Raw genomic sequence first — 188,214 nt, 5'->3', positions numbered from 1 at the left:
AACCGACTGAACTACCGCTGCGTATCGCTGTGGACTTGCGTCCAGGTAACTCGTTTGATTGAAAAGCTTCGGTGCTCTTCAATCGCGAACCAGATCGTAATCTGCTTCGTAAATATGGCGCAGCGGACGGGACTCGAACCCGCGACCCCCGGCGTGACAGGCCGGTATTCTAACCGACTGAACTACCGCTGCGCGTCGGTGGAGGCATTTCAGCCTACCTCTTGCTTTCGCAAGTTTCTCGGAAGTGGTGGGTGATGACGGGATCGAACCGCCGACATTCTGCTTGTAAGGCAGACGCTCTCCCAGCTGAGCTAATCACCCGTTTGCATCTCCGAGGCCGCGAAATTTACGCAGGTAGCGAACCTAAGTCAATAGCAGGATTGAAGTTTTTTTCAAAAACAGCTTCAAGCGGCAAGCTACAAGCTGCAAGAGAAGAGCGGTATTGCGTTAGCAGGCATGACACAGTCTGCTTTAACTTGCAGCTTGAAGCTTGAAGCTGCCCCTCACTGCTCGTAAATCATCTTCTTGGTCATGCCACCATCGACCACGAACTCCTGCCCCGTGACAAAGCCGGCGTTCTTCGACAGCAGCCAGGCCACCATCGCCGCCACGTCCTCGACCGTCCCTACCCTGCCCGCCGGATGCTGGGCATGGTCGGCATCGGTCAGCGGCTCGGCGCGACGCACGGAAGGGTCCCGTGCATCGATCCAGCCAGGGCTGACCGCATTGACCCGAATCTCCGGGCCAAGGCTGATAGCCAGTGCGTGAGTCAAGGCCAGCAGGCCGCCCTTGCTCGCGGCATAGGCCTCGGTGTCGGGTTCCGACTGACCGGCGCGGGTCGAGGCCAGGTTGACGATCGCCCCGCTATGCGCCCGCAGGTACGGCGCACAGTGCTTGGCCAACAGCATCGGCCCACTGAGGTTCACCGCCAGTACCCGGTTCCAGTAGGCCAGGTCGAGGCTTTCCAGGGTGATGTTGTGCGGATCGGCAACCGCCGCATTGCACACCAGCGCATCCAGGCGCCCGAACTGCCCCAGCACCTCGGCAACACCCAGCGCCACCTGCCCTTCGTTCGAAACGTCCATGGCGATGAACCAGGCATTGTCGCCCAGCACTTTCGCCACCTTCGAACCGCGCGTCCGGTCCAGGTCCGTCAGCACCACTTGCCAGCCTTCGCTGATCAACCAGGCCGCAATACCCAGGCCAATGCCCCGCGCCGCACCGGTCACCAGTGCAACGCGACCATTGGAGCCCGGTGGCGTGGACAACTCGATCACAAGGCCGCCAACCCGCGCGCCAGGTCGGCTTGCAGGTCTGCCACGTCTTCCAGGCCGACCGCAATGCGGATCAGGCTGTCACGAATGCCCGCAGCCTCACGTTCCTGCGGTGCCAGGCGGCCGTGGGAGGTGGTGCTCGGGTGGGTGATGGTGGTCTTGCTGTCGCCCAGGTTGGCGGTGATCGAAATCAGGCGGGTCGCATCGATGAAGCGCCAGGCGCCCTCTTTGCCGCCCTTGACCTCGAAACTCACGACCGCACCGAAGCCCTTCTGCTGACGCAGGGCCAGCTCGTGCTGTGGATGGCTCTTGAGGCCGGCGTAATGGACTTTCTCGATGCCGTCCTGCTGCTCCAGCCATTCGGCCAGTTGCTGGGCGTTGGCGCAATGGGCCTTCATCCGCAGGTTGAGGGTTTCCAGGCCCTTGAGGAAGATCCAGGCGTTGAACGGGCTCAAGGTCGGCCCAGCGGTACGCAGGAAGCCGACCACTTCTTTCATTTGCTCGCTGCGCCCGGCCACGACACCGCCCATGCAACGGCCCTGACCATCGATGAACTTGGTTGCCGAGTGCACGACGATGTCCGCACCCAGTTTCAGCGGCTGTTGCAGCGCCGGGGTGCAGAAGCAGTTGTCGACCACCAGCATCGCGCCCTTGGCGTGAGCGATTTTCGCCAGCTCGGCGATGTCCACCAGTTCGGCCAGCGGGTTGGACGGCGATTCGACGAACAGCAATTTGGTGTTGGCCTTGATCGCCGCATCCCAGCCGGACAGGTCCGCCAGGGGCACGTAGTCGACTTCGACGCCGAAACGCTTGAAGTACTTCTCGAACAGGCTGATGGTCGAGCCGAATACGCTACGCGACACCAGCACGTGATCGCCGGCACTGCACAGGCTCATGACCACCGCCATGATCGCGGCCATGCCGGTGGCGGTGGCCACGGCTTGCTCGGCGCTTTCCAGGGCGGCAATGCGCTCTTCGAAGGCGCGCACGGTGGGGTTGGTGTAGCGCGAGTAGACGTTACCCGGCACTTCCCCGGCAAAACGCGCGGCCGCATCGGCGGCGGTGCGGAATACGTAGCTGGAAGTGAAGAACATCGGATCACCGTGTTCGCCTTCCGGCGTACGGTGCTGACCGGCACGTACGGCCAGGGTATCGAACGCTACGCCTTCGAGGTCGCTGTCCAACCGACCGGCATCCCAATCCTGACTCATGCTGTCACTCCTTTCCCTAATCTCGAAAATTAAAAGCCAGATACAAAACCGGCCCCTCAGGGCCGGTAGTTACTCAGTTGTTGTACAGATCGATGATCGCGCTGACTGCCTGGGTCTTGACCTTGGAGGCATCGTTACGCGCCTGCTCGATCTTGTTCAGGTAAGCCTCGTCGACGTCGCCGGTGACGTACTGGCCGTCGAACACCGCGCAATCGAACTTGTCGATCTTGATCTTGCCGCCACCGACCGCTTCGATCAAGTCAGGCAGATCCTGATAGATCAGCCAGTCGGCACCGATCAGATCCGCAACGTCCTGGGTCGAACGGTTGTGGGCGATCAGCTCGTGGGCGCTCGGCATGTCGATGCCGTAGACGTTCGGGAAACGCACGGCCGGGGCTGCAGAACAGAAATAAACGTTCTTGGCGCCCGCTTCGCGTGCCATCTGGATGATCTGCTTGCAGGTGGTGCCGCGCACGATGGAGTCGTCCACCAGCATCACGTTCTTGCCGCGGAATTCCAGCTCGATGGCGTTGAGCTTCTGGCGTACGGATTTTTTCCGTGCGGCCTGGCCCGGCATGATGAAGGTCCGGCCGATGTAGCGGTTTTTCACGAAACCTTCGCGGAACTTCACGCCCAGGTGGTTCGCCAGCTCCAGGGCCGCGGTGCGGCTGGTGTCCGGGATCGGGATGACCACGTCGATGTCGTGATCCGGACGCTCGCGCAGGATCTTCTCGGCCAGCTTCTCGCCCATGCGCAGGCGGGCCTTGTACACCGACACGCCGTCGATGATCGAGTCCGGACGCGCCAGGTAGACGTGTTCGAAGATGCACGGGGTCAGGGACGGGTTGGTCGCGCACTGACGGGTGTGCAGCTTGCCGTCTTCAGTGATGTAGACCGCTTCGCCCGGTGCCAGGTCGCGGATCAGGGTGAAACCGAGCACGTCCAGGGACACGCTCTCGGAGGCGATCATGTACTCGACGCCTTCGTCGGTGTGACGCTGGCCGAACACGATCGGGCGGATGCCGTGCGGGTCGCGGAAACCGACGATGCCGTAGCCGGTGATCATCGCTACGACCGCGTAGCCACCAACGCAACGGTTGTGCACGTCGGTAACGGCCGCGAACACGTCTTCTTCAGTTGGCTGCAGCTTGCCGCGCTGGGCCAGCTCGTGTGCGAACACGTTCAGCAGTACTTCCGAATCGGAACTGGTGTTGACGTGGCGCAGGTCAGATTCGTAAATCTCCTTGGCCAGTTGTTCAACGTTGGTCAGGTTACCGTTGTGCGCCAGGGTGATGCCGTAAGGCGAGTTGACGTAAAACGGTTGAGCTTCGGCCGAGGTCGAGCTGCCCGCGGTCGGGTAGCGCACATGGCCAATGCCCATGTGGCCGACCAGGCGCTGCATGTGACGCTGCTGGAACACGTCACGCACCAGGCCGTTGTCCTTGCGCAGGAATAACCGGCCATCATGGCTGGTCACGATACCGGCAGCGTCCTGGCCGCGGTGCTGGAGGACGGTTAGCGCGTCATACAGCGCCTGATTGACGTTCGACTTACCGACGATACCGACGATGCCACACATGCGACGCAACCCCTACTTAATGGATCTGAACTGAACAACACTCACTGAGGCGTTTTGGCCATCGGCAAGAGCTGCTCCTTGAACGGAATATCAGCGGGTACGCTGATACCGCTGGCAAGCCACTGACTGCTCCACCCGAGAATCAGGTTTTTGGACCAGTCGGCGACCAATAAAAATTTTGGCACGAGTTGGGACTCTTTCCACCACCCGTCCTGTTGTACCGGCCCCAGGCTCAATAGCCCGACCGCCACGACCACCAGCAACACGCCACGCGCTGCACCGAACGCCATGCCGAGGAATCGATCGGTCCCGGACAACCCGGTGACGCGAACCAACTCGCTGATAAGATAATTGATCATTGCGCCCACGATCAGCGTGGCGACGAACATGATGGCACAGCCCGTGATCACACGAGCCGATGGGGTCTGGATGTATCCGGCGAGGTACTCGGACAATGAACCACCGAACATCCAGGCAACGGCTCCTGCGATGATCCAGGTCACCAGCGACAGTGCTTCTTTAACGAAGCCGCGGCTCAGACTGATCAAAGCGGAGATGGCGACGATTGCAACGATCGCCCAGTCAACCCAGGTAAATGGCACAGTGCAGCCTACAGACGGATAAGGCGGCGCATTTTAGCAGAGCCCATGCTTATCGGTAAGCTGCGATTGTCAGTGCATTTCAAATCGTGGCGATAGATTTAGCCACGCTCTGGCTGAAAGCGCACGACAAACCCCTTGAGGTTCTGTTGGCGGTTCAACAGGTCACGCAGGCGATCGGCTTCTGCACGCTCGATGAGCGGCCCGACAAACACGCGATTCTTGCCATCGGCCGTACGGATGTAGGCATTGTAACCCTGGCTGCGCAGGTTTTTTTGCAGCTTTTCCGCACTTTCGCGATTGGCCAGGCTGGCCAGTTGCACCGACCAACTGACCGACAGGCCATTGGCATCGACGCGGCTTTGGCTGGTATCGGGCTTGCCCGATGCGGCGGTGATCGGTTGGGACGGCGGCGTGGCGGGCTTGGCCGCCAGCGCCGGGACAGGGGCCGGTGCAGGGGGCGGCGTGACCGGCTTGGCGGCGGGCGCCGGCGCGACAGGCGCAACCGGTGCAACCGGGGCTTCCTGCTGGGCGATTTCTTCGTCGCTCGGCACAGGCTCCTGCGGCAGGGCTTGTGGCTCAGGCACCACCACGGGCTCCACCTGCACTTGCGGCATCGCCGGTGCTTGCGGCGCGGCCGGGGCCTGGACCGTCACCTGACGCTGCTCATCCTGGCGGGAAAACAGCATCGGCAGGAATATCACCGCCAGCGCCACCAGGACCAGGGCACCGACCATGCGCTGCTTGTAAGCCTTATCCAGCAATGCCATTTGCCGCTACCTCCGTGGAGCGCCGGGCCAGCCACTCAAGGGCCTCGGCAACACAATAGAATGATCCGAACAACAGAATCTCGTCGTCGCTCGTCGCCTGCGCACACTGCCCTTCCAGGGCGGCGGCCACGCTGTCGTAGGACGTCACCGACGCGCCGCGCTTGTCCAGCGCTTCGCGCAAGTCGGCCACCGGTCGCGCCCGGGGCGAGTCCAACGGTGCGACAGCCCAGTGCTCGACACTAGCACTCAATTCGCCAATGACACCATCCAGATCCTTGTCTGCCAGCAATCCGAATACCGCCAGACGCTTGCCGACCGGTGGACGGCTGGCCAGGCGACGGGCCAGATACTCGGCGGCGTGGGGGTTGTGCCCCACATCCAGCAACAGGTTGAGGCGCTTGCCCTGCCAGTCGACCTGCCGGCGATCGAGTCGACCGACGATTCGCGTCGCTTGCAGCGCCTGGACAATCTGCGCACTCACCCAAGGCAAACCGAGCAACAGGTAGGCCTGCAGCGCCAGGGCGGCGTTTTCCATCGGCAGGTCGAGCAGCGGCAGATCGTGCAATTCGATCACTTGCCCCTTGGCATCAACGCCGCGCCATTGCCAATGCTGATCGGTCACACCCAAGTCAAAATCGCGCCCACGCAGGAAAAACGGGCAATTGAGCTCGCGCGCCTTGTCCAGCAGGGGCTGCGGGGGATTCAGGTCGCCGCAGAGCGCAGGCGCGCCCTGGCGGAAGATGCCGGCCTTCTCGAAGGCCACGGAATCGCGGGTATCACCCAGGTAATCCGCATGATCCACGCCAATGCTGGTGACCAGCGCCATGTCGGCGTCCACCACGTTGACCGTGTCCAGGCGCCCGCCCAGCCCCACTTCCAGGACCACGGCGTCGAGCCCCGACTGTTGAAACAGCCAGAACGCCGCCAGGGTGCCCATCTCGAAATAGGTCAGGGAAGTGTCGCCGCGACCGGCTTCGACCGCGGCGAAAGCCTGGCAAAGCTCGGCGTCAGTGGCTTCGACGCCATTGACTTGCACCCGCTCGTTGTAACGCAGCAGGTGCGGAGAACTGTAGACACCGACGCGCAGGCCCTGCGCTCGCAGCAATGAAGCCACGAATGCACAGGTAGAGCCTTTGCCATTGGTGCCGGTGACCGTGATCACCCGAGGCGCCGGCTTGCCCAGTCCCATGCGGGACGCTACCTGCTGCGAGCGCTCAAGGCCCATGTCGATGGCCGAAGGGTGCAACTGCTCAAGGTAGGCGAGCCACTCGCCAAGGGTGCGTTGGGTCATATGTTTGCAGGCACCGGTGGAACCACGACTGGCTCGATTGGCGCAGCGACGAATTTCGGCGTCGGCAGGCCCATCATTTGCGCCAGCAGGTTACCCAGGCGCGGGCGCAGTTCCTGACGGTGGATGATCATGTCGATCGCGCCGTGCTCCAGCAGGAACTCACTGCGCTGGAAGCCTTCAGGCAGTTTTTCACGAACGGTTTGTTCGATTACGCGTGGACCGGCAAAGCCGATCAGGGCCTTCGGCTCGCCGACGATCACGTCGCCCAGCATCGCCAGGCTGGCGGAAACACCGCCGTAGACCGGGTCGGTCAGCACGGAGATGAACGGAATGCCTTCTTCACGCAGACGCGCCAGCACCGCGGAGGTCTTGGCCATTTGCATCAGCGAGATCAGGGCTTCCTGCATCCGCGCGCCACCGGAGGCGGAGAAGCAGATCATCGGGCAGCGTTTTTCCAGCGCGTAGTTGGCGGCGCGCACGAAGCGCTCACCGACGATGGCGCCCATCGAACCGCCCATGAAGGAGAATTCGAACGCCGAAACCACCACAGGCATGCCCAGCAGGGTACCGCTCATCGAGATCAGAGCGTCTTTCTCGCCGGTCTGCTTCTGCGCCGCGGTCAGGCGATCCTTGTACTTCTTGCCATCGCGGAATTTCAGGCGGTCAACCGGCTCCAGGTCAGCGCCCAGTTCGGTACGGCCTTCGACATCGAGGAAAATGTCGATACGCGCGCGCGCGCCGATACGCATGTGGTGATTGCACTTGGGGCAAACGTCCAGGGTCTTTTCCAGCTCCGGACGATACAGCACAGCCTCGCAAGACGGGCATTTGTGCCAAAGACCTTCAGGCACCGAGCTCTTCTTGACCTCGGAACGCATGATCGAAGGGATCAGTTTGTCTACTAACCAGTTGCTCATGCTTTCTTTCTCCAGTACCGGCGGCCCGAACGCTCTGGTTCGCAGCCCCGCGTATGCCCTTGAGCTAAATTCATGTGTGCGGCGATCTTCGATGGGTGCCGGGTCATTGCAGCGTGACCTGCGTACACCCCATCAATCCTCAGCCGTTTTGTACAGTGCAGTGGACGGCGGCAGTCTGCCAGCCGTCACATCAACGTGGGAGCTCCTGTGAGCTTCTACGTACCGCGTCGATGAACGCCTGAATCTTTGCGTGATCCTTGATGCCCTTGCTCGCCTCTACCCCGCCGCTGACATCCACGGCATAAGGTCGAACCCGGGTCACCGCCTCGGCGACGTTTTCCGGGGTCAGGCCGCCCGCCAGGATAATCGGCTTGCTCAAGCCTTGCGGTATCAATGACCAGTCGAATGCCTGGCCGGTTCCACCGGGAACGCCTTCGACATAGGCGTCGAGCAAAATACCGCTGGCACCGGGATAAGCGTCGCAAGCCGCCGCGATATCATCCCCCGCCTTGACCCGCAGGGCCTTGATGTACGGACGATGCCAGCCTTCGCAGTCCTCTGCGGTTTCATCGCCATGGAACTGCAGCAGGTCCAGCGGCACGGCGTCGAGGATTTCTCCCAGCTCGCAGCGGCTGGCATTGACGAACAAGCCCACGGTGGTGACGAACGGCGGCAACGCCTTGATGATCGCGCGCGCCTGCTGGAACGTCACGCCCCGCGGGCTCTTGGCGTAGAACACGAAGCCGATGGCATCGGCCCCGGCCTCGACCGCCGCCAACGCATCTTCCATGCGGGTAATCCCGCAAATCTTGCTGCGAACGGCTGCCATGTCGAGAAATCCTCACGGTAAATCCGGGAAAGTCCCGGATGGTAACAAAAGCGTTCGAAGGCGTCAGCCGTCAAGTTCGCTGAAACCGGTAAGGAAATGTGGGCCAATGTAACGCTCGGGCAACTGGAACTCGTCGCGGTACTCGACCTGCACCAGATACAGGCCGAACGGATGCGCGGTCACCCCGCCGGAACGGCGAATTCGGCTCTCCAGGACTTCCTTCATCCACTCCACCGGACGCTCGCCGGCACCGATGGTCATCAGCACGCCGGCAATGTTGCGCACCATGTGGTGGAGGAAGGCGCTGGCGCGGATATCCAGCACGATCATCTTGCCGTGGCGCGTGACACGCAGGTGATGCAGTTCCTTGATCGGCGACTTGGCCTGGCACTGGCCGGCACGGAAAGCGCTGAAATCATGGGTACCCACCAGGTACCGGGCCGCTTCGGCCATGCGCTCGACGTCCAGCGGACGGTGGTTCCAGGTGATTTCTTCGTTCAGGTGCGCCGGACGGATCTGGTCGTTGTAGATCACGTAGCGATAGCGCCGGGCAATGGCCTTGAACCGGGCATGAAAATGCGCCGGCATGACCTTGGCCCAACTGACGCTGACATCGTGCGGCAAATTGATATTGGCGCCCATGACCCAGGCCTTCATCGAACGCTCGACTTGCGTGTCGAAGTGCACCACCTGGCCACACGCGTGCACGCCGGCATCGGTACGCCCGGCGCACAACAGCGAAACGGGAGAGTCGGCTACCTTGGACAAGGCGTTTTCGAGGGTTTCCTGCACCGTGAGCACGCCAGAGACCTGGCGCTGCCAGCCACGGTAACGCGAGCCCTTGTATTCAACGCCCAACGCGATCCGGAAAAAGCCGTCGGCCGCCATTTCGGCGGCCGGGTTATCTATGTTTGCCAAGGAGGGACAGCCTGCTGATGTACGCAAAGGGGGGCATTATAAGGCTGTCCAGCGGGGATACCAGAGGGATCTCCTTTGACCGTACCGGCCTCATCGCGGGCAAGCCCGCTCCCACAGGTATTGTGAGCGGCGAATATCCCTGTGGGAGCGGGCTTGCCCGCGATGAGGCCCTGATAGTCACCATCACATCCCCCGCAAACAAAAACGGCAGCCTCAATGGGCTGCCGTTTTATTACAACCGGTCAATCACTCAAGCCAGGCGCGCGAGCATTTCCTTGGCTTCGCTCTTCTGGCCGTCGTCGCCTTCGGTCACCACCTCGTTGAGGATGTCGCGGGCACCATCGTTGTCGCCCATGTCGATGTAGGCCTGAGCCAGATCGAGCTTGGTGGCGACTTCGTCGGTACCGGACAGGAAATCGAATTCCGGCTCGTCATCCACGGTTGCCAGGGCGTCATCGACCGTGAAACTTGGCTCGCTGATGCTTTGGGACAGGCTTTCCAGCTCGGCGCTGAGATCATCCAGCTCAGGGGTAACCGCCTGCGCAGGCGCCGGAACGTCCATTTCATCGGCCAGGGACAAATCGAAATCGGCCGGCAGGTCCAAATCGTCCAGGGTTACTTGTGGCACGTCCGGGGCTGGCGCGGCCGGCTGGTCCTTGACGTCTTCATCCAGGCTCAGCAGGAAATCGTCCTCGGCCAGGATCGCTGGCGTTGGCTCGCCACCAAGGTCCATGTCCAGGTCGAACTCCGACAGGTCATCAAGGTTTTCCTTGATTTCAGTCTGTTGCTGCAGGACCGACTCGAAGCTCAGGTCATCGTCCAGCGGGAAATCTTCCAGATCGGCCAGGGTTGTTTCAGGCTCCGGCGCCGGTTCTGGTGCTGGCTCCGGCGTAACCGTTACCGGCGTGACGTTTTCCAGGTCATCCAGGCTCAGGTCGAACGCGCTGTCAAAGTCGTCATCAACCGCAGCGGGCACTTGCGGCTCGTCGAGCAACAGGTCCTTGACGTACTGTGCGTCCAGCTCGGCAGCGGCGGCCGCAGCGGCAATACCGCCCGCGGCGACGAGCGCCATGGCCGGGAAACGGCTCTTGAGCTTTTCGACCTGGGCATAGTTGTCGCCATTGGCCACCAACTGGCGCTCCTGGACCACGAACGCGTCGCGATCGCCCTGCAAACCGTAGACTTCCATCAGCTTGAGGCGTAAATCGCTGCGTTGCGGCTCTTGCTTGACGCCTGCCTCCAGCAGCGTGACAGCCTGATTCAGGCGACCACCGTCGATGTGCAACTGCGCGCGGTCCAGCACATCGTCGGAATGCTCGCCGGCGGGCGACACCAGCGGCGCGGCAATCGGCGGGGTGACCACGACCGGGGCAATCACCGGAGCGGGTGCTGGTGCTGGTGCTGGTGCTGGCGTCGGTTCTGGAGCCGGTGCAGTGGCAAGTTTTGGGCTCGGCGGCGCAACCTCTTCCAGGTCATCGAAGATGCCTTTAGACAGGTCAAGCTCGGAGGAAAACTCCTGCTCTTCGGCCAGGGCGCGGGCCATGCGCAGATGTTTTTCGGCTTCCTGCTGGGCCTTGCGGCGACGGGCCAGCAACAACAGCAACAGCAGCACCACCACTGCCCCGCCGCCCGCCAGGCCCAGTAGCCACGGATTGGTCAGCAATTCATTGAATTTATGCTCGTCCGAGGCTGCAGGCGTCGGTTCGACCGGCGTTTCTGCCGGGACCGGAGCAGGAGTCGCTTCAGGCGCCGCTTCAGCCGGGGCAGGCGCGGGCGCCGTTGCTTCGACCGGGGCTGGCGCCGGCGCTTCGGCAGGCGTTGTCGCAGGATCGGCGGGCAGCTCAGCAGGGATAGCTGCAGCGGTTTCGGTTGTCGCAGACGTCCCCGCCGCACCTTCGGCCTGCAATTTGGCCAGTTGGTTGTTCTTCAGCTCAATGAGACGTTGCAGCTTGTCCATCTGACTTTGCAGATCGGTCATGCGGCTTTTCAGTTCAGCGCTGTCACGGCGCTTGGTATCGAGGCTTTCCTGGGTTACCGCCAGCTGGTTGTTCAAGGCCTTGGCATCGCCTGCGGCGCCCTTGCCCTTGGCCTTTCCGGATTCGGCGGAAACCAGGCTCAGCTTGTCCTGGCCAGCTTGCGCGGAAACGGTGTCGCCGCGACCGCGATTGGTCGCATCGAGCTGCTGCTGGCCTGTACCCGGCTTGGCGACATAACGACGCCCCTGACGCCAGGCGGTGTTTTGTGCAGCCACCTCGGCGATGGCCTTCGATTGCGGCAAGCTCGTACTTTGGGCCTGATCCGGCAGACGCAACACCTGACCGGTTTTGAGCCGGTTGATATTGCCATCGATGAAGGCATCCGGGTTCAGCGCCTGGATGGCCAGCATGGTTTGTTGAATCGAACCGCCATTACGCGCCTTCGCGGCGATTTCCCACAAGGTATCGCGCCGCGTGGTGGTGTATTCGGACGGTTTGGTCGCACCGGTGACAGGCGTAGTACCGGTTTGAACAGGTGCAGATTGCGCGGCCGCCTCAGCGGTCTGCGGCGAGAATTTGGACGGATCGAGCAGCACGCTGTAATCGCGCAGCAGTCGACCGTTGGGCCACATCACCTGAACCAGGAATTTCACCATTGGTTCGGTCAGGGGTTTGCTGGAGGTCACGCGCAGGATGCTTTTACCGCTGGCATTGAGCACCGGGGTAAAGGTCAGGTCGTTGAGAAACGCCTGGCGGTCGACACCGGCCTTGGCGAAATCTTCAGGAGAAGCCAGGCTGGGCACCACTTCGGCAGCGGTGAGTTCCTTGACGTCGAGCAACTCGATTTCCGCCACCAGCGGCTGGTTCAGCGTCGACTTCAGGGTCAGTTCCCCGAGCCCGAGGGCATGCGCCATACCGGAGGACAGCGCCGAGGCGGCCGCTATTGCTAACACCAGTTTGCGAACTTGAACCATAGCTTATCCTTAGTTTTCACATTCCTCGGCCAGCGAGGCAGATAGCCGCTGCCGTAAGGCATTGCGCGCGGGCGAAGGTCGCCGCGCGCGATCGTTTCATGCATGCCCTGCAAAGCCCTTCAGGGTGGCTCGCCTTCGACATTACGGCCAAGCATGACGCTCGTTTGGAAGTATCTTTTACAGCAGGTCTTTTATCAACAATTCGGCCACCTGCACAGCATTGAGCGCCGCGCCTTTGCGTACGTTATCTGACGTCAGCCACACATTAAGTTCCGACGGTTCGTCGATCCCCAGGCGCACCCGACCAACGTAGACCACATCCTGCCCTACCGCATCACCGACCGCTGTCGGGTAATCGCCGGCTTCCACCAGCTCGATGCCGGGCGCGTCCTCGAGCGCGGCGTTGACCTTTGCCAGGTCGATGTCGCTCCCGCACTGCAGGGTCACGCTATAGCTATCGCCAAAAAACACCGGGGCTTGAATGCAAGTGACGGAAATCTTCAAAGAAGGCAACGCCATGACTTGGCGCAGTTCGCGCACCAGGCGCTTTTCCAGCAAGGTATGGCCCTGCTCATCCGGCTTGCCGACCTGGGCCAGCAGGTTGAAGGCCATCTGCCGATCAAAGAAGGTCGGCTCCAGTGGACGCACATTCAGCAGCTCGGCGGTTTGCCGGGCCAGCTCGGTCACGGCTTCGCGGCCCTGGGCAGACACCGCCAGGCTGGCGGTCAGGTTGATGCGTTGCAAATCGAGCAGCCCCAGCAGAGGTGCGAGCAGCACCGCCAGGGTGGTGGCCGCCGGGCTTGGGCTGCTGACCTGGAATGGCTTTTTCTGGCCGGACAGCACTGACGCATTCGCTTCCGGGACCACCTGCGGCGCCTGATCGGCCGGCAAGGCGCCGGACAGGTCGATGATCGAGCAACCGGCCGCCGTGGCGCGCGCGGCGAAACTCAAGGTCGCTGCCGGGCCCGCGGCGAAGAACACCAGCTGGACCTTGCTGAAATCGAACTCATCGGCTTCGCGCACACGCACGTTCTTGCCGCGGTACGGCACCGAACTGCCAGCGGATTCACTACTGGCCAGCAGGTGCAGGCTGCCGATCGGAAAATCACGCTCTTCGAGGATCTGCACCAGCGTTTCGCCGACAGTACCGGTGGCGCCGATCACGGCAATATCTATGGTCTGGCTCATGGTTTTACCTCTGGCGAAACGGGGGGAGCGGCACTTTACCGGGTGGGGGGCATGCAGGCAATTCTGTGGCACCCACGCTGGCCTCATCGCTGGCAAGCCAGCTCCCACAGAGATCGTTGTCGAACCTTATTTTGTGTGTACCACTGTAACCTGTGGGAGCTGGCTTGCCAGCGATGAGGCCAGACCAGACAACCGAGAAACCCCAGGCATAAAAAAACCCGCGCCTCTCGCAAGGCGCGGGTTCTTTCATAGCTTCAGTCGATCAACGCTCAAGCAGGATCCGCAGCATGCGACGCAGCGGTTCGGCCGCGCCCCACAGCAGTTGGTCGCCGACGGTGAACGCGCCGACGAACTGCGAGCCCATGTTCAGCTTGCGCAGACGGCCAACCGGGATGTTCAGGGTGCCGGTGACCTTGGTCGGGCTCAGCTCCTGCATGCTGATGTCACGGTTGTTCGGCACCAGCTTGACCCAAGGGTTGTGCTGGCTGATCAGCCCTTCGATATCGGCGATCGGCACGTCTTTGTTCAGCTTGATGGTCAGCGCCTGGCTGTGGCAGCGCATGGCGCCGATACGCACGCAGATGCCATCCACCGGGATCGGGCTCTTGAAGCGACCGAGGATCTTGTTGGTTTCGGCCTGGGCCTTCCACTCTTCACGGCTTTGACCGTTCGGCAGCTCCTTGTCGATCCACGGGATCAGACTGCCGGCCAGCGGTACGCCGAAGTTTTCGGTCGGGTAAGCGTCGCTGCGCATGGCTTCGGCCACACGACGGTCGATGTCGAGGATCGCGCTGGCCGGATCGGCCAGTTGATCGGCAACAGCGCCGTGGGTTACGCCCATCTGCTTGATCAGCTCACGCATGTGCTGCGCGCCGCCACCCGATGCCGCCTGATAAGTCATGGCGCTCATCCACTCCACCAGGCCAGCCTCGAACAGGCCACCCAGGCCCATCAGCATCAGGCTGACGGTGCAGTTGCCGCCGATGTAGTTCTTGGTGCCGGCATCCAGCTGCTGGTCGATGACCTTGCGGTTGACCGGGTCCAGCACGATGACCGCGTCATCCTGCATGCGCAGGCTCGAGGCGGCATCGATCCAGTAACCCTGCCAGCCGGCTTCGCGCAGTTTCGGGAAGACTTCGCTGGTGTAGTCGCCACCCTGGCAGGTCAGGATCACGTCGAGGGTCTTCAGCTCTTCAATGCTGTAAGCGTCCTTGAGCGGAGCAATGTCCTTGCCCACGGACGGGCCTTGGCCACCGACATTGGAAGTGGTGAAAAACACCGGCTCGATAAGATCGAAATCCTGCTCTTCCAGCATCCGCTGCATGAGCACGGAACCGACCATACCGCGCCAACCGATCAGACCTACACGTTTCATCGCAACTACACCTTCTTGAAAAGTGGGCCGCTGCCTTTGGGGGTAAAAGTGGCAGCGGGCCCGAGAGATTACAGATTCCGCAGCGCGGCGACTACTGCGTCGCCCATTTCCTGCGTACCGACTTTAGTGCAACCGTTCGACCAGATGTCACCGGTGCGCAAGCCCTGGTCCAACACCAGGCTAACGGCTTTTTCGATAGCATCGGCGGCGGCCTGCTGGTTGAAGCTGTAACGCAGCATCATCGAAACCGACAAAATGGTCGCCAACGGGTTGGCGATGCCTTTACCTGCGATGTCCGGTGCCGAACCGTGGCACGGCTCGTACATGCCTTTGTTGTTGGTGTCCAGGGAGGCCGACGGCAGCATGCCAATGGAACCGGTGAGCATCGACGCCTGGTCGGACAGGATATCGCCGAACATGTTGTCGGTGACGATCACGTCGAACTGCTTCGGTGCCCGTACCAGTTGCATGGCGGCGTTGTCGACGTACATGTGGCTCAGTTCGACCTGCGGGTAGTCCTTGGCCACTTCCTCGACGATTTCACGCCACAGCTGGCTGGAAGCCAGTACGTTGGCCTTGTCCACCGAGCACAGCTTCTTGCCGCGGACCATGGCCATGTCGAAACCGACGCGGGCGATGCGGCGGATTTCACTTTCGCTGTACGGCAGGGTGTCGTAGGACTGACGCTCGCCGTTTTCCAGGGTGCGGGTGCCGCGTGGCGCGCCGAAGTAGATACCGCCGGTCAGCTCGCGAACGATCAGGATGTCCAGGCCGGCAACGATTTCCGGCTTCAGGCTGGAGGCCTCGGCCAGTTGCGGGTACAGGATCGCCGGACGCAGGTTGCCGAACAGGCCCAATTGCGCACGGATTTTCAGCAGGCCGCGCTCAGGACGAATGTCACGCTCGATGGTGTCCCATTTCGGGCCGCCCACCGCGCCCAGCAGCACGGCATCGGCGGCGCGGGCACGTTCCAGGGTTTCATCGGCCAAAGGCACGCCGTGCTTGTCGATGGCCGCGCCACCAATCACGTCGTGGCTCAGCTCGAAGCCCAAAGCGAACTTGTCGCTGGCCAACTCCAGCACCTTGACCGCTTCGGCCATGATTTCCGGGCCAATACCGTCACCTGGGAGAATCAGAATCTGCTTGCTCATGCGTTCCTCATGTCATCAGTCGGTGCGCCTGGGGCGCTCCCGGAAAAAGTCTGTTAGTCGCTTATCTTTCAGCCATCAGTACCAGTACATCGGTACTGAACGAACCATCGGCCTCAATCTCGAAATATTCGCGCACTTCGTTGCCCATCGACTGCTGCAACTCGCGGATCGCGGCGCGCATCACCTGTGGCGTGCGCATGCGCTCGACCCAGGAGTTGTACTCCAGACGCAGCCGTTGGCGATTGGTGCTGCGGGTATGCAGCCCTGCCTCACTGACCTGGCGCAGCCACTCACCGGCGCTATAGTCGCGCACATGGCTGGTGTCGCGCAGCACTTCGACGCTCTGCAGGTAAGTGTCGAACAACGGGCTGCCCGGTGACAACACGTCGATGAATACCGCCACGCCACCCGGTTTCAGCACCCGACGCACTTCCCGCAGGGCCAGGCCGAGATCGCTCCAATGGTGCGCCGAATAGCGGCTGAACACGAAGTCGAACTCGCCATCGGCGAACGGCAGGCGCTCGGCGGCGCCGTTGACCGTGGCAATATTGCCCAGGCCCCGATCAACGGCTGCGGCGGCGACCACGTCGAGCATCTGCTGCGACAGGTCGTAGGCCACCACTTCCTTGACCAGCGAAGCCACCTGAAAACTCACGTGACCGGCGCCGCAGCCCAGGTCCAGGACACGGGCCTCGCCCTGCCCCGCCAGTTCGGCCTGCAGCAGCGCGAATTCGGTGCCTTGAGCGTGTACGGCACTGCTCAGGTAGGCCGCGGCCTGTTCACCGAATTGCTTCTGGACTACCTGGCTGTGCTGGGCGGTGCTGGTCATGGGGGACTTCCTTTTGGGGGTGAGTCTTGTGGTGTTTGTTCGGGCCTCATCGCTGGCAAGCCAGCTCCCACAGTGTTTTGCGGTGTACACAAAACCTGTGGGAGCTGGCTTGCCAGCGATGGGGCCGGTCCTGCCTACATCAATGCCGGATCAATCACGCGTCGCGAAACAACCAAGGCTGGCTCGCACGGTGTTTGGCCTCGAACGCCGCAATCGCATCACCGTCCTGCAAGGTCAGGCCGATATCGTCCAGGCCATTGAGCAGGCAATGCTTGCGGAACGCATCGATCTCAAAGCTCAAGACCTTGCCGTCCGGACGGGTCACGGTCTGGGCCTGCAGATCGATCTGCAACTGGTAGCCCGGATTGGCCTCGACCTGCTGGAACAGCTCGTCGACTTCAGCGTCGCTCAGGATGATCGGCAGCAAGCCGTTCTTGAAGCTGTTGTTGAAGAAGATGTCGGCATAGCTCGGCGCGATGATGCTGCGGAAACCGTACTCTTCCAGGGCCCATGGCGCGTGCTCACGGCTGGAGCCGCAACCGAAGTTCTCGCGGGCCAGCAACACGCTGGCGCCTTGGTAACGCTCGGCGTTGAGCACGAAGTCCTTGTTCAATGGGCGCTTGGAGTTGTCCTGATACGGCTGACCCACGTCCAGGTAACGCCATTCGTCGAACAGGTTCGGGCCGAAACCGGTGCGCTTGATCGACTTCAAGAATTGTTTCGGGATGATCTGGTCGGTGTCGACGTTGGCACGATCCAGAGGCGCGACAAGTCCAGTGTGCTGGGTGAAAGCTTTCATGCTGCGCTCCTTTAGATCAATTCACGGACGTCGACGAAACGACCGTTCACAGCGGCGGCGGCGGCCATGGCCGGGCTAACGAGGTGGGTACGACCACCGGCGCCCTGACGGCCTTCGAAGTTGCGGTTCGAAGTGGAAGCGCAATGCTCGCCAGACTCCAAACGGTCCGGGTTCATCGCCAGGCACATCGAGCAACCCGGCTCGCGCCATTCGAAACCGGCTTCGAGGAAAATCTTGTCCAGGCCTTCCGATTCAGCCTGGGCCTTCACCAGGCCCGAACCCGGCACCACGATGGCCTGCTTGATGGTCGAGGCCACTTTGCGGCCCTTGGCGATCACTGCCGCTGCGCGCAGGTCTTCGATCCGCGAGTTGGTGCAGGAGCCGATGAACACGCGGTCCAGCTGAATGTCGGTGATCGCCTGATTGGCGGTCAAACCCATGTATTTCAGGGCGCGTTCGATGGAACCGCGCTTGACCAGGTCCATTTCCTTCGCAGGATCCGGAACGTTCTGATCCACAGCCAAAACCATCTCGGGCGAAGTGCCCCAGCTGACTTGCGGCTTGATCTGGGTCGCGTCGAGCTCAACGATGGTGTCGAACTTCGCATCGGCGTCGGACACCAGGTCTTTCCAGGCTTCGACGGCCAAATCCCACTCCGCGCCTTTCGGGGCAAACGGACGGCCCTTCACGTAAGCCACGGTTTTTTCATCCGCTGCTACCAGGCCAACACGGGCGCCGGCCTCGATGGCCATGTTGCAGATCGTCATGCGGCCTTCGACGGACAGGTCGCGAATCGCGCTGCCGGCGAACTCGATGGCGTGACCATTACCACCGGCGGTACCGATCTTGCCGATCACGGCGAGAACGATGTCCTTGGCGGTCACGCCGAACGGCAATTGGCCTTCGACCGTTACCTGCATGTTCTTCATTTTCTTGGCGACCAGGCACTGGGTGGCGAGCACGTGCTCGACCTCGGAAGTGCCGATACCGTGAGCCAGGGCACCAAAAGCGCCGTGGGTCGAGGTATGGGAGTCGCCGCAGACCACGGTCATGCCCGGCAAGGTTGCACCCTGCTCCGGACCGATGACGTGGACGATGCCTTGGCGGACGTCATTCATCTTGAATTCGACGATGCCGTATTCGTCGCAGTTATCGTCGAGGGTCTGGACCTGCAAACGCGAGACCTGGTCGGCAATGGCTGCGATGCCGCCCTTGCGCTCAGGGGTGGTCGGTACGTTGTGGTCCGGGGTCGCGATGTTGGCATCGATACGCCATGGCTTGCGCCCGGCCAGACGCAGGCCTTCGAAAGCTTGCGGCGAGGTCACTTCGTGGATGATGTGACGATCGATGTAGATCAGCGCCGAACCATCGTCGCGCTGCTTGACCAAATGCGAATCCCAGAGCTTGTCGTAGAGCGTTTTGCCGGCCATCAGACGGTTTCCTCATCAGCTTGTTTCTATGCCCTGGGTCTTGAGTGATTCAATAACCCTTTGGCTTGTGAGGCTGATCCTATGGGGTTACATTAAATAACTCAAATTCATATTTTTTATGCTTTGGATAACCAGCTGGAATACTGATATGGACCTGGCCAACCTCAATGCCTTTATCGCCATCGCCGAGACCGGAAGCTTCTCCGGTGCGGGCGAACGCTTGCACCTGACGCAGCCAGCGATCAGCAAGCGCATCGCCGGGCTGGAGCAGCAATTGAAGGTGCGGCTGTTCGATCGGCTGGGCCGCGAAGTCGGCCTGACCGAGGCTGGCCGCGCCCTCCTGCCCCGGGCCTACCAGATTCTGAACGTCCTCGATGATACGCGCCGCGCCCTGACCAACCTCACCGGGGAGGTGACCGGTCGTCTGACCCTGGCCACCAGTCACCACATCGGCCTGCACCGCTTGCCACCTTTATTAAGGGAGTTCACCCGACGTTATCCCGAGGTCGCGTTGGACATCCAGTTTCTCGACTCCGAGGTGGCCTACGAGGAAATCCTCCATGGTCGGGCGGAACTGGCGGTCATCACCCTGGCGCCGGAACCCCACGCCCTGGTCAAGGCAACACCGGTGTGGGACGACCCGCTGGACTTCGTGGTGGCCCCGGAGCATTCGTTGCTCAACAACGGCAAGGTCAGCCTCGCGGACATCGCCCGGCACCCGGCGGTGTTCCCCGGCGGCAACACCTTTACCCACCACATCGTCCAGCGCCTGTTCGAAGCCCAGGGCCTGACGCCGAACATCGCCATGAGCACCAATTACCTGGAAACCATCAAGATGATGGTGTCGATCGGCCTGGCCTGGAGCGTCTTGCCACGCACCATGCTCGATGACCAGGTTGCGCGAATACCTTTACCGGGCATACAACTGACTCGCCAGCTAGGCTATATCCTGCACACAGAAAGGACGCTATCGAATGCAGCGCGGGCCTTCATGGCCTTGCTGGATGCTCAAATCGATCTGCCAGGGACTCAAGGCTGACTTGTGCTACTCCTATAGAGCCCGAATTTCTGTACCCGATACCCAATTCAGCTCAAGGCTTGCCAATGCCGAAATCTGTTGACCGTATTCCGCCGATGCCGCGCATCCAGGCGCTTGACCCGAAAAGCTCCGAACAAAGCTGGGAAAGTGCCTCGCAATTGCTGGCCGCGCTCAACGGCGCGCGCCTGGGCGCGTGGTATTGGGATATCGAGCGTGGGCAGATCAGCTGGTCCCGGGGCACGCAGGCGCTGTTTGGCTTCGATCCCCGGCAACCGTTGCCGGCCGACCTGGAATACCTCGACCTGTTGCCTGTCGAAGATCGGGCCAAGACCCTTCGCGCCTTCCATGCCGTGATCGCTGGCGCGCCGCTGGAGCAAGCGATGCACCATCGCGTTCGCTGGCCCGACGGCAGCTTGCATTGGCTGGAGATCAGCGGCAGCCTGCTGCCAGACAAACACGGCCGTCCACGCATGATTGGCGTGATCCGCGAAATCACCCACCAACGCCTGCGCGAACAGGCGCTGAGCAGCTCGGAGAAACGCTTCGCGACGCTGTTTCACCTGTGCCCGAACATGGTCCTGCTGACGCGCCAGGATGACGGCCTGATCACCGAAGCCAACCAGTATTTCGAAAGCCTGTTCGGCTGGCCGGTGCAGGACGCGATCGGCCGTACCACGCTGGAACTGGGCCTTTGGGTGCACCCCGAGCAACGCGCACAACTGGTCAAGGCCACCAAGGCCAAGGGCGAACTGACCAGCATGGAGGTGCAGTTTCGCGCCAGCAACGGGCAGATCCACGATGGCATCCTCAGCGCACAAAAGGTCGAACTCGAAGGCCAGCCGTACCTGCTGAGCACCTTCCTTGACACCACCGAACGCAAAGCCGCCGAACACGCCCTCAAGGACAGCCAGGAGCGCCTCGACCTGGCCCTGGACTCGGCGCAACTGGGCACCTGGGACTGGCACATTCCCAGCGGCATGCTGTATGGCTCGGCCCGCGCCGCCCAGTTGCACGGCATGGATCCCATCCCTTTCCATGAATCGTTCGACGATTTTTTCGAAGGCGTGCCCGGCGAAGAGCGCGACACCATGCGTGATGCCTACCGCAGCCTGCGCGAAGGCCCGGCCGGCAACTATCAGCTGACCTATCGGGTGCAAATGCCGGACGGCAGCTCACGCTACCTGGAAAGCCGCGCCCGCCTCTACCGCGATGAAAACGGCGTGCCCCTGCGCATGGCCGGCACCCTGCTCGACATCACCGATCAGGTCGAGCGCGAACAACGCCTGGTGGCCTCCGAAGAGAAATTCGCCACCCTGTTCCAGGTCAGCCCGGATCCGATCTGCGTGACGCGCCAGGACACCGGGCAGTTCATCGAGATCAACTCCAGCTTCACCCAGACCTTTGGCTGGAGCGCCGCCGACGTGATCGGGCGCAGCGCCGACGAAATCGGCCTGTGGGACGCTTCGGCAAAGAGCCTGCAGCGGATCGAACAGGTGATCCGCGAGCAAGGCCTGAACAATGTGGCGATCCTCGTCCAGCACAAGGATGGGCAGTCGCTGACCTGCGTGATTTCCAGTCGCCAGATCAGCGTCAGCGAACAGTCGTGCATCGTCACCACCTTGCGCGACATTACCCAACAGCAACGCTCGGAAGCGGCGCTCAAGGCCAGCGAAGAGAAGTTCGCCAAGGCCTTCCACTCCAGCCCCGACGCCATCACCATCACTGAACGCGATACCGGACGCTACCTGGAGGTCAACGACGGTTTCTGCCGCCTCACCGGCTACCGCGCCGACGAAGTGATCGGCCGTACCGTGTACCAGGTGGGGATCTGGGCCGAAGAGAAGCAACGCTCGGCGTTGCTGGCCGAACTGCAGATCAAGGGCCGGGTACACCACCAGGAAATGCTCGGGCGCAACAAGCGCGGCGAGTTGCTGACGGTGGAGGTGTCGGTGGAACCGATCACCCTCAACGAAACCGCGTGCCTGCTCTTGACCGCGCGGGACGTCAGCCTGCTGAAAAACGCCGAGGCGCAGATCCGCCACCTGGCCTACCACGACCCGCTGACCAACCTGCCCAACCGCGCACTGCTGATGGATCGCCTGAGCCAGCAGATCGCCCTGCTCAAGCGCCACAACCTGCGCGGCGCATTGATGTTCCTCGACCTTGACCACTTCAAGCACATCAACGATTCCCTCGGCCACCCGGTGGGCGATACGGTGCTGAAAATCATCACCGCGCGCCTGGAAGCCAGCGTGCGCATGGAAGACACCGTCGCGCGCCTGGGTGGGGATGAATTCGTGGTACTGCTCAGCGGCCTCGAAGGTTCGCGCAACGAGGTCAGCGACCAGGTCTGCGAGCTGGCCGATACCATTCGTGAGCTGCTATCGGAACCGATGTTCCTCGACGGGCAGCGCCTGCAAGTGACGCCAAGCATCGGCATTGCCTTGATTCCCGACCACGGCGCCACGCCGACCGACCTGCTCAAGCGTGCCGATATCGCCCTTTATCGCGCCAAGGATTCGGGGCGAAATACCGCGCAGATGTACCACAACACCATGCAGAAGGCCGCGAGCGAACGCCTGCGCATGGAAACCGACCTGCGCCTGGCGCTTTCACGCGGTGAGTTTCGCGTGCATTACCAACCCCAGGTGGACGCCCGGGATAACCGCATTGTCGGTGCCGAGGCGCTGGTGCGCTGGAACCACCCGGAACTCGGCGCGCAGTCGCCCACCGAGTTCATCAAGGTACTGGAAGACAGCGGGTTGATCCTGGAGGTCGGCACCTGGATCGTCGACGAAGCCTGCCAGGCCTTCAGGCAACTGATCGCCGATGGCCGGGTGGACCCGCTGCAATTCAGCCTGTGCGTCAACATCAGCCCGCGCCAGTTCCGCCAGAACGACTTCGTCGAGCGCATCGAAAACAGCCTCGCCACCTACGGCCTGCCCAGCTCGCTGCTGAAACTGGAAATCACCGAAGGCATCGTCATCCAGAACCTGGAAGACACCATCAACAAGATGCTGCGCCTGAAAAAACTCGGCGTGAGCTTTGCCATGGACGACTTCGGCACCGGCTACTCCTCGCTGACCTACCTCAAGCGCCTGCCGGTCGACACCCTGAAAATCGACCAGTCGTTCATTCGCGACGCCACCACCGACCCCAACGACGCCGAGATCATCCGCGCCATCGTCGCCATGGCCCGCAGCTTGGGGCTGGAGATCATTGCCGAAGGGGTGGAGAACTCGGAACAGCTTGAGTTCCTGCAGGGCCTGGGCTGCCATCTCTATCAGGGGTACCTGCATAGCCGGCCGCTGCCGGTGGAGGAGCTGCAAAAGCTCCTCCTGTAGGACGTAGGAGCGAGCATGCTCGCGATGGTCGTCAACGATAACGCGGGGAGACTGACACCCCGCGACACTCTCAGGTTCATCGCGAGCATGCTCGCTCCTACAAATCCCCACCTTCGATTCAATCCCCCTTTCCTACACGCATTCCGGAAACGTCTGATTTACGCCTGACACCTTCGTATTGAACCCTTGTGCTGCAGATCGCCAACAGACAAGGAGTTGAAGCAATGACAAAGGGATATTTCATTCGCAAGGGTGACAAGACCACTTGTGGTGGCGAGGTGCTGGACACCGATACCCGCATCATGATGTATGGCTTCGCTCACGCTCGCGTCGGGGATCCCGTTTCCTGTGGCAAGAACGACGAAACCTATGAAATCGTCGGTGGAATCTCTTTCTTTGACAGTCACGGCAGGCTGGCAGCTGGCTCGCTGGATAGCCGCAGCAGCTGTCCCTGCAAGGCCGGGCTCCTCCCGTCGTTTACCAACGTCAGCTATGAGTCCACCCAGGGTTCAGCGCCGCAAGCCGTGAGGAGTGCCCCTCAACAGGCGGCCGCGCCCGTTTCGCCCAGCAATCCGGTGACGCCACGACAATCCAGTTTCACTTCAGCGCGGGCGCCCTCGCCGACGCTCAGCGAACGGCCAGGGACGGTCTGCGAAAACCATTGGCGCGGCTACCAGCAGCGGGTCGAAAACGTCGTGGCGCCGGGCGGCAAGCTGATTGCCGACCCGAAGGCGCGCAACAAGGCGATCAATGCCGCCTACGCCCAGCTGTGGCGCCATGACCCGCGTTTCCAGTGGGCTGGTCTTGCGGCGTTCGCTTCGAAACAGGTGGGCTGTGGTCTGCTGCACGCGGCTGATTCGGTCGAGAAAATTCGGGCGGAAGAAGAGGCGATACAGCAATTGAGGGACAATGCCAGACAAGGACTGAGAGGCTTGCTCAGTCCCAGTGAGCGGGAAAAGCGCGCGACCATTCGGGCGTTTGAGCAGCGCCAGCGCGAGTACGAAGAGGCCAACCGGGATAACCCGGTGTGGGGCTTCACCCACTGGGGTGCCGACCTTCCCTTGTCGCTCTCGCAACGGATGTACCGGTTTGTGTACGAGATGCTGGCCATGGGCAATACCACGCTGTTCCTAGATGTGTATCCGCTGCATGTGTTCTACAAGGAACGGGGGTTGGAGGCGCTGAAGGACTGCCTCGCTTCACGAAAAAACATCTATGGCACTGGTCAGCATCCGGTGCTGTGGCCAGTGGGGCAGGAAACTCTGGAATTCGGGACTAGCCAAGAGGAAATCCTCCAAGCCTTTGAGGCGATCGAGGCGGGCAATATTGCCAAGAGTGTTGAGTATCTAGCCAAGCACGAACAGGTCAATATTCTGCAACCAGCTATGTACAACGACAGCGGTCTGAAATGGTTATTGCGCGGTAACCATGCCTCCTACGTCACTAACATCCCCTCCGGTGCAGCTCAGGCCATCGAGCTGACGCTTGCCAGCCAGTGCCATCCAATCGAGGACGGACGCACCATTGGTTTTGGCAGCAATCCCTTTGCCAACCCGGCTGACATCGAACGGCGCATGACCTTTGTGCTCAAAGCCGCGGCGCAGTTTAACGATTTACTGCACAGCGACCAGCGCGACCAGATTGAGCAATCGATTCGGGATATCGCCTGGGGTGGAGGCGTGCGGTGAACCTGATGCAACGCATGGGCTGGCGACGCGGCATGTCAGTACTGGCAGTCGCGGCCCTTCTGACACTGGCCGTGATCGAGACCCTATCGGATGAGCCGGAAATCGCCCTGTTGATTGGCGAGCCCTACGAGTCTATGCGCCAGCGCTCCAGCGCTAGCATTGGCCCAGCCATTCCGGGGCGCTCATGGTTCAGTGTTCCGAAATCAGATGCACGCCTGCGCTTCATTGATCCCAAGTACGGTTTTGTAACCCCTCTGGCCCGTTTTTTCACGGTGATGTTTGATGATGAACACATCCACGGTGTCCGCATGTCCCCACAAATCGAGCCGCTATTGCTCGACGACACCGTCAAGGTCGTGCTGGATCTGCAAGAGCAATGGCGCAGAGCTGGCTGGACACCTATCCGCGTCGAAGAAGACCCACCGTTCGCCGACACCCCGCAATGGCGAGCCCAATTGCGGGATGTGAACAAGGGCGGCACCTCCTACTGGCATGCAGGCACCCAGTATCAAGTGATGCTGGTGGTCAATCGCTTCAAGGATTACAGGCACCCCACCGAGGAGCGCTACCTCATCAAGCTGTCACTGGCCAAGCCATGGACGAATCCCTGACACGCTTTGAGCATTAAACCCACACACCAGGCGCCGTCCCCAAATCCATCTCAGGATGCCATCTACACTCAGTAACCATATCGCCTCCCCCGAGACCTCATCAACGTGCCCAGCATCTACCAAATCAAACCCGCATTCCAAAACCTCCTGCGCCCCCTGGTCCGGCGCTTGTTCGACAACGGCACCACCGCCAACCAGATCACCCTGATAGCCGGCATCGGCTCAATCCTGGTGGGCTTGGTGATCGCCGGTTTCGTGCATCACCCCTGGGTCTTTGTGCTGGTACCGATCTGGATGCTGGTGCGCATGGCGCTCAACGCCATCGACGGCATGCTGGCTCGCGAATTCGACCAGCAGTCGCGCCTGGGGGCCTATCTCAACGAGTTGTGCGACATCACCGCCGACTGCGCCTTGATCCTACCCTTTGCCCTGCTGCCCGGTGTCAGCCTGTGGCTGGTGCTGCTGGTGACCCTGCTCGCCTTGTTCAGCGAGTACAGCGGCGTGTTGGGGCCGATGGTCGGGGCTTCGCGGCGCTATGACGGACCCATGGGCAAAAGTGACCGGGCTTTCGTGCTGGGGGTCGTGGCCGCCGGCATCGTACCGGGCTGGCTCAGCCCGTTCTGGATCAACACGGTGTTCGCGATCATCGCGATGCTGCTGGTTTACACCATGGTCAATCGGGTCCGCCAGGGCCTCAGGGAAGTACACATCGACAGCTCTTCAGCCTAAGGAAATGGCAATGCGCGAAGCACAGCAACAGACATTCACCACCCACGACGGCGTGCAGTTGTTCTACCGCCACTGGCCCGGCAGCCCTGAACCGGGAACGCCACGCCAGGCCGTACTGTTGTTTCACCGTGGCCATGAACACTCCGGGCGCATTGCCCATCTGGTGGATGAACTGGAGCTGCCCGGCTTTGACTTCTTCGCCTGGGATGCCCGGGGCCATGGCCTCTCGCCGGGCGCCCGGGGCGACAGCCCCAGCTTTGCCACCAGCGTGCGGGACGTGCAGACCTTCTGCGAGCACCTGAGCGCGGTTTACGGTATCGATGAAGAAAATATGGCGGTGATCGCCCAGAGCGTCGGCGCGGTGATCGTCGCCACCTGGGCCCACGACTACGCGCCGCGCATACGTGCGCTGGTGCTGGCGTCACCGGCGTTCAAGGTCAAGCTCTATGTGCCCTTCGCCCGTCAGGGGTTGGCGCTGATGCGCCGGTGGCGCGGCAACTTTTTCGTCAACAGCTACGTCAAGGCGCGCTTTCTCAGCCATGACCCGCAGCGCGTCGCCAGCTACGACAGCGACCCGCTGATCACCAAGGCAATTTCAGTCAATGTCCTGCTCGGTCTCTATGAGGCCGCCGACCGAGTGGTGGCCGATGCCCAGGCCATCGCGATACCCACTCAGATGTTGATCTCCGGTGCCGACTTCGTCGTACACCGCCAACCCCAGGAACAGTTCTTCGAGCGCCTGGGCACTCTGCACAAGGAAAAACATGTCCTGCCGGGATTCTTCCACGACACCCTGGGTGAAAAGAACCGTGGACACGCCGTCGCCAGCGCACGTCGTTTCATCCTGCAGAACTTCGCACAGCCCACCGAACGCCCTGCCCTGCTGGCCGCCGATCGCCTGGGCCTGACCTGCGCCGAATCCGAATCACTGGCCGCGCCGCTGCCGCGCAACTCGCTGCGCGATCTGTATTGGCGCATGACCCGCGCCAGCATGCGCCTGGGCAGCCAACTGTCGTCCGGGATCAAGCTAGGCTTCGACACAGGATTCGACTCCGGAAGCACCCTGGACTATGTCTATCGCAATACGCCCACGGGCACCTCGGGTGTCGGCCGCCTGATCGACCGCAATTACCTCGACTCCATCGGCTGGCGCGGCATTCGTCAACGCAAGCTGCACGTCGAAGAACTGCTGCGCCTGGCAATGCAGCAATTACGCGACCAGGGCCGCGAAGTGCGCATCGTCGACATCGCCGCCGGACACGGACGCTACATTCTCGAAGCCTTGCAGGGCATCAGCCCGTTACCCGAATCGATTCTGTTGCGCGACTACAGCGATATCAACGTACGTGACGGCAGCGCACTGATCCGGGAAAAAGGCTTGGAAGACATCGCACGATTCGTCAAGGGCGATGCCTTCGACCGTGCCGATCTGGCCGCGCTGGAGCCCAAACCGACCCTGGCGGTGGTCTCCGGGCTGTACGAACTGTTCGCCGACAACCAGATGGTCGGCGCTTCCCTGGCCGGCCTGGCCGAAGCCGTGGAACCTGGCGGATACCTGGTCTACACCGGCCAACCCTGGCACCCGCAGCTGGAACTGATCGCCCGCGCCTTGACCAGCCACCGTGAAGGCCAGGCCTGGGTCATGCGCCGGCGCACCCAGGCGGAAATGGACCAGCTGGTTGAGGCCGCCGGCTTTCGCAAAGTCGGCATGCGCGTCGACGAGTGGGGGATTTTCAGCGTGGCTCTCGCGCAACGGGTGTCGTGATGCCATACACCGCGACAACCGCACGCGAACCCGGCTTGCTCAAGCCCGCAGTGCTCTGGCTGCTGCTCCTGGCGCCATTGTTTTTCGGCACCTACGGCTTCGCCACCTGGGTCACCACCCAGCGCGACGATGTCGGCAGCCTGGTGTTCGGCTGGGAAACCCACATGCCGTTCTGGGCCTGGAGCATCGTCCCGTACTGGTCCATCGATTTGCTGTACGGGCTGTCCCTGTTGTTGCCCAACAGTCGCGAGGAACTCAAGCGCCACGCCTTGCGCCTGCTGACCGCGCAACTCATTGCGGTCAGTTGTTTTCTGATCTGGCCGTTGCGCTTCACCTTCGCCCGGCCGGAACTGGATGGCGTATTCGGTTGGCTGTTCGACGTCCTGGCAGGCTTCGACAAGCCGTTCAATCAGGCGCCATCGCTGCACATTGCGCTGTTGGTCATCCTGTGGACCTGCTATCACCGGCACCTGCAGGGCTTCTGGCGCGGATTGATGCATGCCTGGTTTACCCTGATCGGGCTCTCGGTGCTGACCACTTACCAACACCACTTCATTGACCTGCCTACCGGTGCTCTGCTTGGCTGGCTGTGTGTCTGGCTATGGCCGCTGGAGGGGCCGGGGCCTCTGCACGGCGCCCGACTGGCAACCGAGAAAAAACGCTGGCAACTGGCGTTGTGTTACCTGTTGGGGGCTGCTGCTTTCGCCGTCCCGACCTTTTACTTCGGCGGGGCTTGGCTGTGGCTGACCTGGCCGGCATCCGCCTTGCTGCTGGTGGCGCTCAATTACGCCGTCCTGGACGCAGGAGGGTTTCAGAAGCGCGCCGACGGGCGACTGTCCCACGCCGCGCGCTGGTTGCTGGCGCCCTACCTGGCGGCCGCCTGGCTCAATTCGCGCCTGTGGACCCGCAACAATCCGCTGCCAGACCAAGTGCTCGATGACGTCTGGCTCGGGCGCATACCGACTCGCGGGGAACTCAAGGGCAGCGCCTTCACCGCGGTGTTCGACCTGTGTGCCGAACTGTCCCTCGATCCTGGCGCCGTCGTCTACCGCACACTGCCTGTCCTGGACCTGACCGCCCCCACCACCGCGCAATGCCAGGAAGCCGCATTGGCCATCGAAAGCCTGCGCCAGCACGGGCCGCTACTGGTCTGCTGCGCCCTGGGCTATTCGCGCAGCGCCACCGCCGTAGCCGCCTGGCTGTTGCATACCGGGCGGGCCAGCAGTGTCGCCGAAGCCTTTTTGTTGATCCAGCGCGCACGCCCGGGAATTGTCCTGGGGCCGCGTCACCGAGAGGCGCTGGAACCGCTGGCGACCCCTATGGAGATGCACAGTGTCCATTGATATGCAGTTGCAGACGACCGCCAGCCTGTTGCGTCGCGGCTACTCACTGGATCGACTCTCCTGCGGCCTCACCCTGCTGGGCGCCCTGCTCGGCCTGAGCCAATACATAACTCCCGGACCGGGGTGGTGGGGCCTGGTCTGCAGCAGTGGGCTGCTGGTGCTCGGTCTGTGGCAAAAGTACTGGGCACTGCGGGTTGCCTTCGACGCCGAGCTGTTCCAGCACCTTGCCAACCCTGCCGAAGACCTCCCTCAGCGCACCCAAGCCCTGGACCAGGCACTGGCGGCCCTGGGCCTGCAACCCGCCGACCGCGGCGGCCGCCCCTGGAACGATCGCATCGCCGGCGCCGTGAAACTGTTACGCCGCCAGGCGCTGCTGGTGGCGGCACAACTGTTATTGACGCTGGTTTTCATCCTGGCCGGCCCCTGGCTGACCTTTGCTGGATAAGGAGTTCCCATGCTCGAACCCGTGGTTGCCACCCTCATCACTTCGGCCGCGCGCATCCTGACCGGCGCGCGCAGTTTGTGGCTCGGTTGTGCGCCGGAACCGGTACAACGTATCTACTTTGCCAACCACAGCAGCCATGGCGATTTCGTCCTGCTGTGGGCCTCGCTGCCGCCAACCCTGCGCACCATCACCCGGCCCGTGGCAGGCTCCGACTACTGGCTGAAAAGCCCGCTGCGGCGCTACATCATCAACCAGGTGTTCAATGGCGTGCTGGTTGACCGTGAACGCAAGGACCCCGCCGATAATCCCTTGCAGCCAATGCTCGACGCCCTGGAAAACGGTGACTCGCTGATCATCTTCCCCGAAGGCACGCGCAACCCCGATGAGGGTTTGCTGCCGTTCAAGAGCGGGCTGTACCACCTGGCAAGGCAGTATCCCCAGGCGCAGTTGATCCCGGTGTGGATCGCCAACCTCAACCGCGTCATGCCCAAGGGGCGGGTCCTGCCGCTGCCGTTGTTATGCACCCTCAGCTTTGGCGCTGCGCTGACCCTGAGCGAAGACGAAAGCAAGACGCACTTTCTCGAACGCAGTCGCGACGCGCTGCTGAGCCTGGCCGGGGAGCATGCCTGACATGGATAGACAAACCTTGATGTTGTTCGGCGGGATTGGCGCGTTTCTGCTGCTGGCCTCGGCGATTGGTTGGGTGCTCAAGCGCCGCAGCCAAGGCAGCCCCAACCCGGTGATCGACAACCTCAACGCGCGGATCAACGCCTGGTGGGTGATGGTCCTGGTGATCGGGATCGCCTTCTGGCTCGGCACCACTGCGGTGATCCTGCTGTTCTACACCGTGTCCTTCTACGCCCTGCGCGAATTCATGACCCTCACGCCCACCCGCCGCAGTGACTACCCGGCTTTGGTCGCGGCCTTCTACCTGGCGCTGCCGCTGCAGTACCTGCTGATTTACTACGACTGGTACGGGCTGTTCTCGATCTTCATTCCGGTCTACGTGTTCCTGCTCCTGCCGATCCTGGCGTCCCTGGGCGGCGACAGCACGCACTTCCTCGAACGTGCCTCGAAAGTCCAGTGGGGCCTGATGATCGCAGTGTTCTGCGTATCCCATGTCCCCGCCCTGCTGACTCTGGACATCGCCGGTTATGAGGGGCGAAACCTGCTATTGATCGCCTACCTGGTGATCGTGGTGCAGATGTCGGATGTGCTGCAGTACGTGTGCGGCAAATTGTTCGGCAAACGCAAGATCGCCCCGAACCTGTCGCCGTCCAAGACCGTGGAAGGTTTTGTCGGCGGCATCCTGCTGGCCTCCCTGATCGGCTGCGCCTTGTGGTGGATCACGCCGTTCACCGCCTGGCAGTCGCTGCTCATCGCCCTGCTGATCAACCTGCTGGGCTTCGCCGGCGGCATTGTGATGTCGGCGATCAAGCGCGACCGTGGGGTGAAGGATTGGGGACATATGATCGAAGGCCATGGTGGCATGCTCGACCGACTGGATTCGGTGTGCTTTGCGGCGCCGATTTTCTTTCATCTGGTTAGGTATGGGTGGACTTGATTGCATTGCCCCCAGCCACATGAGCGGACTAGCAGTTCTGATAGTGGGCAGAAACTGAAATTGCGCCGATGCTTTAAGTCCAGCCTTTCGGACCTTGATCGGAGCTCAGCCAATGCCCATATCACCTCGCCAGAACCTGCTGTGCCGTTATCGCTACGATGCGCTGGATCGATCGATTAATTGGGCGCCTATTGGACAAGCCGGCATTCAGCGTTTTCACTGTAACGACCACTTGGCCACTGAAATCCAGGGCTCGGTCAAGCACAGTATTATTCAGCATGACGACCACGTGTTGGCGCAACAACAGCACATGGATGATCAGGTAGACATCACGCTGTTGGCAACTGACCTTCAAATGACAGTTCTAAACGCGCTTAACGCGGGCCGAGCTCAACCCATCGCTTACACGCCCTACGGCCATCGCCGACACTACAACGGCTTACTTAGTTTGCTAGGGTTTAACGGCGAACGGCCCGATCCGGTAACAGGGCATTATCATTTAGGTAATGGATATCGGCAGTTTAATCCGATTTTGATGAGATTTAACTCCCCGGACAGTTTGAGTCCGTTCGGGAAAGGCGGTTTAAATGCTTATACTTACTGCCTTGGCAATCCGATCCTCAATACTGACCCAACGGGTCATGGCCTTGACAAGGTTATTGAAGTAATGAACAAGAAAATTCTTAAAAAAACCGGCTTTAGAATGTCTCCTGACACCATAGAAGAATTAAACGCAACAGTACCGCACCGTACCAGACTCGACGGGACTTCCGATTCGGAGAGCGTCATTCATACTCTGTTCAACAATAGTATAAACAAACATTACGACGATACGCTTATTGAAAACATTGAAAAAACAGCAGCGGAACACGCTGCGGGTTTTATGCCAACAGTCCTCCAGCACCAAGCCAAATTCATAAAAAGAAGAACAATAATACATGACCTGACATTAGGGAGGGCTAACCTACCTAACGATAGTATAAACCAAATGGACAATCATCTTGCGGGCTTGAATAGTGCTATCGAAAAACTAAAACAGAGGGCAAACGCGTATATTCAAGAGACCGCCTCAAGCTATAATAATAGTCTATTCCCTACTATCCCTACTATCCCTCGAGCCTCACCTACAAGGGCTTCGAAAAATCTGCGACAACCAGAGCGCAAATAAAACAGGTAAAGGGTACAAAGAATGTAAAGGCAGTAAAAGGGACCGATTTATTTTATTCACAAAAAAAGGGCGCCTTATGGCGCCCTCTTCCTGCTCTGACTTAGTGTTGCAGAGCCGGTTTCTGCGTCCCATTAATCGGGATTCGCTTGGCTTTCGCCTCTTCCGGAACAACCCGCAACAGGTCGATGATCAACAGACCGTTGCGCAGGTCCGCGGCCTTGATTTCGATGTGGTCGGCCAGGCGGAACGACAGTTTGAACGCACGCTGGGCGATGCCCTGGTGCAGGAAGGTCACGCCTTCATTGGCGTCGCGTTTGCTGCCACTGATGGTCAGCACGCCCTTCTCGACCTGGAGGTCCAGGTCTTCTTCCTGGAAACCGGCGGCCGCTACGACGATGCGGTATTGATCGTCACCGTGTTTTTCCACGTTGTAGGGTGGGTAGGTGCTGCCTGGCTCGTTGCGCAGGGCGGTTTCGAACAGATCGTTGAAACGGTCGAAGCCTACCGAGGAACGGAACAGTGGGGCCAGGGAAAATGCAGTACTCATGGTTCAAATCTCCTGAAAACAATCAGCAAGGTTTTTTGTCTCCGCGACCCGAATTCGGCATCGCGTAACCCTTAGATAGGGACCGCTGATTGGTTTTCAAGAGATTTTCCGCAGATTTTTTCAGGCCGCTTCAGCCACCTGCAGACCCAACAAACGCGAGACCTGATCCAGTTCGGTCTCACGACGCAGGACGGTGAACAGCTCTACCGCCTCAGGATAATTGCGAGTCAGCATCGCCAGCCACTGCTTCAATCGACCCGGCGATTGGCGTGCTGTCATCTGCGCCTTGGCTTGCAGCCAGAAGTCCTGGATCAGCGGCAGCAGTTCGGCCCAGGTCATCTCGACGACTTCTTCACCGGCCTTCGCCGCCGCGATTTGCCGGGCGAGATCCGGGCGCGAAACCAGGCCGCGACCGAGCATGATGTCTTCCACGCCGCTGATTTCGCGGCATCGGCGCCAGTCTTCGACGCTCCAGATATCGCCGTTGGCAAACACTGGCACCTTGACCACGTCCTGTACGCGCGGGATCCACTCCCAATGGGCAGGTGGCTTGTAGCCGTCGGTCTTGGTCCGTGCGTGGACCACGATATGCTCGGCGCCGCCCTCAGCCAGGGCCGTGGCGCAGACCAGCGAACCATCGGGGCTATCAAAACCCAGGCGCATCTTGGCCGTTACCGGGATGTGCGCCGGAACGGCGCGACGGACATGCTCGACGATCTGGTTGAGCAGCTCAGGCTCCTTGAGCAGCACAGCTCCGCCCCGGGACTTGTTGACCGTCTTGGCCGGGCAGCCGAAATTGAGGTCGATCACCTCAGAGCCCAGCTCGCACGCCAGCGCGGCGTTTTCCGCCAGGCACACCGGATCGGAACCCAGCAGCTGTACGCGCAGTGGCACACCGGAAGCAGTCCGGGCACCGTTGAGCAGCTCCGGGCCGAATTTATGGAAATAGGCAGGCGTGAGCAGTTGGTCGTTGACCCGAATGAATTCGGTCACGCACCAATCGATACCGCCCACCCGGGTCAGCACGTCGCGCAGGATATCGTCGACCAACCCCTCCATGGGCGCCAAGGCAATTTGCATGAAAAACACACTCAACGAAAAACGTGCGGCAGTTTACTGGTTTTGATTGATGAAAAGGTAACCCTGTGTAGGAGCTGCCGCAGGCTGCGATCTTTTGTCTTTAAAAATCAAGATCAAAAGATCGCAGCCTGCGGCAGCTCCTACGGGGATCGTGTCAGGCGGGGGCTTGCAGCGCCGGGCCATAGCCTTCGATGAACTCGGCAGGCATGCGCTTGGGCTTGCCCGTGGACAGCTCGATGCAAACGAACGTGGTTTGCGCGCGCAGCAAGGTCGAGTTGTCGCTGGGGCGCTTCAGCTGGAAATGCCGGGTCATTTTCAAGCGCTGGTCCCAATCGACGATCCAGGTTGCCAATTGCAACTCGTCGCCTTCATAGGCGGCCGCCAGGTAATCGATCTCGTGCCGCACCACCGCCATCGCCCGGTCCAGCCGACGGTATTCGACCAGATCCAGGCCCAGGCGCTGGGAGTGACGCCAGGCACAGCGTTCGAGCCAGGTCACGTACACCGCGTTATTGGCGTGCCCCAGCCCGTCGATGTCTTCGGCGCCCACTTGCAGATCAATGATAAACGGCGTTGCCCGATCCCAGCCCATGCCTCACTCCCCGGTCAGTTTGATTCGACCGGGGCAGTGTAACGGATGCTCAGGCCGATTGGCGCGATTGCAGGCTGCGACCAGCCAGCAGTGATAACACGCCATCAATCACCCGCGGGTCGGCCAGCACCCGCTGATGACCGCCTTCCTGCAGACGCAACAGGCGACTGTCGAACCAGGCTTCGTGGATCAGCTGCGATTCCTTGACCGGGACATGGGTGTCATCTTCGGCATGCACGATCAGGCCAGGCATGTCGAGTTGGTAGTGCGCGACATCCAGCATCGCCGCGCGCATGCCGACGTCAGTCTCGACCTGGCGGATGAACGCCGAGCGGGCTTTCGGGGGCAACCCTACATAGCGCGCGAAACCGCGCAATACCCCGAGAATCCGCGCCGGGGCGGCGATGCTGACCAGGGTTTCGGTACGCAAACCCAACTGCACGGCAAGCATGGCACTGGCGCCGCCCATGGAGTGGCCGATGACCGCTTGCAGCGGCGGTAACTCGGCGGCGGCTTCAAGCATGGCACGGGCGAACAGCACGACATTCGCCTCACGCCCGGGCGAGCGACCGTGCGCCGGGCCGTCCAGGGCGACAACCGAATAACCGGCATCGACCAGCGCCGTGATCAGGCTGGCAAACTGCGTGGGCCGGCCTTCCCAGCCGTGCATCAGCAACACTGCCGGGCCTTGCCCCCAGCGCAAGGCCGAGAGGCCGAAACGCAAAGTGATTCGTTCGGATTTGGCCAGCAGCGGCAATTCCCAATCACGCGGTGGAAAATCGCGCGGAGTCATGAACGCCAGCCGCATTTTGCTCGCCACCAGCTTGGGGGCGAACCAGCCCAAGGTGCCATTAACGCCACGAACCCACTTCAACGTGCTCATCGCATTCTCCCCAGGCCGCAGCCTTCAGGTCAACGCACCGCCGACTTGGCCGCGCGCAGCAAACGATCGGATAAATCACCGGGGCCCAGCGCCCGTGCCAGCGCCAGGCCGCCCACCATCAAGGCCAGATCGGCCAGGGCTTTGTCGGTGTCTTCAGGACTGGCCGCCAACTGCGCGACCATCAGTTCCATGTGCTCATTCAGGGCGATTCGAAACGCCTCAGGCAGGCGTCCGAGTTCACCGATCGAGGCCGGGATCGGGCACGCAGATTCGCTGGAATCACGGTGTTTGCGTGACAGATAAAACGCAGCGACCAACGCGCGACGCTCTTCACCGGTCAATTGGGCATCCATGTCGGCAATCAGGTCACGGCGGTGACCCAGCAACTGCTTGAACGCTTCGAGCATCATGGCGTCCTTGCTTTCGAAGTGCGCATAAAAGCCGCCGACGGTCAGGCCGGCTGCGCCCATCACTTCGCCAACGCTTGGCTCGGCCGGACCGCGCTGGATCAGCGCGGCGCTGGCAGCCTTGAGGATGCGTTCGCGGGTTTGAGCTTTTTTATCGTTCATCGTTGCCTCCGAATATTACGACTAGAATATTATTCTCATAATAATTTTCTGCAAGTCGTGGATGTGACCGCTGGTCTGAAGAACAGTTTGGGAGAAAGGGGGAGATTTGGCCAAACGCCAGACAAACAAAAGGGCCATTCAATAATTGAATGACCCTTATAAAATCCCGCAGAGCGGGTAATCGTGGCGTCCCCTAGGGGACTCGAACCCCTGTTACCGCCGTGAAAGGGCGGTGTCCTAGGCCACTAGACGAAGGGGACGCAAACCCTTCTATACACTGATCAGCGCTGAGAACTGATCGATTCAAGGCCGGTGTGGCCAGACCTTGAACTGTAAAATTGGTGGAGCTAAGCGGGATCGAACCGCTGACCTCCTGCATGCCATGCAGGCGCTCTCCCAGCTGAGCTATAGCCCCGGATTTTTCGCCTCGCGGCGGAGCGACATCTTGCAACATCGCTTCTGTAAAACTGGCGTCCCCTAGGGGACTCGAACCCCTGTTACCGCCGTGAAAGGGCGGTGTCCTAGGCCACTAGACGAAGGGGACGCAAACCCTTCTATACAACTGATCAGTGCTGAGTACTGATCGATTCAAGGTCGGTGTGGCCAGACCTTGAACTGTAAATTGGTGGAGCTAGACGGGATCGAACCGTCGACCTCTTGCATGCCATGCAAGCGCTCTCCCAGCTGAGCTATAGCCCCTCATCGTTGATGTTGCCGTTGGCTTCATCGCTGAGGACGGGGCGAATCTTAAGGGCGTATCGAAGGTCTGTCAAACTTATTTTTCAAAAAATTTAAAATTTTTTGCCGACATAACAATCACTTACCGCCCTCCCCCCGAAAAATCGGGAGTCTGAGGACCACTGCGCGCCCAACGACAGGCGTGCGCAATGGCCATCAGTCCGTCATCAAGCGTGTCAGGCGATAGCGCCCAACAGCTTTTCCCACTCTTTGTTTTCTTTCTTCGACACGCCGCCCAGCAGGTCGATCGCCTGGCGCAGACGGAATCGGGTCAGGTCCGGCCCGAGGATTTCCATCGCATCGAGCACCGACACCGAGCTGGCCTGGCCGGTGATCGCGGCGAACATCAGCGGCATGGCATCACGCAGCTTCAACTCCAGGGATTCGACCACCGCCTGAATGGTCGCGGTGATGCTGTCCTTCTCCCACTGGCGCAGGCTTTCGAGCTTCCACAGGATCAACTGCATCAACTGGCGAACCTGATCGCCCGAGAGCTTCTTCGATTCGAACAGCTTGGCGTCCGGATTCACCCCACCGGCAAAGAAGAACCCGGCCAGCGGTGCGACCTGGCTGAAGGTCTCGACGCGGCCCTGTACGTGCGGCGCGATCTTCATCATGTATTCAGCGTTGAACGCCCACTTCTGCACGCGTGCGGCGAACTCTTCCACCGGCAGGTCACGCAGCCACTGGCCGTTGAGCCACGACAGCTTCTCGATGTCGAAAATCGGCCCGCCGAGGGAGACGCGCTTGAGGTCGAAGTTGTCGACCATTTCCTGCAGCGAGAACTTCTCGCGCTCGTCCGGCATCGACCAGCCCATGCGGCCCAGGTAGTTGAGCATGGCTTCGGGCATGAAGCCCATGCGCTCGTAGAAGGTCACCGAGGTCGGGTTCTTGCGCTTGGACAGCTTGCTCTTGTCCGGGTTACGCAGCAGCGGCATGTAGCACAGCTCCGGTTGTTCCCAGCCGAAGTATTCGTACAAGAGGATCAGTTTTGGCGCCGATGGCAGCCACTCTTCACCACGCAACACGTGGGTGATGCCCATCAGGTGGTCATCGACCACGTTGGCCAGGAAGTACGTCGGCAGGCCGTCGGTCTTCATCAGGACTTGCATGTCCATGCGGTCCCAAGGGATTTCCACGTCGCCACGCAGCATGTCCGGCACCACGCAGACGCCTTCGCTCGGCACCTTCATGCGGATCACGTGCGGTTCGCCAGCGGCAAGGCGGCGCGCCACTTCTTCCTTGGACAGCAACAGCGCACGGCCGTCGTAACGTGGGGTTTCGCCACGGGCCATTTGCTCGGCGCGCATCTGGTCCAGCTCTTCGGCGGTGCAGAAGCACGGGAAGGCGTGACCCAGGTCGACCAGCTGCTGGCAGTACTTCTGATAGATCTCGCCGCGCTCGCTCTGACGGTATGGACCGTGCGGGCCACCAACGTCCGGGCCTTCGCTCCAGTCGATACCCAGCCAGCGCAGGGCGTCGAAGATCTGCTGTTCGGACTCGCGGGTCGAACGCAGCTGGTCGGTGTCTTCGATCCGCAGGATGAACTCACCGCCGTGCTGCTTGGCAAAGCAGTAGTTGAACAGTGCGATGTAAGCGGTACCTACGTGGGGGTCCCCGGTAGGCGATGGCGCGATGCGCGTGCGGACGGTGGTCATGGCAAGTCTCGAAAAGAAGATCAAACAAAGGGCGAATGGTAACAGGCGACACCCGCCCCGCTCCAGTGAACAGGGCATTTAAGCCAAGTTTGCGCCTACAACGCCTGTATGCCGTGGTGAATGGCCGAATATCAGCCGATGGCATTTACCGTTTATCGGCTGTATGCCAGATTCACCTGCTGATAACTTTCCTTACATATTCTCGACTACAGTTTGCCCCATGCCTGCCCAACTCAAGCGTCGCCTGTCCATCTTCCTGTTGATTGTCCTGCTGATCGCCGGGGGCTTTTTCGCCCATTGGTTTTTCAACGGACGGTTTTATGAAAGCACTGACAACGCCTATGTCCAGGGCGAGATCACCCGGGTGTCGAGCCAGTTGGGCGCGCGCATCGATGAGGTGCTGGTGCAGGACAACCAGCACGTCGAGAAAGGCCAGTTGCTGATCCGGCTCGAAGGCGATGACTTCCGCCTCGCGGTCGAGCGCGCCAACGCGACGCTCGCCACCCGCCAGGCCGAACGCCTGCAAGCCCAGAGCAAACTGACCCAGCAGGCCAGCCTGATTGCCGCCAGCGACGCGCAGGTGGCGTCCAGTCAGGCGAGCCTGGGCCGTTCACAGATAGACCTGACCCGCGCCGAGACCTTGCGCAAGCCCGGTTATGTCTCGGAAGAACGCGTGACCACGCTCTCCGCCGACAACCACATTGCCCGTTCACAGTTGCTCAAGGCCCAGGCGGACGCCCAGGGCCAGCGTCAGCAAATCAACGCGCTGAATGCCGAAATCAAACGCCTCGACGCACAGATCGCCAATGCCAGGGCCGACCTGGCCCAGGCCGAGCTGAACCTCACCCGCAGTGAAATCCATGCGCCGATCAGCGGCCTGATCGGCCAGCGTGCCGCGCGCAATGGCCAATATGTGCAGGCCGGCGCCTATCTGTTGTCGGTGGTGCCCGATGAAGACATCTGGATTCAGGCCAACTTCAAGGAAACCCAGATTGGCCACATGCAACCCGGACAGAAAGCCGAACTGACCTTCGACGCCTACGGCGACACGCCGATCGAAGCCCGGGTCGACAGCCTGTTCGCCGCCTCGGGCGCGCAGTTCAGCCTGTTGCCGCCGGACAACGCCACGGGCAACTTCACCAAAGTCGTGCAACGGATCCCGGTGAAACTGACTTTCGCCGCCGACAATCCGCTGCGCGGCAAGATCCGCCCGGGCATGTCGGTGACCGCCAAGGTCAACATCAAGGACGCGCCTGAAGATCTCACCAGCACAGTGAGCAGCAAAGACACCCCTGACGATGGCCGGTGATCAGCTGATCCGCCCAGTCGGGGAACCGACACGGCGGGACTGGATCGCGGTGATGAGCGTGATGCTCGGCGCCTTCATGGCAGTGCTCGATATCCAGATCACCAACTCCTCGCTCAAGGACATTCAGGGCGCGCTGTCGGCAACCCTGGAAGAAGGGTCGTGGATTTCCACCTCGTACCTGGTGGCGGAAATCATCATGATCCCGCTGACCGCGTGGCTGGTTCAGCTGTTGTCGGCGCGACGCCTGGCGGTGTGGGTGTCCCTCGGCTTTCTCGTTGCCTCGCTGCTGTGCTCCATGGCCTGGAGCCTGGAGAGCATGATCGTCTTTCGTGCGTTTCAGGGATTTACCGGTGGCGCGCTGATTCCGTTGGCGTTCACCCTTACGCTGATCAAACTCCCCGAGCATCACCGCGCCAAAGGCATGGCCATGTTCGCCATGACCGCCACCTTCGCTCCTTCGATCGGCCCGACGCTCGGTGGCTGGCTGACGGAAAACTGGGGCTGGGAATACATTTTCTACATCAACATACCGCCTGGCCTGCTCATGATCGCCGGGCTGATGTACGGCCTGGAAAAGAAAGCAGCCCACTGGGAACTGCTGAAAAGCACCGACTACGCCGGGATTGTCACCCTGGGCGTCGGCCTGGGCTGCCTGCAGGTGTTCCTGGAGGAAGGCCATCGCAAGGACTGGCTCGAATCCGACCTGATCGTGGCCCTGGGCAGTATCGCGCTGATCAGTCTGATCACCTTCGTGATCGTGCAGTTTTCCAAGCCCAATCCGCTGATCAACCTCGGCATCCTGGGCAACCGCAACTTCGGTCTATCGAGCATTTCCAGCATCGGGATGGGGGTCGGGCTGTACGGATCGATCTACCTGTTGCCGTTGTATCTGGCGCAGATCCAGAACTACAACGCCCTGCAGATCGGCGAAGTGATCATGTGGATGGGCGTGCCGCAGCTGTTCCTGATCCCGCTGGTGCCCAAGTTGATGAAGGTGGTCTCGCCGAAATGGCTGTGCACGATTGGCTTCGGCCTGTTCGGCCTGGCGAGTTTTTCCTCCGGTGTGCTCAACCCGGACTTTGCCGGGCCACAGTTCAACCAGATCCAGATCGTTCGCGCCTTGGGCCAGCCGCTGATCATGGTCACCATTTCGCTGATCGCCACGGCGTACATCCTGCCCCAGGATGCGGGCTCGGCGTCGAGCCTGTTCAACATCCTGCGCAACCTCGGCGGCGCCATCGGCATCGCCCTCCTCGCCACCCTGCTGGATGCGCGGACCAAGACCTACTTCGATTACCTGCGCGAGGCGATCGTGCCGAGCAACCCGCAGGTGGCCGAGCGCCTGGCCTCGCTGACCAACACCCTGGGCAACGAAACGGCGGCGCTGGGCAAGCTCAGCGAGATCGCCCACCAGCAGGCGTCGATCATGGCCTATAACGATGCGTTTCATTTTGTCGGGATTGCGCTGGGGATCAGCATGCTGGCGGTGTTGTTGACCAGGACATTGCCGGCGGGGTTGAAGGCTGGGGAAGCGCATTGAGACCGCAGCGCCCCCATCGCGAGCAAGCTCGCTCCCACAGGGGGCTAAGGGTGTTCTCACATTTTGTGATCAACACAGACCCTGTGGGAGCGGGCTTGCCCGCGATGAGGCCAGTTCAGGCACCGCAAATCAGACGGTAATCAACCGCTCCCGCAACTTGGCAATCTCGTCGCGCATCTGCGCCGCCGCCTCGAATTCCAGGTCACGCGCCAACTGGTACATTTTCTCTTCCAGCGCCTTGATGCGCTTGGCGATCTCACCCGGCGAGCGCAGCTCGGCTTCGTAGCGGGCGCTTTCCTCGGCGGCCTTGGCCATGCCCTTGCGCTTCTTGCTGCGCGAACCCGGCACGGTGGCGCCTTCCATGATATCGGCAACGTCCTTGAATACGCCCTTGGGCGTGATGCCGTTGGCCAGGTTGAAGGCGATCTGCTTGTCGCGGCGGCGCTCGGTTTCACCAATCGCGCGCTCCATGGAGCCAGTGATCCGGTCAGCATACAGAATCGCCCGGCCATTGAGGTTACGCGCCGCCCGGCCGATGGTCTGAATCAGCGAGCGCTCGGAACGCAGGAAGCCTTCCTTGTCGGCATCGAGGATCGCCACCAGCGACACTTCCGGCATGTCCAGGCCCTCGCGCAGCAGGTTGATCCCCACCAGCACATCGAAGGTGCCAAGGCGCAAGTCGCGGATGATTTCCACCCGCTCCACGGTGTCGATGTCCGAGTGCAGATAGCGTACGCGCACGCCGTGATCGGCCAGGTAGTCGGTCAAGTCCTCGGCCATGCGCTTGGTCAGCGTGGTGACCAGCACTCGCTCTTCCAGCGCGACACGCTTGCTGATTTCTGACAGCAAGTCGTCAACCTGGGTCAGTGCCGGGCGGATCTCGATTTGCGGGTCTACCAGCCCGGTCGGACGCACCACCATGTCAATCACGCGCCCGGCGTGTTCGGCCTCGTAGTTGCCCGGCGTCGCCGAGACAAAAATCGTCTGCGGGCTGATGCTTTCCCACTCGTCGAAACGCATCGGCCGGTTGTCCAGCGCCGACGGCAGGCGGAAGCCATATTCCACCAGCGTCTCTTTACGCGACCGGTCGCCTTTGTACATGGCGCCCACTTGCGGCACGCTGACGTGGGATTCGTCGATTACCAGCAAGGCGTCGGCCGGCAGGTAATCGTAGAGGGTCGGTGGCGCTGCCCCCGCTTCGCGACCGGACAGGTAGCGCGAATAGTTCTCGATGCCGTTGCAATAACCCAGCTCGAGAATCATCTCCAGGTCAAACCGGGTGCGCTGCTCCAGACGCTGGGCCTCTACCAGTTTGTTGTTGGAGCGCAGGTATTCCAGGCGTTCCTGCAACTCGACCTTGATCCCTTCGACGGCGCCCATCAGTGTTTCCCGGGGCGTTACGTAGTGGCTTTTTGGATAGAAGGTGAAGCGCGGCAGCTTGCGAATGACTTCACCGGTCAGCGGATCGAATGCCGACAGGCTTTCCACTTCATCGTCGAAGAGTTCGATGCGGATCGCTTCAAAATCAGACTCCGCCGGGTGGATATCAATGACATCGCCGCGCACACGGAACGTCGCGCGGGCGAATTCCATGTCGTTGCGGGTGTATTGCAGGTCGGCCAGGCGTCGCAGCAATTCACGCTGGTCGAGCTTGTCGCCGCGATCCACGTGCAAAACCATCTTCAGATAGGTTTCCGGGCTGCCCAGGCCGTAGATGCACGACACCGTGGTGACGATGATCGCGTCCTTGCGCTCCAGCAAAGCCTTGGTCGCGGACAGCCGCATCTGCTCGATATGGTCGTTGATCGAGGCGTCTTTCTCGATGAAAGTGTCCGAAGACGGCACGTAGGCTTCAGGCTGGTAGTAGTCGTAGTAGGAAACGAAGTACTCGACGGCATTGTTCGGGAAGAACGCCTTGAACTCACCGTACAACTGCGCGGCGAGGGTCTTGTTGGGCGCCAGCACCAAAGTCGGGCGCTGTACCTGGGCGATCACGTTGGCGATGCTGAAGGTCTTGCCTGAACCGGTCACACCGAGCAACGTCTGGTGCGCCAGCCCGGCCTCGATGCCCTCGACCATCAGGCGGATGGCTTCCGGTTGATCGCCGGCGGGCTCGAAGCGGGTGACTAGCTGGAATTCCGACATGTAAAACCTCTGGGATCACTCTTGCCGGTAAAACCGACACGAACGAGAAAGACCGCAAACGACCGATGTCGCCCGAGGAAAAAACTGGATTGCGCTCAATGTGGAGCCGATTGCCAGCGCTTTCAAGGCAAACGTCCTACAACGGGTAAAGTCTTTGACGGCGCCAATCGACTAACGGTCGAAAAATAATGGAAAAAACTTACCTTAAAAGCCGATTCGTCTGTCGCCATCACTCGCGGATGGCCTCTATACTAGCTCCCCGTTTGTGCACCGCTCTAGTGCATTCGGCTGGAGCGCGACACGTCCCTCCATTCTCCATTCAGAGCCGCCGCAAAAATGAGCCTGTTCTCCGCTGTCGAAATGGCACCACGCGATCCAATCCTGGGCCTCAACGAAGCATTCAACGCCGATACCCGTACCAACAAGGTCAACCTGGGAGTCGGTGTTTATTGCAACGAGGAGGGGAAAATTCCACTCCTGCGCGCCGTTGTCGAAGCCGAAACCATTCGCGCCGCTCAACACGTTTCCCGTGGCTACCTGCCAATCGACGGCATCGCCGCCTACGATCAGGCTGTGCAAAAACTGCTGTTCGGCAATGATTCGCCGCTGATCGCTGCCGGCCGCGTCGTTACAACCCAGGCTGTCGGCGGTACCGGCGCACTGAAAATCGGTGCCGACTTCCTCAAGCAACTGCTGCCGAACGCCGTCGTGGCAATCAGCGACCCGAGCTGGGAAAACCACCGCGCACTGTTCGAAACCGCCGGTTTCCCGGTGCAGAACTACCGTTACTACGACGCCGCGACCCACGACGTGAACCGTACCGGCATGCTGGAAGACCTGAACGCGCTGCCAAACGGCTCGATCATTGTGCTGCACGCCTGCTGCCACAACCCGACCGGCGTGGACCTGAGCCCGGCTGACTGGAAAAACGTCCTGGAAGTCGTTAAAGCCAAAGGCCACGTACCGTTCCTCGACATGGCCTACCAGGGCTTCGGCGATGGCATCGACGAAGACGCCGCTGCCGTACGCCTGTTTGCTGAGTCGGGCCTGACTTTCTTCGCTTCCAGCTCGTTCTCCAAGTCGTTCTCGCTGTACGGCGAGCGCGTTGGCGCCCTGTCGATCGTCAGCGAATCGAAAGAAGAAAGCGCGCGCGTACTGTCGCAAGTCAAACGCGTAATCCGCACCAACTACTCCAACCCGCCGACTCACGGTGCCAGCGTTGTCGCTGCAGTGCTGAACAGCCCGGAACTGCGCGCCCAGTGGGAAGCCGAACTGGCCGAAATGCGCCTGCGCATTCGTGGCATGCGCACCCAGATGGTCGACCTGCTGGCACAAAAAGCGCCTCAGCGCGATTTCAGCTTCGTCGGTCGTCAGTGCGGCATGTTCTCGTACTCCGGCCTGAGCGTTGAACAAGTGCATCGCCTGCGCAACGAGTTCGGCATCTACGCCCTGGACACCGGTCGTATCTGCGTGGCTGCGCTGAACCAGAGCAACATCAAGGTTGTGACGGATGCGATTGTTCAGGTGATCTGAACCGTCTGCTGACATGAAAAACGGGAAGCCATCGGGCTTCCCGTTTTTTATTTGTCGCAGATAATTTTCAAAGCAGAGCCTCACACCTCTAAACTTCACACAATTCAAATGTGGGAGCGGCGGCGCCGCTCCCACAGGTTTTGTGTGCACCCGAGAACCACTGCGAGAACTGATATGAAAATCGATGACCTACGCGCTGACCGCGATGATCGCGACGACCTGGATGATTTCATCCCCCGCGCCCCGGCCAAACGAGGCGGCAACAACCTGGTGATGCAAGTCGCTGCCGGCGTGTTTCTCGGCGGCCTGGCCCTGTGGCTGGTACAACTGGGTGCCACGGCGCTCTACGCCAAGCTGATGCTTGGCACCATTACCTTCGGCGGTTAAGCCAGTTCGGCCGCGCGCTGGCTGGCGGCATCGTCATAGGCGACATACAGCGATTCAGCGACCTGGCTCTTGATCGCCTTGGTGCTTTCCAGGCCCAGGACAAAACCCTCGGCCTTACCCCCTGCACGGTTCAACTCATCGGCGTTGCTGGCCTGGGTGATTGCATCGAACAGTTTTTCGGCGTGCGGGCCGACGCCCTTGGGCAGGCTGATTTGCGCGATGCTCATGGGAATACCCCGTTGTATCGAGGTTTTGTGGCGGTCAAGCAAGTCATGGCACGTACCTTATCGGCGAATGGCCGGCAGCGCGTGAAACCACTTCCGGGCAGCCATGTTAGCCCCCGCCAGCGATTCCGGTAACCGCCAATCAGCGATAAACCGCCGTCCGTCCCGATGAAACCCTCATTTTACTCTAAAACACTTGACTTCTCTTTTTGAATCAGTAACATAGGCGCCATTCCGCGATAGCTCAGTTGGTAGAGCAAGTGACTGTTAATCACTGGGTCCCTGGTTCGAGTCCAGGTCGTGGAGCCAGACAGCAATATCGAAAAGCCCCTGAATCGAAAGATTCAGGGGCTTTTTTGTGCTCGATACAAAAGGCTGCAATCTTTTTATCCGCAAAGAAAAAGCCGATCTGTCTATTCAACAGATCGGCTTTTTTTCATCCGCGATGCAGGTCAGACATGCTCGCTGCTTTTAGCCAGCACCGGCCGCGGGTCGACCGTCCCGTGCGCCGACTCCACCACCGGGATCTCCTTGCCATCACAGTCGTGCAACTTGCCGTCGCTGAAGTAATCCCCTTCGCGCAACGCCGCCAGGTCCTGATAGCGCAGTACCCGCTCGGTACCCGCTGCAAACACCGACTGCTGGTCGGAGTTACCGGCGGTGAGGTGGTTGAAGGTCAGGTTGAGCACGATGGCCATGATTGCCGAGGAGCTGATGCCCGAATGGAAGATCGTGGCGAACCAGCTTGGGAAGTGGTCGTAGAAGTTCGGCGCGGCAATCGGGATCATGCCGAAACCGATGGAGGTCGCGACGATGATCAGGTTGACGTTGTTGCGGTAGTCGACCTTGGACAGCGTGCGAATGCCGCTGGCGGCGACAGTGCCGAACAGCACGATACCGGCGCCGCCGAGGACGGAGGTCGGTACGGCGGCGATCACACGCCCCATGAACGGCAGCAGGCCGAGGATCACCAGGAACAGGCCGCCGGTGGCCACTACATAACGGCTCTTGATGCCGGTCACCGCCACCAGCCCGACGTTCTGGGCGAAGGCACTTTGGGTGAAGGACCCGAAGATCGGTGCGATCATGCTCGACAGCATGTCCGCGCGCAGACCATTGCCCAGGCGCTTGGAGTCGACCTTGGTGTCGATGATTTCACCCACGGCCAGGATATCGGCCGAAGTCTCCACCAGGGTCACCATGACCACGATGCACATCGACAGGATCGCCGCGAAGTGGAAGGTCGGCATGCCAAAGTGGAAAGGTGTCGGGAAACCGAACATCGGCCCCTGGCCGACGGACGAGAAATCCGCCATGCCGAGGAACACCGCGATCAGCGTACCGATGACCATCGCCAACAGGATCGACAACCGGGAGATGGTGGCACTGCCGATCTTGCTCAACAACAGCACCAGCACCAGCGTCACCGCTGCCAGGCCGATGTTGGCCATACTGCCAAAGTCAGGGGCGTGACTGTTGCCCCCCATGGCCCAGCGTGCCGCCACCGGCATCAGCGTCAGGCCGATGGTGGTGATCACGATGCCCGTGACCAGCGGCGGGAAGAACTTGGTGATTCGCGAGAACACCGGCGTGATCAGCAACCCGATCAGGGATGCGGCTATCACCGCCCCCAGGATCGACTGGAACCCGCCCTCACCACCGCTGCTGACAATCGCCACCATGGTTGCGACGCCGGAAAACGACACGCCCTGTACCAGCGGCAACTGACAACCGAAAAACGGTAGACCCAGGGTTTGCAGCAACGTGGCCAGCCCCCCCGCAAACAATGAAGCAGCAATCAACAAACCGATGTCCGCCGGCGACAGCCCGGCGGCCTGACCAATGATCAAAGGCACCGCGACGATGCCACCGTACATGGTCAGAACATGTTGCAGGCCGTAAGCCATATTCGCGCCGATCCCGAGATTTTCATCTTCAGGCCGTTGGTGTGAAACATGGGGCGTTTTCATGTTAGGGGGTTCCCTGGTTTTTGTTATGCGCACACTGTATTCAAGATCTAGGACAAATGTCTATAGAGTTGTATACAACTTGCCAGTCAAATTATGAACGGTCGTTCATGCAGACTGTGTGCCACCGCGCTCAACCTTGAAAAAAACCCTGCAATACATCCGCCCGCCCCATTCTCCCGCGCCCACTAGTCTTTTGAATTCCTGGTGACCACCGGTAGTGATCGCCGTCTTCCATATACATATAAAGTATGCATAATGAAGCCATTCGAAATTCAATACCACAAGGCCAAGAACGCAGCCAACAAACTCAAGCATCTGGGCATCAGCCTCGCTGAGACGGAGCCAGTGTTCCATGATGAACGGGCACTGACCCTTGAGGATGATCACCATGATGAACAACGCTGGATCATCATGGGGCTGGACGGCAAAGGTCGTTTGCTGGTCGTGGCGTACACCTACCGTGACCCGAATTTCGTTCGAATCATTTCCGCGCGCCTCGCCAGCAAGAACGAGCGCCGTCAGTATCTGGAGGTTTGACCAATGAAAGACGAGTACGACTTCAGCCATGCCAGGCGCGGGGCAATCGCCCCCGGCAAAGGCAAGACACGCATCACCATCATGCTCGATGACGTCGTCATTGAGGCGGCACGCGCGCTCGCAGAGAGTGAGGGCTACGGTTACCAGACCGCGATCAACAACACCCTGCGTCGGGCGTTGCTGACCGGGCATGACAAAGCAGAGAGCAGTACGGCCAGGCACCTGAAAAAGGGGATCACCGCCTCTGAGTTGAAAAGCCTGGAAAAAAAGCTCGCGCAAGCCCTCAGCGAAATTCAGCGGGTGATGGAGCCCGAAGCCCGGCCGTGATCAGGCACGGAAAAGGGGCAGGCCGATCCAATCCGCACCGTTATTGTGTGCACGATGAACCGCCTATTGCAGCGCTATCAATCGTTCAAGTGTGCGCATCAACGTCGGATGCATGGGCACGCGAATATCGAACTCGCTCTCCAGTACGCCGATCAACTCCTCTACATCCGCCACTTGCCGGCGTTCACTGTCCTGCCCCATGTGATGTACCGCAAAACTGCCGTTATTAAGGGTACGTCGCCACCCTTCCCCGGTTCGGGCCACCATCAGTTGTTTAACGAACGATGATTCGGGGTGGGTTGAGACATACCAGTTGCCGACGGTGTAATCGATGTCCTCCTGGCGCTGCAGGTCGAAGATGTACATTGGGCGCCATTCTTTCGCGACCTTGGCGCGAAGGGTGTAGCCGTCGGCATGCTGCTCGATACGATACGGCTCATGCGGAGTCAATTGCTCATCAAGGCTGTCGAGCAACAGCGGTGTGGTGGGCACCATGCCGCCAAAGCCGACGTCAGTGATGTAGCGCACACCATCGAGCGTCACCAGGCTCAAGCGGTGCGTACGCGCGGTCCAGGCGCCCTCCGGCTGGCCCATGACCACGCGCCCGCTGATGCCCCGCGCGTCGAAGCCGAGCGCCTGGAGCAAGGTCAGAAACAGATAGTTGAGTTCGTAGCAGTAACCGCCGCGCCCATCCCGCAGGACCTTTTGCTCGATCGACGCCAAGTCGATGTGCACCGGCTCGCCCGCCAAGGTGGTGAGGTTTTCAAACGCAAAGGCACCGGTGTGACGCAATTGAAGCAGGCGCAAGGTTTCAAGCGTCGGCGCCGGGGGCGCTTCGAATCCCAGGCGTTGCAGGTAGGAAGCAGGGTTTGTCAGACGTGGCTCGCTCATCGCTTGATCCTTATGCACGCAAGCTGTGGACGCTATGTATAAGGGATGAAGGGGCACGGCCGACAATTGATTTAGCCAATCGACCGGCAAGAACAATCAACGGCGCTTGCGCGAGCCCAATTGAATCCAGGTGGGCGCATGATCGCTGGCATGGGGTTCGTTGCGCACCCAGGCATCGACACCGGCCTCCTCCAGGTAAGGACTCAAGGTCGGGTTGATCAACAGGTGATCGATGCGTAACCCGGAGTTCTTCTGCCAGTGCTGGCGAAAGTAGTCCCAGAAGGTGTAGACCCGCTCGTGCGGATACAAATGACGCACGGCATCGGTCCAGCCCTGATCCAGCAGACGCTGGTAACACTCGCGGCTCTCGGGTTGCAGCAAGGCATCCTTGAGCCAGGAGCGCGGGTTATAGATGTCGAGGTCGGTGGGAACCACGTTGTAGTCACCCGCCAGCACCACCGGATGTTCACTGCCCTGCAACGCCTGCGCGTAGCGTATCAGGCGCTCGAACCAGGCCAGTTTGTAATCGAACTTCGGCCCCGGTTGCGGGTTGCCGTTGGGCAAGTACAGGCAACCCACCACAATCCCGTGCACGGCCGCTTCCAGGTACCGGCTGTGACTATCGTCGGCATCGCCCGGCAGGCCTCGGCGGCTTTCCAGCGGCTGCGCATCCCGCGCCAGGATCGCCACCCCGTTCCACGACGCTTGCCCCTGCCAGATCGCCCCATAGCCGACGGCCTCAAGCTGCGCGGCGGGAAACGCACTGTCGACCGACTTGAGCTCCTGAAGGCAGGCGATGTCCGGTTGCTCACGTTCAAGCCAGTCCAACAGATTTGGCAGGCGGGCGCGCATGCCGTTGACGTTGAACGTCGCGATTCGCAGCTTTTTCATGACTACCGTCCCGCCTGGCTGAGCCTCTTGGGTGTGACCGCGCCGCCTGCCAGGTGTTCGCTCCACTGTAGCCTGCCACTCGTCATCCAGCTGGCACCAACCGCCCTGCCCTTCACACCAATTTCAGGTAACGACTCATCTTTTGGAGACGGACCATGATGAACACCAGAATCATTTCGCTGCTTCTCGCTGGATTGCTGTGCTCGGCCTCCCTGACCACCTTCGCCGCCTCCGGCGATGATGCTGATGAGGCAGGCACTAAATCCGGTGCAACCAGCGGCCCAGTCATGCCACCGGACAACACGCCGAGCTCGCCCTCGGGCGGCAACGCCGGTGACGGCGGTGCAACCGGTTCTTCAAGTGGAAGTGCGGGCAGCAACAGCGGCTCTGGTGCCGGAGGCGGCACCGGGGCAGCCGGCGGTGGGACCGGCGGGGCTGGCGGCGGGACAGGCAGCTGAACGCGTAAAGGCAGCCGATGATGATCCACCGTCGGCTGCTTGCAACATCAGTGCATTAGACTCATTCGACGATTGTCGGCAGACTTTCCAGGCTATCTCCGGGGGTATTATTGACGACTGTTCGTAAAAAAAACTCGTCATGTACTTCGATCCTGGCCCCCTTCACATAATCATTGTCACTTCTCTTCAACAGTGTATTGAACGGCACCCCCTGATTGATCAACTGCACCACAAACTCCACGGGCACCCAACACCATTGGGCTTCGTCTCTCCCACAGGCAAAAACAGCGAGAATATTTCCGCTGTTGCGATCTGTCTTTGTCTTGGCTATGTAAAACTGCATACGACTCATACTGCTTAATCCTTTAAATAAAATATCCCTGTCACGCGCATCAGAATCACACCCGCAACAAACGATCCATGTGAACCGCAGATCATAAAATGCAGCGCTTCCATACGCTCGAACGCATGTATTGGGAAAGGTTACCTGTAACCAGGTGAACCCTGCCGGCAATGCAGCCGATGACGTCCAATCGTCGGCTGCCTCGATTGCCCGCACCTACATCTGCTTGACCGCCGGCGGATTCCACTTGCCGTTCAATGCCTCGGCCTTCGGACCGTACAAGCGCATGGTCAGGTTGAACGGTCCTTTGGGCGCCGGTAGCCAATTGGCTTCCAGCTCCTTGCCGGGGCTTTCATTCTGGAAGTAGATGTCCAGCGAACCGTCGGCGTTGCTCTTGAACGGCATCCAGCTGCTGACCGCGAAACGGTTGAGCCCGTTGCCCACCTGGAAACCTTCGGGGTCGTACAGCGTGATCGACCAGAAGGCGTTCACCGGAGGCGCCTCATCCTTGGGGAAATGCAGCACGTACTTGTGCGCACCATCGAGGGGCTTGCCGTCTGCATCGCCGATATTCAACGGATAAATCGCGTCTTCGGGCAAGTTGGCGCCGAGCCCCACCTGCGCCACGATCGCGCGCTTGAGGTAGTAGTTGCCGTAGACGCCCATGGTGTCGGTGTTCATCGACCAGCCGTTGACCACGCGTGCAAGGGTCGGCACCTTCCACGTCATCAGTGCTTGCGCGTCCTTGGGCGCAGTCTCCAGGGCTGCCCTTACTTCAGGGTCAAGGGCATCCATGCTGAACGACTTGCCCGGCTCGATGCCGATGCGCTTGATCTGCGCCAGCAGCGGCTGATCGGTGCTGTGGGCCGGATGCACCTTGAGCAGTTCGGCGGCATAGGCGAAGTAGTCGGCCGCCGACATCGTGTCGACCTGGATTTTCGGTGGGGTCGTCATGTCCACGGCCGGGTCGATCTTGACAGCGACCGGCTCGGCGCCCTTGCCCAGCCGGGACAACGGCGTCACGGTATAGCCGGCCTGGATCTTGTGCACCGCCGCGTAGTCCGCCGAGCCATCGGTCTTGGTTCGCCCGATCACCCAGACAAAGGGCGTCGGCGCCGGCAGATGGTTCAGTCCCGCGGGCACGGTGCCGGTCCAGCCCGGTGGCGTCACCAGGAACTGCGCGGCGCCGGTTCCCGTGGTGCGCCAGCCCAGCGATGCGAACACGTCACTCCACATGTCGAGCATCGGCAGCAAGTAGAAGCGCCCGGCGGTGTCCGGCGCGGCGATGACCAGCGGTTCCTTGGTCAGGTCGAGCCAGGCGATGGAATACAACGTGTCAAAATTGGACCGCACCACGCCTTTGAAACTCGCAGGCGGGTACTCAGGCACACTCACGAACATGTTCATCGGGCCTTTGCCGAACTCCTTGCCCGGCTCGATGTTGGTAAATTGCTTGCGGGTGATGTCCATGGTCAACAGCGGGTAAAAGTAAACGTAGGCATCCACGCCAATGGCATGCGCTTCTTGGGCGGTTATTTTCGATTGCGCCTGACTGACCAGCGGAAACACCGCGCTGGACACAACGATAAGGGCAATGGAGGTCAAAGCTTGGGTTATCGACATAGTGGCGACCGTCCGTGCGATGGGGAGATCTGCCGGGACCGGCAGAGCTATCGGAACTCTAGACGATCAATTGGACAAGTTCTGACAGGCAGACAATCGGCTATCGGCAGTCGCACCGCGGCGTCAACGATCCGATCGCATCAGTGCCTCGGCCACGCCTTCCATCGACAATGTCGCCGAACGGTTCCTGCCCGAATGCTTGGCCTGATACAGCGCCGCATCCGCGCGCTGGATGAACACTTCCATGCTGTCGCGCCCCGTCGGCACGAACGAATAGCAACCGAGGCTGACAGTCACGTATCCGCTGGGCGAACCCGTATGGCTGATGTTCTTGCCCATGACGGCGCGGCGAATCTGTTCGGCAAGGTTCATGGCGCCCTGGATATCGGTGTCAGGTAGCAACACTGCAAACTCTTCGCCACCGTATCGCACCGCCAGATCGGCCTTGCGATGGCAACAACTTTTGATGGCGCGTGCCACCTCGGCCAGACAGTGATCACCCACCACGTGACCGTAGGTGTCGTTGTAACGCTTGAAAAAATCGATATCGAGCATGATCAGGCTCAGCGGGCTGTGCTGCCGGGCGCCGCGCCCGAATTCGATATCGAGGGCCCGCTCGAACAACCGGCGATTGGCCAGGCCGGTCAGGCTGTCGTGGGTGGCAATCAGCTCCAGCGCTTGCTGAGCCTGGCGCAAATCCGCCTCGACCTGTTCACCCACACGCACCTGACGGATGAACACCCAGCCGATCAGCCCGATACCCAGCATGACCAGCACGACGATGGCGCTGGAGCGAAACGCCGTGTCGTACCAGTCCGCCAGGATCGAGTCCCGGGACGATGCCGCCGAGACCACCAGCGGGTAGGCCTCCAACTGCCGATAGCCATGCAGGCGGACAATCGAGTCCATCTCGGAGGCGAACATCGCGTTGCCGGAAGTCGCCCGGGGCAGCAGGTTCTGAAAGATTTCCCCCTTGGCCAATGACGTACCGATCTGCGCCTGCACATAGGGCCGACGGGCCAGCAACGTGCCATCGGTCAATGCCAGGAACATCGCGCCGTTGTCGTCGATGCTGAAGCTTTTGAAGAACTGCTCGAAGTACGACATCTTGATCCCGGCCAGCAACACCCCCTGGAACTGGCCATTCCTGTCATTGACCCGCCTGGAGATCGGAATGATCCATTCGCCATTTTCCCGACTGCGGATGGCCGGGCCGATGTGCGCAACGGTTGAGACGTTCTGCTGGTGAAACTTGAAGTATTCGCGATCCGCCACGCCGTTCCCGCGAGGCAGTGCTTCAAACGAGGTGACGACCCACTGGCCCTTCTGGTCGAACAACAGGATGCCGTGCAATTGCCCCAGCACCTGCACCCGCCGGGCGAAGGTTTTCTGCAAGCGCGGACGCTGGGCCGAGCCGGATCCGTCGGCCTGAATCCAGTCCACCAGACTGGTCAGCACCAGATCGGCTTGCATGAAGGTGTCTTGTGCCTGTTGTGCCATGGCCCGCGTCAGGTTCGACGAAGCGACCTGGGCCTGGCTCAAGTCATGGCGCCGGGATTGTTCCAGTTGCAAGCAAAGCAAGGCGCACAGGCACAGGCACACCGTGCCGATAAACAACACCGCGGCCTTGCGCAGCGGTATGCGTTTCAAGGCAACGCCCTGGGCGTGGTACAGGTCATCAAGGCGTGTTGGCAAAAAGCGCTCCCTGAAAGGACAAGGCACGAGCGACACCTCATGCCCCCTGGTTTTGGGCGCCAAGTTTACGGTGTTACCCACGTAAAAAGCGCAACAGATGCCAAATGATTGCCCCGCACCCGGGGGAATCGTCAGCGCCATGACGCAGGACAACAGCCACATCACCCTCAAGAAGCTACGATAAGTGTTACACCATGACAGGGAAATGAAATGAGCAAGGCAGACGATCTGGCCGCAAAACTGAAACAGACCCGGTCTACCAGCCTTATTGATCAGGCGATCGACAGCTGGCCGGACCAGGTCAACGAGCTGTATCACCGGATCGAGGCCTGGTTGCAGCCATTGACCGGGGCTGGCCTGGTCCTGCGGCGCAACCCCACTCACGTGTTCGAGAGCCACCCGCAGGGTGACACCTTCGACTATGCCATCGACCAACTGGTGATCACCGGCAATCACCACAGCATCACGTTCGACCCCGTTGAACGCTTCACGGCGGATGGCGAGGGACGTGTCGAAATTCACTCCAGTGACAATGAACTGGCCCTGCTGCGCACCGTGGACGAACACGGCGCAACACATTGGTGGCTACAAGCGATCGAGCAAGCCGCACCGCGACCGGATGCGGTGGCGCTGACTGAAAACAATCTGCTGTCGGTAGTACAGGCAGGATTGGCGCTCGGTTGATCACCGCAAAGGCGGAACCCGGATTTCCCCGGCACGGCATTGTGTCTTCACGCCTTTGCCGCAGGAGGCAAACGCCAGGTTCTTGTCCATGCAGACCCGAACCTCGGACAGCTGCGGCCCGTTGCAGATCACCACAATGCCATCATCCGCCATCCCCGGATTGCTCTGGCGGAACATCTGCGTAATATCCCGGGCTGAAAAATAATGCGTGCTGCTCAACGGTTGCAGTTGCTCGGGAATCCTGACCGCGCCCAAGGCCTTGTCGGAAGCCTCCAGATAACCGATGGCGCCGAGGCCGCTGCAAGTGCCGTGCTTGGCCCATTCGTGCTCGAGCAGCTTCTGCGACGGGAACAGCATCAAGCCCTTCGCCCGCTCCTGCGGCGAGAGTTTTACCCTCGGCGCGCAGGACTTTGGCCAACCACCCTGGGCGTATTGTGGCCAGAGTCCGTGAAGCACAAAGCCATAGCCTTTGCCGGAACATTGTGCATCGTCACGATGGGTCAGGCAGTAGGTGGGCGACCAGGACAGCGCCAACAGGTAGTAGTCGAACACCCCCGCCACGGATTGCGGCCTGGTGCTTCCTGAATCCCGGGCGCTGCTCGGGCCGACGTTGGCGAACGTCAGCACGATCAGCGCGACCACGGCGTTAAGTCTGTTCATCGGCACGCTCCTGCGGGCGGGCTTGACCGCCAATTTCATCGAGCGACGATGGGCCGGTCGAAAAAAGCCGGTACTTTGGCACAGCCACGGACGCTTTCGCACCACGAGAGTGATTCGAAATGATTAATGCCGTGCAAACGAACGATTCAGAGCAACCTGTCGAGTTCTGCCAGGGTTATGCGGGGAATCAGTCGCGCTGGAATTTTCGAGACGTCGGACAGGTTGTAGACCTGAAAATCCTCGTTCACGACTTGCTTGGACAGGATCTCGAACGACGGCAGGATCCTCGTCTCAAAATGATCATCGAGCGCGCAGGGAGAAACGAACCCGCCTGGTCCTTCATAGAAGCGCCCGGCTGTCGGGTTCAGGTCCACGCCCACCAGGAACACCCGGTTGAACCCCAGGTGGTAGGCAAGCTGCAAAGCCAGGTAGGCGACGGTACGAGCGTCAAAAAAACCACGCTTGAGGTTCTTGCTGAAACCCAGGGTCTTATTCCGGCTACTGCCCAGCTTGCGGACCCTGACAAGGTCTTTGTCGGTCCTGAAAAAATCACTCCACAACAACCTGGGTGCCCGGCTCAACAAGTACAGCTTGCCCTCAGGCTTCAGCGAGGTGTGCCAGACATGGTTTTCCAACAGCGCAACCCGCTCGCTGATGCGCATGGCCTCGGTGAACAGCTGCGGCTGCTGTTCGGAAAAACCCTGGTCGGTGCAGACATAAAAGTACGGCTTGATGCCCGTCCCGGTGAATTTCGAAATGGCGCCGTTCATGGTGATCATTGGAACGTCGACATACTTGTGCAACGGGAAGTCTTTGGCCGATGCACCCGAGGCCACGATAAACACTGGCCCCTTTTGAATGTTGCGACACTCATCCAGGTCGTGCACCCGAAGCGCCCCCGTAATGAGTGTCGTTTTTTTGTCGGCAACATCCATCATCAATGTCCCTATCCCTGTTAATTTGATCAACTGCGACCCGCTTTCATGTCCATGGTTTCAATGCATTCCCTCGACCTGGCTTGCCGATAAGGCGCCATGACTACAACTTGTCTTGACCTGTCACGACCAGTGATGACTCTGCACGTTGCAACTCCAACGCGGGCAACTTGGAAGGCTGGTTCAAGAGTCGCAGCACCGGGGAATCGTAACCGTAAACGTCCGGTTTGAACGTTACCCGTCCGTCATTATTCAGGTCTACGGTCCAATAGGCCAGCAGCACAGGCACCTTGACCGGCAGCTTGATGTTTTGGGTCTTGCCATTGGCCAGCTGCTTTTGAATACCCGCCGCGTTCCAGCGCACAGGGTCGTTGAACAGCAGTTCCACAAGCTGCAACGGGTTCTCCACCCGGATGCAGCCGGAACTGGTGGCACGCATGGATTTGGCGAACAGCTCGCGATGCGGGGTGTCGTGGAGGTAGATCGCATAGTCGTTGGGGAACCGGATGACCACCTGCCCGAGCGAGTTTTCCGGGCCGGCGTCCTGGCGCAACGTGATGCCGCGCGCATTGGACCAGTCGACGGTCGACGGATCCAGCGTGTTGCCTTCCCGATCCAGAGCGCGAATCCGGTTGGCCGCGAGGTAGCCCGGATTCTGCTGGATCTTGGGCAGCATATCCTTGACGAGAATCGTCGGCGGCACAGTCCAGGTGGGGTTGAACGTGACATAGGTGATTTCGGACTGGAACACCGGCGTGCTGCGAAACGGCTTGCCGACCTGCACCCGGGAACGCCAGATCGGCTGGCCGTCGCGGTACAGGGCGACCTTGTAGCCAGCGATATCGACGATCACAAACGTGCCTTGCAGCTTATAAAGCAACCAGCGCGCCCGCTCCATGTTCACTCGCACCTGGTCGATTCGCGCCTCGACAGGCACGTTCAATGCCGCCAGTGTCCCAGCGCCCGCCACGCCATCGGCGCCGAGGTATTGTTCGAGCTGATACTTCTTCACCGCGGCAATGACACTGTCGTCGTAATCGGTACGCTTGGACTTGTGGGGGTCCAGGTACCCGGCCGCCACCAGGCGCGCGCGTAATTGCCTGACCGCGGCATTGTCCATGCCGGGCTTGAGGGACTGTCCCTCGGCGACTTTCGGCCAGCCGCCGGCATCGCGCACCTTGCGCAATTGCGCAAGGCTCTCACGCAGGCTGCGATAAACCGCCTCCTGGGGCGGCGCCTGGGCGAAAGCCCGATCGACGTCGTGATCATCCAGGGCGGTAAAGAAGCTATTCACGTCCTCGCGGGGATCGACGCCCTCGGGTTCGAAGTTCCAATGAAAATCCAGGCGTGCCGGATCAACCTTGCCGCGCCGCAACTGCAGCAGCGCCGTGATGTACGTGCGCGTGGCCGCGAGATCGAAAGCCGCCCATTGCGCCGGAGTCGGCGCCGTTGCCTGCAACGCCAGTTGCGCCTGGGCCAGTTCGCCAGCCCGGTAATCCTCAGGCACCAGGCCATCGGCCTGGGTGCCATCCAGGCCCTTGAGCAATTGGCCGACATCGCGCCCGTTGGTCCAGGCGGCGCGGAAATTACGGTGTGAATAGAAATCCAGAACCACCCGGGTGACATCCACCCGTTGATGTTTACGCGAGGTCAGCAGCGGAGGGAATGCCGATTGCAAGGGTTCGAGCTGCGCCTCGATCGCCTGGCCAATTTCGTCATCGGGTGCGGCACCGAGCACACTCACTGGCGCCGGAGATACCGGCACGATCGGCGAAGTTTCACCCATAGCAGTGCCGCTGATCAGAAAGACCATAAAAAATGCACGGCTTATGACGAATAACCTTGTTAATTGACCCATGGATAATCCTTAATCGCCTGTAATCAAAGGGCTAGCGTTCAACTCGCTGCTAGACTCGACATATTCCTGATGAGACATTTTTATGGCGCTACTTCGCTTTGGCTCACTGACAGCCCTGTTGCTGACGTCGGCTTTCCTTCCATCAGCCTACGCCGATTCGCTCGAAGTCGCGCTGGCCAAAGCGGCCCCAAACGCCAATGCCAAGGTCATTGCCCTGGCGGTTCGCGCCACACAGTGTACCCGTACCCAAGGCGCGGCTCCGGCACAGAGACTAGCAGTGATCGATTATTCCCTGCCTTCGACCGAACAGCGCCTGTGGGTATTCGACCTGAAAAAACGCAAGCTGCTGTTCCACGAACTGGTCGCCCATGGCCGCAACAGCGGCGAAAACATGGCGACCCAGTTTTCCAACCAGAATGAAAGCTTCGCCACCAGCCTGGGCCTGTACCGTACCCAACAGAGTTATGTCGGCCAGAACGGCTATTCCTTGCGCATGGAAGGCCTGGAACCTGGTTTCAACGATAACGCCTTCGACCGAGCCATTGTCATACACGGCGCGCCCTATGTCAGCCCGGTGCTGGCGCGCGCCAACGGCCGGATCGGCAGGAGCCTCGGCTGCCCGGCGGTCAGGCCGGCCATCGCCCACCGCCTGATTGACTCGATGAAGGATGGGCAGCTGCTGTTTTCCTACTATCCGGACCAACGCTGGCTGAAATCCTCTTCGTATATCAATTGCGGCAGCGGTACGGTGGCCTCGTCGGACAAGGTCACTTCACGCCAATAAACCGTCTATTAAAGCGGTCATCAACCAAAGGCGGGCACGGCATCACGGAAATTGCGTCACCCACACGCTTATAATCCGTCCGTTCGCCCGCATTCGAGATCGGTATGACCGCTATCCATGTCAAGTTCCCCTCCCTGACCCTCAAGGCCGGCGCCCGCGCGCTGGCACGCATTCGCGAGCGTGGCTTGAGCGCCGCCGATGTCGGCACGCTACCCGGTGCCGCTGGCGGCCCCAAAGCCTTGGGAATTCAGGGGTTGGACCTGGCACTATTCGGCGAATGGCTGCCAGCGGCGCCGCGCGAACGCTCGTTGATCGGCGCCTCGGTGGGCTCCTGGCGTTTTGCCAGCGCCTGCCTGCCGGATGCCGCCGAAGGTCTGCGACGCCTCGGCCACCTCTATACCGAACAGAACTTCGCCAAAGGCGTGACCATGGCGCAGATCAGCCAAAGCTCGCGGCGCATGCTTGATGATTTGCTCGATGGCCATGACGCGGCCCTGCTCGACAACCCCCACTACCGTTTGAACATCATGGTGGTCAAAAGCCACGGTTTGCTCGCGCAAGACCATCGGGGCCGCCTGGGATTGGGCTTGTCGGCGGTGATCGCTGACAACCTGCGCGGGCGTGCTCGCCTGTCCCGGCACTTCGAGCGATTGATCATCCACGACCCGCGCCTGGCACCGCCGGTCAACGCGCTGACCGACTTCCCGTCGCGCTTCGTCGCGCTGGACTCATCCAATCTACGCCAGGCCCTGCTGGCCTCGGGCTCGATCCCGATGGTGATGGAAGGCGTGCACGACCTGCCCGGCGCTGGCGCGGGCACGTTCCGCGATGGCGGCCTGCTGGACTATCACTTGGACCTGCCCTACAGCGGCAACGACATCGTGCTGTATCCGCACTTCACCGACCGGGTGATTCCCGGCTGGTTCGACAAGACCCTGCCGTGGCGCCGCGCCTGCCCTGCGCGCTTGCAGGATGTCGTGCTGCTGGCACCATCGAAGGAGTACCTGGCGCGCCTGCCCTATGGCAAATTGCCAGATCGGAATGACTTCAAGCGCTTCATGGGCGACGCCCCGAGCCGCCAGAAATACTGGCGCACGACGATGGATGAAAGCCGCCGCCTGGGCGACGAGTTTCTCGAACTGACGGCCAACGGTCGTCTTGCCGAACGCTTGCTGACCCTTTAGTCAGGACAAGCTGTTAAACTCGCCTCCTGCCCACATCGCTGCGGCGATCGCCACCTGAACAGAGCTGAAACCACTGTGGAAATCTTCAAAGAATTTACCTTCGAATCCGCCCACCGCCTGCCCCACGTCCCGGACGGCCACAAGTGCGGCCGCCTGCACGGTCACTCGTTCAAAGTGGCGATTCACCTCAGTGGCGACCTCGATCCGCATACGGGCTGGATTCGTGACTTCTCGGAAATCAAGGCGATCTTCAAGCCGCTGTATGAGCGCCTGGACCACAACTACCTGAACGATATTCCTGGCCTGGAGAATCCGACCAGTGAAGTGCTGGCCAAATTCATCTGGGCTGAACTCAAGCCGCTGCTGCCGGAACTGAGCGCCATCCGCATTCACGAGACCTGCACCAGCGGGTGCATCTATCGCGGCGAGTGAGCCAATCGATCAAAAAAACCACCGAGACCGGTGGTTTTTTTATGCCTATGCTTTTGCCCTCGCATCCGCCAAGAGGACACGCAAATGACTGACTGGCCGCTGGCTCAAAGCTATCGCTTCAATGGGCATAGCATTCGCTACGCCGTGCGCGGCGATGGACCGCCGCTGGTATTTGTGCATGGCACGCCCTTCTCTTCCTTTGTCTGGCACAGGATTGCGCCGCACTTCATCACCACGCACCGGGTGCACTATTTCGACTTGCTGGGCTACGGGCAATCGGAAAAGGTCGATGGCGACGTCTCCCTGGGCGTGCAAAACCAGCTGTTGGCCCAATTGCTGGAACACTGGGGCCTGGATCGCCCGGATGTAGTGGCCCACGACTTTGGCGGGGCGACCGCCCTGCGCAGCCATTTGCTCAACGGCAAGGATTACCGCAGCCTGACACTGATCGATCCGGTGGCGCTGACGCCCTGGGGTTCGCCGTTCGTGCAGCATGTACGTCAGCACGAAGCCGCGTTCAGCGGTCTGCCGGATTACATCCAGCAGGCCGTCGTGGCAGCTTATATTCGCGGGGCGATCAAGCGGGACATCCCGGACGACGAACTCGCACCGTACGTGCAACCGTGGCTGGGCGATCCTGGGCAAGCGGCGTTCTATCGGCAGATCGCACAAATGGACGAGCGCTACACCCGCGAAGCCGAGGGGCTGTACCCGACGATTCGCTGCCCGGTGCAGATTCTCTGGGGAGAGGACGACCAGTGGATTCCCATCGAACGTGGGCGGGCCTTGCAGCAGATGATTCCAGGGGCGCAGTTTCTCCCCGTCGCCAACGCCGGGCACCTGGTGCAGGAGGATGCTCCCGAAGCCATCGTCGCTGCGCTGATGCGCTTTTTGCAGCAGCACCCGTCTTCCTGACGAAATCCAATCCTGCATTTTCGCCTGTGGCGATCAACTCCGCTGGCGGGGATTGCCACTGCCGAGCTAACGTAAAGGCAATGCCCACAAGAATCTTGAAGGACTCTCCTGATGCACATCATCAACGCCCGGCTGCGCAACCAGGAAGGCCTGCATGAGCTGCACCTTGAAAACGGCCTGATCAGCAACATCGCCCGGCAGACCGAAGCGCCGACCCTGGGCCCCGACGATCTGGACGCCGGTGGCAACCTGGTGGTGCCGCCCTTCGTCGAGCCGCACATCCACCTCGATGCCACCCTGACCGCTGGCGAGCCGCGCTGGAACATGAGCGGCACGCTGTTCGAAGGCATCGAATGCTGGGGTGAGCGCAAGGTCACCATCACCGAAGAAGACACCAGGGTGCGCGCCAGGAAAACCCTGCGGGCCCTCGCCGCCCATGGCATCCAGCACGTGCGCACCCATGTCGACGTCACCGACCCGCAGCTCACCGCGCTCAAGGCCATGCTCGAGGTGCGCGAAGAAAGCCGGCATCTGGTCGACATGCAGATCGTCGCATTCCCCCAGGAAGGCATCGAGTCCTACCGCAATGGCCGCGAGCTGATGGAGGAAGCGATCCGTATGGGGGCCGATGTGGTGGGTGGCATTCCGCATTTCGAGTACACCCGCGACCAGGGCGTCAGCTCGGTGAAATACCTCATGGACCTGGCCGAACGCACCGGTTGCCTGGTAGACGTACATTGCGATGAAACCGACGACCCGCAATCACGCTTCCTGGAGGTGTTGGCCGAAGAAGCCCGTAGCCGCGACATGGGCTCGCGCGTTACCGCCAGCCATACCACGGCCATGGGCTCGTACGACAACGCCTACTGCGCCAAGCTATTTCGCCTGCTCGGGCACGCCGGGATCAGCTTTGTCTCCTGCCCCACCGAAAGCATTCACCTGCAAGGGCGCTTCGACAACTTTCCGAAACGACGGGGCGTGACCCGGGTCAACGAACTACTGGAAGCCGGCATGAACGTGTGTTTCGGCCAGGACTCGATCGTCGACCCCTGGTACCCGCTGGGCAACGGCAACATTCTGCGGGTACTCGAAGCTGGCCTGCATATCTGCCACATGCTCGGTTATCGCAACCTGCAAAACGCACTCGACCTGGTCACCGTCAACAGCGCCAAGGCCCTGGCATTGGGTGAGCGCTACGGGCTTGAACCCGGACGGCCGGCGAACCTGTTGATCCTCTCGGCGGAAAACGATTACGAGGTGATCCGCAGCCAGGGCTTGCCGCTGTATTCGGTACGCGGTGGGAAGGTGTTGATGAAGCGGACGATGCCGGTGGTGGAGTTCGCTGATCTGAGCTGAGTTTTGCATTGACTGGGTCGGCCCCATCGCGGGCAAGCCCGCTCCCACAGGTTCGGATGTGTACAAAAGTTTTGTAAACATCGCCGATCACTGTGGGAGCGGGCTTGCCCGCGATAGCGATTCAACAATCAACCCATCGACCGAGCCGTACCGAACAGGCTGACCCGGCTCAGTTCCCCTTGTTCTTCTTCCAGCAAAATCGGCGCCGTGCCACCGGGCATCGTCACCTTCACCTCGCCGGCACTCACCCAACCTACCCGCCACGCCGCACACGCCACCGCCGACGCACTCGTCCCCGAGGACGCCGTCGGACCTTCGCCGCGTTCGAACACCCGCGCGATGACATGACCTTCGGACTCACGCATCGCCCATTGCAGATTAATTCCTGCCGGACAGGGTTTACCTGCACCTGCAGGCATCGCATAGGCGATCCGCGTCAGATCCTCGGCCAATGGCGATTGCCGCATCTGCTCATTGCTTGGCAAAGCCTCAACACTGTCCACCAGCGTCACGCAATGCGGATTGCCGACCCGGGCGAACTGACTGCGCGACCAGGCACCATTGATGGCCGACAGTTGTCGCACGTGGCTGAGCTCACGGCCGTTCAACTGGACAGCTTCCACGCCAACGGCACTGACCGCCGACGGCCCGAAGCCAGGTTGGCCCAGGTCGAGCCAGAAACCCTGCATACCCTCGACTTGCGCGGCTTTCACCGACGTCTGCCCCGGTGAGGGAGTGTCGGATTTGTCGTGATGCACCCGGAGTACACAGGCTTCGTCGCTCGCAAATAGTCCCTGATCGCTCAACGCCTGGGAAAAAATCGTCAGCCCATTGCCGCTGCGCTCGGCCAGGGTGCCATCGGTGTTGACGATCAACAGGTCAAAGGGCGGCGATGACTGAAAGGGCCCGACCAGCAAACCATCACTGCAATGTTCCTTGCTGCCCGGCGGTTGCGTGCCGGGTGCCCAGGCACAGCACGCTTCGATGGCCGCCGGCGCCCAGGCATCGCGGGCTTGTGCGGCGCGGTCGGCCTGATCGGGCACGTCGATGCCCTGCTGGCGCAGCGCCTCAGGCGCCACCACCTTGTAGATATTGCCCCGTGCATCGTACATCCGCGCCATGGCGCTCTCCCTGTTGGACATCTGGTTCTGGCACAACATATCGCGAAACACGCTCGGGCTGTGCAAGGATGTCAGCCTGTGGGCGTGCCAGATCGCGGACGCTGAACGAACCCTCGGGGCCAGATCACTGTCCCTTGCAGACGCGACGTTTTTTCCAAGGATTGATATGACAAACCTCAACACTCAGACCTCATTCGTGCCAGGGCGCCTGGAACAGATGTCCACGCGCATCGCCTTTTTCATCGCCGGGTTCGGCATCGCCGCATGGGCGCCGCTGGTGCCCTATGCCAAGGCTCGGGCCGGGCTGGATGAAGGCACCCTGGGTTTGTTGCTGTTGTGCCTGGGCGTGGGCTCGATACTGGCGATGCCCATGGCTGGTATCCTGGCCACGCGCTTCGGTTGCCGCAAGGTGGCCGCCGGTGGCACCTTGCTGATCTGTGCGGCCCTGCCGCTGCTGGCCACGGTATCGTCGATTCCGGCCTTGATCGGTGCATTGTTCATGTTCGGCGCGGGCCTCGGCACCGTGGATTCGACGGTGAACCTGCAAGCGGTGATCGTCGAACGCGCCAGCGGCAAAAACATGATGTCGGGGTTCCACGGGTTGTTCAGCCTGGGCGGAATCGTCGGCGCGGCGGGCGTCAGTGCACTGCTCGGCCTGGGGTTTTCTCCGCTGGGGGCGATGCTGGTGGTCATTGTGTTGCTGCTGGTCGCACTGCTCAAGGCTGCCCCGCACATGCTGCCCTATGGCAGCGAAAGCTCGGGGCCGGCGTTCGCTGTTCCCCACGGCATCGTGCTGTTCATCGGCGGAATGTGTTTCATCGTGTTCCTCGCCGAAGGTGCCGCCCTGGACTGGAGCGCGGTGTTCCTGGCCCAGGAACGCGGCATCGACAAGGCCTATGCCGGGCTGGGTTACGCGGCCTTTGCCCTGACCATGACGGTGGGTCGGTTGACCGGTGATTCTATCGTGCGTCGCCTGGGCGCGACCCGGGTGATTGTCTTTGGTGGGGTGACGGCTGCGGCCGGCCTGTTCCTGGCCACCTTCGCCCCAAGCTGGGAAGCGTCGCTGGTGGGCTATGCACTGTTGGGCGCCGGATGCTCGAACATTGTGCCGGTGCTGTACACCGCAGTGGGCAAGCAGACCGTGATGCCGGAAAGCATCGCCGTGCCGGCCATCACCACCCTGGGTTACGCGGGGATACTCGCAGGGCCTGCGGTGATCGGATTTGTCGCCCATGCCGCCAGTTTGAGTTTTGCCTTCGGGTTGATGGCGCTGTTGCTGCTGGCGGTGGCGATTGGCGGGAAAGTGTTGAAGGTTTAAAAGCTTCGCGAGCAGGCTCGCTCCCACAGGGATCCTCGGTGAGCATGATAGTTGTGTGCTATGCCGACCAACCTGTGGGAGCGAGCCTGCTCGCGAATGAACTCACCCCGGTCGATCAGAACCCGACGCTGGCCTGCACGAAGAACGTGCGCGGCGTACCGACGTACATGCCCGCGTTGTTGTCGCTGGAGCGGGTGAAGTACTGCTTGTCGAAGATGTTTTTCACCCCGGCCCCGAGCTTCAGGTTCGACACCTGCGGACCGAAATCATAGCCGGCGCGCACGTTCCAGGTGACGTAGCCCGGAATGTCGCCGTACTGCCCATCCGCCGTGCCTTCGGTGATGTAGTTGTTGCTGAAGCTGCCGTCGGCGTTCACCGCCACGCCCGGGGAGCGTTGCTTGGACTGGGCGAAGGCATCCAGGTTGTAGGTCCAGCGATTGATGTCGTAGCGCAGGCCGGCGGTCGCCACCTGGCGCGAGTAGAACGGCAGGTCCCGCCCCTTGAAGTCCGGAATCTCACCTTCATACACCGCACGGGTGTAGGTGTAGCCGGCGTTCGCGGTCAGGCCGGCGAGGCGCGGGTCCAGCGCCGCCATGTCGTAGTGCACCGAAGCCTCGATACCGCGGTGCGTGGTGGCGCCGAGGTTGGTCCAGCCCGCATCGTTGCTGATGTATTGCAGCTCTTTATCGAAGTCGATATAGAACAGCGTCACTTCACCGCCCCACACTTCATCGTTGTAGCGCGTGCCGATCTCGTAGGTCTTGGCTTTTTCCGGCTCAAGGCCGTTGGCCGTTTCGTCACCCACGCCACCCTGGCCGAGCTGGAAATATTGCAGGGAGCCGAACGAGGTTTCGTAGTTGGCGAACAGTTTCCAGGCATCGGACATGTGATACATCACGCTCAGCGCCGGCAGCGGCTCGTTACTCTCGATGCTGCGGCGTTTTTCCTGCACCGGCTTGCCCGCGGTGTCGAGCACCGGGCGGTCATGCCACTCGGTCTGGATATGTTCGAAACGCACACCCGGGGTGATGGTCCAGTTGCCGACATCGATTTTGTTGTCGACATACACCGCGTGGGCTTCGGTACCACCGGTACGGTCCTGGTACACATGACCGTCCGACGTCTTGGTCACCACAGGTTCGTTGCTGCTGTTGAGCCCCAGACGGCTCGCTTGCTCGTGCATGCCTTCTTTCAGGTAGCGATAACCGACGCTGACTTCCTGGGTCGTCTGACCGACGTCGAACACGTGGGACACACGCGGTTCGATGCCATAGGTGTAGTAGGTGCGCGGAAACGAGCCCAGGGTCTTCTGGTCGCGAGCGGCGATGTTGCTGCCACGGAAACTGTCGGAGTAGTAGGTCAGCACTTCGGCCTGGGTGCGGTCATCGAGTTGCCGAATCCACTTGAACGACACGTCCTTGCGGCGGCCGCTGAAGTTGTCGTTGTCACGGTCGGACTGGAACGGATCGGCGTCGTACTGGGCCTGGGTCAGGCCACCGGGCATGTCGGCGCTGGCGTCGTAGTAGTGAAAGTTGAGGCTGAAATCGTCCACATCGGTCGGCGCCCAGTGAGTCTTGAGGATCACGTCGTCGATGTCATTGCCATTGTTACTTTTGCGATAACCGTTGCCGTTCACCCCGGAATACAACAGCGCCACGCCCATGCCGTTGTCGGCGGTGCCGCCGGCGAACAGCGTATCGATGTGCTTCCAGCCACCGTGCTGGGAGGTTTCCAGCGTGCTGCCGATTTCAGCCGAGGCTTGTTCCGGGATCGCCCGGGTCACGAAGTTGATCACCCCGCCGACGTTCTGTGGCCCATAACGCACGGAGCCGGCGCCACGTACCACGTCGATGCTGTCGAGGTTACCGGAGGAAATCGGCGCCATGGACAGCTGCGGCTGGCCATAGGGGGCGAAGGCCGCCGGCACGCCATCGATCAATACGGTCGAGCGTGGCGACAGGCGCGAGGTCAGCCCACGAACGCCGACGTTCAGCGAGATATCACTACCACCGGTACCGTTGGCCTCTTGCACCTGCACACCCGGCACGCGCTTCAAGACGTCGCCGACGTTCATCGCGCCTTGCTCGACCATGGCCTCGCGGTGAATCACGGTACGGGCGCCGGGGTGGTTCTGCACCACCGCGGCATCGGCATCACCGAGCCAGTCGCCCACCACCTTGATGTCGGTCATGCCCAGCTCCAGCGGGCCGTTTTCCGCAGAGGCCGGGGCCGGCAGCAGGGTCACCGAGCCTTCATCGATCTGGTATTGCAGGCCGCTGCCTTGCAACAACTGGCGCAGCGCTTCTTCCGGCGAGATATTGCCATCCACCGCAGGGGCCTGTTTGCCGGCCACCAGTTCAGGACTGAAAAAAACCTGCAGCGAAGTCTGCTGGCCCAACTGGCTCAGGGCCTGCCCCAAAGGTTGCGCCGGGATGTGAATAGCATCGGCAGCGAATGCCTGGGGCAGCGCCAGGTTGACCGCCAGTGCAAGGGCCAGCGGCAACCAAGGGGAATTGTTGTTTTTAGCGGTGGTTTTTTTCACGTCGAACGTAGTCCTGAAGATCGCAAGAGTGTGCGCTTGTTAATGCAAACCAGTTGCAGTTGAACAGGAAGACGATGAACTCGAAAAAAACCTGAATTTTATTTTGAAATTATTTCCTGGCTGCCGTCATCGAGCGTGCGCACGGCCACCGGAAGGATACTCGGCAAGGCCTTGAGCAACGCGTCGGTGTTGTCGGACTTGAACACGCTGGTCAGGCGCAGATTGCCCACCGCGGCGTTGCCGACCTTGAGTGGCTTGTCCCGATAACGCGAAACCTGCTCGGCGACATCGGCCAGGCTGGCGTTGTTGAACACCAGCTTGCCGTTGCGCCAGGCCGTGAGTTCAGCGGGGTTGACCGCGTAGGCAGCCGCGACCTTGCCCTGGGCATCGACCTGGGTGCCCAGCCCTGCGGTGAGGCTGACGAAATCATTGTCGGCCGCCGAGCGCCCTTGCACCTTGACCGTGCCCTGCTCCACCACGACCCGGGTTTCGGTGCTGCCCCGGCGCACATCGAAGCGGGTACCGGTGACCGTGACCTTGCCACTTCCGGCTTCGACCACAAACGGCCGATTGCTGTCATGCTGGACGCTGAACATCGCCTCGCCTTCGCTCAGCTCAATGGCGCGACGATTCTTCTCGAAGCGCACCTGAATCCGGCTGCGGCTGTCCAGATCGACCACCGAACCATCGGGCAAGGCCACCTGGCGACGCTCGCCCAGGGCTGTGAAAAACTCCGCCGTGTAAGGCGACGGTTGCTTCAGACTGTTGAACAGGCCCAAGCCGACTGCCACCGCCAACACACTGGCAGCCACCGCATAACGCAACATCGGTCGACGTTTTCTGCGCGACGGCGCTTCTTCGCACAACGCCCGCAAACGCGCCGCCGGCACCAGGTCGGCAGCTGTCCACAGGCCCTGGAGCAATTGGAATTCGCTGCGGTGTTGAGGGTGTTCGTCCAGCCAGCTTTCGAATTGGCGTTGCGCGTCGACATCGACGGCGGGTTCCTGCAAACGCACAAACCACCGCGCCGCTTCATCGCGAACCGTTGTTTGCCCGCACGCACAATCACGAGTATCCATCATGGAAGTTCCTGTTTGGCTGGGGATGATAATTCACACCGCATCATGGTGTAGGAGCTGCCGCAGGCTGCGATCTTTTGACTTTGGCTTTTAAAGGCAAGATCAAAAGATCGCAGCCTGCGGCAGCTCCTACAGGTGATTGCACGCATCATGACTGCAACCCATCCAGGCGGTCGCGCAGATGCCGCAGCGTGCGGATCATATACTTTTCCACCATGTTCTTGGACAGTCCCAGGCGTTCGGCGATTTCCGCCTGGGTCAGGCCTTCGATTTTCTGCCAGACAAACACCTTGCGGCAGTTGACCGGCAGTTCGGTGAGCGCCCGTTCGATGGAATCAGCCAACTGGATCGCTTGCATGTAATGCTCCGGGTCGCCGGATGACGACGCACTTTCATCGATCGCCTCCGACTCCATGGCGCCCCGCCGATCCTCACGTCGATAACCGTCCACCGCGATGTTGCGCGCGGTCTGGTGCAGATAGGCTCGCGGTTGCTGCACCGTCGCCGAATCCGACTCGAGCACCCGCACGAAGGTGTCGTGGGCCAGGTCCTCGGCCTGCTGACGGTTTCTCAGGCGACGGGTCCAGGTGCCAACCAACTCTTCGTAGTGCTCGAAAAAGCCGTGTCTGCGGGGCAGCTTGGGGGTCATTGCGGTGTGCTGTGGAGACGAGGGCGTGAATAGTAATGCTTCCTATTAACCCAAGGCAACGGTTTGCGGCCGAGCGGCCAAAGGCTAACGCTCGTTAGCCTTTGGCGCCGCGAGTACCGGGCAGTTCCACACGCGCCACCAGCCCTGCACCGTCGCGATTGCGCAGGGTCAGTTCGCCACCCTGCTCACGAACGATCGCCCGCGCGGCGGACAGTCCCAGCCCCACACCACCGGTGTCACGGTTGCGTGAGGTCTCCAGGCGGTAGAAGGGATCGAACACCTGCTCGAGGGCGGATTCGGGGATGCCGGGGCCCTCGTCACTGACTTCGATACAGACCCTTTGCCCTTCCCCCTTCAACTCGATACCTGGCTTGCGGCCATACTTCACGGCGTTTTCCAGCAGGTTGACGATCACGCGCTTGATCCCGAGCGGGCGGCCGTCGTACACCAGGTGAGCGGGACCTGTGAAGTGGACGTCGATGTCCTGGTCGCGAAAATCGTCGACGATCGTTTGCAGCAATTCCGAAAGGTCGAATGCCGTGGCGTGCTCCCCGTGGCTTTCATCACGGAAAAACCCCAGCGCCGCGTTGATCATCGTTTGCATTTCTTCGATGTCGCGCACCATTTTGCGCTGCTGCTCCAGGTCTTCCATGAATTCGCTGCGCAGACGCATCCGTGTCAGGGGCGCGCGCAAGTCGTGGGAGATGGCCGCGAGCATCTGCGTGCGCTCGCTGAGAAAGTGCCGGATCTGGGCCTGCATGGTGTTGAAGGCGATGATCGCCTGGCGTATCTCATCGGGGCCTTCGATCTTGATCGGCGGCGCGCGCAAGTCATCACCAAAGCGCCGCGCGGCGCTGGCAAAACGTTGCAGCGGGCTGGCCAGTTGCCGCGTGGCAATCCAGGCAACCAGCAGGGTGGCCACCAGCCCGAGGGCGATGACGATCGCGATCCGCACGCTTGAATCGAGCCCCCAGCTGCGCTCCGGTGGCGTGAACGACAGCCAGCTGCCATCGCGTAATTCAACGAGTGCCACGTAGTGCGCCTGGGGGCTTTCAACCGGCCAGTCGCTGGGGTTGAAGACTTGAATGTCACGGGGAACATCACCCAGCAATTGCTGCAGCGGCGAATGTTCGGCCCCCACCTGCGTACCGCCCGGGGGCAGATGGAAGTCGGCCCGATTGCCGTGCCAGACCACCTCAAGCGTCGGCTGGCTCGCGGCGGCGGCCAATGACGGGCGCAACGGCACAGGCGCCGCCTCGATCACCAGGACATTCGCGGCGATTTGCTCCAGCAGGCCGGTGCGCTCAATGGGCGGACGGCCCCAGGTGCCAGCAAGCTGCACGAACAATCCATTGAGCACCAGCGAAGCGAGCATCGCCGCGACGATGGTCAGCGCAATCCGCGACCTGAGGGTATCGCGCGGGACTATTCGAGCGACCATGCGACGGATCACGAGCGGGTCACCTTGGCGCAGAACATGTACCCGCCGTTACGCACGGTACGAATGAGATCCGGGCGCTTGCTGTCCGGCTCGATCTTGCGTCGCAGTCGACTGACCTGCACATCGATGCTGCGGTCATAGGCATCGTGGCCCTGGCCACGCGCCAGGTCGATCAGCTGTTCGCGGGTGAGAATGCGCTGTGGATGCTCGAGAAACACCCGCAGCAGATCGAACTCGCCGGCGGACAACGGAATCATCACACCCTCGGGCGAACGCAATTCGCGACAGGTGATGTCCAGGTGCCAGTCAGCGAAGGTGATGACCGGACGCGTGGGCTCGTGCCCCGGGCTTTTCTCGCCGGCGCGACGCTGCACCGCACGCAGCCTGGCGAGCAGTTCCCGGGGGTCGAAAGGCTTTGTCAGGTAATCGTCGGCGCCCAGTTCCAGGCCGACAATGCGGTCGCTCAATTCACCCATCGCGGTCAACATGACGATCGCAATATCCGTCTGCGCCCGTAGCTTCTGGCAAAGGCTCAGGCCACCTTCGCCGGGTAGCATCAGGTCAAGGATGATGATGTCCGGGCGGTTTTTTTCGATCATCGCCCACATGGCCTCACCATGGGTGGCCAGGTCCACCTCGTAGGCATGCTGAACAAAAAACTGCTTCAGCAGGGACAGGATTTCCACATCGTCGTCGACGATCAGCAGTCTGCTCACGTTAAGGGGATCCACGGCCAAAAAAAGAGCGTATCTAAAACCATTCCGGCGCCAGGGTCATATATTTCAATCCAGCAACATTCCTGCCCGCCTGACATCAATCGGACATACGGTCGCAACCGACCTGCGGCACCCTGCGCGAATTCCAATTCATGAGGTCTTCCATGCAGGGTTCGAACATCGCCTACGCGACCGAGACAACCGATAGCACTCATTCGGTGATCCTGAACCAGCGCACCAGTGCGCCAGCGCAGGATGAGCCGATTCTATTCCAGCAGTCGTGCCTGGGACTGACCGACGATCGGACCCATGTCGTGCTGCGCCGCTATTTCGAGCAATACAGCCCGACCACCGGCACCTGGGTGGAATACATCCACCGCGTGCCGATCGCCGAGTTCACCCAATGGATCATGGCCCATGGCGATCTGCGGATCGAATGCTCGGAAGACCTTCCAGGCTCCACCCTCCAACCAGGAACACCTTGATGAGAAAGCGCTTCTCGCTACCGCTATTGGCCGTTGCAACCCTCGTCCTCTCGGCGTGCAGCAACAAAAAAGTCGCATCATCGGACACCTATTCAGGCTTTCTGAAAGACTACAGCGCCTTGACGGAGCACCAGTCACCCTCAGGTGAGCCGGTACTGAGCTGGGTGAACCCGACCCTTGAGCTCGACCGCTACACGCAGGTTTACATCGAACCGAGCCGGTACTACCCGCAGCCCGCCCCCAGCGAGCGCCTGCCACAGACCACGCTTGACGACACGACCTGGTACTACGATGCGGCGCTCAAGCACGAACTGGGCAAGGTCTTGACCGTGGTCACCACCCCGGGCCCCAAAACCCTGATCGTGCGGCCGGCAATCACCCGAGTGACGGCCAGCACCCAGGGCCTGCGCTTTTACGAATGGCTACCGATCACCCTGGTTGCAGCGGGCGTCAGCACAGCCACCGGGATCCGTGACCAGGACAGTGAGATTGCCACCGAGGTCGCATTTGTCGATGGCGGGACCAGGACCCTTGTCGCCAAAGTGGTGCGCAAGGGTACGGGAGCATCGCTGGAAAACGACAAGCAGGTCATCACCACTGCAGACGTCAAGGGCGTGCTCGACGGCTGGGCCAGCGACCTGCGCAAGTCGTATGTGGCGATGCGTAAATAAAAGGCCGCTTGCCAATCCGGATCCAATGGGGAAAATTGATTCAGGCAGGCAGTCAAAGCAATCTGGCAGGAATCCAAATGCAGGCGTCGACTGGCTGTAGCAAAGTGCAAGCATGCCAGTCACCGGCTTTTCCCCCAGGAATGCACACATGTCCAGCGCCAAAGCATCGCCCAAAAGATCACCGTTTGCCCGGCTCGCCCTGGCCATCTCCCTGAGCGCCCTCGGCCTGCCGTTGTGCATGGGCAATGCCCAGGCCCACGGCGGTCATGCCGAAATGGTTCCTTTGCAAGCGGGCCTCGAGGAGTTTGGTGCCAGCGTCAAATGGGACGACTACTCGAACCTGTTCACCATTGCCAAGGACGGGGTCTACCTCAAGGTAAAGCCGGACAGCAAAGTGGCCATGCTCAACGGCAAGCGCATGGAGCTGACGGTGCCGGTGGTGTTCAAGGGCAAGACGGCGTTCATGTCCAAGGACTTCATCAACCAGGTCTTCCAGTCCGGCCTGGACACGACCTTCGTCGTCGAGACCCGTCCTAACCCGCTCAACCCCCTGACGGCGGACGAAATCACCACGGCGGTGGACATCGTCAAGAAATCGGAACACTACAAGCCAGGTTTCCGCTTCACCGAAGTATCGGTCAAGGAACCACCGAAGGATCAGGTGTGGAACTTCGTCTACACCGGGCAAAACGTGACCCAGCCGCGCCAGGCCAATATCGTGGTGCTGGACGGCAAGCATGTGATCGAAGCGCTGGTGGATCTCGACAGCAAGGCGCTGCAATCCTGGAAGCCGATCGAAGGCGCCCACGGCATGGTACTGCTGGATGATTTCGCCACGGTGCAAACCGCTGTCGAGACCAGCCCCGAATACGCGCAAGCCTTGGCCAAGCGCGGCATCAACGATGTGAAGAAGGTCGTCGCCACGCCGCTGACCGTCGGTTACTTCGACGGCAAGGACGGCCTGGCCCAGGACAAGCGCCTGCTGAAGATCGTCAGCTACCTGAATGTGGATGACGGCAACTATTGGGCGCACCCGATCGAGGGCCTGGTGGCGATTGTCGATCTGGAGCAGAAAAAACTCATCAAGATCGAAGACGAAGCGCTCGTTCCGGTACCGATGAAGCCGACGCCCTACGACGGCCGCGGGCGCAAGGGCGTGGCGGTCAAGCCGCTGGAAATCATCGAGCCCGAAGGCAAGAACTACACCATCACCGGCAACAGCATTCACTGGCAGAACTGGGACTTCCACGTTCGCCTCGATTCGCGGGTCGGCCCGATCCTGTCGACCGTCACCTATGACGACAAGGGCAAGAAGCGCAAGATCATGTACGAAGGCTCCCTGGGCGGGATGATCGTGCCTTACGGCGACCCGGATGTGGGCTGGTACTTCAAGGCCTACCTGGATTCCGGCGACTACGGCATGGGTACCCTGACCTCGCCGATCGCCCGTGGCAAAGACGCCCCGGAAAACGCCGTGCTGCTGGACGCCACCATCGCCGACTACACCGGCGCACCAACGTCGATTCCGCGCGCCATGGCGGTGTTCGAGCGCTATGCCGGCCCGGAATACAAACACCAGGAAATGGGCCAGCCCAACCTCAGCACCGAGCGGCGTGAACTGGTAGTGCGCTGGATCAGCACCGTCGGCAACTATGACTACATCTTCGACTGGGTCTTCCAGCAGAACGGCACCATCGGCATCGACGCCGGCGCCACCGGCATTGAAGCGGTCAAGGGCGTGAAATCGAAAACCATGCACGAAGAAACCGCCAAGGAAGACACGCGCTACGGCACCCTGCTCGACCACAACATCGTCGGCACCACGCACCAGCACATCTACAACTTCCGCCTCGACATGGACGTGGACGGCGAAAGCAACTCGCTGGTGGAAGTAAACCCGGTGGTGCTGCCCAACGACCGTGGCGGGCCGCGCACCAGCACCATGCAGACCGAAACCCGCGTGGTCAGCACCGAGCAGCAGGCCGCGCAGAAATTCGACCCCTCGACCGTGCGCCTGCTGAGCAACCCCGGCAAGGAAAACAAGGTCGGCAACCCGGTGTCCTACCAGTTGATTCCCTATGCCGGTGGCACGCACCCGGTGGCCAAGGGCGCCAACTTCGGCACGGACGAATGGCTGTACCACCGCCTGAGCTTCATGGACAAGCAGCTGTGGGTGACGCAGTACAACCCGGAAGAGAAGTACCCGGAAGGCAAGTACCCGAACCGCTCGGACAAAGACTCGGGGCTGGGACAATTCACCCAGGACAACCATTCCATCGAGAACACCGACGACGTGGTCTGGCTGACCACCGGCACCACCCACATCGCCCGGGCCGAGGAATGGCCGATCATGCCGACCGAGTGGGTGCATGTGCTGTTGAAGCCGTGGAACTTCTTCGATGAAACGCCGACGTTGAACCTCAATTCTCCAAAATAACCAGGCAATGCACAAAAACCTGTGGGAGCGGGCTTGCCCGCGATGACGGAGTGTCAGTCAACATCTTTGCCATCTGACACACCGCCATCGCTGGCAAGCCAGCTCCCACAGGGTCATTTGGTGTTCAGACAAGCGATCAGGCATGCCGCTTGCGATACTCGCCCGGCGCAATGCCGAAACGGGTTTTGAACGCCGTGGAAAAGTAGCTCGAATCGGAAAAACCCCACGAATACCCCAGCACCGACAACTTCTGTTCCTTGCCCGATTGACGCAAGGACTCGGCGCACAGGTCCAGCCGGCGGTTCTTGATGTAGCGCGCCACCACCAGGCCTTTCTTGGCGAACATCCGGTACAGGCCACGGGTCGACATGCCGACTTCCCGCGCCAGCCATTCCGGGCACAGTTCTTCGCTGCGGATGTGCTGATCGATGACGCTCAGGGTCTTGCGGAAGGTGCGCTCGTGCAGATCCGTGCAATCGTCGCTTTGGCTGATGGCCGGGCGCAGCAGGCTGACAATCGCCTCCAGGGTCGCTTCGCTTTCCTGACGGCTGAGGTTCTGCTGGCGCGTGGCATCGAGGATCAAGCGGTGCGAGAGCATGGCAATGGGCGATGTCGCGGCAATCCGGTGGCCGCACTTGACCTGGTTGAAGCGCAGGGTCTGCTCGACCAGTTGATACGGCAGGATCAGCGACAACTGCCGGGAGTTTTCGCTGTAGGTGAAGTCGCTGGGCCGCGCAGCATCGATCAACGTGATGTCCCCGGCGGACAACAGGACCCTGTCGTCGCCCTGGGCCATGCCCGCGGTGCCATCGAGCTGGAACACGGCAAAATACTTGCCCCCCTCGCCCGCCGCGACTTCCTGCGGCGTGCGATACAGCCGCGCCTGGCAGGCATCGACGAAGCTGAGCTTGAGGGCATCGCTGCGGTATTCACGAATCTGCCCGGCAAAGCCGGTGCCCAGGGGTTGGGCGTTGAAGGCGCCACAGATCTGGTTGATCTGGTGGATCCACTGATCGAACCCATCCTGGCGCTGTGCGGTTGTAGAAATCATGTCAGGCCTCACGCAGGCTTATTTTTATTGTCTACGTCAATCAACAGGTTCTCCTGAACAGCGACTCTCCCTACCGTCGACGGGTTATTTCAACCCGCCAAAGCGTCGATAAAAACTCTCGCCCACATCCGGCAACGGTCCGTCGGCGGTTTCCAGTGCACTGTTCAGCCATTCCTCGGCCTTGGCGTAGATCAAGCGGTAAATGTTGCGGCACAACTGTCGGGCTGCCCGCCCTTCCCAGTCGCCGGGCAACAACTCGTCCGGCAGTTGCGGGTCGCGCAGCAGCAGTTTGCGGTATTCGTGAATAAGCAGGATCCGCGCCAGGAAGCAGTCAGCCGGCTGCAGGTTTTCCTGCTCGCGCAGTGCTTGCCAGAGCGGGCGGAACAGTTGGATGAACTCGCTGTAGTGGGTCGCCAGTTCCTCGATGTTCCAGCTCTCGCGCACCTGCAGGCGCAGGGCCTTGGAGGCCAGTACGTCCTGGGCCGTGGTTTCGAAGACGATGGTTTCTTCCTGGGCACCGAGGTCGAGCAGCGTCGCGTTGACATCGGTGCGGTCGCTGCGCGGACAGGCCAGCACCACCGGCGAAATCGCACCAAAACCTTGCCATTCCAGCTCTTCGCGCACTTGTTTGCGCTTGTCCTGGGTCAGTTGCGACAACATCACCAGGCACCAGGAACCATCCCAGGCCGGCATGCTGGTGCTGTAGACCCGCTTGAACGCCTTGTCGAAACGCCGGCGACCGGTGCCGGTCAGGCTGTAGTAACTGCGACGACCGACCTTCTCGGCAGTCAGCCAGCCTTCCTTGGTCAGGCGGAAAATCGAGGTGCGGATCAGCCGCTCGTTGATGCCGATCGGTTCGAGCAACTGGATCAGGCTGCCCAGCCAGACGGTCCCGCCATGGGGTTCGATGGCATCACCGTACAGGGTGATGATCAAGGAACTGGCGCGGATCGGCGTCTGCTCTTGAAAGCGTGTAATCAGATGGTTCAAGGGTGTCAGGGACGACATGGGCGTACCGGGCTAAAAAAAAGAAAAGGAATATACCGAAGCACAGCCCCCTGTAGGAGCAAAGCTTGCTTGCGATGGCGTCGTGTCAGTCGATAGCAATGCAGCTGACACACCATCGCGAGCAAGCTTTGCTCCTACAAGGGGTTCGTGTTGCCTTTCGGTCGATGGCTGCTGTCGCTGATCCGCGGCCGATCCGATTCAGGCTCGCTCAACGGCTCGCAAACCTGCATCTGCGTGAGGCAACGCTTGGCCAGCTCTTGATACTCACGAGTACCCGCCTGTTTCCACGCCACTTCCTGATCGCTGAGGGTGCGCTTGACACTGGCCGGCGCGCCCATCACCAGCGACTGCTCCGGGCATTCGAACCCGGCCTTGACGAACGCTGCCGCCGACACGAAAGACCGCGGGCCGATGCGTGCGTTATCCATCACCACGGCATTCATCCCCACCAGCGCGTCGGCGCCGATCCGGCACCCGTGCAGCACGGCGCCGTGGCCGATATGGCCGTTGCGTTCGACCACGGTGTCGCTGTCGGGAAAGCCGTGCATCACGCAGGTGTCCTGAATGTTGGCGCCCTCCTCCAGCACGATCCGCCCGAAATCACCGCGCAGGCTGGCCAGCGGCCCTACATAGCAGTGGGGGCCGATGATCACGTCACCGATCAACACGGCGGACGGATGCACGTAGGCGCTCGGGTCAACCACCGGGGTCAGGCCATCAAGGCTGTAGCAGGTCATGGCAGCTTCCTTCGAAAGCGATGCAAATATTGACTTATTTTGTATCACATCGCTTTTACATTCACAAAGACAAAAAACCGTATCACTTGAAAAGCGCTTTTCCGACGACCTGCTTTTTGCCGTGTAGACAGCCAGAAAACCCAATAAAACCGGGATAAAACCCGCAATTCGCAGCGACTGCATATTACGGATAACAAGCAACACCACCCTCGATAGGACACATTAAACAAACTTTGCTGTTGATTTTGCGTATCGCATTGTAGGTATACTCCGGCAAAACCGGCCCCTGCTGCCGATCCAATAACAAGCCGGCATCACCGCCGAGCGTTCACCGTGAGGGCATCCGCCATGCCTCAAACCCTTGACGTCGAATTCATCGAGCCTGGCGTACGCCTGATTACCCTGCAGCGCCCACAAGCGCTGAACGCCCTGAACACCCAGCTGCTGGGCGAACTGGCTGACCAATTGAGCATCGCCCAAGCCGACCCAGAGACCCGTGCCGTGGTCATGACCGGCAGCCGCAAGGCCTTCGCCGCCGGTGCCGACATCAAGGAAATGGCCGAGCGCGACCTGATCGGCATCCTCGACGACCCGCGCCAGGCCTCATGGCAGGCCATCACCCGCTTCAACAAACCGCTGATCGCCGCCGTCAACGGCTTCGCCCTGGGCGGTGGCTGCGAACTGGCGATGCATGCCGACATCATCATCGCCGGTGAAGACGCGCGTTTCGGCCAGCCGGAAATCAACCTCGGGATCATGCCCGGTGCCGGTGGCACCCAACGCCTGCTGCGCGCCGTCGGCAAATCCATGGCCATGCAAATGGTGCTCACCGGCGAGCCGATTGACGCCCGCCAGGCCCAGCGCGCCGGCCTGGTCAGCGAAGTCACCCAGCCTGAATTCACCGTCGACCGCGCCCTGCAGGTCGCCCGCCAGATCGCCACCAAGGCACCGCTGGCGGTACGCCTGGCCAAGGAAGCGCTGCTCAAGGCCATGGACACCGACCTGGCCAGCGGCCTGCGCTTCGAGCGCCACGCCTTCACCGTGCTGGCCGGCACCCGCGACCGCGATGAAGGCATTGCCGCCTTCCAGGAAAAACGCACGCCGACTTTCACCGGCCAGTAACCCGCCTAACGAATTCCAAGAGAGCGCCAAGACCATGAACTTCGAACACATTCTGTTTTCCATCGAGGCCGGCGTCGCCCTGCTCAGCCTCAATCGTCCGGATCAGCTCAACAGCTTCAACACCCAGATGCATGGCGAAGTGAAGGAAGCGCTGAAACAGGTACGGCAGAACCCCGATGTGCGCGTGCTGCTGCTGACCGGTGAAGGCCGTGGCTTCTGCGCCGGCCAGGATCTGAGCGACCGCAATGTCGCGCCGGGCAGTGCCGTGCCAGACCTGGGCGAGTCCATCGAGAAGTTCTACAACCCGCTGATCCGCCAGCTGCGTGACCTGCCGATGCCGGTGATTTGCGCGGTCAACGGCGTGGCCGCCGGTGCCGGCGCGAACATTCCGCTGGCCTGCGACCTGGTACTGGCCGCGCGTTCGGCCAACTTCATCCAGGCTTTCTGCAAGATCGGCCTGATTCCGGACTCCGGCGGTACCTGGACCCTGCCGCGCCTGGTCGGCATGGCCCGCGCCAAGGCACTGGCTCTGCTCGGCAATCGCCTGAGCGCCGAACAGGCCGAGCAATGGGGGTTGATCTACCGCTGCGTGGAAGACGCCGAACTGCGCGATGAAGCGTTGAAGCTGGCACAACACCTGGCCACCCAGCCGACCTACGGCCTGGCGCTGATCAAACGCAGCCTGAACGCCAGCATGAGCAACAGCTTTGATGAACAGCTGGAACTGGAGCGTGACCTGCAACGCCTGGCCGGGCGCAGCGAGGATTACCGCGAAGGCGTTGGCGCCTTCATGGAAAAACGCACCCCAAGCTTCAAGGGACGCTGAGTCATGAGCGCATTGAACACTTCCGCACGCATCGCCGTGATCGGCGCCGGTGCCATGGGCGCCGGCATTGCCCAGGTCGCGGCGCAGGCCGGGCATCCGGTACTGCTGCTGGACAATCGCCCCGGCGCTGCCGCCCAGGCCATTGAAGGCATCGATCGGCAACTGGGCAAACGGGTCGAGAACGGCAAGCTGTCCGCCGAGTCGCGCAGCGCAACCATCGCCCGCCTGCAGGCCGTGGAGGCCATCGAAGCCCTGGCCGATTGCGACCTGATCATTGAAGCCATCGTCGAGAACCTCGAGGTCAAGCGCGCGCTGTTCCGCCAGCTGGAAGGCATCTGCAGCACGCAGTGCATCCTGGCGAGCAACACTTCGTCGCTGTCGATCACCAGCATCGCTGCGCAGTTGCAACACCCGCAACGCCTGCTCGGCCTGCACTTCTTCAACCCGGCGCCGGTCATGGCGCTGGTGGAAATCGTCTCGGGCCTGGCCAGCGATCCCGCTTTGGCCGAGTGCCTGTACGACACCGCCAAGGCCTGGGGCAAGAAACCGGTGCACACCCGCTCCACGCCGGGTTTCATCGTCAACCGTGTGGCCCGGCCGTTCTACGCCGAAAGCCTGCGCCTGTTGCAGGAAGGCGCCGCCGATTGCCCGACCCTGGATGCGCTGATGCGCGAGGCCGGTGGTTTTGCCATGGGCGCCTTCGAGCTGACCGACCTGATCGGCCATGACGTCAACTATGCCGTGACTTGCTCGGTGTTCGACGCCTATTACCAGGACACCCGCTTCCAGCCATCGTTGATCCAGCAAGAACTGGTGGACGGTGGACGACTGGGGCGCAAGAGCGGACAGGGTTTCTATAGCTACGCCCAAGGCGCCGAACGTCCGCCAGCGGCTGAAATCAGCAGTGCGGCGACCGTCGATGTTTGCGTTGCCGAAGGTGACCTGGGGATCGCCCAAGGCCTGCTTGAGCGCCTGCGCGAACAAGGTATCGAAGTCCTGCAACGCGATGGCCGCGGCTTGCTGCGGGTCGGTGATGCAGTGCTGGCCCTGAGTGACGGGCGCATGGCCTGCCAGCGCGCCCGGGAAGACGGCCTGCGTAACCTGATTCTGTTGGATCTGGCCCACGATTACGCCAAGGCCCAGCGCATCGCGATCAGCTACGCGGCCGGTATTGATCCGCAGGCACTGCAGCAAGGCGTCGCCCTGCTGCAACGGGCCGGGCTCAAGGTCAGCCTGCTCAGCGACAGCCCGGCTCTGGCCGTCCTGCGCACCGTGTCAATGCTCGCCAACGAGGCCGCCGACGCCCTGCTGCAAGGCGTGGCTTCGGCTGCCGACATCGACCTGGCGATGCGCGCCGGGGTCAATTATCCCCAAGGCCCGCTGGCCTGGGCCGATGCCGTGGGTCTGCCGCACATCCTCGACACGCTGGACAACCTGCAAGCCGCGTACGGCGAAGAACGCTACCGGCCATCGCTGCTGCTGCGCCGTCGCGTGGCCGAAGGGAGAAACTTCCATGACTAACCATGAAGCGATGAACCTGGCCAGCGACTGCGCCCAAGCCTTGTTCCAGCGCGACAACGCCAGCCAGGCCATGGGCATGCGCCTGCTGTCCGCCGGCCCCGGTACTGCTCGCGTGGGCATGACCGTGCGCGCGGACATGGTCCAGGGCCACGGCACCTGTCACGGCGGCTACCTGTTCGCCCTCGCCGACTCGGCGTTCGCCTTTGCCTGCAACAGCTACAACGAAGCCACCGTGGCCATCGGCTGCAGCATCGACTACATCGCCCCGGCGCGCCTGGGCGACACGTTGAATGCCGATTGCATCGAGCAAAGCCGCTCCGGCCGCACCGGCAACTACGACGTACGCATTGAAAACCAGCAGGGCCAGTTGATCGCCCTGTTCCACGGCAAGTCCTACAAAGTGCGCGGCTCGGTGCTGGCACAGGAGACCCCAAATGAATGACGCCCTGATCATCGACGCCGTACGCACCCCGATCGGCCGCTACGCCGGAGTGCTGAGCAGCGTGCGCGCCGACGACCTCGGCGCGGTGCCGCTGCGCGAACTGCTGCGCCGCCACCCGCAAGTCGACTGGAACAGCGTGGACGATGTGATCTACGGCTGTGCCAACCAGGCCGGCGAAGACAACCGCAACGTCGCACGCATGTCGGCGCTGCTGGCCGGGTTGCCGGTCAGCGTGCCCGGCACCACCCTCAATCGCCTGTGCGGCTCAGGGCTGGACGCGGTCGGCACGGCGGCGCGGGCGATTCGCAGTGGCGAAACCGGGCTGATGCTGGTCGGTGGCGTGGAATCCATGTCCCGCGCACCCCTGGTGATGGGCAAGGCCGAACAGGCGTTTTCCCGTGCCGCCGAGATTTTCGACACCACCATCGGCTGGCGTTTCGTCAATCCGCTGATGAAAAAGGCCTACGGCATCGACTCCATGCCGGAAACGGCAGAGAACGTCGCCGAACAGTTCAACATCTCCCGGGCCGACCAGGACGCCTTCGCCCTGCGCAGCCAGCAACGCGCTGCCGCTGCCCAGGCCAACGGACGCCTGGCGAAAGAAATCGTCGCGGTGGAAATTCCCCAGCGCAAAGGCCCGGCCAAAGTGGTCGAGCACGACGAGCACCCACGCGGCGACACCACCCTTGAGCAACTGGCCAAACTGGGCACGCCGTTCCGTGAAGGCGGCAGCATCACCGCCGGCAACGCCTCGGGCGTCAACGACGGTGCCTGCGCCCTGCTGCTGGCAAGCCCCGAAGCCGCCAAACGCCACGGCCTGACCGCCCGCGGTCGGGTGGTGGCGATGGCGACCGCTGGCGTCGAGCCGCGCATCATGGGCATCGGCCCGGTGCCGGCCACCCGCAAGGTGCTGGAGGTTGCAAACCTGAGCCTGGCGGACATGGACGTGATCGAGCTCAACGAAGCCTTTGCCGCGCAGGGCCTGGCGGTATTGCGCGAACTGGGCTTGAGCGACACCGACCCACGGGTCAACCCCAACGGCGGCGCCATCGCCCTGGGCCACCCGCTGGGCATGAGCGGCGCTCGCCTGGTCACCACCGCCCTGCACGAACTTGAGGAACGCAATGGCCGCTATGCCCTGTGCACCATGTGCATCGGTGTCGGCCAAGGGATCGCGCTGATCATCGAGCGTCTATCCCACTAAAGAATCGCGATTCCCGGGGAGCCGAGAGGTATCCTTGGGGCATGCACTCAAAGCCCCTGCATGCAGGGGCCGGAACACAAAAACAATTCGAGTGAACACATGAACATGCCAATTGCCCAAGCCGTGCTAGATCCCGTGCTGGACCCGCTGGAAACCGCCAGCATCGACGAGCTGCGCCAGCATCAGCTGGAGCGCCTGCGCTGGAGCCTGAACCACGCCTACAAGAATGTGCCGCTGTACCGTCAGCGCTTCGATGCGCTGGGCGTGCACCCGGACGACATCAAGTCCCTCGACGACCTGGCGAAATTCCCCTTCACCACCAAGTCCGACCTGCGCGACAACTACCCCTACGGCATGTTTGCCGTGCCAATGCACGACGTGGTGCGCCTGCACGCGTCCAGCGGCACCACCGGCAAACCGACCGTCGTCGGCTACACCCAGAACGACATCGACACCTGGGCCAACGTGGTTGCGCGCTCGATCCGCGCGGCGGGTGGCCGACGTGGCGACAAGGTGCACATCTCCTACGGCTACGGCCTGTTCACCGGCGGCCTGGGCGCGCACTACGGCGCCGAGCGCCTGGGTTGCACAGTGATCCCGATGTCCGGCGGCCAGACCGAAAAACAAGTGCAGCTGATCAAGGATTTCCAGCCGGACATCATCATGGTCACGCCGTCCTACATGCTCAACATCGCCGACGAGATCGAGCGCCAGGGCATCGACCCGCACAAACTGGCCCTGCGCCTGGGCATCTTCGGCGCCGAGCCGTGGACCGCCGAGCTGCGCAGCGCCATCGAAGCGCGCATGGGCATCACCGCCCTGGACATCTACGGCCTCTCGGAAATCATGGGCCCGGGTGTCGCCATGGAATGCGCCGAGACCAAGGACGGCCCGACCATCTGGGAAGACCACTTCTACCCGGAAATCATCGACCCGGTCACCGGCGAAGTGCTGCCGGACGGTCAGATGGGCGAACTGGTGTTCACCTCCCTGAGCAAAGAAGCCCTGCCGATGATCCGCTACCGCACCCGCGACCTGACGCGCCTGCTGCCGGGCACCGCGCGGCCGATGCGGCGCATCGACAAGATCACCGGGCGCAGCGATGACATGCTGATCATCCGCGGGGTAAACGTGTTCCCGACGCAGATCGAGGAGCAGGTGCTGAAAATCAAACAGCTTTCCGAGTGCTACGAGATCCATCTGTATCGCAATGGCAACCTGGACAGCGTTGATGTGCACGTGGAACTCAAGGCCGAGCATCAGCACCTGAGCGACGAACAGCAGAAGGCTGTGTGTGGCGAGCTGAGCAAGCACATCAAGACCTACATCGGGATCAGCTCGCGGATCGTCCTGCAGCCTTTCCACTCGATCAAGCGTTCCGAGGGCAAGGCCTGCCACGTGGTGGATAAACGCCCTAAAGCATGACTGCTGCACCCCTTTGAGCCCCGCTGATGCGGGGCTTTTTTTTGCCTTTTCTGCGCGGCGACCTCAGGTCCATCGCGAGCAGGCTCGCTCCCACAATTGGATTGGGTACATCCGCGCAAATCAGGTCGGCCTGTCAGGCCACCAAGATCAAAAGATCGCAGCCTCCGGCAGCTCCTACAGGGACCGCGCCAACAATGAGGTCGAGTGTCAGCTCGCCTCGGCTGCTTTTGATTTTGATCCACCCGCCCCTTCGGGAGGCTGAGTGGAGGTGTTCATCCGGGGATTGGCGCGCAGCGCCGTTCGACGCAGTCGAACACATCGCATGTAGGTGCCAGCGAAGCCAACCGGAGGGCGATGCCCCCGGATGAATGCCGGAGCGAAGGAACGCCGAGCCCCAGCGAGGGGCCGGACGCTCGGGGCGAGCCTTTTTTTGCTTACTTTTTTTTGGCGCTTGAAAAAAAAGTGAGTCGCCGTAAGGGCGAAACCATAGGCGGCCGTTACCGAAGAAATGGATATGTACGCCGACCTCCCTACCCCCCCCAAAACCACCACTCATCCCAAAGCGATACAAAAACAAATACGACACGTCATTTTCTGTTTGATATTAATTTCTGTATCGCTTATAAAGTTCTCCATGCCCTCGAACAGATTCACGGCGGGAGACCCCCCATGTACGCACAGCTCGTAGAAACAGGCGTAAAGCGCATCAAAGACCTCTCGGAGATGTCCGATGAGGAGCGCGCCTTCCAGGAAAAAATCGATTCAGAAATCAAGATCGAAGCCAAGAACTGGATGCCAGATGCCTATCGGCAAACCCTGATCCGGCAGATTTCCCAGCACGCCCACTCGGAAATCGTCGGCATGCTCCCGGAAGGCAACTGGGTCACCCGTGCGCCGAGCCTCAAACGCAAACTGCAATTGATGGCCAAGATCCAGGACGAAGCCGGTCACGGCCTGTACCTGTACAGCGCCATGGAAACCCTGGGTGCCGACCGCGATGAAGAGATCGCCAAGCTGCACAGCGGCAAGGCCAAGTATTCGAGCATCTTCAATTACCCGACGCTGAACTGGGCCGACATGGGCGCGGTGGGCTGGCTGGTGGATGGCGCGGCGATCGTCAACCAGGTGGTGCTGCAGCGCACCTCCTACGGTCCGTACTCGCGGGCGATGATCCGCATCTGCAAGGAAGAGAGCTTCCACCAGCGCCAGGGCTACGAAATCCTCCTGACCATGATGCGTCACGGTACCCAGGCGCAAAAAGACATGGTCCAGGACGCGATCAACCGCCTGTGGTGGCCGTCGCTGATGATGTTCGGCCCTAGCGATGAACATTCGCCGAACAGCGCGCAATCCATGGCCTGGAAAATCAAGCGCCAGAGCAACGACGAACTGCGCCAGCGCTTCATCGACCAGACCATCCCGCAGCTGGAACTGCTGGGCTGCACCTGCCCTGACCCGGACCTGAAGTGGAACGCCGAAACCGGCCACTACGACTTCGGCCAGATCCAGTGGGACGAATTCTACGAAGTGCTCAAGGGCAACGGCCCGTGCAACCAGGAACGCGTCGCCACCCGCCGTAAGGCGATTGAAGACGGCGCCTGGGTGCGTGAAGCCGCCGTCGCCCACGCCCGCAAAAAACAAAACAAGAACGCCGCCTGATTCGGCCACCTGATGTGGAGTAATTGAAATGTCCGAGTGGACCCTCTTCGAAGTCTTCGTGCGCAGCAAGCACGGCCTCAACCACAAACACGTCGGCAGCGTGCATGCCGCCGACACCACCATGGCCATCGAGAACGCGCGCGAGCTGTACACCCGTCGCAGCGAAGGCGTGAGCCTGTGGGTAGTGCCGTCGGCGCTGATCACCGCTTCGTCGCCGGATGAAAAAGACCCGCTGTTCGACCCGTCGGACGACAAGGTCTACCGCCATGCCAGCTTCTACGAGCTGCCGGCCGAAGTCGGGCACATGTGAGGTCGACCATGAATAACAAGACCGATCTGATCGAATACCTGCTGCGCCTGGGCGACAGCGCCCTGATCCAGGGCCAGCGCCTGTGCCAGTGGTGCGGCAAGGCCCCGGCACTGGAAGAAGAGCTGGCACTGATGAACGTCGGCCTCGACCTGGTGGGCCAGGCGCGCAACTGGCTGGATTATGCCGCCGAGCTGCTGGACGACGGCCGCGACGCCGATGACCTGGCGTTCCGCCGCGACGAACGTGCCTACCGCAACCTGCTGCTGGTGGAACAACCCAACGGCGATTACGCGGTAACCATCCTCAAGCAGTTCCTGTATGACGCCTGGCACCTGCCGGTCCTCCAGGGCCTGAGCCAGTCCAGCGATGAGCGCATCGCCGGGATCGCCGCCAAAGCAGTGAAGGAAGTCACCTATCACCTGCGCCGCTCCGGCGAGTGGGTCGAGCGCCTGGGAGACGGCACCGAGGAAAGCCACAAACGCATGCTCGCGGCCATCCCCGAGGTCTGGCGCTTCACCGTTGAACTGATCGCCGCCGATGACAGCGAGCAGCGCCTGTGCGCAGCCGGCATCACCCCGGACATCGCCAGCGTAGCGGCGCAATGGCAAGCCAAGGTCAACCAGATCTTCGCCAGCGCCACCCTGCCCGTGCCGGCCGCGCCAAGCTATTTCTACCTGAATGCGCGCAAGGGCCTGCACACCGAGCACTTGGGCATCCTGCTGGCCGAAATGCAGTTCCTGCCACGAGCGTACCCCGATGCAACCTGGTGAGCTGATCGCCAGCGACCTCGGCGCCCGGCCGGCTCAACCGACCGACCTGGCGGCTGCCTGGGCGATTCTGTCCGAAGTCATGGACCCGGAAGTGCCGGTGGTCAGCGTGGTTGACTTAGGGATTGTCCGCGATCTCGATTGGCAGGCCGGGCACTTGCACGTGGTGGTCACCCCGACCTACTCCGGCTGCCCCGCCACCGAAGTGATCGAGGGCGATATCCGTGAGGCGCTGGAGCAGGCCGGCTTCCAGGCGCCGAACCTGGAGCGCCGATTGACCCCGGCCTGGACCACCGACTGGATCACTGACGGCGGCCGCGAACGCCTGCGCGCCTACGGCATTGCGCCGCCCGAGGGCAGCACCAGCAAACGCAGCCTGCTCGGTGAGAGCCCGGTGATCGCCTGCCCGCAATGTGGCAGCGTCCACACCGAGGTGCTCAGCGAGTTTGGCTCCACCGCGTGCAAGGCGCTGTATCGCTGCGTCGATTGCCGGGAACCGTTCGACTATTTCAAGTGCATCTGAGCGGCATCGGCCGTCCAGCTGGAGAACAACAATGAGCAAATTTCACAGCCTGACCATCAAGGATGTGCGCACCGAGACCCGTGACGCGGTGTCCATCGCCTTCGAGATTCCGCAGCACCTGCAAGACAGCTTTCATTACACCCAGGGCCAGCACCTGGTGATGCGCACCCAGCTGGACGGCGAAGAAGTGCGCCGCTCCTACTCGATCTGCACCGGGGTCAATGACGGTGAACTGCGCGTGGCGATCAAGCGCGTGGCCGGCGGACGCTTTTCCGCGTTTGCCAACGAGCAGCTCAAGGCCGGGCACAGCCTGGAAGTGATGCCGCCCGCCGGGCATTTCAGCGTGGAACTTGACCCTGCTCGCCACGGCAACTACCTGGCGGTCGCGGCCGGCAGTGGCATCACGCCGATCCTGTCGATCATCAAGACCACCCTGGAAACCGAGCCCAACAGCCGCGTCACCCTGCTGTACGGCAACCGCTCCAGCTCCGGCGCCCTGTTTCGCGAACAGCTGGAAGACCTGAAGAACCGCTACCTGCAACGCCTGAACCTGATCTTCGTGTTCAGCCGCGAGCAGCAGGACGTCGACCTGTACAACGGCCGGATCAACGCCGAGAAATGCGAGCAGCTGTTCAGCCGCTGGCTCGACGTCAAGACCCTCGACGCCGCCTTCATCTGCGGCCCGCAGGAAATGACCGAGACCGTGCGCGACAGCCTCAAGGCCAAGGGCATGGCGCCGACACGCATTCATTTCGAACTGTTCGCCGCCGCTGGCAGCCAGCAGAAACGCGAAGCCCGCGAAGCCGCCCGCCAGGTCGATGCGGCGGTCAGCCAGATCACCGTGATCAGCGATGGCCGCGCCCTGGCTTTCGACCTGCCGCGCAACAGCCAGAGCATCCTCGATGCCGGCAACGCCCAGGGCGCCGAACTGCCCTATTCGTGCAAGGCCGGCGTGTGCTCGACGTGCAAATGCAAGGTCATCGAAGGCGAAGTGGAAATGGACAGCAACCACGCCCTGGAAGACTACGAAGTGGCCGCCGGCTATGTGCTGTCGTGCCAGGCCTTCCCTATCAGCGACAAGGTGGTGCTGGATTTCGATCAGCTCTGATATCCGATCTACCGGACTTACACAAAACCCTGTGCGACGATTCGACTTGCCCGCGATGAGGCCATCAGATTCAACATTGATGTCGCCTGATATTCCGTCTTCGCGGGCAAGCCCGCTCCCACAATGATCTGTGTTGTATCCCATAGCGGCCCCCACAACAAAAACAACAAAGGACACCACCATGAGCCCCAAAGACATAGAACTCATCCACCAGCACCCCGACTTCATCCAGTTGGTACGCCGCAAGCAGGCGCTGTACTGGTCGCTGTCGCTGATCATGCTGGTGATCTATTTCGGCTTTGTCCTGCTGGTGGCGTTCTCCCCCTCCACCCTCGGCCAGTCCCTGAGCGGCGGCGTGACCACCGTGGGCATGCTGGTGGGTGTGGTGATCGTGGTGCTGGCCTTTGCCTTGACCGGTTTCTATGTCTATCGCGCCAACAACGTGATCGACCCGCTGAACGAAAAACTCAAGCAGGAGTGCATCCGATGAGCCGCCTTCTCGCGTTGTTCCTGCTGCCGCTGGCAGTGGTGACGGACATGGCCGTGGCTGCCGACGGCGCCTCCCGTCCGCTGAACTGGAACGCCATCGGCATGTTCATGCTGTTCGTCCTGTTCACCCTTGGCGTAACCCGCTGGGCCGCCTTGCGCACGCGCTCGGCCAGTGACTTCTACACCGCCGGCGGCGGCATGACCGGTTTCCAGAACGGCCTGGCGATTGCCGGCGACATGATCTCGGCAGCGTCCTTCCTCGGCATTTCCGCGATGATGTTCCTCAACGGCTACGACGGCTTGCTCTACGCCTTGGGCGTGCTGGCTGGCTGGCCGATCATCCTGTTCCTGATCGCCGAACGCCTGCGCAACCTCGGTAAGTACACCTTCGCCGATGTGGTCTCCTATCGCCTGGAGCAAACGCCGGTGCGCCTGACCTCGGCCTTCGGCACCCTGACCGTCGCACTGATGTACCTGGTGGCGCAGATGGTCGGCGCCGGCAAGCTGATCGAATTGCTGTTCGGCATCGACTACCTCTATGCGGTGATGCTGGTCGGCGTGTTGATGGTGTTCTACGTGACCTTCGGCGGCATGCTCGCCACCACCTGGGTGCAAATCATCAAGGCGGTGATGCTGCTGTTCGGCACCAGTTTCATGGCGTTCATGGTGCTCAAGCATTTCGGTTTCAGCACCGAAGCGATGTTCGCCGGCGCCACTGCCGTACACGCCAAGGGCAGCGCGATCATGGCGCCCGGCGCCTTGCTGTCGAATCCGATCGATGCGATTTCCCTGGGGCTGGGCATGATATTCGGCACCGCCGGACTGCCACACATCCTGATGCGTTTCTTCACCGTCAGCGACGCCAGGGAAGCGCGTAAAAGCGTGTTCTACGCCACCGGTTTCATCGGCTACTTCTACCTGTTGCTGATCATCGTCGGCTTCGGCGCGATCGTCATGGTCGGCACCGATCCGGCGTACCGCGATGCGGCTGGCGCGATCATCGGCGGCGGCAACATGGTCGCCGTGCATTTGGCCCAGGCCGTCGGCGGCAACCTGTTCCTCGGGTTCATCTCGGCGGTGGCCTTCGCCACCATTCTCGCGGTGGTGGCCGGGCTGGCGCTGTCCGGCGCCTCGGCGGTGTCCCACGACCTGTATGCCTGCGTGATGCGCAAGGGCCAGGCCAGCGAGCAGCAGGAAATGCGCGTATCGCGAATCGCCACGCTGTGCATCGGTGTGCTGGCGATCATCCTCGGCCTGTTGTTCGAATCGCAGAACATCGCCTTCCTGTCCGGCCTGGTACTGGCCATCGCGGCGTCGGTGAATTTCCCGGTGCTGTTCCTTTCGATGTACTGGAAAGGCCTGACCACCCGTGGCGCAGTCATCGGCAGCCTGATGGGCCTGGTGTCGGCCATCGTCTTGCTGATGTTGAGCCCGGCGGTGTGGGTCAACGTGCTGCATCACGACAAGGCGCTGTTCCCGTATTCCAACCCGGCGTTGTTTTCCATGAGCCTGGCCTTTCTCAGCGCCTGGCTGTTTTCCGTCACCGACCGTTCGCCACGTGCCGCCCTTGAGCGCGGCCGTTACCTGGCGCAGTTCATTCGTTCCATGACCGGCATCGGCGCTTCGGGCGCCAGCCAACACTAATCCTTTATGACCGGCGCGGCTGACACCGCGCCAGACACACTGACCAAACCCGGAGCAATCCTGATGTCTCATACACCTACCCTGCAAAGCTTCATCGCCGGTCGCTGGATCGGCCAGCAAGGCGCGCAAATCCTGCGCAGCGCCATCGACGGCCATGACATTGCATGCACTCATGAAGAGCGTCCGGACTTCGCCGAAGCCATCGAACACGGTCGCCGCCAAGGCGTCAGCGGCCTGATGGCGCTGGACTTCCAGCAACGTGCCCAGCGCCTGAAGGCCCTGGCCCTGTACCTCGCCGAGCGCAAGGAACAGCTCTACGCGATTTCCCACCACAGCGGCGCGACCCGTGCCGACAGCTGGATCGACATCGAAGGCGGCAACAGCACGCTGTTCACCTACGCCAGCCTCGGTGCCCGCGAGTTGCCGTCGGGCAACGTGGTCCACGAAGGCCCGGCGCTGCAACTGAGCAAGATGGGCACCTTCGCCGGCACCCACATCCTGGTGCCGCGCGGTGGCGTGGCGGTCCACATCAACGCCTTCAACTTCCCGATCTGGGGCATGCTGGAAAAATTCGCGCCGAGCTTCCTCGCCGGCATGCCGTGCATCGTCAAGCCAGCCAGCGCCACCAGCTACCTGACCGAAGCCGTGGTACGCCTGATGGACGAATCCGGCCTGTTGCCAGCGGGCAGCCTGCAGCTGATCATCGGTGGCACCGGTGACCTGCTCGACCGCCTGCAAGGCCAGGACGTGGTGACCTTTACCGGTTCCGCCGACACCGCCGCCAAGCTGCGGGTCAACCCGAACCTGATCCGCAACTCGGTGCCGTTCACCGCCGAAGCCGATTCGCTGAACTGCGCGATCCTCGCCCCGGACGTCACCCCGGACGACGAAGAGTTCGAGCTGTTCATCAAGGAAGTCGCCCGGGAAATGACCACCAAGGCCGGGCAGAAATGCACCGCCATCCGCCGCGCCATCGTCCCAGCCAAGCACATCGATGCAGTCGCTACTCGCCTGCGTGATCGCCTGGCCAAAGTGGTGGTCGGCGATCCATCGGTGGAAGGTGTGCGCATGGGTGCGCTGGCGTCCCACGATCAACAGAAAGATGTGGCCGAGCGCCTGGAAATGCTGTTGCAGAGCAGCGACCTGCTGTTCGGCGCCCGCGACGGCTTCGAACCGCGCGGCGAGAACGTCGACAAGGGCGCATTCTTCGCCCCGACCCTGTTGCAGGCCCGCGACCCGCATGCCGAAGGCGGCGCTCACGACATCGAAGCGTTCGGCCCGGTCAGCACTCTGATGGCCTACGACGATCTGGACGAAGCACTGGCCCTGGCCGCACGCGGCAAAGGCAGCCTGGTGGCCAGCCTGGTAACCAAGGACCCACAAATCGCGGCCAAAGCGATTCCGGTAGCCGCTGCCTTGCACGGCCGTCTGCTGGTGCTGGACCGCAACTGCGCCGGTGAATCCACCGGTCACGGCTCGCCTCTGCCACAACTCAAGCACGGCGGCCCGGGTCGTGCCGGTGGCGGTGAAGAACTCGGCGGCCTGCGTGCGGTGAAACACTACCTGCAACGCGCGGCGGTACAAGGTTCGCCGACCATGCTGGCAGCGGTCACCGGCGAATACGTACGCGGTGCCAAGGTCATCGAAACCGAAGTGCACCCGTTCCGTCGCTTCTTCCAGGACCTGCAGATCGGCGAGTCGCTGCTGACTCACCGCCGCACCGTCACCGAAGCCGACCTGGTGAACTTCGGCTGTCTGTCGGGCGACCATTTCTACATGCACTTCGACGACATCGCAGCCAAGGAATCGCAATTCGGCAAGCGCATCGCCCACGGCTACTTCGTGCTGTCGGCTGCCGCCGGCCTGTTCGTATCCCCTGGCGTCGGCCCGGTCCTGGCCAACTACGGCCTCGACACTCTGCGTTTCATCAACCCGGTGGGCATCGGCGACACCATCCAGGCGCGCCTGACCTGCAAACGCAAGATTGACCAGGGCAAGAAGAGCCCGCAAGGCATCCCGCAAGGGGTGGTGGCGTGGGATGTGGAAGTGACCAACCAGCTCGGTGAGCTGGTGGCGAGCTATGACATTCTGACCCTGGTAGTGAAGCGCGAAGACTGATCCTCATCCGGCATCGCTGTCGGATACAATGGCCTCATCGCGGGCAAGCCCGCTCCCACAGGTTTCTCGGCGGTCACAGATGGTGTGTCCGACCAATTAACCTGTGGGAGCGGGCTTGCCCGCGATGGGGCCTTAACATTCATAAAAAATGTTGAATGTGCTGCAGCCATCGCGAGCAGGCTCGCTCCTACAGTTTATCGGTTGTGTCAGGCAATCAATGCCCGCGCAACCACTCGATAAACAACGCAAACAACTCCGACTGCGACCCCACCTCCAGCTTCAAATACAGATTCTTGCGGTGCATGCGCACGGTTTCCGGTGAGATGTTCATCTGGCTGGCCGTGGATTTCACCGAGTGCCCGCGCAGCACCATGTGCGCCACTTCGCGCTCGCGGTCGGTCAGTACGTTACAACCGAATTGCTCGAACGCCGATTGCACCCGATGCTTGAGGTCATCGCGCAGGCCTTGATCGTTATTGCCCTGGATCTCGCTACTGCGCTGCAGGCCACGCTGGCTGAATTCGCTGATGAATTCACGCACCAGCGGTTCGACGGCGCGCAGCAGGTTCAATTGGTCGGCCCGCAGGCATGCTCCGCCGAAACCTTGATAGAGGCTCACCGAGATCTTGGTGTCATTGCCGGTGTCGACGATGTAGTAGCTGTCTTCCGAGCAGCCCGCATTGAGGTAATAAGCCTTGTAATAGTCACTGTCGAAGAAGTTGTCCGGCGCGATTTCTTCCAGGTGATAAAAGCCCTGCGCCAACCCCTGCTCCACCGCCAGGCAGAACGGGTCGAGCAAGTAGCCCCCGGCAAAATAGCGTTCGAGTATCGAGACCTGATACTCCTGGGCAATCCCGTGCTGATACAGCAGCTGTGGCGCGCGGTCCTTGCGCTCCAGGCTGATCATCATGGATTCGATGGACACCAGCTGCGCCAACGCCGACGCCAGGTATTGCAGGGCGTCGGGCTCATCGATAAGGGCGAATGCCTCGCGCATTCCCCCATGCCATTTGTGCAATGCCCCGAAGGGCATCGCGATCAGCGTTTCGTCGTCTGGTTTGCTCATGCCCCGCAGTCTAGCGGCTGCACACGCCCTTGGTAACAGCCCGGCTGACGAAATCATTGGCCGGCGTACTGTCCGCTCGCCTCAAGTTCGGCAGCCACTTCGAGGATACAGTCGCGCAGGATCTCGACGATTTCATCGACCTGGGCATAAGTGAGGATCAGCGGCGGCGACATCACGTTCAGATGCATGATCGGCCGCACCAGCAAGCCCCTGGCCTGGGCCCGCACATGGATCTTCTCGCCGATGTTGATCTCGTCGGCAAACAACGCCTTGGTGCGTTTGTCGGCGACGAACTCCACGCACGCCATCAGCTTCAGGCAACGCACATCACCCACCAGGGGCAGATCGCGCAACGTGGCCAGGCGCTGCTCCAGGTAGCCGCCGACATCGTCGACGTGGGCCAGCAGGTTTTCCCGCTCGATGATTTCGATGTTCTTCAGCGCCGCCGTGCAGCACACCGGATGGCCGCTGTAGGTAAAACCGTGGGTGAAGCAACGGCCCTGTCCCGGCTCGGCGATGACCTTCCAGATGCGGTCGGAAAAGATGCACGCCCCCAGCGGCAGGTACGCCGAAGTCAGGCCCTTGGCGGTGGTGATGATGTCGGGCTGTACGTCGAACACATCCTTCGACGCGAAGAACTTGCCCAGGCGACCGAACGAAGTGACCACCTCGTCGGCGACGAACAGGATGTCGTAGCGCTGGCAGACTTCCCACATGCGCTTGAGGTAGCCCTTGGGCGGAATGATCACCCCGCCTGAGCCCATCACCGGTTCGGCGAAGAAACCGGCGACCTTGTCCGCGCCGATCGACAGGATCTTGTCTTCGAACTCCTTGACCAGGAATTCGAGGAACTGCGCCTCGTCCATGCCTTCCGGCGCGCGGTAGGGGTTGGGGTTGGACACGTGGTGAATCAGCGGGTTGGCGTAATCGAACTCCGGCACCCGGTCGGCGGCCTTGTTGCCGATCGACATGGTCAGGGTGGTGGAGCCGTGGTACGCGTTGAAACGGGCGATGACGTGCTTCTTTTCAGGCAGGCCGCGGCAATTCTGGTAGTACTGGATCAGCCGGTACGCGGTGTCCACGGCCGTTGAGCCACCAGTGGTGAGGAACACATGGTCGAGGTCGCCGGGCGCCAGGTTGGCGAGCTTTTCGCACAGCTCGATGGCCACGTTGTTGGACATGTCGGAAAACGGATTGGAATAGGCCAGTTGCCGCACCTGATCGGCGATGGCCTGGGCCATTTCCTCACGGCCCAGGCCGATGTTGGTGCACCACATGCCGCCCACGGCATCGAGAAAGCGGTTGCCCTGGGTGTCATAGATGTAGGCGCCGTCGCCTGCGACGATGTTCAGAGAGCCTTGCTCGGCGTGCTCGTCGAACACGTGATAGCCGTGCATATGGTGAGCCTTGTCGGCCTTGACCAGCCGGGACTCGTCCGCTGGGGAAAAAACGGTGCGTGTTGGCGTCGCCATAAATAAACCTCTAACCGGATTGACTAACGATCGAACGAATCAGATGCCGCTTTTCACCGTGCTCCAGACCCGGGTCATGGCGCGCATGTCCTTGGCGTCCTGGGTCTTCTGCGGGAACAGGCGCTCGCGGGTGACGTCATCGGGGTAGATCGCCGGGTTGTTGCGCACATCGGCATTCAACAAAGGCGTGGCCGCCGCGTTGCTGTTGGCGTAATGGATGTAATCGGTGACGTCCGCCATCACCTGCGGCTGCATCAGGTATTCAAGGAATTTGTGCGCGTTGGCAACATGGGGCGCGTCGGCCGGGATGTACATGTTGTCGAACCAGATCAGCGAGCCTTCCTTGGGAATGAAATAGGACAGGTTGATGTTCAACTTGGCTTCTTCGGCGCGGGCCATGGCCGTCGCGTAGTCGCCGGACCAGGTCATGGCCATGCACACATCGCCATTGGGCAGGCTGGTCAGGTAATTGACCGAGTCGAATTTGCGGATGTACGGCCGCACCGACAGCAGCAGTTCCTGCGCCGCCTTCAGGTCCTCCGGCTTGGCGCTACGCGGATCGCGGCCCAGGTACTTGAGCGCCAGGGGGATCACTTCCGTGGGCGCATCGACCAGGGTCACACCACAATCGGCGAAGCGCGAGACAATCTTCGGATCGAAAATCATCGCTAGCGAGCCGATCGGCGCATCCGGCATGCGCTCCTTGATCTTGTCGACGTTGTAGGTGATGCCGTTGCTGCCCCAGGTATAAGGCGCCGAGTAGGTCGGGCCCGGATCGAACCCTTGCAGGTCGTGCAAGACTTTCGGGTCCAGGTTGCTCCAGCCCGGCAGCAGTTTCTTGTCCAGTGGCTGGAACACCTTGGCCTGGATCAGCGGCGGTGCGAGGGAGGCATTCAGCACGATCAGGTCGTAACCGGAGTGGCCGGTGAGCAACTTGGCCTGCACCGTTTCATAGGCGTCGAAGGTGTCGTAGATCACCTTGATCCCGGTGGCCTTTTCGAAATCGGCCAGGGTTTTCTCACCGATGTAGTCCGCCCAGTTGTACAGCCGCAGCGTATTGCTGTCGTTCACCTCACCGGCGTGGGCACTCAGGGTCAGCGGTACAACAAACAGACTGGAAATCACCTTAAGCAGTGTCTTGCCCATAGCAAATGCACCTTATCAAGCGAGTTCGGCTCTGGATGAGCGGATGACCCTACTATTGGTGGATTCGCCGGACCGCACCATACCCCGAATGGGTGTGTGGGTCGTTTTCAAGGCGCGATATGGCAAAAAGCATCAGGTCGGTTGACCCGTTTTGTCATAGCTGCGGGGATTGCCTGACGCTTAAAGTGTCCGTTGAACCGACTCTGCCAGAGCCATCCATGACCGACCTGATCAAACAAGAACTGCGCGATGGCGTGCTGACACTGACCATCGATCGCCCCGACAAGCTCAACGCACTGACCAACGGCATGTACACGCGCTTGGCCGACCTGCTGTTTGCGGCCGACGAAAACGACGAAGTCCGGGTGGTCATCGTCACCGGTGGCCCGAACTGCTTTACCAGTGGCAACGACCTGGTGGACTTCCTGCAAGAGCCGCCGACGCACCTGGACAGCCCGGCATTCCGCCTGATGCGCGCCGTGACCCACCTGCAAAAACCGTTGATCGCGGCGGTGTGCGGGGCCGCCATCGGCATCGGTACCACCCTGCTGCTGCATTGCGACCAGGTGCTGGTCACCCGTAATGCCAAGCTGCGTACGCCGTTCGTGAACCTGGGCCTGTGCCCCGAGTTCGGTGCCAGCCTGCTGTTGCCTCGCCGGCTGGGCCAGGCTCGCGCGGCGCGCCTGCTGCTGTTGGGCGACAGCCTCGATGGCAGCGAGGCGGTGGCCTGGGGCCTGGCCAACGAAGCCTTTGATGACGGCGAACAGTGCCTGGCTGCGGCAAACAAAATTGCCCAACGCTTTCTGGCGCTGCCCCAGCAGGCCCTGCGCCAATCCCGGCAACTGATGACGCAGGCCGGCATGGCCGAACTGCAAGCCACCCTGCGCGAAGAAAACCTGCTGTTCATCCAGCGCCTCAACACCGTCGAGGCGAAAACGGCCTTGAACGCCCTGCTCAATCGCAGTACAGATAAGAATCCAGCGAAAGGAACACAACCATGAACACCCCGGAAATTTACGTCGTCAGCGCCGCCCGTACCGCCATTGGCACCTTCGGTGGTTCACTCAAGGATGTGCCACCGTCGGAGCTTGCGACCACCGCCGTGAAAGCCGCCCTGCAACGTGCCGGTGTAGAGCCGGCGCAGGTCGGTCACCTGGTGATGGGCCACGTGATCCCGACCGAAACCCGCGACGCCTACATCTCCCGGGTTGCCGCGATGAATGCCGGCATCCCCAAGGAAACCCCGGCCTACAACGTCAACCGCCTGTGCGGTTCGGGCCTGCAAGCGATCATCAGCGCAGCGCAGACCCTGCTGCTGGGCGATGCCGACATCGCCATCGGCGCCGGTGCCGAATCCATGAGCCGCGGCCCGTACCTGCTGCCATCCGCCCGTTGGGGCGCGCGCATGGGCAATGTCCAGGCAGTCGACTACATGCTCGGCATCCTGCATGACCCGTTCCAGAACATCCACATGGGCATCACCGCGGAAAACGTCGCCGCGCGCAACGGCATCACCCGTGAAATGCAGGATGCCCTGGCCCTGGAAGACCAGAAACGCGCAGCCCACGCGATTGCCAACGGCTACTTCGTTGATCAGATCGCGACCGTGGAAATCCAGGATCGCAAGGGCACCAAGCTGTTCAACGTCGACGAGCATCCACGCGCCACGTCCCTGGAGCAGTTGGCTGCGATGAAGCCGGCGTTCAAGAAGGATGGCTCGGTCACCGCCGGCAACGCCTCGGGCCTCAACGACGGTGCCGCCGCACTGGTCATGGCCACCGGCGCCGCGGTACAGGTCAACAACCTGCGCCCACTCGCCCGCCTGGTCAGCTACGCCCACGCCGGCCTCGAACCGGAACTGATGGGCCTGGGCCCAATCCCGGCCACCCGCCTGGCGCTCAAGCGCGCCGGCCTGACCGTCGCCGACATGGACGTGATCGAAGCCAACATCGCTTTCGCCGCACAAGCCTGCGCGGTCAGCCAGGAACTGGATCTGGACCCGGCCAAGGTCAACCCGAACGGCTCGGGCATCGCCCTGGGTCACCCGGTGGGCGCTACCGGCGCCATCATCGCCACCAAGGCCATCCACGAACTGCACCGCGTCAATGGACGTTACGCGCTGGTGACCATGTGCATTGGTGGTGGCCAAGGGATTGCGGCGATTTTCGAGCGCGCCTGATCCCTACCCCGTAGGACCTGTAGGAGCTGTCGAGAGAAACGAGGCTGCGATCTTTTGATCTGAACAATCTAGGTCAAAAGATCGCAGCCTGCGCCAGCGCCTACAGGGCTGTGTCTTTTCAAGTGAGTCTCGCACCCGACGACCATTCCCGTCGCACCGCTACCCTTCGGAATTCCCCAATATCTGCCAACAACTGACAGATTCGGAAAGCGCCGACAGCCATCTCGGAAACGTCCCACAGCCAGAATCCAATCCTCCCGGTACGGTCAATGCGCCCAACACACGTTGGATTCCCTCCAAGGAAGAAAAAAGCATGACTAAAAAGGCAGTTATCGTTTTCAGTGGCGGACAAGACTCAACAACCTGCTTGATCCATGCGCTACCGCTGTTTGATGAAATTCACTGTATTACCTTCGACTATGGACAACGCCATCGCGCGGAAATTGAAGTCGCGCAACAACTTTCCAAAAAGCTTGGCATAAAAGTGCATAAGGTATTAGATACTTCATTGCTTAATGAGCTGGCCATTAGCAGCTTGACGCGCGACAACATTCCCGTACCAAGCACAAGCAACGCAGGACACAGTCTACCGAGCACCTTCGTACCCGGTAGAAATATTCTGTTTTTAACCTTGGCGTCTATTTACGCCTATCAAGTGCAAGCGGACACCATCATCACCGGTGTTTGTGAAACCGATTACTCTGGCTATCCTGATTGCCGGCATGAATTCGTCGAGGTGCTGAACAACGCCATCGCGCTGGGAATGAATTACAAACTACACCTTGAAACTCCGTTAATGTGGTTAAACAAAGCGGAAACGTGGGCATTGGCTGACCACCATAATAGCCTGGACTTGATCCGCGACCATACCTTGACTTGTTATAACGGGATAAAAGGCAGCGGCTGTGGCAATTGCGACGCCTGCAATCTTCGTGCGAAAGGGCTGAATGATTTTCTGGAAGACAAGGAGAAAACCATGAAAACCCTGAAGAGCAAAATAAGCCTGAAATAGCTAGCACGTTATCGGGCGGTATAAATTCCAGATTATTAATTTATACTCCCCCACAACTTATGCCGCCTGAGCTCCAGCCACATATTTCTTGAACAGCGACCTCGCACCATAAGCGGGCAACACGTTGAACACGGCAAAGCACATTTTGATGGCTATCTGAACATATACTATATTCAGGATTTCGTCATTTTCCATGGAACCATAAAATGCAATAAAGCAAAAAATAAAACTATCTATTATTACTGCAAAAAAGGTACTAAAGAAAACCCTTAAAAAAAGAAACCTTGAGCTCGTAAGCTCCTTGATTTTACACAGTAAATATGAGTTTACGTACTCAGAAAAAAGAAACGATACCGATGAGGCTACTAATGCAGACGAGACATGACCAATAACCTTATTATATGATCCATCAAGCTCCCAAGTAGGCAACCCAGGAAGAAAACCAGTGACACTGAGTAACACCAGAATAAAGGCATTGCTTGCGAAAGCAAAAAATATCGCCCTCCTTGCAAGCCTAAGCCCATAAGACTCATTCAAAAGATCAACTATTAAAAAGGTCAATGGATAGAGGAAAACGCCAGGAGTAACAACAATATCGAAATACTCTAAATATACAAATTTAGCTGCTGCAACATTCGTAAAAATATAAAGAGCGAACAGCATTAGATTTAGAGCGACATAGGTCATCCACGACCTTTCATGGCGATCAGCGAATTCATAAGCCGTCAAGGCCGAGCCGCCAGAGTAAAACTTTCTGTATACGTCTTTTATTTCAACCTTATTAAAGTTATCCATCACCTCACTTTTCATCAACTCAGCAAGTTTGATCTTGATAATTCTTCCTGTGGAGACAACCATAACCAAAGCAAGACTATTGCTCTTTTCAAACCCAAGCAGCCGGTAGCTACTGTTTTCCTGACTTCTACCCATTAAATCTTTCCTCTATTATTTCCCCCACAACACTAACAGCATCCAGATCAAGAACAGACTCACACGTCACAAGCAGTTTTTTCGTTACTTTGTCATAGATGAGTTTTTCTTTTTCACCACTCGATGATCCTTTTTTCACTATCAATAGATCTCCAGGCTCGTTCATGCCAACAATTTCATTCTCCAGCAGCACAGCGATGAGATTGCAAGCGGCACCAAAATAATAAGTAAGAGGATGAGTTGCAGCCAGTTCGCCGATTCGCTTGTCAAGGCTCTGAAAAAGCAAGCTTTCTTTGATGATAGGTACCGCAGCTGGATTCATGTTCCCCTGCAAAGAAACACTACTTTCTATAATCTCCTTCTCTTCAAAATCAACCGTCTCTATTTCCTTGTAAGACACCCCGAAAAAGTCAGAAATCTTACGAATAGTGGATTGCTGAACGTTGACGACTTTTCCTTCAAGAATGTTATAGATTGTTGTTCTGGTCAAACCACTTGAATTGCACAACGACAGCCGAGTTTCTCCGCGACTCTTTATTAGATATTTAATATTGCTCTTCAGTTTTTCTGTCTTCTCTTTTTTATACATTAAATATCTACCACTTAAATTATCCATCAAAAGATCTAATCTACCCTGATGTTTTTTTGATCAGCCCCGGTTTCCTGCACCCTGCCCTCCGAGCAAAAAAAACAATACTGCAACCACACCTAACAGCCGTCAAACAATGTTTCACGGCACCACATTCAGCGTCAATTCCTACAGCCCTACCCTACTTACATTGAGGATATTTCTTACAAAACCGGAAATCTTCTGGCGAATAAACCTACAGAAAAACGAAAACAATTAGCAGCGCAACTAAACATGAATCATTTAATTACATAGATGTTCATTTTTTTGATTAATTAAATGGTATTTTCTGGTAATAACTTTAGCGGCCCGCCAACTCATGCAGTGCCGCTTATCAATCCTGATTGACGGCATGGGTATGGCATTTCAACTCTGCAAGGAGCTCCGACATGAAAAAGACCGCCCCCAATTCCCCGCAATCGCCCGACCGGTCGACCTTCGAGCCTATCGATATCTCCAAACTCTCCGATATCACCGAGCCCCTTGTCAGCGCGCGCCTGCGCAATCCAAATCGACCCGACCCTGTCAGCCATGTCTTCACCATCATGCCGAACATCGACACCGAGTCCTTGCTCTGTCACGCCTGTGAAACGCTCGCGTCCCTGAATGTCATGGCCACCGACCTCGCGTGTGAACTGGAAGGCTCACGCCGCAATGTCATGCTGGCCATTCAGCAATTGGCCGTGCTGGGCGAGCTGCTGGTCAATCGAGCACTGGACAACCTTGACCCACCGGGCGGTTTTCCTGAGACACCGTCCAACAACTAGCTGAGTGGTTACGCTCTATTACCTAAAGGAGGTTTTTTGTCATGGATCGATACATGCCTGTCACCGGCATCGACTGTGCTGTCCCATCGTTGCTGATCGATACCGAAGCACCACTGGACGTGCTGCACGAAATTGCGGCCTACCGCATCCGCACCGCGACTCAACTGCTGGAAAGCTTTGCGCTCAGCGAAGGCGTTTACAGCGATTTAGCGCGGGTACTGGTGACCTCGCTGCGCGACGGCTGCGATTTGTTGGATGTCGTTGGGCGACGATTGCAGATGCAGCGATCGACTTAGGAACACCGGTGCAGCCAAAACCAACGAAGGGCGCCTTTCGGGCGCCCTTTAATAAGCAAGCACGAAAAAGCGCTGTGTCAGGCAACATCCTTTCCGACCGATCCCCCACCCTTGCGGCTAGTCGCGCGCGCACCCTGCTGCTTGATCACGGACAACATCAGCGCCAATACAGCACACAGCAACAGTGTCTGCCCCAAGGCCTGCCCCCAGGCTGCAAGCATCAGCCCGCCACCGATCAACAGGTAATACAGCAATCCAAACAACGCCCCCGCCGTGCCCAGTCGATCACCATAGTGGATCAGGGCCGCGCCGAGGATATTGGGGATCGCCATGCCGAACGCCAGTACCACCAACAGCATCGGCAGGACAAACAGAACGCTGTGCTCCAGCAGCAACACGCCGCTCGCGCCCAGCACCATCATCGCGGCGGCCACCTGGATCAGTTGATGGCCGTTCAGTCCACGCTGCAACAGCCGTTTGTTGAGCCAGGCGCCAAGACCGGAACCCAGGGCCAGGACAACGCCGCTATAGCCGAACCATTGCGCGCCCAAGTCCAGGCGCTGGAACACGAAGGGGCCGAGGCTGTAGTAGCTGAACAAGGCAATGTTGAATGCCGCGACCAACAGCGTCGAACGCCAAATGTCACGGTCACGCAGCATTGCGCGCAGCGTTTCGAGCAGTGCCGGGGTTTTCACGACCTGTGGTCGGGTTTCCGGCAGATCTCGCAGGCACCAGAGCCACAGCCCCAGCGACAGCGCTAAAAGACAGGCCAGTACACCCCGATAACCAAAGGCCTGCACCAGGCTCGCCCCGGTAAACAAGCCAATTGCCGGGCTGGCCGCCAACGCGATGCCCATCACCGAAAAAACCTGGGCCAGTTGCGCACCCTGGAAGCGATCGCGCAGCACGGTTTGCGTAACAACCGAACCCACCGCCGCACCGAACGCGGCCAGGCCTTGCGCGACCAACAGCGCATCGAAGGTGCTGACACTGAGCCCCATCGTCGACGCAACGGCGTACAACACCAGGCCGGCGAGCATCGATGGTCGACGCCCAATGCGGTCACACAGCCGTCCCCACACCACTACACCGAACGCAAACGCCAGGAAAAACACCGACAAGGTTTGCGCCGCTTGTTGTGGGCCGACAGAAAAGGCCTGGCCGATATCCGCCAACGCCGGGCTGTAGAGGGTTTGGGCGATCTGCGGAAACATCAGCAGGGCAACGGCCAACAGCAGGAGCTTTTTTTCGTTCATCGCAACGTCACTCTCAAAGAAATCCTCTGAACAGCTTGAGCAGTCGCGAGTGGCGTACTATTGAAACCCTGCCAAATTATCAATGAAATCGGACAAAACATGGCCTGGCTGCAAGCCCACACTCCCTTCGATCCCGATCGCCATGACGCGCCCGTCATCGGCATCGCCGCGACACTCGGCGATCACGATTCGGGCATGCATCAGCATCGACGCGGGCAGTTGCTGTTTACCCGTCAGGGCTGCATGCGCATTACCCTGGCGCAGCAGCTGTGCCTGTTACCGCCCTCCCGCGCGGCCTGGATACCGTCCGGCGTTGCCCATCGCGCGGTTATGCAAAAAAGCGTCGATTACCGCTCCATCTACCTCACGCCCACGCTTTGTGCAGAGCTGCCACAAATGGTTTGCGTCATCGAAGTCAGCCCGTTGCTGCGGGTGGTGTTGGAGTCGATCGCCAACGCCGACTTCGCCACCGACTGGCAACAGGGAAAACACCTGCATCTGCTGGCCCTGTGCTTGAGCGAAATACGCGACGCCGTCCGCCAACCGATGCTGCTGCCACTGCCGTCGGATAAACGCCTGGCACCGCTACTGGCCACTCCCGAGAAACTGCCACCCAGGCTTCAGGTTCTACAGCACCAGCTAGGTGCCAGCGGCCGCACCATCGGACGAATCTTCCAGCGTGAAACCGGCATGAGTTACCAGCAATGGCGGCAACAGTGGCGCCTGATGCGCGCCATCGAACTGCTCGCAACCGGGCGCAACATCGGCTACAGCACTTTCGAACTCGGCTTTGCCAGTGACAGCGCCTTCATCGCGTTCTTCAAGGACATGACCGGAACCACCCCGGGCGACTGGTTGAAATAGGACCTGACAGCCGGCAGCAAAAATAATTTGCGACTAAATATTACATGCGTCATATTACGCTCGTAATTAAACGCTTCCAACAGGTAATCCTCCATGACCAGCATGCCCTCCGTAGAGCCCGACGTTGCTGTCCCGGTGAACACTCGCAAGACTCTGCTCAAACGCCTGCTCCTGCCGACACTGGGCATCGCCGCACTGGTACTGGCCGGTGTGTACGCCGCGCACTGGTGGACCGCCGGCCGGTTCATCGAGGAAACCGACGACGCCTACATCGGTGGCGACGTGACGGTGATCGGGCCGAAGGTGGCGGGTTACATCGATGAAGTGCTGGTGACCGATAACCAGAAGGTCAAGGCCGGCGATGTGCTTGTCCGCCTCGATTCGCGCGACTACCGCGCCAACCTGGCCAAGGCCGAGGGTGCGGTGGCGGCGGAAGAAGCCCTGCTCGCCAACCTCGACGCCACCGAACAACTGCAACAGGCCGTGATTGGCCAGGCCCGCGCCGGCATCGATGCCGCCGGTGCCGAAACCGCCCGTTCGCGCGATGACGATGCACGCTATAAAAAGCTGGTCAGTACCAACGCCGTCTCGGTGGAAAGCGCGCAACGGGCCAACGCCACATTCAAGACCGCCCAAGCCCAAAGCAACCGCGCCCAGGCTGAACTACTGGCGGCACAGCGGCAATTGAACGTGATTGCCACCCAGAAACAGCAAGCCCGCGCCGCTTTGATCCAAGCCAAAGCCGAGCGCGATCTGGCGCAGTTGAACGTCGGCTACACCGAACTTCGCGCGCCGGTGGATGGGGTGATCGGTAATCGACGGGCACGGGTTGGCGCGTATGCCCAGGCCGGTTCGCAGCTGCTGTCGGTCGTACCATCGAGCGGCCTGTGGGTCGATGCCAATTTCAAGGAGGATCAACTGGCGCGCATGGTGCCGGGGCAGCGGGTGATCATTCACGCCGACGTGCTTTCGGGCCAGGAATTCCATGGTCATCTGGACAGCCTGGCACCGGCCAGCGGTTCACAATTCAGCGTGCTGCCACCGGAAAATGCCACCGGCAACTTCACCAAGATCGTCCAGCGGGTACCGGTGCGCATCCACCTCGACCCGGCCGACAGCGTGCTCGGCCACCTGCGCCCGGGCCTGTCGGTCACCGCCGAAGTGGACACCCGCAAGGAGCCTGAAACACCCGCCGTGGCCAGCGCGCCATGAGCCGCGCCCTCGCCACCCCGGCACAACCGTTCAATGCCGCGAGCATGGCGACGGCGACCAAGGTTTTCGCCTTCGCCAGCATGTGCATCGGCATGTTCATTGCGTTGCTGGATATCCAGATCGTCTCGGCGTCGCTGCGTGACATCGGCGGCGGGCTCTCCGCCGGCACCGATGAAACCGCCTGGGTGCAGACCAGTTACCTGATTGCTGAAATCATCGTGATCCCCCTCTCCGGCTGGCTGTCCCGGGTGTTTTCCACACGCTGGTTGTTCTGCGCCTCAGCGGTGGGTTTTACCCTGACCAGCCTGTTGTGCGGCGTGGCCTGGAACATCCAGAGCATGATCGCCTTCCGCGCCCTGCAAGGCTTTCTCGGCGGCTCGATGATCCCGATGGTGTTCACCACGGCATTCGTTTTCTTCACCGGCAAGCAACGGGTGATCGCCGCTGCAACCATCGGTGCGGTGGCGTCCCTGGCCCCTACCCTGGGGCCGGTGATCGGCGGCTGGATCACCGATATATCGTCCTGGCACTGGCTGTTCTACATCAATCTGGTGCCGGGGATTTTCGTGGCCGTGGCCGTGCCGATGCTGGTGAAAATCGACCAGCCTGAACTGTCGCTGCTCAAAGGTGCCGACTATCTGAGCATGGTGTTCCTGGCGCTGTTCCTCGGCTGCCTGGAATACACCCTCGAAGAGGGCCCGCGCTGGAACTGGTTCAGCGACCGCACGATCCTGACCACGGCGTGGATCAGCGGTCTGGCGGGCCTCGCATTCATTGGCCGCACCCTGCACGTGGCCAACCCGATCGTCGACCTGCGCGCCTTGAAAGACCGCAACTTCGCCCTCGGCTGTTTCTTCTCCTTCGTCACCGGTATCGGCCTGTTCGCAACCATCTACCTGACACCGCTGTTCCTCGGTCGGGTACGTGGCTATGGCGCACTGGACATTGGTCTGGCGGTTTTCTCCACCGGGGTGTTCCAGATCATGGCGATTCCGCTGTACGCCTTTCTGGCCAACCGCGTCGACCTGCGCTGGATCATGATGACCGGCCTCGGCTTGTTCGCCTTGTCGATGTGGGATTTCAGCCCGATCACCCATGACTGGGGGGCCAGGGAATTGATGCTGCCGCAAGCGCTGCGCGGCATCGCCCAGCAACTGGCGGTACCGCCCGCGGTGACATTGACCCTCGGCGGCCTGGCGCCAGCACGACTGAAACACGCTTCGGGGTTGTTCAACCTGATGCGCAACCTGGGCGGCGCCATCGGCATCGCCGCCTGCGCGACCATCCTCAATGACCGCACCAACCTGCATTTCACCCGGTTGGCGGAGAACCTCAACAGCACCAACGAAGCACTCAACCAATGGCTGTCCCAGGTCGGCCACAACTTCGCCGCCCTCGGCCAGAGCGGCGACCTGGGCGTCACCGCCAGCCTGCGCCAGCTCTGGCTGCTGACCTACCGCGAGGCGCAGACACAAACCTACGGCGATGCCTTTCTGATGATCATGGTGTGCTTCATCCTCGCCACGGCGATGGTGCCCTTGATGCGCAAGGTGCAACCACCGGCTGCGCCGAGTGCCGATGCGCATTGAGGCTCGGCACTCGTCATAGAGGAAAAATCAGGCCTGAGGCGTCTTGCGGAAGCCCACCGCCAGGCGGTTCCAGCCGTTGATGGTGTTGATCGCAACGGTCAGGTCGACCAATTCCTTGGGTGTGAACTGGGCGGCGACCACTTCGTAGTCTTCGTCTGGCGCATGGGTCAGGCTGAGCTGGGTCAGCGATTCGGTCCAGAGCAGTGCGGCGCGTTCGCGCTCGGTGAAGAATGGCGCCTCGCGCCAGGCTGTCACGGCGAACAGGCGACGCGGGGTTTCGCCAGCCTTGATTGCGTCCGCGGTGTGCATGTCGATGCAGAAGGCGCAGCCGTTGATTTGCGAAGAGCGCAACTTGACCAGTTCGATCAGGGACTTTTCCAGCGGCAGTTTGGAAACGGCGGTTTCCAGGGCGATCATGGCTTTGAGGGCGTCTGGGGAAGCGGTGTAGAAATCGATACGCGGTTGCATGGCATGCTCCTGGGCAAGTGGGTGTGCCACTAAGTTAGCCCCAAGGCCTGCGCGCACAAATAGCCAATCCGGCCGAAGTCGAGGAGGCCAATGGCCCGCGTAGTGATTATTCCCCCTTCACACCCGACTGCGCAGCCAGTGCAAGAACCCTTTCTTCGGCACAATGACGGGCACATCGGCGATCAGCGACTTTGCCTTGTTCAGGCGGAAATCCAGCAAGGTCTTCATCGCATCGTTGATGTCCTGGCGGGCATCCAGGCAGGGCTTGAGGTACTGTTTTTCGATGCGATAAAGCGTGCACGGGGTTTTCGCGGTGAACTGGGCGGGCAGCGCGCTGTCGGTCAGGATACCGGCCTCGCCGATCACCTCTCCCGGCCCCATGCGCCCGGATTCGATGGGCGTGCCGTGACGGTTGAGCGTGACCGAGACCACCCCGGACTCGATGATGAACAAGTGATCGCTGACCTCCCCCGCCTCCAGTATCGTCTCGTCGGTGCGGAAGGATTGCAGGGACATGTTCTGGCTGAAGGTTTCTTTTTCTTCGTGGCGTAGGGTGGAGAACAGCGGCGAGCTGTCGAGCAGCGCCCGCGGCCGTGTGAGGTCACTCGATGGGTTGGGTTCTACGCTCGACAGCAAGTGGATCCCGGATGCGCGCAAATGCCGGTAGGCCAGATCGAACAGTTGATTGCGTACCGAGCGCTTTTCGCTCATCGAGGCGACAAACCCGCTGATTTCGTATTCGTTGCCGGCAGCGCTGGAGCTTTTGAGCGCGACTTTGCCGCCGGGTGAAGTCAACAAGGTCCGGCAGCCCTGCATTGCCCGCTCAAGGGCATCGATCACGATTTGCGGACGGACATGGGGGCTGACCTGCAAGCTGATCGAAAGGCCGAACATATCGCTGGGCCGGCTGAAGTTAGTGATCTTGGCCTTGGCCGCCAGCGAGTTGGGAATCACGATCATGCTGCCCTGGGAGGTCTGCAAGCGCGTGGCCCGCCAATCGATATCGATGACCCGGCCTTCGGTGCCGTCGATGGCGATCCAGTCATCCAGTTGATAGGGCTTGGTGGTGTTCAGCACGATCCCGGAAAACACGTCGCTCAGGGTGCTTTGCAAGGCCAGGCCGACGATGATCGCCAAGGCGCCGGAGGTAGCCAGTACGCCTTTGACCGGCAGATTGAGCACGTAAGCCAGGGCTGCGATGACCGCGACCAGGAAAATCACGGCGCCGAGCAAGTCCTGCAGCAGTCGCCCGGTGTGCCCTACCCGCTGCATCATGCCCGCACCGATCAGTACGGTCAGGGTGCGCGCAGCGAACAGCCACCAGCCGATCTGCAACCCGGTGGCCGCCAGATGCAACGGCACGTTGTCGACCCAGGGCGCGGGCTCCAGCGGGTTCATGCCTTCGTTGAACAGCACCAGGCTGAACAGCGAGAAAATCACCACCCGCACCAGCAGTTTCACGTTGTGGCCACGGGTGCCGATCAAGCGCCACAACACCAGATCGGTGAGGATCAGGACCAAGGCGCAAACCAATGGGTGTTCGGTCAGTAACGACAGCATCAAGCAGCTCCGGCACGGGTGATTAACGCAAATATCGCACACATTGTAGGAGCTGCCGCAGGCTGCGATCTTTTGATCTTCGGCAATTTGCAAATCATGCAAAATCAAGATCAAAAGATCGCAGCCTGCGGCAGCTCCTACAAGGGGCGATGCGTGCCGGGTTACTTGGTCAGGGTGCTGTAGCTGGTCATCAGGTTGCGGTAGTCCGGGATGTGGTTGGAGAACAGCGTGCCCAGGCCTTCGACGTCGTTGCGCCAGTCGCGGTGCAGCTCACAGGCCAGGCCGAACCAGGTCATCAGCTGCGCGCCCGCGGAGGACATGCGATTCCACGCCGATTCACGGGTCAGCTCGTTGAACGTACCGGAAGCATCGGTGACGACAAAGACATCGAAGCCTTCGGCCAGCGCCGAGAGTGCCGGAAACGCTACACAGACTTCGGTGACCACGCCGGCGATGATCAATTGCTTCTTGCCGGTGGCCTTGATCGCCTTGACGAAGTCCTCGTTGTCCCAGGCGTTGATCTGGCCAGGGCGCGCAACGTACGGGGCATCCGGAAATAACGCCTTGAGCTCGGGCACCAGCGGGCCGTTGGGGCCGGTTTCGAAACTGGTGGTGAGGATCGTCGGCAGCTTGAAGTACTTGGCCAGATCGGCCAGGGCCAGCACGTTGTTCTTGAAACGATCCGGGTCGATGTCGCGCACCAGCGACAGCAGGCCTGTCTGATGATCCACCAACAGAACGGCGGCGTTGTCCTTGTCGAGACGCTTGTAGGAAGTTGTCATGGCAGTAGTCCTCGCGTGTTATCGATGCCGAAAAAGTCGGCGTGGGTGTCCCGTTAGCGCTGCGAATCCAGCACTTCATGTTCGTTCGCCACTTGTTGAGCCTTGAGGTAGCTCTCGATCAACAATTGATAATGCGGCATGGCCTGGGCATAGACAGCGGCCCACTGCTCGGCGTCCGGACGGTTCCACGAGCCTTGCAGCTCTGAGAGCGTAGCCATGATGTCGATCGGCACCACCCCGGCCTGGGCCAGGCGGGCAACTGTCAGATCAGTGGCCAACCGGGAGTGGTTGCCCGAGGCATCGACCACGGCGAACACCTTGTAGCCTTCATGCACCGCCGCAATGGACGGAAACGCCAGGCATACGCTGGTCAGGGTGCCGGCGATCACCAGGGTTTTCTTGCCGGTGGCTTTCACCGCCGCGTGAAACTCGGGGTTATCCCAGGCGTTGATTTCGCCCTTGCGCGCCACGTATTGGGCATGCTGTGCAGCCTCGTGGATTTCCGGAATCAGCGGCCCGTTCGGCCCTTGCGGCACGGAAGCGGTGGTGATCACCGGCATCTTCAGCAAGGAGGCCGCCTTGGCCAGGGCGATGGCGTTGGCGCGCAGTTGCGGTACATCCATGTCCTTGACGATCTGGAACAGCCCACTTTGGTGATCGATCAACAGCATGGCGCTGTCATTGGGGTCGATCGTCGGTTTCTGGCCATTGAAGTTGGCCGCATTGACGGTGTTCATCAGTGTTTCCTCTTTTGACAGGCAACAGCCATCCCTGGCCTGGGAACCGGCCTACTCATCCTGGGTAGAGCGGGTTATTGGAGCGAAGCGGATTAACCGTGCATCCGGCCGAAGCGACCGGACTGGAAGTCGGCGAACGCCTGGTGGATTTCCTGCTCGGTGTTCATCACGAACGGACCGTGGCCGACGATCGGCTCGTCGATCGGTTCGCCGCTGAGCAGCAGCACTACGGCGTCCTCGCTGGCCTGGAGGGTCATCTGATCGCCCTTGCGGTCGAACAAGGCCAACTGCCCTTGACGCACCGACTCCAGGCCGTTGACCTCAATCGTGCCGCGCAACACCACCAGTGCGGTGTTGCGTCCTTCATGCAGATCCAGCGTGAGCAACTTGCCGGCATTCAGGCGCAGGTCCCAGACGTCGATTGGGGTAAAGGTGCGCGACGGCCCTTTGTGGCCTTCAAATTCACCGGCGATCAAGCGCAAGCTGCCGGCGTTGTTCTTCAGGGCAATGCTCGGGATGTCGCCATCGAGAATGGTCTGGTAACCGGCGTCGGCCATTTTGTCCTTGGCGGGCAGGTTGACCCACAACTGCACCATTTCCAGGGTGCCGCCGCTCCTGGCGAAACCTTCGGAGTGAAACTCTTCATGGAGAATCCCCGAGGCGGCGGTCATCCATTGCACGTCGCCGGGGCCGATCTTGCCGCCACTGCCGGTGGAGTCGCGGTGTTCCAGTTCACCCTTGTAAACGATAGTCACGGTTTCGAACCCCCGGTGCGGATGCTGACCAACGCCACGTCGCGCGGTGGTCGGAGTGAATTCAGCGGGGCCGGCGTGATCCAGCAGCAGGAACGGGCTGATGTGCTTGCCCAGGTTGTCGTAGGAAAACAGCGTGCGAACCGGAAAACCGTCGCCGACCCAATGGGCCCGCGGGCTGGTGTAGATACCGATGATGTTTTTCATGGTGTCTCCTGATGAGGTGAGTTAAGCCATGGACAGAGCTTAAAACCGTGACTTTTGCTGCGCTAGACTGCAAAAATCAGCTTTAGCGTTCTATCTGGAGAACGATGTTGGAAGACCTCAACACCCTCTACTACTTCACCCAAGTGGTGGAACATCAGGGTTTCGCCGCGGCCGGACGGGCCCTGGACATGCCCAAGTCCAAGCTCAGCCGTCGTATTGCCGAACTCGAAGAACGCCTTGGCGTACGGTTGCTGCATCGCAGCAGTCGGCATTGTTCGCTGACTGAAATCGGCCAGGCTTACTACCAGCGTTGCCTGGCGATGCGGGTGGAGGCGGAAAGCGCCGCCGAACTGATCGAACGCAACCGCTCCGAGCCCCAGGGCGTGGTGCGCATCAGTTGTCCGACGGCGTTGCTCAACTCCTGGGTCGGGCCGATGCTGACCCGCTACCTGCTCAAATATCCGCTGGTGGAGTTGTTCATCGAGAGCACCAACCGCCGGGTCGACTTGATCCATGAGGGTTTCGACATCGCGCTGCGGGTGCGTTTTCCGCCGCTGGAAAACACCGACATGGTGATGAAGGTGCTGGGTAACAGCACCCAGAGCGTGGTGGGCAGCCCGGCCTTTTTGCCGCGCCTGTCGACACCCGCCTCCCCGGCTGACCTCAGCGGCTTGCCGAGCCTGCACTGGGGGACGGTACAACGCGAATACCAGTGGGAATTGTTCGGCTCCGATGGCAGCAGTGCGATGATCAGGCACGCTCCGCGGATGGTCACCGACGACCTGTTGGCCTTGCGCCACGCGGCGGTAGCCGGCATCGGAATTGTCCACCTGCCCAGCGTGGTGGTGCGCGATGAGATCGCCGCCGGCCAGCTGGTCGAACTGGTGCCGGGCTGGGCGCCCAAAAGTGGCGTGATCCATGCGATCTTCCCGTCACGCCGTGGCCTGCTGCCCTCGGTGCGGACCTTGATCGACTTTCTTGGCGAGGAGTTCAGCCTTAGCGATATTGACTGAGAGCAGCTGCAAGCTTTTAGCTACAAGCGGCAAGCTGATTGAGGGGTAGCGCAGATTTTGGTTTGGGCATAATATGCATAAATATTACAAGCATAATATTTGATTACCAGAGGACCTGTACATGCAAAGCCCAAACCGTGAGGCCACGCTCGCTCAATGGATCGCCCAGGAACAGGCCATGCGCGCCCGCCTGGCCGGGCCTGGCAGTTTGTCCCTGGCCGAAGTCAGCGCCCTGTCGCCCGCCGAGTTTTTCGAGGGCATCGGCAATGGTGAACTGCCCTCGCCGCCCATTGGGGCCCTGATGGATTTCATCCCTATTGAATGGTCCGCCGGGCTGTTCGTCTTTCAGGGCACGCCGGATGCGCGGCATTACAATCCGCTGGGCACCGTGCATGGCGGTTATGCCGCGACCTTGCTGGATTCGTGCATGGGCTGCGCGGTCCATACGCAACTGAAAAAAGGCCAGGGTTATACGACGCTGGATCTGCGTATCAGTTATGTCCGGGCCCTGAACAACGCCAGCGGACCGGTGCGGGCCGAGGGCAAGATCGTGCATCTGGGGCGTTCGACGGCGTTGGCCGAGGGGCGGATTTATGATGTGGATGGGCGGTTGTATGCGACGGGGACGACGACTTGCATGATTCTTGAGGCGCTGGGGTAAGTCTGTAAACCGAGTCGCATTCTTCGCGAGCAGGCTCGCTCCCACAGGGGACAGCGATCCAATGTGGGAGCGAGCCTGCTCGCGAAGGCGTCTGCCCAGACACCTTCAATCCCCAGACTGCCCATCGATTTTTGATCTGCGGTAAACATTGCTTTGCCCATCCAGCGGTTTTTCTCACGGATGCAGGCGCGGATACTCGCGGCCATTCCCACTGCAACCTCTGGAGTCATTCATGTCTATCCCCGCTTTCGGCCTGGGTACGTTTCGCTTGCAAGGCCAGGTGGTCATCGATTCGGTGAGCACCGCCCTGGAACTGGGTTACCGGGTCATCGACACTGCGCAGATCTACGAAAACGAAGCCGACGTCGGCCAGGCCATCGCCGCCAGCGGGGTTGCCCGTGAAGACCTGTTCATCACCAGCAAGATCTGGGTCGCCAACTTCGCCAAGGATCGCCTGATCGACAGCCTCAAGGAGAGCCTGCAAAAACTGCAGACCGACTACCTGGACCTGACCCTGATCCACTGGCCGTCGCCGGAAGACCAGGTGCCGGTCGAAGAATTCATGGGGGTCTTGCTCGAAGCCAAACAGCTGGGCCTGACCCGGCAGATCGGTGTTTCCAACTTCACCGTCGACCTGATGAAACAGGCGATTGCCGCCGTCGGCGCCGAGAACATTGCCACCAACCAGATCGAACTTCACCCCTACCTGCAAAACCGCCAGGTCGTCGAGTTCGCGCAAAGCCAGGGCATCCATATCACCTCGTACATGACCCTGGCCTACGGTGAAGTGCTCAAGGACCCGGTGATTGCGCAGATCGCCGACCGTCTTCAAGCGACCCCGGCACAAGTCACCCTGGCCTGGGCCCTGCAACTGGGCCATGGCGTGATTCCTTCGTCGACCAAACGCGCCAACCTCGCCGGCAACCTCAAGGCCAGCGCCATCACCTTGAGCGATGCCGACATGGCATCGATCGCCAGCCTGGATCGCGGCCATCGCCTGACCAGCCCCAAGGGCCTTGCGCCAGCCTGGGACTAAACAGCCGGGTTCAACCTCAGCCCTGTTCAAGCGTTTTTTCCAGGCGCGTCATGGCCTGGTGCAACTGATCGACGGCGGCGTCGATCAGTGCGGTATCGCCCTCGGCGCAGGCACGCTCCAGTTGTTCGCAACACGTCACCAGCGCCTGTGCCCGGACCATTTGCGCCCCTCCCCTGATACGGTGCGCCAGGTCTTTCAAGCCGTCGCGATTACCGCTGGCATGTTCTTGCAACAGACGGTCGCGATCTTCGCGGTTGGTCACCGCCAGATCCTGCAGCAGTTGCACGATCAGTTCACCGTCGGCCCCCGTGTAGCGTTGCAACCCGCTCAGATCGATTTCTGTGTTGGGCGGCGCTTCGTGTACACCTGCCGATTCGCCGGGAAATCTGCTGGCCAACCATGCGCTAAGGTCGACCAATCGAATGGGTTTGAACAGACAATCGTCCATGCCTGCTTCAATACAACGAAGTTTCTCCTCGGGTTGCGCGCTGGCCGTGAAGCCCACGATCAAGGTCGGCGGCCCCGCCTGGAAACGCTCCTCATCGCGGATCGCACCCGCCAGTTCATAACCGCTGACCACCGGCATGTTGCAGTCGGTGACGACCAGATCGCACACGTGTTCGCGCCATTGCTCGAAACCTTGCTGGCCATCCTCGGCGAGCAGCACTTGATGCCCGAGGTAACTCAATTGCCGCGACAGAAGCAACCGATTGGCCGAGTAATCGTCCACCACCAGGATTGTCAGCGGCCGAGTCCTTGCCAGCGACTCACTCGGCACTTTTTCAGTAGCGGGCAACGCCGGCAATGCCAGCAGTTCAAGGCTGATGTCCAAGCGGGTGCCACGCCCCAGGACGCTGGCGAGTTGCAACCGCCCCCCCATCATTTCGCACAGCGTGCGGCTGATCACCAGCCCCAGGCCGGAGCCCTGTCGGCCTGAGGCCTGACGGTTGCCGGCCTGCACGAACGGGCTGAACAGGCGTTGCTGGTCAAAGGTGCTGATACCGCTGCCGCTGTCCTCGATACGCACACTGACCGCGAAACGATCCGGCGACACGGGCACAACCCGCAACCTCAGGCTGACCTCGCCTTTATGGGTGAACTTGATGGCATTGCTCAGCAGATTGGACAGCACCTGCTTGAAACGCGTGGGGTCGATCAACACATCACGGTCACTGTGTTCGTCCAGGTCGATGCGCCAGTGCAGGTTCTTCTGCCGGGCCAGGCCTTCGAAGACCCGGCACACCGACACCACCAACGCCTGCAGATTGGCCCGCTCCGGCGTCAGCGACAAATGCCCGGACTCGATACGGGCAATGTCCAGGATGTCACCGATCAAGGCCAGCAACTGTTGCCCGGCATTTGACGCCACCTCGATCGCCGCACGGTCGGTAACGCCCTCATCGGCGCTTTTCAGCGCCAGTTCAAGCATGCCGATCAGGGCATTCATCGGCGTGCGGATCTCATGGCTCATGGTCGCCAGGAACGTGGTCTTCGCGCGGTTGGCATCGTCGGCAGCGTCCTTGGCCTCCTGCAATCGGGCAAGCCATTGCTGGCGCTGGCGGATCTGCCGGCGCTGCCAGGCGATCCACGCCAGGGCAAGGAGAAGCGAGGTGCCAGCGGCGGCGAACGCCTGGAAAATCGTCTGTCGATGACGCAGCCAATAACTCTGCTCCACCATCAGGTCATTGCGCCAAGGCTGTATCAGGTCGTCGATTTCTTCGGGAGGGATACTGAGCAAAGCCTTGTCCAGGATCGAATGCAACTCGGTGTCGTCGCGACCGGTAGCAAGGGTACTGCGCGCGGGATCGATGCCCACCGTGCTGGTGACCTGGAGGCGATCACGGTACTGCCTGGATATCAGGTAGCGGGCGCTGATCAACGAGTTGATGCCGCCTTGCGCCTTGCCTTGGGCGACCATTTCCATGGCGTCTGCCGACAGTGGCGCATTTACAAAACCGATCGCCGGGAAATGTTGGCGAATGAACTCGCCAGCGATATTGCCCTCGGTCAGCGCCAGGTTTTTTCCGGCCAGATCATCCAGGGTCCTGGGGCTGTCCGGCGCCAGGCGCGTTACGAGCACCGAAGGGCTGGTCAGGAATGGCCGGGTAAACAACAAGTCTTCCTCTCGCCGGGAACTCAGGCCGATGCCGGCCAGCACATCGACCTGGCCGCTCTTGATCGCCTGCAGCATCTCGGCCACTGAGCGCATGCCCCGGATGTCGAATTGCAAGCCGGTGCGCAGGCTGATTTTCGCCAACACATCGACACCGATGCCGCGAAACCTGCCTTCACTGTCCATGAAGGTGATCGGCGGGATGTTCTCGTTGATCGCTACACTCACGCGCGGGTGCCGGTCGAGCCAACGTTGCTCGGCCACGCTCAATTGCAGTGACTGCGTGCCCGGCATGGACACCCCGCTCGCCCCCCAGCGGCGCAGGATGTTCATCTGTTCATTGGCCGTTATCGCCGCCAGGGCCTTGTTGACGATGCGCAGCAGCGCCGGGTTGTCGCGGGCCATGGCAAAGGCGAAGCGCCCCGATTCCATGGGCGAGAAATCCGCCAGCTGGACGTTGTTCAGGTAGTTTTTGCTGATCAGGTAATGGGCGCTGATCGCATCGCCCAGGTAGACATCCGCCTGGCCGAAGGCGACTGCGCCGACCGCTGCCAGTGTCGAGGGGAAAAGCTGGACCCGGGCCTGGGGATAGAACTGCTGCACGTTTTGTTCAGGCAAGTAGTGATAGAGCGTTGCCAGGCGCTTACCGGCCAGTGTCGGGTCCAGTACCTGTGGCGAATCAATGCGGGTCACCAGTACCGGCTGATCCACCGCATAGGCGTGGGACATTTTTAGTTGGCGGTCCTGGGACTCGAAGCTATTTGATGTTCCCAGCAGGTCCGCCGCCCCTTGCTTGACGGCTCGGACGGCCTCTTCGCGGGATGAGTAGCGCCGGACTTCGATCTCCACCCGCAGCAGTTGCCGCAGCAAATCAGCGTAGTCAGCCGTCACCCCTTCCAGCACGTGATCGGTGGTGATGTCGAAAGGTGGATAATCCGGCGCTGAAACGGCGAGCACCAAACGGGCTTTTTGTTGCAGCCAGCGCGAATCGGCCGCCGACAAAGGCAGCACCTGGCCTTCCACGCTTGAACGGCCCAACAACGCCAAATTTTGTGGCTGCGCAAAGACACTCGATGCCCCCAGGCAAAGCGCCAACAGCAGGTATCGGATAGTGTTCATTCAGATCAAGTGATGACGCTGGGCAAGATCGCGCAGATGCACCGACGACTTCACGTTGAGCTTTTCAGTCAGGCGGGTTTTGTAGGTACTGACGGTCTTGTGGCTCACGTGCAGGATTTCGGCGATTTCCTTGTTGCTCGTGCCCCGGGCCAGATGCAGGAAAATGGACAACTCGCGGTCCGAAAGGCTGTTGATCAACTGCTTTTCACTGCGTAGTACCTGGCTCACCGACACCGAGCTCGAGGGCAACCGGGTGAAGTAGGTGTAACCGGCCATCACGGCGTGCACGGCTTTATGCAAATGCTGCAGATCGTTGGTCTTGGCGACGTAGGCCACCGCACCAGCACGCATGCAACGATCCTGGAAAAATGCTGGTTCCTGGGCCGTGAACACCACCACCCGACATTGCGCCTCTTCCATCTGGATCCGTGCCAGTACATCCAGGCCGTCAAGCTTCGGGATGTTGAGGTCCAGCACCACCAGTTCAGGTTCATGCTCGCGGATCATCGACAGGACTTCATTACCGCAGGCCGCCTCAAAGATACGTTTGTATCCCTCCAGCTTGAGTACGATTTTGACTGCACCGCGAATCACCGGATGATCGTCCACAACCAGCGCGCACTTCATGGCAACTCCCTATGCATAAACACGACCTTCGGACACTGACGGCCCATGGGCAAGAACCCGCACATGGCTGCGCATAGACTCTTGCACGTAAAACCCGATTGAACTACCTGACAGAAATGACAGTGCCGACGAACGGTTGAGGCCGATCGATGATCGCCATCAGCCGCTGGATCGTCGCCAGGTCGGGCAGCAAGGCGTGGCTCACCTGCACCTTGTGCCGCTCAGAGGCTGCAATGATGGGGAGCTGCGCGCGCTGGCCGTCGAAGATCAGGGCGTGCGCCAGCTGTTCGTTGTCGAGACAGAAATCCAGAAGGTTCAGCTTGCCTTGAGCCAGGCCAGCATTGATGACCAGCAGATCGAATGGCTCGCAGCCATATTCGACCAGGTTCAGAAGCTCCTCGAGGCTTTGCACCGGAGCCACCCGGAAGTAATCGAGCTGGTTGAACAACCGCTCGATTTTCATCCGGTTGAAGTGTTGATTGTCAGCGATCAGGATGCGTAAGGACTTGCTGGGCAACGTGGCCCCCCGGGTCAAATTGATGAGGGGGCAAGGCTACGGAAGACCTACAGCGCATTCTGTAGGAAAAATCCGAAATACCGCCGGCTAAGTCTGACGCGGATCATTTCCCACGCCTGCGTGAGAAATGATCCCTACCTGCTATTGCCAGCCAAACCGACGAATGTAGAACCCTTTCACCGCCTGGGTCAGGCCCATGTAAGCCAGCAGGATGACCGGCAGGAACAGGAAATACAGCGACGGCAACGCCTGCAGCTTGAAGTAGTGCGCCAACGGCCCCATCGGCAGGAAAATCCCCACGGCCATGATCACCCCGGTCATCACCATCAGCGGCATCGCCGCACGGCTCTGAAGGAACGGAATCTTCGGCGTACGGATCAGGTGCACGATCAGTGTCTGGGTCAGCAACCCGACCACAAACCAGCCGGACTGGAACAGGGTCTGGCGATCCGGGGTATTGGCGTCGAACACGTACCACATCAGCGCGAACGTGGTGATGTCGAAGATCGAGCTGATCGGCCCGAAAAACAGCATGAACCGACCGACATCCGCCGGCTGCCAGCGCTGCGGCTGCCTGAGCATTTGCTCGTCGACGTTATCGAACGCAATGGCGGTCTGCGAAATGTCGTAGAGCAGGTTCTGCACCAGCAGGTGCATCGGCAGCATCGGCAGGAATGGAATGAACGCGCTGGCCACCAGCACCGAGAACACATTGCCGAAGTTGGAACTGGCGGTCATCTTGATGTACTTGAGCATGTTGGCGAAGGTCCGCCGCCCTTCCAGAACACCCTCCTCCAGCACCATCAGGCTTTTTTCCAGGAGAATGATATCGGCCGCTTCCTTGGCGATGTCGACGGCGCTGTCCACGGAAATCCCGATATCGGCGGTGCGCAGGGCCGCAGCGTCGTTGATGCCGTCGCCCATGAACCCGACCACATGGCCATTGCCCTTGAGCAGGCGCACGATGCGTTCCTTGTGCGACGGCGTCAGCCTGGCGAAGACGTTCGCGCCCTCCACGGCTACCGCCAGTTCGGCGTCACTCATGCGTTCGACGTCGTTGCCCAGCAGCAGGCTCTGTTGCTCCAGGCCGACTTCGCGGCAGATCTTCGCCGTCACCAGTTCGTTATCGCCGGTGAGCACTTTCACCGCCACGCCATGGGCCGCCAGCGCCCGGAGCGCGGGTGCCGTACTGTCTTTTGGCGGATCGAGGAACGCCACGTAGCCAATCAGCGTCAGCGCCTGTTCATCAGCGAGGCTGTAGCTGTCGCGTCCCTCGGGCATCGGCCGTGCCGCCACCGCAACAACCCGCAAACCTTCGCCATTGAACGCTGCGGTGACCTGACGAATTCGCGCCAGCAGCGCTTCGTCCAGCCCTTCATCCACCACGCCGTGGCGCACCCGGGTGCAGACCGCCAGGACTTCCTCTACGGCGCCTTTGCAGATCAGCAGAGGTGGTTGATCACCCACGCCGACCACCACCGACATGCGCCGTCGCGTGAAGTCGAACGGGATCTCGTCGACCTTGCGATACGCCGTGCCGACCTTCAGTTGCCGGTGAATTTCCACGTGCTCGAGCACCGCCACATCCAGCAGGTTTTTCAGGCCGGTCTGGTAGTAGCTGTTGAGGTAAGCCATTTCCAGTACGTTGTCGCAATCATTGCCCCACACGTCGATGCTACGTGCCAGGAAGATCTTGTCCTGGGTCAGGGTACCGGTCTTGTCGGTGCACAGCACATCCATCGCGCCGAAGTTCTGGATGGCGTCCAGGCGTTTGACGATGACTTTTTTGCGCGACAGGAATACCGCTCCCTTGGCCAGGGTCGAGGTAACGATCATCGGCAGCATTTCCGGGGTCAGGCCGACGGCAATCGACAGCGCGAACAGCAGCGCCTGCGTCCAGTCGCCCTTGGTGAAGCCGTTGATGAACAACACCAGCGGCGCCATGACGAACATGAACCGGATCAACAACCAGCTGACTTTGTTGACCCCGGCCTGGAACGAGGTCTGTGCGCGGTCGGTAGCGCCAACCCGTTGCGCCAGCGCACCGAAATAGGTGCTGTTGCCGGTGGTGAGGATCAGCGCCATGGCGGTACCGGACACCACGTTGGTGCCCATGAACAGAATGTTGTCCAGGTCCAGTGGGTTGATCGTGTCGTTGTTGCGCTGACGCGGGAATTTTTCTACCGGCATCGATTCGCCGGTCATGGCCGCCTGACTGACAAACAGGTCCTTGGCACTGAGTACCCGGCAATCGGCGGGAATCATGTCGCCGGCCGACAACAGGATAAGGTCCCCCGGCACCAGTTGCCTGATCGGCACTTCGAAGCGCTGCGCGCTGTTGTTTTCCGGGTCTCGACGCAGCACCGTCGCGGTGTTGCTGACCATCGCCTGGAGCGCATCGGCGGCCTGGTTGGCCTTGCTTTCCTGCCAGAAGCGCAACAAGGTCGAGAGCACCACCATGGAAAAAATCACGGCGGCGGCCTTCATGTCTTCGGTCAGCCAGGAGATGACCGCCAGCAATGTCAGCAGCAGGTTGAACGGGTTCCTGTAGCAGTGCCACAGGTGCGTCCACCACGGCAACGGCTGCTCATGCTCTACTTCGTTGAGCCCCCATTGCTCGCGCAATGCCTGGGCTTGAAGTTCGCTCAAGCCGTCGGTGTGACTGCCCAGGGCGTCCAGCAACGGACCACTGTCACTGGACGCGGCGCGGACCAGGGTGTGCGCCAGGGTCGGCGGCACCTCACGGCTGACCGTGGTGTCGGTGAAATTTTCAAGCAGCGCCAGGCGACGGAAATGTCGGGCGATGTGACGGGTGCGCAGGAATCCGGCGAAGAATTCCTTGAGCAGGGTCAGGTTCATGGCAGCTCCCCCAGAGTCAGCCTCGTTTCTGGAGAGTAAACGCGCCGTTGGGGAACGTTGGGGGAATCGCAGGGTTCTTCAGGGAGGGTTCAGGAATCAAAGTTTGTGGTGTTCTTCAGGGCCTCATCGCTGGCAAGCCAGCTCCCACAGGACCGAGTTGAACCATGGATTTGTGGTCAATGCGATACCTGTGGGAGCGGGCTTGCCCGCGATGGCGGCCTGGCAGCCGCCGAGGATTTAGCTGGCTGCCGCTAGGAGCAAATCCGCCATCAAGCGATGCCCGCGCTTCTTGCCATGGTCATACAGCGACCCGGCGATCTCGTCCGCGCGAATCGGCAGGATCGACAGCAGCGTGTCGCTCAAGCCATGGCTGGCCTGGCAGAAGCCCTGCATATAGATGCCGGCCTTGCAGCGCTCATCGGTGATCAATTTGTAGTTGCGATCCACCTCGAAATCACCCAGGTACTGCTCCAGCGGAGCCAGCAGCTTGCGGTGCATCTGCCGCTCGTACCCGGTGGCCAGCACCACGGCGTCGTAGTGACGGACCGTGACTTCGCCGGTGGCGTTGTTGCGCACCGCCAGTTCGATGCCGCGCTCGGTGGCGCTGGCGCTTTCAATGGTGGTCAGGGTACGGAATGCATGGCGGGCAATGCCCGAGACTTTCTGCCGGTAGAAAATGCCGTAGATGCGCTCGATCAGGTCGATGTCCACCACCGAATAGTTGGTGTTGTGGTATTCGTTGACCAGGCGCTCGCGCTCGCTGCTTTCCTGCTGGAACACCAGGTCGGTGAACTCCGGCGAGAACACTTCATTGACGAACGGGCTGTCGTCCGCCGGTTTCAGGGCAGAACCGCGCAGGATCATGTCCACCTGCACCGACGGGAAGCTGTCGTTGAGGTCGATGAAGGCTTCCGCCGCGCTCTGCCCGCCACCGATGATCGCGATGCTCATCGGCTGGTTGTTCACGCACGGCTGCTTGGCCATCTGCGCCAGGTACTGCGAATGGTGGAACACCCGATTGTCGCCCTTGAGCGCCTTGAACGCCTCGGGGATCCGCGGCGTGCCGCCCGCGCTGACCACCACCGAACGCGTGGTCCGCACATGTTGATGCCCGGTGCTATCGCGAGAAATCACCCGCAGCGCTTCGACCTGCTGGTTGTGCAGCACCGGCTCGATGGTCAGCACTTCTTCGCCATAACGGCTCTGCTTCTCGAACTGCGCGGCCACCCAGCGCAGGTAGTCGTTGTACTCCATGCGGCACGGATAGAACGTGCCCAGGTTGATGAAGTCCACCAGGCGACCGTGGGCCTTGAGGTAATTGACGAACGAGTAAGGGCTGGTCGGGTTGCGCAGGGTCACCAGGTCCTTGAGGAAGGAAATCTGTAGCTCGCTCTGGGTCGACAGCGTGTTGCCATGCCAGCTGTAGTTGGCTTGCTTGTCGAGAAACAGTACATCCAGTTCGCCCTGGGTCGGCCCGCGCTCTTGCAGGGCGATGGCCAGTGCCAGGTTCGAAGGGCCGAAACCGACGCCGATCAGGTCGTGAACGATGGGCGATGCAATTGCCTGTGTCATTTCCAGTGTCCTCTGGATGAACCCCCGAGCGGCGGGGAGATAAGCCTAAGTGACCTGGCCGGCCTTGAGCAGGACAGCAGGTCGTCTGTTGATTAGGAACGAGGACAGTGAAATAAAATTTAACAAGAACAGGTCAACGCGAGAATCAATGCGCATCCCATTGGCGCATCCGCACCCGGCAATGCTTCATGGCATTGACGATGTGCTTTTCCACCAGGGCCTTGGAGATGCCCAGGTGTTCGGCGATCTGCGGGTGTGACAGGCCTTCGATCTTGCGCAGCAGGAAACTCTCGCGGCACAGCCGGGGCAATTCCGCCAGGGCGCGCTGGAGCATGTCCAGGCGCTGGCCGTGATCGAGGCTGCTGAGGGGCGATGGGCTGAAATAGCGCTCTTCGTTGTCGAGCACCTCCAGCGACTCGACCTGGCGCAATGCATTGCGTCGGTGATCGTCGATCACCAGGTTCAAGGCCGTGCGATAAAGGAACGCCCGGGGCTGCTCGATCGGCGTGTCGCTGGAGCGTTCCAGGACTCGCAGATAAGCGTCATGCACCACATCTTCGGCCACCTGGCGGTTGCCGAGCTTGGCGTTGAGGAAACACACCAGCTCTCGATAGTAGTTTTCCAACATGACTCCCGTCCGCACGGGTGCGGTTCCTGTCCTTGAGCCCGCTCTCGACCACAAAAACAGGCAGTGGCACGATAGTGGCAATTTGAAGTGCGTAATTTATAGTAATTCTCATATAGATTTAAAGTATTGCTTTGTCTTGCCCGACAAATAGTAGGAGCTGCCGCAGGCTGCGATCTTTTGATCTTCTGCTTTCAGGCGCTTGCTCTTCGGCAAATCTGGATGCGCCAAAGATCAAAAGATCGCAGCCTGCGGCAGCTCCTACACGTGTAACGCCATATGTCCGGGGCTAAATTCCCCGGTTCTTCCATCGTTTACAGGACAGCTCCCCGTCTTTGCCCGAACCTTGCGCGCTGAACGACGGGCCGAAATCCTTTGGCCGGAACCCTGCATGAATCGTCCCCGTCACACCCGACGCGCCCTGCTTGTAGCACTCAGCCTGATCCCCGTTGTCGCCGTCGCGGCTTGGCAGTTCATCCCGCCCGGGCGCGACCAGTTCGCCACCGTGCAGGTCACCCGCGCCGACATCGAAAGCAGCGTCACGGCCTTGGGTACCCTGCAACCGAGGCGTTATGTCGATGTCGGCGCCCAGGCGTCCGGGCAGATTCAGAAGATCCATGTGGAAGTCGGGGACGTGGTCAAGGAAGGTCAATTGCTGGTGGAAATCGATCCCTCCACGCAGCAGGCCAAACTCGATGCCGGGCGTTTCTCCATCGAAAACCTCAAGGCGCAGCTCCAGGAGCAACGCGCGCAACACGACCTCGCCCAACAGAAATACCAGCGTCAGCAAAACCTCAAGGCCGGCAACGCCACCCGCGAAGAAGACGTGCAGACCGCCCGGGCCGAACTGCGTGCGACCCAGGCGCGCATCGACATGTTCCAGGCGCAGATTCGCCAGGCCCAGGCCAGCCTGCGCAGCGATCAGGCCGAGCTCGGCTACACCCGGATCTATGCGCCGATGTCCGGCACCGTGGTCGCACTGGATGCCCGGGAAGGCCAGACCCTCAACGCCCAGCAACAGACTCCGCTGATTCTGCGCATCGCCAAGCTGTCGCCGATGACCGTGTGGGCCGAAGTCTCCGAAGCCGACATCGGCCACGTCAAACCCGGCATGAACGCCTGGTTCACCACCCTCAGCGGCGGCACCCGACGCTGGAAAAGCACCGTGCGGCAGATTCTGCCGGTGCCGCCCAAACCCCTCGACCAGACCAGCCAGGGCGGCGGCAGCCCGGCCAGTTCGAGCAAAAGCGGCAGCGCGCGGGTGGTGCTGTACACCGTGCTGCTGGACGTCGACAACGCCGACAACGCGCTGATGGCGGAAATGACCACCCAGGTATTTTTCGTCGCAGACCAGGCGCAGAACGTCCTCACCGCGCCGATCGCCGCCCTGCAGGCCGGCGTGCAAGCCGACAGCCAGACCGCGCAAGTGGTGGCCAGGAATGGCAGCATCGAACAGCGCAACGTCCGCACCGGCATCAGCGACCGCTTGCGGGTGCAGATCCTCGACGGCCTGCAGGAAGGCGATCACCTGTTGATCGGCCCGGCCGACGGGAGTGGCGGTTGAATGCAGACGCCCTTGATCGAATTGCAGGACATCCGCAAAGCCTACGGCGGTGGCGACGCCCCTGAAGTCCACGTGTTGCGCGGCATCGACCTGTCGATCCATGCCGGTGAGTTCGTGGCGATCGTCGGCGCCTCCGGTTCCGGCAAGTCGACACTGATGAACATCCTCGGCTGCCTCGACCGTCCGACCTCGGGCGAATACCGCTTCGCCGGAGAAAACGTCGCCGCCCTGGACAGTGACGCACTGGCCTGGCTGCGCCGCGAAGCCTTCGGTTTCGTGTTCCAGGGTTACCACCTGATCCCGTCCGGCTCGGCCCAGGAAAACGTCGAAATGCCGGCGATCTACGCAGGCACCCCGGCCGCCGAACGCCATGCCCGCGCCGCCGCCCTGCTTGAGCGCCTCGGCCTGGCCACGCGCACGGGCAATCGTCCGCACCAGCTTTCCGGTGGTCAGCAGCAACGGGTGTCCATCGCCCGCGCCTTGATGAACGGCGGCCATATTATCCTCGCCGACGAACCCACCGGCGCCCTCGACAGCCACAGCGGCAAGGAAGTCATGGCGCTGCTCGATGAGCTGGCGAGCCAGGGCCACGTGGTGATCCTCATCACCCACGACCGCGAGGTGGCGGCGCGGGCCAAGCGCATCATCGAGATCCGCGACGGCCTGATCATCAGCGACAGCGCCCGGGACAATCCAGCCGCGCAAACCTCTGCCAATCCCGGTGCGTTGCAAGCGGTGGACCTGCGCAAGCGCCTGACTGAAGGCGCGCAAGCCAGCGGCGCCTGGAAAGGCGAGCTGGTCGATGCGGTGCAAGCCGCCTGGCGGGTGATGTGGATCAACAAGTTCCGCACCGCGCTGACCCTGTTGGGGATCATCATAGGCGTCGCTTCGGTGGTGGTGATGCTGGCCGTCGGCGAAGGCAGCAAGCGCCAGGTCATGGCCCAGATGGGCGCGTTCGGTTCCAACATCATTTACCTCAGCGGCTCGTCGCCCAACCCGCGGACACCGCTGGGCATCGTCACCCTGGACGAAGTCAAGGCAGTGGCAAGCCTGCCCCAGGTCATGCGCATCATGCCGGTCAACGGCCAGGAAGCCGGGGTACGCTTTGGCAACCTCGACCACCTGAGCTACGTCGGCGGCAACGACACCAACTTCCCGGCGATCTTCAACTGGCCGGTGGTGCAAGGTAGCTATTTCACCGAGGCCGATGAGCGAAACGCCGCGGCGGTCGCGGTGATCGGCCACAAGGTGCGGACCAAGCTGCTCAAGGACGTGGCCAATCCCATCGGCCAGTACATCCTGATCGAAAACGTGCCATTCCAGGTCGTCGGCGTGCTGGCGGAAAAAGGCGCCAGCTCCGGCGACTCCGACAGTGACGACCGCATCGCCATCCCCTACTCCGCGGCCAGTGTGCGGCTGTTCGGCACCCACAACCCCGAATACATCGCGATTGCCGCCGCCGATGCGCGCAAGGTCAAGGAGACGGAACAGGCCATCGAGCAATTGATGCTGCGTCTGCACAACGGCAAGAAGGATTTCGAGCTGACCAACAACGCGGCGATGATCCAGGCCGAAGCGCGCACGCAAAACACCCTGTCGCTGATGCTCGGTTCGATTGCCGCGATTTCGTTGCTGGTGGGCGGTATCGGGGTGATGAACATCATGCTCATGACCGTGCGTGAACGCACTCGCGAGATCGGCATCCGCATGGCCACCGGTGCCCGGCAACGGGACATCCTGCGCCAGTTCCTCACCGAAGCGGTGATGCTTTCGGTGGTCGGCGGCTTGGCCGGGATCGCCCTGGCGCTGATTGTCGGCGGCGTGTTGATCCTCAGCGAAGTCGCCGTCGCGTTTTCCTTGATAGCGGTACTGGGCGCGTTCGGCTGCGCCCTGGTCACCGGTGTTGTCTTCGGCTTCATGCCGGCCCGCAAAGCTGCCCGACTCGACCCGGTCACGGCCCTTACCAGTGAATGATCTTTCCATGAAGCCGCAATTGAGCTTGCTGACCCTTTGCCTGCTGCTCGGTGCCTGTGGCAGCCCTGTCCAGCGCCTGGACAGCGGCATTGCGCCGCCCGCCGCCTGGCAATCGCCGCACACAGCGGGTGCCACCCGCGACAACCAGCAATGGTGGAACCGCTTCGGCAGTCCGCAACTGGGCCGCCTGATCGAACAGGCCCGGGTCGGCAGCTACGATTTGGCCGCCGCTATTGCCCGAGTACGCCAGGCACAGGCCGAAACAGTAGTCGCCGGCGGCTCGCAGTTGCCCGAGGTCAAGGCCGGTTTGAACGCCAACCGACAGAAGTTGCTGCGCGGCAATGGCTACAGCCAACTCGATGCCGACAGCGATAACAAGGCGGTCGACTACTTCACCGCCAACCTGACCGCGAGCTACGAAATCGATTTCTGGGGCGGCCAGCGCGCTTCCCGTGACAGTGCGCAATTCGCCTTGCAGGCCAGCGAGTTCGATCAGGCAACGGTCGAGTTGACGCTGCTCAGCGGTGTCGCCAACACCTATGCGCAAACCCTGTCGCTGCAGGAGCAGAGCCGTATTGCCGAGCTCAACCTGGCCAACGCCCGGAACGTGTTGAAACTGGTGCAGACCCGCTATGACTCAGGTTCGGCGACAGCTCTGGAGCTAGCCCAGCAGAAAAGCCTGGTGGCGGCGCAACAACGGCAATTGCCGCTGGTGCAGCAGCAGGCCATCGACGCGCAGATCAGCCTCGCCACCCTGCTCGGCCGCCCGGTGCAGGAACTGGCGCTGGGCCAGGAACACTTCGATCAATTGTCCTGGCCTGCCATCGACGCGGGTGTCCCCAGTGAATTGCTCAGCCGCCGCCCGGACATCGCCCGGGCCGAAGCGCAACTGGCCGCCGCCCAGGCCGACGTCACCGTGGCCCGCGCCGCGATGTTGCCGACCGTGACCTTGAGCGCGGAAATCGGCTCTGGCGCCGACCGTGCCGGCGACATCCTGCGCAGCCCCTTCTACAACCTCACCGCCGGATTGCTTGCCCCTGTGTTCAACAACGGACGCCTGGGCGCCGAGCGCGACAAGGCTTTGGGCCGCCAGGAAGAACTGCTGGAAACCTACCGCGGCGCGATCATCAATGGCTTCGCCGACGTGGAAAAAGCCTTGAACAGCATTCGCGGGCTGGACGAACAGCGCCAGTGGCAAAGCGAGGAACTGAGCCAGGCGCAGACCGCGTTCAACATCGCCCAAAGCCGCTATGAAGCCGGTGCCGAGGACTTGCTGACGGTGCTGGAGACGCAACGCACGCTGTATGCGGCGCAGGATTTGAATGTGCAGCTGAGGCTGTCGCGGATGCAGGCGAGCATTGCGTTGTACAAGGCACTTGGGGGTGGGTGGCAGGTTTTGTAATTGCTGCGCCTGTCAGGCCGCCATCGCTGGCAAGCCAGCTCCCACAGGTTATGTGTCGAGCCGAAATCATGTGGCACGCATTATTCCCTGTGGGAGCTGGCTTGCCAGCGATGAACGATAACGCGGTCGTCAGACCTGACTTTGTTTGGCCTTCAGATTCCGCGCATACCAAGGCCGCTGCGGCACCTTCCTGAACAAATCCGCCAGTTTCTTCTCATCCTCACCAAAGGTAATCCGCAGCGCCAGCTTCATGGTCTCCGGATCCATCTCCACCGACTTGCCCGCCTGCAACCCCGGCGTGGTGTTGCAACCATGGGTATCCGGCCCCAGCCACGGGTCGCCGATCTCGACCCAGCGCCCCGGCGCGAACCACGGCACGCCATTGACCTCAAGCCGGCTCACTTCCCCCGGATGAAAGCGCTCATGGGCGCGGAACCAGTCTTCCAGGCGATCATCGATCCAGCCGTGGAAGTGCCAGAACACCGGGTTCACATGGGACGAGAAAGGATCGCCGAGGAAGTCGTTTTCCGGCGCATACCAGCGCGCGGAAAAGTCCGCCGGATCGCGGGCGAACGGCACCGGCTGGCCGTTGGACGGGTCGCGCGGCACCGAGGCCCAGCGCATGTGCAGCCAGTCATGCAGGCCCAGCTCCACCTCCGAGCCAAACTGTCCCAGGGTCAACTTCGACAGGTAACGCGGGTCGCGGTACTGCGACTCCCAGACCTGGAAATTGCTGTGGTAGGTCTCGGCGGTCTTGATGTCGCTGACCCATTGCGAATACTCGTCATCGTCTTCGGCCAGCCAGGTCGGCGGCAGCGCCGTGCCGTCGTGGTTGTCGAAATAATGGGCGAAGCCGATGCGGTCCCGGAGCAACTCCGGTTGCGGCAAGGGGAATTGCGTCCACGAGGGCAAGTCCTGCATCGAACGTGCGGTGCCGAGCATGTGCCGGTGCATGAAGAAAAAGTCCACGCCCGAGCCGTTGCGATCCTTGCGCGTGCCACGGGCATCACGCTCCTTGTCCCGCGGCCCGGGCTGCCAGCCGATGCCGCGCAAGGCGTTGCGCTTGTCTTCGGGCAAGGTGTGCCATTTATCCCTGGACGCATGCCAGAGCTGATGGAACAAGCGATGCTCCTGGGACGTCAGCCAGGCCAGCAATGGTGGATTCAGACCGGTGCGTTCGCGGGCCTCAGGGAACACTTTCTTGACGGCGACGAAACGATTGTCCTGGGCCGTCATCATCAAGGGACGATCCAGGTCCAGCACGCGCCCACTGAGGCTGCCGCTGCCGGCATTGCCGAAACCGGCCCAGACTTCGTCCAGCGCCATGCTGAACTCGTAGTCACAGCTGCCACGGGCGCTGAGCAAGCGCCAGCTCAATTGCTCCGGCTTGACCCCGGCCACATCACCGAGCACCTGATAGCGCGGCACTTCGTGTGAACGCAAGCGCTCGGCGGTGTCGAGAAAACCCACCAGGCCACGGCCCTTGTGGCCGATGTCGAGAAACAGCTCCAGTCCGTCCCGTGGCAAGCCTTCGAGCCCGGCATCACGGCCTTCGAAACGGATCTGCCAGACACCGCGCAGCGTATTCGCCAAGCGTTGACCGGCAACATCCGCCACATCGAACGACGCTTCGCCGGGGGTGATCGTCGGATCCGGCTTCGTCCACTGGGGATGCCCATAAAAAGCCGCGGGCACGGCAGCACCGGTCAGCGCCAGGCCTGCCATGAACCATCGTCGAGAAATCTTCATTGCCCTACCTGTGTCAGCCATGAAGCAGGCTTTATCCAAGCTAGAACGTTTGTTGTCTCCGGAAATTTAAAAGCTTCGCTGCGATGCGGCGACCCGACAAGCCAGCTCCCACAGTGACCGTGCGAACACTGGAGATCCCTGTGGGAGCTGGCTTGCCAGCGATGGCGTCAGAACAAACACTAAATTCCTCCCCCGCTGACTCGTTCCTCCCAGATAGCAAAGGCTCCCTGACTGAGAAGGCAATGACAAAACCACGTTCGAAAAAGGCTCTTTTCATCGGCCTGCCGTTGGCCCTGGCGATCAGCGCGGGTGCAGGCTTTGCGGCTTGGGATTACTGGTTCAAGGACAATCCCGGCTACCCGGTCAAGGTGATGAAGCAGGCCGATGAACTGCATGAGCGCCTTCTCTCGTTCGACAGCCACATCACCGTGCCCATGGATTTCGGCACCGCCGGCAATGAAGCCGACAAGGACGGCAGCGGCCAGTTCGACCTGGTCAAGAGCGGGCGCGGACGCCTGTCCGGGGCGGCCCTGACGATTTTCGGCTGGCCGGAAATCTGGAACGGCCCCAACGCGCCGCATCGCCCCACCGCCGGCTTCATCGAAGAGGCACGCTTCGAACAGGAAACCCGCTACAAAATCATCAGCGCCCTGGTGCGCGACTTCCCCAACCAGGCCGCCATCGCCTACACCCCCGACGATTTCCGGCGCCTGCATGGCGAAGGCAAGTTCGCGATTTTCCTCAGCATGCTCAACGCCTACCCGCTGGGCAACGACCTCAATGCCCTGGACAAATGGGCCGCGCGGGGCATGCGCATGTTCGGCTTCAGCTATGTGGGCAACAACGCCTGGGCCGATTCATCCAGGCCGTTGCCGTTCTTCAACGATTCCCGGGACGCCCTCGGCGGTCTCTCGGACATCGGCAAGCAGGCGGTGCACCGTCTCAACGACCTCGGTGTGATCATCGACGTGTCGCAGATGTCGACCAAGGCCCTGGAGCAAGTGGCCCGCTTGAGCCGCACGCCGATGGTGGCATCGCACTCCGCCCCGCGCGCCCTGGTGGACATCCCGCGCAACCTCAGCGACCACGAAATGCAGTTGATCAAGGACAGCGGCGGCGTGGTGCAGATCGTCGGCTTCCCGACCTACATCCGCCCACTGAGCCAGGCCACCCAGGACAAACTCAACGCCCTGCGTGCGCGTTTCGACCTGCAACCGCTGCAAGGCCTGGAGATGGCGTTGATGCCGGGCGACCCGATCATCACCGTATGGTCTGAACAACGTTTCGGCGAATACGCCAGCCAGCTCTACGCGATTGTCGACGAAGAACCCAAGGCCACCCTCAAGGACTACGGCGACGCGATTGACTACGCGGTGAAGAAAATCGGCATCGATCACGTCGGCATCAGTTCCGACTTCAACGATGGCGGCGGCCTGGACGGCTGGAAGGACGTCAGCGAGGCGCGCAACGTGACCGCCGAGCTGATCAGCCGCGGTTACAGCGAGGCCGATATCGCCAAACTCTGGGGCGGTAATTTCCTGCGGGTCTGGGACCAGGTCGAAAAATCCTCCAGGCCCGTCGCCAAAAACTGATGCCACTTTTGCCAAGCGAACCCGAAGCCATGACCAACCGTCGCTCATTCCTCAAGCAGGCCGGCATTCTCGCCGCCGGCCTGCCCCTGGCTGCTTCCGTGTACCCGCCAGCCATAGCCGGCGATCTACAACAGCAGCCGCCGCCTTTGCCCAAGGGCAAATGGGCGCAATTGCGCCAGCTGTTCAATCAGGACCCGGACTACCTGCATTTCGCCAACTTCCTCGTCACCTCGCATCCCACGCCGGTGCGCAACGCGATCGAGATGCACCGCGCCAACATCGACCGCAACCCTGGCCGGGCCATGGACTGGGACCTGCAGGAAACCGAGAAACGCGAGCACAACGTGCGGGTCTGGGCCGGGCGTTACCTCAATGCCAAACCCGAGCAGATCGCGCTGACCGGCAGCACCACGGAAGGCCTGGCGATGATCTATGGCGGGATTCATGTGCGGCCCGACCAGGAAATCCTGGTCAGCGAACATGAGCACTATTCCACCAACTACACCCTGGAATTTCGTCAGCAACGCCAGGGCACGAACGTGCGCAAACTCAAGCTTTTCGAGAACAGCCACGACATTTCCGTAGACGAGGTGCTGGGTTCGATCGCCCAGGGCATCCGTCCGCAAACCCGCGTGCTGGGCATGACCTGGGTGCAATCGGGCAGCGGCGTGAAACTGCCGATCGGCGACATCGGCAAACTGGTCGAAGAGCTGAACCGCAAGCGCGACGAGAAAGACCAGATCCTGTATGTGGTCGATGGGGTGCACGGCTTTGGTGTCGAGGACTTCGAGTTTCCCGACATGCACTGCGACTTCTTCATCGCCGGCACGCACAAATGGATGTTCGGCCCCCGTGGCACCGGGATCATTTGCGCCCGCTCCGCCGAGCTCAAGAACGTCACGCCGATCATTCCGACCTTCAGCGAATCCACCGACTTCGCGACCATCATGACCCCCGGCGGCTATCACAGTTTCGAACACCGCTGGGCCGCGGACGAAGCGTTCAAGCTGCACCTGGATTTGGGCAAAGCCGAGGTCCAGACGCGCATTCATGAGCTCAACACCTATGCCAAGGAGCGCCTGCTGGAGCAGCCGCGGATCGAACTGGTCACGCCAAAGAGTGCGCAACTGTCCGCTGGTTTCACCTTCTTCCGGATCAAGAACCAGGATTGCGAAAAGGTCGCCAGCCAACTGATGCAGAACCGCGTGGTCTGCGATGCGGTGGAGCGTGACGCCGGCCCGGTGGTGCGCATCGCCCCCGGCCTGCTCAACAACGAACACGAAATCGACCGCTTCATGGCCCTGCTGAACAAGACAGCATGACGCGCCCCCTGTAGGAGCTGCCGCAGGCTGCGATCTTTTGATCCTGATCTTTTTGATACTGCAGAAGATCAAGATCAAAAGATCGCAGCCTGCGGCAGCTCCTATAGTTATCGCCCCGTTTTTCTTCGATCGAGATGAGTCATGAACCGAAATCTGCTGACCGTTGGACTGGCTGCCATCTTCGCCAGCCTGCTTCCGGCTGCTGCGCAGGCCGCCACGCCACTTCAACCCGGCAAGGTATTCAAGGACTGCAAGAACTGCCCGGAAATGGTCGTGCTGCCCGCCGGGACCTTCACCATGGGCACCCCGGATGACGAAGTCGGCCGCGAGTCCGATGAAGGTCCGATGCATGCAGTCACCTTCGCCAAACCCTTCGCCATGAGCCGCTTCCAGATCACCGCCGGTGAGTGGGACAGCTATGTGAAGGAAAGCGGCGTGACCATCGCCAACGGCGACACCCGGCCAGGTCGCGAGTGCGTCGCCAGCAAGCCGCGCTACCCGCAGAGCCCGCGCCAGCCGGCGGTGTGCATGAACTTCGACGACGTGAAGCACTATGTCGCCTGGCTTTCGAAGAAAACCGGGCAGACATACAGCATGGTCAGCGAAGCCCAGCGTGAATACGCCGCACGCGGCGGCACCTCGGGCCCGTTCCCCTTCCCGTTCGATGAAGGCAAGGGATACAGCATCGCCAAACATGCCAACACCTACGGCCCGGCGGACGGCTACAGCTACAGCTCGCCCGTTGGCAGCTACCCGCCCAACGCCTTCGGAATGTACGACATGCAGGGAAATGTCTATGAATGGGTCGAAGACTGCGAACACCCGGACTACGTCGGCGCCCCCACCGATGGCAGCGCCTGGCTGGAACCCAACTGCGAAGCCGTGCGCATCCGCGGCAACGACTGGGGAGAAGCCCCGGTGTTCTCCCGCTCCGGTAACCGCAACAGCCAGTACCCTCAGGAACGCGGGGACTGGATGGGTTTTCGCGTAGTGCGCGAGCTCTAAACCCATACACCATCCCCTGTAGGAGCTGCCGCAGGCTGCGATCTTTTGATCTTGCTTCTAAAATGCCAAAGTCAAAAGATCGCAGCCTGCGGCAGCTCCTACAGGGGTTTGTGTGAAGTCCCCCACCACCAGTCGCCCACCCTCTAAATTAACCCCTCGACCAGACGTTCTACTGGGTATCTGCCTTCCGACCCAAGGAACCGTCTTCCATGACCCAGCCTACCCGAGGCGCCATCGGCGAATTGTTCGCCCTGCTCAAACCCTTTCGACTCATCGTCGCCGCGTCCATATTCCTGGGCATGGTCGGCGGCCTGAGCGTCACGGTGTTGCTGGCGACCATCAACAATGCCCTGCATTCGGACAGCGGCCTGACCCAGGGCGTGGTCGCGCTGTTCGCCGGCCTGTGCCTGCTGGCGCTGGCCAGTTCGATCTGCTCCGACATCGGCACCAACTACGTCGGCCAGCACATCATCGCCAAGCTGCGCAAACAGTTGGGCGAGAAGGTGCTGTCGGCGCCGATCGAGCAGATCGAGCGTTACCGCAGCCATCGCCTGATCCCGGTGCTGACCCACGACGTCGACACCATCAGCGACTTCGCCTTCGCCTTCGCGCCGCTGGCGATTTCCCTGACCGTGACCCTGGGTTGCATGGGCTACCTCGCGATCCTGTCCTGGCCCATGTTCCTGATCATGGTGGCCGCAATCCTGATCGGCAGCGCGATCCAGGCCTACGCCCAGAGCAAGGGCGTGCAAGGTTTCATGGCCGCCCGCGACGCTGAAGACGAGCTGCAAAAGCACTACAACGCGATTGCCGAAGGCGCCAAGGAACTGCGCATCCACCGCCCACGCCGCCAGCGCATGTTCACCTCGGGCATCAAGGGCACCGCCGAATTCATCTGCAACACCCAGGTGCGTTCGATCAACACCTTCGTCATCGCCAAGACCTTCGGCTCGATGCTGTTCTTCGTGGTCATCGGCCTGGCCCTGGCCCTGCAAACGTTCTGGCCGAGCGCCGACAAGACCGTCATGAGCGGCTTCGTGCTGGTGCTGCTGTACATGAAAGGCCCGCTGGAGCATTTGATCGGCACCCTGCCGATCGTCAGCCGCGCGCAGATCGCTTTTCGCCGCATCGCTGAACTGTCGGAACAATTTTCCACCCCGGAACCGCACCTGCTGCTCAGCGACCAGGGCAAGGTCAAACAAGCTGTTCACGAACTGCAACTGGCGGACGTGCGCTACGCCTTCCCGTCGGTCGAGGGTGCGGCGCCGTTCCAGCTCGGCCCGGTCAACCTGTCGATCAAGCAGGGCGACATCACCTTCATCGTCGGCGAGAACGGCTGCGGCAAAACCACCCTGATCAAGCTGCTGCTGGGCCTGTACACCCCGCAACAGGGGCAGATCCGGGTCAATGGCGAGGCCATCGACGCGCACAACCGCGACGACTATCGCCAGCTGTTCACCACCATCTTCGCCGACTACTACCTGTTCGACGACGTGGTCCAGGGCGATACGCAGATCCCCGAAGACGCCAACAAATACCTGCAGCGCCTGGAGATCGCGCACAAGGTCAGCGTCAAGGACGGCAACTTCACCACCACCGACCTTTCAACCGGGCAGCGCAAGCGCCTGGCGCTGGTCAATGCCTGGCTGGAAGAGCGGCCGGTGCTGGTGTTCGACGAATGGGCGGCCGACCAGGACCCGACCTTCCGGCGGATTTTCTACACCGAGCTGCTGCCGGACCTCAAGCGCCTGGGCAAGACCATCATCGTGATCTCCCACGATGACCGTTATTTCGATGTGGCCGACCAACTGGTGCGCATGGAAAGCGGCCGGGTCGTCACCGAGCTGACGGCTGCCTGACCCCAAATAACATTTTTTTCACATTTCTTTTCCGGTTTCATAATCGCATCTCGTCTTAATAATCATTCCTATTAACAAAAACTCTGCACGACACTTTTCAGGAGCACAGGCAAGTAATGCGATCTCTTCCACGCCGTACCCCTCTCGCGCTGGCCGTACAGCGCCCGTCATTGCACAAGACGCTGTTGACCAGCGTCCTGCTGACCGCCACGTTGCTGGGGAGCACGATGGCCAACGCAGCACCTGTAAAAGTGAGTATTGCCGTGCAGCCGCTGTCCAGCGCGCTGACCCAACTGGGCATGCAAACCAACCTGCAAATCCTCTACAGCCCGGATCAGGTGGCCGGCATCAAGTCCCGCGCCGTGTCCGGCTCGCTGGAGCCTTCCGCGGCCCTGGCCGAGATGCTCAAGGGCACCGGCATTTCGTTCCAGATCAACGGCAACAGCGTGACGCTGGTGTCGGGTGGCTCATCGAGCCTGCAACTGGGCGCCACGACCATTTCCGGCCAGGCCCTGGGCCTGACCACTGAAGACACTGGTTCCTACACCACCGGCGCCACCACCACCGCCACCAAGCTGCCGCTGACCATTCGCGAAACGCCGCAATCGGTGACCGTGGTCACTCGTCAGCAGATGGACGATCGCGGCGTACAGAGCGTTGGCGATGCGCTGAAGAATACCCCCGGTATCACGTCGCAGAAGTACGACAGCGACCGTACAGAATTTTCCGCACGGGGCTTTGCCATCACCAACTTTCAGTACGATGGCGTCAACATTCCCTACGACGGCGTGTACGGTGAAAACCCGAACAACACCGACGACGCTGCCAACCTCGACCGCGTCGAAGTCATCAAAGGCGCAACCGGCCTGATGACCGGCGCCGGCGACCCGTCCGCCACCGTCAACCTGGTGCGTAAAAAGCCGACCAAGGAGTTCAAGGCTTCGGTCAGCGCCACCGCCGGTTACTGGGACAGCTACCGCACCGAAGGCGATATCTCCGGCTCGCTGACCGAATCCGGCAACGTGCGCGGCCGCTTTGTCGGCGCCATGCAGGACAAAGATTCGTACATCGACCACTACAGCCAGAAGAGAGACCTGTACTACGGTGTTCTCGAAGCCGACCTGACCGACGATACCCTGCTGACCCTGGGCGTCGACAAGTCCAGCGCCACCCCGCGCGGCAGTTCCTGGACCGGAAACACGGTTTACTACGCCGACGGCGGCAAGACCAACTTCTCCCGCAGCTTCAACCCGGGCGCCGACTGGAGCCGTCGTGACTTCGACAGCACCACCTACTTCGCGTCCCTCGAGCAAGCGCTGGCCAACGACTGGAAATTCAAGGCCAGCTTCGACCAGAAAACCACCGATCACGATACTCAACTGGCCTCTGCCAGCGGTGGTTACCCGGACCGCAATACCGGCGAAGGCATGTTCTTTTACCAGGGTCACTGGGAAGGCCATCGCGTGCAGAACACTGCTGACGTGAACGTCTCCGGCCCTTTTACCCTGGGCGGTCGCGAGCATGAACTGGTGGCTGGTTTCATGGCGGCCCACTCCCGTCAGACTGGCTCAACCTTTGGTGCCCCCACCGACTCCGATGGACTGGTACCGGGCAGCATCTTTGACTGGACAGGCCATATTGCGAAACCGGACTTTCCGAAAGACGGCAAGTACGAGCGCACCCTGAGCCAGAATGGCGCTTACCTGGCCACACGCTTGCGTCCGACCGACGACCTCTCGTTCATCCTCGGTGGCCGTGTCAGTACCTACAAGTACAACGAGGACTACACCTACTACCCGGGCGCCGGCCTGGCCGACACCCACGCCAGCTACAAGGAACACGGCGTCGTCACGCCTTACGCCGGTGTGGTCTATGACCTGGACGATACCTACTCGGTCTACGCCAGCTACACCAGCATCTACCAGCCACAAATCAACAAAGACGCCGATGGCAAGACCCTGGACCCAGTTGAAGGTGACAGCTACGAAACCGGTCTGAAAGCGGCCTACTTCGAAGGCAAACTCAACGCCAGCCTGGCCTTCTTCCGTATCGAGCAGGACAACGTTGCTGAGTCGATCGGCACCAATGAGATTACCGGTGACGGCATTTACAAAGCCGTCGACGGTGCCACCACCAATGGCGTTGAACTGGAACTGGCCGGCGAACTGGCTCCGGACTGGAACGTATCGGCTGGCTACACCTATGCCCGTACTCGCGACAAGGATCACCAACGCATCTTCGGTTTCCCACTGGCCACCAGCAAACCGGAACACGTAGTGCGCACCTTCACCACTTACCGCCTGCCCGGCGCGCTGGACCAGTTCACCGTCGGTGGCGGTGTCAGCTGGCAGAGCGCGTTTTACGGCCAGAGCTACAGCCCGAACGTAGGCGGCGGTGAAGGCGGCAGCACCATGCTCAAGCAAGGTGGCTACACCCTCGTCGACCTGATGACCCGTTACCAGTACGACGACCACCTGAGCTTCACCGTCAACGCCTACAACGTCTTCGACAAGCGCTACCTGACCGGCCTTGGCAACTTCGGCACCACCTTCTACGGCGAACCGCGCAACATGCAGATCACCGCGAAGTACGACTTCTGAGTCTGAGCTGATATGAACAATGCCCGTATCGAGAGATGCGGGCATTTTTTATGGGCCGATGTTTGCGGTGCCTGTGATGACGTCATCGCGAGCAGGCTCGCTCCCACAGGGGATCTTCGGTGTGCACAAATTCCGAGTTCACCTCGGTCAACTGTGGGAGCGAGCCTGCTCGCGATGGCGACAGTCGCCCCAACATTGATTATTCAGGCGGATCGATCCGATCCAGTGCACGATTCACCGCCAACTCCCCCAACATGATCACCTGGGCAATCCCCAACAACGAATTACGACCAGTCCCTTCCATATGATCCGCCAGATCCAACGCCATGACATTGGCCGAAGCCAGCGACTCACAGGCGTGGGCCAACAGGGTTTCGACATCGAGTTCAGGGTTGACGATGAACATGCTGCAGAGCTTGCGTGGGGTGGCGTTGATGTCGGCGGCTGAGGGGATGCGGTCGTCGGAATTTTCTGACGAGGATGTCGGATCGGGGTCAGGCGGATTCGGTGTGACCTTGAACATGGGTGTTTTCTCCAGAAAGGGCCACGACCATCTCGCTACTACACGAAAGGGTGGTAGCTGTGCGCAAGTTAGTAGACCGGTAAAGTCACCCAAAACCCGGCGCGCCCGAAGGCGCCATGCGCACAGCCACCATCAAGTGCAGGCATATGCCTGACTGAATGACACCTGTACAACCGAGGATAACTAGCCGGGCTACTAAACCCGATCACTGACAATCAGTGACCCGATCCAAGTTACCGAGCGACCCCAAGGCGCACAAGCCGGCGGATTCTGGTGTACCTGTAGGCCGTTACGCAAGGTGATGTAGTTTTCGCGAAGTAACGATGACGGCCGTTAAACAGCACTTTGAACAGAGGCCGCCTTCGCGGGCAAGCCTCGCTCCTACAGGGGATCTTCGGTGTGCACAAAACCCGAGTTCACCTCGGTCAACTGTGGGAGCGAGCCTGCTCGCGAAGGCGATAGTCGCCCCACCAAAAAACCCAGCACCGGGCACAAAAAAGCCGCCATCCCCCACTCAGAAATGGCGGCCTTTTACTTCAAATCAAACCTTTGAACGCACCCACCCCGCCACTTGCGCGTGAATCCCCTCCACCTCACCCAACAACCCGGCCATGCGCAAAAAATCATGGGTCATACCCGGCTGCTCCAGCAACGTCACCTCATTCCCCGCCGCCCGCAAACGCTCGGCATAGGCCAACCCTTCATCATGCAACGGGTCATAACCGGCCAGGTACACCAGCGCCGGGGCCACACCCGACAAATCCTCGGCCAGCAACGGCGAGCAGCGCCAGTCGGCCAGGTCCGCAGGCGTACGTGCGTAGTGGGCGTAGAACCAGTCCAGGGTCGGAGTTTCCAGCAGGTAGCCCTCGGCGAAATCCCGGTGCGAAGCACGGTGGGTGGTGGCGTCGGTGACGGGGTACACCAGCAGTTGGGCCTTGGGTTGCAACGCCAGTTCCGCTGGCTCGCGGACGGCGATGATCGACAACACCGTGGCCAGTGTCGCGCCGACGCTGTCACCGGCCAGTGCCACCCGCGTGGCGTCCAGGCCACGGGCCGCGCCTTCGCGGGCCAGCCAGTTGCCGGCGTCGCAGGCGTCCTGCACCGGGGTCGGGAAACGCCATTCGGGGGCCAGGCGATAATCCACGGTCAACAGGGCAAAACCGCCCTGGGCGGCCAGGCGTCGACACAGTGCATCGTGGGAGTCGAGGCTACCGACCACGTAGCCACCGCCGTGGAAATACAGGATTACCGGTTGCAGGTCGTCGGCTGTTTGGCCGTCGCAATACAGGCGCGCCGCCAGGCTGTGGCCGTCGCGGGCGGTGATGGTGAAGTTGTCGCAGGCGATGTGGTCCAGCGGCACATCGAGGAACCCGGAGGATGCTTCGAAGTCGATCCGCGCCTGTTGCGGGGTCTGTTCGTGCATCGGGCGACTCTTGCCGGTGAGGCGGCCGAACTCGGCGAGTTCGAGGAAAGCTTCAAGTTCTGGCAGTAGGGCCATGGGGGGATCCCTTGGAAAAAGATGAAATCGGAAATGAAATGTGGCCCTGTAGGAGCATGGCTTGCCCGCGATGGCGATCTCAGGTGCGCCATCGCGGGCAAGCCATGCTCCTACAGGTAAAGCGGTTATGCGATAGCCGGGCTGTGCTCCAACAGTTGTTCAAGTTCATCGAGCAATTGATCGCCACGCAGCAACTCGTAGTGCCCGCCCGCCAACAGACGGTCCACTCCGCGATGCCCCACCTGGGCCTCGAATACCCGGCGTTCGTCGTCGCGCCCGGCCACCCACCAGCGATGGCTGGCAACCTGTACCTTCGGCAATTGCCGCTGGGCCAGGGCCAGTTGTTTGAGCGACGAGCCGGTGGCGAAGATCTGCGTCAGTTCGCTGGCGCCCAACGCTGCGTGGTCATTAGCGCCGTGCATGGCCGCCTCGATCACCGTGGCAGCGCCTTCGCGCTCGTTCAGGCCTGCGGCTTTCGAGGTAATCAATGCCTGTGCTTCTTCAGACGGTTGACCGAGGACAAACTTCAGGAAATCCGCCAAATCTTCGCGCCAGTCCCCCGCTTCGGCGGTACCCGCCACATAACTGTCGACCAGCCCGGCAAACGCCACCGTCTGCCCATGGCTTTCCAGTTCATGGGCGACCAGTTGCGTCAACGCGCCACCCAGCGACCAGCCGAGCAAGTAATACGGGCCTTCCGGTTGTTGCGTGCGAATTCGCTGCGCGTAAGCCTGGGCCATGGCCAGCAACGACTGATCCTGCCACTGCGGGTCGAGCAGCATGCGGCATTGCAGTCCGTACACCGTGCGCCGCCCTTCCAGGCGACGGGCCAGGGGCTCGTAGTCGAACACCGTGCCGAAACCGGCGTGCAGGCAGAACAGCGCCGGCACGTTCGCCACCCGACCATTCAAGGCCAGCAACGGGTCCGGCGCACTCGAAGTCTCGGCAGCCTGATAGCCGCTGAGTTCGGCGATGCAGGGTTTCTGCATCAGGTCGCGCAGTTTCAATTCGAAGCCCAGTTGCGGCTGGCTGCGCACCCGCGAGATGACTTTGAGCACCTGCAACGAGTCGCCGCCGAGCTCAAAGAAGTTGTCGTCGATGCCCACTTGCGGCACACCCAACACCTCTTGCCAGATGGTCGCCAGCGCGCTTTCCAGGGCGTTGCGCGGCGCGCGGTAACCGCCAAGCGCCCATTCCGGCACCGGCAGTGCGCGACGGTCGAGCTTGCCGTTGGCCGACAGCGGGAAACGCTCCAGCACGAGGATCCGCGCCGGCACCATGTAGTCCGGCATCTGCGCTTGCAGGTCGGCCTTCAAGCGTCGATCCAGCCCGGCGGCAGCGGCGGCCACCACATAACCGACCAGCTGTTTGCCGGTGGGCGTGTCGTGCACCACCACGGCGGCATCCTGCACCCCGGCGCAGTCACGCAGGCGGGCTTCGATCTCGCCCAGTTCGATACGGAAACCGCGGATCTTCACCTGCTGGTCGAGCCGGCCAAGGTAGTCGATCAACCCGCACTCTCGCTGGCGCACCAGGTCGCCGGTGCGGTACATACGGCCACCGGCCGCGAACGGATCGGCAATGAAACGCTCGGCGCTCATGCCTGGCCGCTGGTGGTAACCACGGGCCAGGCATTCGCCGCCCAGGTACAACTCGCCGCTGACACCGACCGGCAACGGATTGAGATCGGCGTCGAGGATGTACAGGCCACGGCCCGCCACACCACGGCCAATCGGCGCATAGGCCGCCTCGCAGGTTTCGCTGGCCTCGGCACGCCACAGCAACGGCGTGACCACGGTTTCGGTCGGCCCATAGCCGTTGACCAGGCGCTGCGGGCGCAAGGCGCGCTTGACCTGCTCGAAGCTGGCGTCCGGCACCGCATCACCGCCAAAGCAGTACACCTCGACCGCCGGCGGATTGCCCAGGCGCTCGGCCACTTCGGCCATCTGTTGCAGGTACGCCGGCGGGAAGCAGGCGACGGTGACGCTGTGACGGTGCAGCACCTCCAGGGTCTGTTCCGGGGTCCACAGATTGTCTTCGCGAATCACCAGGCTGCCACCGGCCAGCAGCACGCTCAGCCAGCGTTCCTGGGCACCGTCGAAGGCGAACGACATGAAGTGCAGTTCGCGGCTGCGAGGCGCCAGTTCGTAGAGGTCGATGATACCGCGACAATGCCGGGCAATCGGTCCACGTTCCACCGCCACGCCTTTGGGCTGGCCGGTGGAGCCGGAGGTGTAGATCAGGTACGCAAGATGCCCCGGTAGCGGATGGGAAATCGGGCAATCGGTATTGTCGGCAACGGCAAGTTGATCAAGCAGCAAGCGTGGCGGGCCGTCAGCCAGCGGCAGGCGTTCGCCCAGGTCGCTGTCGCAAAGCAACAGGCTGGCGGCGGAATCACTGAGCATGTAGGCCAGTCGTTCAGCCGGGTACGCCAGATCCAGCGGCAGGTACGCCGCACCTGCTTTAAGTACCGCGAGGAACGCAACGATGGTGCGCTCGGAACGCGGCAATGCCACCGCCACCAGGCTTTCCGCACCGATACTGCGAGCGATCAGTTGCTGCGCCAAACCATTGGCTTGGGTCTCAAGCTGTGCATAACTGACCTCCCGATCCTCACAGAACAAGGCAATTTTCTGCGGTTGTGTGCGCACATGGTGGTTAAAGCTGTGCAGCACATCAGCTTGATCGGTGGACACTTGCGGCAAGGTCAAACGCGCCTCAGGCAAACCAATGTTACCCAGCAGACAATCCGCATCCTCCGGCAAGGCACGGAGCAAACCTTCCATCTGTGCGCGAATGCGCTGCACTTCCTGTTCGCTGAAGCGATCACGCAGGTACAGGTACTCGACTTCCAGCCCCTGCTCGTTGGCGCTGACCATCAAGTCCATCGGGAAGTTGGTGACGCCGCCGCTGCCGACTTCGGCGAAGCGCAACTCACCTTCCTCGCCCCCTTTCAAGGCGCGGTCCACCGGATGGTTTTCAAACACGATGATGCTGTCGAACAGGCCCTGCCCCCCCTGCCCGGCCCAGCGCTGCACGTCGGACAATGGCGTGTGTTCGTAGTCGCGTACGGCCAGGTTGTAGTCCTGCAAGTCGCGCAACCACTCGCCCAGCGGCTGTTGCGGGTCGAGGGTCTGGATCACCGGCAAGGTGTTGATGAACAGGCCGAGCATGTCCTGGGCACCGGCCAGCCCCGTCGGCCGCCCCGCCACCGTGGCCCCGAACGCCACGCTGCGCTGGCCGCTGTGACGTTGCAGCAGCAACAGCCAGGCGCCTTGGACCAGGGTGTTGAGGGTGACGCGCTGGCGCTTGGCGAAGCTGTGCAACTTGCGCGTCGCCTCGGCGTCGAGGTCGCTGTACATCACGCCGTGGCCGGAGCCTTCTGCGCCCGATGCCGTGGCCAGGATGGTCGGTGCCTCGAGCGACGCCAGGCGCTCACGCCAGAAGCTTTCTGCCTGCGCCTCGTCCTGGCGTTGCAGCCAGGCGATGTAGTCGGCGTAACGCCCGGTCAGCGCCGGCAGGCTGTCGTGGTGATACAGGCGCAGCATCTCGCCCAGCAGGCGCGAAGCACTCCAGCCATCGAGCAGCAGGTGGTGGTAGATCCAGATCATCTGGTACCGCTCTTCACCCAGGCGTACCAGAATGAAGCGCATCAGCGGCGGGCAGCTCAGGTCGAAACCCTTGGCCTGCTCAGCGGCCGCCAGTTCGCTCAGCGCTTGCTCGGTGTCCGTGCGCTCGCGCCAGTCGAACTCTTCAATCGGCAACTCGACGCTGGCGAACACCGCTTGCAGCGGATCGGCCAGGCCGTCACGCCAACGGAACGCCGCGCGCAGCACCTCATGACGCTCGATCAACGCCTGCCACGCCGCGCGGAATCGCGGCACCTGCAAGCCGTCCACCGCCACGCTCAATTGGTTGACGTAGGGGTTGAGCTGCGGTGATTCGAGGCAATGGAACAGCATGCCCTGCTGCATCGGCGACAGCGGATACAGGTCTTGCAGACCTTCGCGGGCAGACACGTCGATAAATGGCACCAGCGCAAATGCCTCGACCTTCGGCGCTTCGACCAGCGCGGCTTCACGGCTGCCGGCCACGGCTGCGAGGGCGCGAATGGTCTGCTGCTCGAACAGTTGCTTGGGACTGAACACCAGCCCGCGCAGCCCGGCACGGCTCACCGCTTGCAGCGAGATGATCGAGTCACCGCCCAGTTCGAAGAAGTTTTCGGTGACGCCCACCGATTCCAGACCGAGCAAGTCCTGCCAGATTTCCACCAACAGCGCTTCGGCAGGCGACGCGGCGGCCACCTGATCGTGACTCTGCCGTGTTGCTTCAGGCGCTGGCAAACCCTGGCGATCGAGCTTGCCATTCGGCGTCAGCGGCAACGCGGCCAGGCACATCAAATGCGCCGGCAGCATGTGCGCCGGCAAGCGGCTGCGCAGGTGCGACGTCAATGCGTCACGCAGATCCTGCTCGTCAGCCAGCGGATCGCGCGGCACCACGTAGCCCACCAGTTGACGGCTCACCGGACTTTCGCGATCAATCACAAAGGCTTCACGCACGCCTTCATGTTCGAGCAGGCAGGCTTCTATTTCGCCGAGTTCGATACGGAAGCCGCGAATCTTCACTTGCTGGTCGATACGGCCCAGGTATTCGACGACGCCATCGGCACGGAACCGCGCCAGGTCGCCACTGCGGTACAGACGCGCCCCCGGCACGAACGGATCGGGCACGAAGCGTTCGGCAGTCAGGTCCGGGCGTTGGTGATAACCACGGGCAACGCCCTCGCCGCCCAGGTACAACTCACCCGCCACGCCGACCGGCAACGGCTGCAAGCCGCCGTCGAGGATGTAGGCGCTGCGGTTGCCCACCGGGCGGCCGATCGGCATGAAGGCCGAATCAAATTCGGTATCCGGATAGGCCAGCCAGATCAGCGGCGTGATCACCGTTTCGGTCGGGCCATAGCCGTTGATCAAGCGCTTGGGTTGCAGGACTTGCTGAACCTCGTCGAACGCATGCTTGGCCATGCCCTCACCGCACGGGGTGTAGGAGCGGATCGGCAGGTCACGCCCGGCTTCGCCCATGAAATCGGCGATCTGCCCCAGGTAGGTCGGGGTGAAGCAGGCGATGGTGATGCCGTGCTTTTCGATCTCGGCGCAGGTGCGCTCCACGCTCCACAACTCGTCGTCGCGGGGCATCACTGCCGAACCGAACACCAGCGGCGTCAGCCAGCGCTCATGGGCGCCGTCGAAGCTGATCGAGGCAAATTGCAGTTCGCGGTCGTCCGGAGTCATGCCGTACAACTCGCCGATCTTCACGCAGTGCATGGCCAGCGGGCCGTGGGCCACGCTGACGCCTTTGGGCCGGCCGGTGGAGCCCGAGGTATAGATGAGGTAGGCGAGGTTCTCACCGCAAGTGAGGTTGACCGGGTTGCTCTCAGCCATGGCCTCCAGCGGTTCGCTGTCGATTTCCAGCACCGGCAAGCCTTCGGGAAGCGGCAGTTTTTCCCGCAACCAGGATTGGCTGATCAGCAGCGAAATCCCGCTGTCTTCCATCAGGTAGCGCAGGCGATCCGCCGGGTAGGCCGGGTCCAGCGGCACGTAGGCGCCGCCGGCCTTGAGGATCGCCAGCAGGCCGATGATCATTTCTGGCGAACGCTGCATGGCCAGGCCGACCCGCACTTCCGGGCCGATGCCCAAGGCGCGCAGGCGATGGGCCAATTGGTTGGCGCGGCGATTGAGCTGGTCGAAGCTCAGTTCCAGGTCGTTGAAGATCAGCGCCGTGGCATCTGGACGAATCTCGGCCTGGGCCTCGATCAGTTGATGCACGCACAGCGGGTTTTCTTCTGCGCTGAACGGCGGGTTCCACTCCAGCAATTGCTGGGTGCGTTCCGCGGTGGTCAGCAGGTCCAGCTCACTCAAGGCCGCCTGTGGCGCGGCGACCATTGCCGCCAGTAGCGCGGCCAGGTGCTCGCTCATGCGTGCAATCGCTTCGCGGCTGAAGTGGCTGCACTGGTAGCTCCAGTGGATGCTGAGCTGGTTTTCGGCTGTGGCCGCCAGGGTCAGCGGGAAATTGGTGCGCTCGTGGTTCTGTGGGATGGAGAAGCTCAAGCCAGCCGGTGCGCCCTGCTGCAAGGCTTCGGCGACCGGGAAGTTTTCAAACACCAGCAGGCTGTCGAACAGCGGCTCGCCGGCGCGTCCGGCCCAACGCTGAATGTCGCCCAGTGCGGTGAATTCGTGCTCGCGCAGTTCCAGGTTCTGCGCCTGTAAACGCGTCAGCCATTGCTCGACACTTTCCACCGCGTCCGGACTGCTGATCACCGGCAAGGTGTTGATGAACAGGCCGAGCTGGCTTTCGGCCCCCGGCAAATCCACCGGGCGCCCCGCCACCGTGGCGCCAAACGCCACACTGCGTTGGCCGCTGTAGCGTTGCAGCAACAGTGCCCACGCACCTTGCACCAGGGTGTTGAGCGTCACTTTCTGCTGCCGGGAAAAGTCGCTGAAGCGCTGGCTGGTGGCGACGTCGAAGGTCTGGCGGTGATCGGCAAATACCGCGTCCGCCCGGTTGTTGAAACCCATGGTCTCGGCCAGCAGCGTCGGGTTGTCGAGGCTCGCCAGTTGCTCGCGCCAGAACAGCTCGTCAGCCTCGGCATCCTGGCGTTGCAGCCAGCCGATGTAGTCGGCGAATCGCCCGGTGGGTGCGGGTACATCCTGCCCGGCATAACGCTGCAGGACTTCACTGAGCAGCAGCGAGTTGCTCCAGCCATCGAGCAGCAGGTGATGGTGGGTGTAGATCAGTTGCTGGCGCTCGTCGTCCAGGCGCACCAGGGCCAGGCGCATCAGCGGGGCGCGGGTCGGATCGAGTTGCAGGCGTTCGCTGTCGATCAGTTGCGCCAGCGCATCGGCCTGATTCTCGCGGCCACGCCAGTCGAGGCAGGTCATCGGCAATGGCAGATGACGATGCACCAGTTGCACCGGTGCCTCGAAACCTTCGGGGAAGTGGAAGCTGCTGCGCAGGATCGCGTGGCTGTCGAGCACGGCTTGCCAGGCACGGCCCAAACGATCGGCATCGAGGCCACGAGCTTCGACGCTGAGCTGGTTCACGTAGGCGCCAGACTCGGATTCGTAGAGGCTGTGGAACAACAGACCCGCCTGCATCGGCGACAGCGGGTAGACATCCTCGATCTGCGCCGGCGGCACCGGCAGACCATCGAGTTGCGCCTGGCTCAAACGCGCCAGCGGGAAGTCCGCCGGGGTCACGCCGCCCGCGCCGTCGCTCAGGCAATGGTCGATCAGCGCCAACAGTTCAGCGCGGAAATCGTTCGCCAGGGCTTCGATCTCGCGCAGCTCGAAGCATTCGCGGCTGAAAGTCCAGTCGAGTTTCAGTTCACCGCCATAGACCTGGCCGTCCACCGACAGCCAGTTCGGCAACGGCGCATCCGCCGACTGCGCGGCGCCGCTGGATTCGCGTGCGGGCGTGAACAGCGCGTCCTCGGCAAAGCTCTGGTCGAACTGGCCGAGGTAGTTGAAGGTCACCCGTGCTTGCGGCAACGCGGCCACCGCCGCTTGCGCTGCTGCATCGCCCATGTAGCGCAACAGGCCGTAGCCCAGGCCTTTGCCGGGGATGTCCCGCAGTTGCTGCTTGATCGCCTTGATCGAGCCACCAAGGTCGGCCGTCGGCGTCAGGCGCACCGGGAACAGGCTGGAGAACCAGCCGACCGTGCGGGTCAGGTCGATGTCGTCGAACAGCTCTTCGCGGCCGTGGCCTTCGAGCTGGATCAGTGCTGATTGGCTGTCGGTCCAACGGCTGAGGGTACGCGCCAGTGCGGTCAGCAGCAGGTCGTTGACCTGGGTGCGGTAGATCGCCGGGGCCTGCTGCAGCAGTTGGCGGGTTTGTTCGCGGTCCAGACCGATGCTGACGCCCTGGCGCAAATGACCGGCCTGATTCGCTTGTGCATTGGCCGCCGGCAACGAATCGCTGGCACCGTGCAGATGACTCTGCCACCAGCTCAACTCATTCATGGCCGTTTCGGACTTGGCATAAGCATCGAGCTTGTCCGCCCAGGCCTGGAAGGCACTGGTCTTGGGCGGCAGGTCCTGGCCTTGATACGCGGCCTGCAAATCTTCCAGCAGCACGCGCCAGGACACTCCATCCACCGCCAGGTGGTGGATGACCAACAGCAAACGTTGCGAACCATCGGCCTGGGCGATCAGCGCCACGCGCAGCAGCGGCCCGTCCTGCAGGCTGAGGCTGCGCTGGGCTTCATCGCACACCGATTCCAGCGACGCATCACTGGCCACGCGGGCGGTCCAGAGCATGTCGATGACATCGGCACTGTCGGCACCGACATAACGCGCCGACCATTGGCCGTCGACCTGGCTGAAACGCAAGCGCAGGGCATCGTGTTGCTTGAGCACGCGTTGCAGGGCGCCTTGCAGGCGCGGCAGTTCGAGGGTTTCGCGCGGCGTCAGCAACACCGCCTGGTTCCAGTGGGCACGCTGTGGAATCGGTTCTTCGAAGAACCAGCGCTGGATCGGCGTGAGTGTTTGCACACCGTCGACCGGCCCTTGCTGCGCCAGCGGTGCGGCTTGTTCTTTCACCACCGCGGCCAGCGCTTGCAGGGTCTGCTGCTGGAACAGGTCGCGCGGTTGCAGGCTCAGGCCGGCACGGCGGGCGCGGCTGACCACCTGGATCGAAATGATCGAGTCACCGCCCAGTTCAAAGAAGTTGTCCTGACGGCCGACCTGCTCCAGGCCCAGCACGTCCTGCCAGATCTGCGCCAGCACGCGCTCGTGTTCGCTGCGCGGTGCTTCGAACGCGCGCTGGCTGACCTGCGCGGTCGGTGCCGGCAGGCGCTTGCGCTCGAGTTTGCCGTTGGGGCTCAGGGGCATCTGTTCAATCAGCACGGTCTGCGCCGGCACCATGTAGTCCGGCAGGCTGCCGAGCAGATGGCTTTTCAGGGTTTCGCGCCAGGCGCCTTGCTGCTGCGCATCGGCGCCGACCAAGCCGCGATCCTGCGGCACGATGTACGCCACCAGCTGCTTGCCGATCGGGCTGTCGAGGGCCAGCACCACGGCTTCCTGCACGCCGGCATGTTCTTGCAGGCGCGCTTCGATTTCCCCCAGCTCGATACGCAAGCCGCGAATCTTCACTTGATGGTCGATGCGTCCGCAATAGTCGATGGCACCGTCGGCGCGGTAGCGCGCCAGGTCACCGGTGCGGTACAGGCGCTCGCCGCTGCCGAACGGGTCGACCACAAAACGCTCGGCGGTCAACGCGCCACGGCGGTGATAACCCCGGGCCAGGCCGATACCGCCCAGGTACAGTTCGCCCACCGCGCCCAGCGGCAAGGGCTGCAGTTCGCTGTCGAGGATCAAGGTGCGCAGGTTGGCGATCGGCCGGCCGATCGGCACGCTGTCGCGGCCCTCTTCCACACAGGTCCAGTGGGTGACGTCGATGGCCGCTTCGGTCGGGCCATACAGGTTGTACAGATGGACTTGCGGCAGGCTGCGCAGGGTCTGGCGTTGCAGCTCCATGGGCAATGCTTCGCCGCTGCAGATGATGCGGGTCAGCGAGGTGCAGGCCAGCGCCTCGTCGGCAGCGATGAAGGCCGAAAGCATCGACGGCACGAAGTGCAGCGTGGTGATCGCCTGCTCGACGATCAGTGCGGCAAGGCGCTGCGGATCGCGATGTTCACCCGGGGCGGCGATGACCAGCGTGGCGCCTTTGATCAACGGCCAGAAAAACTCCCACACCGACACGTCAAAACTGAACGGCGTCTTTTGCAGCACGCGGTCGCTCGGCAGAAGGTTGTAGGCCTGCTGCATCCACTCAAGGCGGTTATGCAAGGCGACATGACGGTTGCCCGCGCCTTTGGGTTTTCCGGTGGAGCCGGAGGTGTAGATCATGTAGGCGAGGTTTTCGCCGACAGCCAGGTTGGGCAGATCCTCGCCTAGCAGGTCGCTCAGCCACTCGGCGTGCGCTTGCAGGCACAGGGTGCGCACGCTGTCCGGCGTCGGCAGTTGCGCCAGCAGGTGCTCCTGGGTCAACAGCAGGGAAATGCCGCTGTCCTCGATCATGTAGCTCAGGCGATCGAGCGGGTATTCCGGGTCCAGCGGCACGTAGGCACCGCCGGCCTTGAGGATCGCCAGCAGGCCGACGACCATTTCCAGCGAACGCTCGCAGGCGATCCCCACGATCACTTCCGGTCCGACACCCTGGGCGCGCAAGTGGTGGGCCAGGCGATTGGCGCGCAGGTTGAGCTCGGCGTAGCTCAGGGACTGGCCCTGGAACACCAGCGCCGTCGCCTGGGGACTTTCCATCACCCGCGCTTCGAAATGCCGCTGTACGCAGACGTCGCCCGGATAGGCTTGAGCGGTGTCGTTGAGGTCGTCGAGAATGCGCAGGTGCTCGTCAGCATCCAGCAATGGCAATTCGGCCAGCGGGGCTTGCGGGTTCGCCAGCACCCCGGCCAGCAGGTTGCGCCAATGCCGGGCCAGGTGCTCGATGCGTTCGGCGTCGAACAGGTCGGTGGCGTAGGTCAGGCTGGCGAACAGCTTGTCGCCCTCTTCCTGGGTGTCCAGTTGCAGGTCGAACTGGGTGGTGTGCGCCGTGGCGTTCAGTGCCTGGACACGAAGGCCGGCCAGCAAGCCGCTGACCGCTGCGGGTTTGGCCTGCTGGTGGTTGAACATCACCTGGAACAACGGGCTGTGACTCAGGCTGCGCTCGCCTTGCAGCGCCTGCACCAGGCGCTCGAACGGCAAGTCCTGATAATCCTGGGCATCCAGCGCAAAGGCGCGGGTCTGGTCGAGCAACTGGGTGAACGGCAGCCGGCCATCGAGTTCGGCGCGCATCACCTGGGTGTTGACGAAAAAGCCGATCAGGCCACGGGTTTCCGCACGGTTACGGTTGCCGATGGGCACGCCGATGCGCAGGTCGGACTGGCCGCTGTAGCGATAGAGCAGCGCCTGGAAACTCGCCAGCAACAGCATGAACGGCGTGACGCCGCGCTGTTTGGCCAGGCTCATCAGGCCGCGGGCCAATGTTGAGTCGAGGGCGAAATCCAGGCGCGCGCCCTGCTGGCTCGGTTGTGCAGGGCGTGGGCGGTCGGTAGGCAATTCCAGCAACGGTTGTTCGCTGCCGAGCTTTTCCCGCCACCAATTGAGTTGACGGTCCAGCTCCCCCGCTTCCATCCAGCGACGCTGCCAGGCGGCATAGTCCGAATACTGGATCGGCAGCGTTTCAAGCTCAGCGCTCTGGCCTTGGCAATAGGCTGCGTAGAGCCTTGAAAATTCCTCGACCAGTACCCCCATCGACCAGCCATCGGTGACGATGTGGTGCAGGGTCAGCACCAGCACATGATCATCAACGTCCAGCTGCAACAGGCTGACGCGCAACAGCGGGCCGTGCTGCAGGTCGAACGGCCGGGCAATCTCCGCTTCGACTGTTTTCATCGCCGATTCAAGGCGCAGCGCCTCGGGTTCGGCACGCAGATCGTGCTGTTCGATGGGCAGCGTGTTGAAGCTCGCCAGGGCTTGCATCACCTGGCCGTCGTCCTCGACAAAGCGGCTGCGCAGGCTCTGATGGCGCTCCAGCAGCACGTCGAAACTCTGTTGCAGCGCCGCAAGGTTCAGCGGCCCCTGCAGACGCAGGGCCGCGGGAATGTTGTAGGCCGAACCCTGTGGGTCGAGCTGCCAGAGGAACCATTGGCGCTGCTGCGCATAGGACAGCTCGAAGGTCGCTTGTGGTTCGGCGGCGGGCGGGATCGGCAGTTGGCCGAAGCTCACGCCCTGCTCCTGCATTTTGGTCAGGAACTCGCGGCGTTTTTCGGCAGGCAAGCCGGCGAAACGGGTGGCGATACGCTGGGCAGTGCTGTGTTCCATCAGTTGAACTCCATCTCGTCCAGAAGCGACTCAAGCGCATCCAGGCGTGCATCGTTGTCAGTCGGGGCGTGTTGCCCGGCGTTGGCGGCATAAGCCTGAAGGTCGTTGCTTTCGAACAGTGCGCGCAGCGGCAGCTCGATGCCCAGTTCCAGTTCCACGCGGGCATTGGCCTGGGCGGCGAGCAGCGAATGCCCGCCCAATTCAAAGAAGTTGTCGCGCCGGCCGATCCGGGCCACGCCCAGCACCTCGGCCCAGATCGCGGCCAGTTGCTGTTCAAGCTCGCCTTCGGGGGCCTCGAACGGACGCTGCCAGTCTTGGGCGTCCGGCAGCGGCAAGGCCTTGCGGTCGAGCTTGCCGTTGCTGGTCAGCGGCAATGCATCGAGCAGCAGCCAGTGGCTGGGCACCATGTAGTCCGGCAGGTCGACTTTCAGCGCGGCGCGCAGGGTGTCGCGCCAGGCGATCGGATCGTTCGGCAGGTGTTCGCCGACAACGTAGGCGCACAGCTGCGGACCGCCGTCATCGACATGCACGCTGATCACCGCCTGACGCACGCCCGGTTGCGCCAGCACGGCCGCTTCGATCTCGCCCAGTTCAATGCGGAACCCGCGGATCTTCACTTGCTGGTCGATCCGCCCCAGGTAGTCGATGCTGCCGTCGGCCCGCTGGCGCGCCAGGTCGCCGCTGCGATACAGGCGCTGCGAGGCGTCGAACGGGCTCGGCACGAAACGCTCGGCGGTCAGGCCGAAACGCCCGTGATAACCCCGCGCCAGGCCGGCACCGGCGATGTACAGCTCGCCCGCCACGCCCACCGGCACCGGTTGCAACTGGCTGTCGAGCAAGTACCAGCGCAGGTCGCGGATCGGCAGGCCGATCGGGCTCTGGGCCTTGCCGTCGAGGTCGGCCAGGCGGATCGCGCGGTAGGTCACGTGCACCGTGGTCTCGGTGATGCCGTACATGTTCACCAGGGTCGGTTGCCGGTCGCCGAAGCGTTCGAACCACGGGCGTAGGCTGGCCACTTCCAGCGCCTCGCCACCGAAGATCACCTGGCGCAACGCCAGGCTGCGCGGGCTGGCGCAGGCGATCGGCAACAGCTGGCGGAACGCGGTCGGGGTCTGGTTCAACACCGTCACCCCTTCATCGCAGAGCAAGCGGTGGAACTCCTGCGGCTCGCGACTGATGTAATACGGCACGATTACCAGGCGCCCCCCGGTGCACAGCGAACCGAACAGCTCCCACACCGAGAAATCGAAGGCGTAGGAGTGGAACAGGGTCCAGACATCGTCGGCGCCGAAATTGAATTCGCCCGCGGTGGCCGTGAGTAAGCGCCCGACGTTGCCATGGCTGAGCAAGGCGCCCTTGGGGCGGCCGGTGGAACCGGAGGTGTAGATCACGTAGGCGAGGTTGTCCGGGGTCGCCAATGGCGCCAGGTTATCGGTGCTGTAGCGGTCCAGCTGCAACGCCGCCAGGTCCAGGACCTGCACACCTTCGCGGGACGGCAACCCGTCAATCAGGTGAGCCTGGGTCAACAACAAGCCAATGCCGCTGTCATCGATCATGTAGCTCAGGCGCTCGGCCGGGTATTGCGGGTCCAGCGGCACGTAAGCGCCACCGGCCTTGAGAATCGCCAGCAAGCCCACTACCAGCGGCATCGCCCGCTCGGTGGCGATACCTACGCGCACTTCTGGGCCGACACCCTGCTCGCGCAGTTTGTGCGCCAGGCGGTTGGCCTGGGCGTTGAGCGCAGCGTAGCTCAGCTGCTCGCCTTCGCAGGTCAGTGCGATGGCGTCCGGCCGTTGCGCGGCTTGAGCTTCGAATAGCTGATGCAAGGTTGGCGATTGCGCTTGTGCCTCGAAGGCCGGATTCCAGTGCTGGATCAACCCGTCGTATTGCGGCGCTTGCAGCAACGGCAATTCACCCACGCGCTGCTGTGGGTTTTCGACCACTGCGCGCAACAGGTTCAACCACTGTTCGGCGAAGCGCTGCATCGAGGCCGCGTCGTACAGATCGGTGGCGTAGCTCAGGCTGGCGTCCAGTTCATCGCCCTGCTCCTGAGTGTCGAGCAGCAGATCGAATTGCGCGGTGTGTTGCTGCCAATGCAGGCGCTCGACCTGCAAATCGACCACTGCGCGCTCGACACTGGCACCCAGTTTTTGTTGATGGTTGTAGAGCACTTGGAACAACGGGCTGTGATTGAGGCTGCGATCCGGTTGCAGGGCATCCACCAGTTGCTCGAACGGCAAATCCTGATGCGCCTGCGCGGCCAATGCCGTTTGCTTGACCTGTTGCAGCAGCGCGCTGAACGGCTGCTGCCCGTCGATCTCGGCGCGCAGCACCTGGGTGTTGATGAAGAAGCCGATCAGGCCTTCGGTTTCCAGACGCGAACGGCCGGCACTCGGCACGCCGACGCTGATGCCCGACTGCCCGCTCTGGCGGTGCAGCAGGGTCTGGAAACTCGCCAGCAATAGCATGAACAACGTCACTTGCTGCTCCTGCGCACGCTTACGCAAACCGGCCAGCAGCTGGCGATCGACGTTCAACGTCAGGCTGGCGCCATGCTCGCTACGGCGGGCCGGGCAGGTCAGTTCGCTCGGCAACTCCAGCGGCGCCTGGCTGCCCGCCAGTTGCTCGCGCCACCACGCCAGTTGCCGCGCGCCCTCGCCGGCTTCCAGCCAGTCGCGTTGCCAACGGGCGTAGTCGCTGTAAGCCACCGGCAGTGCCGACAGGTTGGCTGCACGCCCGTCAACGGCAGCCTGATACAGCGCGCTGAACTCATCGACCATCACCTGCATCGACCAGCCATCGGCGGCGATGTGGTGCACGGTGAGTACCAGCACATGGTCTTCGGCGCTGACTTGAAGCAGCAAACAGCGCCACAGCGGGCCGTTGCGCAGATCGAAAGGTTGGGCGATTTCTGCGGCCACCGCACTGTTGATCGCCGACTCATCGATGGGTTGTTCGTTGAACTGCAATGGCAGCTCGACATGCACCACCGGGCGCGCCTGCTGACCATCCTGTTCGAAGGTGGTGCGCAAGGTTTCGTGGCGCAGCTGCAACTGGGCGAAGGTTTTGCGCAGGGCGTCGCGGTTCAGCGGGCCTTTGAGGCGCAGCGCCGCCGGGATGTTGTAGGCCGCGCTGTGCGGGTCCAGTTGCCAGAGAATCCACTGGCGTTGCTGGGCGTAGGACAGCAGGCGTGGCTGATCGTCTGCTGCGCGTTGCAGCGGCGGTTGGCCGCTGAGGCTCGCTTGCGCAGCGCGCTCGGCGAACTCCGCCAGATTCGCCGCCGAGAACAGGCTGCTCACCGACAGCTCAAGTTGCAGGTGCTGACGTACACGGGAGATCACTTGCAGCACCAGCAACGAGTGGCCGCCCAGCTCGAAGAAGTTGTCGTCACGACCGACTTTCTCGACCTGCAGCACTTCTTGCCAGATCTGCGCGAGTTGCATTTCCAGACCTTCGGCAGGCGCTACAAAGGCACGTTGAGCATCGCCCGCTTCAACCCGTGGCAAGGCCTTGCGGTCGAGCTTGCCGTTGTTATTGAGCGGCAACCTGTCGAGCAGGACCATGTGGTTGGGCACCATGTAGTCCGGCAACGATCGCTGCAGGATGGCTTTGAGCCCTGCCAGGTATTCAGCCTGCGCAACCACCGCGCCGCTGGCGACGACGTAGGCCACCAACTGTGTGCCGTCCTGGGCGATGACGGCGGCTTCGCGCACCTCGTCCCGGGCCTGCAGGCAGGCTTCGATCTCGCCCATCTCGATGCGGAAACCGCGAATCTTCACTTGGTGGTCGATACGCCCGACGTACTCCAGATCGCCGTTACCGTTGTAGCGCGCCAGATCGCCGCTGCGGTACAGCCGTGCGCCCGGTTCGCGGGCAAACGGGTCCGGCAGGAAACGTTCGGCGGTCAGCGCCGGACGGTCGAAATAGCTTTGCGCCAGGCAGGCCGGCGCGCCGATGCACAACTCGCCGACGCCGTCGGCCGGCAGTAGCTGACCGGCAGCGTCCAGCACGTACAGCGCACGGCCGGGAATGGCGCGGCCGATTGGAATGCCGAAGGCATCGCTGGCATCGGCCAATTGGCATTCATGCACGCTGGACACCACGGTCGCCTCGGTCGGGCCGTAGGTGTTGAGCAGGCGCACGTGGCTCAAGCCGGACTGATGCCACAGGCGCAGGCCTTCCACCGACATGGCTTCACCGCCGACGTGAACCTGGCGCAAATCGCCGAGGTTTTGCACCACGCCGCTGGCGCATTCGCGGGCCAGCAGGAACCAGTAGGCGGCCGGCAAGTCGGCCACCGTCACGCCCTGCCCGACGATTTCTGCAGCCAGTCGGCCGGCGTCCCACAGGTCGTCGCCGCGCATGATCAAGGTTGCGCCGACGCACAATGCCGGGAAGCATTGTTCGACGAAGCCGTCGAAGCTGAAGGTGGCGAATTGCAGGACGCGATCGGTGGGTAACAGTTTTGAGTAGTCGGCGGCGGTCTGGCAGAACTCGCGCAGGGCGGCGTGGGTAATGGCGACGCCTTTGGGTTGGCCAGTGGAGCCGGAGGTGTAGATGATGTAGGCGAGATCTTCAACGGTTGGGAGGCCGCTATCGCGAGCAAGCTTTGCTCCTACAGGGGTTGTGGTGTCTTCGAGGGTTAGGCGTCTTACGTTAGGTACGTCTTCGAGGAGGCCGGATTCGTGGAGCAGCACGTCGAGGCGGCTGTCTTCGATCATGTAGGCCAGGCGTTCGGTTGGGTATTTTGGATCGAGGGGTACGTAGGCCGCGCCGCTTTTCAGGACCGCCAGCAGGCTGACGATCAGTTGCGGGCCGCGGCGTACGGCCAGGCCGACGCGCTTGCCGGGGCCGGCGCCATTGTCGATCAGGCGCTGGGCCAGGTCGTTGGCTTGTGCATTGAGTTGGCCGTAGCTCAGGGTGTGGCCGTCTACCTGCAATGCCAGTGCGTCGGGAGTGGCGGCGGCTTGCGCGGCGATCTGTTCGTGGGCCAGAAGCGTTGTGGATAACTCAACCGCAGGCGGCTGGCTGATCGCGAGCACCGCGTGCTTTCCATCGACGTCCAACAGCTCAAGCGAGCCCAACGCCGCCTCCGGCGATGCCACCAATTGCGTCAGCAGGTGCTGCAAATTAGCTGACAACTGTGCGACCTGAGCCGCGCTGAAACGCGCCGCGTCATAACTGAACTCCAGACCCAGGCCTTCGCCCAATTCGATGCCCAGGGTCAGCGGATAGTGGGTGCGCTCGTGGTTGTGCAGGTTGCCGAACGTCAATCCGGCCGGTGCGCCCTGCTTCAGCGCTTCGGCCACCGGGAAGTTTTCGAACACCAACAGGCTGTCGAACAACGCAGAACCCTGCTGCCCCGCCCAACCCTGGATGTCGTACAGCGGCACATGCTCGAATTCGCGCATGGCCAGGTTCAGGCCTTGCAATTCGCCCAGCCACTGGCTGACGGTCTGGTCCGGTTTCATCGCGCACACCTGCGGCAGGGTGTTGATGAACAGGCCCAGCTGTTGTTCGATCCCCGGCAACGGCGCCGAACGCCCGGCCACGGTGGCGCCGAACACCACGCAATCCTGGCCGGTGTAGCGTTGCAGCAACAGGCTCCACGCCGCTTGCAACAGGGTGTTGAGGGTGACTTTCTGTTGACGGGCGAACTCGGCCAGACGCTGGGTGGCGCGGTTGTCGAGGCTGACGCGATGCTCTTCGCTACCCGTCGCGCCTACCGGTGGACGCAAGGCTTCGGCCAGCAAGGTCGGTGCTTGCAGCGGTGCCAATGCGGCTTTCCAGAACTTTTCACCAGCCGGCACCGATTGCTGCTGCAACCAACCCAGGTAGTCGCGGTATTGACCCGTTGGCGCTGGCAGCGGCTGGCCGGCGGCGTAGTGCTGGATCACTTCGGCCAACAACTGCGCGTTGCTCCAGCCGTCCATCAAGATGTGGTGGCTGGTGTAGATCAGGTGCCAGGCGTCAGCGCCGGTACGCACCAGTTTCAGGCGAAACAACGGTGCCATGCCCAGCTCGAAACCTTGCGCGCGCTCGGCGTCGGCCAGTGCATCGGTGTCAGTCGCTTCAAGCACTTCGAGTGGCAACGCGACCTGACGGGCAATCGCCTGATGTGCGGTATCGAGGCCTTGCCAGTGGAAGCTGCTGCGCAGGATGTCATGACGCTCGACCGCGGCTTGCCAGGAACGGGTAAAGCGCTCGGAGTCCAACCCGCCGATGTCCAGGCGCAACTGGCTGATATAGGCGCCGACCTGCGGTTCGTACAGGGTGTGGAACAGCATGCCCTGCTGCATCGGCGACAGTGGGTACAGGTCTTCGAGATTGGCGACGGCGAGCGGCAGCCCGTCCAGTTGTGCCTGATCGATGCGCGCCAGCGGGAAGTCCGATGGCGTGGCTTGCGGTGCTTCCAGGGCGCAGCAATGTTCGATCAGTGCGATCAGTTCCTGGGCGTAATCGTCAGCCAGGTGCTGGACGGTCGCGGTGTCGAACATCTCACGGCTGAAGCCCCAGCTCAGGGACAACTCCCCGCCGTAGACCTGGCCTTCCACCACCAGCCAGTTGCCCAGCGGGGCCGACGGGTTCTGCGCGATGCCGTTGCCTTCGGTGGACGGGGTGAATAAGGCACCCTCGTCGAACTGACGGTCGAACTGCCCCAGGTAGTTGAAGGTGATGCGCGGTTGCGGCAACGCCGCCAGTTCGGCGCGGGTCTGTACGCTGCCGAGGTAGCGCAGCGCGCCGTAGCCCAGCCCCTTGTCCGGGACGCTGCGCAGTTGTTCCTTGATGGTTTTGATCGAGGCGCCGAGATCGGCAGTTGGTTTGAGGTTGACCGGGAACAGGCTGGTGAACCAACCCACGGTGCGCGTCAGGTCGACGTCATCGAACAGGTCTTCGCGGCCATGGCCTTCGAGCTGGATCAGCGTGCTGCCCTGCCCGCTCCAGCGGCCAACGGCGCGTGCCAGTGCGGTCAGCAGCAGGTCGTTGACCTGGGTGCGGTAGGCCGCTGGGGCCTGTTGCAGCAGCTGGCGGGTTTGCTCGGTATCGAGCTTGATTTCGAGTTTGTGTTCGAAGCGGTTTTCCAGTGCGCCGTGCGGGCGTTCGCACGGCAGGTCGACTGGCGCATCCTGCAGTTGGGCCTGCCAGTGGCCGAGGCTGAGTTCGAAGGCTGGAAGGTGATCCTGCAAACGCGCGACCCAGCGCTGGTAGCTGCTGGTTTTTGCCGGTGCCGCAGCGCCGTTGTAGAACTGCTGGAGATCTTCCAGCAGCACGCGCCAGGACACACCGTCCACCGCCAGATGGTGAACCACCAGCAGCAAACGCTGGCTGCCGTCAGCCATCGACACCAGCAGTGCGCGCAGCAACGGGCCGTTGTGCAGGTCGAGACTGCGCTGGGCTTCATCGCACAAGGCGTTCAGCGCTTCGACCGATTGCGCCTGGCGCTGCCACAGCACCGAGTCGGTGGTCGGCGCGGCATAGGTCTGCTGCCAGCCGCTATCTGTCGGTTGATAACGCAGGCGCAGGCTGTCGTGATGGGTCAGAAATTGTTCCAGGGCACGCTCCAGTGCTTCGACGTTCAACGCCTCGCGCGGTACCAGCAACAGCGACTGGTTCCAGTGCTGACGCGCAGGGATAGCCTGCTCGAAGAACCACTGTTGCACCGGCGCCAGCGCTACCGCGCCGCTGGCCGGGCCTTGGTCGATCAGCTGTTGCTCGCCACTGCGCGCCGCCTGGGCCAGGCTGCGGACGGTCTGATGCTGGAACAGGTCCTTGGGGCTGAGCACGATCCCGGCCTGCCGGGCGCGGCTGACCACTTGCATCGAGACGATGGAGTCGCCGCCCAGTTCGAAGAAATTGTCTTCCAGGCCGACGTTGTCGATGGCCAATACGTCTTGCCAGATCGTCGCGAGGGACTTTTCCAGCGCACTGCGTGGCGCCACGTGTTCGCGTTGTTGCTGGCTGCCATCCACCGCCGGCAACGCCTTGCGGTCGAGTTTGCCGTTGGGGGTCAGCGGCAGTTGCTCGAGGAACAGCAGGAACGCCGGGACCATGTAGTCCGGCAGGTGCTGACGCAAGGCCGCTTTCAGGGATTCACGCAGGGTCGCTTGCGCATCGAGGTCGACCAGCAACGCCGGATCGCTCGGCACGATGTAGGCCACCAGGTGCTGACCGTTGATGCCGTCCTGGGCCAGCACCGCCAGTTCGCGCACCGCGTCCTGTTGCAACAGCCGCGCTTCGATTTCACCCAGCTCGATGCGCAAGCCACGGACCTTGACCTGATGGTCGATGCGGCCAACGTACTGCAGGGTGCCGTCGGCCTGATAACGAGTCAGGTCACCGGTGCGGTACAGGCGTTCGCCGGTGCTGGAAAACGGGTTGGGTACGTACTTTTCCGCAGTCAGGCCTGGCCGTGCCAGGTAACCACGGGTGATGCCCGCGCCACTGAGGTACAGCTCGGCGGATACGCCTTGTGGCACCGGTTGCAGGTCGGCGTCCAGCAGATAGCTGGCGGTGTGCTTGAGCGGGCGGCCGATATTGGCGCGGCCACCGGCCTCGCGGCGGGTCCAGGTGGAATAGGTGGTGTCTTCCGAAGGGCCGTACAGATCGTAGACGTGCTCGACGGTCGGCTGCTGGTACAGCGCGTCCACCAGGCTTTGTTTCAACGGCTCACCGGCCAGGTTGATGATGCGCACGCTCGGCGGGATGTGCCCGTCGCGCTGCAGCGCGTTGATCGCCGAGGGCACGGTGTTGATCAAGCGCACCTGATCCCGGGCCGGCAGCTGCGACAACTCCAGGGCGTTGCGGGCAATGATCAGCGATCCGCCGTTGGCCAGGGTGACGAACAGTTCCCACACCGACAGGTCGAAGCACACCGACGTTGAAGCCAGCACGCCCTGGATGTCGTCGCGACTGTACACCGCCTGCGACCAGTCGATCAGCGCCAGCACGTTGCGATGGGCAATCGCCACACCCTTGGGCTTGCCGGTGGAACCGGAGGTGTAGATGACGTAGGCCAGGTTGTCCGGCGTGACGCCGGTGACCGGGGCGCTGATGGGGTAAGCCGCCAACGCGAGGCTGTCCATCAGCAACACTTGGGTATCGCTCGCCACGCTCAGGGTCCTGGCCACTTCCGCTTCGGTCAGCAGCACGAGCGCGCGGCTGTCTTCGAGCATGTAGGCCACGCGTTCGGCGGGGTAATCCGGGTCCAGCGGCACGTAGGCGCCACCGGCCTTGAGCACTGCCAGCAAGGCCACCAGCAGTTGCTCGGAACGCTGGATGGCCACGCCCACCCGCACTTCCGGGCCGACGCCGAGTTCGATCAGCTTGTGCGCCAGGCGATTGGCTTGGTGGTCGAGTTCGCCATAAGTCAGCTGGCGAGTGGCGAAGGTCACGGCAAGCGCATCCGGGGTCGCGGCGACTTGCTGGCTGATCAGTTCATGAATGCACAGGTCTTGGGCGAAGCCGTCGTCGGCGCGGTTCCAGTCATGGACGATGAGTTGGTATTCGGCTTGTTCCAGCAGCGGCAGATCGCTGATGCGCTGCTGGGTATCGCTGACCATGCCCTGTAAAAGGTGCGTCCAATGTTGCGCCATGCGCGCGATGGTCGCGGCGTCGAACAGGTCGTTGGCGTAGGTCAGCGCGGCGTGCAGCTTGCCGCCTTTTTCGTAGGTGTCCAGGGTCAGGTCGAACTGGGTGGTGCGCCCTTGCCACTCGATCGTGCCCAGCGCCAGGCCGGACGCCGTGGTCACCGTGGAGATGTCCGCGACCTGCGGCTGGTGGTTGTACATCACCTGGAACAGCGGCGTGTGGCTGAGGCTGCGCTCCAGTTTCAGCGCTTCGACCAGGCGCTCGAACGGCAGGTCCTGGTGAGCCTGGGCGCCAAGTGCGGTTTCCTTGATGCGGCGCAGCAGGTCGTCGACCCGGGTCTGGCCGTCCAGTTGCGTACGCAGCACCTGGGTGTTGACGAAGAAGCCGATCAGGCCTTCGATCTCGGCGCGGTTGCGGTTGGCGATCGGTACGCCGACGCGGATGTCGGTCTGCCCGGTGTAGCGGTGCAGCAGCACGTTGAAGGCGCCGAGCAGCAGCATGAACAAGGTGATGTTGTGTTTCTGCGCGGTGGCCCGCAGTTGCTCGGCCAGCTGGCCGTCGACGGCGAACTCGTAGCGGGTGCCGCGATAGCTCGGCATCGCCGGGCGCGGGTGATCGATGGGCAGCTCCAGCACCGGGTGTTCGTCGCCCAGTTGCGCCTGCCAGTAGTCGAGCTGACGCGCCTGCTCGCCCGCCTCCAGCCAGCGGCGTTGCCACAGGGCGTAGTCGCTGTACTGGATCGGCAAGGCTGCCAGTTGCGGTTGCGCGCCGGCATCGAAGGCGTCGTAGCAGCGGATGAATTCGTCGATCAGCACGTTCATCGACCAGCCGTCGGACACGATGTGGTGCAGGGTCAGCAGCAGGACGTGTTCCTGTTCGGCGAGCTTGAGCAAGGTCACGCGCAGCAACGGGCCAGTGCCCAGATCGAATGGCAGCACCGATTGGCGCTCGGCGGCTTCGGCCACGGCCTGCTCGCGCTCGGTGGCCGGTAAGGCGCTGAAATCGACTTGTTCGATTAGCAGCGGCGCTGTGGCCGGCACTTGCAGCAAGCTGTCGTCGGCCTGTGCGGCGAACACCGTGCGCAAGGTTTCGTGGCGCGCCACCAGGCTGGCGAATGCCTGTTCCAGCGCCGGCAGATTCAGGTTACCGGTCAGGCGCACCGCACCCGGCAAGTTATAGGCGCCGCTTTGCGGGTCCAGCTGCCAGAGAAACCACATGCGTTGCTGTGCGTACGACAGCGCCTGGCGATCCTCGGCCTCCACCCCCGCAGGAATCGGAAACCGGGCGAAATCCACGCCCTCCTTGTGCAAGGCCGCAAGGAACATCTGGCGCTTTTCCAGGGGCAACCCGATAAACCGGCGAGCAAGTTTCAAGGAGTCTTCAGCATTCATTTCTGGGTATCCGGATCAGTGGCGGGAAGCACAAAGGCACGTCGTCCCTATAAAACGAATGCAGACCGGAAAAATTAGCGAATGAGAATAAGTATCAGAAGGAAAGCGAGCGAAGTCTGGAAGGTTGTTGAAAATCATTGTGAGAGTGAGCCTGCTCGCGATAGCGGTGAGTCAGACGGCATTGATATCGACTGACACTCCGTCATCGCGAGCAGGCTCACTCCTACAGGGGATGGGTGGTGCTTGAGATTGGGTTAACCCGCCACGGCCATGGCATGCCGGCGATGATGAACTTCAAGCTGATCCTTGATCACCTTGAGCACCTTGGCTTCATGCTCATGGATGAAGAAGTGCCCGCCGGCGAGCATGTCCACGGAAAAGCTGCCGAGGGTTTCCTTGCGCCAGCCGATCAACTGCTCGCTGGTGGCGCGGTCGGCCTTGCCGCCGAGCACGTGCACCGGGCATTTGAGCAACGGCCGCTGCAGCGGCTCGAAACGCCCGCACAACTGGAAGTCGGCGCGCAGGATCGGCAGTGTCAGGCTCATCAGCTCCTGGTTGGCCAGCACTTCTTCGCTGGTGCCGTTCAGGCTGCGCAGTTGCTCAATCAATTCGGCATCGGTCTTGGGCTCGGCGAATCCACGGTCGTAGTCCTCGCGCAGGGTCGGCGCGGCAGTGCCCGAGGCGAACAGTGCGACGGGCTCAGGACAGCCAAGCGAGCGAAACGCATGGGCCATTTCACAGGCGAGCAACGCGCCGAGGCTATGGCCGAACAGGGCATAGGGCGCTTTGAGCATGGTTTTTTGTTCCAGCGCCAGTTGCAGCGCCAGGCGGCGCATGTCGGTGTGCAAGGGTTCGCCGAAGCGGGCACCGCGCCCCGGCAGCTCCACGGGCTGCAGCTTGATCCACTCCGGCAGCTTGCGCCGCCAGCGGCTATAGACCATGGCACTCGCGCCCGAATAGGGCAGGCACAGCAATGTCAGCTGGGTCACCGGGCTTACCTCGAAAGTTGTCTGTATAGGAGAACGGATGAGCGCCACGGGGAATTAGTCGTGCATGTATCCCCCTGTAGGAGCGAGCCTGCTCGCGATGGACGTCAACGATAACGCGGGGCATCAGACAGCCCGTGTCGTCCATGCGTCCATCGCGAGCAGGCTCGCTCCCACAGTTAGAACATCATTTCAGGTGGCGATAGCTTTGGATCGCGGAACCGAGGACAACCGCCCCCGCCCCAATCGCCAGCCAAAACCCGCTGCGCGCCCCGAACGCATCCACCATCCACCCCGACCCTGCCGCACCGATCGCCACGCCGATGCTCAACCCGGTCACCAGCCAGGTCAGGCCTTCCGTGAGTTTGGCCGGCGGCACGATTTGCTCCACCAGGGCCATGGCGACGATCAGGGTCGGCGCAAAAAACAGCCCGGCGACGAACACCGCCAGGGACAACCCGAGAATGTTCGTCGCCAGCAGCAACGGCAACGTCGTCACCGCCGTCGCGACCCCGCCGTAAAGAAACAGGCGCGGCAGCGGCACTTTCGAACGCAACGCACCGAACGCCAATCCGGCCAGGCACGACCCGATCGCATACACCGACAACACGATACTCGCCGCGGCCGGTTGGCCCTGATGCTGGGCGAAGGCCACGCTCACCACATCCACCACCCCGACGATGGTGCCCATGGCGACCATCAGCAGCATCAGCCACTGAATGTCACGCGAACGGATGATCGAGCCTTGATGGTGTTCCTCATGGGCGTGCACCGGCGGCTCGGTGCTGCGTTGCAACACGAAGGCCGTGACCCCGATCCCCAGCATCAGCAACGCCGCCAACGGCCCGGCCTCGGGGAACGCCACCACGCACAACCCCACCGACAGCGGTGGCCCGACGATGAAGCAGACTTCGTCGAGCACCGACTCCAGGGCATAGGCGGTTTGCAGTTGCGGCTGGCCGCGGTACAACTCGGTCCAGCGCGCCCGGACCATCGCCGACATGCTCGGCATGCACCCGGCGATCGCGGCGAACACAAACAGCGTCCAGTTCGGCGCCTGCAACCGGGTGCAAAGCAACACCAGCAACAAAGCCCCGCCCCCGATCAGCGCCGACACCGGCAGGATCCGGCGCTGGCCAAATCGGTCCACCAGCCGCGACACCTGCGGCGCACAAAACGCCGTGGCCAGGGCAAAGGTCGCCGCCACCGCCCCCGCCAAACCGTAGCCGCCCTGTAACTGCGACAGCATGGTGATCAGGCCGATGCCAGTCATGGAAATCGGCATGCGCGCAATCATCCCGGCCAGCACGAAAGCGCTGCTGCCTGGGGCTTTGAACAGTTCGCGGTAAGGGTTTGCCATGGATCCGGCCTCGATAAGGGCATGCAAGTTGCCATATGGCCGGTAGCAGGGAAAGGTCCGAATTGTTGGTTGAATGTGAAGCCCCCATCGCCAGCAGGCTGGCTCCCACATTGGGTGGGTGTACATCAGTCATTGTGGGAGCCAGCCTGCTGGCGATGGGGCCAGAACAGTCACCGCGAAATGAACTCCCGCCCGCCAAAACCAGTCAGCTATTTAAGCCCTCAGCTCCCGGAGCCTCGCCCCAATGGCTGATCACCCCGAACGCCAAAGCCCCATCGACGCTCACGGCATCATCGGCGACATGCGCAGCGCCGCGCTGGTCAATGACAAGGGCAGCGTGGATTTTTTCTGCTGGCCGGAGTTCGACAGCCCGTCGATTTTCTGTTCGCTGCTGGACACCCCCGAGGCCGGTATTTTCCAACTGTCCCCGGACTTGCCGGACGCTCGCCGCGAGCAAATCTACCTGCCCGACACCAACGTGCTGCAAACCCGCTGGCTCAGTGATCGTGCCGTGGTGGAAATCACCGACCTGCTGCCCATCGGCGACACCGAAGACAACCTGCCGGTGCTGATGCGTCGGGTCCGGGTGGTCAGCGGCCAAGCGACGTTTCAAATGCGCTGCGCCGTGCGCCACGACTACGCGCGCGCCCGCACCCTCGCCCGCCTGGATGAACAGGACGTGATCTTCGAGGCCGCCGATCAGCCGTCCCTGCGCCTGGCAGCAGATCAGCCATTGCGCATTGACGGGCAGGCAGCCGTCGCCGAATTCACCCTGGAGCAGGACCAAACCGCCGAGTTCCTGCTGGGCGCTATCGACGATCCACGCTTCAAGGAAAAAGGCGCCACGTTATGCCTGGAACGCACGCTGAAGTTCTGGCGCGACTGGATCGGCCAATCCAACTACCGGGGCCGCTGGCGGGAAATGGTCAACCGCTCGGCCCTGGCCATGAAGCTTTTGACCTCGCGCAAACATGGCGCAATCCTCGCCGCGGCGACCTTTGGCCTGCCCGAAACCCTCGGCGGCGAGCGCAACTGGGATTACCGCTACACCTGGATCCGCGACGCCTCCTTCACCGTGTATGCCTTCATGCGCCTGGGTTTCACCGAAGAGGCCAACGCCTACATGCGCTGGTTGCGCGGACGCGTCAGCGACTGTCGTGGCCAACCAATGAAACTCAATATCCTGTATGGCATCGACGGTCGCCAGGAACTGCCGGAAATCGAACTCTCGCACCTGTCCGGGCACGGTGGTGCCACGCCGGTGCGCATCGGCAACCTGGCGTACGCGCAGGTCCAGCTGGATATTTTCGGCGAACTGCTGGACGCGGTGTACCTGGTCAACAAATACGGCGAAGCCATCTCCCACGAAGGCTGGAAGCACACCGTGGAAGTGGTCGATCAGGTGTGCGAAACCTGGCAGCAGGAGGACGTCGGCATCTGGGAAATGCGCGGCGAGCAGCACCACTTTTTGCACTCGCGACTGATGTGCTGGGTCGCTCTGGACCGGGCGATCCGTCTCGCCTCGAAACGCTCGCTGCCCGCGCCGTTCGCCCGCTGGGACCAGACGCGCCAGGACATCTACACCGACATCTGGGAAAACTTCTGGAACGACGAACGCGGGCACTTCGTGCAGCACATCGGCGGCACCGGCCTCGACGGTTCGATGCTGCTGATGCCACTGGTGCGTTTCGTCAGCGCCAGGGACCCGCGTTGGCTCGCAACCCTCGGCGCCATCGAGAAAAACCTGGTGCGCGACGGCATGGTCTACCGCTACCACAACGACGATCAACACATCGACGGCCTGCCCGGCACCGAAGGCGCCTTCGCCGCCTGCTCATTCTGGTACGTCGAATGCCTGGCCCGCGCCGGCCAGGTGGAAAAAGCCCACCTGGAATTCGAGCAACTGTTGCGCTACGCCAACCCGCTGGGGCTGTACGCCGAAGAATTCGACAGCCGCGCGCGACACATGGGCAACACGCCACAGGCGCTGACGCACCTGGCGTTGATCAGTGCGGCGTGTTTTCTGGATCGCAAGCTCAGCGGCGAGAAGAGTAACTGGCAGCCGTAGGAGCCAGCGGTGCGGCAATGGTTTTGTGTAGGCCGGTATCCTACATTTCATAAACGAAATATGAGTCCAGTCCCCGAAAATACCCTGTTGCCAGCCACTACATCCCCACCTAACATCCCCGTCCAACGGGCACAGCGGAGCTGTCCAACAAAACCCGAATTCAAGGAAAAAGAATGACCCAGCGCATCCACCGCAGCATCGACCTCCCCCTTCGCACCGGCCTGAACCGCAACGAACTGTGGGAAGCCCAAGACAAGGGCCTGATCAAATGCTGGGAAGTCGGCCGCCAGCGCGCCGCCCGCTTCCCCGACCTCGCCCATCAATGCCTCGCCGGCGAACTGCCGGTGCTGGGCTGGAAAGGTGGCGTCAGCCGCAGCCTGAAAAAGCTAGAGAAATACGGTTCCCTCAAATACCTCGCCCAATGGCAGGGCTTGCGCGGGGAGGATCTGGATGTGGACTTGAAGGAAGAACGGTCGCTGACCTGTTCACGGACCGGGATGATGGTGACGTTTACACCGGATCGGACGAAGTATTTCAACCAGATGGCGGAAGTGGAAGTCTAAGGAGAGGACCATGGTCGACTTGCATCAGGAGTTTCAAAACAGCGGTTTTTTCCACGAAGCACGAATTGACAGGAGATCGGCTGATGCACTAGTTGGTATCGCTGCAGGGCTCGCCGCTGACGGCAAAATCAACCAGCAAGAAGCCGAGTTTCTCAAGTCATGGATCGAAACTCATCTATGCCATCTCGGCGATCCCGTCGTGAACATTCTCTATAAACGCCTTGCAAGCATGCTGAGCGATGGTGTGTTGGACTCCGACGAGTCTGCAGAGCTACTGGATATGCTCCACCAGTTCGCAGGCCTGCCCGTGGGCTCGGAGCAAATCCGTACCACTCCTAACAGCCTTCCTCTCGATAATCCCGCCCCCGATCTGAGTTGGGCTGATCGTGTTTTCCTGTTCACCGGAGTGATGGCTTACGGCCCGCGCAAAGATTGTGAATCACTCATTGTTGAACGTGGGGGATTGATCGGTGGATCTGTCAGCAAGAAAGTCCATTATCTTGTGGTTGGCAGTATCGGCAACGATCAGTGGTTACACAGCAGCTATGGAACAAAAATCAAAAAAGCCGTTGAACTGAGGGAAAGTGGCGTTCCCATTGCAATCATCAGTGAAGATCATTGGCAAAGGGTGCTTTTCGGATAACACCCACTCAGCCGGGAGTGTCGAATGAACAATGATGTGCGGATACAACATGTCCTGACTCCTGGCCTGAACCTCGCCTATGAGGAGCACGGCCCCATCACCGGCGACCCAGTCATTTTGCTCCACGGCTTCCCCTATTCCCCGCGCGCTTACGACGAAATCGCTCCACGGCTCGCTTCAAAGGGCTACCGCGTGATCGTCCCCTATCTGCGCGGCTACGGCCCGACCCGCTTCAACAACCCCGACACCCTACGCTCCGGTCAGCAAGCCGCCCTGGCCCAGGATTTGCTCGATCTGATGGACGTCCTTGGCATCCCGCAAGCGGCCCTTTGCGGCTACGACTGGGGTGGTCGGGCGGCGTGCATCGTGGCGGCGCTGTGGCCGGAGCGGGTTCGTTGCCTGGTGACGGGGGATGGTTACAACCTGCAAGACATTCCCCATTCAACCCGGCCACTGGACCCGGAAACCGAGCATCGCCTCTGGTACCAGTACTATTTCCACACTCCACGGGGCGTCGCCGGCCTGACGGAGAATCGCCGGGCCCTGTGTGAATTGCTCTGGAAATTGTGGTCGCCGACCTGGGCCAAGGGTCCTGAGCTGTACCCGCTGAGCGCGCCTGCCTTCGACAACCCGGATTTTGTCGAAGTGGTGATTCACTCGTACCGGCACCGGTTCATGTATGCGTCCGGCGATCCGGCGCTGGAGTGGATGGAAGAAGCCCTGGCCCGACAGCCACTGATCAGCGTGCCGACGATTTCCCTGTGTGGTGCCGACGATGGCGTGGGCCCGGCGCCCGAGATCGACGACGACATCGAGCACTTCACCGGGCATTACGAGCGCCGGGTGCTGGCCGGTACAGGGCACAACATTCCCGAAGAAGCGCCCGAGGCCACGCTCAAGGCATTACTGGATCTGCTGCAGCACTGACCGAAAACCGCTCGCGATAAGCCTGCGGTGTTACCCCCATGGCCCGCAGGAAACTGCGGCGCAGGGTTTCTTCGCTGCCGAATCCGCATTGCACGGCCACGCGCTTGATGGGCACGCCCGTATCGCTGAGCAGGCGTCGCGCGGTTTCGACCCGGATCAGCTCGATGGCCCGGGCCGGGGTCTGGCCGGTGTCGGCGCGGTAGTGGCGCACGAAGCTGCGTTCGCTCATGCCGGCCTGGTTGGCCAGGGCTGGAATGCCCAGGTCCTTGCTGAGGTTTTCACTGATCCAGGCGTGAAGTTCGTCGAAGCGGTTGCCTTCTTTCTGCAAAGACAGGGTCACGCTGAATTGCGACTGGCCGCCAGGGCGTTTCAGGAACACCACCAGTTGCCGGGCCACTTCCAGGGCCATGGTCCGACCGAGGTCGGCTTCGACCATCGCCAACGCCAGGTCGATACCGGCGGTCACCCCGGCCGAGGTCCAGACCGGACCATCATTGATGAAGATCGGATTGGGCTCGACCTGCAATCGCGGGTGTTGCTGCGCCAACTGTTCGCAGCGGGTCCAGTGGGTGACCACGCGCCGGCCATCGAGCCAGCCGCTGGCCGCCAGTAAAAACGCCCCGGTGCACACCGATGCCACCCGCCGGCACGTTGCCGCGTGTACACGTACCCAACTGACCAGTGACGGGTCCTGCGCCGCCGCATAGACGCCCCAGCCGCCGGCGATGATCAAGGTGTCGCTGCCCTGCCCGGGCAAAGGCTCGGCCAGCAGCGCCAAACCCGCCGACGACATCACCGCCCCGCCGCTGCTGGCAATCACCGACGGCGCATACGGTGGCGGCGAACCTTGCTGGCGGGCGATGTCATTGGCCGACGCAAACACCTGCAACGGCCCGGTGACATCGAGTACTTGCACATTGGCGAAGGCGAGTACGTGAATGGTTTTCGACATGTTGGCGTAATTCGTGGGGTGATTGGCGTATACGCCAAATCCTAGGCGCCTAGAGTGAAGGCGTCCACCCACTCCAGGAGAAAAACACCATGACCTTGCAGATCGGTTTTCTGTTGTTTCCACAGGTGCAGCAACTTGACCTGACCGGCCCGTACGACGTTCTGGCGTCGCTGCCCGACGTGAAGGTGCATCTGATCTGGAAGGACCTGATGCCCATCACCGCCAGCACCGGGCTGGTGCTCAAGCCGACCGTGACTTTCAACGACTGCCCGGCGCTGGATGTGATTTGCGTACCCGGTGGCAGCGGGGTCGGGCCGTTGATGGAAGATGAACCTACCCTGGCGTTCATCAAGACCCAAGCCGCCAACGCGCGGTACGTGACGTCGGTCTGCACCGGTGCGCTGGTGCTCGGTGCGGCGGGCCTGCTCAAGGGCAAACGCGCCACCACCCACTGGGCGTATCACGAGTTGCTGGCGCCGCTGGGAGCGATTGCGGTGGCGGATCGGGTGGTGCGCGACGGCAATCTGCTGACCGGTGGCGGGATTACCGCAGGCATTGATTTTGCCCTGACCCTGGCCGCTGAGCTGTTCGATCAGGACACCGCTGAGCTGGTGCAACTGCAACTGGAATACGCACCTGCGCCGCCATTCCAGGCGGGTAGCCCGCAAACGGCGCCCGCCAGCGTGCTGGAGGAAGCTCGCGCACGTGCCGCCAGTTCATTGAAACTGCGCGCGCAAATCACCGAGCGGGCGGCGGCGAAACTCGGCTGACAATAAAATCCTGGCGGCGAGAACCGCGGTTCAAGCAGCCAGGATTTTTCTGACGCCCACAAAAAAACCCGCCGAAGCGGGTTCTTCCAAGACCATTACAACTCCCTGTCGTCAGCATTCCTTGCAAATGGCCGATCATCCATGATCCTGAGAGCACTCCCTGTGTCTCAGTGGATGGGGCCAGAATACGCATCGGATCCAATATGTAACAGAGGACATAGTTGTAACCGCGTGTAAGACATTCGCTATAGCTGCCCTTCCCAAACGCTCTAGGATGCTTTTAACCAGGGATCTGCCGTCACTCATTCCCTCGCTCGCGGGCCTTGGCGTTTTCGATGAGAAATTGTTCCAATCGGCTCAATTGCTCTTCCCAGCCACGGCTGTCCATGTAATACGCCTCCTTCTGGCGTATGTCGGGAATGTGGGCGAAACCTGACTCGGAAACCTTGAGTAACGTGCCGTCTTCGTAATCCTGCAGTTCGAATTTGACCAGCGTGGTGGGCTCCTGGGAGTAGTCGATCCTGGGGTTCACCGCGTAGGGGTGCCAGCGAAAGGAAAACAGCTGCTGCGGCTCGACCCGCTCGACCAGCACGTTCCACAACACATGTTCATAACCGGGATACGTAACCTGCCCCTGCGTCCACTCGCCGGCGATGAATCGCCGGCCTTCAAGCGCAACGCCGAACCACTGACCGAACGCCTCGGCATCCACCAAAGCGCGCCACACATGGGCGCGGGGCGACTTGAGCATGATTTTGCGTTCAAAACTGTTGGGTACTGGTTTCATACGTCACCTCCTGTAATGAACAACAGTAGGCCTCTAAGACAACATGTCCAGCCCGAAAGTTGTATCAAGCCGCTGTCCGTTGTCGAAATCGCCGCCTTTGGATCGCTACACTGCCCCCAATTCCCCTGTCATAGCGAGCCTTCCCCATGTACTCACGCTTCCTTCTGGTACTGACACCTTTGCTGTTCACGCCCTTGGCCCAGGCCGCCGACTGCGACAATGCCAGCGACCAGGCCACGCTGAACCAGTGCGCAGCGCAGCAGCATGCGGCGGCGGACAAGGAGTTGAATGCGCTTTACCAGCAGATCACCGCACGATTGAAGGGCAATCCCGACAGCAAGAAACTGCTGGTGGGTGCGCAGCGTTCGTGGATCGGGTTTCGCGATGCGGAGTGCAAGTTTTCGGCGTCGGGGGTGGAAGGCGGGAGTGTTTATCCGCTGATCTACGGCAATTGCGTGACCGAACTGACCAAGGCGCGGGTGGAGACGTTCAAGACTTACCTGAAGTGCCAGGAGGGGGATTTGGGGTGTCCGGTGCAGGGGGGTTGATTCTCTAGCGTCTGTAAGGGCCAATCGCGAGCAGGCTCACTCCTACAGGGTTTTCGGTCAGGCACAACATTTATGTTCACCGAAAATCCACTGTAGGAGTGAGCCTGCTCGCGATAGCGTCAGTTCAGGCGCCGCAATTACCGCACAAAAATCTGCGCCGTCGTAATCGCCATATCCCCACCCGGCAACTTGATGTTGCCCACCTGCTTCAAGCTGTCGGCATCGAAGATCGCCACATCGTTGAAGGTGCCGGCCAAGTAGATCTTGCTGCCGTCCTTGTTGAAGGAAATGCAGTAGTAGGAGTGATCGAGCGTCGCCGCCTGGAGCATTTTCTTCTCCTTGATGTCGTACTTGGCCAGGCGGTTGAGCACGCCAAACATCAGGTTCGGGTCTTTGGGCGAGCGCATGCCGCTGAAGTAGATCTCCGTCAGGGGGCCGAAGTCGGTGGTTTCGGTCTTGCCGGTCTTCAGGTCGACACTGAACAGGCCGTACAGGTATTCGGCGGTGGCCGGGTCCTGTTTCTTGTCCTTGAATTTCGCCGCGGTGTAGAGCAGCGAGAAATCATGCCGATAGGTCTGCTGGTTCCACACGTAGAGTACGTCCGGCGCGCTGTAGTTCGGGCGTTTCCAGTGACGGCTGGGGATCAGCACGTCGAACTTGCCGGTTTGCACATTGACCTTGTAGATATCCGCCCCGGCCACGTACAGCGTGCCGTCGTCCCCGCTCTGCATGATGGTCAACTGGCGCGGCGCCGGGAAACTGCGCACCGGCTTGGCGTCCATGCCGGCGTCGGTCTTGTACACGTCGAGCCGGGGCTGCTGCACCTCGTAGCGATCGTTCATCATCAGCGTGGGGTTAGCGATGGTGTACAACTCCGCGCCGTCATGGCTGACGGTGAAGGCGAACATGGACTTGGCTTTCTCGCCCGGTTTCTGGGTGATGCTGGCGTGGAACACCTGCTTGCAGCTGTCCAGCTCGACGCCATAGACATCCGCGTAATGGTTGTTCAGCACGTAGGCGGTCTTGCGGTCCGGCGACAATTGCACGCTGCCAGGGCCGAAGGCGTCGGGCATCTTGCAGGTCTTGTACAAGGTGTCGGTGGCCAGGTCGATCACGTGCAGGTTGTTCGGGTAATTGGTGGTCAACATGTATTCGTGACCGTCTTGCAGCGCGGTGTTTTCATCGGCCAGAACAGCGAGCGAAAACGTACTCAGGACGGCGAACGCGGCCAGGCCGCAGGCTTTGATGCTGTGCATGCTGGAATCCTTCTTGTTATTCGATCACTTGTCTTTCGGGAAGACAGTGCCAAGGTTTCGCCAGTTGTCGTTGGACGCCTGGGCATCCTTGTTCCAGTCCGGGTAGGTGCTCATCATGTCCGGCACCTGGGCCGGCCACCAGCACGGATCGGAGCAGCCATACAGGTCGGCTTCCATCGGCTGGCACAGCGACGACACACCGCCAAACGCATCGATTTCCCAGCCCGGGTCGGTGGTCGAGGCACAGCCCGCCACGGAGCTCATGGCGACCACTTCTTCAATGCGGTTTTCATCCGCGGCCTGATCCAGCTTCAACGCTTTGTTATTGATTGCCTTGAGATGTTTCATGTCAGTGAGCCTTGCGCGGAGTGATGTAGCTGCTGATGAACGCAGGGTTATTGGCCATGATCCGGGTGTAGACCTCGATGCCGAAGTCGACCCAGTCACGCATCAGTTCGCAGTAGTGATAGGTCGGGTGGGTCGGGTCGCCGTAGCGGGCGTAGCTCTCGTGGTAGCAGCCGCCGGAGCACAGGTTGCGGATCTGGCAGTCTTCGCAACCGGTGTTGGTGCGGTCCAGGCGCTGGGACAGGAAGTCGTTCAACTCCACCTGTTTCACGCCGCTGTGCACGTTGCCGAAGGTCGGCAGGCTCGAACCGGTGAAGCGGTGGCACAGGTTCAGCTCGCCTTTGTGATCCACTGCCAGCATCTTCAGGCCCGCGCCACAGGGCAGGGCTTTCTTGTGGCCTTCGTGGATGTCGGTGATCAGTTGGTGCAGGTTGGAGAAACCGATGTTGCGGTGCTCCAGCGCGGCTTCCAGATAGCGCCGACCGAGGGCCTTCATGTTGGCGAACACCTGCACCAGTTCATCGCTGGTGAGGTTGAAGCTGCTGATGTCGCCGGAGGTCACCGGGGCAAAGCCGACTTCGGCGAAGCCCAGTTCGTTGAACAGGTGATCCCAGATGGTTTCGACGTCGGTGACGCCGGTGGTCAGGGTCACCCGCGCGCCCACCGGACGGCTGTTGTAGCGCGACAGCAGCATCTCGGCCTTGCGCCGCACCACGTCGTAGGTGCCCTGCCCGCCCACGGTGATGCGGTTGCGGTCGTGCACGGTTTTCGGCCCGTCGATGCTCACTGACAAGCCAAAGCGGTGGGCGTTGAGGTAGTCCACGGTCTCTTCGGTGAGCAGCGTAGCGTTGGTGGTCATGACGAATTCGACGAACTTGCCGGCCTCGCGAAAACGCTTCTCGCAGTAGTCGACCATGTACTCGATCAGCTTGCGGTTGCTCAGCGGTTCGCCGCCGAAGAACACCACGGTGAAACGCTCTTCGTCCGGGGATTCGCGCAACAGCATTTCCACCGAAGCGATCGCCGTCTCGACATCCATTTTCTTGCCGGCCGACGGCTTGTCGAGGTCTTCCTTGTAGCAGTAGGTGCAGCTCAGGTTGCAGCCGGTGTTGACGTTGAGCACCACGGTATTGATCGCCGTGCGCTCGACGCGTTTGGTGGCGATGTCCGGAGTCAGCGGCGAGCCGTCGCTGACCAGTTCCAGGGCCATCAGCTCGCGCAGGGTCTCGGTGATTTCCTCGCCGTTGAAACGCGCGGCGAGGCGCTGGATCAGGTCGTCCGACGAACAGCCCGGGCCGCGCAAGGTATCGATGATGGTGCCCGTCAATTCATCGCTGGCGAACAGCGAACTGCTGGGGATGTGAAACAGCATGCGGTCAGCATCGACCTGCACTTCATGCAGGTTGCGTTCGACCAGATTCAAGATAGCGCCCATTGCCAACCTCCTGTGCAGGCCCCGTTGTGCGGGGCGTGCGGTCATTCCGAAAAGTGTCTGATGCGATCAACGGTCAGCCAACTCATGGAATGGGTGGATTGTTCCAGCGTTGCACGGTCACGATCATGTGGCCTTCGCCGGTCAGGGATTTCCCTGCGTCGTCGACGGCGGCGATCACCTTGAGGTTGCCGGCATTGTTGGTGGACATTTTGCGCGCCGGGTTCGGCCCGGCATCGCCCGGGGTGAACACGCCCGCGTCGGCCTGCATGGTGCCGGCGAACTTGACGTCTTCATCTTCCTTGGCACGGTCATCGAAGGCCTCGACCTTCCACTGCGCCGGGAACACGCCGATGCGATACGGCTTGCCGTCAGCGCCCTTGCCCCAGGCTTCGGCATCGAAACGGCCCTGGACTTTCGGTGTCGAACCACCGCCCTCGCCGATCCGCGCCACCGAGAATTCCGGCACGACCTTGACCTGGTCGATCTTGCTGTAGACCGACAGGCTCGGGCCTTTTAGCGTGCCGACGGTGACCGCGTGCAAGCCCGGCTGGGCATTGGCGGCGGCCTTGAGCTTGACCTTGATACGCTCCGGGCTCTGCTCGACGACTTCGAGCACTTCCACGCCTTTGCCAAAGTTCGGCTTACCGCTCAGGCCGCTGCCGATCAGGGTGACTTCGCTTTCGCTGCCGGCCTTCACATAACCCGGCTGCACTGCCAGCAAACGCTGGGAGCCCTGCTTGGCGGCGACGAAGTCCAGGCCACGTTCATCGTGCTCGGCCTCGAACATCCGGCCCTGCATCGCGTTGCCTTGGGCGGCGAACACCTGGCGCATGGTCACGCCGTCGATGCTGACATTGCCGCGCCATTCGTAGCCCGTATAGAGAATCGCGCTGCCGTCGCCGTTGAACGACGTGCCATCGGCGTATTGGCCTTTGACGCTGACCTTGAAGGTGTCGCTGCCGTCGGCGCTTACGCTCATCACACCAGCCAGTTCGCCTTTGCCCGGCAAGTGACCGCTGAAGCTCCAGTCACCCACCAGTGCCTCGCTTTTCGGCGCGGTGCTCAGCCACTTTTTCCAGGCCGGGTTGTCCAGTGGATAGCGCTTGGCCAACAGCGGCACCATCTCTTTGCGCGCCAGGTCGAACCAGTCGCGGTCGCGGGACAGTGCCTGGTATTCCAGCGACGGCCATTGGCCGAGGTGGAAGTTCACCAAGCGTTCCCACTCCTGGGCCGGACGCCGTTGCAGGGCAACCCGCGCACCGGAGTGGCAGCGGCCGCACATCTGGCTGGTCTGGTCGTCGAATTTTTCGACGGTATTGAGTCGGCGCTCCATGGCGTAGCGCACGCCGTCGGTTTCGCTTGGCGCCAGGCCCTGGGTGTCGGCCAGGTACTTGACCAGCGTGCGGCGGTCTTCATCGCTGATCTGCAAACCGTGCATGGTCTGCATACGCGCAATGCTCATCAGCCAACCTTCCGGCGTTTTACGCTGGTGGCTAATGCGGCTCAGGGCGTTATCGGCTTCGGGGGTATGACAGCCCTGACAGGTTTCCTTGAGGATGGTCTGGGCGTCGCGGGCTGCCAGGCTGTGAGGCGAATGCAGGGCCACGCAAGCTGCGATGGCCAGCAGACTGGCGCTCATACCTGAACGGAGTTTTCTCTTCATCAACGTCGAACCTCGCACGGTGCTTTCTTATTTTTGTGGCTTATCGTTTTTTGGGTTTCTGCCGCCGGCGGCAAGCCGCTGACGGAGGCAGGAGAAACGTCTGCGATGAGCAATACACGGAGCGTGCCAGCTTAAGAACATTTCGTTGAATCAATGGGTTGCGGGTAATTACCGGGGTTTTGACGTAAACGTTAACGGCATTCCACGTTTAATTTCGCGACAACTGTTGCAACCTGAGACAGCATAGACCTCTGTAGGAGCGAGGCTTGCCCGCGAAGCAGTCACCGCGGTTTATCAGTAGAACCGCGTTATCGTTCTTCGCGGGCAAGCCTCGCTCCTACAGAGGGGGTGTTGCGGATGTCTCACGCCGTCGCAAATTGCGACGTTTGTCGATGTCATTGCGATTAGGAAAAGGGCCGCCAAACCCGTCGAATCAAGCCCTCGCCGCAAAAAACCGCTTCTGGCACAGCCATTGCGAAAGACCTCGCCACACGAACAAGACGAGGTTTCATCATGTCGCTTCCCAACCTGCTTCCCGCCACTTCGGCATTTATCCAGCGCGCCCCGCGCATGCTCATCGGTGGCGACTGGGTCGAGGCCGCCGACGGCCAGACCATGCCCCTGCACAACCCCGCCACGGGCGAAGTGCTGTGCGTGGTGCCACGGGCCACACCGGAAGATGTCGACCGCGCGGTACTGGCCGCCCGCCAGGCGTTCGATGATTCGACCTGGACCCGCACCCGTCCCCGTGAGCGGCAGAACCTGTTGTGGAAACTTGCCGACCTGATGCAGCGCGACGCCGAACTGCTGGCGCAGCTGGAATGCCTGAACAACGGCAAAAGCGCCGCCGTGGCGCAAGTGATGGACGTGCAGCTGTCCATCGACTTCCTGCGCTACATGGCCGGTTGGGCGACCAAGATCGAAGGCTCCACGGTCGATGTCTCGGCGCCGCTGATGCCCAACGACCAGTTCCACAGTTTCATCCGCCGCGAAGCGGTAGGCGTGGTCGGTGCCATCGTCGCCTGGAACTTCCCGCTGCTGCTGGCCTGCTGGAAGCTCGGCCCGGCCTTGGCCACCGGTTGTACCGTGGTGCTCAAACCCGCCGACGAAACCCCGCTCACGGCATTGAAACTCGCCGAGCTGGTGCTTGAGGCCGGTTACCCCGAGGGCGTGTTCAACGTGGTCACCGGTACCGGTATCACCGCAGGCTCCGCGCTCACTCAAAACCCGCTGTTGGACAAGCTGACCTTCACCGGCTCCACCGCCGTGGGCAAGCAGATCGGCAAGATCGCCATGGACTCCATGACCCGGGTCACCCTGGAACTGGGCGGCAAATCGCCGACCATCGTCATGGCCGATGCCGACCTGAAAACCGCCGCCGCCGGTGCCGCCAGCGCGATTTTCTTCAACCAGGGCCAGGTCTGCTGTGCAGGCTCGCGCCTGTATGTGCAACGCAAGCATTTCGACAATGTGGTGGCGGACATCAGCGATATCGCCAACGCCATGAAACTGGGTAACGGCCTGGACCCGAGCGTCGAGATGGGCCCGCTGATTTCCGCGCGCCAGCAGGCGCGGGTCTACGGCTACATCGAGAAGGGCCGCGAAAGCGGCGCGACCATCGCCTGCGGTGGCGAGCAGTTCGGGCCGGGCTTTTTCGTCAAGCCGACGGTGATCGTCGACGTCGATCAAAAACATTCGTTGGTGCAGGAAGAAATCTTCGGCCCGGTGCTGGTGGCGATTCCCTTCGATGACGAAGCCGATGCGCTGCGCATGGCCAATGACAGCCCTTACGGGCTGGGCGCGAGCATCTGGTCCAATGACCTGGCGGCAGTGCACCGGATGATCCCGCGGATCAAGTCGGGCTCGGTGTGGGTCAACTGCCACAGCGCCCTGGACCCGGCGTTGCCCTTCGGTGGCTACAAGATGTCGGGGGTCGGGCGCGAGATGGGGTATGCGGCGATCGAGCATTACACCGAGTTGAAGTCGGTGTTGATCAAGCTGTAATTTGCGGCGGCCAATAGACCGCCATCGCGGGCAAGCCCGCTCCCACAGTGATTTGTGTGATGTCGTAGATTGCAGCTTCACCACAAAACCCTGTGGGAGCGGGCTTGCCCGCGATAGGGCCCGCCCGGACAACCAGAAATCTTAGGGCTTGAACCCCTGAGCCAACAACCAACTCCTGACCATCCTCCCCTGCTCCACCGTCAGCCCCGCCAACACCTGCTCCGCCGGCTCACGGCACATCAACCGCCGCACCAACGGCGCCAACTCCACCCCCTGCACATGCCAGATCCCCAGCGGCTGATCCGCCGTGATCACCACTTCCGCCTCATCGACAAACCCGTCACGCAGCACCGGTGCCCGCTCGATCCTCAACGCAGTGAAATCCGCCTCGGCATGAGCCACCTCGGCATCCGGCCATTGCCGCCGCGCCTGCCAGAACGGTTGATCAAGCCAACGCTGTTCATCGGCATAAAAATCCCGGCCAATGCGCGCAAACCGCAGAAACAGCTGCTCCACCCGCTGCTGATGAAACCGTCGGGCCAGCGCCGCGCGCTCGGGTTTGCGCAACAAGGTATTGATCACCGCCGGTGCCTGCAGCGCCGAGGACAGGGATTGAAAGATGCCGTTGCCCGACAACGGATCGACCGCCATCGCCGCATCGCCGACCCGAATCCAGTTGTCACCGCACACCTGCGGGCTGAGAATCGCCGTGCTGCTGCGGGCGTGCAGCTGCAAATCCACCTCGGGGTCGGCACCGAAAAACGCCTGGGCGAACGACGATGCCTGGCGCCGCTGTCGACAGTACTCGAGCAGTTGGGCCTTGCCCGGCAGAGCGGCGCTGGCCACATCCACCGTCCATTGCCAATAACACTGGCCGTCGGCCCGCCGCGCCATCCAGGCCCAGCCGTCCTCGAGGCTTTCCACGGCGCTGGCGGTGTTGCCCGGCGCCCCTTGCCAGCGATTGAGCAGGCTGACGGTCTCCGGCCCGCGCAAGCCTTTGCCGAGGGCGGGTGCCTGGCGGCCACGGGCTTCCACCAGAAAGTCCGCAACCAATGCCTGGCCACCGTCCATCTCGATTCGATGACCGCTCGCGAGTGCCTGAACCGACAACACCCGGCCCTCGATCAGCTCAACGCCCGCCAGGCGCAACGCTTCACGCAGGCCGCGATCGAAGGTCGGACGGTCGAGCAGGAACTCGACGTTCTGCGCGTGCTGCTGGCCATTCCAGTTCACTTGCCGCTGGGAGGGCAACGTCGCCTGCGCCAGCGCCTCATGCAGGCCGGCGCCACGCAACGCCTCAAGCACCCGTTGGGAAACGCCTTCGAGGGCTGCAAAGCGGCGCCATTCGCTGATCAGCGTGACTGCATAACCAAGGCGCCGCAGCCCCAGCGCTACCGCCGCGCCCGCGGGCCCAGCGCCCAGGATTACCATCGCGGTCATGGCCCCAAACGCCGTTCCGGGCCGCGATACCGGGCGTTTTTCTGCAAATACTCGATGATCTGCTCGTTGCTCGCCTCGGGCTGTGCCTCCAGAAATGCCGCGATGTGCCCGCTTAAAGCCGCGCAACCGAGACTGGCGCCGGACTGCCCCGGATAAGTGCCATGCACGCACGCGGCGAAATCCGCCTGGGCACTGTCGAGCCATGACCATTCGAGTTCGGCGCAGCGTGCATCGCCGGTCACCCGCAGCACCTGTGGGTAATTCGCCGGAAACACGCCTTCGCCCTGGGCCGGGCTGGAAGCGCACAGCAGCACGCCCCGCTCCACCGCCGCCGCGCAGGCGCTGCGCAACAAGCTGCGATCCTGACGCAAACCCAGGCTCAGATTGATCAAGCGTACGTCCTGCGCCACCAGCCAGTCGATGGCCGTGGCGATCTGCAAGGCGCTGGTCACCCCGCGCCGATCGAACACTTGTGCCACGCAAAACAGGGCCGAAGGTGCACGCCGGCCGATGGCTTCGATCACCGCGCTGCCATGGCCCAGCGGATCATCACGCAAGTCGCTTTCAACCAGGCCATCTTCCACCAGGGAAAAACGCCGGCCGGCGACGACTTGCACCCGCTGCGCCGTCGAATGGCCGCTGTCCACCACACCAATCCTCAACTCAGGCTTCATGCAGCACCGTTTTCGAAATCAATACACCGTCGAGCAATTCAAAGCGCAGATCGGCATCGGCCAGGGTCGAGGGGCGATGGCTGATGAGGATGCGCGTGCGTCCCGCAAACAGCCGGTCGATGGCTTCGATCACTTCACGCTCGGTGGTTTCATCCACCGCCGAGGTGGCTTCGTCGAGCACCAGAATCAATGGGTCCTGCAACAAGGCGCGGGCAATGGCGATGCGTTGTTTCTGCCCGCCGGACAACTGCTGGCCGCGCTCCCCCAACGGACTGTCGAGGCCCTCGGGCAAGGTCGCGATCAGGCTGTCGAGTTGCGCCAGTCGCGCAACTTCGGCGATCGCTTCCCGGCTGGCGTCCGGCACGGCGTAGGCCAGGTTGTCGGCCAGGCTGCCGCGAAACAGCACGATGTCCTGGCTGACCACGGCAATGCGCCGACGCAACTCGAACAGGTCGAGTTCACGCACATCCACGTCCCCCAGCAGCACCCGCCCGGATTGCGGGTCGTGGTGGCGTTGCAGCAGATCGATCAGGGTCGATTTGCCGACCCCGGAGCCGCCGCTCAGGGCGACTTTCAAGCCGTAGGGAATCCGCGCCTCGATCCCGCGCAGGGTGGTCGGACGACCGGGATGGCTGAAGTGCACGTCATCGAAACGCAGCTCGCCAGAGCTCGGCATCGCTTTCGGTGCTTCGGGTGTCTGTACGGTCGCTTCTTCACCGCGCAGCTCCATCACCCGTCCGAGGCTGACGGTCATGCGCTGAATCGCGACATACAGCCCAAGCAGACTCTGAACCGGCCCGACGGCCATGCCCAGGTAAGTGGAAAACGCAATCAACGCACCCAACTGCCAGGTGCCCTGCACCACCCAATATCCGCCAATCAGGAACGCACACGCGCGCGACAGCGACGTCAGCGTGCCCGGCACGGCCTGGGTGAAAAACTCGGTGACCTGCAGGCGCAGCAACTGGCTCATGTAGCCCTGGCCCAGGCTCTCCAACCGGCGCGCCTCGCGCTGTTGCTGGCCGGCGGACTGGATGAACTTCATCACCGGCAGCGTCTCGACCATGAACGACGACATGTCAGCCGAGCGTTCACGCAACTGCCGCACATCGCGCTCGACCTTGCGCCGCATCCAGCGCAGCCAGAGCACGTCGAGGGGAATCAGCACCAGCGCCAGCAGCGACAGCTTCCACGACAGCGTCAGCAGCATGGCCACGGCAACCACCAGGCCGATCACGCTGGACACCGCCGAGAACAATGAATCCACGGCAAAGCGCTGGATCTCCGCCACGTCGCCATCGAGTCGCGACATCAGGTCGCCGATGCGCCGCTGGCCGTAGAAGCTCGGCGACAGGGTCTGCAAATGCCGATACAGATCATCGCGCAAGGCAAACAGCATGCGCCCGGACAAGCGCGTGTGCAGATAACGATTGATCCCGGACAACGCCGTGCCCAGCAATCCCGCGACGATCATCAGCCCGGCGATCAGTACCAGCATCGGGAAGTTGCGCGCCAGCAGGCCATCGTCGATCAGTAACTTGGTCAGCCAGGGCTGCACCAGGACCAGCGCCGAGGCGCAGACCGACAGGCCCAGCAGCCCGGCAATCGCCAGGCGGTGCGGGCGCACGAAGCTGTATAGCCAGCGCAACGCGGCTTGCAGGGCCTCGGGATTCTGGCTGTCGATCAGCCGCACGATCAGGCGTTGCATCACGGGCGTAACTGCTTGAGCTTGCGATACAGGGTCGCGCGGCTGATGCCCAGGGCGTCGGCGGCAGCCGAGACGTTGCCCTGGTGGCTGTCCAGGGACTGGCGGATCATCTCCAGTTCGTTTTCCCGGATACTGCCGGCCTGGGGCCGTTCGCCGGCGTTGAGCTCGTCGAGCATGCTGTCGGGCAAATGGTCGAGGGTGAGCACGGTCTCCCCCGCTTCGCGCATGGCCAGTGCGGTGCGCAGGACCATCTCCAGCTGCCGGATGTTGCCCGGCCAATGATAGCCCTCGAGCAAGCGGTTCAAGTCGTCGTGCAGGACCACGTTCGGTGCGTCGAGCCGGGTTAGCAGACGGCCGACCAGCGCACTGAAATCCTCGCGCTCGCGCAGCGCCGGGAGCATCACGCTGATGCCATTGACCCGGTAGAACAGGTCCTCGCGAAAGTGTTTGTCCTGCACCAGGCGCTTGAGGTCGCGGTGGGTCGCGCAGATCAGCGCGACGTCGATGTCCTGCTCTTCGCCGGCGCCCAGTGGCGCGACCTTGCGATCCTGAAGCACGCGCAGCAGGCGGGCTTGCAGGGCCAGCGGCATGTCGCCGATTTCATCGAGAAACAAGGTGCCGCCATGTGCTTGCTGCAGGCGTCCGACCATCCCGCCCCGGCGCGAACCAGTGAACGCGCCCTCACGGTATCCGAACAGTTCCGACTCGATCAGGCCTTCGGGGATCGCCGCGCAATTGACCGCGACGAAAGGTTTGTCGCAGCGGCTGCCGGCCATGTGCAGGGCGCGGGCAATGACTTCTTTACCGGTGCCGGTTTCACCCAGCAGCAACACCGGCAACTGATTGGCCAGGCCTTGTCGGGCCATGCGCAGGGCACGGGCATACCGAGCGTTGCTGCCGGCCAGGGAATCAAGGTCCGGTTGCGCCTTGGCGGTTTTTGCCGGGCTGCGTGGCGGTGTACCGACGTTGAGGGTTCGCTGCGGCGCGCGCAGGGTCTTGTAGAAAAATTCGCCTTTGGCGGTCTGCAGGCTGCCGACGCCGCCCTGGTGCAGGCGTGCCAGCAATTGCAGGCCATCGACGCCGAGAAACTCTTCGCAGCGCCGACCCACCAGCGCCGCACGCTCAGCATGCAACAACTGACAGGCCTGGGCGCTGACCGCGAGGATCTGCCCGCCCAGGCTCACCGCCAGCAGGCCCTGCCACGGTGATTCGAGGTACTGGCGGCGACTGTGGAACGCCAGGACGATTTCGTCCGGGTAGCTGGCGTTGAACACCCGGCTCTCGATCTGGCTGACGGCCATGGCCAGCAGCGCGGTGCTGTCGTGGGCACGGCCCAGCGGGCCTTCGCGGGTCAGGTCGAGGACGCCGAGGATGTCGCCCTGGGGGCAACGGATCGGCACCGAGGTGCAGGAAAAATCACTGAGGCGATCCAGGTAATGTTCGCCGCAATCGATCAGGGTTGGCCGGGCTTCGATCAGTGCCGTGCCCAGGGCATTGGTGCCGCGCGCGGCTTCGCTCCAGCAGGCGCCGAGGGTGATGTCTTGCAGGCCACTGCCCTTGAGGCGGTCGGCGCGACCTTCGACGGCAAGGATGGTGGCGTCGGAGTTGGCGAGGATGATCAGCCCTTCCTTGCCCTGGCGTTCGGCCAGGTAATCGATCGCCGGTAACGCCGCATCGATCAGCAGGCGATTGCTCGCCAGCAACACGTCAACGCTGGCACTCGATTCCAGCGCCAGCTCATGCTTGGCATTGAAATGCACACCATGGCTGAGGCTGCGCCGCCAGGAGGCATCGATTTCCGCGCGCAGGACGCCGTCCGGGACTTCGCCTTCCAGGTGCAGTTTTTCCCGGGCCAGCCGGGCTTCACGGTGCAATTTGGGGGAGTTTGTTTTTATTAGCGTCATCAAGCGCTCCGGGTCGTCCGCCCTGCGCCGTATTTTATATGTCGGCGCTGTGGAGCCATCTTGACGTTAACGTCAGGGCAATGGCAAGTGCCTTACGGCGCTTGTGTTCCGGCAGGTGGATCGGGTTAACGCTCATCGCGAGCAGGCTCGCTCCCACAGTGGTTGGCAATATAAAAAAAGGGAGGGCATCCACTGCCCTCCCTTCCTCTGTTTACGCTTACTGCGACACTACTGACCAGGACCTCAAGTGGCCAGGATGAAGTCTGTGGCATTGATGGTTGTTGCGTCGTTCACACCTACCAGGCGAATGGAGTCAGCACCTCCGATGCTGACCAGGGTATCCGCACCGACATCGGTGATGGTGACGCTGCCGGCAAAGGTCGCCGCCGTGATGTTGAACGCGGTGACATCGAGCCGATCCTGGCCTCCCGCCGCGTTGGCATCGAAGCTGATGATCTGATCGGTACCGAATCCTGCTGCGAACAGGAAGATATCGTTGCCGATGCCGGCATCCATGATGTCGTTGCCGGCGCCGCCAGTGACCGTATCGTTGCCAGTACCGCCATCAAGAAGGTCATTGCCGATGCCACCCAACAAGGTGTCGTTACCGACACCACCGAGCAGCGTGTCGTCGCCATCGCCCCCCTGGAGCAGATCGTTGCCGGTACCGCCATCCAGGTTGTCACTTCCCAGTCCGCCAAGCAGCGTGTCGTCGCCTGCACCACCGTTCAATGCATCATTGCCGTCACCGCCGTCGAGGCTGTCATCGCCAGTGCCGCCGTTCAGGGTATCGATACCAATACCACCCAGCAGTTGGTCGTTACCGGCGTCACCATTGAGCGTGTCGTTACCGCCGTTGCCGCTGAGGATGTCATCGCCGTTTTCACCATTGAGGGTGTCATTGCCTGCCCCGGCGGTGATGACGTTGTTCACCAGGTTGCCGCCACCCACGAAGTTGCCAACGCCGGTGTAGGTCAGGTTCTCGACGTTGGCATCCAGCGTGTAGCTGGCCAGCGCGGTCTGCACGGTATCCGTACCGCCACCCGTCACCTCGACCAATACGTCTGCGGCTGCATCGACGATATAGGTGTCGTTGCCGGCGCCCCCCACCAACCGGTCAGCACCCGCACCGCCGTTGAGGACGTCGTTACCGACCCCGCCGGTGAGGGTGTTGGCCAGCGCATTACCGGTACCGGTGAAGTT

Annotated in this window: 145 protein-coding genes and 7 tRNA genes; 69 read left to right on the top strand and 83 right to left on the bottom strand. The window is 61.6% G+C overall.

Annotated elements, in window-relative coordinates; all coding sequences use genetic code 11:
* Positions 1-115: 115 nt before the first annotated feature.
* The 18 genes from PMI35_RS25240 to leuC form a co-directional block, all read right to left on the bottom strand.
* Positions 116-192, bottom strand: a tRNA-Asp gene (locus PMI35_RS25240).
* Positions 193-245: 53 nt separating this feature from the next.
* Positions 246-321: transfer RNA gene (locus PMI35_RS25245), tRNA-Val, on the bottom strand.
* Between the two features lie 182 nt (positions 322-503).
* Positions 504-1,277: an SDR family oxidoreductase gene (locus tag PMI35_RS25250; RefSeq protein WP_008056379.1), complete on the bottom strand. Its 774-nt coding sequence runs from the start codon at positions 1,275-1,277 to the stop codon at positions 504-506.
* Positions 1,274-2,485, bottom strand: a complete 1,212-nt coding sequence (locus tag PMI35_RS25255) for an O-succinylhomoserine sulfhydrylase (protein ID WP_008056376.1) — start codon at positions 2,483-2,485, stop codon at positions 1,274-1,276. The genes PMI35_RS25250 and PMI35_RS25255 overlap by 4 nt, the downstream gene beginning before the upstream one ends.
* A gap of 73 nt (positions 2,486-2,558) precedes the next feature.
* Entirely contained in the window at positions 2,559-4,064 is a 1,506-nt protein-coding gene (purF, locus tag PMI35_RS25260; RefSeq protein WP_008056375.1) for an amidophosphoribosyltransferase, read from the bottom strand.
* A 41-nt stretch (positions 4,065-4,105) separates the two neighbouring features.
* On the bottom strand, positions 4,106-4,666 hold the full coding sequence (locus PMI35_RS25265; RefSeq protein WP_008056374.1) for a CvpA family protein: 561 nt from the start codon (positions 4,664-4,666) through the stop codon (positions 4,106-4,108).
* A gap of 98 nt (positions 4,667-4,764) precedes the next feature.
* The gene (locus PMI35_RS25270; RefSeq protein ID WP_008056373.1) at positions 4,765-5,433 is read right to left on the bottom strand and encodes an SPOR domain-containing protein; all 669 of its coding nucleotides are present in this window, start codon (positions 5,431-5,433) and stop codon (positions 4,765-4,767) included.
* Complete coding sequence (folC, locus tag PMI35_RS25275) at positions 5,417-6,724, bottom strand: bifunctional tetrahydrofolate synthase/dihydrofolate synthase (protein WP_008056372.1); 1,308 nt, start codon at positions 6,722-6,724, stop codon at positions 5,417-5,419. The genes PMI35_RS25270 and folC overlap by 17 nt, the downstream gene beginning before the upstream one ends.
* Positions 6,721-7,641: an acetyl-CoA carboxylase, carboxyltransferase subunit beta gene (gene accD / locus PMI35_RS25280; RefSeq protein ID WP_008056370.1), complete on the bottom strand. Its 921-nt coding sequence runs from the start codon at positions 7,639-7,641 to the stop codon at positions 6,721-6,723. The genes folC and accD overlap by 4 nt, the downstream gene beginning before the upstream one ends.
* 190 nt (positions 7,642-7,831) lie before the next feature.
* A complete protein-coding gene (locus tag PMI35_RS25285; protein WP_008056368.1) occupies positions 7,832-8,470 on the bottom strand; it encodes a phosphoribosylanthranilate isomerase in 639 nt (212 codons plus the stop codon).
* Positions 8,471-8,533: 63 nt separating this feature from the next.
* A complete protein-coding gene (gene truA / locus PMI35_RS25290) occupies positions 8,534-9,358 on the bottom strand; it encodes a tRNA pseudouridine(38-40) synthase TruA (RefSeq protein WP_032831433.1) in 825 nt (274 codons plus the stop codon).
* A gap of 280 nt (positions 9,359-9,638) precedes the next feature.
* Complete coding sequence (locus PMI35_RS25295) at positions 9,639-12,338, bottom strand: FimV/HubP family polar landmark protein (RefSeq protein WP_008056366.1); 2,700 nt, start codon at positions 12,336-12,338, stop codon at positions 9,639-9,641.
* Between the two features lie 177 nt (positions 12,339-12,515).
* Positions 12,516-13,526 carry an aspartate-semialdehyde dehydrogenase gene (locus PMI35_RS25300; protein ID WP_008056365.1) on the bottom strand — a complete coding sequence of 337 codons (1,011 nt, stop codon included), beginning with the start codon at positions 13,524-13,526 and terminating at the stop codon, positions 12,516-12,518.
* 262 nt (positions 13,527-13,788) lie between these two features.
* Positions 13,789-14,901 (bottom strand): aspartate-semialdehyde dehydrogenase, encoded by a 1,113-nt coding sequence (asd, locus tag PMI35_RS25305; RefSeq protein ID WP_008056364.1) that lies wholly within the window; start codon positions 14,899-14,901, stop codon positions 13,789-13,791.
* Positions 14,902-14,969: 68 nt separating this feature from the next.
* Positions 14,970-16,052 (bottom strand): 3-isopropylmalate dehydrogenase, encoded by a 1,083-nt coding sequence (leuB, locus tag PMI35_RS25310; protein WP_008056363.1) that lies wholly within the window; start codon positions 16,050-16,052, stop codon positions 14,970-14,972.
* Between the two features lie 61 nt (positions 16,053-16,113).
* Entirely contained in the window at positions 16,114-16,881 is a 768-nt protein-coding gene (locus PMI35_RS25315; RefSeq protein WP_008056362.1) for a class I SAM-dependent methyltransferase, read from the bottom strand.
* A gap of 154 nt (positions 16,882-17,035) precedes the next feature.
* Positions 17,036-17,680 (bottom strand): 3-isopropylmalate dehydratase small subunit, encoded by a 645-nt coding sequence (gene leuD, locus PMI35_RS25320; protein ID WP_008056361.1) that lies wholly within the window; start codon positions 17,678-17,680, stop codon positions 17,036-17,038.
* Between the two features lie 11 nt (positions 17,681-17,691).
* On the bottom strand, positions 17,692-19,110 hold the full coding sequence (gene leuC / locus PMI35_RS25325; RefSeq protein WP_008056360.1) for a 3-isopropylmalate dehydratase large subunit: 1,419 nt from the start codon (positions 19,108-19,110) through the stop codon (positions 17,692-17,694).
* Between the two features lie 148 nt (positions 19,111-19,258).
* Here leuC and PMI35_RS25330 point away from each other — a divergent pair, with 148 nt between their 5' ends.
* From PMI35_RS25330 to PMI35_RS33260, 11 genes are all read left to right on the top strand, one after another.
* Positions 19,259-20,149 carry a LysR family transcriptional regulator gene (locus PMI35_RS25330; protein WP_008056358.1) on the top strand — a complete coding sequence of 297 codons (891 nt, stop codon included), beginning with the start codon at positions 19,259-19,261 and terminating at the stop codon, positions 20,147-20,149.
* A 65-nt stretch (positions 20,150-20,214) separates the two neighbouring features.
* Positions 20,215-23,493 (top strand): PAS domain S-box protein, encoded by a 3,279-nt coding sequence (locus PMI35_RS25335; RefSeq protein WP_008056357.1) that lies wholly within the window; start codon positions 20,215-20,217, stop codon positions 23,491-23,493.
* A 224-nt stretch (positions 23,494-23,717) separates the two neighbouring features.
* Positions 23,718-25,181, top strand: a complete 1,464-nt coding sequence (locus PMI35_RS25340; protein WP_008056354.1) for a PAAR domain-containing protein — start codon at positions 23,718-23,720, stop codon at positions 25,179-25,181.
* Positions 25,178-25,792, top strand: a complete 615-nt coding sequence (locus tag PMI35_RS25345) for a hypothetical protein (RefSeq protein ID WP_008056352.1) — start codon at positions 25,178-25,180, stop codon at positions 25,790-25,792. Before PMI35_RS25340 ends, PMI35_RS25345 begins: the two co-directional genes overlap by 4 nt.
* Before the next feature lie 105 nt (positions 25,793-25,897).
* Positions 25,898-26,521 carry a CDP-alcohol phosphatidyltransferase family protein gene (locus PMI35_RS25350; protein WP_008056350.1) on the top strand — a complete coding sequence of 208 codons (624 nt, stop codon included), beginning with the start codon at positions 25,898-25,900 and terminating at the stop codon, positions 26,519-26,521.
* Between the two features lie 10 nt (positions 26,522-26,531).
* On the top strand, positions 26,532-28,286 hold the full coding sequence (locus PMI35_RS25355; protein ID WP_008056349.1) for a bifunctional alpha/beta hydrolase/class I SAM-dependent methyltransferase: 1,755 nt from the start codon (positions 26,532-26,534) through the stop codon (positions 28,284-28,286).
* Positions 28,286-29,629: a phosphatase PAP2/dual specificity phosphatase family protein gene (locus PMI35_RS25360; protein ID WP_008056346.1), complete on the top strand. Its 1,344-nt coding sequence runs from the start codon at positions 28,286-28,288 to the stop codon at positions 29,627-29,629. The genes PMI35_RS25355 and PMI35_RS25360 overlap by 1 nt, the downstream gene beginning before the upstream one ends.
* Positions 29,619-30,074: a hypothetical protein gene (locus PMI35_RS25365; protein ID WP_008056344.1), complete on the top strand. Its 456-nt coding sequence runs from the start codon at positions 29,619-29,621 to the stop codon at positions 30,072-30,074. The genes PMI35_RS25360 and PMI35_RS25365 overlap by 11 nt, the downstream gene beginning before the upstream one ends.
* 9 nt (positions 30,075-30,083) lie before the next feature.
* Positions 30,084-30,704: a lysophospholipid acyltransferase family protein gene (locus PMI35_RS25370; RefSeq protein ID WP_008056342.1), complete on the top strand. Its 621-nt coding sequence runs from the start codon at positions 30,084-30,086 to the stop codon at positions 30,702-30,704.
* A gap of 1 nt (position 30,705) precedes the next feature.
* Complete coding sequence (locus tag PMI35_RS25375; RefSeq protein WP_008056340.1) at positions 30,706-31,638, top strand: phosphatidate cytidylyltransferase; 933 nt, start codon at positions 30,706-30,708, stop codon at positions 31,636-31,638.
* A gap of 112 nt (positions 31,639-31,750) precedes the next feature.
* Positions 31,751-32,806 carry an RHS repeat-associated core domain-containing protein gene (locus tag PMI35_RS33260; protein ID WP_008056338.1) on the top strand — a complete coding sequence of 352 codons (1,056 nt, stop codon included), beginning with the start codon at positions 31,751-31,753 and terminating at the stop codon, positions 32,804-32,806.
* A 100-nt stretch (positions 32,807-32,906) separates the two neighbouring features.
* On the opposite strand, the gene PMI35_RS25380 is transcribed toward PMI35_RS33260, so the two are convergent.
* From PMI35_RS25380 to gltX, 10 genes are all read right to left on the bottom strand, one after another.
* Positions 32,907-33,353, bottom strand: a complete 447-nt coding sequence (locus tag PMI35_RS25380; RefSeq protein WP_008056337.1) for an Hsp20 family protein — start codon at positions 33,351-33,353, stop codon at positions 32,907-32,909.
* A 120-nt stretch (positions 33,354-33,473) separates the two neighbouring features.
* Positions 33,474-34,433 carry a tRNA dihydrouridine synthase gene (locus PMI35_RS25385; RefSeq protein ID WP_008056335.1) on the bottom strand — a complete coding sequence of 320 codons (960 nt, stop codon included), beginning with the start codon at positions 34,431-34,433 and terminating at the stop codon, positions 33,474-33,476.
* A 154-nt stretch (positions 34,434-34,587) separates the two neighbouring features.
* Positions 34,588-35,025: an acyl-CoA thioesterase gene (locus PMI35_RS25390; RefSeq protein WP_008056333.1), complete on the bottom strand. Its 438-nt coding sequence runs from the start codon at positions 35,023-35,025 to the stop codon at positions 34,588-34,590.
* A 49-nt stretch (positions 35,026-35,074) separates the two neighbouring features.
* Positions 35,075-35,908, bottom strand: coding sequence for an alpha/beta fold hydrolase (locus PMI35_RS25395; protein WP_008056331.1), 834 nt, complete (start codon positions 35,906-35,908; stop codon positions 35,075-35,077).
* 29 nt (positions 35,909-35,937) lie between these two features.
* Positions 35,938-36,477 carry a TetR/AcrR family transcriptional regulator gene (locus PMI35_RS25400; RefSeq protein ID WP_008056330.1) on the bottom strand — a complete coding sequence of 180 codons (540 nt, stop codon included), beginning with the start codon at positions 36,475-36,477 and terminating at the stop codon, positions 35,938-35,940.
* 184 nt (positions 36,478-36,661) lie between these two features.
* Positions 36,662-36,737, bottom strand: a tRNA-Glu gene (locus PMI35_RS25405).
* A gap of 79 nt (positions 36,738-36,816) precedes the next feature.
* A tRNA-Ala gene (locus PMI35_RS25410) sits at positions 36,817-36,892 on the bottom strand.
* Positions 36,893-36,945: 53 nt separating this feature from the next.
* Positions 36,946-37,021: transfer RNA gene (locus PMI35_RS25415), tRNA-Glu, on the bottom strand.
* A 79-nt stretch (positions 37,022-37,100) separates the two neighbouring features.
* Positions 37,101-37,176, bottom strand: a tRNA-Ala gene (locus PMI35_RS25420).
* A gap of 215 nt (positions 37,177-37,391) precedes the next feature.
* Positions 37,392-38,873 carry a glutamate--tRNA ligase gene (gene gltX, locus PMI35_RS25425; RefSeq protein WP_008056328.1) on the bottom strand — a complete coding sequence of 494 codons (1,482 nt, stop codon included), beginning with the start codon at positions 38,871-38,873 and terminating at the stop codon, positions 37,392-37,394.
* Between the two features lie 220 nt (positions 38,874-39,093).
* Here gltX and PMI35_RS25430 point away from each other — a divergent pair, with 220 nt between their 5' ends.
* Positions 39,094-40,182, top strand: a complete 1,089-nt coding sequence (locus tag PMI35_RS25430; protein ID WP_008056326.1) for an HlyD family secretion protein — start codon at positions 39,094-39,096, stop codon at positions 40,180-40,182.
* A gap of 49 nt (positions 40,183-40,231) precedes the next feature.
* On the top strand, positions 40,232-41,722 hold the full coding sequence (locus PMI35_RS25435; RefSeq protein WP_177325068.1) for an MDR family MFS transporter: 1,491 nt from the start codon (positions 40,232-40,234) through the stop codon (positions 41,720-41,722).
* Positions 41,723-41,851: 129 nt separating this feature from the next.
* Here PMI35_RS25435 and uvrB read toward each other — a convergent pair whose 3' ends face one another.
* Positions 41,852-43,867 (bottom strand): excinuclease ABC subunit UvrB, encoded by a 2,016-nt coding sequence (gene uvrB, locus PMI35_RS25440; RefSeq protein WP_008056323.1) that lies wholly within the window; start codon positions 43,865-43,867, stop codon positions 41,852-41,854.
* Between the two features lie 336 nt (positions 43,868-44,203).
* Between uvrB and PMI35_RS25445 the strand changes: the two genes are divergently transcribed.
* Together PMI35_RS25445 and PMI35_RS25450 are read left to right on the top strand one after the other, a co-directional pair.
* A complete protein-coding gene (locus tag PMI35_RS25445; protein ID WP_008056322.1) occupies positions 44,204-45,400 on the top strand; it encodes an amino acid aminotransferase in 1,197 nt (398 codons plus the stop codon).
* Between the two features lie 174 nt (positions 45,401-45,574).
* Positions 45,575-45,787 (top strand): hypothetical protein, encoded by a 213-nt coding sequence (locus PMI35_RS25450; protein ID WP_008056321.1) that lies wholly within the window; start codon positions 45,575-45,577, stop codon positions 45,785-45,787.
* Here PMI35_RS25450 and PMI35_RS25455 read toward each other — a convergent pair.
* Positions 45,784-46,014, bottom strand: a complete 231-nt coding sequence (locus PMI35_RS25455) for a hypothetical protein (protein ID WP_008056320.1) — start codon at positions 46,012-46,014, stop codon at positions 45,784-45,786. The genes PMI35_RS25450 and PMI35_RS25455 overlap by 4 nt on opposite strands.
* A gap of 230 nt (positions 46,015-46,244) precedes the next feature.
* Here PMI35_RS25455 and PMI35_RS25460 point away from each other — a divergent pair.
* Positions 46,245-46,320: transfer RNA gene (locus PMI35_RS25460), tRNA-Asn, on the top strand.
* 143 nt (positions 46,321-46,463) lie between these two features.
* Here PMI35_RS25460 and PMI35_RS25465 read toward each other — a convergent pair.
* The gene (locus PMI35_RS25465; protein ID WP_008056318.1) at positions 46,464-47,981 is read right to left on the bottom strand and encodes a nucleobase:cation symporter-2 family protein; all 1,518 of its coding nucleotides are present in this window, start codon (positions 47,979-47,981) and stop codon (positions 46,464-46,466) included.
* Positions 47,982-48,236: 255 nt separating this feature from the next.
* On the opposite strand from PMI35_RS25465, the gene PMI35_RS25470 reads away from it, so the two are divergent.
* Together PMI35_RS25470 and PMI35_RS25475 are read left to right on the top strand one after the other, a co-directional pair.
* Positions 48,237-48,518 carry a BrnT family toxin gene (locus tag PMI35_RS25470; protein WP_008056316.1) on the top strand — a complete coding sequence of 94 codons (282 nt, stop codon included), beginning with the start codon at positions 48,237-48,239 and terminating at the stop codon, positions 48,516-48,518.
* A gap of 3 nt (positions 48,519-48,521) precedes the next feature.
* Entirely contained in the window at positions 48,522-48,845 is a 324-nt protein-coding gene (locus PMI35_RS25475; RefSeq protein ID WP_008056315.1) for a BrnA antitoxin family protein, read from the top strand.
* 63 nt (positions 48,846-48,908) lie between these two features.
* On the opposite strand, the gene PMI35_RS25480 is transcribed toward PMI35_RS25475, so the two are convergent.
* Entirely contained in the window at positions 48,909-49,736 is an 828-nt protein-coding gene (locus PMI35_RS25480) for an arylamine N-acetyltransferase family protein (protein ID WP_008056314.1), read from the bottom strand.
* 96 nt (positions 49,737-49,832) lie between these two features.
* On the bottom strand, positions 49,833-50,627 hold the full coding sequence (locus tag PMI35_RS25485) for an exodeoxyribonuclease III (protein WP_008056313.1): 795 nt from the start codon (positions 50,625-50,627) through the stop codon (positions 49,833-49,835).
* 155 nt (positions 50,628-50,782) lie between these two features.
* On the opposite strand from PMI35_RS25485, the gene PMI35_RS25490 reads away from it, so the two are divergent.
* On the top strand, positions 50,783-51,085 hold the full coding sequence (locus PMI35_RS25490) for a hypothetical protein (RefSeq protein WP_008056312.1): 303 nt from the start codon (positions 50,783-50,785) through the stop codon (positions 51,083-51,085).
* Positions 51,086-51,146: 61 nt separating this feature from the next.
* Here the strand turns inward: PMI35_RS25490 and PMI35_RS25495 are convergent, their stop codons facing one another.
* From PMI35_RS25495 to PMI35_RS25505, 3 genes are all read right to left on the bottom strand, one after another.
* Positions 51,147-51,437 carry a hypothetical protein gene (locus PMI35_RS25495; RefSeq protein ID WP_008056311.1) on the bottom strand — a complete coding sequence of 97 codons (291 nt, stop codon included), beginning with the start codon at positions 51,435-51,437 and terminating at the stop codon, positions 51,147-51,149.
* 207 nt (positions 51,438-51,644) lie between these two features.
* Positions 51,645-53,051, bottom strand: coding sequence for a DUF1254 domain-containing protein (locus tag PMI35_RS25500; protein WP_008056309.1), 1,407 nt, complete (start codon positions 53,049-53,051; stop codon positions 51,645-51,647).
* Between the two features lie 123 nt (positions 53,052-53,174).
* Complete coding sequence (locus PMI35_RS25505; protein ID WP_032831432.1) at positions 53,175-54,746, bottom strand: sensor domain-containing diguanylate cyclase; 1,572 nt, start codon at positions 54,744-54,746, stop codon at positions 53,175-53,177.
* 210 nt (positions 54,747-54,956) lie between these two features.
* On the opposite strand from PMI35_RS25505, the gene PMI35_RS25510 reads away from it, so the two are divergent.
* Complete coding sequence (locus tag PMI35_RS25510; RefSeq protein ID WP_008056306.1) at positions 54,957-55,430, top strand: hypothetical protein; 474 nt, start codon at positions 54,957-54,959, stop codon at positions 55,428-55,430.
* On the opposite strand, the gene PMI35_RS25515 is transcribed toward PMI35_RS25510, so the two are convergent.
* From PMI35_RS25515 to PMI35_RS25525, 3 genes are all read right to left on the bottom strand, one after another.
* Entirely contained in the window at positions 55,431-56,090 is a 660-nt protein-coding gene (locus PMI35_RS25515) for a ribonuclease T2 family protein (protein ID WP_008056304.1), read from the bottom strand.
* 146 nt (positions 56,091-56,236) lie between these two features.
* Positions 56,237-57,025 (bottom strand): 6-hydroxymethylpterin diphosphokinase MptE-like protein, encoded by a 789-nt coding sequence (locus tag PMI35_RS25520; protein WP_032831437.1) that lies wholly within the window; start codon positions 57,023-57,025, stop codon positions 56,237-56,239.
* A gap of 103 nt (positions 57,026-57,128) precedes the next feature.
* Positions 57,129-58,883, bottom strand: coding sequence for a L,D-transpeptidase family protein (locus PMI35_RS25525; RefSeq protein ID WP_008056301.1), 1,755 nt, complete (start codon positions 58,881-58,883; stop codon positions 57,129-57,131).
* Positions 58,884-58,965: 82 nt separating this feature from the next.
* On the opposite strand from PMI35_RS25525, the gene PMI35_RS25530 reads away from it, so the two are divergent.
* From PMI35_RS25530 to codA, 5 genes are all read left to right on the top strand, one after another.
* The gene (locus tag PMI35_RS25530) at positions 58,966-59,667 is read left to right on the top strand and encodes a murein L,D-transpeptidase catalytic domain family protein (RefSeq protein WP_008056298.1); all 702 of its coding nucleotides are present in this window, start codon (positions 58,966-58,968) and stop codon (positions 59,665-59,667) included.
* Positions 59,668-59,771: 104 nt separating this feature from the next.
* Positions 59,772-60,851 carry a hypothetical protein gene (locus PMI35_RS25535; protein WP_008056291.1) on the top strand — a complete coding sequence of 360 codons (1,080 nt, stop codon included), beginning with the start codon at positions 59,772-59,774 and terminating at the stop codon, positions 60,849-60,851.
* 75 nt (positions 60,852-60,926) lie between these two features.
* Entirely contained in the window at positions 60,927-61,283 is a 357-nt protein-coding gene (queD, locus tag PMI35_RS25540) for a 6-carboxytetrahydropterin synthase QueD (protein ID WP_008056290.1), read from the top strand.
* An 84-nt stretch (positions 61,284-61,367) separates the two neighbouring features.
* Entirely contained in the window at positions 61,368-62,198 is an 831-nt protein-coding gene (locus PMI35_RS25545) for an alpha/beta fold hydrolase (protein ID WP_008056289.1), read from the top strand.
* A 111-nt stretch (positions 62,199-62,309) separates the two neighbouring features.
* Positions 62,310-63,554 (top strand): cytosine deaminase, encoded by a 1,245-nt coding sequence (gene codA, locus PMI35_RS25550; RefSeq protein WP_008056288.1) that lies wholly within the window; start codon positions 62,310-62,312, stop codon positions 63,552-63,554.
* 128 nt (positions 63,555-63,682) lie between these two features.
* Here the strand turns inward: codA and PMI35_RS25555 are convergent, their stop codons facing one another.
* On the bottom strand, positions 63,683-64,675 hold the full coding sequence (locus tag PMI35_RS25555; protein WP_008056287.1) for a diaminopimelate epimerase: 993 nt from the start codon (positions 64,673-64,675) through the stop codon (positions 63,683-63,685).
* A gap of 166 nt (positions 64,676-64,841) precedes the next feature.
* Between PMI35_RS25555 and PMI35_RS25560 the strand changes: the two genes are divergently transcribed.
* Positions 64,842-65,993 (top strand): MFS transporter, encoded by a 1,152-nt coding sequence (locus tag PMI35_RS25560; RefSeq protein ID WP_008056286.1) that lies wholly within the window; start codon positions 64,842-64,844, stop codon positions 65,991-65,993.
* A 115-nt stretch (positions 65,994-66,108) separates the two neighbouring features.
* Here PMI35_RS25560 and PMI35_RS25565 read toward each other — a convergent pair whose 3' ends face one another.
* The 5 genes from PMI35_RS25565 to PMI35_RS25585 all read right to left on the bottom strand — a co-directional run bounded on the left by PMI35_RS25565 (position 66,109) and on the right by PMI35_RS25585 (position 72,420).
* Entirely contained in the window at positions 66,109-68,535 is a 2,427-nt protein-coding gene (locus PMI35_RS25565) for a TonB-dependent siderophore receptor (protein ID WP_008056285.1), read from the bottom strand.
* A gap of 98 nt (positions 68,536-68,633) precedes the next feature.
* A complete protein-coding gene (locus PMI35_RS25570) occupies positions 68,634-69,617 on the bottom strand; it encodes a FecR family protein (RefSeq protein ID WP_008056284.1) in 984 nt (327 codons plus the stop codon).
* A gap of 145 nt (positions 69,618-69,762) precedes the next feature.
* Positions 69,763-70,263, bottom strand: a complete 501-nt coding sequence (locus PMI35_RS25575; protein ID WP_008056282.1) for a sigma-70 family RNA polymerase sigma factor — start codon at positions 70,261-70,263, stop codon at positions 69,763-69,765.
* Positions 70,264-70,357: 94 nt separating this feature from the next.
* Positions 70,358-71,704, bottom strand: a complete 1,347-nt coding sequence (locus PMI35_RS25580; RefSeq protein WP_008056280.1) for an ATP-binding protein — start codon at positions 71,702-71,704, stop codon at positions 70,358-70,360.
* Between the two features lie 8 nt (positions 71,705-71,712).
* Positions 71,713-72,420 (bottom strand): response regulator, encoded by a 708-nt coding sequence (locus tag PMI35_RS25585; RefSeq protein ID WP_008056278.1) that lies wholly within the window; start codon positions 72,418-72,420, stop codon positions 71,713-71,715.
* 164 nt (positions 72,421-72,584) lie between these two features.
* On the opposite strand from PMI35_RS25585, the gene PMI35_RS25590 reads away from it, so the two are divergent.
* The 3 genes from PMI35_RS25590 to tynA all read left to right on the top strand — a co-directional run bounded on the left by PMI35_RS25590 (position 72,585) and on the right by tynA (position 76,013).
* Positions 72,585-72,905 carry a hypothetical protein gene (locus PMI35_RS25590; RefSeq protein WP_008056276.1) on the top strand — a complete coding sequence of 107 codons (321 nt, stop codon included), beginning with the start codon at positions 72,585-72,587 and terminating at the stop codon, positions 72,903-72,905.
* On the top strand, positions 72,905-73,576 hold the full coding sequence (locus PMI35_RS25595) for a DUF3313 domain-containing protein (protein ID WP_008056274.1): 672 nt from the start codon (positions 72,905-72,907) through the stop codon (positions 73,574-73,576). The genes PMI35_RS25590 and PMI35_RS25595 overlap by 1 nt, the downstream gene beginning before the upstream one ends.
* 148 nt (positions 73,577-73,724) lie before the next feature.
* A complete protein-coding gene (gene tynA, locus PMI35_RS25600; RefSeq protein ID WP_008056272.1) occupies positions 73,725-76,013 on the top strand; it encodes a primary-amine oxidase in 2,289 nt (762 codons plus the stop codon).
* A 136-nt stretch (positions 76,014-76,149) separates the two neighbouring features.
* On the opposite strand, the gene feaR is transcribed toward tynA, so the two are convergent.
* The 3 genes from feaR to paaY form a co-directional block, all read right to left on the bottom strand.
* The gene (gene feaR, locus PMI35_RS25605; RefSeq protein ID WP_008056270.1) at positions 76,150-77,064 is read right to left on the bottom strand and encodes a transcriptional regulator FeaR; all 915 of its coding nucleotides are present in this window, start codon (positions 77,062-77,064) and stop codon (positions 76,150-76,152) included.
* Positions 77,065-77,148: 84 nt separating this feature from the next.
* Positions 77,149-78,072, bottom strand: a complete 924-nt coding sequence (paaX, locus tag PMI35_RS25610; RefSeq protein ID WP_008056265.1) for a phenylacetic acid degradation operon negative regulatory protein PaaX — start codon at positions 78,070-78,072, stop codon at positions 77,149-77,151.
* Between the two features lie 134 nt (positions 78,073-78,206).
* Positions 78,207-78,809: a phenylacetic acid degradation protein PaaY gene (paaY, locus tag PMI35_RS25615; RefSeq protein WP_008056263.1), complete on the bottom strand. Its 603-nt coding sequence runs from the start codon at positions 78,807-78,809 to the stop codon at positions 78,207-78,209.
* Between the two features lie 348 nt (positions 78,810-79,157).
* On the opposite strand from paaY, the gene paaF reads away from it, so the two are divergent.
* The 14 genes from paaF (at position 79,158) to paaZ (ending at position 93,967) form a co-directional block, all read left to right on the top strand.
* Positions 79,158-79,931, top strand: a complete 774-nt coding sequence (gene paaF, locus PMI35_RS25620; protein WP_008056261.1) for a 2,3-dehydroadipyl-CoA hydratase PaaF — start codon at positions 79,158-79,160, stop codon at positions 79,929-79,931.
* A gap of 34 nt (positions 79,932-79,965) precedes the next feature.
* Complete coding sequence (paaG, locus tag PMI35_RS25625; RefSeq protein WP_008056259.1) at positions 79,966-80,757, top strand: 2-(1,2-epoxy-1,2-dihydrophenyl)acetyl-CoA isomerase PaaG; 792 nt, start codon at positions 79,966-79,968, stop codon at positions 80,755-80,757.
* 3 nt (positions 80,758-80,760) lie between these two features.
* Positions 80,761-82,278: a 3-hydroxyacyl-CoA dehydrogenase PaaH gene (gene paaH, locus PMI35_RS25630; RefSeq protein ID WP_008056257.1), complete on the top strand. Its 1,518-nt coding sequence runs from the start codon at positions 80,761-80,763 to the stop codon at positions 82,276-82,278.
* Positions 82,271-82,720, top strand: a complete 450-nt coding sequence (gene paaI / locus PMI35_RS25635) for a hydroxyphenylacetyl-CoA thioesterase PaaI (protein ID WP_008056256.1) — start codon at positions 82,271-82,273, stop codon at positions 82,718-82,720. Before paaH ends, paaI begins: the two co-directional genes overlap by 8 nt.
* Positions 82,713-83,924, top strand: coding sequence for a 3-oxoadipyl-CoA thiolase (gene pcaF, locus PMI35_RS25640; RefSeq protein WP_008056255.1), 1,212 nt, complete (start codon positions 82,713-82,715; stop codon positions 83,922-83,924). The genes paaI and pcaF overlap by 8 nt, the downstream gene beginning before the upstream one ends.
* A gap of 99 nt (positions 83,925-84,023) precedes the next feature.
* Complete coding sequence (gene paaK, locus PMI35_RS25645; protein ID WP_008056254.1) at positions 84,024-85,349, top strand: phenylacetate--CoA ligase PaaK; 1,326 nt, start codon at positions 84,024-84,026, stop codon at positions 85,347-85,349.
* Between the two features lie 669 nt (positions 85,350-86,018).
* The gene (gene paaA, locus PMI35_RS25650; RefSeq protein ID WP_008056252.1) at positions 86,019-87,008 is read left to right on the top strand and encodes a 1,2-phenylacetyl-CoA epoxidase subunit PaaA; all 990 of its coding nucleotides are present in this window, start codon (positions 86,019-86,021) and stop codon (positions 87,006-87,008) included.
* 28 nt (positions 87,009-87,036) lie between these two features.
* Complete coding sequence (paaB, locus tag PMI35_RS25655) at positions 87,037-87,318, top strand: 1,2-phenylacetyl-CoA epoxidase subunit PaaB (protein WP_007943393.1); 282 nt, start codon at positions 87,037-87,039, stop codon at positions 87,316-87,318.
* 8 nt (positions 87,319-87,326) lie between these two features.
* Entirely contained in the window at positions 87,327-88,088 is a 762-nt protein-coding gene (paaC, locus tag PMI35_RS25660) for a 1,2-phenylacetyl-CoA epoxidase subunit PaaC (RefSeq protein ID WP_008056250.1), read from the top strand.
* Positions 88,075-88,608, top strand: a complete 534-nt coding sequence (gene paaD, locus PMI35_RS25665) for a 1,2-phenylacetyl-CoA epoxidase subunit PaaD (protein WP_008056248.1) — start codon at positions 88,075-88,077, stop codon at positions 88,606-88,608. Before paaC ends, paaD begins: the two co-directional genes overlap by 14 nt.
* 31 nt (positions 88,609-88,639) lie before the next feature.
* A complete protein-coding gene (gene paaE / locus PMI35_RS25670; protein ID WP_008056247.1) occupies positions 88,640-89,716 on the top strand; it encodes a 1,2-phenylacetyl-CoA epoxidase subunit PaaE in 1,077 nt (358 codons plus the stop codon).
* A 181-nt stretch (positions 89,717-89,897) separates the two neighbouring features.
* Positions 89,898-90,206: a DUF485 domain-containing protein gene (locus tag PMI35_RS25675; RefSeq protein WP_008056246.1), complete on the top strand. Its 309-nt coding sequence runs from the start codon at positions 89,898-89,900 to the stop codon at positions 90,204-90,206.
* Positions 90,203-91,849 (top strand): cation acetate symporter, encoded by a 1,647-nt coding sequence (locus PMI35_RS25680; RefSeq protein ID WP_008056245.1) that lies wholly within the window; start codon positions 90,203-90,205, stop codon positions 91,847-91,849. The genes PMI35_RS25675 and PMI35_RS25680 overlap by 4 nt, the downstream gene beginning before the upstream one ends.
* Positions 91,850-91,912: 63 nt before the next feature.
* Positions 91,913-93,967, top strand: coding sequence for a phenylacetic acid degradation bifunctional protein PaaZ (paaZ, locus tag PMI35_RS25685; RefSeq protein WP_008056244.1), 2,055 nt, complete (start codon positions 91,913-91,915; stop codon positions 93,965-93,967).
* Between the two features lie 214 nt (positions 93,968-94,181).
* Here paaZ and PMI35_RS25690 read toward each other — a convergent pair whose 3' ends face one another.
* Genes PMI35_RS25690 through PMI35_RS25700 form a run of 3 tightly spaced genes read right to left on the bottom strand, consistent with a single transcriptional unit; the run spans position 94,182 to position 97,651 of the window.
* Complete coding sequence (locus PMI35_RS25690; protein ID WP_008056243.1) at positions 94,182-95,090, bottom strand: LuxR C-terminal-related transcriptional regulator; 909 nt, start codon at positions 95,088-95,090, stop codon at positions 94,182-94,184.
* Positions 95,087-96,505 carry an aminotransferase gene (locus tag PMI35_RS25695; RefSeq protein WP_008056242.1) on the bottom strand — a complete coding sequence of 473 codons (1,419 nt, stop codon included), beginning with the start codon at positions 96,503-96,505 and terminating at the stop codon, positions 95,087-95,089. The genes PMI35_RS25690 and PMI35_RS25695 overlap by 4 nt, the downstream gene beginning before the upstream one ends.
* Positions 96,506-96,544: 39 nt before the next feature.
* Entirely contained in the window at positions 96,545-97,651 is a 1,107-nt protein-coding gene (locus tag PMI35_RS25700; protein ID WP_008056241.1) for a polyamine ABC transporter substrate-binding protein, read from the bottom strand.
* A gap of 218 nt (positions 97,652-97,869) precedes the next feature.
* Here PMI35_RS25700 and PMI35_RS25705 point away from each other — a divergent pair, with 218 nt between their 5' ends.
* From PMI35_RS25705 to queC, 3 genes are all read left to right on the top strand, one after another.
* On the top strand, positions 97,870-98,652 hold the full coding sequence (locus tag PMI35_RS25705; RefSeq protein ID WP_008056235.1) for an enoyl-CoA hydratase-related protein: 783 nt from the start codon (positions 97,870-97,872) through the stop codon (positions 98,650-98,652).
* Positions 98,649-99,830, top strand: coding sequence for an acetyl-CoA C-acyltransferase family protein (locus PMI35_RS25710; RefSeq protein ID WP_008056234.1), 1,182 nt, complete (start codon positions 98,649-98,651; stop codon positions 99,828-99,830). The genes PMI35_RS25705 and PMI35_RS25710 overlap by 4 nt, the downstream gene beginning before the upstream one ends.
* A 313-nt stretch (positions 99,831-100,143) precedes the next feature.
* Positions 100,144-100,842: a 7-cyano-7-deazaguanine synthase QueC gene (gene queC, locus PMI35_RS25715; protein ID WP_008056232.1), complete on the top strand. Its 699-nt coding sequence runs from the start codon at positions 100,144-100,146 to the stop codon at positions 100,840-100,842.
* Between the two features lie 57 nt (positions 100,843-100,899).
* On the opposite strand, the gene PMI35_RS25720 is transcribed toward queC, so the two are convergent.
* Positions 100,900-101,772, bottom strand: coding sequence for a queuosine precursor transporter (locus tag PMI35_RS25720; RefSeq protein ID WP_008056230.1), 873 nt, complete (start codon positions 101,770-101,772; stop codon positions 100,900-100,902).
* Complete coding sequence (locus PMI35_RS25725; RefSeq protein WP_008056229.1) at positions 101,765-102,361, bottom strand: helix-turn-helix domain-containing protein; 597 nt, start codon at positions 102,359-102,361, stop codon at positions 101,765-101,767. The genes PMI35_RS25720 and PMI35_RS25725 overlap by 8 nt, the downstream gene beginning before the upstream one ends.
* 428 nt (positions 102,362-102,789) lie before the next feature.
* Between PMI35_RS25725 and PMI35_RS25730 the strand changes: the two genes are divergently transcribed.
* Both PMI35_RS25730 and PMI35_RS25735 read left to right on the top strand, forming a co-directional pair.
* On the top strand, positions 102,790-103,167 hold the full coding sequence (locus PMI35_RS25730; protein ID WP_008056227.1) for a DUF6124 family protein: 378 nt from the start codon (positions 102,790-102,792) through the stop codon (positions 103,165-103,167).
* Positions 103,168-103,208: 41 nt separating this feature from the next.
* Positions 103,209-103,463 carry a hypothetical protein gene (locus PMI35_RS25735; RefSeq protein WP_008056226.1) on the top strand — a complete coding sequence of 85 codons (255 nt, stop codon included), beginning with the start codon at positions 103,209-103,211 and terminating at the stop codon, positions 103,461-103,463.
* A 77-nt stretch (positions 103,464-103,540) separates the two neighbouring features.
* Here the strand turns inward: PMI35_RS25735 and PMI35_RS25740 are convergent, their stop codons facing one another.
* Positions 103,541-104,719 carry a multidrug effflux MFS transporter gene (locus PMI35_RS25740; RefSeq protein WP_008056224.1) on the bottom strand — a complete coding sequence of 393 codons (1,179 nt, stop codon included), beginning with the start codon at positions 104,717-104,719 and terminating at the stop codon, positions 103,541-103,543.
* 99 nt (positions 104,720-104,818) lie between these two features.
* Here PMI35_RS25740 and PMI35_RS25745 point away from each other — a divergent pair, with 99 nt between their 5' ends.
* The 3 genes from PMI35_RS25745 to PMI35_RS25755 all read left to right on the top strand — a co-directional run bounded on the left by PMI35_RS25745 (position 104,819) and on the right by PMI35_RS25755 (position 108,384).
* Positions 104,819-105,583: an AraC family transcriptional regulator gene (locus PMI35_RS25745; protein ID WP_008056222.1), complete on the top strand. Its 765-nt coding sequence runs from the start codon at positions 104,819-104,821 to the stop codon at positions 105,581-105,583.
* Between the two features lie 93 nt (positions 105,584-105,676).
* A complete protein-coding gene (locus tag PMI35_RS25750) occupies positions 105,677-106,795 on the top strand; it encodes an HlyD family secretion protein (RefSeq protein ID WP_008056220.1) in 1,119 nt (372 codons plus the stop codon).
* On the top strand, positions 106,792-108,384 hold the full coding sequence (locus PMI35_RS25755) for a DHA2 family efflux MFS transporter permease subunit (protein WP_008056219.1): 1,593 nt from the start codon (positions 106,792-106,794) through the stop codon (positions 108,382-108,384). Before PMI35_RS25750 ends, PMI35_RS25755 begins: the two co-directional genes overlap by 4 nt.
* A 27-nt stretch (positions 108,385-108,411) precedes the next feature.
* On the opposite strand, the gene PMI35_RS25760 is transcribed toward PMI35_RS25755, so the two are convergent.
* From PMI35_RS25760 to PMI35_RS25780, 5 genes are all read right to left on the bottom strand, one after another.
* Complete coding sequence (locus PMI35_RS25760; protein WP_008056218.1) at positions 108,412-108,852, bottom strand: carboxymuconolactone decarboxylase family protein; 441 nt, start codon at positions 108,850-108,852, stop codon at positions 108,412-108,414.
* Positions 108,853-108,969: 117 nt separating this feature from the next.
* Positions 108,970-110,412, bottom strand: a complete 1,443-nt coding sequence (locus PMI35_RS25765; protein WP_008056216.1) for a mechanosensitive ion channel family protein — start codon at positions 110,410-110,412, stop codon at positions 108,970-108,972.
* Positions 110,413-110,573: 161 nt separating this feature from the next.
* Positions 110,574-111,194 carry an isochorismate family cysteine hydrolase YcaC gene (gene ycaC, locus PMI35_RS25770; protein WP_008056214.1) on the bottom strand — a complete coding sequence of 207 codons (621 nt, stop codon included), beginning with the start codon at positions 111,192-111,194 and terminating at the stop codon, positions 110,574-110,576.
* Between the two features lie 53 nt (positions 111,195-111,247).
* Positions 111,248-111,931 (bottom strand): isochorismatase family protein, encoded by a 684-nt coding sequence (locus PMI35_RS25775; RefSeq protein ID WP_008056212.1) that lies wholly within the window; start codon positions 111,929-111,931, stop codon positions 111,248-111,250.
* 92 nt (positions 111,932-112,023) lie between these two features.
* Entirely contained in the window at positions 112,024-112,890 is an 867-nt protein-coding gene (locus PMI35_RS25780; protein ID WP_008056211.1) for a pirin family protein, read from the bottom strand.
* A 104-nt stretch (positions 112,891-112,994) separates the two neighbouring features.
* Here PMI35_RS25780 and PMI35_RS25785 point away from each other — a divergent pair, with 104 nt between their 5' ends.
* The 3 genes from PMI35_RS25785 (at position 112,995) to dkgB (ending at position 115,600) form a co-directional block, all read left to right on the top strand.
* Positions 112,995-113,903, top strand: coding sequence for a LysR substrate-binding domain-containing protein (locus PMI35_RS25785; protein ID WP_008056209.1), 909 nt, complete (start codon positions 112,995-112,997; stop codon positions 113,901-113,903).
* Positions 113,904-114,024: 121 nt separating this feature from the next.
* Positions 114,025-114,564: a PaaI family thioesterase gene (locus tag PMI35_RS25790; protein WP_008056208.1), complete on the top strand. Its 540-nt coding sequence runs from the start codon at positions 114,025-114,027 to the stop codon at positions 114,562-114,564.
* Between the two features lie 232 nt (positions 114,565-114,796).
* Positions 114,797-115,600, top strand: a complete 804-nt coding sequence (gene dkgB, locus PMI35_RS25795) for a 2,5-didehydrogluconate reductase DkgB (protein ID WP_008056206.1) — start codon at positions 114,797-114,799, stop codon at positions 115,598-115,600.
* Between the two features lie 16 nt (positions 115,601-115,616).
* On the opposite strand, the gene PMI35_RS25800 is transcribed toward dkgB, so the two are convergent.
* The 6 genes from PMI35_RS25800 to PMI35_RS25825 all read right to left on the bottom strand — a co-directional run bounded on the left by PMI35_RS25800 (position 115,617) and on the right by PMI35_RS25825 (position 125,035).
* A complete protein-coding gene (locus PMI35_RS25800) occupies positions 115,617-118,832 on the bottom strand; it encodes a transporter substrate-binding domain-containing protein (RefSeq protein ID WP_008056204.1) in 3,216 nt (1,071 codons plus the stop codon).
* Positions 118,833-119,459, bottom strand: a complete 627-nt coding sequence (locus PMI35_RS25805) for a response regulator transcription factor (RefSeq protein WP_008056203.1) — start codon at positions 119,457-119,459, stop codon at positions 118,833-118,835.
* A 103-nt stretch (positions 119,460-119,562) separates the two neighbouring features.
* On the bottom strand, positions 119,563-119,976 hold the full coding sequence (locus tag PMI35_RS25810; RefSeq protein ID WP_008056201.1) for a hypothetical protein: 414 nt from the start codon (positions 119,974-119,976) through the stop codon (positions 119,563-119,565).
* A 141-nt stretch (positions 119,977-120,117) separates the two neighbouring features.
* On the bottom strand, positions 120,118-122,835 hold the full coding sequence (mgtA, locus tag PMI35_RS25815; protein WP_008056199.1) for a magnesium-translocating P-type ATPase: 2,718 nt from the start codon (positions 122,833-122,835) through the stop codon (positions 120,118-120,120).
* A 237-nt stretch (positions 122,836-123,072) separates the two neighbouring features.
* Positions 123,073-124,407, bottom strand: coding sequence for a lysine N(6)-hydroxylase/L-ornithine N(5)-oxygenase family protein (locus PMI35_RS25820; protein WP_008056198.1), 1,335 nt, complete (start codon positions 124,405-124,407; stop codon positions 123,073-123,075).
* A gap of 145 nt (positions 124,408-124,552) precedes the next feature.
* A complete protein-coding gene (locus PMI35_RS25825) occupies positions 124,553-125,035 on the bottom strand; it encodes a sigma-70 family RNA polymerase sigma factor (protein ID WP_008056197.1) in 483 nt (160 codons plus the stop codon).
* 388 nt (positions 125,036-125,423) lie between these two features.
* On the opposite strand from PMI35_RS25825, the gene PMI35_RS25830 reads away from it, so the two are divergent.
* The 3 genes from PMI35_RS25830 to PMI35_RS25840 are packed head-to-tail and all read left to right on the top strand — an operon-like array spanning position 125,424 to position 129,972.
* Positions 125,424-126,596, top strand: coding sequence for an efflux RND transporter periplasmic adaptor subunit (locus tag PMI35_RS25830; RefSeq protein WP_008056196.1), 1,173 nt, complete (start codon positions 125,424-125,426; stop codon positions 126,594-126,596).
* Positions 126,597-128,570, top strand: coding sequence for a MacB family efflux pump subunit (locus PMI35_RS25835; protein WP_008056195.1), 1,974 nt, complete (start codon positions 126,597-126,599; stop codon positions 128,568-128,570). It begins immediately after the preceding gene.
* A 7-nt stretch (positions 128,571-128,577) separates the two neighbouring features.
* On the top strand, positions 128,578-129,972 hold the full coding sequence (locus PMI35_RS25840) for an efflux transporter outer membrane subunit (protein ID WP_008056193.1): 1,395 nt from the start codon (positions 128,578-128,580) through the stop codon (positions 129,970-129,972).
* A gap of 129 nt (positions 129,973-130,101) precedes the next feature.
* Here PMI35_RS25840 and pvdP read toward each other — a convergent pair whose 3' ends face one another.
* Positions 130,102-131,721: a pyoverdine maturation tyrosinase PvdP gene (pvdP, locus tag PMI35_RS25845; RefSeq protein ID WP_008056192.1), complete on the bottom strand. Its 1,620-nt coding sequence runs from the start codon at positions 131,719-131,721 to the stop codon at positions 130,102-130,104.
* Positions 131,722-131,963: 242 nt separating this feature from the next.
* On the opposite strand from pvdP, the gene pvdM reads away from it, so the two are divergent.
* The 5 genes from pvdM to PMI35_RS25870 all read left to right on the top strand — a co-directional run bounded on the left by pvdM (position 131,964) and on the right by PMI35_RS25870 (position 140,099).
* Complete coding sequence (gene pvdM, locus PMI35_RS25850) at positions 131,964-133,313, top strand: pyoverdine-tailoring dipeptidase-like protein PvdM (protein ID WP_008056190.1); 1,350 nt, start codon at positions 131,964-131,966, stop codon at positions 133,311-133,313.
* Between the two features lie 29 nt (positions 133,314-133,342).
* Positions 133,343-134,635 carry a pyoverdine-tailoring periplasmic protein PvdN gene (pvdN, locus tag PMI35_RS25855; protein WP_032831434.1) on the top strand — a complete coding sequence of 431 codons (1,293 nt, stop codon included), beginning with the start codon at positions 133,343-133,345 and terminating at the stop codon, positions 134,633-134,635.
* Between the two features lie 141 nt (positions 134,636-134,776).
* Positions 134,777-135,640, top strand: a complete 864-nt coding sequence (gene pvdO, locus PMI35_RS25860; protein ID WP_008056188.1) for a dihydropyoverdine dehydrogenase — start codon at positions 134,777-134,779, stop codon at positions 135,638-135,640.
* Positions 135,641-135,849: 209 nt separating this feature from the next.
* A complete protein-coding gene (locus tag PMI35_RS25865) occupies positions 135,850-137,499 on the top strand; it encodes a cyclic peptide export ABC transporter (protein ID WP_008056186.1) in 1,650 nt (549 codons plus the stop codon).
* 116 nt (positions 137,500-137,615) lie between these two features.
* Positions 137,616-140,099 carry a TonB-dependent siderophore receptor gene (locus tag PMI35_RS25870; protein ID WP_008056185.1) on the top strand — a complete coding sequence of 828 codons (2,484 nt, stop codon included), beginning with the start codon at positions 137,616-137,618 and terminating at the stop codon, positions 140,097-140,099.
* 199 nt (positions 140,100-140,298) lie between these two features.
* On the opposite strand, the gene PMI35_RS25875 is transcribed toward PMI35_RS25870, so the two are convergent.
* The 6 genes from PMI35_RS25875 to PMI35_RS25900 all read right to left on the bottom strand — a co-directional run bounded on the left by PMI35_RS25875 (position 140,299) and on the right by PMI35_RS25900 (position 167,324).
* Positions 140,299-140,622, bottom strand: a complete 324-nt coding sequence (locus PMI35_RS25875) for a DUF6124 family protein (protein ID WP_008056184.1) — start codon at positions 140,620-140,622, stop codon at positions 140,299-140,301.
* Between the two features lie 541 nt (positions 140,623-141,163).
* Positions 141,164-142,120, bottom strand: a complete 957-nt coding sequence (locus tag PMI35_RS25880; RefSeq protein WP_008056180.1) for an alpha/beta hydrolase — start codon at positions 142,118-142,120, stop codon at positions 141,164-141,166.
* A gap of 125 nt (positions 142,121-142,245) precedes the next feature.
* Positions 142,246-153,999 (bottom strand): non-ribosomal peptide synthase/polyketide synthase, encoded by an 11,754-nt coding sequence (locus PMI35_RS25885; RefSeq protein WP_008056179.1) that lies wholly within the window; start codon positions 153,997-153,999, stop codon positions 142,246-142,248.
* A complete protein-coding gene (locus tag PMI35_RS25890; protein ID WP_008056178.1) occupies positions 153,999-164,978 on the bottom strand; it encodes a non-ribosomal peptide synthetase in 10,980 nt (3,659 codons plus the stop codon). Before PMI35_RS25890 ends, PMI35_RS25885 begins: the two co-directional genes overlap by 1 nt.
* A gap of 254 nt (positions 164,979-165,232) precedes the next feature.
* Entirely contained in the window at positions 165,233-165,967 is a 735-nt protein-coding gene (locus PMI35_RS25895; protein ID WP_008056177.1) for a thioesterase II family protein, read from the bottom strand.
* A 184-nt stretch (positions 165,968-166,151) separates the two neighbouring features.
* Positions 166,152-167,324: an MFS transporter gene (locus tag PMI35_RS25900; protein ID WP_008056174.1), complete on the bottom strand. Its 1,173-nt coding sequence runs from the start codon at positions 167,322-167,324 to the stop codon at positions 166,152-166,154.
* Between the two features lie 244 nt (positions 167,325-167,568).
* On the opposite strand from PMI35_RS25900, the gene PMI35_RS25905 reads away from it, so the two are divergent.
* The 4 genes from PMI35_RS25905 to PMI35_RS25920 all read left to right on the top strand — a co-directional run bounded on the left by PMI35_RS25905 (position 167,569) and on the right by PMI35_RS25920 (position 171,525).
* Positions 167,569-169,392 carry a glycoside hydrolase family 15 protein gene (locus tag PMI35_RS25905; protein WP_008056172.1) on the top strand — a complete coding sequence of 608 codons (1,824 nt, stop codon included), beginning with the start codon at positions 167,569-167,571 and terminating at the stop codon, positions 169,390-169,392.
* Between the two features lie 173 nt (positions 169,393-169,565).
* A complete protein-coding gene (locus PMI35_RS25910; protein WP_008056170.1) occupies positions 169,566-169,955 on the top strand; it encodes a hypothetical protein in 390 nt (129 codons plus the stop codon).
* Between the two features lie 10 nt (positions 169,956-169,965).
* On the top strand, positions 169,966-170,598 hold the full coding sequence (locus tag PMI35_RS25915; RefSeq protein WP_008056167.1) for a BRCT domain-containing protein: 633 nt from the start codon (positions 169,966-169,968) through the stop codon (positions 170,596-170,598).
* A 24-nt stretch (positions 170,599-170,622) separates the two neighbouring features.
* A complete protein-coding gene (locus PMI35_RS25920; protein WP_008056166.1) occupies positions 170,623-171,525 on the top strand; it encodes an alpha/beta fold hydrolase in 903 nt (300 codons plus the stop codon).
* On the opposite strand, the gene PMI35_RS25925 is transcribed toward PMI35_RS25920, so the two are convergent.
* Positions 171,494-172,477: a GlxA family transcriptional regulator gene (locus PMI35_RS25925; RefSeq protein WP_008056165.1), complete on the bottom strand. Its 984-nt coding sequence runs from the start codon at positions 172,475-172,477 to the stop codon at positions 171,494-171,496. The genes PMI35_RS25920 and PMI35_RS25925 overlap by 32 nt on opposite strands.
* Before the next feature lie 89 nt (positions 172,478-172,566).
* On the opposite strand from PMI35_RS25925, the gene inhA reads away from it, so the two are divergent.
* On the top strand, positions 172,567-173,247 hold the full coding sequence (gene inhA / locus PMI35_RS25930) for an isonitrile hydratase (RefSeq protein WP_008056164.1): 681 nt from the start codon (positions 172,567-172,569) through the stop codon (positions 173,245-173,247).
* A gap of 298 nt (positions 173,248-173,545) precedes the next feature.
* Here inhA and PMI35_RS25935 read toward each other — a convergent pair whose 3' ends face one another.
* On the bottom strand, positions 173,546-174,034 hold the full coding sequence (locus PMI35_RS25935) for an SRPBCC family protein (protein WP_008056159.1): 489 nt from the start codon (positions 174,032-174,034) through the stop codon (positions 173,546-173,548).
* Between the two features lie 146 nt (positions 174,035-174,180).
* Between PMI35_RS25935 and PMI35_RS25940 the strand changes: the two genes are divergently transcribed.
* Entirely contained in the window at positions 174,181-174,582 is a 402-nt protein-coding gene (locus PMI35_RS25940) for a lysozyme inhibitor LprI family protein (protein ID WP_008056154.1), read from the top strand.
* Between the two features lie 137 nt (positions 174,583-174,719).
* Here PMI35_RS25940 and peaD read toward each other — a convergent pair whose 3' ends face one another.
* From peaD to peaA, 4 genes are all read right to left on the bottom strand, one after another.
* Complete coding sequence (gene peaD / locus PMI35_RS25945; protein WP_008056153.1) at positions 174,720-175,838, bottom strand: quinohemoprotein amine dehydrogenase subunit beta; 1,119 nt, start codon at positions 175,836-175,838, stop codon at positions 174,720-174,722.
* A gap of 24 nt (positions 175,839-175,862) precedes the next feature.
* Positions 175,863-176,186 carry a quinohemoprotein amine dehydrogenase subunit gamma gene (gene qhpC, locus PMI35_RS25950; RefSeq protein ID WP_008016081.1) on the bottom strand — a complete coding sequence of 108 codons (324 nt, stop codon included), beginning with the start codon at positions 176,184-176,186 and terminating at the stop codon, positions 175,863-175,865.
* A gap of 1 nt (position 176,187) precedes the next feature.
* Positions 176,188-177,618 (bottom strand): quinohemoprotein amine dehydrogenase maturation protein, encoded by a 1,431-nt coding sequence (gene peaB / locus PMI35_RS25955; RefSeq protein WP_008056152.1) that lies wholly within the window; start codon positions 177,616-177,618, stop codon positions 176,188-176,190.
* 82 nt (positions 177,619-177,700) lie between these two features.
* Positions 177,701-179,281, bottom strand: coding sequence for a quinohemoprotein amine dehydrogenase subunit alpha (peaA, locus tag PMI35_RS25960; RefSeq protein ID WP_008056151.1), 1,581 nt, complete (start codon positions 179,279-179,281; stop codon positions 177,701-177,703).
* Between the two features lie 513 nt (positions 179,282-179,794).
* Between peaA and PMI35_RS25965 the strand changes: the two genes are divergently transcribed.
* Positions 179,795-181,285, top strand: a complete 1,491-nt coding sequence (locus PMI35_RS25965; protein ID WP_008056145.1) for an aldehyde dehydrogenase family protein — start codon at positions 179,795-179,797, stop codon at positions 181,283-181,285.
* Positions 181,286-181,426: 141 nt separating this feature from the next.
* On the opposite strand, the gene qhpG is transcribed toward PMI35_RS25965, so the two are convergent.
* The 5 genes from qhpG to PMI35_RS25990 form a co-directional block, all read right to left on the bottom strand.
* Positions 181,427-182,725 (bottom strand): flavin-dependent monooxygenase QhpG, encoded by a 1,299-nt coding sequence (qhpG, locus tag PMI35_RS25970; protein WP_008056142.1) that lies wholly within the window; start codon positions 182,723-182,725, stop codon positions 181,427-181,429.
* Complete coding sequence (gene qhpE, locus PMI35_RS25975; protein WP_032831428.1) at positions 182,722-183,399, bottom strand: subtilisin-like serine protease QhpE; 678 nt, start codon at positions 183,397-183,399, stop codon at positions 182,722-182,724. Before qhpE ends, qhpG begins: the two co-directional genes overlap by 4 nt.
* On the bottom strand, positions 183,389-185,107 hold the full coding sequence (locus tag PMI35_RS25980) for an ABC transporter ATP-binding protein (protein ID WP_008056140.1): 1,719 nt from the start codon (positions 185,105-185,107) through the stop codon (positions 183,389-183,391). Before PMI35_RS25980 ends, qhpE begins: the two co-directional genes overlap by 11 nt.
* Entirely contained in the window at positions 185,107-187,011 is a 1,905-nt protein-coding gene (locus PMI35_RS25985) for a sigma-54-dependent Fis family transcriptional regulator (protein ID WP_008056139.1), read from the bottom strand. The genes PMI35_RS25980 and PMI35_RS25985 overlap by 1 nt, the downstream gene beginning before the upstream one ends.
* 243 nt (positions 187,012-187,254) lie before the next feature.
* The coding region (locus PMI35_RS25990) for a calcium-binding protein (RefSeq protein WP_008056138.1) at positions 187,255-188,214 on the bottom strand (960 nt) is incomplete at its 5' end.

This window comes from Pseudomonas sp. GM78, from assembly GCF_000282475.1.
GTDB lineage: Bacteria > Pseudomonadota > Gammaproteobacteria > Pseudomonadales > Pseudomonadaceae > Aquipseudomonas.
This window is presented reverse-complemented; position numbering and strand designations above follow the sequence as displayed.

Bases quoted from the DNA above. Each gene is read 5' to 3' on its own strand.
- PMI35_RS25285 (WP_008056368.1), bottom strand. From the start codon at position 8,470: ATGGCAGCCGTTCGCAGCAAGATTTGCGGGATTACCCGCATGGAAGAT.
- PMI35_RS25695 (WP_008056242.1), bottom strand. From the start codon at position 96,505: ATGGCGACGCCAACACGCACCGTTTTTTCCCCAGCGGACGAGTCCCGG.
- PMI35_RS25740 (WP_008056224.1), bottom strand. From the start codon at position 104,719: ATGAACGAAAAAAAGCTCCTGCTGTTGGCCGTTGCCCTGCTGATGTTT.
- purF (WP_008056375.1), bottom strand. From the start codon at position 4,064: ATGTGTGGCATCGTCGGTATCGTCGGTAAGTCGAACGTCAATCAGGCG.
- PMI35_RS25915 (WP_008056167.1), top strand. From the start codon at position 169,966: ATGGTCGACTTGCATCAGGAGTTTCAAAACAGCGGTTTTTTCCACGAA.
- PMI35_RS25940 (WP_008056154.1), top strand. From the start codon at position 174,181: ATGTACTCACGCTTCCTTCTGGTACTGACACCTTTGCTGTTCACGCCC.
- queC (WP_008056232.1), top strand. From the start codon at position 100,144: ATGACTAAAAAGGCAGTTATCGTTTTCAGTGGCGGACAAGACTCAACA.
- PMI35_RS25890 (WP_008056178.1), bottom strand. From the start codon at position 164,978: ATGAATGCTGAAGACTCCTTGAAACTTGCTCGCCGGTTTATCGGGTTG.
- paaX (WP_008056265.1), bottom strand. From the start codon at position 78,072: ATGTCGTCCCTGACACCCTTGAACCATCTGATTACACGCTTTCAAGAG.
- mgtA (WP_008056199.1), bottom strand. From the start codon at position 122,835: ATGAACCTGACCCTGCTCAAGGAATTCTTCGCCGGATTCCTGCGCACC.
- PMI35_RS25255 (WP_008056376.1), bottom strand. From the start codon at position 2,485: ATGAGTCAGGATTGGGATGCCGGTCGGTTGGACAGCGACCTCGAAGGC.
- PMI35_RS25825 (WP_008056197.1), bottom strand. From the start codon at position 125,035: ATGTTGGAAAACTACTATCGAGAGCTGGTGTGTTTCCTCAACGCCAAG.
- paaH (WP_008056257.1), top strand. From the start codon at position 80,761: ATGAGCGCATTGAACACTTCCGCACGCATCGCCGTGATCGGCGCCGGT.
- paaZ (WP_008056244.1), top strand. From the start codon at position 91,913: ATGTCTCATACACCTACCCTGCAAAGCTTCATCGCCGGTCGCTGGATC.
- PMI35_RS25530 (WP_008056298.1), top strand. From the start codon at position 58,966: ATGGCGCTACTTCGCTTTGGCTCACTGACAGCCCTGTTGCTGACGTCG.
- PMI35_RS25750 (WP_008056220.1), top strand. From the start codon at position 105,677: ATGACCAGCATGCCCTCCGTAGAGCCCGACGTTGCTGTCCCGGTGAAC.
- accD (WP_008056370.1), bottom strand. From the start codon at position 7,641: ATGAGCAACTGGTTAGTAGACAAACTGATCCCTTCGATCATGCGTTCC.
- PMI35_RS25885 (WP_008056179.1), bottom strand. From the start codon at position 153,999: ATGGAACACAGCACTGCCCAGCGTATCGCCACCCGTTTCGCCGGCTTG.
- PMI35_RS25480 (WP_008056314.1), bottom strand. From the start codon at position 49,736: ATGAGCGAGCCACGTCTGACAAACCCTGCTTCCTACCTGCAACGCCTG.
- pvdN (WP_032831434.1), top strand. From the start codon at position 133,343: ATGACCAACCGTCGCTCATTCCTCAAGCAGGCCGGCATTCTCGCCGCC.
- PMI35_RS25705 (WP_008056235.1), top strand. From the start codon at position 97,870: ATGACCGACCTGATCAAACAAGAACTGCGCGATGGCGTGCTGACACTG.
- PMI35_RS25910 (WP_008056170.1), top strand. From the start codon at position 169,566: ATGACCCAGCGCATCCACCGCAGCATCGACCTCCCCCTTCGCACCGGC.
- PMI35_RS25575 (WP_008056282.1), bottom strand. From the start codon at position 70,263: ATGACCCCCAAGCTGCCCCGCAGACACGGCTTTTTCGAGCACTACGAA.
- PMI35_RS25710 (WP_008056234.1), top strand. From the start codon at position 98,649: ATGAACACCCCGGAAATTTACGTCGTCAGCGCCGCCCGTACCGCCATT.
- leuB (WP_008056363.1), bottom strand. From the start codon at position 16,052: ATGAGCAAGCAGATTCTGATTCTCCCAGGTGACGGTATTGGCCCGGAA.
- PMI35_RS25330 (WP_008056358.1), top strand. From the start codon at position 19,259: ATGGACCTGGCCAACCTCAATGCCTTTATCGCCATCGCCGAGACCGGA.
- paaY (WP_008056263.1), bottom strand. From the start codon at position 78,809: ATGACCTGCTACAGCCTTGATGGCCTGACCCCGGTGGTTGACCCGAGC.
- PMI35_RS25535 (WP_008056291.1), top strand. From the start codon at position 59,772: ATGACCGCTATCCATGTCAAGTTCCCCTCCCTGACCCTCAAGGCCGGC.
- PMI35_RS25985 (WP_008056139.1), bottom strand. From the start codon at position 187,011: ATGACGCTAATAAAAACAAACTCCCCCAAATTGCACCGTGAAGCCCGG.
- PMI35_RS25590 (WP_008056276.1), top strand. From the start codon at position 72,585: ATGCAGGGTTCGAACATCGCCTACGCGACCGAGACAACCGATAGCACT.
- peaD (WP_008056153.1), bottom strand. From the start codon at position 175,838: ATGCACAGCATCAAAGCCTGCGGCCTGGCCGCGTTCGCCGTCCTGAGT.
- PMI35_RS25510 (WP_008056306.1), top strand. From the start codon at position 54,957: ATGAGCAAGGCAGACGATCTGGCCGCAAAACTGAAACAGACCCGGTCT.
- inhA (WP_008056164.1), top strand. From the start codon at position 172,567: ATGACCTTGCAGATCGGTTTTCTGTTGTTTCCACAGGTGCAGCAACTT.
- PMI35_RS25335 (WP_008056357.1), top strand. From the start codon at position 20,215: ATGCCGAAATCTGTTGACCGTATTCCGCCGATGCCGCGCATCCAGGCG.
- PMI35_RS25445 (WP_008056322.1), top strand. From the start codon at position 44,204: ATGAGCCTGTTCTCCGCTGTCGAAATGGCACCACGCGATCCAATCCTG.
- PMI35_RS25835 (WP_008056195.1), top strand. From the start codon at position 126,597: ATGCAGACGCCCTTGATCGAATTGCAGGACATCCGCAAAGCCTACGGC.
- folC (WP_008056372.1), bottom strand. From the start codon at position 6,724: ATGACCCAACGCACCCTTGGCGAGTGGCTCGCCTACCTTGAGCAGTTG.
- PMI35_RS25725 (WP_008056229.1), bottom strand. From the start codon at position 102,361: ATGTATAAAAAAGAGAAGACAGAAAAACTGAAGAGCAATATTAAATAT.
- truA (WP_032831433.1), bottom strand. From the start codon at position 9,358: ATGGCGGCCGACGGCTTTTTCCGGATCGCGTTGGGCGTTGAATACAAG.
- PMI35_RS25465 (WP_008056318.1), bottom strand. From the start codon at position 47,981: ATGAAAACGCCCCATGTTTCACACCAACGGCCTGAAGATGAAAATCTC.
- PMI35_RS25355 (WP_008056349.1), top strand. From the start codon at position 26,532: ATGCGCGAAGCACAGCAACAGACATTCACCACCCACGACGGCGTGCAG.
- PMI35_RS25785 (WP_008056209.1), top strand. From the start codon at position 112,995: ATGTTGGAAGACCTCAACACCCTCTACTACTTCACCCAAGTGGTGGAA.
- asd (WP_008056364.1), bottom strand. From the start codon at position 14,901: ATGAAACGTGTAGGTCTGATCGGTTGGCGCGGTATGGTCGGTTCCGTG.
- leuD (WP_008056361.1), bottom strand. From the start codon at position 17,680: ATGAAAGCTTTCACCCAGCACACTGGACTTGTCGCGCCTCTGGATCGT.
- PMI35_RS25570 (WP_008056284.1), bottom strand. From the start codon at position 69,617: ATGATGGATACTCGTGATTGTGCGTGCGGGCAAACAACGGTTCGCGAT.
- PMI35_RS25390 (WP_008056333.1), bottom strand. From the start codon at position 35,025: ATGGGCTGGGATCGGGCAACGCCGTTTATCATTGATCTGCAAGTGGGC.
- PMI35_RS25360 (WP_008056346.1), top strand. From the start codon at position 28,286: ATGCCATACACCGCGACAACCGCACGCGAACCCGGCTTGCTCAAGCCC.
- PMI35_RS25965 (WP_008056145.1), top strand. From the start codon at position 179,795: ATGTCGCTTCCCAACCTGCTTCCCGCCACTTCGGCATTTATCCAGCGC.
- PMI35_RS25295 (WP_008056366.1), bottom strand. From the start codon at position 12,338: ATGGTTCAAGTTCGCAAACTGGTGTTAGCAATAGCGGCCGCCTCGGCG.
- PMI35_RS25790 (WP_008056208.1), top strand. From the start codon at position 114,025: ATGCAAAGCCCAAACCGTGAGGCCACGCTCGCTCAATGGATCGCCCAG.
- tynA (WP_008056272.1), top strand. From the start codon at position 73,725: ATGTCCAGCGCCAAAGCATCGCCCAAAAGATCACCGTTTGCCCGGCTC.
- paaE (WP_008056247.1), top strand. From the start codon at position 88,640: ATGAGCAAATTTCACAGCCTGACCATCAAGGATGTGCGCACCGAGACC.
- paaK (WP_008056254.1), top strand. From the start codon at position 84,024: ATGAACATGCCAATTGCCCAAGCCGTGCTAGATCCCGTGCTGGACCCG.
- PMI35_RS25700 (WP_008056241.1), bottom strand. From the start codon at position 97,651: ATGGGCAAGACACTGCTTAAGGTGATTTCCAGTCTGTTTGTTGTACCG.
- PMI35_RS25925 (WP_008056165.1), bottom strand. From the start codon at position 172,477: ATGTCGAAAACCATTCACGTACTCGCCTTCGCCAATGTGCAAGTACTC.
- paaD (WP_008056248.1), top strand. From the start codon at position 88,075: ATGCAACCTGGTGAGCTGATCGCCAGCGACCTCGGCGCCCGGCCGGCT.
- PMI35_RS25500 (WP_008056309.1), bottom strand. From the start codon at position 53,051: ATGTCGATAACCCAAGCTTTGACCTCCATTGCCCTTATCGTTGTGTCC.
- PMI35_RS25450 (WP_008056321.1), top strand. From the start codon at position 45,575: ATGAAAATCGATGACCTACGCGCTGACCGCGATGATCGCGACGACCTG.
- PMI35_RS25555 (WP_008056287.1), bottom strand. From the start codon at position 64,675: ATGGCGCGGATGTACGATGCACGGGGCAATATCTACAAGGTGGTGGCG.
- PMI35_RS25880 (WP_008056180.1), bottom strand. From the start codon at position 142,120: ATGGCCCTACTGCCAGAACTTGAAGCTTTCCTCGAACTCGCCGAGTTC.
- PMI35_RS25495 (WP_008056311.1), bottom strand. From the start codon at position 51,437: ATGAGTCGTATGCAGTTTTACATAGCCAAGACAAAGACAGATCGCAAC.
- PMI35_RS25760 (WP_008056218.1), bottom strand. From the start codon at position 108,852: ATGCAACCGCGTATCGATTTCTACACCGCTTCCCCAGACGCCCTCAAA.
- PMI35_RS25745 (WP_008056222.1), top strand. From the start codon at position 104,819: ATGGCCTGGCTGCAAGCCCACACTCCCTTCGATCCCGATCGCCATGAC.
- pvdM (WP_008056190.1), top strand. From the start codon at position 131,964: ATGACAAAACCACGTTCGAAAAAGGCTCTTTTCATCGGCCTGCCGTTG.
- PMI35_RS25470 (WP_008056316.1), top strand. From the start codon at position 48,237: ATGAAGCCATTCGAAATTCAATACCACAAGGCCAAGAACGCAGCCAAC.
- PMI35_RS25545 (WP_008056289.1), top strand. From the start codon at position 61,368: ATGACTGACTGGCCGCTGGCTCAAAGCTATCGCTTCAATGGGCATAGC.
- PMI35_RS25580 (WP_008056280.1), bottom strand. From the start codon at position 71,704: ATGGTCGCTCGAATAGTCCCGCGCGATACCCTCAGGTCGCGGATTGCG.
- PMI35_RS25385 (WP_008056335.1), bottom strand. From the start codon at position 34,433: ATGCAAATTGCCTTGGCGCCCATGGAGGGGTTGGTCGACGATATCCTG.
- PMI35_RS25720 (WP_008056230.1), bottom strand. From the start codon at position 101,772: ATGGGTAGAAGTCAGGAAAACAGTAGCTACCGGCTGCTTGGGTTTGAA.
- PMI35_RS33260 (WP_008056338.1), top strand. From the start codon at position 31,751: ATGCCCATATCACCTCGCCAGAACCTGCTGTGCCGTTATCGCTACGAT.
- PMI35_RS25905 (WP_008056172.1), top strand. From the start codon at position 167,569: ATGGCTGATCACCCCGAACGCCAAAGCCCCATCGACGCTCACGGCATC.
- PMI35_RS25300 (WP_008056365.1), bottom strand. From the start codon at position 13,526: ATGAGCCAGACCATAGATATTGCCGTGATCGGCGCCACCGGTACTGTC.
- paaF (WP_008056261.1), top strand. From the start codon at position 79,158: ATGCCTCAAACCCTTGACGTCGAATTCATCGAGCCTGGCGTACGCCTG.
- qhpE (WP_032831428.1), bottom strand. From the start codon at position 183,399: ATGAAGCCTGAGTTGAGGATTGGTGTGGTGGACAGCGGCCATTCGACG.
- qhpG (WP_008056142.1), bottom strand. From the start codon at position 182,725: ATGACCGCGATGGTAATCCTGGGCGCTGGGCCCGCGGGCGCGGCGGTA.
- peaA (WP_008056151.1), bottom strand. From the start codon at position 179,281: ATGAAGAGAAAACTCCGTTCAGGTATGAGCGCCAGTCTGCTGGCCATC.
- PMI35_RS25800 (WP_008056204.1), bottom strand. From the start codon at position 118,832: ATGAACACTATCCGATACCTGCTGTTGGCGCTTTGCCTGGGGGCATCG.
- PMI35_RS25340 (WP_008056354.1), top strand. From the start codon at position 23,718: ATGACAAAGGGATATTTCATTCGCAAGGGTGACAAGACCACTTGTGGT.
- paaI (WP_008056256.1), top strand. From the start codon at position 82,271: ATGACTAACCATGAAGCGATGAACCTGGCCAGCGACTGCGCCCAAGCC.
- PMI35_RS25730 (WP_008056227.1), top strand. From the start codon at position 102,790: ATGAAAAAGACCGCCCCCAATTCCCCGCAATCGCCCGACCGGTCGACC.
- PMI35_RS25830 (WP_008056196.1), top strand. From the start codon at position 125,424: ATGAATCGTCCCCGTCACACCCGACGCGCCCTGCTTGTAGCACTCAGC.
- PMI35_RS25375 (WP_008056340.1), top strand. From the start codon at position 30,706: ATGGATAGACAAACCTTGATGTTGTTCGGCGGGATTGGCGCGTTTCTG.
- pvdP (WP_008056192.1), bottom strand. From the start codon at position 131,721: ATGAAGATTTCTCGACGATGGTTCATGGCAGGCCTGGCGCTGACCGGT.
- pcaF (WP_008056255.1), top strand. From the start codon at position 82,713: ATGAATGACGCCCTGATCATCGACGCCGTACGCACCCCGATCGGCCGC.
- PMI35_RS25755 (WP_008056219.1), top strand. From the start codon at position 106,792: ATGAGCCGCGCCCTCGCCACCCCGGCACAACCGTTCAATGCCGCGAGC.
- gltX (WP_008056328.1), bottom strand. From the start codon at position 38,873: ATGACCACCGTCCGCACGCGCATCGCGCCATCGCCTACCGGGGACCCC.
- peaB (WP_008056152.1), bottom strand. From the start codon at position 177,618: ATGGGCGCTATCTTGAATCTGGTCGAACGCAACCTGCATGAAGTGCAG.
- PMI35_RS25780 (WP_008056211.1), bottom strand. From the start codon at position 112,890: ATGAAAAACATCATCGGTATCTACACCAGCCCGCGGGCCCATTGGGTC.
- PMI35_RS25900 (WP_008056174.1), bottom strand. From the start codon at position 167,324: ATGGCAAACCCTTACCGCGAACTGTTCAAAGCCCCAGGCAGCAGCGCT.
- PMI35_RS25690 (WP_008056243.1), bottom strand. From the start codon at position 95,090: ATGATTTCGTCAGCCGGGCTGTTACCAAGGGCGTGTGCAGCCGCTAGA.
- ycaC (WP_008056214.1), bottom strand. From the start codon at position 111,194: ATGACAACTTCCTACAAGCGTCTCGACAAGGACAACGCCGCCGTTCTG.
- PMI35_RS25865 (WP_008056186.1), top strand. From the start codon at position 135,850: ATGACCCAGCCTACCCGAGGCGCCATCGGCGAATTGTTCGCCCTGCTC.
- PMI35_RS25520 (WP_032831437.1), bottom strand. From the start codon at position 57,025: ATGGATGTTGCCGACAAAAAAACGACACTCATTACGGGGGCGCTTCGG.
- PMI35_RS25525 (WP_008056301.1), bottom strand. From the start codon at position 58,883: ATGGGTCAATTAACAAGGTTATTCGTCATAAGCCGTGCATTTTTTATG.
- PMI35_RS25315 (WP_008056362.1), bottom strand. From the start codon at position 16,881: ATGACCAGCACCGCCCAGCACAGCCAGGTAGTCCAGAAGCAATTCGGT.
- uvrB (WP_008056323.1), bottom strand. From the start codon at position 43,867: ATGTCGGAATTCCAGCTAGTCACCCGCTTCGAGCCCGCCGGCGATCAA.
- PMI35_RS25840 (WP_008056193.1), top strand. From the start codon at position 128,578: ATGAAGCCGCAATTGAGCTTGCTGACCCTTTGCCTGCTGCTCGGTGCC.
- PMI35_RS25875 (WP_008056184.1), bottom strand. From the start codon at position 140,622: ATGTTCAAGGTCACACCGAATCCGCCTGACCCCGATCCGACATCCTCG.
- pvdO (WP_008056188.1), top strand. From the start codon at position 134,777: ATGAACCGAAATCTGCTGACCGTTGGACTGGCTGCCATCTTCGCCAGC.
- PMI35_RS25870 (WP_008056185.1), top strand. From the start codon at position 137,616: ATGCGATCTCTTCCACGCCGTACCCCTCTCGCGCTGGCCGTACAGCGC.
- feaR (WP_008056270.1), bottom strand. From the start codon at position 77,064: ATGATTTCTACAACCGCACAGCGCCAGGATGGGTTCGATCAGTGGATC.
- PMI35_RS25980 (WP_008056140.1), bottom strand. From the start codon at position 185,107: ATGCAACGCCTGATCGTGCGGCTGATCGACAGCCAGAATCCCGAGGCC.
- PMI35_RS25430 (WP_008056326.1), top strand. From the start codon at position 39,094: ATGCCTGCCCAACTCAAGCGTCGCCTGTCCATCTTCCTGTTGATTGTC.
- paaG (WP_008056259.1), top strand. From the start codon at position 79,966: ATGAACTTCGAACACATTCTGTTTTCCATCGAGGCCGGCGTCGCCCTG.
- PMI35_RS25455 (WP_008056320.1), bottom strand. From the start codon at position 46,014: ATGAGCATCGCGCAAATCAGCCTGCCCAAGGGCGTCGGCCCGCACGCC.
- PMI35_RS25485 (WP_008056313.1), bottom strand. From the start codon at position 50,627: ATGAAAAAGCTGCGAATCGCGACGTTCAACGTCAACGGCATGCGCGCC.
- PMI35_RS25370 (WP_008056342.1), top strand. From the start codon at position 30,084: ATGCTCGAACCCGTGGTTGCCACCCTCATCACTTCGGCCGCGCGCATC.
- leuC (WP_008056360.1), bottom strand. From the start codon at position 19,110: ATGGCCGGCAAAACGCTCTACGACAAGCTCTGGGATTCGCATTTGGTC.
- paaB (WP_007943393.1), top strand. From the start codon at position 87,037: ATGTCCGAGTGGACCCTCTTCGAAGTCTTCGTGCGCAGCAAGCACGGC.
- paaA (WP_008056252.1), top strand. From the start codon at position 86,019: ATGTACGCACAGCTCGTAGAAACAGGCGTAAAGCGCATCAAAGACCTC.
- PMI35_RS25270 (WP_008056373.1), bottom strand. From the start codon at position 5,433: ATGGCATTGCTGGATAAGGCTTACAAGCAGCGCATGGTCGGTGCCCTG.
- codA (WP_008056288.1), top strand. From the start codon at position 62,310: ATGCACATCATCAACGCCCGGCTGCGCAACCAGGAAGGCCTGCATGAG.
- dkgB (WP_008056206.1), top strand. From the start codon at position 114,797: ATGTCTATCCCCGCTTTCGGCCTGGGTACGTTTCGCTTGCAAGGCCAG.
- PMI35_RS25920 (WP_008056166.1), top strand. From the start codon at position 170,623: ATGAACAATGATGTGCGGATACAACATGTCCTGACTCCTGGCCTGAAC.
- PMI35_RS25805 (WP_008056203.1), bottom strand. From the start codon at position 119,459: ATGAAGTGCGCGCTGGTTGTGGACGATCATCCGGTGATTCGCGGTGCA.
- PMI35_RS25560 (WP_008056286.1), top strand. From the start codon at position 64,842: ATGACAAACCTCAACACTCAGACCTCATTCGTGCCAGGGCGCCTGGAA.
- paaC (WP_008056250.1), top strand. From the start codon at position 87,327: ATGAATAACAAGACCGATCTGATCGAATACCTGCTGCGCCTGGGCGAC.
- PMI35_RS25775 (WP_008056212.1), bottom strand. From the start codon at position 111,931: ATGAACACCGTCAATGCGGCCAACTTCAATGGCCAGAAACCGACGATC.
- PMI35_RS25935 (WP_008056159.1), bottom strand. From the start codon at position 174,034: ATGAAACCAGTACCCAACAGTTTTGAACGCAAAATCATGCTCAAGTCG.
- PMI35_RS25475 (WP_008056315.1), top strand. From the start codon at position 48,522: ATGAAAGACGAGTACGACTTCAGCCATGCCAGGCGCGGGGCAATCGCC.
- PMI35_RS25515 (WP_008056304.1), bottom strand. From the start codon at position 56,090: ATGAACAGACTTAACGCCGTGGTCGCGCTGATCGTGCTGACGTTCGCC.
- PMI35_RS25765 (WP_008056216.1), bottom strand. From the start codon at position 110,412: ATGCTGTCGTTACTGACCGAACACCCATTGGTTTGCGCCTTGGTCCTG.
- PMI35_RS25735 (WP_008056226.1), top strand. From the start codon at position 103,209: ATGGATCGATACATGCCTGTCACCGGCATCGACTGTGCTGTCCCATCG.
- PMI35_RS25490 (WP_008056312.1), top strand. From the start codon at position 50,783: ATGATGAACACCAGAATCATTTCGCTGCTTCTCGCTGGATTGCTGTGC.
- PMI35_RS25400 (WP_008056330.1), bottom strand. From the start codon at position 36,477: ATGAACGATAAAAAAGCTCAAACCCGCGAACGCATCCTCAAGGCTGCC.
- PMI35_RS25395 (WP_008056331.1), bottom strand. From the start codon at position 35,908: ATGAGCACGTTGAAGTGGGTTCGTGGCGTTAATGGCACCTTGGGCTGG.
- PMI35_RS25595 (WP_008056274.1), top strand. From the start codon at position 72,905: ATGAGAAAGCGCTTCTCGCTACCGCTATTGGCCGTTGCAACCCTCGTC.
- qhpC (WP_008016081.1), bottom strand. From the start codon at position 176,186: ATGAAACATCTCAAGGCAATCAATAACAAAGCGTTGAAGCTGGATCAG.
- PMI35_RS25680 (WP_008056245.1), top strand. From the start codon at position 90,203: ATGAGCCGCCTTCTCGCGTTGTTCCTGCTGCCGCTGGCAGTGGTGACG.
- PMI35_RS25380 (WP_008056337.1), bottom strand. From the start codon at position 33,353: ATGAGTACTGCATTTTCCCTGGCCCCACTGTTCCGTTCCTCGGTAGGC.
- PMI35_RS25675 (WP_008056246.1), top strand. From the start codon at position 89,898: ATGAGCCCCAAAGACATAGAACTCATCCACCAGCACCCCGACTTCATC.
- PMI35_RS25820 (WP_008056198.1), bottom strand. From the start codon at position 124,407: ATGACACAGGCAATTGCATCGCCCATCGTTCACGACCTGATCGGCGTC.